At 73.1% G+C, this 202856-nt stretch carries 181 protein-coding genes and 1 pseudogene; 103 read left to right on the top strand and 79 right to left on the bottom strand.

Annotated elements, in window-relative coordinates; genetic code table 11:
- The 3 genes from AB0H52_RS05015 to AB0H52_RS05005 all read right to left on the bottom strand — a co-directional run.
- A partial coding sequence (locus tag AB0H52_RS05015; protein WP_357945329.1) for a DUF222 domain-containing protein occupies window positions 1-796 on the bottom strand: 796 nt, incomplete at its 3' end.
- Between the two features lie 475 nt (window positions 797-1271).
- Window positions 1272-2117 (bottom strand): 3-methyl-2-oxobutanoate hydroxymethyltransferase, encoded by an 846-nt coding sequence (panB, locus tag AB0H52_RS05010; protein ID WP_151492870.1) that lies wholly within the window; start codon window positions 2115-2117, stop codon window positions 1272-1274.
- A 158-nt stretch (window positions 2118-2275) separates the two neighbouring features.
- Window positions 2276-4033, bottom strand: a complete 1758-nt coding sequence (locus AB0H52_RS05005) for an NAD+ synthase (protein WP_151492871.1) — start codon at window positions 4031-4033, stop codon at window positions 2276-2278.
- Window positions 4034-4262: 229 nt separating this feature from the next.
- Here AB0H52_RS05005 and glnA (AB0H52_RS05000) point away from each other — a divergent pair, with 229 nt between their 5' ends.
- Window positions 4263-5612 carry a type I glutamate--ammonia ligase gene (gene glnA / locus AB0H52_RS05000; protein ID WP_151492872.1) on the top strand — a complete coding sequence of 450 codons (1350 nt, stop codon included), beginning with the start codon at window positions 4263-4265 and terminating at the stop codon, window positions 5610-5612.
- Window positions 5613-5699: 87 nt separating this feature from the next.
- Window positions 5700-6125, top strand: coding sequence for a DUF350 domain-containing protein (locus AB0H52_RS04995; RefSeq protein ID WP_357945325.1), 426 nt, complete (start codon window positions 5700-5702; stop codon window positions 6123-6125).
- Between the two features lie 253 nt (window positions 6126-6378).
- Here AB0H52_RS04995 and AB0H52_RS04990 read toward each other — a convergent pair whose 3' ends face one another.
- Complete coding sequence (locus tag AB0H52_RS04990; RefSeq protein WP_357945322.1) at window positions 6379-6867, bottom strand: hypothetical protein; 489 nt, start codon at window positions 6865-6867, stop codon at window positions 6379-6381.
- Between the two features lie 217 nt (window positions 6868-7084).
- On the bottom strand, window positions 7085-8020 hold the full coding sequence (locus AB0H52_RS04985; RefSeq protein WP_357945319.1) for an LD-carboxypeptidase: 936 nt from the start codon (window positions 8018-8020) through the stop codon (window positions 7085-7087).
- 112 nt (window positions 8021-8132) lie between these two features.
- Between AB0H52_RS04985 and AB0H52_RS04980 the strand changes: the two genes are divergently transcribed.
- The 5 genes from AB0H52_RS04980 (at window position 8133) to mptB (AB0H52_RS04960) (ending at window position 16542) form a co-directional block, all read left to right on the top strand.
- Entirely contained in the window at window positions 8133-8900 is a 768-nt protein-coding gene (locus tag AB0H52_RS04980) for a type 1 glutamine amidotransferase (protein ID WP_151492411.1), read from the top strand.
- Window positions 8900-11920 (top strand): bifunctional [glutamine synthetase] adenylyltransferase/[glutamine synthetase]-adenylyl-L-tyrosine phosphorylase, encoded by a 3021-nt coding sequence (locus AB0H52_RS04975; RefSeq protein WP_357945316.1) that lies wholly within the window; start codon window positions 8900-8902, stop codon window positions 11918-11920. Before AB0H52_RS04980 ends, AB0H52_RS04975 begins: the two co-directional genes overlap by 1 nt.
- The gene (locus tag AB0H52_RS04970) at window positions 11913-13529 is read left to right on the top strand and encodes a hypothetical protein (RefSeq protein WP_357945313.1); all 1617 of its coding nucleotides are present in this window, start codon (window positions 11913-11915) and stop codon (window positions 13527-13529) included. Before AB0H52_RS04975 ends, AB0H52_RS04970 begins: the two co-directional genes overlap by 8 nt.
- 47 nt (window positions 13530-13576) lie before the next feature.
- Entirely contained in the window at window positions 13577-14977 is a 1401-nt protein-coding gene (gene mptB / locus AB0H52_RS04965) for a polyprenol phosphomannose-dependent alpha 1,6 mannosyltransferase MptB (protein ID WP_192580454.1), read from the top strand.
- 113 nt (window positions 14978-15090) lie between these two features.
- Entirely contained in the window at window positions 15091-16542 is a 1452-nt protein-coding gene (mptB, locus tag AB0H52_RS04960) for a polyprenol phosphomannose-dependent alpha 1,6 mannosyltransferase MptB (protein WP_151492413.1), read from the top strand.
- Between the two features lie 193 nt (window positions 16543-16735).
- Here mptB (AB0H52_RS04960) and glnA (AB0H52_RS04955) read toward each other — a convergent pair whose 3' ends face one another.
- Complete coding sequence (gene glnA / locus AB0H52_RS04955; protein ID WP_151492408.1) at window positions 16736-18160, bottom strand: type I glutamate--ammonia ligase; 1425 nt, start codon at window positions 18158-18160, stop codon at window positions 16736-16738.
- Window positions 18161-18422: 262 nt separating this feature from the next.
- Between glnA (AB0H52_RS04955) and AB0H52_RS04950 the strand changes: the two genes are divergently transcribed.
- Window positions 18423-18821, top strand: a complete 399-nt coding sequence (locus AB0H52_RS04950) for an RDD family protein (protein ID WP_357945309.1) — start codon at window positions 18423-18425, stop codon at window positions 18819-18821.
- 230 nt (window positions 18822-19051) lie between these two features.
- On the opposite strand, the gene AB0H52_RS04945 is transcribed toward AB0H52_RS04950, so the two are convergent.
- A complete protein-coding gene (locus tag AB0H52_RS04945; protein WP_151493395.1) occupies window positions 19052-19738 on the bottom strand; it encodes a DUF4191 domain-containing protein in 687 nt (228 codons plus the stop codon).
- 467 nt (window positions 19739-20205) lie between these two features.
- Between AB0H52_RS04945 and AB0H52_RS04940 the strand changes: the two genes are divergently transcribed.
- Window positions 20206-20754, top strand: a complete 549-nt coding sequence (locus AB0H52_RS04940) for a hypothetical protein (protein ID WP_151492928.1) — start codon at window positions 20206-20208, stop codon at window positions 20752-20754.
- Window positions 20755-20877: 123 nt separating this feature from the next.
- Here the strand turns inward: AB0H52_RS04940 and lipA are convergent, their stop codons facing one another.
- Window positions 20878-21873 (bottom strand): lipoyl synthase, encoded by a 996-nt coding sequence (gene lipA, locus AB0H52_RS04935; protein WP_357945306.1) that lies wholly within the window; start codon window positions 21871-21873, stop codon window positions 20878-20880.
- A gap of 437 nt (window positions 21874-22310) precedes the next feature.
- Here lipA and aspS point away from each other — a divergent pair, with 437 nt between their 5' ends.
- The gene (gene aspS / locus AB0H52_RS04930) at window positions 22311-23597 is read left to right on the top strand and encodes an aspartate--tRNA(Asn) ligase (RefSeq protein ID WP_151492926.1); all 1287 of its coding nucleotides are present in this window, start codon (window positions 22311-22313) and stop codon (window positions 23595-23597) included.
- 21 nt (window positions 23598-23618) lie between these two features.
- Here the strand turns inward: aspS and lipB are convergent, their stop codons facing one another.
- Both lipB and AB0H52_RS04920 read right to left on the bottom strand, forming a co-directional pair.
- Window positions 23619-24260 carry a lipoyl(octanoyl) transferase LipB gene (gene lipB, locus AB0H52_RS04925; RefSeq protein ID WP_151492925.1) on the bottom strand — a complete coding sequence of 214 codons (642 nt, stop codon included), beginning with the start codon at window positions 24258-24260 and terminating at the stop codon, window positions 23619-23621.
- A gap of 61 nt (window positions 24261-24321) precedes the next feature.
- Window positions 24322-26148 (bottom strand): DUF2079 domain-containing protein, encoded by a 1827-nt coding sequence (locus AB0H52_RS04920; protein ID WP_357945302.1) that lies wholly within the window; start codon window positions 26146-26148, stop codon window positions 24322-24324.
- A 222-nt stretch (window positions 26149-26370) separates the two neighbouring features.
- Between AB0H52_RS04920 and AB0H52_RS04915 the strand changes: the two genes are divergently transcribed.
- Window positions 26371-27600: a PHB depolymerase family esterase gene (locus tag AB0H52_RS04915; protein WP_357945299.1), complete on the top strand. Its 1230-nt coding sequence runs from the start codon at window positions 26371-26373 to the stop codon at window positions 27598-27600.
- 87 nt (window positions 27601-27687) lie between these two features.
- Here the strand turns inward: AB0H52_RS04915 and AB0H52_RS04910 are convergent, their stop codons facing one another.
- From AB0H52_RS04910 to AB0H52_RS04890, 5 genes and pseudogenes are all read right to left on the bottom strand, one after another.
- Window positions 27688-28587: a TIGR01777 family oxidoreductase gene (locus AB0H52_RS04910; RefSeq protein WP_357945296.1), complete on the bottom strand. Its 900-nt coding sequence runs from the start codon at window positions 28585-28587 to the stop codon at window positions 27688-27690.
- A gap of 136 nt (window positions 28588-28723) precedes the next feature.
- Window positions 28724-29611 (bottom strand): annotated as a pseudogene (locus AB0H52_RS04905) (aldo/keto reductase); the annotation flags it as partial.
- Entirely contained in the window at window positions 29539-30072 is a 534-nt protein-coding gene (locus tag AB0H52_RS04900; RefSeq protein ID WP_357945293.1) for a hemerythrin domain-containing protein, read from the bottom strand. The gene AB0H52_RS04900 and the pseudogene AB0H52_RS04905, both read right to left, overlap by 73 nt.
- A gap of 93 nt (window positions 30073-30165) precedes the next feature.
- On the bottom strand, window positions 30166-31503 hold the full coding sequence (locus tag AB0H52_RS04895; RefSeq protein ID WP_151492514.1) for a low temperature requirement protein A: 1338 nt from the start codon (window positions 31501-31503) through the stop codon (window positions 30166-30168).
- A gap of 45 nt (window positions 31504-31548) precedes the next feature.
- Entirely contained in the window at window positions 31549-31839 is a 291-nt protein-coding gene (locus AB0H52_RS04890; RefSeq protein WP_225854777.1) for a hypothetical protein, read from the bottom strand.
- A gap of 118 nt (window positions 31840-31957) precedes the next feature.
- Here AB0H52_RS04890 and AB0H52_RS04885 point away from each other — a divergent pair, with 118 nt between their 5' ends.
- Entirely contained in the window at window positions 31958-32893 is a 936-nt protein-coding gene (locus tag AB0H52_RS04885; RefSeq protein WP_357945289.1) for an SDR family NAD(P)-dependent oxidoreductase, read from the top strand.
- Between the two features lie 65 nt (window positions 32894-32958).
- Here the strand turns inward: AB0H52_RS04885 and sucB are convergent, their stop codons facing one another.
- Window positions 32959-34797, bottom strand: coding sequence for a 2-oxoglutarate dehydrogenase, E2 component, dihydrolipoamide succinyltransferase (gene sucB, locus AB0H52_RS04880; RefSeq protein WP_151492517.1), 1839 nt, complete (start codon window positions 34795-34797; stop codon window positions 32959-32961).
- Between the two features lie 67 nt (window positions 34798-34864).
- The gene (gene lpdA / locus AB0H52_RS04875; protein WP_192580464.1) at window positions 34865-36295 is read right to left on the bottom strand and encodes a dihydrolipoyl dehydrogenase; all 1431 of its coding nucleotides are present in this window, start codon (window positions 36293-36295) and stop codon (window positions 34865-34867) included.
- Between the two features lie 139 nt (window positions 36296-36434).
- On the opposite strand from lpdA, the gene AB0H52_RS04870 reads away from it, so the two are divergent.
- A complete protein-coding gene (locus AB0H52_RS04870) occupies window positions 36435-36761 on the top strand; it encodes a hypothetical protein (protein WP_151492520.1) in 327 nt (108 codons plus the stop codon).
- Window positions 36762-36800: 39 nt separating this feature from the next.
- Here the strand turns inward: AB0H52_RS04870 and AB0H52_RS04865 are convergent, their stop codons facing one another.
- A complete protein-coding gene (locus AB0H52_RS04865; RefSeq protein WP_278121728.1) occupies window positions 36801-38375 on the bottom strand; it encodes a leucyl aminopeptidase in 1575 nt (524 codons plus the stop codon).
- A gap of 163 nt (window positions 38376-38538) precedes the next feature.
- Between AB0H52_RS04865 and gcvT the strand changes: the two genes are divergently transcribed.
- A complete protein-coding gene (gene gcvT, locus AB0H52_RS04860; RefSeq protein ID WP_357945284.1) occupies window positions 38539-39669 on the top strand; it encodes a glycine cleavage system aminomethyltransferase GcvT in 1131 nt (376 codons plus the stop codon).
- A 104-nt stretch (window positions 39670-39773) separates the two neighbouring features.
- Here gcvT and AB0H52_RS04855 read toward each other — a convergent pair whose 3' ends face one another.
- From AB0H52_RS04855 to AB0H52_RS04845, 3 genes are all read right to left on the bottom strand, one after another.
- Window positions 39774-41069, bottom strand: a complete 1296-nt coding sequence (locus tag AB0H52_RS04855; protein ID WP_357945281.1) for a DUF2314 domain-containing protein — start codon at window positions 41067-41069, stop codon at window positions 39774-39776.
- 66 nt (window positions 41070-41135) lie between these two features.
- Window positions 41136-41909: an adenosylcobinamide-GDP ribazoletransferase gene (locus tag AB0H52_RS04850; RefSeq protein WP_151492786.1), complete on the bottom strand. Its 774-nt coding sequence runs from the start codon at window positions 41907-41909 to the stop codon at window positions 41136-41138.
- Window positions 41899-43761 (bottom strand): bifunctional adenosylcobinamide kinase/adenosylcobinamide-phosphate guanylyltransferase, encoded by a 1863-nt coding sequence (locus AB0H52_RS04845; RefSeq protein ID WP_357945278.1) that lies wholly within the window; start codon window positions 43759-43761, stop codon window positions 41899-41901. The genes AB0H52_RS04850 and AB0H52_RS04845 overlap by 11 nt, the downstream gene beginning before the upstream one ends.
- A 191-nt stretch (window positions 43762-43952) precedes the next feature.
- Here AB0H52_RS04845 and AB0H52_RS04840 point away from each other — a divergent pair, with 191 nt between their 5' ends.
- Together AB0H52_RS04840 and AB0H52_RS04835 are read left to right on the top strand one after the other, a co-directional pair.
- Complete coding sequence (locus AB0H52_RS04840) at window positions 43953-44153, top strand: hypothetical protein (RefSeq protein ID WP_030337978.1); 201 nt, start codon at window positions 43953-43955, stop codon at window positions 44151-44153.
- Window positions 44153-44950: a site-2 protease family protein gene (locus tag AB0H52_RS04835; protein WP_151492788.1), complete on the top strand. Its 798-nt coding sequence runs from the start codon at window positions 44153-44155 to the stop codon at window positions 44948-44950. Before AB0H52_RS04840 ends, AB0H52_RS04835 begins: the two co-directional genes overlap by 1 nt.
- Before the next feature lie 51 nt (window positions 44951-45001).
- Here the strand turns inward: AB0H52_RS04835 and AB0H52_RS04830 are convergent, their stop codons facing one another.
- The 6 genes from AB0H52_RS04830 to nadA form a co-directional block, all read right to left on the bottom strand.
- The gene (locus tag AB0H52_RS04830; RefSeq protein WP_151492789.1) at window positions 45002-46000 is read right to left on the bottom strand and encodes an aldo/keto reductase family protein; all 999 of its coding nucleotides are present in this window, start codon (window positions 45998-46000) and stop codon (window positions 45002-45004) included.
- A 45-nt stretch (window positions 46001-46045) separates the two neighbouring features.
- Window positions 46046-50695 (bottom strand): WG repeat-containing protein, encoded by a 4650-nt coding sequence (locus AB0H52_RS04825; RefSeq protein WP_357945275.1) that lies wholly within the window; start codon window positions 50693-50695, stop codon window positions 46046-46048.
- 385 nt (window positions 50696-51080) lie between these two features.
- Window positions 51081-51641: an XRE family transcriptional regulator gene (locus AB0H52_RS04820; protein WP_151492130.1), complete on the bottom strand. Its 561-nt coding sequence runs from the start codon at window positions 51639-51641 to the stop codon at window positions 51081-51083.
- 140 nt (window positions 51642-51781) lie between these two features.
- A complete protein-coding gene (locus tag AB0H52_RS04815) occupies window positions 51782-52375 on the bottom strand; it encodes a DUF3043 domain-containing protein (RefSeq protein ID WP_151492129.1) in 594 nt (197 codons plus the stop codon).
- A 74-nt stretch (window positions 52376-52449) separates the two neighbouring features.
- The gene (gene murA / locus AB0H52_RS04810) at window positions 52450-53805 is read right to left on the bottom strand and encodes a UDP-N-acetylglucosamine 1-carboxyvinyltransferase (RefSeq protein WP_151492128.1); all 1356 of its coding nucleotides are present in this window, start codon (window positions 53803-53805) and stop codon (window positions 52450-52452) included.
- 212 nt (window positions 53806-54017) lie between these two features.
- A complete protein-coding gene (gene nadA / locus AB0H52_RS04805) occupies window positions 54018-55193 on the bottom strand; it encodes a quinolinate synthase NadA (protein ID WP_151492127.1) in 1176 nt (391 codons plus the stop codon).
- Window positions 55194-55261: 68 nt separating this feature from the next.
- On the opposite strand from nadA, the gene AB0H52_RS04800 reads away from it, so the two are divergent.
- The 3 genes from AB0H52_RS04800 to AB0H52_RS04790 all read left to right on the top strand — a co-directional run bounded on the left by AB0H52_RS04800 (window position 55262) and on the right by AB0H52_RS04790 (window position 58110).
- Window positions 55262-56401 (top strand): glycerate kinase, encoded by a 1140-nt coding sequence (locus tag AB0H52_RS04800; RefSeq protein ID WP_357945270.1) that lies wholly within the window; start codon window positions 55262-55264, stop codon window positions 56399-56401.
- Between the two features lie 182 nt (window positions 56402-56583).
- Window positions 56584-56952, top strand: coding sequence for an iron-sulfur cluster insertion protein ErpA (erpA, locus tag AB0H52_RS04795; protein WP_007463211.1), 369 nt, complete (start codon window positions 56584-56586; stop codon window positions 56950-56952).
- 180 nt (window positions 56953-57132) lie between these two features.
- Window positions 57133-58110 (top strand): carbohydrate kinase family protein, encoded by a 978-nt coding sequence (locus tag AB0H52_RS04790; protein ID WP_357945267.1) that lies wholly within the window; start codon window positions 57133-57135, stop codon window positions 58108-58110.
- Window positions 58111-58233: 123 nt separating this feature from the next.
- Here AB0H52_RS04790 and AB0H52_RS04785 read toward each other — a convergent pair whose 3' ends face one another.
- Window positions 58234-58443: a DUF397 domain-containing protein gene (locus AB0H52_RS04785; RefSeq protein ID WP_357945264.1), complete on the bottom strand. Its 210-nt coding sequence runs from the start codon at window positions 58441-58443 to the stop codon at window positions 58234-58236.
- A gap of 14 nt (window positions 58444-58457) precedes the next feature.
- Window positions 58458-59306 carry a helix-turn-helix transcriptional regulator gene (locus AB0H52_RS04780; protein WP_151492123.1) on the bottom strand — a complete coding sequence of 283 codons (849 nt, stop codon included), beginning with the start codon at window positions 59304-59306 and terminating at the stop codon, window positions 58458-58460.
- A gap of 101 nt (window positions 59307-59407) precedes the next feature.
- Here AB0H52_RS04780 and AB0H52_RS04775 point away from each other — a divergent pair, with 101 nt between their 5' ends.
- Both AB0H52_RS04775 and AB0H52_RS04770 read left to right on the top strand, forming a co-directional pair.
- Window positions 59408-59695, top strand: a complete 288-nt coding sequence (locus AB0H52_RS04775; protein ID WP_357945261.1) for a hypothetical protein — start codon at window positions 59408-59410, stop codon at window positions 59693-59695.
- Window positions 59696-60366: 671 nt separating this feature from the next.
- Window positions 60367-64143, top strand: coding sequence for a hypothetical protein (locus AB0H52_RS04770; protein ID WP_151492121.1), 3777 nt, complete (start codon window positions 60367-60369; stop codon window positions 64141-64143).
- Between the two features lie 140 nt (window positions 64144-64283).
- Here the strand turns inward: AB0H52_RS04770 and AB0H52_RS04765 are convergent, their stop codons facing one another.
- Together AB0H52_RS04765 and AB0H52_RS04760 are read right to left on the bottom strand one after the other, a co-directional pair.
- A complete protein-coding gene (locus AB0H52_RS04765) occupies window positions 64284-64517 on the bottom strand; it encodes a sulfurtransferase TusA family protein (RefSeq protein ID WP_151492120.1) in 234 nt (77 codons plus the stop codon).
- On the bottom strand, window positions 64514-65665 hold the full coding sequence (locus AB0H52_RS04760) for an aminotransferase class V-fold PLP-dependent enzyme (protein WP_357945258.1): 1152 nt from the start codon (window positions 65663-65665) through the stop codon (window positions 64514-64516). The genes AB0H52_RS04765 and AB0H52_RS04760 overlap by 4 nt, the downstream gene beginning before the upstream one ends.
- Window positions 65666-65835: 170 nt before the next feature.
- Here AB0H52_RS04760 and coxB point away from each other — a divergent pair, with 170 nt between their 5' ends.
- Both coxB and AB0H52_RS04750 read left to right on the top strand, forming a co-directional pair.
- Window positions 65836-66807: a cytochrome c oxidase subunit II gene (gene coxB / locus AB0H52_RS04755; protein ID WP_151489534.1), complete on the top strand. Its 972-nt coding sequence runs from the start codon at window positions 65836-65838 to the stop codon at window positions 66805-66807.
- Between the two features lie 9 nt (window positions 66808-66816).
- A complete protein-coding gene (locus tag AB0H52_RS04750; RefSeq protein ID WP_151489533.1) occupies window positions 66817-67242 on the top strand; it encodes a cytochrome c oxidase subunit 4 in 426 nt (141 codons plus the stop codon).
- Between the two features lie 98 nt (window positions 67243-67340).
- On the opposite strand, the gene AB0H52_RS04745 is transcribed toward AB0H52_RS04750, so the two are convergent.
- The 4 genes from AB0H52_RS04745 to AB0H52_RS04730 form a co-directional block, all read right to left on the bottom strand.
- The gene (locus AB0H52_RS04745; RefSeq protein WP_278121757.1) at window positions 67341-67547 is read right to left on the bottom strand and encodes a hypothetical protein; all 207 of its coding nucleotides are present in this window, start codon (window positions 67545-67547) and stop codon (window positions 67341-67343) included.
- A gap of 216 nt (window positions 67548-67763) precedes the next feature.
- Window positions 67764-68810 (bottom strand): anthranilate phosphoribosyltransferase, encoded by a 1047-nt coding sequence (gene trpD / locus AB0H52_RS04740; protein ID WP_357945254.1) that lies wholly within the window; start codon window positions 68808-68810, stop codon window positions 67764-67766.
- Window positions 68811-68899: 89 nt separating this feature from the next.
- Window positions 68900-69295 (bottom strand): hypothetical protein, encoded by a 396-nt coding sequence (locus AB0H52_RS04735; protein WP_151489530.1) that lies wholly within the window; start codon window positions 69293-69295, stop codon window positions 68900-68902.
- A gap of 106 nt (window positions 69296-69401) precedes the next feature.
- Window positions 69402-70331, bottom strand: a complete 930-nt coding sequence (locus tag AB0H52_RS04730; protein ID WP_357945341.1) for a cytochrome c oxidase assembly protein — start codon at window positions 70329-70331, stop codon at window positions 69402-69404.
- A gap of 99 nt (window positions 70332-70430) precedes the next feature.
- Between AB0H52_RS04730 and AB0H52_RS04725 the strand changes: the two genes are divergently transcribed.
- The 5 genes from AB0H52_RS04725 (at window position 70431) to AB0H52_RS04705 (ending at window position 75592) form a co-directional block, all read left to right on the top strand.
- The gene (locus AB0H52_RS04725; protein WP_151489529.1) at window positions 70431-71030 is read left to right on the top strand and encodes a heme-copper oxidase subunit III; all 600 of its coding nucleotides are present in this window, start codon (window positions 70431-70433) and stop codon (window positions 71028-71030) included.
- Window positions 71031-71100: 70 nt separating this feature from the next.
- The gene (locus AB0H52_RS04720; RefSeq protein WP_151489528.1) at window positions 71101-71937 is read left to right on the top strand and encodes a cytochrome c; all 837 of its coding nucleotides are present in this window, start codon (window positions 71101-71103) and stop codon (window positions 71935-71937) included.
- Between the two features lie 64 nt (window positions 71938-72001).
- Complete coding sequence (locus tag AB0H52_RS04715) at window positions 72002-73090, top strand: Rieske 2Fe-2S domain-containing protein (protein WP_151489527.1); 1089 nt, start codon at window positions 72002-72004, stop codon at window positions 73088-73090.
- The gene (locus AB0H52_RS04710; RefSeq protein WP_151489526.1) at window positions 73087-74718 is read left to right on the top strand and encodes a ubiquinol-cytochrome c reductase cytochrome b subunit; all 1632 of its coding nucleotides are present in this window, start codon (window positions 73087-73089) and stop codon (window positions 74716-74718) included. The genes AB0H52_RS04715 and AB0H52_RS04710 overlap by 4 nt, the downstream gene beginning before the upstream one ends.
- Before the next feature lie 193 nt (window positions 74719-74911).
- Window positions 74912-75592 (top strand): DUF4142 domain-containing protein, encoded by a 681-nt coding sequence (locus tag AB0H52_RS04705; protein WP_151489525.1) that lies wholly within the window; start codon window positions 74912-74914, stop codon window positions 75590-75592.
- 73 nt (window positions 75593-75665) lie between these two features.
- On the opposite strand, the gene AB0H52_RS04700 is transcribed toward AB0H52_RS04705, so the two are convergent.
- The 5 genes from AB0H52_RS04700 to AB0H52_RS04680 form a co-directional block, all read right to left on the bottom strand.
- The gene (locus AB0H52_RS04700) at window positions 75666-75953 is read right to left on the bottom strand and encodes an Lrp/AsnC ligand binding domain-containing protein (protein WP_151489524.1); all 288 of its coding nucleotides are present in this window, start codon (window positions 75951-75953) and stop codon (window positions 75666-75668) included.
- Between the two features lie 36 nt (window positions 75954-75989).
- Window positions 75990-76901, bottom strand: a complete 912-nt coding sequence (locus AB0H52_RS04695) for a sugar phosphate nucleotidyltransferase (protein ID WP_151489523.1) — start codon at window positions 76899-76901, stop codon at window positions 75990-75992.
- Window positions 76898-77440, bottom strand: a complete 543-nt coding sequence (locus AB0H52_RS04690; protein WP_278121771.1) for an NUDIX domain-containing protein — start codon at window positions 77438-77440, stop codon at window positions 76898-76900. Before AB0H52_RS04690 ends, AB0H52_RS04695 begins: the two co-directional genes overlap by 4 nt.
- 53 nt (window positions 77441-77493) lie before the next feature.
- Window positions 77494-79287, bottom strand: coding sequence for an HD domain-containing protein (locus AB0H52_RS04685; protein ID WP_151489537.1), 1794 nt, complete (start codon window positions 79285-79287; stop codon window positions 77494-77496).
- Between the two features lie 127 nt (window positions 79288-79414).
- Entirely contained in the window at window positions 79415-81169 is a 1755-nt protein-coding gene (locus AB0H52_RS04680; protein ID WP_357945249.1) for a DEDD exonuclease domain-containing protein, read from the bottom strand.
- Window positions 81170-81296: 127 nt separating this feature from the next.
- On the opposite strand from AB0H52_RS04680, the gene AB0H52_RS04675 reads away from it, so the two are divergent.
- From AB0H52_RS04675 to AB0H52_RS04660, 4 genes are all read left to right on the top strand, one after another.
- The gene (locus tag AB0H52_RS04675) at window positions 81297-82727 is read left to right on the top strand and encodes an NYN domain-containing protein (protein WP_357945246.1); all 1431 of its coding nucleotides are present in this window, start codon (window positions 81297-81299) and stop codon (window positions 82725-82727) included.
- A 320-nt stretch (window positions 82728-83047) separates the two neighbouring features.
- A complete protein-coding gene (locus AB0H52_RS04670; RefSeq protein WP_151489519.1) occupies window positions 83048-83266 on the top strand; it encodes a hypothetical protein in 219 nt (72 codons plus the stop codon).
- Window positions 83267-83367: 101 nt separating this feature from the next.
- Window positions 83368-84627, top strand: a complete 1260-nt coding sequence (locus AB0H52_RS04665; RefSeq protein ID WP_151489518.1) for a M48 family metalloprotease — start codon at window positions 83368-83370, stop codon at window positions 84625-84627.
- Window positions 84624-85748 (top strand): glycosyltransferase family 4 protein, encoded by a 1125-nt coding sequence (locus AB0H52_RS04660; protein WP_151489517.1) that lies wholly within the window; start codon window positions 84624-84626, stop codon window positions 85746-85748. The genes AB0H52_RS04665 and AB0H52_RS04660 overlap by 4 nt, the downstream gene beginning before the upstream one ends.
- Window positions 85749-85760: 12 nt before the next feature.
- On the opposite strand, the gene AB0H52_RS04655 is transcribed toward AB0H52_RS04660, so the two are convergent.
- The 7 genes from AB0H52_RS04655 to AB0H52_RS04625 all read right to left on the bottom strand — a co-directional run bounded on the left by AB0H52_RS04655 (window position 85761) and on the right by AB0H52_RS04625 (window position 94191).
- The gene (locus AB0H52_RS04655) at window positions 85761-86429 is read right to left on the bottom strand and encodes a lysophospholipid acyltransferase family protein (RefSeq protein WP_151489516.1); all 669 of its coding nucleotides are present in this window, start codon (window positions 86427-86429) and stop codon (window positions 85761-85763) included.
- A 14-nt stretch (window positions 86430-86443) separates the two neighbouring features.
- Window positions 86444-87025: a TetR/AcrR family transcriptional regulator gene (locus AB0H52_RS04650; RefSeq protein WP_151489515.1), complete on the bottom strand. Its 582-nt coding sequence runs from the start codon at window positions 87023-87025 to the stop codon at window positions 86444-86446.
- Between the two features lie 239 nt (window positions 87026-87264).
- On the bottom strand, window positions 87265-88923 hold the full coding sequence (locus AB0H52_RS04645) for a bifunctional diguanylate cyclase/phosphodiesterase (RefSeq protein WP_225854393.1): 1659 nt from the start codon (window positions 88921-88923) through the stop codon (window positions 87265-87267).
- A 79-nt stretch (window positions 88924-89002) separates the two neighbouring features.
- Complete coding sequence (locus AB0H52_RS04640; protein WP_151489513.1) at window positions 89003-89812, bottom strand: SAM-dependent methyltransferase; 810 nt, start codon at window positions 89810-89812, stop codon at window positions 89003-89005.
- Window positions 89813-90000: 188 nt separating this feature from the next.
- Complete coding sequence (locus AB0H52_RS04635) at window positions 90001-90669, bottom strand: response regulator transcription factor (RefSeq protein ID WP_007072219.1); 669 nt, start codon at window positions 90667-90669, stop codon at window positions 90001-90003.
- 7 nt (window positions 90670-90676) lie between these two features.
- Window positions 90677-92368 carry a GAF domain-containing sensor histidine kinase gene (locus AB0H52_RS04630; protein WP_151489512.1) on the bottom strand — a complete coding sequence of 564 codons (1692 nt, stop codon included), beginning with the start codon at window positions 92366-92368 and terminating at the stop codon, window positions 90677-90679.
- 14 nt (window positions 92369-92382) lie between these two features.
- Entirely contained in the window at window positions 92383-94191 is a 1809-nt protein-coding gene (locus AB0H52_RS04625; RefSeq protein WP_151489511.1) for an AMP-dependent synthetase/ligase, read from the bottom strand.
- Window positions 94192-94312: 121 nt separating this feature from the next.
- Between AB0H52_RS04625 and AB0H52_RS04620 the strand changes: the two genes are divergently transcribed.
- The 6 genes from AB0H52_RS04620 (at window position 94313) to AB0H52_RS04595 (ending at window position 99605) form a co-directional block, all read left to right on the top strand.
- Window positions 94313-94768: an SRPBCC family protein gene (locus AB0H52_RS04620; protein WP_151489510.1), complete on the top strand. Its 456-nt coding sequence runs from the start codon at window positions 94313-94315 to the stop codon at window positions 94766-94768.
- A gap of 31 nt (window positions 94769-94799) precedes the next feature.
- Window positions 94800-95492, top strand: a complete 693-nt coding sequence (locus tag AB0H52_RS04615) for a hypothetical protein (protein ID WP_151489509.1) — start codon at window positions 94800-94802, stop codon at window positions 95490-95492.
- Between the two features lie 76 nt (window positions 95493-95568).
- Window positions 95569-96516, top strand: a complete 948-nt coding sequence (locus AB0H52_RS04610) for an ROK family glucokinase (RefSeq protein WP_151489508.1) — start codon at window positions 95569-95571, stop codon at window positions 96514-96516.
- 11 nt (window positions 96517-96527) lie between these two features.
- Window positions 96528-97232: an endonuclease/exonuclease/phosphatase family protein gene (locus AB0H52_RS04605; protein WP_151489507.1), complete on the top strand. Its 705-nt coding sequence runs from the start codon at window positions 96528-96530 to the stop codon at window positions 97230-97232.
- Window positions 97233-97348: 116 nt separating this feature from the next.
- A complete protein-coding gene (locus AB0H52_RS04600; RefSeq protein ID WP_151489506.1) occupies window positions 97349-98755 on the top strand; it encodes an NAD(P)-binding domain-containing protein in 1407 nt (468 codons plus the stop codon).
- Between the two features lie 55 nt (window positions 98756-98810).
- The gene (locus AB0H52_RS04595; RefSeq protein ID WP_357945338.1) at window positions 98811-99605 is read left to right on the top strand and encodes an alpha/beta hydrolase; all 795 of its coding nucleotides are present in this window, start codon (window positions 98811-98813) and stop codon (window positions 99603-99605) included.
- A gap of 20 nt (window positions 99606-99625) precedes the next feature.
- Here the strand turns inward: AB0H52_RS04595 and AB0H52_RS04590 are convergent, their stop codons facing one another.
- A complete protein-coding gene (locus AB0H52_RS04590; RefSeq protein WP_225854666.1) occupies window positions 99626-101107 on the bottom strand; it encodes a trehalose-6-phosphate synthase in 1482 nt (493 codons plus the stop codon).
- Window positions 101108-101265: 158 nt separating this feature from the next.
- Complete coding sequence (locus tag AB0H52_RS04585; protein ID WP_151491557.1) at window positions 101266-102117, bottom strand: DUF308 domain-containing protein; 852 nt, start codon at window positions 102115-102117, stop codon at window positions 101266-101268.
- Window positions 102118-102490: 373 nt separating this feature from the next.
- Here AB0H52_RS04585 and AB0H52_RS04580 point away from each other — a divergent pair, with 373 nt between their 5' ends.
- On the top strand, window positions 102491-103171 hold the full coding sequence (locus tag AB0H52_RS04580) for a lysophospholipid acyltransferase family protein (protein WP_151491558.1): 681 nt from the start codon (window positions 102491-102493) through the stop codon (window positions 103169-103171).
- 6 nt (window positions 103172-103177) lie between these two features.
- On the opposite strand, the gene AB0H52_RS04575 is transcribed toward AB0H52_RS04580, so the two are convergent.
- On the bottom strand, window positions 103178-106702 hold the full coding sequence (locus AB0H52_RS04575; RefSeq protein ID WP_357945235.1) for an adenylate/guanylate cyclase domain-containing protein: 3525 nt from the start codon (window positions 106700-106702) through the stop codon (window positions 103178-103180).
- Window positions 106703-106863: 161 nt separating this feature from the next.
- On the opposite strand from AB0H52_RS04575, the gene AB0H52_RS04570 reads away from it, so the two are divergent.
- On the top strand, window positions 106864-107061 hold the full coding sequence (locus AB0H52_RS04570; protein ID WP_151491560.1) for a hypothetical protein: 198 nt from the start codon (window positions 106864-106866) through the stop codon (window positions 107059-107061).
- A gap of 75 nt (window positions 107062-107136) precedes the next feature.
- On the opposite strand, the gene AB0H52_RS04565 is transcribed toward AB0H52_RS04570, so the two are convergent.
- Entirely contained in the window at window positions 107137-107829 is a 693-nt protein-coding gene (locus AB0H52_RS04565) for a Crp/Fnr family transcriptional regulator (protein ID WP_007463121.1), read from the bottom strand.
- 261 nt (window positions 107830-108090) lie between these two features.
- Between AB0H52_RS04565 and AB0H52_RS04560 the strand changes: the two genes are divergently transcribed.
- From AB0H52_RS04560 to AB0H52_RS04540, 5 genes are all read left to right on the top strand, one after another.
- On the top strand, window positions 108091-108588 hold the full coding sequence (locus tag AB0H52_RS04560) for a polyadenylate-specific 3'-exoribonuclease AS (protein WP_151491561.1): 498 nt from the start codon (window positions 108091-108093) through the stop codon (window positions 108586-108588).
- A gap of 77 nt (window positions 108589-108665) precedes the next feature.
- On the top strand, window positions 108666-109169 hold the full coding sequence (locus AB0H52_RS04555; protein ID WP_151491562.1) for a pyridoxamine 5'-phosphate oxidase family protein: 504 nt from the start codon (window positions 108666-108668) through the stop codon (window positions 109167-109169).
- A 162-nt stretch (window positions 109170-109331) separates the two neighbouring features.
- The gene (locus AB0H52_RS04550; protein WP_091408060.1) at window positions 109332-110360 is read left to right on the top strand and encodes a 6-phosphofructokinase; all 1029 of its coding nucleotides are present in this window, start codon (window positions 109332-109334) and stop codon (window positions 110358-110360) included.
- A 71-nt stretch (window positions 110361-110431) separates the two neighbouring features.
- Window positions 110432-111250, top strand: coding sequence for a pyrroline-5-carboxylate reductase (gene proC, locus AB0H52_RS04545; protein ID WP_151491563.1), 819 nt, complete (start codon window positions 110432-110434; stop codon window positions 111248-111250).
- A 47-nt stretch (window positions 111251-111297) separates the two neighbouring features.
- Window positions 111298-111648, top strand: a complete 351-nt coding sequence (locus tag AB0H52_RS04540) for a DUF2203 domain-containing protein (RefSeq protein ID WP_151491564.1) — start codon at window positions 111298-111300, stop codon at window positions 111646-111648.
- A gap of 9 nt (window positions 111649-111657) precedes the next feature.
- Here the strand turns inward: AB0H52_RS04540 and AB0H52_RS04535 are convergent, their stop codons facing one another.
- Both AB0H52_RS04535 and AB0H52_RS04530 read right to left on the bottom strand, forming a co-directional pair.
- On the bottom strand, window positions 111658-112320 hold the full coding sequence (locus AB0H52_RS04535; protein ID WP_357945230.1) for a class F sortase: 663 nt from the start codon (window positions 112318-112320) through the stop codon (window positions 111658-111660).
- Window positions 112317-113174, bottom strand: coding sequence for a DUF4397 domain-containing protein (locus tag AB0H52_RS04530; RefSeq protein ID WP_278121791.1), 858 nt, complete (start codon window positions 113172-113174; stop codon window positions 112317-112319). Before AB0H52_RS04530 ends, AB0H52_RS04535 begins: the two co-directional genes overlap by 4 nt.
- A gap of 193 nt (window positions 113175-113367) precedes the next feature.
- Between AB0H52_RS04530 and AB0H52_RS04525 the strand changes: the two genes are divergently transcribed.
- A complete protein-coding gene (locus tag AB0H52_RS04525; protein WP_357945227.1) occupies window positions 113368-114969 on the top strand; it encodes a glycosyltransferase 87 family protein in 1602 nt (533 codons plus the stop codon).
- A 27-nt stretch (window positions 114970-114996) separates the two neighbouring features.
- On the opposite strand, the gene AB0H52_RS04520 is transcribed toward AB0H52_RS04525, so the two are convergent.
- Window positions 114997-115671 carry an NADPH-dependent F420 reductase gene (locus AB0H52_RS04520; protein ID WP_151491566.1) on the bottom strand — a complete coding sequence of 225 codons (675 nt, stop codon included), beginning with the start codon at window positions 115669-115671 and terminating at the stop codon, window positions 114997-114999.
- A gap of 98 nt (window positions 115672-115769) precedes the next feature.
- Here AB0H52_RS04520 and AB0H52_RS04515 point away from each other — a divergent pair, with 98 nt between their 5' ends.
- Window positions 115770-116627, top strand: a complete 858-nt coding sequence (locus AB0H52_RS04515) for a GNAT family N-acetyltransferase (RefSeq protein WP_357945224.1) — start codon at window positions 115770-115772, stop codon at window positions 116625-116627.
- A 61-nt stretch (window positions 116628-116688) separates the two neighbouring features.
- Here the strand turns inward: AB0H52_RS04515 and AB0H52_RS04510 are convergent, their stop codons facing one another.
- The gene (locus AB0H52_RS04510; protein WP_151491568.1) at window positions 116689-117177 is read right to left on the bottom strand and encodes a glutathione peroxidase; all 489 of its coding nucleotides are present in this window, start codon (window positions 117175-117177) and stop codon (window positions 116689-116691) included.
- 167 nt (window positions 117178-117344) lie between these two features.
- Between AB0H52_RS04510 and AB0H52_RS04505 the strand changes: the two genes are divergently transcribed.
- From AB0H52_RS04505 to AB0H52_RS04490, 4 genes are all read left to right on the top strand, one after another.
- Entirely contained in the window at window positions 117345-118955 is a 1611-nt protein-coding gene (locus AB0H52_RS04505; protein ID WP_357945221.1) for a glycosyl hydrolase family 18 protein, read from the top strand.
- Between the two features lie 181 nt (window positions 118956-119136).
- Window positions 119137-119643, top strand: a complete 507-nt coding sequence (locus tag AB0H52_RS04500; RefSeq protein ID WP_151492903.1) for a nuclear transport factor 2 family protein — start codon at window positions 119137-119139, stop codon at window positions 119641-119643.
- 87 nt (window positions 119644-119730) lie between these two features.
- The gene (locus AB0H52_RS04495) at window positions 119731-121137 is read left to right on the top strand and encodes a class II 3-deoxy-7-phosphoheptulonate synthase (protein WP_151492904.1); all 1407 of its coding nucleotides are present in this window, start codon (window positions 119731-119733) and stop codon (window positions 121135-121137) included.
- A gap of 38 nt (window positions 121138-121175) precedes the next feature.
- Window positions 121176-122204 carry a GntG family PLP-dependent aldolase gene (locus AB0H52_RS04490; protein ID WP_151492905.1) on the top strand — a complete coding sequence of 343 codons (1029 nt, stop codon included), beginning with the start codon at window positions 121176-121178 and terminating at the stop codon, window positions 122202-122204.
- Window positions 122205-122269: 65 nt separating this feature from the next.
- Here AB0H52_RS04490 and AB0H52_RS04485 read toward each other — a convergent pair whose 3' ends face one another.
- Entirely contained in the window at window positions 122270-123151 is an 882-nt protein-coding gene (locus tag AB0H52_RS04485; RefSeq protein WP_357945216.1) for a deoxyribonuclease IV, read from the bottom strand.
- The gene (gene pknB, locus AB0H52_RS04480) at window positions 123151-125136 is read right to left on the bottom strand and encodes a Stk1 family PASTA domain-containing Ser/Thr kinase (protein WP_151492907.1); all 1986 of its coding nucleotides are present in this window, start codon (window positions 125134-125136) and stop codon (window positions 123151-123153) included. The genes AB0H52_RS04485 and pknB overlap by 1 nt, the downstream gene beginning before the upstream one ends.
- A gap of 188 nt (window positions 125137-125324) precedes the next feature.
- On the opposite strand from pknB, the gene AB0H52_RS04475 reads away from it, so the two are divergent.
- A complete protein-coding gene (locus AB0H52_RS04475; RefSeq protein WP_151492908.1) occupies window positions 125325-125714 on the top strand; it encodes an Rv2175c family DNA-binding protein in 390 nt (129 codons plus the stop codon).
- Window positions 125715-125918: 204 nt separating this feature from the next.
- Here AB0H52_RS04475 and AB0H52_RS04470 read toward each other — a convergent pair whose 3' ends face one another.
- The 3 genes from AB0H52_RS04470 to AB0H52_RS04460 all read right to left on the bottom strand — a co-directional run bounded on the left by AB0H52_RS04470 (window position 125919) and on the right by AB0H52_RS04460 (window position 128542).
- Complete coding sequence (locus AB0H52_RS04470; RefSeq protein ID WP_151493370.1) at window positions 125919-127001, bottom strand: polyprenyl synthetase family protein; 1083 nt, start codon at window positions 126999-127001, stop codon at window positions 125919-125921.
- 9 nt (window positions 127002-127010) lie between these two features.
- On the bottom strand, window positions 127011-127391 hold the full coding sequence (locus AB0H52_RS04465) for a helix-turn-helix domain-containing protein (RefSeq protein WP_151493371.1): 381 nt from the start codon (window positions 127389-127391) through the stop codon (window positions 127011-127013).
- 374 nt (window positions 127392-127765) lie between these two features.
- The gene (locus AB0H52_RS04460) at window positions 127766-128542 is read right to left on the bottom strand and encodes a GntR family transcriptional regulator (RefSeq protein WP_192580434.1); all 777 of its coding nucleotides are present in this window, start codon (window positions 128540-128542) and stop codon (window positions 127766-127768) included.
- Between the two features lie 344 nt (window positions 128543-128886).
- Here AB0H52_RS04460 and metF point away from each other — a divergent pair, with 344 nt between their 5' ends.
- Both metF and AB0H52_RS04450 read left to right on the top strand, forming a co-directional pair.
- Entirely contained in the window at window positions 128887-129804 is a 918-nt protein-coding gene (metF, locus tag AB0H52_RS04455; protein WP_151492142.1) for a methylenetetrahydrofolate reductase [NAD(P)H], read from the top strand.
- A gap of 21 nt (window positions 129805-129825) precedes the next feature.
- The gene (locus AB0H52_RS04450) at window positions 129826-130539 is read left to right on the top strand and encodes a CDP-alcohol phosphatidyltransferase family protein (protein WP_151492141.1); all 714 of its coding nucleotides are present in this window, start codon (window positions 129826-129828) and stop codon (window positions 130537-130539) included.
- A 59-nt stretch (window positions 130540-130598) separates the two neighbouring features.
- On the opposite strand, the gene crtI is transcribed toward AB0H52_RS04450, so the two are convergent.
- Genes crtI through AB0H52_RS04420 form a run of 6 tightly spaced genes read right to left on the bottom strand, consistent with a single transcriptional unit; the run spans window position 130599 to window position 135842 of the window.
- Entirely contained in the window at window positions 130599-132086 is a 1488-nt protein-coding gene (gene crtI, locus AB0H52_RS04445; RefSeq protein ID WP_151492140.1) for a phytoene desaturase family protein, read from the bottom strand.
- A 10-nt stretch (window positions 132087-132096) separates the two neighbouring features.
- Window positions 132097-133224 carry a glycosyltransferase family 2 protein gene (locus AB0H52_RS04440; protein ID WP_357945209.1) on the bottom strand — a complete coding sequence of 376 codons (1128 nt, stop codon included), beginning with the start codon at window positions 133222-133224 and terminating at the stop codon, window positions 132097-132099.
- Window positions 133221-134075, bottom strand: coding sequence for a carotenoid biosynthesis protein (locus AB0H52_RS04435; RefSeq protein WP_151492138.1), 855 nt, complete (start codon window positions 134073-134075; stop codon window positions 133221-133223). Before AB0H52_RS04435 ends, AB0H52_RS04440 begins: the two co-directional genes overlap by 4 nt.
- Window positions 134072-134623, bottom strand: coding sequence for a GNAT family N-acetyltransferase (locus AB0H52_RS04430; RefSeq protein WP_151492137.1), 552 nt, complete (start codon window positions 134621-134623; stop codon window positions 134072-134074). Before AB0H52_RS04430 ends, AB0H52_RS04435 begins: the two co-directional genes overlap by 4 nt.
- Complete coding sequence (locus AB0H52_RS04425) at window positions 134620-135357, bottom strand: monooxygenase (protein ID WP_151492136.1); 738 nt, start codon at window positions 135355-135357, stop codon at window positions 134620-134622. The genes AB0H52_RS04430 and AB0H52_RS04425 overlap by 4 nt, the downstream gene beginning before the upstream one ends.
- Complete coding sequence (locus tag AB0H52_RS04420) at window positions 135354-135842, bottom strand: YbaK/EbsC family protein (protein ID WP_151492135.1); 489 nt, start codon at window positions 135840-135842, stop codon at window positions 135354-135356. The genes AB0H52_RS04425 and AB0H52_RS04420 overlap by 4 nt, the downstream gene beginning before the upstream one ends.
- Window positions 135843-136295: 453 nt before the next feature.
- On the opposite strand from AB0H52_RS04420, the gene AB0H52_RS04415 reads away from it, so the two are divergent.
- The 9 genes from AB0H52_RS04415 to AB0H52_RS04375 all read left to right on the top strand — a co-directional run bounded on the left by AB0H52_RS04415 (window position 136296) and on the right by AB0H52_RS04375 (window position 146598).
- Window positions 136296-136745 carry an SAV_6107 family HEPN domain-containing protein gene (locus AB0H52_RS04415; RefSeq protein WP_357945205.1) on the top strand — a complete coding sequence of 150 codons (450 nt, stop codon included), beginning with the start codon at window positions 136296-136298 and terminating at the stop codon, window positions 136743-136745.
- 102 nt (window positions 136746-136847) lie between these two features.
- Window positions 136848-137573 (top strand): hypothetical protein, encoded by a 726-nt coding sequence (locus AB0H52_RS04410; RefSeq protein ID WP_151492133.1) that lies wholly within the window; start codon window positions 136848-136850, stop codon window positions 137571-137573.
- Entirely contained in the window at window positions 137570-139132 is a 1563-nt protein-coding gene (locus AB0H52_RS04405) for a DNA polymerase Y family protein (RefSeq protein ID WP_357945202.1), read from the top strand. The genes AB0H52_RS04410 and AB0H52_RS04405 overlap by 4 nt, the downstream gene beginning before the upstream one ends.
- A gap of 69 nt (window positions 139133-139201) precedes the next feature.
- Window positions 139202-142585: an error-prone DNA polymerase gene (locus AB0H52_RS04400; RefSeq protein ID WP_357945199.1), complete on the top strand. Its 3384-nt coding sequence runs from the start codon at window positions 139202-139204 to the stop codon at window positions 142583-142585.
- An 87-nt stretch (window positions 142586-142672) separates the two neighbouring features.
- On the top strand, window positions 142673-142858 hold the full coding sequence (locus tag AB0H52_RS04395; RefSeq protein ID WP_151493151.1) for a hypothetical protein: 186 nt from the start codon (window positions 142673-142675) through the stop codon (window positions 142856-142858).
- Complete coding sequence (locus AB0H52_RS04390; RefSeq protein ID WP_151493152.1) at window positions 142855-143625, top strand: methyltransferase domain-containing protein; 771 nt, start codon at window positions 142855-142857, stop codon at window positions 143623-143625. The genes AB0H52_RS04395 and AB0H52_RS04390 overlap by 4 nt, the downstream gene beginning before the upstream one ends.
- A complete protein-coding gene (locus AB0H52_RS04385; RefSeq protein ID WP_151493149.1) occupies window positions 143622-144791 on the top strand; it encodes a nucleotide pyrophosphatase/phosphodiesterase family protein in 1170 nt (389 codons plus the stop codon). Before AB0H52_RS04390 ends, AB0H52_RS04385 begins: the two co-directional genes overlap by 4 nt.
- A 29-nt stretch (window positions 144792-144820) precedes the next feature.
- A complete protein-coding gene (locus AB0H52_RS04380; RefSeq protein WP_151493150.1) occupies window positions 144821-146080 on the top strand; it encodes a DNA polymerase IV in 1260 nt (419 codons plus the stop codon).
- A gap of 116 nt (window positions 146081-146196) precedes the next feature.
- Complete coding sequence (locus AB0H52_RS04375) at window positions 146197-146598, top strand: DUF3040 domain-containing protein (protein WP_109819242.1); 402 nt, start codon at window positions 146197-146199, stop codon at window positions 146596-146598.
- A 460-nt stretch (window positions 146599-147058) separates the two neighbouring features.
- Here AB0H52_RS04375 and AB0H52_RS04370 read toward each other — a convergent pair whose 3' ends face one another.
- From AB0H52_RS04370 to AB0H52_RS04360, 3 genes are read right to left on the bottom strand one after another with little or no spacing between them, the layout of a single operon-like run.
- A complete protein-coding gene (locus AB0H52_RS04370) occupies window positions 147059-149539 on the bottom strand; it encodes a DUF3488 and transglutaminase-like domain-containing protein (protein ID WP_357945195.1) in 2481 nt (826 codons plus the stop codon).
- Window positions 149540-149555: 16 nt separating this feature from the next.
- Complete coding sequence (locus tag AB0H52_RS04365; RefSeq protein ID WP_151490890.1) at window positions 149556-150854, bottom strand: DUF58 domain-containing protein; 1299 nt, start codon at window positions 150852-150854, stop codon at window positions 149556-149558.
- A gap of 1 nt (window position 150855) precedes the next feature.
- A complete protein-coding gene (locus AB0H52_RS04360; protein ID WP_151490891.1) occupies window positions 150856-151908 on the bottom strand; it encodes a MoxR family ATPase in 1053 nt (350 codons plus the stop codon).
- A gap of 430 nt (window positions 151909-152338) precedes the next feature.
- Here AB0H52_RS04360 and leuS point away from each other — a divergent pair, with 430 nt between their 5' ends.
- On the top strand, window positions 152339-155179 hold the full coding sequence (gene leuS / locus AB0H52_RS04355; RefSeq protein ID WP_357945192.1) for a leucine--tRNA ligase: 2841 nt from the start codon (window positions 152339-152341) through the stop codon (window positions 155177-155179).
- Between the two features lie 57 nt (window positions 155180-155236).
- On the opposite strand, the gene AB0H52_RS04350 is transcribed toward leuS, so the two are convergent.
- The 4 genes from AB0H52_RS04350 to AB0H52_RS04335 are packed head-to-tail and all read right to left on the bottom strand — an operon-like array spanning window position 155237 to window position 158151.
- Complete coding sequence (locus tag AB0H52_RS04350) at window positions 155237-155515, bottom strand: hypothetical protein (protein WP_357945189.1); 279 nt, start codon at window positions 155513-155515, stop codon at window positions 155237-155239.
- Window positions 155512-156198, bottom strand: a complete 687-nt coding sequence (locus AB0H52_RS04345; protein WP_151490894.1) for a VTT domain-containing protein — start codon at window positions 156196-156198, stop codon at window positions 155512-155514. Before AB0H52_RS04345 ends, AB0H52_RS04350 begins: the two co-directional genes overlap by 4 nt.
- A complete protein-coding gene (locus AB0H52_RS04340) occupies window positions 156195-156914 on the bottom strand; it encodes a glutamine amidotransferase (protein WP_151490895.1) in 720 nt (239 codons plus the stop codon). Before AB0H52_RS04340 ends, AB0H52_RS04345 begins: the two co-directional genes overlap by 4 nt.
- Window positions 156904-158151, bottom strand: coding sequence for a MurT ligase domain-containing protein (locus AB0H52_RS04335; RefSeq protein ID WP_151490903.1), 1248 nt, complete (start codon window positions 158149-158151; stop codon window positions 156904-156906). Before AB0H52_RS04335 ends, AB0H52_RS04340 begins: the two co-directional genes overlap by 11 nt.
- Before the next feature lie 355 nt (window positions 158152-158506).
- Between AB0H52_RS04335 and mraZ the strand changes: the two genes are divergently transcribed.
- From mraZ to AB0H52_RS04210, 25 genes are all read left to right on the top strand, one after another.
- Window positions 158507-158938, top strand: coding sequence for a division/cell wall cluster transcriptional repressor MraZ (gene mraZ / locus AB0H52_RS04330; RefSeq protein ID WP_151490896.1), 432 nt, complete (start codon window positions 158507-158509; stop codon window positions 158936-158938).
- A 206-nt stretch (window positions 158939-159144) separates the two neighbouring features.
- The gene (gene rsmH / locus AB0H52_RS04325) at window positions 159145-160185 is read left to right on the top strand and encodes a 16S rRNA (cytosine(1402)-N(4))-methyltransferase RsmH (RefSeq protein ID WP_151490904.1); all 1041 of its coding nucleotides are present in this window, start codon (window positions 159145-159147) and stop codon (window positions 160183-160185) included.
- Between the two features lie 58 nt (window positions 160186-160243).
- Entirely contained in the window at window positions 160244-160852 is a 609-nt protein-coding gene (locus AB0H52_RS04320; RefSeq protein ID WP_151490897.1) for a hypothetical protein, read from the top strand.
- A 3-nt stretch (window positions 160853-160855) separates the two neighbouring features.
- Complete coding sequence (locus tag AB0H52_RS04315) at window positions 160856-163066, top strand: penicillin-binding protein 2 (RefSeq protein ID WP_151490898.1); 2211 nt, start codon at window positions 160856-160858, stop codon at window positions 163064-163066.
- A 52-nt stretch (window positions 163067-163118) separates the two neighbouring features.
- On the top strand, window positions 163119-164681 hold the full coding sequence (locus AB0H52_RS04310) for a UDP-N-acetylmuramoyl-L-alanyl-D-glutamate--2,6-diaminopimelate ligase (protein ID WP_151490899.1): 1563 nt from the start codon (window positions 163119-163121) through the stop codon (window positions 164679-164681).
- Complete coding sequence (murF, locus tag AB0H52_RS04305; protein WP_151490900.1) at window positions 164678-166075, top strand: UDP-N-acetylmuramoyl-tripeptide--D-alanyl-D-alanine ligase; 1398 nt, start codon at window positions 164678-164680, stop codon at window positions 166073-166075. The genes AB0H52_RS04310 and murF overlap by 4 nt, the downstream gene beginning before the upstream one ends.
- Window positions 166072-167196, top strand: a complete 1125-nt coding sequence (gene mraY, locus AB0H52_RS04300; RefSeq protein WP_151490901.1) for a phospho-N-acetylmuramoyl-pentapeptide-transferase — start codon at window positions 166072-166074, stop codon at window positions 167194-167196. The genes murF and mraY overlap by 4 nt, the downstream gene beginning before the upstream one ends.
- Before the next feature lie 335 nt (window positions 167197-167531).
- Window positions 167532-168971, top strand: a complete 1440-nt coding sequence (locus tag AB0H52_RS04295; RefSeq protein ID WP_151490905.1) for a putative peptidoglycan glycosyltransferase FtsW — start codon at window positions 167532-167534, stop codon at window positions 168969-168971.
- A complete protein-coding gene (murG, locus tag AB0H52_RS04290) occupies window positions 168971-170077 on the top strand; it encodes an undecaprenyldiphospho-muramoylpentapeptide beta-N-acetylglucosaminyltransferase (protein ID WP_278121813.1) in 1107 nt (368 codons plus the stop codon). Before AB0H52_RS04295 ends, murG begins: the two co-directional genes overlap by 1 nt.
- A complete protein-coding gene (murC, locus tag AB0H52_RS04285; protein WP_357945181.1) occupies window positions 170074-171639 on the top strand; it encodes a UDP-N-acetylmuramate--L-alanine ligase in 1566 nt (521 codons plus the stop codon). The genes murG and murC overlap by 4 nt, the downstream gene beginning before the upstream one ends.
- Window positions 171636-172457, top strand: a complete 822-nt coding sequence (locus AB0H52_RS04280) for an FtsQ-type POTRA domain-containing protein (protein ID WP_151492252.1) — start codon at window positions 171636-171638, stop codon at window positions 172455-172457. The genes murC and AB0H52_RS04280 overlap by 4 nt, the downstream gene beginning before the upstream one ends.
- A gap of 177 nt (window positions 172458-172634) precedes the next feature.
- Entirely contained in the window at window positions 172635-173747 is a 1113-nt protein-coding gene (gene ftsZ, locus AB0H52_RS04275) for a cell division protein FtsZ (protein WP_151492253.1), read from the top strand.
- A gap of 9 nt (window positions 173748-173756) precedes the next feature.
- A complete protein-coding gene (locus tag AB0H52_RS04270; RefSeq protein WP_151492254.1) occupies window positions 173757-174500 on the top strand; it encodes a YggS family pyridoxal phosphate-dependent enzyme in 744 nt (247 codons plus the stop codon).
- 191 nt (window positions 174501-174691) lie between these two features.
- Window positions 174692-175387 carry a cell division protein SepF gene (gene sepF / locus AB0H52_RS04265; RefSeq protein WP_151492255.1) on the top strand — a complete coding sequence of 232 codons (696 nt, stop codon included), beginning with the start codon at window positions 174692-174694 and terminating at the stop codon, window positions 175385-175387.
- A 30-nt stretch (window positions 175388-175417) separates the two neighbouring features.
- Window positions 175418-175723, top strand: coding sequence for a YggT family protein (locus tag AB0H52_RS04260; protein WP_030334503.1), 306 nt, complete (start codon window positions 175418-175420; stop codon window positions 175721-175723).
- Window positions 175724-175767: 44 nt separating this feature from the next.
- Entirely contained in the window at window positions 175768-176571 is an 804-nt protein-coding gene (locus AB0H52_RS04255; protein ID WP_151492256.1) for a DivIVA domain-containing protein, read from the top strand.
- 80 nt (window positions 176572-176651) lie between these two features.
- The gene (locus AB0H52_RS04250) at window positions 176652-177377 is read left to right on the top strand and encodes a hypothetical protein (protein ID WP_151492257.1); all 726 of its coding nucleotides are present in this window, start codon (window positions 176652-176654) and stop codon (window positions 177375-177377) included.
- A gap of 12 nt (window positions 177378-177389) precedes the next feature.
- A complete protein-coding gene (locus tag AB0H52_RS04245; protein WP_151492258.1) occupies window positions 177390-177695 on the top strand; it encodes a DUF167 domain-containing protein in 306 nt (101 codons plus the stop codon).
- Between the two features lie 22 nt (window positions 177696-177717).
- The gene (locus AB0H52_RS04240; protein WP_357945175.1) at window positions 177718-179217 is read left to right on the top strand and encodes a potassium/proton antiporter; all 1500 of its coding nucleotides are present in this window, start codon (window positions 177718-177720) and stop codon (window positions 179215-179217) included.
- 226 nt (window positions 179218-179443) lie between these two features.
- Window positions 179444-179863 carry a TraR/DksA C4-type zinc finger protein gene (locus AB0H52_RS04235; protein WP_151492260.1) on the top strand — a complete coding sequence of 140 codons (420 nt, stop codon included), beginning with the start codon at window positions 179444-179446 and terminating at the stop codon, window positions 179861-179863.
- Between the two features lie 65 nt (window positions 179864-179928).
- Window positions 179929-180546 (top strand): signal peptidase II, encoded by a 618-nt coding sequence (gene lspA / locus AB0H52_RS04230; protein WP_151492261.1) that lies wholly within the window; start codon window positions 179929-179931, stop codon window positions 180544-180546.
- Window positions 180543-181487, top strand: a complete 945-nt coding sequence (locus tag AB0H52_RS04225) for an RluA family pseudouridine synthase (RefSeq protein ID WP_151492262.1) — start codon at window positions 180543-180545, stop codon at window positions 181485-181487. The genes lspA and AB0H52_RS04225 overlap by 4 nt, the downstream gene beginning before the upstream one ends.
- A gap of 43 nt (window positions 181488-181530) precedes the next feature.
- Entirely contained in the window at window positions 181531-182559 is a 1029-nt protein-coding gene (locus AB0H52_RS04220; RefSeq protein ID WP_151492263.1) for a hypothetical protein, read from the top strand.
- Window positions 182560-182633: 74 nt separating this feature from the next.
- Window positions 182634-184313: an AAA family ATPase gene (locus AB0H52_RS04215; protein WP_357945165.1), complete on the top strand. Its 1680-nt coding sequence runs from the start codon at window positions 182634-182636 to the stop codon at window positions 184311-184313.
- Between the two features lie 56 nt (window positions 184314-184369).
- Window positions 184370-185230, top strand: a complete 861-nt coding sequence (locus tag AB0H52_RS04210) for a DUF2567 domain-containing protein (RefSeq protein ID WP_151492035.1) — start codon at window positions 184370-184372, stop codon at window positions 185228-185230.
- On the opposite strand, the gene AB0H52_RS04205 is transcribed toward AB0H52_RS04210, so the two are convergent.
- On the bottom strand, window positions 185145-185849 hold the full coding sequence (locus AB0H52_RS04205; RefSeq protein WP_151492036.1) for an LON peptidase substrate-binding domain-containing protein: 705 nt from the start codon (window positions 185847-185849) through the stop codon (window positions 185145-185147). The two genes, AB0H52_RS04210 and AB0H52_RS04205, sit on opposite strands and share 86 nt — an antisense overlap.
- Before the next feature lie 106 nt (window positions 185850-185955).
- Here AB0H52_RS04205 and hisD point away from each other — a divergent pair, with 106 nt between their 5' ends.
- The 12 genes from hisD to hisF all read left to right on the top strand — a co-directional run bounded on the left by hisD (window position 185956) and on the right by hisF (window position 194160).
- On the top strand, window positions 185956-187278 hold the full coding sequence (gene hisD, locus AB0H52_RS04200) for a histidinol dehydrogenase (RefSeq protein ID WP_151492037.1): 1323 nt from the start codon (window positions 185956-185958) through the stop codon (window positions 187276-187278).
- On the top strand, window positions 187275-188348 hold the full coding sequence (locus AB0H52_RS04195) for a histidinol-phosphate transaminase (RefSeq protein ID WP_151492038.1): 1074 nt from the start codon (window positions 187275-187277) through the stop codon (window positions 188346-188348). Before hisD ends, AB0H52_RS04195 begins: the two co-directional genes overlap by 4 nt.
- Complete coding sequence (hisB, locus tag AB0H52_RS04190) at window positions 188345-188956, top strand: imidazoleglycerol-phosphate dehydratase HisB (RefSeq protein ID WP_151492039.1); 612 nt, start codon at window positions 188345-188347, stop codon at window positions 188954-188956. Before AB0H52_RS04195 ends, hisB begins: the two co-directional genes overlap by 4 nt.
- Window positions 188957-189014: 58 nt before the next feature.
- A complete protein-coding gene (locus tag AB0H52_RS04185) occupies window positions 189015-189188 on the top strand; it encodes a hypothetical protein (RefSeq protein WP_192580428.1) in 174 nt (57 codons plus the stop codon).
- A complete protein-coding gene (hisH, locus tag AB0H52_RS04180; protein WP_151492040.1) occupies window positions 189185-189820 on the top strand; it encodes an imidazole glycerol phosphate synthase subunit HisH in 636 nt (211 codons plus the stop codon). Before AB0H52_RS04185 ends, hisH begins: the two co-directional genes overlap by 4 nt.
- A 39-nt stretch (window positions 189821-189859) precedes the next feature.
- On the top strand, window positions 189860-190183 hold the full coding sequence (locus tag AB0H52_RS04175) for a hypothetical protein (protein WP_151492041.1): 324 nt from the start codon (window positions 189860-189862) through the stop codon (window positions 190181-190183).
- 14 nt (window positions 190184-190197) lie between these two features.
- A complete protein-coding gene (gene priA / locus AB0H52_RS04170; protein ID WP_151492042.1) occupies window positions 190198-190923 on the top strand; it encodes a bifunctional 1-(5-phosphoribosyl)-5-((5-phosphoribosylamino)methylideneamino)imidazole-4-carboxamide isomerase/phosphoribosylanthranilate isomerase PriA in 726 nt (241 codons plus the stop codon).
- On the top strand, window positions 190920-191309 hold the full coding sequence (locus AB0H52_RS04165; protein WP_151492043.1) for a RidA family protein: 390 nt from the start codon (window positions 190920-190922) through the stop codon (window positions 191307-191309). The genes priA and AB0H52_RS04165 overlap by 4 nt, the downstream gene beginning before the upstream one ends.
- Before the next feature lie 81 nt (window positions 191310-191390).
- Complete coding sequence (locus AB0H52_RS04160; RefSeq protein ID WP_357945157.1) at window positions 191391-191837, top strand: MarR family transcriptional regulator; 447 nt, start codon at window positions 191391-191393, stop codon at window positions 191835-191837.
- 5 nt (window positions 191838-191842) lie between these two features.
- Window positions 191843-192274 carry an organic hydroperoxide resistance protein gene (locus AB0H52_RS04155; RefSeq protein ID WP_151492051.1) on the top strand — a complete coding sequence of 144 codons (432 nt, stop codon included), beginning with the start codon at window positions 191843-191845 and terminating at the stop codon, window positions 192272-192274.
- Between the two features lie 46 nt (window positions 192275-192320).
- Entirely contained in the window at window positions 192321-193319 is a 999-nt protein-coding gene (locus tag AB0H52_RS04150) for an NADP-dependent oxidoreductase (RefSeq protein WP_151492045.1), read from the top strand.
- Between the two features lie 73 nt (window positions 193320-193392).
- Entirely contained in the window at window positions 193393-194160 is a 768-nt protein-coding gene (gene hisF / locus AB0H52_RS04145) for an imidazole glycerol phosphate synthase subunit HisF (RefSeq protein WP_151492046.1), read from the top strand.
- A gap of 6 nt (window positions 194161-194166) precedes the next feature.
- Here the strand turns inward: hisF and AB0H52_RS04140 are convergent, their stop codons facing one another.
- Window positions 194167-194628: a hypothetical protein gene (locus AB0H52_RS04140; protein ID WP_151492047.1), complete on the bottom strand. Its 462-nt coding sequence runs from the start codon at window positions 194626-194628 to the stop codon at window positions 194167-194169.
- Window positions 194629-194729: 101 nt separating this feature from the next.
- A complete protein-coding gene (locus AB0H52_RS04135; RefSeq protein ID WP_357945152.1) occupies window positions 194730-195392 on the bottom strand; it encodes a hypothetical protein in 663 nt (220 codons plus the stop codon).
- A 59-nt stretch (window positions 195393-195451) separates the two neighbouring features.
- On the opposite strand from AB0H52_RS04135, the gene AB0H52_RS04130 reads away from it, so the two are divergent.
- Window positions 195452-196909, top strand: a complete 1458-nt coding sequence (locus tag AB0H52_RS04130) for a PLP-dependent aminotransferase family protein (RefSeq protein ID WP_151492049.1) — start codon at window positions 195452-195454, stop codon at window positions 196907-196909.
- Between the two features lie 70 nt (window positions 196910-196979).
- On the opposite strand, the gene AB0H52_RS04125 is transcribed toward AB0H52_RS04130, so the two are convergent.
- From AB0H52_RS04125 to AB0H52_RS04115, 3 genes are all read right to left on the bottom strand, one after another.
- Window positions 196980-198806 carry a long-chain fatty acid--CoA ligase gene (locus AB0H52_RS04125; RefSeq protein ID WP_357945148.1) on the bottom strand — a complete coding sequence of 609 codons (1827 nt, stop codon included), beginning with the start codon at window positions 198804-198806 and terminating at the stop codon, window positions 196980-196982.
- Between the two features lie 138 nt (window positions 198807-198944).
- On the bottom strand, window positions 198945-199823 hold the full coding sequence (locus AB0H52_RS04120; protein WP_225854639.1) for a terpene synthase family protein: 879 nt from the start codon (window positions 199821-199823) through the stop codon (window positions 198945-198947).
- A 199-nt stretch (window positions 199824-200022) separates the two neighbouring features.
- Window positions 200023-200652, bottom strand: coding sequence for a TIGR03085 family metal-binding protein (locus AB0H52_RS04115; protein ID WP_151491255.1), 630 nt, complete (start codon window positions 200650-200652; stop codon window positions 200023-200025).
- Window positions 200653-200824: 172 nt separating this feature from the next.
- Here AB0H52_RS04115 and AB0H52_RS04110 point away from each other — a divergent pair, with 172 nt between their 5' ends.
- Window positions 200825-202708, top strand: coding sequence for an ABC transporter ATP-binding protein (locus AB0H52_RS04110; RefSeq protein ID WP_192580370.1), 1884 nt, complete (start codon window positions 200825-200827; stop codon window positions 202706-202708).
- Window positions 202709-202856: the final 148 nt, after the last annotated feature.

The following is a 202856-nucleotide window of genomic DNA, read 5'->3' as shown; positions in this document are numbered from 1 at the left end:
TGGTGACGACGATCTGGGCGGGTTCGCCGCCGTGTTCGGGTAGGTCGCCGGTGCGCAGGCTGAGGCGGCAGACCTCGGCGAGGGCGTCGTGGCGGCGCTGCCCGGGGCTGCGGGTGTCATCGGGTCCGGTGGGCGCGGTCAAAGGGTCGATGGCGGCGCGTAGTAGGCCGGCGGTTTCGGTGTCGAGGGTGCCGGTGAGTCGCAGGCGGCCGTCGGTGAGGGTGGACAGGGTGAGGTGTCGGTCGCGGGCGGCGCGGGCCGTTTCGGCGTCGAGGGCGGCGCGGGTGGCGGTGTCGGCGATGTCGGGGGCGACGTGGTCGAGGATGCGGGTGCCGAGTGTGCGGAGCTTAGTGGGGTCGAATTGTGCGGCCCAGTCGATGAGCACGGTGACGGCTGTGTCGGCGGTTTCGGGGCCGGCCGATGTGTGCACGGTGGTGATGGTGTCGGCGATGACCCGGGCCTGCTCGACGGTGATGTGTCCGTCGGCGAGCGCGTGGCGTATTCCGGGGTTGCCGGTGTCCAGCGCGGTGGCGAGGTCGACCAGGCGGCGGGCGGCCGCGATGGTGAGGTGCAGTCGTTCCCGCAGCCACACCGTGGTGGAGGAGGCGCCCTGCGCGCGGGCGGTGCCCCGACCATCAAGCTCACGGATCAGGGCCAGCTTCACGGCGGCGAGGCGCTGCTCCAGGCGGTGCGCGGCGTCCAGCGCGGCGATCAGCTCCTGCTCGGGCAGCGCCCAGGCGGCGGTGTCGGCGCAGGCCGCGATGGCGTCCTCTGCCTGCGTCAACTCCCCGACCATGACCCGAGACTAGAACAGGTGTACGACAAATTCAGTCACCAAGATCGATTTAACTGTCTTGGTTCTGAGGCTTGGGCGGAGGGGCCGACCGGTGAACGAGATGCCGTGCCGGTGGCCCCGCCGCGCCAGGTCGTGCCAGTCCAGGTCGCGCCGGCCTGAGTCTGAGAGCGGGCGATGCGACCATGCCGATAGGCGACCACGCCGCCGCACGGGCACACTCGGCACGCGGCGACGCCGGCACTTGGCAAGGCGGCGACGCCGGCACGCGGCGACGCCGGCACTCGGCAAGGCGGCGACGCCGGCACGCGGCGACGCCGGCACGCGGCCTGCAAGGCGCACGCGGCCTGCAAGGCGACGCACCCCGTAAGGCCAGCGCGGCCGGCAAGGCCACGCACGCCCCGGACCGCGGCCCGCAAAGGCGACGAAGCCCCGGTCCGCGGCCCCCGGACCGCGGCCCGCGGCCCGCGCCAGAACGCTAGAAGGTGTGTTCGGCTGCCGGGAACTCGCCGCTGCGGACCTCGTCGGCGAAGCGGCGGGTGGCGTCGGTGAGGGTGCCGGCGAGGTCGGCGTACCGCTTGACGAAGCGTGGCGCCTTGCCGGTACGCAGGCCGGCCATGTCCTGCCAGACCAGCACCTGGGCGTCGGTGTCCGGGCCGGCGCCGATTCCCACGGTGGGAATCGACAGCTCGTGGGTGATCTGCTTGGACACCTCGCCCGGCACCATTTCCAGCACCACCGCGAACGCGCCCGCCTCCGCGACCGCCCGCGCGTCGGCGAGTACCTCCTCGGCGGCGTCACCTCGGCCCTGCACCCGGTAGCCGCCCAGGGTGTGCTCGCTCTGCGGGGTGAAGCCGATGTGCGCCATCACCGGGATGCCGGCGCCGACGATCGCGGCGATCTGCGCGGCGCAGCGGCGGCCACCCTCCAGCTTCACGGCGTGGCAGCCACCCTCCTTCATGAACCGGACGGCGGTGCGCAGCGCCTGGGCGGGACCTTCCTCGTACGAGCCGAACGGCAGGTCGCCGACGATCAGCGACTGTCGGGTGGCCCGCACCACCGCCCGTACCAGCGGAAGCAGTTCGTCCGCGGTGACCGGCAGGGTCGTCTCGTAGCCGAACACGTTGTTCGCGGCCGAGTCGCCGACCAGCAGCACGGGCACGCCGGCCTGGTCGAAGATTCCCGCCGTGTACTGGTCGTACGAGGTGAGCATCGGCCACCGTTCGCCGCGTTCCTTGGCGGCGATCAGGTCGCGGGTACGGACCCGCCGGGTGGCCGGGCCGCCGTACAGGGCGGTCACCTCGTTCGCGGTGGACTCCGACATGACTGTCTCCTTCCTCGAGGCCGCCTGCGCGGTCCCCGGGTTCCGTCGCGATCGTCGCACCGCGGGATGGGGTGGCGGCAGGGCGCAGTGGAAGATGTCACTCGGATGCGCGGAGGAGTGCCGGACCAGCTCAGCGACCCGGCACCCGATCCAGGAGATCAGCCGTGCTCGCGCCACCGATTGGTGATCGGCAGTCGACGATCCCGGCCGAACGCCTTCATGGAGATCTTCGCGCCCGGCGCGGACTGGCGTCGCTTGTACTCGGCGGTATCCACCAGCCGCAGCACCTTGTCCACCACCGCCGGGTCGTGACCCGACTCGACCAGCCCGTCGCGGCCGAGGTCACCGTCGACGTACCCGATGAGGATCGGGTCGAGGACGTCGTAGTCGGGCAGGTTGTCGCTGTCGAGCTGTCCCGGGCTCAGCTCGGCGCTCGGCGGCTTGCCGATCGAGTTCTCCGGGATGGGCGGGGTTTCGCCCCGGCGGGACGCGTCGGCGTTGCGCCACTTCGCCAGCCGCCACACCAGCGTCTTCCACACGTCCTTGATCGGGTTGAAGCCGCCCACCGAGTCGCCGTACAGCGTGGAGTAGCCCACCGCCAGCTCGCTCTTGTTGCCGGTGGTCAGCACCAGGTGGCCCTCCTGGTTCGACAGCGCCATCAGGATGACACCGCGGACCCGGGCCTGGAGGTTCTCCACGGCCACCCCGGACAGCGACAGGTTGGCCAGGAAGCCGTCCACCATCGGCTGGATCGGTTCGATGCGGTAGTCCAGGCCGGTGCGCTTGGCCAGGTCGGCGGCGTCCTCGCGGGAGTGCTCGGACGAGTGCTGGCTGGGCAGTGACACGCCGACGACCCGGTCCGGGCCGAGGGCGTCGACGGCCAGCGCGGCCACCACCGCCGAGTCGATGCCGCCGGAGAGGCCGAGCACCACCGACGGGAAACGGTTCTTGTTGACGTAGTCGCGCAGGCCGAGCACCAGCGCCTGCCACACCTCGGCCTCGTCGGCGACCGGCTCGATCAGCCCGCCGACGGCGGCCGGGCCCGGGGGCGTGGGCGGGACGCCGTCGACCGCGCCGCGTACCACCCGCAGGCCGTCCGCGATGGTCTCCGCGGCCGGCGGCGCGGTCGCGGCCGGCAGTTCGACATCGTGTACGAGAAGGTGCTCGACGAACTGCGGGGCGCGGGTGAGCAGCTCACCGTCGGCGGTCACGATCATCGAGTCGCCCTCGAAGACCAGCTCGTCCTGCCCGCCGATCATGTTGACGTACGCGATGGTCGCGTTCGCCTCGGCGGCCCGGCGGCGGACCAGCGGCAGCCGGATGTCGTCCTTGTTCAGCTCGTACGGCGAGCCGTTGATGTTGACCACCAGGCCGACGCCGGCCTGCCGGGCGGCGGCGAACGGACCGCCGGCCTGCCACAGGTCCTCGCAGATGGTGAGCGCGACGTCCACGCCGCCGATCCGCACCACGGTCAGCATGTCGCCGGGCACGAAGTAGCGGTCCTCGTCGAAGACGCCGTAGTTGGGCAGGTGGTGCTTGAAGTAGCGGGCGACCACCTCGCCCCGGTGCAGCAGCGCGGCGGCGTTGCGGGCACCCCGCGCCGGCTCGGCGTCCCCGCTGACCTGCGGCGGCCCGTCGGCGTCCAGGTAGCCGACCACCACCGGCAGGTCGCCGAGGCCGTCCGCGGCGAGGTCGGCGGCGAGCTGCTGCAGGGCCGCCCGGGACGCGGCGATGAAGGACCGTCGGAAGACCAGGTCCTCGACCGGGTAGCCGGTGAGCATCATCTCCGGGAACAGCACCAGCTGGGCACCGGCATCGGCGGCCTGGCGAGTCCAGCTGCGGACCAGGTCGGCGTTGCCGGCGAGGTCGCCGACGCTCGGGTTGACCTGGGACAGGGCGAGACGCAGGGTGGGCATGTCTCCATCTTGCCCCAGCCCGTCCGGTGTCATCCGCCGGTAGCCGCGCGCAGGGAGCCCGGTAGCCGCGCGCAGGGAGCATGGTCGTCGGCCGGCGGGCGGGACACGAGGGGACGGGCGGCGGCGGTTCGCGTAACGTCTGCGTAACCAGGCCCGGGAACACTGGGCGGTCAGGTCGGGTGCAGCCCGGCCAAGGCGGACAAAAGAGTTGTCGCGAGGGGTTGGGGAAGTGGACCGTCAGCAGGAGTTCGTCCTCCGTACGCTGGAAGAGCGGGACATCCGGTTCGTCCGGCTGTGGTTCACCGACGTGCTGGGCACGCTCAAGAGCGTCTCGGTGGCGCCCGCCGAACTGGAGGCCGCCTTCGAGGAGGGCATCGGCTTCGACGGCTCGGCCATCGAGGGTTTCGCCCGGGTCTTCGAGTCGGACATGGTGGCCATGCCCGACCCGACCACCTTCCAGGTGTTCCCGTTCGAAGGTGGGGTCAGCGGCGAGAGCGCCCGGATGTTCTGCGACATCCTGCTGCCCGACGGTGGCCCCTCCTGGGCCGACCCGCGGCACGTGCTGCGCCGCGCGCTGTCCAAGGCCGCCGAGAAGGGCTTCACCTTCTACACCCACCCCGAGATCGAGTTCTTCCTGCTGGAGAACGGTCCGCAGGACGGCTCCGTGCCGACCCCGGTGGACACCGGCGGCTACTTCGAGCACACCACCCACGCGGTGGCCCGGGACTTCCGGCGCCAGGGCGTGCTGGCGTTGGAGCGGATCGGCATCTCGGTGGAGTTCAGCCACCACGAGGTCGCGCCCGGTCAGCAGGAGATCGACCTGCGCTACGCCGACGCGCTCACCACGGCCGACAACATCATGACCTTCCGGCACGTGGTGAAGGAGGTCGCGCTCTCCACCGGTGTGCAGGCCAGCTTCATGCCGAAGCCGTTCACCGACCAGCCGGGCAGCGGCATGCACACCCACCTGTCGCTGTTCGAGGGGGAGCGCAACGCGTTCCACGACTCCGGCGACCCGATGAAGCTCTCCAAGGTGGCGAAGTCGTTCATCGCCGGCCTGCTGATGCACGCCCGCGAGTACACCGCGGTCACCAACCAGTGGGTCAACTCGTACAAGCGGCTCTTCCCGCAGGCGTTGCCGGACCGGATCACCGAGAGCCCGGCGTACGTCTGCTGGGGTCACCTGAACCGGTCCGCGCTGGTCCGGGTGCCCGCGTACGGCAAGCCGAACTCGGCCCGGGTCGAGGTCCGCTCGCTGGACTCGGCGGCCAACCCGTACCTCGCCTTCGCGGTGCTGCTCGGCGCCGGCCTGAAGGGCATCGAGGAGGGCTACGAGCTGCCGCCGGGCGCCGAGGACGACGTGTGGTCGTTGACCAGCGCCGAGCGGCGCGCCATGGGATACGAGGCGCTGCCGGAGAACCTCGCCGAGGCGATCGACGTGATGGCCGAGTCCGAACTGGTCGCCGAGGTGCTCGGCGAGCACGTCTTCGACTTCTTCCTGCGCAACAAGCGGGCCGAGTGGGAGCAGTACCGCCGCGAGGTCACCCCGTACGAGCGGCAGCGCTACCTGGCGCTGTAGGAGCGGGGCTGACGCGGTTGCGCGCTGCCGCTATCGTCTCGATCACCGCGCCGGTACCCCTCCGGGCGGAGAGTCGGGAGGCAGTCGGTGCTGGAGGATCTGCTCAGCGGTGCCTGGCAGAGCGTCGTGTTCGGGATCGTCGGCGTGGGCCTGATGGCGGCCGGGTTCGGTCTGGTCGACCGGCTCACCCCGGGGAGGTTGCGGGACCTGATCTGGGTGGACCGCAACGCCAACGCGGGGCTGCTGCTCGCCGCCAACCAGCTCGGCATCGCCGGGATCGTCTTCACCGCGATCCTGACCAGCTACAGCGACTTCGGTAAGGGGCTCGCCTCCACCGTGGTGTTCGGTCTGCTCGGGCTGGGCATCATGGCGTTGGCGTTCGTGGTGCTCGACCTGCTCACCCCCGGCAAGCTGGGCGAGGTCATCTGCTCGCCCGAGCCGCATCCGGCGGCCCGGGTCAGCGCCGCCACCCACTTCGGCGCCGCGTTGATCGTCTGCGCCTGCATCGCCTGAGCGCGGTCGCCGCAGCGCGTCGTACTGCGCGCCCAGGTCGTCGGCATCGAGGCCGAGCAGCTCCCGGGCGTAGCGTGCCGGGCCTGAACCGCACGGACCGGCTCTCCGCGTTGGCCGGGGCGCTCCGGGCCGGTGATCGACTCGGGTTCCACGATTCGGCGGTGTCCGACCGGCCCGGACACCGCCGAATCAGCGAAAGTGAGTGGATCAAGTCGGGGCAGGCCCGGTCCGGCCAGGGCCTGCCCCGGAGGGGTTACTTGCCGGGCGTACCCGCGGGAGCGCGGTGATCGCCCGGGCCGCGGTGGCCGCCGGGGCCCGGGAAGACGCCGGCCTCGACGGCCTTGGTGATGGCGTCGGCCTGCTCCTGGGTGAGCTTGCCGTCCTTGACCGCCTGGTCCAGCCGCTCCTTGAGCGCGGCCTGCCGGTCCTCGGCGGACGGGCGCCCCGGCCGGTCGGTCGGACGCCCCGGCCGGTCGGACGGGCGGTGCTGCTCGCGGACCTTCTTCAGCGCGGCGGTCACCTTGTCGGTGGGGACACCCAGCTCCTTGGCGAGCGCCTCGGCGAACGCGCCCTGCCGGTCGCCCTTCGCCGCGCCGGCGCCGTCGGCGGTGCTGCTGGCGCTCGGCGTCGGTGTCGGGGTGTCCGCGGCGAACGCGATCGTCGGGGCCGCGATCCCCACGCCGAGGACGCCGGCGGTGGCCAGGCCGGCCAGCAGGTGCTTCCTACGGATGGTGCGGGACATGCTGTCCTCCAGAACGTCGGTGATGTTGCGATGTCGTCACCGACAGTGACCGGCCAGCCTGGGTGCAACCCGTGGCGATCCTGTCAGCGGGCTGACAATCCCAGGCCGGCGCTGGCCCACCTGACCCCCACCCGGTTCAGTTGATCAAGAGGTTTGCGTCAGAATCCCGGCCGAGAACGACGCAAACCTCTTGATCACCAGGGGGAGGGGGGAGGGGTTACTGGACGGCGGGGGTTGCCGTGAGGGTTTGGGTTTCGGTGTCCAGGGTCGCTTTCGTGCCTACCGGGACCGTTAGCTGGCCGGCGCCGTGGCCGATCGGGAGGCCACCGAGGACCGGTACGCCCAGGTCACCGAGCTGTTCGCTGAGGACATCGACGACCGTGGTGTCCCAGCCGTCGGCGCAGTCGGTGAACTGCCCGACCGCCACGCCGGCCAGCCCGTCCAGCGCGCCGGCCCGGCGCAGCTGGGTGAGCATCCGGTCGACCTTGTACGGGGGCTCCTGCACGTCCTCGATCAACAGCACCGCCCCGGTCAGGTCGGGCAGGTCCGGTGTGCCGATCGACGCGGTGATCATGCACAGGTTGCCGCCGAGCAGGGTGCCGGTGGCCCGACCCGGTACGCGTACCGCGTAGGTGTCCTCGGCCGGCACGGCGGTGACCGACACCGTCTCGGTGGTCATCAGCGCGGCGTGCAGTGACTCGGCGGACCGCAGCGGGGTGCGCTCGTCGCGCCAGGCCGCCCCCGGGCCGTGGACGCCGGCCAGCCGGGCGCCCCGCCACAGCGCGAACTGCAGGGCGGTGATGTCGGAGAAGCCGGCCACCACCTTCGGGTCGCGGCGGACAGCCGCCATGTCGATGGCGTCGACGATCCGTTGCGCGCCGTAGCCGCCCCGGGTGCAGATCACCCCGCGGATCTCCGGGTCGGCGAAGGCCGCGTTCAGGTCGGCGGCGCGCAGGTCGTCCGTGCCGGCCAGGTAGCCGTGCCGGGCGTACGCGCTCGGCGCCGGCACCGGCCGCAGACCCCAACCGGTGAGCAGTTCCATCCCCCGCGCCACCCGCTCCGGAGTGGTCGGCCCGGACGGTGACACCAGCAGCACCGTGTCACCCGGGCGCAGCACGGGCGGGCGGACGACGGCCGAGTCCTCGCTGATCACAACCGCAGAGCCTAACGACCCCGCCGACGGCGGAACCGCCCACGGGCGGCGGACGGCGACGCGGCCCGTGGCGGGGCGTGGCGGCACATCATGCACCGGCTAGCCTCGACGGGTGGCAACCGCGCTGGTGATCGAGAACGACCCGACGGACGACGCGCGCCGACTGGGTGAGTGGCTGACCGAGGCCGGGCTGAAGCTGTGGGTCGTCCGCCCGCACGCCGGCGACGAGCTCCCCGCCGACCTGGAGGGGTACGCGGCGCTGGTGGTGCTCGGCGGCGACCAGCAGGCGTACCCGCTGCCGGACGGCTCGCCCGGCGCGCCCTGGTTTCCCGCCGTGGAGGGCCTGCTGCGCAAGGCGGTCCGCTACCGGGTGCCCACCCTGGCCGTCTGCCTGGGCGCGCAGCTGCTCGCCACCGCGCACGCGGGGTTGGTCGAGCGGAGCCCGTCCGGGCCGGAGATCGGCCCCGGCGTGGTCGGCCGGCGCGACGCCGCCGAGAACGACCCGCTGTTCCGGTACGTGCCGCTGATCCCGGACGTGCTCCAGTGGCACTCCGACGAGATCACCGAACTGCCCCGGGGCGCGACCCTGCTGGCCGCCTCCACCCGCTACCCGCACCAGGCGTTCCGCCTCGGTGACCGGGCCTGGGGGCTGCAGTTCCACATCGAGTGCGACACCGCCATGATCGCCGACTGGGCCACCGACTCGACCCAGCTCGCCGAGCTGGGGTACGACCCGGAGCTGGTGATCGCGGCCTGCGACTCGGTGATGGTGGACGTCGAGGAGGTCTGGCAGCCGTTCGCCGCCCGGTTCGCCGCGCTCGCGCTCGGCGAGCTGGACGACAGCACGACGCGGCGTGGCCTGCCGCTGCTCGGGCACTGATGAGCCGGCCGACCAGGGCACCGGGGCGGCTCGCCCGCTACGGCTTCGGCACCGCCGACGGCGACGGCGGTGCGCGTGCCGCCGACCTGCTCGGCCCGGACGGGCTGCGGTTGTGGCGACCCGACGAGCAGGAGCCGGTCGACGAGGCGGCGGGGGAGCTGCTCGCGGCGCTGTCCCGGGCCGCCGACCCGGACCTGGCGTTGCGCCAACTGCACCGCATCGTCGAGGCCGAACGCCGCACGAGCGGGGGAAACGCCGCGTCGCCGCTGCTCGCGGACCTGCACGTCGATCCCGGCCTGCGGCGGCGGGTGATCGCGGTGCTCGGCGCCTCGTCGGCGCTCGGCGACCACCTGGTGGCCCATCCCGAGCACTACAAGACGCTGCGCACCGCACCGGACGGGCTCGCGCCGACCGCCGAGGGGCGACTGGAACTCGTCGGCGACGGCAACCCGGTGGCGGTGCTGCGGACCGCGTACCGTCTGGCACTGCTGCGGATCGCGGCGGCGGACCTCACCGGCGGGCGCGGCCTGGAGCAGACTATGGCCGCGCTGTCGGCGCTGGCCGACGCGACGCTGGGCGCGGCCTTCGAGATCGCCGTGGACGAGCTGGCCGAGGGCATCGAGCGCCCCCGGCTGGCGGTGGTGGCGATGGGCAAGTGCGGCGGCGGTGAGCTCAACTACGTCTCCGACGTGGACGTCATCTTCGTGGCGGCCGAGGACGCCGACCTGGCCGCCGCGACCCTGGTGGCGACCCGGCTGATCCAGATCTGTGGCCTCGTCGCCTGGCCCGTGGACGCGGCCCTGCGGCCGGAGGGCAACCGGGGCCCGCTGGTCCGCACCCTCGCCAGCCACCTCGCCTACTACCGGCGGTGGGCGCGCACCTGGGAGTTCCAGGCGCTGCTCAAGGCCCGCCCGGCCGCCGGGGACCTGCCGCTGGCCCAGGAGTGGATCGACCAGCTCGCCCCGCTGGTGTGGCGGGCGGCCGAGCGGCCCGAGGCGGTCGAGGACGTCCGCGCGATGCGCCGCCGGATCATCGACCACATCCCGCCGAAGGAGCTGGAACGCGAGATCAAGCGCGGCCCCGGTGGGCTGCGCGACATCGAGTTCGCCGTGCAGCTGCTGCAACTCGTGCACGGTCGCGGCGACGAGACACTGCGGGCGCCCGGCACCCTCCCGGCGCTGCGCGCCCTGGTCGCCGGCGGTTACGTCGGCCGCGCCGACGGTGAGGCGCTGCTGCGCGGCTACCGCTTCCTGCGCAGCGTCGAGCACCGCCTCCAGTTGCAGGCCCTGCGGCGTACGCACACCGTGCCCACCGAGCCGGCCGCGTTGCGCTGGCTGGCCGCCGCGCTGGGCTACACCGCCACGCCGGGGCGCAGCGCCGTGGAGAGCTTCCGCGCCGAGTGGGTCACCCACGCCGCCGAGGTACGCCGGCTGCACGCCAAACTGCTCTACCGGCCGCTGCTGGAGTCAGTGGCCCGGGTGCCGGCCGACGGGCTGCGACTCACCCCGGAGGCGGCCCGGCACCGCCTGGAGATCCTCGGGTTCGCCGACCCGGCCGGGGCGCTGCGGCACCTCCAGGCGCTCACCGGCGGGGTGAGCCGCACCGCGGCGATCCAGCGGACCCTGCTGCCGGTGCTGCTCAGCGAGTTCGCCGACGCGCCGGAACCGGACCGGGGGCTGCTCAACTACCGCAAGGTCTCCGACAAGCTCGGCAGCACACCCTGGTATCTGCGGCTGCTGCGCGACGGCGGCCCGGTCGCCCGGCGGCTGGCCCGCGTGCTCGCCCTGTCCCGCTACGTCGCCGACCTGCTCGCCCGCGACCCGGAGGCGCTGCGGCTGCTGGCCGAGGAGAACGAGCTGGCGCCGCGGTCGCGCGAGGTGCTGCGGGAGGGGTTCCTGGCGGCCGCCGCCCGGCACACCGACCCGGTCGAGGCGACCCGCGCCGTGCGGGCGCTGCGGCGACGGGAACTGGTCCGGGTGGCCTGCGCCGACCTGCTCTGCCGGGCCGGCGCGCTCGCACCCACCCCCACCAGGCCGGACGGCACGAACCGGCCGGCACCCGGGCTGGCCGACGTCACCGCGGTCGGCACCGCCCTCGCCGACGTCACCGACGCCACCCTGGCCGCCGCGCTGCGCGCCGCCCAGGCCAGCCAGCCGGCCCCGGAGGGGCTGCGGTTCGCCGTCATCGGCATGGGCCGGCTCGGCGGGTACGAGTCGAACTACCTCTCCGACGCCGACGTGCTCTTCGTCTACGACCCGCCCGCCGGCAGCAGCGAGAGCGCGGCCAGCGCCGCCGCGCACGCCATCGCCGAGGAGTTGCGCCGCCTGCTCGGCGTACCCGCCCCCGACCCGCCGCTCGGCGTCGACGCCGACCTGCGACCGGAGGGCCGCCAGGGTCCGCTGGTCCGCAGCCTCGCCGCCTACGCGACGTACTACGCCCGCTGGTCCCGGGTGTGGGAGGCGCAGGCGCTGCTGCGCGCCCGGTTCGTCTGCGGTGACGCCGAGCTGGGCGCCGAGTTCGAGGCGATGATCGACCCGGTGCGGTATCCGGCCGACGGGTTGACCCGTGAGCAGGTCGTCGAGATCCGCCGGATCAAGGCCCGGGTGGAGACCGAGCGGCTGCCCCGGGGCGCCGACCCGGCCACCCACACCAAGCTGGGCCGGGGCGGGCTCGCCGACGTGGAGTGGGCGGTGCAGCTCGTCCAGCTCCGGCACGCCGGCGCGAACCCGGCGCTGCGTGGCACGCGTACCCTCGACGCCCTCACGGCCGCCGCCGACGCCGGCCTGATCGACCCGGCGGACGCCGCGGAGATGGCCGCCGGGTGGTCCTTGGCCGCGCAGGTCCGCAACGCGCTGATGCTGGTCCGGGGCCGGGCCGGCGACCAGCTGCCCCGGCACGGGGTGGAGCTGGCCGGGGTGGTCCGGCTGCTCGGCCGCGACGACCCGGGTGAGTTCCTCGACGAGTACCTGCGCACCGGCCGCCGCTCCCGAGCCGCGGCGGAACGTGTCCTCAATGCCTGACGCGTCGGCGCGCCCGGCCGGGCAGCGCACCGCCTGGGCGGCGGCGACCGGGGTGGCCGTGGTGCTCGCCGTCGCGTTCCTGCTCGCGCCGCCGATGGGCACCGACCTCGCCGCGCAGGTGGCCCGCGCCGAGTTCGCCCAGCGGTACGGCGCCGCGCCGATCGACTTCGGCTGGTACAGCGGCGTCGACCAGTACGGCTACAGCCTGTTCACGGCCCGGTTGGGCGCGCTCATCGGGGTGCGTCCGTTGGGGGCGGTCGCCGCCGTGCTCGGCGCTGCCGCGCTCGGTTGGCTGTTCACCCGCAACCGGGCCCGTCGGCCGCTGCTGGCCGGCGTGCTGGGCGCCGTGGTGCTGGTCGGCAACCTGGCGAGCGGCCGGATCACCTTCGCGGTGGGGTTGGCGTTCGGGCTGCTGGCGCTCTGCGCGGTCAGCGCGGACCGCCCGCCACGCTGGGTCCGGCTGACCCTCGCGGCCGGCTGCGCCGCCCTGGCCACGGCGGCCAGCCCGGTCGCCGGCCTGTTCACCGGGCTGGCCGGCGCGGCGTTGCTGCTGTCCGCCCTGCGAACCGGTGCCGGGCCGGGCCGTCCGCTGCCCGGCGGCTGGCGGATCGAGCGACCACTGGCGGAGGGGTTCGTGCTGGCCGTGGCGCCCGCCGCCACGGTGGCCCCGATCGCGGTCCTCTTCGGCAACGGTGGCACCCAGCCGTACTCGGCCGAGTCGATGCGGATCAACGTCGCGCTCGCGGTGCTGGTGGCGGTCGTGCTGCCGCGTCGCCGCCGGGTGCTGCGCATCGGCGCGCTGCTCACGGTGCTGCTGCTGGTCGGCGCGTACTACGTGCCCAGCCCAATCGGGTCCAACGCGCTGCGGCTGCCGATGCTGTTCGCCCTGCCCGTGCTGGCCGGGTACGCCGCGCTGCCGGGGCCGTGGCTGGCCGGGCTACTCGCCGCGACCGTGTGGTGGCAGTCGCCGGTGATGACGAGCGACGTGACCCGGGCCGGCGCCCCGGAGAGCGCCGCGGCTTTCCACCGGCCGCTCGTCGCGGACCTCGACCGACGGCAGCCGGTCGGGCGGGTCGAGGTGGTGCCGCTGCGCGACCACTGGGAGTCTGCGTACCTCCCGCCGACCGTGCCGCTGGCCCGGGGCTGGGAACGCCAGGTCGACAGCGACCGCAACGCGCTGTTCTACGACGGCAGCCTGAACGCGCGGACGTACGAGCAGTGGCTCCGCCACGAGGCGGTGACCTACGTGGTGCTCGCCCCGGACGCGCCCGCCGACCGGTGGGGCCGCGACGAGGCCGCGCTGATCGGCACCGGCCTGCCCTACCTGCGGGAGGTCTGGCGTGACCCGACCTGGCGGATGTACGCCGTGGTCGACCCGACACCGCTGGTCGGTGCCCCGGGGCAGCTCGTCACCGCCGACCGGGGAGCGGTCCGGCTGAGCGCCGATCCGGGTGACGTGCTCGTGCGGGTGCGCTGGTCGCGCTGGCTGTCGCTGACCGGCCCGGACGGCTGTCTGCGAGCCGGCGCGGACGGGTGGACCGAGGTGCGGGTCCGCACCGCCGGCGACTATTCGATCTCCAGCGGGCTCGCACCGGCGAACCACTGCTGATGATGCTGCCGTCGTCCCGGGACCGACGTGCTGGCAGCATGTCGGGCGTGCCTTCCCACCTCGCACGCTGGACCGGCCTGGCCGGCTCGACGCTGCTCGCGATCTCCGCCTACCTCGGGGGCGCGTTCCCCGGCGGCCCTCTGCGCAGCACCCCGGTCAGCATCTGGCAGGGCCCGAACGGCCCGCTGATCCTCGCCGCCTGGGCGGTCGGCACCGGCCTGCTGGCGTACGCCTGGTGGGCGCTGCGCGACGGTGGGCCGTCGACGCGCTGGGCCCTGGTCACCGTCGGGCTCTGGCTGTTGCCGTTGCTGGTCGCACCGCCGTTCGGCAGCCGGGACGTGTACGCGTACGCCTGCCAGGGCGCCAGCTTCGCCGGCGGCATCAGCCCGTACGAGCAGGGCGTCTCCGCGCTGCCCTGCCCCTGGCTGGACACGGTCTCGGTGATCTGGCGCGACACCCCCGCGCCGTACGGGCCGCTGTTCGTGCTCATCGCGGGCGCCGTGGTCAAGGCCACCGGTTCGCTGACCGCCAGCATCGTCGTGTTCCGGGCACTGTCGCTGGTCGGGGTGCTGTTCACCGCGTGGGCCCTACCGGCGCTGGCCCGTCGTGCCGGTGTGCCGCCGAAGCGGGCGGTGTGGCTGGCGCTGGGCTCCCCGCTGGTCGCCGCGCACCTCATCGGCGGCCCCCACAACGACGTGCTGATGCTCGCCGCGCTGGTCGGTGGGCTGGCCGTGGTGGCGGCGTACCCGGGTCGGCGCGCACTGCTGCTGGTCGGCGGGCTGCTCCTCGGCGTCGCGGTGGCCATCAAGGTGACCGCCGTGGTGGTGGTGCCGTTCACCGCGCTGGCGGCCACCGCCGGGCCGTACCGGATCCGGACGCTGATCCGCGACGGCGGCTGGGTGGTCGGCGGCGCGGCCGCCACCGTCGTCGGCGTGACCGTCGCCGGCGGGCTGGACTTCGGGTGGGTCGGCGGGCTGTCCCAGGGCGGCGCCGCCATCGCCTGGACCTCCCCGCCGACCGCCGTCGGGCAGACGATCGGGTACGTCGCCGCGCTGTTCGGCGGTCACATCGACGCCCTGCCAGTGACCCGTGGGATCGCCGTGGTCGTCCTGGCCATCCTGCTCGTCTGGCTCTGGTGGCGGGCCCGCACCCGCGACCCGCTCTACCACGCCGGCCTCGCGCTCGCCCTCACCGTCGCGCTCGCCCCAGTGGTGCACCCCTGGTACTGGACCTGGCCGTTGTTCGTGCTGGCGGCCACCGCCCAGCGGACCAGATGGTTCACCGTGGTCGCCCTGGTCGCGTCCTTCCTCGTGCTGCCCGACGGCACCGGGCTGCCCCGGTACACCAAGACGGTCGGGGCGCCGCTGATGACGCTGTTGGTGATCGTGGTGGTCATCCGGTTGGTACGGTCGGCTCGGGCGACCCGCCAGCCGGTCGCCGCCGACTGAGGGAAGGTGCGCCGGTGACCGCTCCCGACGCGCCCTCCTCCCGGTACGCGGGCCTGGCCGGGCGTTCCGCCCGGTACGCGGGCCGGGCCGGGCGTTCCGCCCGCTACGCGGGCCTGGCCGGGCGTTCCGCCCGGTACGCGGGCCTGGCCGGCGCGGTCCTGCTCGCCGTGGCCGGGTACCTCGGCGGGGCGTTGCCCGACGCCCCGTTCGGCGGGACACCGGTGTCGATCTGGCGAGCCCCGGGCGGCCCGGCCACCCTGATCTGCTGGCTGGTCGGCACCGCGCTGCTCGTCGGGGCGTGGTGGTCGCTGCGCGAAGGTGCCCCGTCGACCCGGTGGGCGTACGTCACCGCCGGACTGTGGGCACTGCCGCTGTTGGTCGCGCCTCCGCTGGGCAGCCGGGACGTCTACTCGTACGCCTGCCAGGGCTGGACGTACGCGCACGGCGTCGACCCGTACGCGGTCGGGGTGGCGGCGGCGGGCTGCCCGTGGGTGGACACGGTCGCGCCGATCTGGCGGGACACCCCGGCACCGTACGGGCCGGTCTTCGTCCTGCTCGCGGCGCTCGCGGTCGGCCTCGGTGGCGGACTCACCGGCACCATCGTGGCGCTGCGGGTGATCGCCGTGGCGGGGCTGCTGCTGGCCGCGTTCTGCCTGCCCGGGCTGGCGCGAGCCGCCGGAGTGCCCTCCCGGCGGGCGGTCTGGCTGCTGTTGGCCTGCCCGCTGGTCGGCGTACACCTGGTGGCCGGCGCGCACAACGACGCCGTGATGGTGGGCCTGCTGCTGTGCGGGCTGTTGATCGTGGTCCGTCGCCCGGGCCGGCCGGCGGCGTTGCTGCTGGCCGGGGCACTGCTCGGGCTGGCCGTCACGGTGAAGGCCAGCGCCGTGCTGGTGGTGCCGTTCGCCGTCCTGGCCGGCGTGCACGGTCGGTACGCCGGACGGGCGCTGCTGCGCGACGGCGGCTGGCTGGCCGGCGGGCTGCTCGCCGCGCTACTGGTCACCTCGGCGGTGTCCGGCCTCGGGTTCGGCTGGGTCGGTGGGCTCACCCACAGTGGCGACTCGGAGCAGTGGACGTCGCCACCCACCGCCGTCGGCTTCGTGGTGGACTACGCCGGTGCGCTGGCCGGCCGGGACGCACAGGCGGTGCCGGTGCTCCGGGCGGTCGCGTTGCTGCTGCTCGCCGGGGTGCTGGCGGTGCTCTGGTGGCGGACCTGGCGGACGCTGGACGACGTCCGCCAGACGGGATTCCGGGTGCCGCTGCGTCCTCGGGCGGCGCTGCGTGGGGCGGCGCTGGCACTGGTCGCCGCCGTCGTCCTGTCCCCGGTCTTCCACCCCTGGTACGCGACCTGGCCGCTGGCGCTGCTCGCCCTCACCGCCGCCCGTACGACGTGGTTCGTGCTGCCGGTCGCGGCGGCCGCCTTCCTCACCCTGCCCGACGGCACGAACCTGGCCCGCGTCACCAAGGCCCCGGGCGCCCTGGCGATGACCGCCGTGCTCCTGGCCGCCCTCCTGGTCGGCGCGCGCCGCGCGTCCCGCCGCGGGCGCGCCCCCCGCCGCTCCGGCTGACATGATCGCGCCGCACGACGCATTCGGCGGCGAAGATCAGCGCAACATCAGGGATGTTGTTGCCTCGCCGTGCGTAGGAGACAGCAACATCAGGGAAGTTGTGCGGATCGTGGTACGGGTACGGGTGGTCCCGGAGACGGGTCGGGCCGGCCCCGCACTGCGGAGCCGGCCCGACCGGTGAATCGGTGACTGCTCAGCAGTCGTAGTACATGGCGAACTCGTGCGGGGTCGGGCGCAGGCGCACCGGGTCGACCTCGTTGGCGCGCTTCCAGTCGACCCAGGTGGAGATCAGGTCGGGGGTGAAGACGCCACCGTCGAGCAGGTAGTCGTGGTCGGCCTCCAGCGAGTCGAGCACGGCCGGCAGCGAGCCCGGCACCTGCTTGACGTCGCCCCACTCCTCCGGCGGGAGGTCGTAGAGGTCCTTGTCGATCGGCGTCGGCGGCTCGATCTTGCTCTTGATGCCGTCGAGGCCGGCCATCATCATGGCCGAGAAGGCCAGGTAGACGTTTGCCGACGGGTCCGGGACGCGGAACTCGACGCGCTTGGCCTTCGGGTTGCTGCCGGTCACCGGGATGCGGGTGCACGCGGAGCGGTTGCGCTGCGAGTAGACCAGGTTGACCGGCGCCTCGAAGCCCGGCACCAGGCGGCGGTACGAGTTGACCGTCGGGTTGGTGAACGCCAGCAGCGACGGCGCGTGGTGCAGCAGACCGCCGATGTACCAGCGGGCGGTGTCGGACAGGCCGGCGTACCCGGTCTCGTCGTAGAACAGCGGCTCACCGTTGAGCCAGAGGCTCTGGTGGGTGTGCATGCCGGAGCCGTTGTCGCCGAACAGCGGCTTGGGCATGAAGGTCGCGGTCTTGCCGTTGGCCCAGGCCTCGTTCTTCACGATGTACTTGAAGAGCTGGAGCTGGTCACCGGCGTGCAGCAGGGTGGAGAAACGGTAGTTGATCTCGGCCTGGCCGGCGGTGCCCACCTCGTGGTGCGACCGCTCCACGGTGAAGCCGGTGTCGACGAGCCGGCGCACGATCGAGTCGCGCAGGTCGGCATAGTGGTCGACCGGCGGAACCGGGAAGTAGCCGCCCTTGTACGCGGTCTTGTAACCGCGGTTGCCGCCCTCCTCCTCGCGGCCGGTGTTCCAGGCGCCCTCGATCGAGTCGATGTAGTAGAACGACTGGTTCGCCGAGGTCTCGTGGCGGATCGAGTCGAAGATGTAGAACTCCGCCTCCGCACCGAAGTAGGCGGTGTCGGCGATGCCGCTCGCCGCCAGGTACGCCTCGGCCTTCTTCGCGACGTTACGCGGGTCGCGGGTGTAGGCCTCGCGGGTGAACGGGTCGTGGATGAAGAAGTTCAGCGCGAGCGTCTTCTGCGCCCGGAACGGGTCGATGAACGCGGTGGCGACGTCCGGGAGCAGGAGCATGTCCGACTCGTGGATCGCCTGGAAACCGCGGATCGACGAGCCGTCGAACGCGAGGCCGTCGGTGAAGAGGTCGTCGTTGACGGACTCGACCGGCACATTGAAGTGCTGCATCACGCCGGGCAGGTCACAGAAACGAACGTCGACGAACTTCACGTCCTCGTTCTTGAGGTATCGCAGCAGTTCCTCGGGATTGGCGAACACACATCCTCCTGGCACGTCCACGGGGTGGCTAGGCTTCTGGCGACGCTAGGGCCAAGCGGTTGCCCGGCCATGTCTCCGTTGTTTCTGCCGTGTTACGTCCCTCGCGGAGCGTCAGCGACGCTCCCGTCCCGCTCCCGGCCCATCGCGAACGTCGTACCGGCTGTGCCATTGTAAAGACATCTGATGCCTTTGGCCCGAATCGGCGCGCAGCGGTGACGGCACCCGGCGGTGCCTCACCAGGGCGCGGATACCCTTGACCGCTGTGACCAATCCGCACGCCCCGGCAGCACCGGCCACCGATCCCACCTTCACTCCGCCGAGCCTCGGCAAGCGGTTCGGGGCGCTGATCATCGACTGGGTGCTCTGCCTCCTGGTGTCCAACCTCTTCGCCGACCCGGTGCGCGACGGCTGGGCCCCGGTGCTGGTGCTGGTCGTCGAGTACGGCATCTTCCTCGGCCTGTTCGCCCAGACACCCGGCATGTACATCACGAAGATCCGCTGCGTGAACTGGCGCGACGGCGGCCGGATCGGGCTGCTCCGCGGACTGATCCGGGGCCTGCTGCTGGCCCTCGTCGTCCCCGCGCTGGTCATGGACGGACACCGTCGCGGCCTGCACGACCGGGTCGCCGACTCGGTCGTCGTCGACGCCCCCCGAGGCTGAGTCCGCCGCCACCAAGGCCGATCCCAGCCCCCGCGGCCCCCCCCCGCGACCTGCGACCCCCTTCGCGACCTGCGGGCCCCCGTGTCCCGGACCCCGCAAGATCGCGCTCGATCCAGGATGTAGTGGCATAGCCCGCACGCGAGCCCACTAGATCCAGGATCGAGCACGATCATGGCCGGGCCGAGGCCGACCCGGGCGGGACCGGCTCTTCTCGGCGTACGTCGAAGGGGTCAGCGGCCCCGCGACTGGCGGAACGCGCCTGGCGGCCGCATGTTCTTCGGGATCGCGCCCTTGGGCATCTGCGGACGGGCGGTGAGCGCCTTGAGTCGCTTGTCCAGCGAGTTGACGTCCTTGCCGGAGAGGGCGCGGGGCAGGCGCAGCAGCGTCGTGCGCAGTTTGCGGATGGGCAGTTCGCCCTCGTCCTGGCCGATCACGTAGTCGTGCAGGGGGGCGGAGCCGATCACCTTCGACAGCCGCCGCTTCTCCTGCCCGAGCAGGCCACGCACCCGCTGCGGGTTGCCCTCGGCCAGCAGGATCACGCCCGGCCGGCCGATCACCAGGTGGACCATGTCCATCTGGGTGGTGGAGCTGACCGCGGGGGTCACCCGCCAGTCACCGCGCATGTTCTCCATGATCTGCGCCGCCGCGCCGGGCTGCCCCTCGGCGGCGTTCATCATCGCCTTGTTGGACCGCAGGTTCAGCACGATCAGCACCGCGAGCAGGGCGAACAGGATGCCCAGCGGCAGCCAGATCCAGCCCCAGAGGATGACCGCGACCACGGTGAGGGCGAGCGGGAGCAGCACCGCGGCGGCGACCAGCGGCGCGAACCACCGGTCCTGCTTGGCGGTGAACTGGAACACCATCCCGATCTGCTTCAGCCGCTGGCCGAACGAGACCTTCTCCTGGGGCTTTGCCATGCCGCAGAGTCTAGTGGGCCCCGTCGCCCGAGTTGATCCGCGTCCGGGTGCCGCCCGTCCGCCCCGCTGCTGACCGGCCTAGCGTAGACCACTTGGCGCTGCTCGGGCAGGCCGCGAAGCGGCGGTCACTGCAAGTGACTGCAGCCAGGTGATCGTCCTGACCGGTGCGGACTGGCCGAGGTGGACGCCGACGGCGACCGGGCTGCAGCTTGCGGCCAAAGCTGTCACACAGGCAGAAGGCCGTGAACCCGGGCCGATGCGAAGATACGCGCGCCACCGCCGCGATCGTTCAAGCCATCGTCGTCCCGCGCCACACCGAAGCGAATCGCTCGGCAGGAGAAGATGGCTCAATCTGGACGGTTCGTGAAAATTGGTGAAAATCGCTGCTTCCTCATCGCACTCTTGTCGTGCGCTGCTTTGCGTGATCTGATGTTCAACATCAATGCACCGAACGGGGGAGGTTTTTGTTGTATAGCAACGTGCTCAGAAATTCCGGCAAAGGGCTGATGGCGTTCGTCTTGGCTGCCGCAGGTGTGGCAGCAGTGCAGTTCGGCACAAGCGCGCCAGCGCAGGCAGCGAACCGATGCGTGTCAGGTGCCTGGAACGCGCTTGGTGACGGTGAAGTCCTAAAGACCGGTTCTACCGGTGACACTCGGTACCCTGGATCCCTTCACGGTAAGACCATTCGGCTTTACAGCAACCACGCGAACGCATCCGTGATCGCGAAGGCCGAGGGCGCATCTTCGGGTGATGTGATCTCTATAGATCGCTCGAACTTCTCGGTGACTGGTAGCGCCGAGCACTACTTTAAGTCGACGACTGATATTCAAAAATTGGGAACCTGGGACTATTGCGAGACTCAGGCCAGTTCGAGTGGCACGTTGACCTCGAAGCGAATCGACGGAGCGCATCGGTACGTGCGAGTCTGCCTGCGTCACTCAGGCGCCTTGCAATGCATGAACGTCTGGTATGGCGACAATGACGATGACGCCGGTGACGTGACGCGTCAGCCTTAGCTATTCCGCTCCTCAGCGGCGCGGCGGCGCTGATCGACGGTTAGCACCGAGACGGAACGGTGCGGCGAGAGAGCTCCCTTCGGCGCGCTCCCGCCGCACTGGCCGTCCAGTGCTGCCGGCGGGTCAGCCGGCGGTGACGACCGGCGCGGCGGCGCGGGCGTCGAGTGCCTGCCGGTAGAGCCGGCCGGCCCGGTACGACGAGCGCACCAGCGGCCCGCTCATCACCCCGGCGAAGCCGATCTCCTCGGCCTCCTCGCGCAGCTCGACGAACTCCTCCGGCTTGACCCAGCGGGTCACCGGGTGGTGCCGGGGGGAGGGGCGCAGGTACTGGGTGATGGTGATCAGCTCGCAGCCGGCCTCGTGCAGGTCGCGCAGCGCCTGCGACACCTCGGCCCGCTCCTCGCCCATGCCGAGGATGAGGTTGCTCTTGGTGACCAGACCGTCGGCGCGGGCCTGCCGGATCACGTCCAACGAGCGGTCGTAGCGGAACGCCGGGCGGATTCGCTTGAAGATGCGCGGCACGGTCTCCACGTTGTGCGCCAGCACCTCCGGGCGGGAGCCGAAGACCTCGGCCAACTGCTCGGGGACGGCGTTGAAGTCCGGGATCAGCAGCTCGACGCCGCAGCCGGGCTGCAGGGCGTGGATCTGCCGGACGGTCTCGGCGTACAGCCAGGCGCCGCCGTCGGGCAGGTCGTCGCGGGCGACACCGGTGATGGTGGCGTAGCGCAGGCCCATCGAGACCACCGACTCGGCGACCCGACGCGGCTCGTCGGCGTCGAACTCGGCCGGCTTGCCGGTGTCGATCTGGCAGAAGTCGCAGCGCCGGGTGCACTGGTCGCCACCGATGAGGAAGGTGGCCTCCCGGTCCTCCCAGCACTCGTAGATGTTGGGGCAGCCGGCCTCCTGGCAGACGGTGTGCAGCCCCTCGCGCGAGACGAGCCCGCGCAGCTGGGTGTACTCCGGGCCCATCTTGGCCTTGACCTTGATCCATGGCGGCTTGCGCTCGATCGGCGTCTCGGCGTTGCGCGCCTCGATGCGCAGCAGCCGACGCCCCTCGGGGGCCGCTGTTGCGGTACGCGCTGCCTGGCCGCTCGTCGGCGCGGAGTGCTCGATCGTCACGAAAACGAGCCTACGCCGGACGGCCGTCGTCTATGTGCGTCAGGCGACCGGCGTCACGCCGCAGACGTTGTGACGCCGGACACCGGGCTGCGGAAAATAGGCGTCACACGCGACGGATCCGGTGCTAGATTCAGCGCCAACAGCGACGACGGAGCCGAGTAGCGCGCCGACCCGCCAGTGCAGAGAGCCGCCGGTGCTGAGAGGCGGTCTGGCGCCGGTGCGTGAAGACCCTCCCGAGCTGCGGGCAGAACGGCGGAGACGCCCAGTAGAGCCCGCCCGGCTGGCCCCGGTCATCAGGCGACGAACGAGGCCCCCGCCGCGGCGGGGGCGAAGGTGTGGTGGCACCGCGAGGTTCCCGCTCGCCCACACCTCCCTGGGGCTGATGCGATGTCACCGCCCCGGTGGCGGCGTCGCGATCGACCGAGGAGCAGCCCGTCATGCAACGAACCCTGTCCCACCAACTGCCCGCCCACGCCGGTGACACCGTGCGGATCGCCGGCTGGGTGCACCGCCGCCGCCTGCTCAAGTCGGTGGCGTTCCTGATCGTGCGGGACGCCGCCGGCCTGGCCCAGGTCGTCGTCACCGACCCGGCGACCCGCGCGCAGCTGGAGAAACTCACCGAGGAGACGGTCGTCGAGGTCACCGCCACGGTCACCGCGAACGACACGGCGCCCGCCGGGGTCGAGCTGACCGACCCGACGGTACGTCCGCTCGGCCCGCCCGCCGTGCCGCCCCCGTTCGACCTGTACCGGCCGGCGCTCACCGCGAGCCTGCCCACCCAGCTCGACAACGCCCCGACCGCCCTGCGCCATCCGAGCCGCTCGGCCGCGCTGCGGATCTCGGCGGCGGCGGTGGCCGGCTTCCGGGCCACCCTCGACGCCCGGGACTTCGTGGAGGTCCACACGCCGAAGGTGGTCAGCTCCAGCACCGAGAGCGGGGCGAACGTGTTCGCGCTGGACTGGTTCGGCCGTCCCGCGTACCTGGCCCAGTCGCCGCAGTTCTACAAGCAGCTGATGGTCGGCGTCTTCGAACGCGTCTACGAGGTGGGGCCGGTCTTCCGGGCCGAGCCGCACGACACCGTCCGGCACCTCGCGCAGTACACGTCGCTCGACGTGGAGCTGGGCTTCGTCGCCGACCATACCGACGTCATGCGGGTGCTGCGCGACGTGCTGGCCGGAATGCTGGGGGCGGTGGGCGAGCGGGCCGCCGGTGCCCTGGCGACGCTGGACGTCACGCCGCCGCAGGTGCCGGCGGAGATCCCGGCGGTGCACTTCACCGACGCGCTGGAGATCGCCGGCGCGCCCGCCGACGAGCCGGACCTCGCGCCCGCCCACGAACGGGCGCTGGGCGAGTGGGCCCGCCGCGAACACGGCTCCGACTTCCTGTTCGTCACCGGCTACCCGATGGCCAAGCGGCCGTTCTACACCCACCCGGACCCGGCGAGGCCCGCGTACTCGAACGGTTTCGACCTGCTGTTCCGTGGTCTGGAGCTGGTCACCGGCGGGCAGCGGCTGCACCGGCACGCCGACTACCTGGCGGCGCTCGCGGCCCGGGGCGAGCCGGTCGAGCCGTACGCGGGATACCTGGACGCGTTCCGGCACGGCATGCCGCCGCACGGAGGCTTCGCCATCGGCCTGGAACGGTTCGTGGCGCGCCTGGTCGGCGCGGCGAACGTCCGGGAGGTCACCGCGTTCCCACGTGACCTGCACCGGCTCACCCCGTAGGACGGGACGCCGGCTGTGCGCTCAGACCTCGGTCAGGGTGGACAGCCGGCGTTCGACCACCGGCAGCACGTCGGCCACGGTGATCGGGCGGCCCAACTCGGCGGTGAGCGACGTGACGCCGGCGTCGCGGATGCCGCACGGCACGATCCGGTCGAAGTACGCCAGGTCGCAGTCGCAGTTGATCGAGAAGCCGTGCAGGGTGACGCCCCGGGCCACCCGGATGCCGATGGCGGCCACCTTGCGGGCCGGCCCCCGGTCGTCCTCGGGCACCCAGACACCGCTGCGCCCCTCGACCCGGCCGGCGGCCAGCCCGAACTCGGCGCACACGTCGATCAGCAGCTCCTCCGTACGCCGGACGTAGGCGACCACGTCCACCGGGTCGGGCAGCCGCAGGATCGGGTAGCCGACCAGCTGCCCCGGCCCGTGCCAGGTGATCTTGCCGCCGCGGTCCACGTCGACGACCGGGGTGCCGTCCATCGGCCGGTCCCACGGCTCGGTGCGCTTGCCCGCGGTGTAGACGCTCGGGTGCTCCAGCAGCAGCACGGTGTCGCCGCGCTCGCCAGCCACCACCGACTCGTGCAGGCGGCGCTGCTCGTCCCAGGCGGCCTGGTAGTCGAGCAGGCCGGCGCGGACGGCCGTCAGGCCGGAGGTCGTCGTTGTCACGGCGTCCAGCCTAGTCCCGCGCCGGGCTCCGATCCCTGGTGAGCCGCCTCACCAGGCCGGGTCAGGCCGGTGGGATGCGCCAGAGCCAGACGTCGTCGACCCGTTGCGGGTCACCGAACAGGGCGGTGGCGGTACGCCGGACCGCGTCCTCGTCGACTCCGAACTTCGCGCCGTGCACCTCGTCGGCGAGCACCACCGTCTCGATCCGCCAGTGCCGCAGGTCCGACTGGACTTCCCGGATCGTGCCGTCGGTGATGATCGGCACCAGTCCGGTGCGGCCGGCCTGGTCCATCAGGGCGCTCAGGGTGCGCGGCACCGGCCCGATCCGGCCCCGCCCGTCCGGCCCGCCCGGCCCGAGGAAGAAGCCGCCGGGAATGCGGAACTCGCCCTGCCGGTGCGACAGCGCGTACGCCTGCCAGCGTTGACCGTCCGGGTAGATGTCCACGGTCAGCGGCACCGGCGTGAGCACCCCGTCCGGCGAGACGAACTGCCGCCAGGTGCCGGACGTGATGAACTGCGGAATGGGCTCCCGCTCGTGGGTCAGCAGCGGGGTGGGCAGCAGCGGCAGCAGGGCCACCGCGAACCCGAGCGCCCAGGCCAGCTCCGTGGATCGGTGCCGTGGGGGCGTCGTGCGCAACTGGTCGACGGTGTACGCCAGCAGCACCCCGATCACCGGCGCGACCACCAGGGCCAGCCGGGCGGGCAGTGCCGCGTTCACCACCGGCAGTTGGCCGAGCAGGTCGAACGGCATCGGCAGGTCGGTACGCCGCCCGTCGACCTTCGCGACCGGCCCGAAGGAGAGCACCGTGAAGACCAGCGCGAGGACACCCAGCGCCCAGAGGGTGGCGCGGCGGCCGGGGTCGGCCCGACGCCAGAGCGCGACGAAGCAGACCACTGTGAGCACGAGCAGTCCGACGCCGAAGAACGAGTTCTCCTCGGTCGGGTTCGGCGCCAGCGAGGTGCCCAGCCCGACCTCGCCGGCCAGCGAGCGGCGCGGGAACGCCGCGAACGCGGCGATGTCCTCGGAGTGGATCACCGGGTCGAAGCCGGTGCCGTGGAACCGCTGCGGCCCGGCGAAGTGCAGCCACAACGGGTACGACAGCAGCACCCCGGCCACCACGGCGGTCACCGCGAGCCCGCGTACGAAGGTGGGCAGCGCGGCGCGGGCCTCGGCCCGCCGGGCCGGGTGCAGCGCCCAGACGGCGACGAAGACACCGAGCGCGAGCGCGGCGAAGAAGAGGCCCTCGGCGGCGATCGAGAAGGCCACCGCCACCAGCACGCCGAGGATCACCCCGTCGCGCAGCCAGTGCGCGGGGCGGCGCAGCGCGAACAGCCGCCAGATCAGCAGCGGCACCAGCCAGCCGGCGGTCCAGTTCAGGTGGGCGTTGGCGTGCGACACCATGCCGGGGGAGTAGGCGATGAACAGGCCGCCCAGCCCGGCGGCCAGCCGGCTGCGGACCAGGTGCCGGGAGAGCAGCCAGTACCAGGCCAGCGCCGTGGCGAACAGGTTCAGGGTGAGGATCACCAGGAACGTCGACGGCGCCCCGATCAGGTACGTGAGGGGGGCGAAGACCACCGCGTACACCGTGATCGAGGTGTTGACGGCGAGGTTGACGCCGTCCGGGACGTTGATCAGGTACGTGAAGAACGGGTTGTCCCCGTGGGTGACCGCGTGCCCGCCGAAGGCCAGCAGCCACTCGAAGAGCGCCTGGTCGCTGGAGTTGACGGTGATGGTGCGCACGTTCGGGTTCCGCCACAGGCCGCTGGTCACCCAGACGGCGAGTGCGAGCGCCACGAGCGCGACGATCAGGTCGGCCCGGTGGTCCCGGACGGCACGCGGAGGTGACGCGGGTGCGGGCCCGGTGGCCAGCGACGGGGAGGACGGCACGCAGCGGACGTTACCAACCGGACCTGGACGGGCCGGTCATACCTGCAAGGAGGGGACGGGTGTTGTTGGCCGGAGGTCGGCCCGGCGGTCGATGGTTCGGGGTACACAACGGTCGTCGTGAATGTGTGAGTGTGCGCCATGTCATAGCGGCGACACATCGACGTAACGTCTCGGCAATTCGACCGTGACCCAGTTCACAGTCCGCCCCCTCAGGAGGCCGCCGTGCGCCGCTCCTCATCCACCCTCAACCGGCTGCTCGGTGCGGTCGCCGGGCTCGTCCTCGCCGCAGCGGGCGCGATCACCCTCGCCACACCCGCCCAGGCCGCCACCCTCACCCAGGTCACCGGGTTCGGCTCCAACCCGGGCACCCTCGCGATGTACGCCTACCGGCCGGACAACCTGCCGGCCAACTCCCCGGCCGTGGTGCTGCTGCACGGCTGCACCCAGAACGCCTCCGGCTACTTCGCCAACTCCGGCTGGCAGAAGTACGCCGACCAGTGGAAGTTCGCCCTGATCGTCGCCCAGCAACCCTCCGGCAACAACGCCAACTCCTGCTTCAACTTCTTCGAGGCGGGGGACACCGCCCGGGGTCAGGGCGAGGCACTGTCGATCAAGCAGATGGTCGACCACGCCAAGGCGAACTTCGGGGTCAACGGCTCCCGGGTCTACGTCAGCGGCCTCTCCGCCGGCGGGGCGATGAGCGCGGTCATGCTCGCCACCTACCCGGACGTCTTCGCCGCCGGGTCGATCATCGCGGGCATCCCGTACCGCTGCGCCACCAGCATGGTCAACGCGTTCAGCTGCATGAACCCGGGCGCGGACAAGACCCCGGCCGCCTGGGGCGACCTGGTCCGCGGCGCGTACTCCGGCTACACCGGCCCCCGGCCGCGGGTGGCCATCTGGCACGGCACCTCGGACACCACGGTCACGCCGCTCAACGGCACCGAGTCGCGTGACCAGTGGACCAACGTGCGGGGGATCTCGCAGACCCCGACCAGCACCTCGTCGCTGCCCGGCAACACGAGCCTGGAGGTGTACGGCAACGACGAGGTACGCCTCTACCGGGTCTCCGGAATGGGCCACGGCACCCCGGTCGACCCGGGTTCCGGTGCCGATCAGTGCGGCAACGCGGCCGCCTACTTCCTGGACACCATCTGCTCGACGTACCGCGACGCGCTCTTCTTCGGCCTGAACGGCGGCGGCACCGACCCGACCCCGACCCCGACGGCCACGCCGACCCCCACGGCGACGCCCACCCCGACCCCGACGCCGACCACGCCGCCGACCTGCGTGACGGCCAGCAACTACGCGCACGTGACGGCGGGTCGGGCGTACCAGTCCGGCGGCTACGCCTACGCCAACGGCTCCAACCAGCGAATGGGCCTCTACAACACCTTCTACACCACCGCCCTGAAGCAGACCGCCCCCAACTACTGGGTGATCGGCTGCTAACCCCCCCCGCCCCGATTGGTTGATCAAGAGGTTTGCGTCAGAATCCGGCTCCCGGATGACGCAAACCTCTTGATCACCACATGGTGGTCAGGCGGTTAGGGCCGCGTGGAGGGCTTTCGGGAGGGTGGGGTGGTGGAACGGGTAGCTGGCCTGGGTCAGGATGCCGGGGAGGACTCTGGTGCTGGTGAGGGCCTCGTGGGCGAAGCCGCCGAGGGCCACCTTGAGCGCCAGGGCGGGGATCGGGATGATCGCCGGGCGGTGCAGCTGCCGGGCCAGTTCCTTGGTGAACTCGGCGTTGGTCACCGGGTGCGGCCCCACCACGTTGACCGGGCCGGCGATGTCGTCCCGGGCCAGCAGGAAGAGGGTCGCGTCCAGCCAGTCCGCCATCGAGATCCAGGGCAGCCACTGCCGGCCGCTGCCCAACCGGCCGGCGATGCCCAGCTTGAACGGCAGCAGCTGCGGCTTGAGCAGCCCGCCGTCACGATGCAGCGGCAGGCCGGTGCGCAGCCGCACCACGCGTACCCCGGCGTCCTCGGCTGGCCGGGTCGCGGCCTCCCAGACCCGGCAGACGTCGGCCAGGAAGCCCTCCCCGGCGGGCGCGTCCTCCTCGACCACCCGGTCGCCGGTGTTGCCGTACCAGCCGACCGCCGACGAGTTGAGCAACGCCCGAGGTCGGTCGGCGGCCGGCAGCCCGGCGATGGTGGCCGCGAGGGTGCTGCTGCTGTCCACCCGGCTGGAGCGGATCAGCCGCCGGTAGTCGTCGTCCCAGCGCTTGTCACCGACACCCGCGCCGGCCAGGTTGACCACCGCGTCCGACCCGGCGACCGCGGCCGGGTCGAGCTGACCGGCGGCCGGGTCCCACTGCTGCTCCTGCGGGCCGTTCGGCGCCCGACGGACGAGCCGGGTGACCTGGTGCCCGTCGGCGGCGAGCCGGTCACTCAACCGGGTGCCGAGAAAGCCGGACGCGCCGGCCAGAAGGATCCGCATACCCCCATCTTCGTCCAGGACACCGCCCCCGGACGCACCCCCGCCCGCACTCCCCGCGCCGACCTTGCAGTTTCTGTCGCCGTTCTGCCCGGCCACGTCCGTTCTGTCGGGACAGAAACTGCACGATCGACGAGGGTCAGGCCGGGCGCAGGTCCGCGAGCAGGTGCTCCACCTCGGCGTACGCCTCGGGGCTCAGCGGGCCTCGCTCCAGGGTTTTCAGGTTCTCCTCGGCTTGGGCGACCGTGCGCAGGCCGGGAATCGGGACGGTACGCGGGCTGCGGGCCAACAGCCAGCCGAGCGCGCCCTGCGCGAGGGTCCGTCCGTCGGCGGTGAGCGCGGCGCGCACCTGCTCGACACGGGCCGCCCAGCGTGGCGTCGGCCGGCCGTCGGTGAACCACTGGAGCCACTCGGGAGGCCGCCCCCGTACGTCGTCCGCGTCGAGCGTCCGGGTCGAGCCGGTGAGCAGCCCCATCGCCAGCGGCCCCCGGTTGAGGCTGGCCAGGTCGTGACGGTCGCAGACCGCCAGCACCGCCGCGTTGTCGCTGAGCACCGACTCGTCGTGCTGGATGGCGGCGCAGTGCGCGCCGGCCGCCGCGAACGCCTCCGCCGACGCGGGGTTGTCGGTGCTCCAGCCGTACGCCCGGATCTTGCCCTGGTCGACCAGGTCCTCCAGGGTGCCGACCAGGTCGAGCGCGGCGGGCACCGGCAGCGCGTTGATGTGCAGTTGGTAGAGGTCGACGTGGTCGGTGCCGAGGCGGCGCAGGGAGTCCTCCAGGCTGCGAACCGCGAACGCCGGGCTGGCCTCGGTGCCGAGTGCCCGGCGGGTGGCCTCGTCGCTGACGTTGCCGAACTTGGTGGCGATCACCGCGCGGTCCCGGCGGCTGGCGAGCGCCCGGCCGAGGATCCGTTCGCTGTGCCCGGCGCCGTAGTTGCTGGCGGTGTCGAACAGGGTCACCCCGAGGTCGAGCGCCCGGTGGATGGTGCGGATCGACTCGTCGTCGACCTCGCCCCAGCCGAACGGCTGCCGGCGTGACCGGGTTGGCCGGTGAGCGCGTTCAGCGCGGTCACGAGTCGCTTCTCCTCGTACCGGAAGTGCGACTCCAGCAGCGCGGCCAACCCGTCCAACTCGGCGCGTACCTGGGCCGCCGGCATCGGCGTGTCGGTGCCCAGCAGATCCTCGACGCGGTGCAGGATTCCCGCCACCACCTCGTGGTCGGTGATCAGGTTCGCGATGACCGGGCGTAGCTCGGGGACCTGGTCGGCCAACAGCCGGAACGCTCCCTCGTCCTCGCCGGTGTGGTGGCGGCCCAGGGCGGCGCAGAAGGTCAGGCAGTGTGCGCGCAGGTCCCGTGACCGGTCGGGATCGTCGGGGTGGTCGAGGCCGTCCCGGAGGCGGGCAAGCTCCGTACTGAGCCAGAGATGAATCTCGATCATCTGGTTGCCGACGGCGGCGAGCCGGTCGGCCGGTGAACTCTTCGGGTGCACGTTCGTCCCATGCTGTCCCCGCGCCTCCATGCCCACGGCGGCCTTCGTGCCGGGTGCACCGCGACGCTGGCCGGGGAGTCTATCCCGGCGGGCTCACGGCGTGGTGGGCTCGTCGGTCTCCCGGACGTCGTGCCAGCGCGCACGCCACGCGGCCTCGTGGGCCTCGTGGCTGGTTCGCTCCTGGAAGACGACGGCGCGCAGCGCGTGCCGGGACTTCGACATCACCAGCACCTCCACGGCGACCAGCGCCACGCAGATCACGGTCGCCAGGGTGAGCGCGCCCAGCGCGGGCAGGTGCTGGCCGATCGGCAGGGCGACCGTCAGCGCCACGATGACGCCGACGCGGGTCCAGGTGACGGTGTGCAGGGTACGGAGCTGGAACAGGATGTTGACGGCGTAGTAGCAGATCAACCCGCCGAAGAGCATCGGTACGGCCGGTCCCTCGATCCGTTCGGTGATCCCGCCGGCGGGGTCGGTGATGTGGTGCAGGATCTCCTCGTTGCCGATGGAGAACAGGATCACCCCGGCGATCATGGGCAGGTAGAGGTACGCGTACGCGTCGCGGGCCATCGCCACCCGGGGGCTGCCCTCGGCCGCGTGCAGGGCGATCCGGGCGGCCGGACCGATGAAGTCGAAGTGCGCCCACCAGAGGGCGGCGGTGACCACGATGCTGAGCGTGGCTGCCGCCACCGCCGGCCAGGTGACCGGCTTGCCGAGCAGGTTGCCGCCGACGCCCGTGGAGATCACCGACTCACCCAGCGCGATGATCAGGATGAGGTCGTAGCGCTCGGTCCAGTGCTCGGCGCTGGTCACCCCCCAGCCCCAGGTGCCCACGATGAAGCCGGTGGCGTACTGGACGACCACGACGGTGATCCACAGGCAGTCGCGGACCAGCGCCGCCCGGCCGGGGTCGTCGATCAGGGGCGGGACGAGCGCGGCGGCCAGCAGCAGGACGATGCTGGCCGCCAGCTCGGGGGCGAACCGCCGTAGTTGCCGGCGTTCCTGCGGGCTGTCCCGCACGACATGCTGATAGAGGACCCAGTGGATGCCGCGGACCACCACGTAGCTGGTGGCCACCAGCATCGGGCCGGCGGTGCTGCCCTTCGGGTCGCTGAACGCCTGCGGCAGCGCCAGCGCAAACGCGAACAGGGCGGCCATCGCCACCACCATGAGCACCGGGACGTAACCCTCGCCGAGCCGGACCCGGGTGGCGACCAGGCTGTGCACGACCCAGCACCACCAGAGCACGGCGAGCACCAGGCCGGCGTGCAGCAGTTGCCGGCCGGAGATGTTCGCGGCGGTGGCCCGGGTGATGATGAAGAACGAGAAGACGAAGACCAGGTCGAAGAAGACCTCGAACTTGTCCACCCGGGCGCCGGGGGCGATCGGGACGGCCGGCCCCAGCTGCCCACCCCGCCGGTAGCCGCCCACGGTCCCACTCTGGCAGCGTCCGGCCTGCTCGGAGGCAGGAACCGGTCAGTCCGTCCGGCGGTGGCGCAGGCCGTCCATCAGCAGGTCGAGCAGGCGGTCGGCCTGGTCGCGTTCGCCGGCGGCGAGGCTGATCCCGCTGAGGCCGGCCAGCACGTCGGCGACGTCGACGTCGGCCCGCACGGTGCCGGCCGCGCCGCCCGCGGTGAGCGGCCGGCCGAGCGCCTCCAGCAGGCGGTCGCGGCTCTGGGCGTACGGGTTGGCACCGGAGGCGATCACCAGGCGGAGGGCGTCGGCCATGCCCCGCTTGGTGGCCAGGTAGTCGACGAACCGGGACATCCAACAGCGTTACCTCCGGGCCGGGGCGGGAAAACGCCTGGACCGCGGCCTCCAGCAGCCGCTCGCGGTTGCGCAGCGCGTCCGCCCGCATGCCGCCCTCCCCGGACAAGGATGGATCATGACGACGAGCAACCCGATCACCACTTCGTTCGGCCCGCACTCCACCGCCATGGACGCGATCAAGGGCATCGACCTCGTCGGGCGGCGGGTGATCGTCACCGGCGGATCGTCCGGCATCGGCGTGGAGACCGCCCGTGCCCTGGCCAGCGCCGGCGGGGAGGTCACCCTGGCCGTCCGCAACACCGACGCCGGCCGGAAGGCCGCCGACGACATCACCGCCACCACCGGCAGCGACCACATCCTCGTCGCCCCGCTCGACCTCGCCGATCAGGGCTCGGTCGCCGACTTCGTGGCCAACTGGGACGGCCCGCTGCACATCCTGGTCAACAACGCCGGCATCATGGCCGCACCCCTGAGCCGGACACCGCAGGGCTGGGAGATGCAGTTCGCCACCAACCACCTCGGGCACTTCGCGCTCGCCACCGGGCTGCGCCCGGCGCTCGCCGCCGCGGACGGGGCCCGGATCGTCTCGGTCAGCTCCGCCGCCCACCTGCGCTCACCGGTGGTCTTCGACGACATCCAGTACGAGCGCCGGGAGTACGAGCCGTGGCAGGCGTACGGGCAGTCGAAGACGGCCAACGTGCTGTTCGCCGTGGAGGCGACCCGCCGCTGGGCGGACGACGGCATCCTCACCAACTCGCTGATGCCCGGCGCGATCCGGACCAACCTCCAGCGCTACGTCAGCGAGGAGGAGCTGAACCGGCTGCGCTCGGGCAACGCGGCAGCCTGGAAGAGCGTCGAGCAGGGTGCCGCCACGTCGGTGCTGGCCGCCGCGTCGCCGCTGCTCGACGGTGTCGGCGGGCGCTACTTCGAGGACTTGCAGGAGGCCGCCCCCGCCACGCCCGGCGGGCGGACGGGCGTCGCCGAGTACGCCCTGGACCCGGAGGCCGCCGAGCGGCTCTGGGAGGTGTCGACGGCCCTGCTGAAGAGCTGAGCGCCGGACAACGGACAGGGCGCCCCGGTCGTCGACCGGGGCGCCCTTTCGGCGTTGACGCAGGATCAGGCCAGACCCAGCTCCGACTCGAAGTTGCCGGCCTCCAGCCGCTCCTTGACCGAGGTCAGGAAGCGGGCCGCGTCGGCGCCGTCGATCAGGCGGTGGTCGTAGGACATGGCCAGGTAGACCATCGACCGGACCGCGATGACCTCGCCCAGGTCCGGGTCGTTGACCACGACCGGACGCTTCACCACGGCACCCGTGCCGAGCATCGCCGACTGCGGCGACGGCACGATCGGGGTGTCGAAGAGGGCGCCCCGGCTGCCGGTGTTGGTCAGCGTGAAGGTCGCCCCGGCCATCTCGTCCGGAGTGATCTTGTTGGCCCGGGTGCGCTCGGCCAGGTCGGCGATCCGCTTGGCGATGCCGCCCATGTTGAGGTCACCGGCGTTGTGGATGACCGGCACGAGCAGCCCGCGCTCGGTGTCCACGGCGATGCCGAGGTGCTCGGCGGCCGGGTACGTGATCGTGCCGCCCTCCAGGTCCATGCTGGCCTGGATGATCGGGTGCGTCTGGAGCGCCTCGATGGCGGCGAGAGCGAAGAACGGCAGGAAGGACAGCTTCACGCCGTGCTTGGCCTGGAACGAGTCCTTGGCCTGGGTCCGCAGCTTGGCGACCCTGGTGACGTCGACCTCGACGACCGTGGTCAGCTGCGCCGTCTCGTGCAGCGACTGCTGCATCCGCTTGGCGATGGTCGCGCGGATCCTCGGCAGCTTCTCCGTGGTGCCCCGCTTGGCGCTGGGCTGCGGCTTGGCGGCCGGCTTCGCCGCGGCGGCCGACGGCGCGGCGGCCGGCTGAGCCGCCGGAGCCGGCGCGGCCTTGGCGGCCTTGGCCTTCTCGGCCGCGTCGAGGACGTCCTGCTTGCGGATCCGGCCACCCACGCCGGTGCCGTTGAGCGTGGACAGGTCGACGCCGTGCTCGCTGGCCAGCTTGCGCACCAGCGGCGTGACGTACCCGGCGGCCTCCTCGCCGCCACCCTGCGCGGGCGCGGACGGGCGCGGCGGCGTCGACGTCGGCGCGGACGGCTGCGCGGCCTGCTCGGTCTTCGCCGGCTGCGCCGAGCTCTCGGTCTCCGCGGCCGGCTCGTTGTACGACATGCCCGGCGTCGGCTCCTCGACCTTCGCCTCCGGCTTCGGCTCGGCCTTCGGCGCCGGCGCGGCCTCCGCCGTCGGCTCGGGCTTCGCCTGGGCGGGCGCACCACCGGCGACGCCGATGATGGCCAGGTCGGCGCCGACCGCCGCGGTCTCGTCCTCGGCGACCTTGATCTCCAGTACGGTGCCCGCGACCGGAGACGGGATCTCGGTGTCCACCTTGTCGGTGGAGACCTCCAGCAGCGGCTCGTCGACCTCGATGGTCTCGCCGACCTGCTTGAGCCAGCGCGTCACCGTACCCTCGGTGACGCTCTCACCCAGGGCCGGCATCTTCACCGCGGTGCCCTCGCCCGACGACGCGGGGGCGGGCGCCGGCGCCTCGGCCGGTGCCTCGTCCTGCGCGACCTCGTCGGCGGTGCCCTCGGCGGCGGCCGTCGGCTCGGTGACCGGCTCGACCGACTCGGCCGGGGCCTGCTGCTGCTCCTGCGGGGCGGCCTCGCCGCCACCGGTCGACTCGCCCTCACCGGCGATGACGGCCAGCTCGCTGCCGACCTCGGCGGTCTCGTCCTCGCCGACCACGATCCGGCTCAGCACGCCCGCCGCGGGCGACGGGATCTCGGTGTCGACCTTGTCGGTCGAGACCTCGAGCAGGGGCTCGTCGACCTCGACCGTGTCGCCCTCCTGCTTGAGCCAGCGCGTGACGGTGCCCTCGGTGACGCTCTCGCCGAGCCGGGGCATGGTGACCGATACCGGCATGTTCTCCAGACTCCTTCATTCCCCTTGGGGGATCTTCGCCCGTCGCCGGACGCCGCGGTTTGGGTGATCAGGCGTGCGCGTGCAGCGGCTTGCCGGCGAGGGCCAGGTGCGCCTCGCCCAGGGCCTCGTTCTGGGTCGGGTGGGCGTGCACGAGCTGGGCGACCTCGGCGGGGTACGCCTCCCAGTTGTAGATGAGCTGCGCCTCACCGATCAGCTCACCCACCCGGGCGCCGACCATGTGGACGCCGACGACCGGGCCGTCCTCGACCCGGACCAGCTTGACGAAGCCGGTGGTCTTGAGGATCTGGCTCTTGCCGTTGCCGCCGAGCGGGTAGTTGTACGCCTGGACCTTGTCGGCCCCGTACTGCTCCTTGGCCTTCGCCTCGGTGAGACCCACCGACGCCAGCTCCGGGTCGCAGTAGGTGACCCGCGGGATGCCGACCTCGTCGATCACGGCCGGGGTCTGCCCGGCGATCTCCTCGGCGACGAAGATGCCCTGCTGGAAGCCGCGGTGCGCGAGCTGGAGGCCGGGCACGATGTCGCCGACCGCGTAGACGTTCGGCACGCTGGTACGCAGCCGCTCGTCGGTCAGCACGTAACCGCGGTCCATCGTGACGCCCTGCTCCTCGTACCCGAGGTTGGCGGTGTTCGGGCCGCGACCGACGGCGACGAGCAGCAGCTCGGCCTCGACGGTCTCGCCGCCGGAAATGGTGAGCTTGACGCCGTTCTCGGTCTTCTCGACCTTCTCGAACGGCTTGCCGACCTTGAAGTTGATCTTCCGCTTGCGGAACGCCCGCTCCAGCGCCTTCGACGACTCCTCGTCCTCGGCGGCGACCAGCCGGGGCAGCGCCTCGACGATCGTCACGTCCGCGCCGAAGGACTTCCACACGCTGGCGAACTCGACGCCGATCACGCCGCCACCCAGGACGATCACCGACGACGGCACGCGGTCCAGGGTCAGCGCGTGGTCGCTCGTGATGATCCGCTCGCCGTCGACCTCCAGGCCGGGCAGGCTCTTGGCGTACGAGCCGGAGGCCAGGATCAGGTTGCGCCCGGTGTAGCGCTTGCCGTCGACCTCGACGACGTTCGTGCCGACCAGCTTGCCGGCGCCGGCCACGAAGGTGATGTTCTTCGAGCCGCCCACCAGGCCCTGCAGGCCCTTGTACAGGCGGGAGATCACGCCGTCCTTGTACGAGTTGACCCCGGCCATGTCGACGCCCACCAGCTCGGCCTTCACACCGAACTGCTCCGACTCGCGGGTCTGGTCGGCGACCTCGGCCGCGTGCAGCAGCGCCTTCGTCGGGATGCAGCCGTTGTGCAGGCAGGTGCCGCCGAGCTTGCCCTTCTCGATCAGCGCGACCGAGAGGTCCAGCTGGGCGGCGCGCAGCGCCGCCGCGTAGCCGCCACTGCCACCTCCGAGGATGACGATGTCGAAGGTCGCTTCGTTCGGCTCGCTCACGTCCAACTCCCAGGTCGCGTCACTGCATTCGGGGGTCACTACGGGTTAACACGGACACACCCCACCTCGGTCATCTTGTCACCACCGGGCACGGGGTGCGTAGTGAGGTGCCCAACGACACGTCATCGACACGTACCCTTGGCTCCGTTGTCGATGACGTCAGGTGGGGGAGAGGCCGGTGGGGTTGTTCCGGCGCCGCAAACAGGCGCGTGTGCCGAGTCACGACCGCGCGGCCGACCGAGGCGATCTGACCCACCTGGAGAACTTCATCCGGAGTCGGCGGGGCGTCGAGGCGTTCATCGAGCCCCGCACGACCGTGACGGAGACCACCGTCATCCTGATCGCCGACGACGGGGAGTGGACCCGCCGGCGGATCGACGGCCCCGACGGCGCCCGGCGCTTCGCGTACCGGATGGGCATCCCTGTGTACGACGTCCGGCTGATGGGCTACCCGCAGCGGATGCGCGACTACAACGAGCGACGCAAGCGCCGCCCCGAACGGTGATCGGGGCGCCCGTCACGACGGGTGCCCCGAACAGCGACGTCAGCCGTTGGTGGCGACGTCCTCGACCAGCTGCACCAGGGTGCGGACCGGCACGCCGGTGCCGCCCTTGGTCCAGTAGCCGGTCGGCTCACCGGAGTGGTAGCCCGGCCCGGCGATGTCGATGTGCGCCCAGGCCACGTCGTCGGCCACGAACTCGCGCAGGAACACGCCGCCCTGCAGCATGTGACCGGCCCGATCCATCCCGGCGTTGACCTGCGAGATGTCCGCCACGTCGGAGTCCATGCCCTTGCGCACGTCGTCCGGCAGCGGCATCGGCCAGGCCGGCTCGCCGACCGCGTCGCCGACCACCCGGACCCGCTCGCACAGCTCCGGGGTGCCCATCACGCCGGCCATCCGCTTGCCCAGCGCGATCACCTGGCCGCCGGTCAGGGTGGACGTCTCGAACAGGTAGTCGGTGCCGTCCTCGCAGGCGCGGGCGATCGCGTCGGCCAGGACCATCCGGCCCTCGGCGTCGGTGTTGAGGACCTCCACCTTCTTGCCGCTGTACATGCTGATCACGTCACCCGGCCGGTAGCTGGTGCCCGACGGCATGTTCTCCGCCATCGGCAGGTACCCACTCACCGCCACCGACGGCTTCAGCGCCGCGATCGCCAGCATGGCGGCACCCACCGCGGCGGCGCCCGCCATGTCGGACTTCATCTCCCACATGCCCTGCGCCGGCTTGATCGAGATGCCGCCGGTGTCGAAGGTGATGCCCTTGCCGACCAGCGCGACCCGCTTGCCGTTGCCGCCGCCCTGCGGGGTGTAGGTGAGCTTCACCAGCCGCGGCGGCGCCTCCGAGCCCTGCCCGACCGCGATGATGCCGCCGTACCCGCCGGCGGCCAGCGCCGCCTCGTCCAGCACCTCGACCTCGAGCCCCGCGTCGCGGGCGGCGCCGGCCACGGCGTCGGCGAACGACGGCGGGCGCAGCTCGTTCGGCGCGGTGTTCACCCAGTCCCGGCTGAGCCGGACCGCGCCGGCCACCGCCTGCGCCCGGGTGATCTCCGCCTGGGCGCCCGCGTCGCCGGCGTCCGGCACCGCGATCAGCACCTCGGCCACCGGCTCGCGCCGGGTCGGCTGCGGCCGGGTCTTGTAGCCGGCGAACCGGTACCCGCCGAGCAGTGCACCCTCGGCGACGGCGCGCAGCGCGGCCGGCGCGTCCGCGTCGTCCGGCAGCGGCATGGCCAGCGCCACCTTCGGCGCGCCCGCCAGGGCGCGGACGGCCGAGCCGGCGGCACGGCGCAGCGTCTCCGGTGCCGGGGCGGCGCCGGACGGCTCCGCGCCGAGCCCGACCGCGACGACCAGCGGGGCGGTGACCGTGCCCAACGTGGCCAGCTTGATCACCTCGCCCGGGCCACCGGTCGCGCCGAGCAGCGCCAGTGTCTCGGTCAGCTTGCCGTCGAACGCGGCGGCGATGCTCTCCGCGCCGCTGGCGAGCAGGAGGGTGCCGGTGAGGCCGCTGGTGGCGCCCTGCTCTCCGGTCTGGCTGTGCACGCCGATCACGATCGCGTCGACGGCGAGCTCCGCGGGGTCGGTGTCGACCAGGCTCAGGGTGGTGGTGCGGGGCGATGTCACTGAAGCTACTCCGGGCGGGCCGGGCCGGTCGCGGCGTCGCGTACCGGCGATGAAGGTCTCCGGCGGAACCTACCCGCCAGACGTCAGGGCTGTCCCGCCGATCGTGCCGGCAGGGGTCCCGCCGATGCTAACCAGCCACGTTGCCCCCGGTAAGTTGCCACCCATGACCGACGTGACCTCCGACGCCGCCGCGACCCGGCTGCGCCGTTCCCCGCTGCACGAGCGGCACACCGCCGCCGGCGCCAAGTTCGCCCCCTTCGGGGGCTGGGAGATGCCGCTGGAGTACGCCGGAGGCGGGGTGCTCAAGGAGCACACCGCGGTGCGTACCGCGGTGGGGGTCTTCGACGTGTCGCACCTGGGCAAGGCGCGGGTGAGCGGCCCCGCAGCGGCCGACTTCGTCAACGCCTGCCTGAGCAACGACCTGGGCCGCATCGGCCCCGGACGGGCGCAGTACACGCTCTGCTGCGACGACGCCACCGGCGGCGTGGTGGACGACATCATCGCCTACCTGTACGCCGACGACCACGTGTTCCTCATCCCGAACGCCGCGAACACCGCCGAGGTGGTGCGCCGGCTGCGCGCCGCCGCGCCGGAGTCGGTCACCGTCACCGACGAGCACGAGGCGTACGCGGTGCTGGCCGTGCAGGGCCCCCGCTCGGCCGACCTGCTGGGCGCCCTCGGCCTGCCCACCGAGCACGGCTACATGAGCTTCTCCGCGGCCAGCCTCGACGGGGTGGAACTGACCGTCTGCCGCACCGGCTACACCGGCGAGCTGGGCTACGAACTTGTCGTGCCGGCGGAGCACGCGGTGGCCGTCTGGGACGCGCTCAACGCCTTCGGCGAGGCGTTCGAGCTGCGTGCCTGCGGGTTGGCGGCCCGGGACACGCTGCGCACCGAGATGGGCTACCCGCTGCACGGGCAGGACCTCTCGCTGGACATCACGCCGGTGCAGGCCCGCTCCGGCTGGGCGGTGGGCTGGGACAAGCCGGCCTTCTGGGGCCGCGACGCGCTGCTCGCCGAGAAGGCCGCCGGCCCTCGCCGTACGCTGCGCGGCCTGGTGGCCGTCGACCGCGCCATCCCGCGACCGGGAATGACCCTGCACGTGGGCGACGAGCAGGTCGGCGAGGTCACCAGTGGCACCTTCTCGCCGACCCGCAAGCAGGGCATCGCGCTGGCCCTGCTGAACACCGACGCCAACCTGACCGACGGCGACGAGGTCGAGATCGACATCCGAGGCCGCCGCGCCCCCCTGACCTTGCAGAAACCCCCCTTCGTCAACCCCTCAGTGAAGTAACTGCACCCGGGGGCCGCACCCCTGTGGTGATCATGAGGTTGACGGGTCATTCGGAGATCGAACTCACCGTCAACCCCATGATCAACTCTGTCGGCCGGTGGGGGTTAGGGGGTTGGGGTGGGGGGTTCGCCGGAGTCCAGGACGGCCTGGGTCCAGCCGCCTTCGATGACGCCGGTGGCGTCCAGGACGGCCCAATCCACCACGTCGGTGGCCTCCACCACCACGGGGGCGCCGATGCGTACGCTCTGGTCGGTGTTGGCGTCGCTGGCGCTCACCCCGACGATCCGCTCCGGGGTCTCCCACGAGGTGACGCCCGCCCAGACGTACTCCGGGCCGTCGTCGCCGGGCAGGCCGTACTTCACCACCAGCTGCGACTCGGCGGGCAGCCCGCCGGCGACGAACCGTGCCCGCGCGTCGCCCAACGCGGCGCGGGCGGTCGCGACCGCCCGGCTCATCGCGTCACCGGCGCGGGCGTAGCGCACGTCCGGCTGGATCCCGGAGAACAGCGTCGCGCAGGCGGCGGCGTAGTACCGCCCGTCCGGACCGGGATGCCCGGCCGGCGGGCGCAGGCTGAGGAACGAGTCGGCCTCCGGGTCGGTCGCCGGGTCCAGCTCCAGGCGCAGCAGCACCGGCGCGGTCGCGCCATGCTGCTCCGGGTTGCCGTACGCCACCGCGATGTCGTGCCCGGTCACCGTCGCCAGGACCGGCAGCTGCACGAACGCCGGCACCTCCTCGCCGGCGAGCCCGTCGGTCCAGTCCCGCAGGAGCCGCCGCGCCGCCCCGGTCATCACCGCGCCCCAGGCCCGGGTCAGATGGTCGGGCACCCCCTGGGTCTGCAACTCCAGCAGCCCGAAGCGGCGCAGACCCTTGGTGGTGAACCACAGCCCCTCGGTGTCCGAGGAGTACGGCACCAGCACCCAGTCGACCAGCCGGATGCGGCCCTGCTCGTCGGGGAGCGAACGCAACGCGGTGGCCGGGTCGAGGAACTGCAGGCCGAAAACGTCCACCACGTCGCCGTCGACGGACTCGGCGACCGCCGCCGCCACCGCCCGAGCCGCCCACTCGTGCGCCGGCGGCCAACCGGGCCGGTACTCGGCCTGCACCACCACCAGATGTGTCGCCGCCGCCAGCCGCGCCAGCTGCGCCTCGGTGGCGCCGAACGCGGTGAGCAGATCCGGCGGCAGTTCGGGGAACACCGCGATCGGCCGGGTGTCCACGCTCATGAGCGGGCTGTCCAGCATCTGCCGGGCGAGCCCGTGCACCGGCTCGGCCAGCCGGCCGGTCAGCGCCGCCACCGCCGTCTTCGCGCTGACCTTCGGCAGCCCCGCCATCGGCACCAGGTAGGTCGCGCTGAGCGACTCCGGGACCGGTACGGGCAGGAAGTCGTCGGTGATGAGCATGTTCGTTCCCCCGGTGGCCGCGCCGGTGCTGTCGAGGCGAACGCTACCCGGCCGGCCGCGCCGGCTTCAGGCGGACAGCACCAGACCCAGGTAGACCAGCGTGGTGACCACCTCGACGGTGGCGCCGAGCACGTCGCCGGTGATCCCGCCGAGCCGGCGTACCACGTGGCCCAGCAGCGCGACCGCGACGGCGAGCGCGGCGACGACGGCCAGCGGCCCCTGCCACGGGCGGCCCGGCACGGCGGGCACCGCCAGCAGCACGACGGTGACCGCGCCGGCGGCCAGTGCCAGCGGGCCGACCGTGCCGGCCACCAGCGCGCCGAGGCCGTCCGGCCGGGCCGCCGGTACGCCCCGACGGCAGGCCACGGTCACGCCGAGTCGCCCGGCGGCGGTGGCCGCGACCACCGCCGCGAGACACGCCGGCCAGGGCCGGGCGGCCAGGTCGGTGAGCGCCGCCGCCTGCACCAGCAGGACGACCACCAGGGCGACCACCCCGAACGGGCCGACGTCCGGCTTCTTCATGATCTCCAGTGCGGCCGCGCCCCGGCGGTACGAGCCGAGGGCGTCCACGGTGTCGGCCAGCCCGTCCAGGTGCAGCCCCCGGGTGAGCAGGGCCGCGGCGCCCACCGTCACAGTGGCGGCGACCAGCGGTGCGGCGACCGCGCCGACGAGCAGCAGCACACCGGCCAGCAACGCCCCGAGCAGGGCGCCGACCAGCGGGGCGAGCGCCATCGCGGTGCCGGCCACCGGGCGGTCGATCCGCCCGGTGCGCACCGGCAGCGTGCTGAACGTGGTGACCGCCAGTCGGGCGCCAGCGAGGAGCCGCGACTCAGCCGGCACGCCAGCCCGACGCCGGCTGCTCGTCCGCACCGGTGCTGGCCGGGCCCGGCCCGGCCGGCTCCGGCTCGGCGAAGTCCGGCTCGGCGTAGTCCGGCTGGGTCTGGTCCGGCTGCTCGGGCCCGCCGCCGCCCAGCGACGGGTGGGCGGGCAGCGCGGCGGCCAACGCCAGCACCGAGCGCAGCAACGGGAGCGCGACCAGCGCGTTCGCCCCCTCGCCCAGGTCCAGTCGAAGGTCGAGCAGCGGGGTGAGGCCGAGCACGTCGGCGGCCAGCCGCACCGCGGGGTGCCCGCCGTGGTCGGCGAGCAGGCACCAGTGCCGTGCCTGCCCGGCCAGGTCGCGGCTGACCATGCCGGCGGCCAGCCCGACCGGCCCGTCCAGCAGCACCGGCACCCGGCGGGCGGTCGCGCCGAGCAGCACGCCGGTGGCCACCGCCACATCACCGCCGCCCAGCTCGGCCAGCACGTCCTTGGCGCCGCGCGGCGAACGCCGGGTGCGGTGCAACGCGTCGCGCACCGCCGCGCAGCGGATCATCCAGGCCGCGTCGTCGATCTCACCGGAGTCGGTGATCACCCGGCCGAGCACGGCCGGCGGCTCCGCGCCCGCCGTCGCCGCGAGGACCGCCGCGGCCGCCGCCTCGGTGCCGGCGCCGCACGCCCCCAACACCAGCAGCTGTACGCCGGCGTCGGCGGCCTGCTCGGCCAGCCGCCAGCCGTACCGCAGCGCCGACTCGACCTGCGCGGGGGACAACGCCGGCTCGTCCTCCATGGCCGCCGCGGTCGGGGCGTCCACCACCTGCAGGCTGGCGCCGCTCTCGGCGGCCAGCCGCGCCAACGCGCCCTGCCCGGCGCGGGCCTGCGTGGCCCGGCGCGCCGAGTCACCGGCGATGGTGCCGGCCGACGCCCCGCCGGCATGGTCGCCGTGCAGCAGCAGCACCCGCACCGAGCCCCAGGCGACCGGCGTCGAGGTGGCCTGCGTGGCGGCGGCGAAGCCGACCACCCGGTCCAGTACGCCCAGCCCGGCGCCGGGCATGTCCAGCGTGGCCAGTCGGTCCACCGCCTGCGGGCCGGTGTACTCGTCGGGCATCGGAAGTTCCATGCCCGGCTGGATGACGAGCCCGGTCGCCACCATCGGCAACGCCATCGTCGGTGCGGCCCACGGGTTGCCGGGCTCCTGGTTCGGGGCGGGCGGCGCGGGGTGGGTCAGCACGTCCGGCAGCTGCACCTCGGGGGTCGGCCCGGTGTCGCCCGGGCTCACCGCGACCGGCGCGGTAGCGGTAGCCGGGGCCGACGGCGCGGGCAAAGCCGCGGTCGGCTTCAGCCAGACCGGCTGGCCGGCGACCACCAGCACCACCGCGTCGCAGGCGTCGGCGACCGCGCGGTTCGCCGCGCCCAGGGCGTCGGTGAACGCCCGACCCAGCGGGGTGGTCGGCACCAGTGACAGCCCCACCTCCGGGCTGACCAGCACCACCCGGGCCGAGCAGGTGCGGATCGCCTCGGCCAGCTCGGCGATGGTCGCCACGTCGTCGGCCGGCTGGTGGTCGGGGTCGAGCAGCACCGTCACCCAGCCGCCCAGGTCGTCCACGAGCAGCGTCTCGTTGGGCTCGGCGGACGCGAGCACGTCGGCCAGCCGGCGTGGGTCCTCGGCGGTCTCCTCGGTGCTCCAGCTGCCCGGCCGTCGGGAGCGGTGCGCCGCCAGCCGCGTCGCCCACTCGGTGTCCTCCGGGTCGCCCTCCGGTGCGGTGGCGAGGTAGCGGACCACCGGCGCGTCGGTGACCAGGGACTCGGCGAACTCCGATTTGCCGGACCGGATACCGCCGAGCACCAGGACCGTGTTCCACCCGTCAACGGACATGCCCGTACCTTAAGGCCGGCCCGGGTCGCTCTGCCTGCCGGCCCGGCGCTCACTCCCGGGCCGCCGTACCGGCCTGGATTGATCAACCCTTGGGTCACGGCGGGGGCGAGCGAGCGGCCGTCCGGCGCGGGGCCGACTACGCTGGCGAGGGTTCGTCCCACGGGGACTTCAGCGGCGAGGGGAGACGCGGCATGGCGTGGAGCTGGCGGTACGAGGGCACGGACGGTCAGACGGTCGAGGGACCGGCGGAGTCGTTCGGCAGCCAGGCCGACGCCGAATCCTGGATCGGTCAGACCTGGCGGGAGCTCGCGGCGTCCGGCGTCACCTCGGTCGCGCTCGTCGAGGACGACCGGGTGGAGTACCGGATGAGCCTGCTACCCACGGCCGAGTGATGGGCTACGACCGGCCGGGCGCCGACGGGCTGGTGCTCGGCGTGCCCAGGGCGGCGTTCCGGCCCAGCCCGGTCTTCCTCGGCCTGGTCGCGCTCCTCGCGGTCAGCGGGGTGCTGACCTGGAACGGGTACGGCAACGTCCGCGTCAACGTGTTCCTGTTCGTGGTCTCCGGTTGGCTGGTCTCGCTGTGCCTGCACGAGTACGCCCACGCGGTGGTCGCCTACCGGGCCGGCGACCGGGACATCGCCCACCGCGGCTACCTGACGCTCAACCCGTTCAAGTACACCCACCCGCTGCTGTCCATCGTGCTGCCGGTGGTGGTCGTGCTGCTCGGCGGCATCGGCCTGCCCGGTGGCGCGGTGTGGGTGGACCGGCACGCCATCCCGGGGCGGCTGCGGCACACCCTGGTCAGCCTCGCCGGACCGGCGACCAACGTGCTGTTCACGCTGCTGCTGGTGCTGGCGGTGCGACTCGGTACGCAGTCCGGCGGCCCGGTGGAGTTCTGGGCCGGGGTGGCGCTGCTGGCGTTCCTCCAGCTCACCGCGAGCGTGCTCAACCTGCTGCCGGTGCCTGGTCTGGACGGCGGCAACATGATCCAGCCGTGGCTCAACCCGCAGTGGCGCAAGATGTACGACCTGTTCGCCCCGTACGGATTCATCCTGCTGTTCGCGCTGCTGTGGAACCCGCGCATCGGCGGCTGGTTCTTCGACGCGGTCTTCGCGGTCGGTGACCTGCTCGGCCTGCCGGCGTGGCTCTACGCCGTCGGCCTCGACCTGATCCGCTTCTGGCAGAGCTGACCCGACCGGGCCGGTCGACGCGAGATCCGCACCGACCGGCCCGGGCCCTCGTCAGGGACGCTGCGCGGGGGACACGGTCTTCGCCGGGTTCCGTTCGGTGACCGGCTCGACGATCTCGTCGATCGCCGTGAGCAGCTCGGCGTCGAGCTTCACCCCGGCCGCCTTCACGTTGTCGTGCACCTGCTCGGGGCGGGACGCGCCGATGATCGCCGACGAGACGTTCGGGTTCTGCAGAACCCACGCCACGGCCAGCTGGGGCATGCTCAGCCCGGCCTGCTCGGCGAGCGGCTTGAGCCGCTGCACCCGGGTGAGCACGTCGTCGTTCATGAACCGGGCGATGAAGTTCGCGCCGGACTTCTCGTCGGTGGCGCGGGAACCGGCCGGCGGCGGCTGACCCGGCAGGTACTTGCCGGAGAGCACGCCCTGCGCCATCGGCGACCAGACGATCTGCCCGATGCCCAGCTCCTCGCTGGCCGGTACGACCTCGGCCTCGATGACCCGCCACAGCATCGAGTACTGAGGCTGGTTGGAGATCAGCGGGACGTGCAGCTCGCGAGCGAGCGGGTGGGCGGCGCGCAGCTGCTCGGCGGTCCACTCGGAGACGCCGATGTAGTGCGCCTTACCGGAGTGCACGACGTCGGCGAACGCCTCCATCGTCTCCTCCAGCGGCGTGCTGTGGTCGTACCGGTGGGCCTGGTAGAGGTCCACGTGGTCGGTACGTAGCCGGCGCAGCGAGCCGTTGATCGACTCCATGATGTGCTTGCGGGACAGGCCACGGTCGTTGCGACCCGGCCCGGTCGGCCAGTAGACCTTGGTGCAGATCTCCAGGCCCTCGCGGCGCTCGTTCTCCAGCGCCCGGCCGAGCACGTCCTCGGCCCGGGTGCCGGCGTACACGTCGGCGGTGTCGAAGGTCGTGATCCCCGCGTCCAGGGCGGCCCGCACGCAGGCGAAGGCGGTGTCCTCCTCGACCTGCGAACCGTGGGTGAGCCAGTTGCCGTACGAGATCTCGCTGACCATCAGGCCGGAGCGGCCCAGGTGTCGGAATTTCACGTCCCGACCCTAGCCCTCGGTGGATCACGATCGCCGACCGGCGTCTCAGAGCACCGGGTTCGCGTCGGTGAGCAACCGGTCGATCTCCGCGAGCACCTCGGCCCGGTCGCGGTGCACCGGGTCGATCAGCGGCTCACCCCGGCGGTCCAGCGCACCCCACCGGCCGGTGGCGCTGCCGATGAGGAACGCCACCGGATGGATGACCAGCATCGGGTGCGCCGGCGGCACCAGCACCGCACCGGAGCGATCCACCACACCGCGTCGACCCGCCACGTCGACGACGGCGAGACCCTCGTCGGTGAACCCGTCGATCTGCTCGCCGTCGGCCAGCTCGGTGCTGAACCCGTGGTAGCGGGTGGGCACCACGATCCGGCCGTTCCGGTCGACCGCGCCCCACCCCTCACGCCGTACCGCGGCCACCCCGCGCCGGAACGGGCGCACCTCGGCGAAGTTGGGCGGCACCTGCACCGCGCCGGTCGCGTCGATGGCCGTCCAACCGCCGTCGCCGACCACCCACGCCAGGCCGTCGCTGAACGGGCGCGCCATCCGGTACGACGGCTGGATCACCGTCGTACCGAGCAGGTTGATCAGCGACCAGCGGTCGGTGTCCGGGCGCCGGACCCACGCCAGCCCGTCGTGGAACGCCTGCACCTCCGCGTACCGGGCCGGGATGACCAGCTCGCCGTCCGGGTCGGTGTACCCCCACAGCGGTCCGTCCCGGCCCGGCATCGGGGGTCGGTCACGGTCGAGGATGTCGTCCCGACTCCGGGGGTACGGCCCGAAGCCGTCCGCCGACGCGCGGGCGGTGACCGCGTCGAGGGCCACCCGGACCCGGTCCAGCAGCTCCGGGTCGCCGGCGCCGCGCAGGTCGAGCGCCCGCTCGAAGTGGTGGCACGCCTCCATCAGCCGCCCCTGGTCGTGGCAGGACCGCCCGGCGTGCTCGTGCAGCGCGGCCCGCAACCGGTCCGGCAGCTCGATCGAGTTCGCCCGGGCGAACAGCAGGTCGGCCTCGGCGAAGTCGCCGCGCCAGCGCAGCACGTGGGCCAGCCGGGCCTGGGCCAGCGCGGTCCGGCGCAGCTCGCCGGTGGCCTCGGCGTAGGTGAGGGCGAGCCGACCGTCGGCCAGCGCGTCGTCCAGTTCGCCGAGGATCCGGGAGGCCACCGCCCGCAGGCTGAGCAGTCGCGCCCGCGTCCGGTTGTCGATGGCCGAGCCCAACTTCTCGGTCAGCCGCCGCCGGATGGCTCGCAGGTCGTCGGGCTCGGTCAGCTCCTCGCGCAGGGTGACCGGGTCCAGCCGCCAGCGGTACGCCCCCAGGACCTGCTCCGGGTCGCCCGGGTCGGCCAACGACGGACGGGTCGGCTCCGGCGGGTCGGCGGGCGGCGCGGACACCGGTGCGTTCTCCCCGGGCGACCCGGTCCGCGGCCCGGGGATGGCCATGGCAGGCACGCCCGACACGGGTGCTTCCGGTGTGGACACGGGCGGCGCGGAGACGGGCTGGTCCGCGTCGTGGTCGGGTGGCGTGGAGCTCACCTCGGCCGCCGGGTCGTCCTCGCCCGGGTCGCCCTCGTCCGGGTCGGCAGGCGTGACGGCCGGGACGGGAGCCGACTGGTGGTCGCTGTCCGAGACCGGCGCCGGTGGCCGGGCCGCTGCCTCGGGGTCCGTGACGTCGGCCGGCTCGCTGGAAACCTCGGAGGCGCGGCCGGAAGGTTCAGGGGCGGGTTCGGTGTGCTCGTGCGGCGTCGTGACGCTCGGCGCCCCGGAGACCGGGCGCGCCGGTGGACCGGACACCGGCCCGAGCGCCGTCGATCCGGGTCCGGGCTCCGTAGGTACGTCGTCGTCGTCGCCCCAGGGGTCGCCGGCGGCCTCGCCGTCCGCAGACGCGGGGAGCGACCCGGTGGACGCCGTCGCGTCGTCGGGCGCGGACACGGGTCGCGCGGGCGGCGCGGAAACCGGACGCGCGGGTGGAGCGGACACGGGCGGTGCGGAGTCCGGGTACGCGGGTGGCGCGGAGTCCGGGTACGCGGGTGGCGCGGAGACCGGGTACGCGGGTGGTGCCGAGACCGAGGCCGCGGGTGGAGCGGACACGGGCGGTGCGGAGACCGGGCGCGCGGGTGGCGCGGAGACCGGGTACGCGGGCGGCGCGGAGACTGGGGGCGCGACCGGCTCGACAGTCGGGTCGGGCCGTCGGTCCGTCGGCGGGCCACCGGTCGTCGGCTCGGCGGACGTCGTGCGCCGCTCCTGCCGCTCCGCGGTCACTGGCGACGAGTTGGCCGCGTCGTCGAGGACCGACCCTGCGCCGGTCGCCGAATGGTCCGTCGTTGTCTCGTCCTGGTCGGACTCCGCCTGCTGGGCGGGATTGAACCAGGCGTCCGGCCCCCGCACCGGAGCCTCGGCCGGTTCCGTTGCGGGCGGCACCGATGATTCCGAGGGCGGCGGTGGAACGTAGCGGCGCGGCACGCCCGGGGCGACCGGAAGCGCCGGACCGGCGTCCATCGCGGGCGTTGCGGGCGTGCCCGGCGGTGGCGTGGTCGCCGGGGTCGGCCGGGTGGTCGCCCGATCCGGGTGCTGCCAGCTGGGCGGTGCCGTCTCGCCGGTCGTTCGGCTATCGGCTGCCTGCTCGTCGCCCCGCCGCCCGTCGCCGGAGCGGCCTGCGGGGCTCGCCCCCGGGTAGCGCGGCGGTGCGGCGGGTTGAGCGGAGGCGGTCGGCGCCGGCTCGGACGGCGTCCGACGCTCGGGAGACAGCGAGGGTTCGTCGGTCCGCGGTGGATCCACCGGCGCGGGCAGGAACTCCAGCCGGAGCCGGGCGGCCGGCGGGCCGGAGACGGGTACGTCCGCTGCCGGTGAGACGGGTGCCGCCGACACCGGTCGGTCCCGATCCGGACGATGCGGCGGGCTGGGGTCGGTCGCCCGGTGCCCGTGGCCCGTCGAGGCGGGGGAGACCGGAGCGGCCGAGACCGGTCGGTTCCAGGCGGGGGAGACCGGGGCGGCCGAGACCGGTCGGTTCCAGTCGGGTGCGGCCGGCGAGACGGGCGCGGGGGACACCGGTCGCTCCGGGCGGGCCGGGGTGGCGCGCCCGGTGCCCGGCGTGGCCGGGGACACGGGCGCCGGTGGCACCGGTGCGGTCCGACCAGGGGCGGCCGGTGGAGGCGTGGCCGCCGCGGCGGGATGCGCGGGCCGCTCGTCGTACCGGGGTGGCGGGGCCGGCGCGCGCTCGGAACGGGCAGCCGGCCGCGCCGCCACGCCGGGGTCGGCAGGGCGGTGTGGTTCGGCGGTGCGGTGCGTCTCGGGGCGGTGGCCCACCTCCCGGGCGCGGTCCTGGCGCACCGGACCCGGCGGTGGCCAGGGCAGGCCGCCGTCGGGTCGGTGGCCGGGCTGTGGCCGCGCCTCGCGGTACGTGTCCGGCCGGGCCTCCTCGCGGGGGCGTCGGTCCGGGTACGTCTCGGCGCGGGCCGCCGCCTCGCGTGGCTGCTGCCGGTGCGGGTCGGCGTCCGGTCGGCGTCGCTCGTCGTCCCTGCGCGGCTGCCCCGGTGCCTCCGCGTCGGGTCGGCGGCGACGTCCGTCGTCGGCCGTCCGTGGTGTGGTGCCACCGTCGTCCGGGCGGTACCGCCGCTCGACCGGCACGCCGGCGTCCGGCCGGGCCCGTGCCACCGGCCGGACGTCGTCGGCGGCCCGCTCGGGCCGGCGGGAGTCGTCGGGCAGTCGCTCGGGCCGGCGGGAGTCGTCGGGGGCCCGCTCAGGCCGGCGGGGGTCGTCGGGGGCCCGCTCGGGCCGGCGGGAGTCGTCGGGGGCCCGCTCAGGCCGGCGGGCGTCGTCGGGCAGTCGCTCGGGCTGACCGTCCGGGCGGTAGCGCGGGCGGCTGTCCACGGGCGCCCACTGGCCGGCTCCCTCGGCGGCCCAGCCGTCCACCGGGCGGCCGTCGTGACCCCGGGTGGGTCGGACCCCGTACCCGTCGGCGGGGGGTCGTTCGTAGTCGGCGGCCGGCCGATCCTGCGCGGCCCGCCGGCGCGGCGGCTCCTCGGGTTCCCGAACCCAACCGGGTTCGGTGCGGGGTGCGGGGGAGACCGGTGGCGCGCTCGGGTATCCCCGGTCCCGTTCGGTCGGCTCGTGGCGGGACCGGCGGGTGTCGTACCGCTCAGTCGCGGGCTGGTCGCGCTGCCAGGCGGCCTCGCGGGCCGGTGCGCGCTCGTCGCCGGAGCGTCGCTCGGACCAGGCGGTCCGCCGGTCCGGCTCGGCGGAGCGGCGGTCGTCACGCCGGGGCGGCTCGGGCAGTGGCCGTCGGTACGGCTCGTGGTCGTAGTGGCGGATGTCGGCGGGCCGGCCGCGGCCGGCGGCCTCGATCGGACGATCGTCGCCGCGGGGACGGCCGTAGCCGTGGTCGTCGTCAGCCCAGGACCGCCCGTGGCCCGGCTCCTCGTCGGGCCAGGAGCGGCCGTACGGGTCCTGTTCGGCTGGGGGCTCGTCGGCCCACGATCGGCCGAGGTAGGTGCCGTCGGGGCGAGTGGGTGCCAGTGGTGGGACCTCGGTGCGGCCGACCACGGTGGCCCGGCCGCGTGGCGGCGGGGGTGGTTGGTGGGACATCCCGATGTCGCCGGGGTAGCGCTGGCCGGGGAACTGGGGATGCCACTCGGTGGTCGGTTCGACCACCCAGGACGGTTCGTTCGGATCCCGCCACCGGTCGGTGTAGCGCCCGCTCATCCGCCGAGCCCGTCGCCACACCCGGCCGTTCGGCCGATCCCCGTCCGAGGTGCGCCGTCCGCGGTCGTGCCGCAGTGACCGCCGGGCGTCCGGTCGCCGCCTGCCACGCCCCGGTGGCCGGCTCGCGTCCGCTCGCTCACGGCGTTGTCACCTCGTTGCAAATTGTCGCGCTGGGGCCTCGCGTGCCGGTCAGGTCGCCCGTTCCAGCAGGGCGTGGCTGCGGATGGAGGGTAACGGCGTGGGCTCTCTCACCGCCACTGTGGCACCGCCCATGGGCGCAAACGTTATCCCATGGTTTCGGACATTTGGGTCTATAACCCAATCTGACCTTCGACGATATCCCAACCATCGGCCCAGCGGCTCGCGCGGGACACCCGCCCCAGGGTCAGGGATGCTCCATGACGAGGACGGCGAAGGTGCCCGGACGCAGCGCCTCGTAGCGGTGCGGCGCGTCGCCGGGGAACGTGGCGTAGTCGCCGGGATCGAGGTCGACGAGGCCCGATGCGGGCCCCAGCCGCAGCCGCCCGGCGGCGACCACCACGTGCTCGACGCTGCGCGGCGTGTGCGCGTCCGCGGTACGGACCGCGCCGGGCTCCAACCTGATCAGATAGATGTCCCGCCGCAGATGCGCGGCCCCGGCGCTGAGCAGGGTGCCGGTGAAGTCGGCCTGCTCCGAGCGGACCTGCGGGCCGTCGCCGGCCCGGATCACCCGTACGCCGTCCGCGGCCGGCTCCACCAGCCGACTGAGCGGTACGCCGAGCGCTTCACTGAGCGCCCACAGCGTCTCCACGCCCGGGTTTCCGGTCCCGGACTCCAGGTGGGAGAGCGTGGACTTGGCGACCCCGGCCCGGCGGGCGAGCTCGGTCAGGGAGATGCCGACCCGTTCCCGTTCCCGACGCAGGGCGCTGGCGATGGTGGTCAGCGGGGCGGCCGGCTCGGGAGACATGGCTTCGCTCCAGGGGATCAGTGTGGTTGCACCGCACAGCGACGACCTGTTCACCAGGGTGAACTATGCGAACGGTACAACGAACGACCGGGCCCCGGATGCTTCGTGCTCATCCGATGCCGCTCATCGCGGCGCGGCGCTCAGACCTTCTCGCCGAGCTTCACCTGAGGAGCCGGAGCGCGCATCCGACGGAAGGTGATCGACCGCATCACCGCGTACAGGTAGAGCGAGCCCATCCGCTGGTCGGTCTTCGGGAAGCGTTCCCGGACCAGCTTGCCGATCTTGCGGCAGATCAGCACCGAGTCGACGACCACGCCCAACGCCAACGCGCCCCAGAGCACGTTGGAGATCAACCGGACCAGCGGCGGCATCGCCGCGTTCGACCCGATCAGCACGATCAGCGCGCCGCCGAAGAACCAGGTGCCGACGGTACGGCGGGAGTCGACCACGTTGCGTGCCAGCAACCGCTCCGGGCCCCGGTCGCGGGGGCCACCCTCGCGGCGGAACTCCGACGCGGCCTCGGCCCGCAACTGGCGGCGGCGCTCCCGCTCCTCCTCCTTGGTCAGAGGACGGCTGGGGCCGGCCGGGCGACGGCCGACGGTCGGCCGCTTCGGCGTCTCCCGACCCTTGGCCGGGGTGTAACCCCGGGGACGGTCGGCGGTCTCCCCGGGGGTCACCGAGGTGACGGCCTCGTCGACGAGGTCGGTGGACTTGCGGCGAAAGAGCGACGGCACGCGGCAAGGGTAGCCAACGCGCCGCGCCCGGTGCACATCGCGGTGCACCGGGCGCGAACAGTATGTGGTCGGGGTTACGGACGCTCGGCGTGCGCGCCCAGATCGGCGAGCTTGGCCTCGAAGTCCTCGTAGCCCCGGTTGATCAGGTCGACGCCGTACACCCGGGAGGTGCCCTCGGCCGCGAGCGCCGCGATCAGGTGGCTGAACCCGGCCCGCAGGTCGGGGATGACCAGGTCGGCGGCGTGCAGCTTGCTCGGCCCGGCGATCACCGCGGAGTGCTTGAAGTTGCGCCGGCCGAAGCGGCACGGGGTGCCGCCGAGGCAGTCCCGGTAGACCTGGATGTTGGCGCCCATCGAGTTCAGTGCCTCGGTGTAGCCCAGCCGCTGCTCGTAGACCGTCTCGTGGACGATCGACAGGCCGCGGGCCTGGGTCAGCGCCACGACCAGCGGCTGCTGCCAGTCGGTCATGAAGCCGGGGTGCACGTCGGTCTCCAGTGCCACCGCGTTCAGCTCGCCACCGGGGTGCCAGAAGCGGATGCCGCCCTCCTGGCCCGGGTCGCCCAGCTTCGGCGCACGTGCGTCGGTGACCTCGTACTCACCGCCGACCGACCGGAAGATGTTCAGGAAGGTCATCATGTCGGCCTGCTGTGCGCCGAGCACCTCGACGTGGCCCCGGGTGGCCAGGGCGGCGGCGGCCCAGCTCGCCGCCTCGATCCGGTCCGGGATCGGCCGGTGGGTGTAGCCGTGCAGCTTGGGCACACCCTGGATCTCGATCACCCGGTCGGTGTGCACCTTGATGATCGCGCCCATCTTCTGCAGGATGCAGATCAGGTCGACGATCTCCGGCTCCACCGCGGCGTTGCGCAGCTCGGTGACGCCCTCGGCCAGCACCGCGCTCAGCAGCACCTGCTCGGTGGCGCCGACACTCGGGTACGGCAGCGCGAACTTGGTGCCGTGCAGGCCGTTCGGCGCGGACAGGTGCAGACCCTCGGGCCGCTTGTCGACCGTCGCGCCGAACTCCCGCAGCGCCTGCAGGTGGAAGTCGATCGGACGCGGGCCGATGTGGCAGCCGCCCAGGTCGGGGATGAACGCGTGCCCGAGCCGGTGCAGCAGCGGACCGCAGAACAGGATCGGGATCCGGCTCGAGCCGGCGTGCACGTTGATCTGGTCGGTGCTGGCGCTCTCCACGTTCGCGGGGTCGAAGACGAGCTCGCCGTTCTCGGCGCCGTCGGTCACCTTGACGCCGTGCAGACCGAGCAGACCGCGGACCACCTCGACGTCGCGGATCTTCGGCACGTCGAACAGCCGGCTCGGGCTGTCACCGAGCAACGCGGCGACCATCGCCTTCGAAACCAGGTTCTTCGCGCCGCGCACGCGGATCCGCCCTTCGAGCGGAGTGCCTCCATGCACGACCAGGACGTCGTCGGTCAACGCAACCTCCAGCGCGTCGGTGCTGCTGTGTTGATGGTGGGGAGCGTGAACCTTGTCGCTACCCCGGAAGCGGCCATATCGAAACGGCCCGCTTGCGTCGTCGCTCCGGCAGCATAGCCCTCGGTGACGAAAAAGGACTCGGTCACATCGGCGTGTGTGGCATTAATCGGTGATCCGGCGCTTTTGTGTGCCAAAGGCGTCACGGATCGTAATCATGCGCCGGGCAGGGCGAGCATCTGGTCCAGTGCCACCCGGGCGTGGTGGGCGGTGTCGGCGTCCACCGTGATCTGGTTGACCACCCGACCGGCGACCAGCTCCTCGAGGGCCCAGACCAGGTGCGGCAGGTCGATCCGGTTCATCGTCGAGCAGTAGCAGACGGCCTTGTCCAGGAACATGATCTGCTTGTCCGGATGGGCCAACGCCAGCCGGCGGACCAGGTTCAGCTCCGTGCCGAGCGCCCACGCCGAGCCGGCCGGCGCCGCCTCGATGGTCTTGATGATGTACTCGGTCGAGCCCACGTGGTCGGCGGCCGTGACCACCTCGTGCCGGCACTCCGGGTGGACCAGCACGTTCACCCCGGGCACCCGCTCGCGGACGTCGTTGACGCTCTCCAGGGTGAACCGGCCGTGCACCGAGCAGTGCCCCCGCCAGAGGATCATCTTGGCGTCGCGCAGCTGCTCCGGCGTGCGGCCGCCACCGGGCTTGTGCGGGTCGTAGAGGACGCAGTCGTCCAGCGACAGGCCCATCTCCAGCACCGCCGTGTTGCGGCCCAGGTGCTGGTCGGGCAGGAAGAGCACCTTCGACCCCTGCTCGAACGCCCAGTCCAGGGCGCGCTTGGCGTTCGACGACGTGCAGACCACGCCACCGTTGCGGCCGACGAAGCCCTTGATGTCAGCCGAGGAGTTCATGTACGTCACCGGGACGGTCTCCGCGGCGATGCCCAGCTCGGTCAGCGTGTCCCAGGCGGCCTCGACCTGGCCCAGCACGGCCATGTCCGCCATCGAGCAGCCCGCCGCCAGGTCGGGCAGGATCACCCGCTGGCTGTCCGTGGTGAGGATGTCGGCGCTCTCGGCCATGAAGTGCACGCCGCAGAAGACGATGTACTCCGCGTCCGGACGCGCCGCCGCCTCCCGGGCCAGCTTGAACGAGTCGCCGGTCACGTCCGCGAACTGGATCACCTCGTCGCGCTGGTAGTGGTGCCCCAGCACGAACACCTTGCTGCCCAGCTTCGCCTTCGCCGCCGTGGCACGGGCCACCAGATCCGGATCGCTGGGCGCCGGCAGGTCGCCCGGACACTCGACGCCGCGCTCGGTGTCGGGGTCGCTGCCCCGGCCGAGCAGCAGCAGAGCCGTCGCCGTGTTGGAGGGTTCCGCCCAGGTCGAAGTCACGTCCCCCATGGTCCCACAGCGCGAGCGCGCCACCGCGTCCGTCGGTGTGGGCTGCCACACTGCTCGGCATGCGCGTGCTGCTCTGCCCGGACAAGTTCGCCGGCACCCTGCCCGCACCGGAGGTGGCCGCCGCGGTCGCAGCCGGTTGGCGCACCGTCACCGACGGAGACGATCTGCTGATCCGGCCACTCGCCGACGGCGGGCCGGGCTTCGTGGAGGTGCTCGCCGAGGCCCTCGGCGGTCGGCGCGTACCGGTGCCGACGGTCGACCCGCTGGGCCGGCCGGCGGCCGGTGAGATCCTGCTCACCGCCGACGGCGCGACCGCCTACCTGGAGAGCGCCCAGGCGTGCGGGCTGCACCTGCTCGCCGCCGCCGAACGCGACCCGAAGACCACCACCTCGTACGGGCTGGGCCTGCTCGTGGCCGCCGCGGTGGAGAGCGGCGCACGGACGGTCATGATCGGGCTGGGCGGTTCCGGCACCAACGACGCCGGCGCCGGCATGCTCGCCGCGCTGGGCGTGACACCCCTCGACGCGGCGGGTGCCGCACTGCCGTACGGCGGGGCGGCGTTGGCCCTGGTCGACGCCCTCGACGGCGCGCCCCGGCTGCGCGACGCCCGGCTGGTGGCCGCCACCGACGTCGACAACCCGCTGCTCGGCCTGCACGGCGCCAGCAACGTGTTCGGCCCGCAGAAGGGCGCCGACCGCGCCGACGTCCTGCTGCTCGACGCCGCGCTGGAGCGCTTCGCGCGCGTGCTGGAACGGGACCTGCCCGGCTGCCCGGTCGGTCTCGGCGCGCTGCCCGGTGGCGGTGCCGCCGGTGGTCTCGGCGCGGCCATCCTCGCCCTGGGTGGCGGCTGCGAGTCGGGCATCGGCCTGGTCACCCGGGCCACCGCACTGGACGCCGCGCTGGACACCGTCGACCTGGTGATCACCGGCGAGGGGTCCTTCGACCACCAGTCGCTGCGCGGCAAGGTGGTCGCCGGAGTGGCCGGCGCGGCACGGGACCGGGGCGTCCCCTGCGTGGTGGTGGCCGGCCAGGTGAGCACCGGCCGACGGGAGGCCGCGTCGGCCGGGGTGACCGACGCGTACAGCCTGGTGGAGCACTTCGGTGGGGAGGAGGCCGGCGGGCTCGACGCCGCGCTGAGCCGCCCCGCGGACGGGCTGCGCGAGCTGGGCGCCCGGCTGGCCCGGCAGTGGAGCCGCTGAGCGGTCCGAGTCGTCCGGTCGTCCGGGTCACGACCGGGTCGACCTGCGGCGGGGGTCACGCCACGCGGGTGCGTCCGGCCGGGGCGGCGTACGATCGGGAAAGGACCACAACCGGGAATCACTGGACGGCGCGCGGCGTTGGCCAGTGCGTCCGGACCCAAACCGCGCAGGGAGACTTCCACGTGACCACGCCAGCGCAGACCGAGTCGACCGAGGCCCAGGCCCCTACTTCCGTCGTCCTCACCGACGTCGCGGCGCAGAAGGTCAAGGCCCTGATCGAGCAGGAGGGCCGCGACGACCTGCGGCTCCGCGTCGCGGTGCAGCCGGGTGGCTGCTCCGGCCTGCGGTACCAGCTCTTCTTCGACGAGCGTTCGCTCGACGGTGATGTCGTCACCGATTTCGGTGGTGTCGAGGTCGTCGTCGACCGGATGAGCGCCCCGTACCTGTCCGGCGCGACGATCGACTTCGCCGACCGGATCGACGCCCAGGGCTTCACCATCGACAACCCCAACGCGGGCAACTCCTGCGCCTGCGGTGACTCGTTCAACTGAGTCGCGCACCACGCGCCAGCGATGACGGGGCCGTCCTTCGGGGCGGCCCCGTCGTTCGTGTCGGGGAGCGCTCCCGGCAGGCGGGTTACCGCTCGGTTGCCGATGTCCGACCGACCGGACACCATCGGGTTGCCGGGCCGGTAGGCTGACCGCGCCCTGCTCCCGACCCCGAGGGTTGACATGAAGATCGCCGTGACCGGCTCGATCGCCACCGATCACCTGATGAGCTTCCCCGGTCGCTTCGCCGACCAGCTCATCGCCGATCAACTGCACAAGGTGTCGCTGTCCTTCCTGGTGGACGACCTGGTGCTCCGCCGCGGCGGCGTGGCGGCGAACATCTCCTTCGGCATGGGGCAGCTGGGCCTGCGCCCGGTGCTGCTCGGCGCGGTCGGCGCCGACTTCGCCGACTACCGCTCCTGGCTGGAGCGGCACGGCGTCGACTGCGACTCGGTGCACGTCAGCGAGGTGGCGCACACCGCCCGGTTCGTCTGCACCACCGACACTGACATGTGCCAGATCGCGTCGTTCTACGCCGGCGCGATGAGTGAGGCCCGCAACATCGAGCTGGCGCCGGTCGCCGACCGGCTCGGCGGTCTGGATCTGGTGCTGGTCAGCGCCAACGACCCGGAGGCGATGCTGCGGCACTCGGCCGAGTGCCGCACCCGCGGGTACGCGTTCGCCGCCGACCCGTCGCAGCAGCTCGCCCGGATGGGCGGCGAGGACGTGGTGGCGCTCATCGAGGGCGCCGAGTACCTGATGACCAACGACTACGAGAAGTCGCTGCTGCAGAGCAAGGCGCAGCTGAGCGACGACCAGCTGCTGGACCTGGTCAAGGTGCGGGTCACCACGCTGGGCAAGCACGGTGTGGAGATCGCCGGGCGGGGCATCGACCCGATCCACGTGCCGATCGCGCGGGAGATCCGGGCGGTCGACCCGACCGGGGTGGGCGACGGCTTCCGGGCCGGCTTCTTCACCGCGCTCTCCTGGGGGCTCGGTCTGGAACGCGCCGCCCAGGTCGGCTCGCTGCTGGCCACGCTGGTCCTGGAGACGGTCGGCACCCAGGAGTACGACGTCCGCCCCGACCTGTTCGTCAAGCGGCTCGCCGAGTCGTATGGCGACACCGCGGCCGACGAGGTACGCGCCCTCCTCCTGCCGTGAGCGAGCTTCTGGTTGCCCGCGGTGCTGTGCTCGCTGGCGCGTGCACAGCACCGAGGCGCCCCGGCTGGGGCGCGACGCTGCCTGAGCTGGAAGCGGCAGGCCGAGCGTCATGGGGTGCGGGGGTTAGCGGGACGCTCCGAGCCCACCGGCTGCGGTCACGGCGATGAAGGCTGACCATTGGTACGCGGGGAAGACGAGCACCGGGCCCGAGCGGTCCTTGCTGTCTCGCACCGCCATCTGACCGGGCAGGACGGCGCACTCCACGCAATCGCCGTTGTTGGCGCTGCGGCTGCTGACGAACCAGCGGGCGGTGGCGAGGTCGGGGGTGGACACGGTGGCCTCCGGGGCTAGGCCGCGCCGGCCAGCTCCCTGATCAACGCGCGCGATTCGGCGGGCGAGAGGGCGACCTGGCGCAGATTGTCTGCCACCATGTTATAGGTCCGCACACCGTCCGGATCCTGCACGTACATCGCCCCGTCGAGCACCTCGGTGTAGGCGATCGGCCGGACGTGAACGAAGTCCAGCAGGACGAACTTGCCGAGCGGCGTTGCGGCATGCGGCCCGTCCTCGGGGCGGAGCACCTGCACGGTGACGTTCGGCAACTCGGACATGGTGATCAGGTGTGCGAGCTGGGCTCGACGGGTCTCGTCGCCGTTGACCCGTAGCCGCAGGGCCGCCTCACCGATCACGGCGTGCAGGACGAGCGGGTCGTCGTCGGTGAGCCGTCGGGCCCGCGTCTGCCGAAACGACACGAATCGCTCGGCGTGGTCCGGGCGGACGAACCCGGTGCCGAGGGTCAGCGCCTGGGCGTAGTCCTCGGTCTGGAGCAGACCGGGGATGACCATGGACTCGAAGACGAACGCGCCGTCGGCCAGCCCTTCCAAGCCCACGTACGTCTTGAACCAGTCGGGCATCACCGCGGCCCACGGTGCCCACCAGGTCTTGGCGTCTGACCGGGTGGCGAGCGTGGTGAGTCGGTCGATCGCGGGTTGGTCCGCTCCGCAGGCCCGGAGCACGGCCGCGATGTCCTCCGGGAACTGCTGGTAGCGCCCGGTCTCCATATGGCCGAGCTTCGGCTTGCCGATGCCGGTTCTGCCGGCCAGTTCCACGAGCGTCATCGTCGCCTCGCGTCGGTAGCGGCCGAGTTCGGCGCCGATCAGCCAGCGCAGGGCCGAGGGGTCGGTCCGGGGTCCCATCGGGCTCGCCTCCAGTGAGTTCAACGTCAGGGCTATTTTGCCGTTCCGTCTTCCATAGTGCAAGGTATGCGGCTATACGTATAGCTACAAACTAGTTGGAGGTGTCCATGCTCGATCCGGTTACCGCACCGCTCGGCACTCAGGAAGAGTTCCACCTGATGCTGGTCGAGCTGGCCAACGCCTGCGCTCCCCGGCGCTTCGCGATCTGCGAGGAGCACGGGGACCGAATCGACGGACGGGTCTTCGCCTGGGGTCTCGCATTCGAGGACAGCGCCCTACTCTGCGATGACGAGCAGGCGCTCACCGGGAGGTTTCGGAGCCCGGACAGCGCGGTGCGGCTCTTTGCCCGGTCGGGCCGTCGACTGAGGCTGATCTGGATCGACGAATGATGTCACAGTCAGTGGATGCGGCGGACATCGTAGGGCCGAGAGCCCGCCTCCTCCGGTGACCCACGGACAGGGCTTCACCGGCAGGACGGCTCGCGGGAACCTTCCGACCACCTCGCTGTAACTCGACAACCCGTTGTTACGGGCACGAGCGACAGACGGGAGGATGGTCATGAAAGGCACCCTGGGTGGAAAGTGCCCCGCTTTTCTCCTCACCCGGGTGCCCTCGGGTGTGCACCTGAGCTGCTGGCAGGAGCCGGTGCTGTTGGCCGCGCCGGTGCCCGGTCGGCACCTCATCCACTGGGCTGAGGACGCGCTCGGGTCGGAGTTAGCCCTCGACGTCCTGCGAACCCGGCCGAGGCCGTGGTCGAGCGGATGGTGGGCGCTCTGTCGGCGTCCGTCCTCATCGAGATCGGCCTCGCTCGGGCCGACCGGCTGCACATGCCGGCGCGGTGCCCCGTGAGGTGCTGGCGGGCGGGGGCTTCGGCAGTGTGGTGCCGATCAGGCCGGCTGATCACGGCGTCGACCACATCCTCGTTCGGCCGGCCAGCCACCTGCTCGATGGCGGCGGGACCGTCGTGACGCCGGTGCGGACGCAGAGGCCGCAAGAGGTCCTTCCCGATCTGACCGCGGTTAGCCGGCGGGCGGCACCGGCCTCAGTGGGATCAGCAACCGTGCGCCCTGTCACGGCGCAGTACGCCAGCCCGCCGCGCGTCGCGGAGTGGCAGTCCGACCCGCGGCCACGCTTCGCCAAGGCAAACCGGTCCCGCTGGCAGAACGCGCTTACCCCGCAGGATCGGGCGGGGGTCGACGCGGTCGTCGAGGCGATGCACCCGCTCGACGCGGCTCCCGGCGCGCAGCGGGCGGGGGAGCTGGCGGTCGTCGAGGCCCTGCGTTCGCTCAATGTGCTGCGGGACCACCACGGCGCGGCGCGTCGAGGCGAGCACCTGTTGGCCACGATGCACCGTCGGTTCATCCGGGACGGGCGAGCCGACCCTTCCCGGGTCCGTCGGATGATGCTGCACCACCGCACCGATCTCGGCGGAAGCGATCGGGAGATCCTCGGGCACGCGGCGGCGGCGGTGCGACTGGCGCTCGCCCACGGCAGTGCCCTGCCCGCCGCGACGATCGACACCGGCAAAGCGACGCTGACCGTCGAGTTCGCGGCACCGGGCGGCACCAGGCCGCTGCTCTCCGCCGAACAGCACACCGTGCCCGTCGACGTCGTTCCCGTGGACAAGTGGACGGAAGCGCTGACCGACTCCGCTCTGCTCGTCGACGGTCGACTGAAAATCCGGTCGGACGCGAGCGACCGGTCCCTCGTGCTTGGCCTCGCGGGGCTGTTCGCCCAAGTCGCCGCCGAGGGGGTGGTCGGCCCTACCGGGACCCTGCGGGCGAACAGCGCGGAGGCCCTGCACGCCAAGCGGACGATCCTGCGGCGGATCCACTTCGGCGGCAGTGCGTGGGGCACGACCCGACCGAAGCGATGGCTGAAGAAGCACCTCTCGATGCCGCACACCACGGAGGTGCTACGGGCCGAACTCCGAGCGATCGACGAGGAACTCGCGGCGGTGGATCACGGCCACTCGGACACCGCGGTCTGGGGCGTCGACCGGCCCGCCCACCTGACCGGCAAGGCCTCCCTCGCCGACCATCTCGCACGGCGGATGGTCGCCGCGTCCTCGATCGGGACCACCTTCGCCGGTGGGCTGAGCAATGACCCGCCGCGTGCGATGGCGCTGATGGGGTCCTCGGTCGCCGGGACGGGCACGATGAACATCGTCCAGGCGGCGTCCGACGCGCTGGCGGCGAACGCGAGCCGTAACGTCGCACCGGAGGTCGTCCTGACGGCCCCGAAGCGGTGGGGTGAGCGGGGGCGACCGGCGAAGAGCACGCTCGGGCTGCCCATCGCTCAGATGACCAAACGTGCGCCCCCCGCGCTGTCGATGGCGGCGGCGTCCGGTCTGGTGACCGGTCTGGTGGGCCTCGACGTTCGCGCGGTGCTGGACGCGAACGGGCAGGTTCTCGTCGAGGGGCACAAGGTGCACCGGTGGGACCTGGCCGGCCTCTCGACCGCGCTGCAGGGCGGGCAGAGCCTGCTGGCCGGCGCCGGCTCGGACTGGGTGTTCGACCTGTGGGAGGGACGGGCGAGGGACCGCTTCACACGCGCACTGGAGGGCAGCCCGGACCACCGCCGTAATCGGTATGTGGAGAACGCGTTCCACTACACGCTGGAGCTGTACAGACGGTGGGCGGAGTCCCTGAAAGCCGGCCTCCCGGTTCCGGAGCACCTGAAGGTCGGCCTCAGAGGGCTCGCCGAGGAGGTGGGCTCGCTGGCGAACGCGATCGACCGGGAGGTGGCCGACAAGGTCAGCGACCTGCGCCACCGCCGTCGACTGTTGCGGCGGTTTGTCGGCATGTTCGGTCGGCAGCAGGGGCGGCAGAGCTACGACCTGGTCGATCGAGGGCTGCCCAACGGAATGCCGAAGATCTGGCACAACATGCTGCGCACCGGCACCCAGTACTCCGCCGCGCAGGTGCCGTCCCAGGTGATCGGTCATCTCGCCGGCAGCGCGGCCGGACTCGCGGACGCCGGTGTGCTGTCCGGCCTGGGACGAGGTCTGGCCTACGGGGCCGGTTGGAGCGCGCTGAAGAACCACGAGTTCCGCGACGCGATGGCGGTGGCGGCCTGGGACGCCCGGTTCCGGCTGGGTGTCGTCCGGACCCTGCTGGACGCGATCGTCAACGGCGTGGCCGTGGACGATCGCGTGCTGCCCCGCGCCGCCGATCCGCAGCGTTACCCGTGGTTGGCCAAGTTCAGCCAGGACACCGCGCGGGTACTTGACCAGCGCAAGATCAACCAGCTCGTCGAACGGCCTACCGAGATCTCCAAACGTACCCAGATGATCTACAAGCATGTGCCGGCCACCACCGCGGGCGCGCTGGGTTACGGCATCGCGGCGGGTGCCGGGATGATCGCCGCTCCGGTGGCGCTTCCGGTGATCCTCACGGCCGCCGGTGTCCTGGCGGTCACCGGCGCCGGCGAGACGTACCTGCGGACCCACGAACCCCGGCACCGCCAGGCGGCGCGGTTTGCCGGTGCCGTCGCCGAAGTGAGCAGCCAGCCCCGCTCCGGCGAGCAGTTCGTGCAGGTTCTCCAGGAGAACCTTTCCGGAGCGGCAGCGGCCAACAAGCTGATCACACCGATCGAGCTGCCACCCAAGGCCGGTGTGCTCAAGCGGTTCGGTCGTTGGCAACGCGACGGGTTCAGCGACGTCTGGGTCAGCGGGCGTCGGCGCGTCGGGCGGGCCATCGTGTGGGCGCAGGATCGGGCCCGCTCCGGTGAGCCACCGCGACACCTCACCCGGCAACCTCTCCGGGTGGCCGGGCCGGTCCGTCTGACCTCGGCCGATCGCGCCGAGGTCGACGTACTGCACGGTATCCTCACCGACCTCGACATGCTCAAGAGCTGGTCCGTCGGCGACGACGAAGACCGCAAGCTGCTCCGTAAGGACCTCGCTCGGCACCTCGACAAGCTCGGCCTCTGGCGGGGCGAGGCGGGGCAGGACTGGTCCTGGAACGACGCGCGCTGGACGGCGATCGCCGCAGCTCTGCGATCCCGACACGGCCGTGCCAACCCCCTAGCCCAGAGCGACCCGGGCGGCGTCGAGTCCGCCGCGTCGATGGCGGCGGTCCGGGGCGCCGGGTCGGATTCGCTGTCGCCGTACCGAAAGGCCGTCGACGATGAGCGGAGGAAGACGGATCACCTCTGGGCCGGCATCGCCAAGATGTCGTCGCCCGAGGGGCAACCGCGAGCCTGGGCGTCGGTGACCTCACCGACCACGCTCCAGTTCGCCGTCGGCGACCTGAAGAACGCCGAGCTGAACCTCCGGGTCGACACGGCGCTCAACGGGCCCGCCGAAGTCGTGCTGCGCCTGCGGCACTGGTCCGCGCCGACCTACGAACTCGTCGTCCGGGACAGCGCCACCCTGCACGACCCGGATGCCCTGGGTCGTCTCCTGGACGGGGCCGTCGAGCAGATCAGGATCAATCGGCCCGGCCTCGGTGCCCGGTCGTGGAACCTGGTCCAGCACGCGTTCCGCACCGAGGACAGGTATCCCGTCCTGCGTCGACAGCTCGATCCGTTCGGCCCGCCGACGTGGCCGCTCCGGCCCACCGTTACGCACTCTGGGCCGCGTCTAGATCACTCTCCTGAGACCGCGCAGAGCCCGTACCTCGATCAGTACGCCAACCGGACACCAGCGGTATCGATGCTTGTCGCTGATCCTGCGATGCCGCGGCTGGCCGAGATGCGGTCGAGCACGGCAAGCGGGCCTGCACGGGCGCACGGATCGGTGAAGGAGGCCAGTCAGCAGCAGATGCCGTACGGGGCCGCGGCATGGAACGGCCCTCGATCCGGCGCCCATGGCCCTTCCACCACTCTCCGCTAGGTGAACGTGCGGCGTGCCCAGCCCAGCGGAGGTCTGCCCGCTGGGCTGGGCACGCTCCCGCTCTTCAATGCCCGGCATCGCTGGCGTCCCCGCGGGGCACCGGCCAGTAGCTGGTAGGGCTCCTCGTCCATCGGCTCTCCTCAGTGGGTGCGGCGGATGTCGTAGGCGGGGCCTTCGGGGCCGGTCACCGATCCCAGGAACTCCTGGCCGCGCATCCGGCACCAGGCGGGGATGTCGACCGCCGCCGCCGGATCGTCGGCGAGCACCCGGACGACCGTGCCGACCGGCACCTGCGGCATCCGGCGGGCCGCCGCGATCACCGGCAGCGGGCAGCGCTGACCCCGGCAGTCGAGCACCTCGTCGGGCATCGTCACAGCCCCACCACCCCGGCCTCGGCGCGCAGTGCGGCGACGATCCCGGGCAGCTCGGCGAGGAACCGCTCGACGTCCGCCTCGGTCGTCTCCCGGTGCAGGCTGACCCGGACGTTGCCGTGCGAGAGCACCCCCATCGCCGCCAGCACGTGTGAGGGGCGCAACGTGGACGACGTGCAGGACGAGCCGGACGACACCGCGAAGCCGCGCCGGTCCAGCGCGTGCAGCAGCGTCTCGCCGTCGACGTACAGGCAGGAGAAGGTCACCAGGTGGGGGAGCCGGAGCACCGGGTCACCGACCACCTCCACGTCGGGCACCTCCGCCGCGACCCGCGCCCGGATCCGGTCCACCAGCGGCGCCAGCCGGGTCTCCTCGGCCGCGGCGTCGGCGGCCGCCGCGCGCAGGCTCGCCGCCGCCGCCACCACCGCGGGCAGATTCACCGACCCGGGGGTACGACCACCCTCCCGCTCGTCGGCCGGCCACGGTGACTCCCAGCGGGTGCCCTTGCGCACCGCCAGCAACCCCACCCCGGGCGGCCCGCCCCACTTGTGCGCGCTGGCGGTGAGCACCGACCACCCGGCGGGCAGCGGCACCCGGCCGACCGACTGCGCCGCGTCGACGTACAGCGGCACCCCGGCGTCGGCGCAGGCCGCGGCCGCCTCGGCGACCGGTTGCACGGTGCCCACCTCGTGGCTGGCGCTGATCAGCGCCGCCAACCCGACCCCGGGGGCGCGTACCGCGTCCGACCAGGCGGTCAGGTCCAGCCGGCCCAGCCGGTCCACCGGCACCGCGTGCGCGACGCCGCCAGCCCCGACGTGCCGCTGCGCGGCGTGCAGGACGGCGGAGTGCTCGATCGCCGAGTGCACCAGCGTCGGCCCGATCCGGTGCCGCCCGGCCAGGCCACCGAGCACCGCGCCGTGCGCGGCGGTCGTACCACTGGGGGTGAAGGACAGCTCGTCGGCGCGGACGCCGAGCGTCTGCGCGGTGGCCTCGCGGGCGGCGTCGAGAAGTTGCCGGGCGCGGCGGGCCTGGGTGTAGAGCTTGCCGGGGTCGGCCCAGCCGTCCTCCAGGGCGGCCAGCAGCGCCTGCCGGGCGACCGGATGTGTCGGCGCGGCGGTCGCCGCGTCGAAATAGACCGGGGAAGCGCTCACAGATCAGTACGGTATCGCGGCGGTATGCCCAGGATCCCCCCGATGGGGGCGGACAGTGACCCCACCACGGCCGAGCCCGTCATGGTCGAGTAATCTGCGACCGTCGGTGACGCCTTTGTCGTGGGTGCCGAGGAAAGACGCACCGCGGCGCGCTAGGGAGGCAGGACCAGGTGGTCGCAAGGAGTTCGGAGGTACGGCCGTCGGCCGTACGGCACAGCGCTTCCCAGGGGGCCGGTGGACGCCGGCGGCGCGGTGCTGGTCGGCTGGCCGGGCTCGGTCTCGGCGGCGTGGCGCTGCTGGTCCTGCTCACGGGCTGTGACGTCGGCGCGACGTTCGACGGCTTCGGTTGGCCGCAGGGGGGCATCTCGGCGGAGTCCCGGCGGATGTACGACCTGTGGATCGCCTCCTGCATCGCCGCCCTCGCGGTCGGCGTCTTCGTGTGGGGCCTGATCTTCTGGTGCGTCGTGCGCTACCGCAAGCGTGGCAACGCGCTGCCGGTGCAGACCCGCTACAACATGCCGATGGAGTTCCTCTACACCATCGCGCCGATCCTGATCGTCTCGGTGCTCTTCTACTACACCGCGATCGTGCAGACCGACGTCGACAAGCTGTCGAAGAACCCCGACGTCACGGTCGAGGTCGTCGCGTTCAAGTGGAACTGGCAGTTCAACTACCGCGACGGGCAGGGCACGGAGGCCCGCACCACCGCGTCGACGCTCGGCACCAGTGAGGTCATCCCGGTGCTGGTGCTGCCGACCAACCGGTCGATCCGGTTCGAGGAGACCAGCCGCGACGTCATCCACTCCTTCTGGGTGCCGGAGCTGCTCTTCAAGCGCGACGTCATGCCGGGCAAGATCCGCAACGTGTTCGAGGTCTCCAGCCTGGAGGCCGAGGGCGCCTACGTCGGGCGGTGCGCCGAGCTGTGCGGCAGCTACCACGCGTTCATGAACTTCGAGCTGCGGGTGGTCTCGCCGGAGAAGTACGACCAGTTCCTGGCGGCGAAGCAGAGCGGCAAGTCCACCCAGGACGCGCTGACCGCGATCGGTGAGCAGCCGTACGCGCAGACCACGCAGCCGTTCGACACCCGGCGGACGCAGGACAACTTCAACCCGGACGACGTTCCGGCCCGCACGGGAAGCTGAGGCAGCCGCATGAAGACCGAGTGGCGTATCTTCCTGATCATCGCCGGGTTCCTCTTCGGTGCCACCATCCTGTACGGCGCCTGGACGCACGGTGAGTCCGGCAACGTCGAGTGGGTGGGCACCGTCGCCCTGCTGCTGTCGTTCCTGCTCTGCTCGATGTGTGGTGGCTTCTTCTGGTTCGTGTCCCGCCGGATCGACCTGCGTCCGGAGGATCGTCCGGACGCCGAGATCGCCGACGGCGCGGGTGAGATCGGCTTCTTCAGCCCGGGCAGCTACTGGCCGTTCGGTCTGGCGCTGGCCGCCGCGGTCGCCGCGCTGGGCATGGTGTTCTGGCAGTTCTGGCTGATCGGCGCCGGCCTGTTGGCGGTCGTCTTCGCCGCCTGCGGGCTGCTGTTCGAGTACTACACCGGCACCCGGCGCACCGCCGAGCACTGATCCACCCGGTCGCCGCCGCGACCGACCCGTACCGCCGCGAAGGCCCGTTTCCCGATGGGGAGCGGGCCTTCGTCATGGGTGGCCGGCGCGAGGGCCGTTCAGGCGGCGCGGCGCTGGGTGGGCTGACGGCGTCGGTGGTCGGCCAGCCGGGTGACCCGGAAGGCGAACGTGGCGATCACCACGGCGGTGCCGCAGCCGGTGCAGATCAGCTCGGGGCAGTCGGCGCCGTGGCCGTCGACGCAGGGCGGCGTCTCGAACGGCGCCACGCCCGCACAGACGTCGCAGTGGAGCTCGCGGTGCGACACGGGTGTCTCCTCATCACTACGGGCGACCCGCCCCCGAGGATGCGACAGCCGCGCACAGACGGGAACGGAGAACTACTCGGCTGTACTTTCCCACCCGGGTCCGACAATTTCCGTGCGTGATCCACTGGACATCCTGGAACTCGGGGTGTCCGGGGCTGGTGGAGACCGCGGATCCGGGATCCCAAGCGCCGGGTCGGGACCGGCGGCGGGGTCCGGTCAGGCGGTGGTGGCGGTCTCGATCCAGCGGTCGAGGGTCGCGGCAGCCGCGCCGGAGTCGAGCGACTCGGCGGCGCGGTCCAGGCCGGCGCGCAGCGCCTCGGTCAGGTCACCGTCCAGCGGGCCCTGGGTGGCCAGCGCCGCCGCCGCGTTGACCAGCACCGCGTCCCGGACCGGACCCGTCTCGCCGGCCAGCAGGCGGCGGGCCACGCCCGCGTTGTAGGCGGCGTCACCGCCGCGCAGGTCGGCGAGGGTGGAGCGGGGTACCCCCAGGTCCGTCGCGTCCAGCACGGCCGCACGTACGGTGCCGCCCTGAGCCGCCCAGACCCGGGTCGGCGCGGCGGTGGTGAACTCGTCCAGCCCGTCCTCACCGCGCATCACCAGCACCGAGTCACCCCGGGCGGCGAACACGCCGGCCATCACCGGTGCCATCCGCGAGTCGAAGCACCCCACGGCGCCGGCACGGGGGCGCGCCGGGTTGGTCAGCGGGCCGAGGAAGTTGAAGACGGTGGGTACGCCCAGCTCCCGGCGGACCGGCCCGGTGTGGCGCATCCCGGGGTGGAACCGGGCCGCGAAGCAGAACCCGATGCCGGCCTCGGTGACGCAGCGGACGATCGCGTCCGGGTCGAGGTCGAGCGGCACGCCGAGGAACTCCAGCAGGTCGGCGGTGCCGCAGGAGGACGACGCCGCCCGGTTGCCGTGCTTGACGACCCGGACGCCGGCGCCCGCCACGACCAGCGCGGCCATGGTGGAGATGTTGACCGTGTGGGCGAGGTCACCGCCCGTGCCCACCACGTCCAGTGCGGTGGAGCGCAGCTCGTCGGGGAGGTCGACCGGGACGGCCCTGCTGAGCATCGTCTCGACCAGCCCGGCCAGTTCGGCCGAGGTCTCACCCTTGGCGCGCAGCGCCACGGCGAAGCCGGCGACCTGTGCGGTGCCCGCCGAGCCGGCCATGATCTCGCCCATCGCCCAGGCGGTGTCGGCGGTGGACAGCTCCTCGCCGCGCAGCAGCGAGTTGAGCAGGTGCGGCCAGGTCCGATCGCCCATGGCGGGCCTCCCGAGCGTACGAAGTGCGGGTGGGCTGGAACCGGCGCCGACTCGTCCGACGCCGTGGCGGTGCCGGAGAGCGGAGGACGTCAGGCGGGTGCGTGCGTCCGCAGCAGCTCGGCCACCGTGCCTCCGGTGGTCACCGGGTCGAGCGGGTGCACCAGCGTCGCGTCGACCTCGGCGTACGCGGCGAGCCATCGGTCGGCGGCGCGGGCGATCACCAGGCAGGTCGGCGGAGCGTCGTCCCGGTCGTCCTTGATCTGCCGGGCGATGCCCATGCCCCCACCGGGGCTGGCCTCACCGTCGAGCAGCAGCAGGTCGATCTCGTAGTCGTCGACCAGGCGGATCGTCTCGGCGTACGTCGACGCGTCGACGAACTCGATCTGCAGGCCGGGCGCGGGCCGGGTGCCGACGGCGAGCCGCATCCGGTCACGGACCTGCGGGTCGTCGCTGTAGAGCAAGACGGTGCACAGACGATCGCTCATGGCTGAACAGGCTCCCACCTCGTAGCTGCCCGCCGATCGTACCGGTCGACGTGACGTAGCCGACATCCCGCCCGACACCGGCCCTGGGGCGTACCGTCTGCGCAGCTCAGGCGGGCGCGGCGTCGGCGGCGCGTTCGCGGGCCTCCTGGCGGTCCAGTTCGCGGTCGACCCGGCGGGCCTCCCGCTCGGACTGCTTGACCCACTGCACCACCAGCACGGCGAGCATGGTGACGCTGACGAACTCGCCGCCGGCCCAGAGGATGCCGCCGGCGAGCACCTGGTCGGCCTTCGGGTCGGCCCAGCCGAGGTTGAGCGACGGGTACCAGTCGCCGCCGAAGAGTGTGGTGCTCTGCATGATGGTGAGCCCGAGCACGGTGTGGAACGGCACAGAGAGCAGCATCAGCAGCGCCCGCGCCGGGTACGGCCAGCGGCCGGGCAGCGGGTCGAGACCGAGCAGCGGCCAGAAGAACACGCAGCCGGTCATGATGAAGTGCGCGTGCACCAGCTCGTGCGCCCAGGCGTGCTCCAGGGTGAAGCGGTACAGGTCACTGAAGTACAGCGCGAACGGGTTGACCACGAAGATGGCGAACGCCACCAGCGGGAAGCTGTACACCCGGGCGACGCGGCTGTGCACGATCGCCAGCAGGCGCTTGCGCGGCCCGACCGGCAGGGTGCGCAGGGCCAGCGTCATCGGCGCGCCCAGCGCCAGGAAGATCGGCGACACCATGGACAGCACCATGTGCTGGATCATGTGCACCGACAGCAGCGCGGTGTCGTACGCGTGCAGACCGCTGAGCGTGACGAGCGCGATGCCGCCGAGGCCGGGACCGAGGAAGAAGACGGTCCGGGCGACCGGCCAGCGGTCGCCGCGCAGTCGCAGCCGGTGCACCCCGTAGAGGTAGAGGCCGGCGGCGAGCACCAGCCCGAGGGCCAGCCAGCTGTCCAGCCGGGTCTCGGTCAACACCGCGCCGATGGTGAACGGCGGCGGGGCCGAGGTGGCGGCGAGGATCGGATCGACGTGCAGCACGCTTTTCAGGCTAGGCCAGGCGAACCGGACCTTGACGCCCGGGCCACGGAAGGCGCAGGTTTGCCACCCCGCTGATCGCCGGCCCCGGTCAGGGGCAATAATGACGGCGTGACTGCGGCCCCAGCCATTGACAAGAGCCGGATCCACTCTCTGACCCGACCGAACATGGTCAGCGTCGGGACGATCGTGTGGCTCTCCAGCGAACTCATGTTCTTCGCGGCGCTGTTCGCGATGTACTTCTCGATCCGCGCGGCTGCGCCGGAGCAGTGGGAGAAGCACACCGAGGCGCTGAACATCCCGTACGCGACCACCTTCACGGTGATCCTGGTGCTGTCCTCGGTGACCTGCCAGCTCGGCGTCTTCGCGGCGGAGAAGGGTGACGTGCACGCGCTGCGGCGCTGGTTCACCGTCACCTTCGTGATGGGCCTGATCTTCGTGCTCGGCCAGCTGAACGAGTACCGGCACCTGGTCGCCGACGGCGTCAAGATCAACGAAGACGGTTACGGGTCGATGTTCTACCTGACCACCGGGTTCCACGGCCTGCACGTGACCGGCGGTCTGATCGCCTTCATCATCTTCATGGTCCGTACGACCATGGGCCGGTTCACTCCGGCGCAGGCGACCTCGGCGATCGTCGTGTCGTACTACTGGCACTTCGTCGACGTCGTGTGGATCGGGCTGTACGCCATGATCTACTGGCTTCAGTGATCTTGCGCGTCACATTCCGCACTGCTGCTCCGTCCCCTGAGACAGGTCCAACCGGTTAAGGACACCGCTCATGACTTCTGACAACGACCGCCGACGCGGTCTGCTCGCGCGGTTGCGCGGGCGGCCCGCCGTGCGCAGCAGGGGCCGCCGCCGCCTGGGCGCAGCGGTCCGGCTGATCGCCGCGCTGATGCTCGCCGGCGGTGCCTACACCGTCTTCGCCCCCGGTGCGCAGGCGCAGGACAACCCGCCGCTGACCGGCGCCGCCGCCGAGGGCAAGGCGCTGTTCGACGTGAGCTGTGTGACCTGTCACGGACGCAACGCCCAAGGCGTCGAGGGTCGCGGACCGAGCCTGATCGGCGTCGGCGCGGCCTCGGTCGAGTTCCAGGTCAGCTCCGGCCGGATGCCGCTGGCCCGCCAGGAGGCCCAGGCGCACCGCAAGCCCCCCGTCTTCACCGACGAGCAGACCCGCCAGCTGGCTGAGTACATCCAAGAACTCGGCGGCGGCCCGGTCGTGCCCGAGGGTGACGCAATCCGCGACGGCGGCAACGTCGCGGCCGGCGGTGAGCTGTTCCGGGTCAACTGCGTGCAATGCCACGGCTTCGGCGCCGGCGGCGGCGCGCTCTCCTCGGGCAAGTTCGCCCCGAGCCTGCACCCGGCGACCGACCGGCAGATCTACGCGGCGATGCTAAGTGGCCCGCAGAACATGCCGGTGTTCGGCGACAACCAGATCACGCCGGAGCAGAAGGCCGACATCATCGCGTACATCCAGGAGACGCTGAAGCACGACCAGGACCCGGGTGGGTTCAACCTCGGTCGGTACGGGCCGTCCACCGAGGGCCTGGCGATCTTCCTGGTTGGCATCGTGGCGCTCGTCTTCGCCAGCCTGTGGATCGCGGGTAAGTCGTGACCGAGCGGATCTTCAGTTTCAGTGCCGTGGTGCCGCTCGGCGCCACCCGTAGCGAGGTGACGGCATGAGCACGCACACCGAGCACCAGGCCCCGCAGGGCCGGGAGCCGCTCGACGTGAACGACCCCACGCTGACCCGGTTCGACATCGTCCGTGAAGGCGCACGCCGGGACGACATCGAGATCGTGCACTACGAGCCGCAGGTGCTGCCCGGCACCAAGGCCGAGCGCCGGCTCACCCGGGTCGTGGCCGGGTTCTTCCTGATCACCGGCCTGGCGGCGACCGCCTTCCTGGCGATCTACATCTGGTGGCCGTGGCAGTACGAGCCGGGCCGTGGCGGCGACAAGTTCTACACCCCGCTGCTCGGCGCGACCCTCGGCGTGGCCCTGCTGGCCGTCGGCTTCGGCATCCTGACCTGGGGCAAGAAGTTGCTGCCCAAGGAGGTCTCGATCCAGGACCGGCACGAGGGCGTGGTGGACGCCGAGGGGCGCACCATCACCGGTCAGACCATGCTCTACCTGGCCGACGAACTCGGTGTGAAGCGCCGCCCGCTGCTCGGCATCTCGCTGCTGGCCGGCCTCGCGCCGGTCGCCGCGGTCGCCGCGGCGCCCCTGGTCGGCGGTCTGATCTCCCAGCCACACAAGAACAACCAGATGTTCACCACCGGGTTCGGCGCCGCCGAGGGTGGTGAGCGGATCCGCCTGGTCCGCGAGGACGGTCGCCCGATCCGCCCGGCGGACGTCAGCGCCGGTGGTCAGATCACCGTCTTCCCCGGCATCGAGGAGGGCGTGAGCAACAAGCACGCCGACTCGCCGACGCTCCTGATCCACCTGCGCAGCAGCGACGCGGAGCAGTCACGCCGGGCCAACGAGCGGATCGGCCACGGCGACTACATGTGGGGCGACTATGCGGCGTTCTCCAAGATCTGCACGCACGCCGGCTGCCCGGCCAGCCTGTACGAGCAGCAGACCAACCGGCTGCTCTGCCCGTGCCACCAGTCCCAGTTCCTGATCACCGACAACGCCCGGCCCGTCTTCGGCCCCGCCAGCCGGCGGCTGCCGCAGCTGCCGATCGAGGTGGACTCCGAGGGCTTCTTCGTGGCGAAGTCCGACTACACCGAGACCGTCGGGCCTGATTTCTGGGAGCGGCCATGAAGCGTCGAAAGTTTGACCTTGCGGCGACGCCGGGCAAGGCCGCGGTGGGAGTGGACGACCGCTTCCAGGTGGCCACGCCGCTGCGCAAGCTGCTGAACAAGGTCTTCCCGGACCACTGGTCCTTCCTGCTCGGCGAGATCGCGCTGTTCTCGTTCGTCGTGCTGCTGCTGACCGGTGTGTTCCTCACCTTCTTCTTCGAGCCGGCGATGACCGAGGTGGTCTACGACGGCAGCTACGCGCCGTTGCAGGGCACCCCGATGTCCGCCGCGTACGCGTCCAGCCTGGACCTGTCGTTCGACGTCCGCGGCGGTCTGGTGATGCGGCAGATGCACCACTGGTCTGCGCTGCTGTTCATGGCCGCGATCGTCGTGCACATGCTGCGGGTCTTCTTCACCGGCGCGTTCCGCAAGCCGCGGGAGACCAACTGGATCATCGGCTCGCTGCTGTTCTGGGTCGGCTTCCTGGCCGGCTTCACCGGCTACTCGCTGCCCGACGACGGCCTGTCCGGCACCGGCCTGCGGATCGCCTCGGCGATCATGCTGTCCATCCCGGTGATCGGCTCCTGGGTCACCTCGTCGGTCTTCGGCGGCGAGTTCCCGGGCACCATCATCATCAGCCGGTTCTTCATCGCCCACGTGCTGCTCATCCCGGGTCTGCTGGTCGCGCTGATCAGCGTCCACCTGGGTCTGGTCTTCAAGCAGAAGCACACCCAGTGGCCCGGCCCCGGCCGGACCAACGGCAACGTGGTCGGCGAGCGGATGTTCCCGCGGTACGCGCTGAAGCAGGGCGGCTTCTTCATGGTCGTCTTCGGCGTCATCGCGCTGCTGGGCGGTCTGTTCCAGATCAACCCGATCTGGCTGTTCGGCCCGTACGAGGCGTGGGTGGTCTCGGCCGCCAGCCAGCCCGACTGGTACGTCATGTTCCTCGACGGCTCGACCCGACTCATGCCGGCCTGGCAGATCAACATCCCGATCGGCGACGGGTACGTCATTCCGCCGCTGTTCTGGCCGACTGTCGTGCTCCCCGGCATCCTGGTCGGCCTGTCGACGATGTACCCGTTCCTGGAGGCCCGCCACCTCAAGGACCGCAAGAGCCACAACCTGCTCCAGCGGCCCCGTGACGTTCCGGCCCGGACCGCCGTCGGCGCCATGGCCGTCGCGTTCTACGTCGTTCTGACGCTCTCCGGCGCCAACGACGTGATCGCGGACAAGTTCCAGATCAGCCTGAACGCGATGACCTGGGCGGGCCGGATCGGCCTGCTGGTGGTCCCGCCGCTGGCGTACTACGTCACCTACCGGCTCTGCCTGGGTCTGCAGCAGCACGACCGGGAGGTGCTCGCGCACGGCGTCGAGACCGGCATCATCCGGCGCCTGCCGGATGGCCGGTTCGTCGAGGTGCACCAGCCGCTCAGCGCGTCCAACGGGCACGCGGACGGCCACGGCCAGCTGGAGTACGTCGGCTGGGTGGTGCCCAAGAAGATGAACCGGCTCGGTGCCCTCGGCCCGGCCATCCGGGGCTTCTTCTACCCGATCGAGAAGCCGGTCGAGGCGCCGGTCTCGCCGGGGCACCCGCCCGTCGAGGCCCGACCCGAGCGCGAGGAGATCGGCAGCGGCGAGAGCCGCCGCTGACCGCCCGATCGCAACCGTTACGGGGCGCCCGCCGGATTTCCGGCGGGCGCCCCGTCGTATCCGTATCCACCGCCCATCCGGCCAGGAGTCGGACGGCCACGGCGGGACCGGCCGACCCGCGCGAGGAGGGGATCGCAGGAATAACCCCGGTGAGCCGGGTATCCGTGCGGTCCAACGTCTCAAGGGGGGGAACATGTTGGGTATCAAACGCCTCGGCCTGTTGGCCGCGCTGGTACTGGTCGGCGTTGCGCCGGCCGCGGCCGCGCAGGCCGCGGCACAGCCGTCGACGCAGGACACCCAGTATCTGCAGGCGGTGCACCAGGTGAACCTGTTCGAGATCACCGCAGGTGACCTGGCCCAGCAGAAGGGTCAGAACCAGGGGGTCAAGGACCTGGGCGCGATGTTCAAGACCGACCACACCCAGCTGGACCAGACGGTGCAGCAGACCGCGTCGCAGCTCAACGTGGAACTGCCGAACGAGCCCAGCGCCGATCAGCAGGCGGTCATCGACAAGCTGAACAACGCCAGCGGCGCGGAGTTCGACCGGCTCTGGGTGACCAGTGAGCTGGCCGGTCACGTCCAGGCCATCCAGGCCACCCAGACGGAGATCTCGCAGGGCTCCGAGCAGTCGGTGGTCCAGTTGGCCCAGACCGCCCTGCCGACGCTCCAGGCGCACTACGACGAGCTGGTGCAGCTCGCCAACCAGCTCGGTATCCCGGTCCCGCAGGCCAGCGCCAGCGGTACGCCCAGCCCGGGTGGCACCGAGTCGCCGGCTCCGGGCGGCAGCACCGAGTCCCCGGCTCCGGGCGGCACCACCGAGTCGCCGGCTCCGGGCGGTGGCTCCACCGAGGTGCCGGCTCCCAGCGAGAGCTGACCCAGCGGCAGCAGACGGCCGGTCCACCCGCGCGGGTGGACCGGCCGCTGTGCGTCCGAGGCCGGGCGGCGGGTCAGTCGGCGCTCGCGAGGCCGATCGCGAACGCCTCCTCCAGGTCGAGCTGCGAGTACGCCCGGAAGGCGATGTGCGACTCGGTGTTCAGTACGCCGGGGACCTTGGAGATGCTGCCGGCGATGACCTGGGCGATCTGGTCGAACTCGCGGACCCGGACGATGGCGATGAGATCGACGTGCCCGGCCACCGAGTAGACCTCGCTGACGCCGGGGAGGTTGGCCAGGGTTTCCGCCACCTCGGGAATCGCGTCGGTGGCGCAGTCGATCAGCACGATCGCGGTGATCACGGGGCATTTCTCCGTTCGTCGGCGTCGTCGCCCATGCTAGATGTTTCCGGCCGGACCCGGAGGGGGAGCCGCCGCGGCTGCACCGTGCGCGGCGGCGGGCACGGTACAGCCGTCCCCGAACCGGATCACGTCGTGCAGACGTTCCCCGGCGCGTACGACCGCCCCCGGCCACACCACGGTGCGGCGTATCTCGCCGTCGACCCGCGCACCGGCGCCGACCACCGACTCCACGCAGCGGCCGGTCACCGTCGCGGACGGGTCGACCAGTGCCCCGCCGGCCGCCGCGTGCAGATTGGCCGCCAGGTAGTCGGCCGGGGTGCCGGTGTCGTAGAAAGTGCCCGGGTACGGCACCACCTCCAGGTCGCCGGCAGCCTCGGCGGGCCGCCAGAGGGCGCGTACCAGGTCCGAGAAGACCACCGGCAGGTCACGGACCAGTCGCCAGGGCAGCAGCGAGAAGCCGGTGAAGCAGTGCCCGTCGAAGGTCCCCGGCGCCGTCGGGTCCTCGGCGGGCTGGCCGAGCAGGCGCACGGTGTGCCCGTCCCAGCCGTCCAGCAGGGCGGCGACGTCGGGGCCGGGGGGAGTCGACGGGTCGGCGAGGTACGCGTCGGCGTTGCCGACCAGCACCGGCCGGCCGTCGATCCAGTCCCGCAGGTTGGCCACCCCGCCCGCGGTGCCCAGCGGGTCGCCGGGCTCCACCGACAGGTGTGCGCGGTCGCCGACGTGGTTGACCACCTGGTCGGCGAGGTAGCACGCGTTCACCGCGACGTGCCCGGGACCGGCCAGGCCGAGCCCGGCCAGCCGGGCCAGCGCCCGGTCCAGCAGCGGCACGTTGCCCACCGGGCACAGCGCCTTGGGAACCCGCTCGGTGAGCGGGCGCAGTCGGGTGCCCTCGCCGGCGGCGAGCACCACCGCGCACACCCGGGCCGGTACGCCGGCCGTCGCGGTCACGGCAGAGTGTCGGGCACCGGTGGCGGGAACTGCCCGGCCAGCGGCCCGATGTCGTAGTAGGCGAGCAGCCGGGCGGTCGGCCAGGTCAGCTTGGGCAGGTCGTCCAGCGGATGCCAGGCAGCCTCGAAGACCTCCGCGCCGTCCACCACCAGCTCGGTGTCGGACGCCGGCACCTCCGTCTCGAAGACCACGTCCACCCAGCCCTTGGCGTGCACGATCGCGTTCGGGACGGCGGGGCGCAGCCGGGACGGGGGGAGCCGGATGCCGGACTCCTCGAACAGCTCCCGGGCCGCGCCCGCCACCGGCGCCTCACCCCGGTCGAGCAGGCCGGCGGGCAGCGACCACCCCTTGCCGGGCGGCTGGCGCAGCATCAACAACCGGCCCGCACCCGTCGCCTCGGAGTCGCGGACCAGGGTGACCGCACCGACGATGTACTTGGGCACGGCCAGCTTGACCAGACGCCGGCGTACCGGCAGGGGCAGCCGGTAGAAGGCCTGGTAGAAGATGGCCCGACCGGTGGCGCGGGAGCGGGGGATCATGATTCCAGGCTAGTGGTCACGAATGTCCCTCGGACGCGCTGGGGCCGCCCAGGTCACTGTCGATGGTCGACCAGGTCGATGAGCTGGCGTACCACGGTGTCCGGTTCGATCACCCGGTCGAAGACCGCGACGAGCAGGGTCTCCAGGTCGGGGTAGCCCAACTCCTCGGAGAGGCGCAGCAGCGGCAGGTCACTGGCGAGGCCCCGGTTGTGTTGACGCAGGGCGAGCCCGATGGTGGCCCGGCCGAGGCGCACCTTGTCGCTGATCGTGATGCCCGGCTCGGTGTGCTCGGCGAACCAGCGGTTGATCTGCATCTGCGCGTGCGGTGACTTGACGAAGCTCAGCCACTCCCGGCGCGGCCCACGCGGTGCCACACCCGCCTCGAAGCCGTTGTCGCCGTCGCTCTCGGTGAAGATCTCCACCACGTCGCCCTCGTCCAGCTCCGAGCTCAGTGGCGCCAACCGGCCGTTGATCCGCGCGGCGAGACAGTGGTCGCCGCGCTCGTTGCCCAACTCGTAGGCGAGGTCGACGGGCGTGGCGCCGGCCGGCAGCACGACCTGCCGTCCGTCGGCGAAGACCTGGATCTGACCCTCGGCGAGGTCGCAGCGCAGCGACTCCAGGAACTGTGCCGGGTCGGCGGCGTCCGGCTCCCAGTCGAGCACCCGGCGCAGCCAGTCCAGCTGCTCGGCGCGGGCCGTCGCGCTGCCGCTGCCCGAGCTGGGGAAGCGGAAGTCGGCGGCGATGCCGTACTCGGCGGACCGGTGCATCTCCTCGGTGCGGATCAGCACCTCCACCGTGCGGTCCTGCGGGCCGCAGACGCTGGTGTGCAACGACCGGTAGAGGTTGTTCTTCGGTGAGGCGATGAAGTCCTTGAAACGGCCGGCGACGGGACGCCACGTGCCGTGGATCGCGCCCAGGGCGGCGTAACAGTCGGTGGGCGGGCCGTCGACCACCACCACGATGCGCGGCAGATCGTACGGCGCGGTGTGGCCGCCGGCGATGGTGTCCTTCCAGATCGAGTAGAGGTGCCGGGGACGAGGGCTCACCTCGGCGTCGACCCGGCCACGACGCAACGCCACCCGGGCGCGGGCGACCACCGAGTCGAGGTACGAATCCCAGCCGGGCCGGTCGTGCACGTGCCGGGCCAGCCGGGCGTGCTCGTCGGGCTCCAGGTGCAGCAGCACCACGTCGTCCAGCTCCCGCTTGAGGGTCTGGATGCCCAGCCGGTCGCAGAGCGGGACCAGCACCTCCTGCGTCTTGCGGGCGATCCGCTCCCGCGACGACGCCGAGCGCACACCGAGGGTGCGCATGTTGTGCAGCCGGTCGGCCAGCTTGATGATCAGCACCCGGACGTCCTTGGCGGCCGCGACGATCATCTTGCGGATCGTCTCCGCCTCGGCCGCCTTGCCGTAGAACGCCTTGTCGAACTTGGTCACCCCGTCGACCAGGTGGGCCACCTCGCCGCCGAAGTCCTCGGAGAGCGCCTGGAGCGTGTAGCGGGTGTCCTCCACGGTGTCGTGCAGCAGCGCCGCGACCAGGGTGGTGGTGTCCATCCCCAGCTCCGCGCAGATCTGCGCCACCGCGAGAGGGTGGGTGATGTACGGCTCACCGCTCTTGCGGAACTGCCCGCGGTGCATGTTCTCCGCGATGGTGTACGCCCGGCGCAGCACCGCGGGGTCGGTGCCGGCGTGGATGCCGCGGTGGGTGCGGACCAGGTGGGTGACCGGGTCGGAGTCGGTGGTCGGCCAGGTGAGCAGTGACCGCAGCCGGCGGGCGAGCGGCAGCTCACCTGGCTGGGTCGGAAGGGCGCCCCCCAGGGCGGCGCCGTGTCCGGCGTCGACGTCCACGAGGGACACCTCCTCACCCCGGCTCCACGACGCCGAGACCCGACGCCGGGAGCAGGCCCTCGAATCGGGCAGGACTGCACTTCTCTAACAGCCTAAGCGAGTCGACGTAGTCCGATCGGTCACTTGGTCATGAGCGTTCGGTCGAGAGTTGGTGGGACGAGGCGTTCTCGGCCTTCGCCAGCAGGTCACCGAACCGCCCCGCGCCACCCACCGGCGACGACCAACCGGACGACATCTCCACCAGCCGGGTCTCCGGGCGCTCCAACCAGGACAGGATGCGCTCGGACTCCTCCGCCGTGGCCGCCGGCACCGGCCCGTGCCCACCCGACACCGTCTCGGCGGTGGCCCGGATGGTGGCCAGCGTGGGTCGCGGGTGGACCCCCGGCGGGGACACCCCCGCGCCGGCCAGCCGGCCGTGCCGGACCAGGGCCAGCTCCCAGCCACCCCGGGCCGCCGGGCGGGCCGCGGCCAGCTCGACGATCCCGGTCAGCGCGGTCAGCCGCTGCATCCGCACGGTCGCCCGCAGCACCGCGGCCAGCCGGTACCGCACCACGGCCGCCTCCTCGTAGCGCTGGTCGGCCGAGAGCACGTCGATCCGGGCCAGCAGCGCGTCCACCACCCGCTGCGGGTCACTCGTGGTGGCGGTGCGGAACGGCGCGGCGGCTCTGTCGTCGTACTCCTCGGGGGTGATCCTGTGCTCGCAGGGTGCCGGGCAGCGACCCAGCTCGGCCAGCGCGCAGGCCGGCGTGACGGTACGCAGCGAGAGCCGGTGCGTGCACTGGCGCAGCGGCACCGCGTCGTGGAAACCGGCCGCGGCCAGCTCGGCGGCGCGCCGGGAGGTGAACGGCCCGAGGTAGGCGGTGTCGGTGGGGGCGAGGTCCCGGACGATCGACAGCCGAGGGTACGGACCGTCGGTGAGCTTGAGCCAGACCATCCGCTCCGGGTATTTCGACCGCCGGTTGTACGGCGGGGCGTGCGCGGCGATCAGGCGCAGCTCGCGGACCTCCGCCTCCAGCGAGTGCGCGCACTCCACCGCCTCGACCCGTTCGGCCGCGGCCAGCATCTCGGAGATCCGGGCACGTTTCTCACCGGCCGTGAAGTAGCTGCGCACACGGGTGGCGATGTCGCCGGAGGTGCCCACGTAGAGCGGCCGCTCGTCGGCGGCCCGGAAGATGTAGACCCCGGGGACCTTGGGCAGCCCCTCGGCCAGGTGCCGCTTGCGGCGCTGCGTCGGGGTGACCGCCCGGGCGAACTCGATGGCGTCACCGACCGTGTCCACCCGGTGCCCGCCCAGCCGGCCGATCAGCCCGTGCAGCACGTCGACGGTGGCCTTCGCGTCGTCCAGCGCGCGGTGGGTGGGCTGGGTGGCGGTGCGGAAGTAGGCCGCCAGGGTGCCCAGCTTGCGGTTGGGCACCTCGTCGCGGGTCAGCACCCGGCGGGCGAGCGCGGCCGTGTCCAGGACGCGGGGGTTGGGCCAGCGGTAGCCGTGCTTCGCGCAGGCCGCCTTGAGGAAACCCACGTCGTACGGGGCGTTGTGGGCCACCAGCACCGCGTCGGCGATGAACTCCAGGAAGCTGGGCAGCACCTGCTCGATCGGCGGTGCCGGCAGCAGCATGGCCTGGGTGATGCCGGTCAGCACGGTGATGAACGGCGGGATCGGCTGCCCCGGGTTGACCAGGGTCGCCAGCACACCCAACTGCTCACCACCGCGCACCTTGACCGCGCCGATCTCGGTGATGCCGCCGCCGTCCGGCGCGCCGCCGGTGGTCTCCAGGTCGACCACCACGAAGGTCGTCGCGTACAGCGGCAGCGCCGGGTCCACCCCACCCACCGCCGGGTCGAGACCAGCGAGGGACTCCTGGACGTACTCCGCCTGTGCCATCGCCGGCACGCTAGCGCCTCGGTCCGACACTCCCGTCGCAGCGGCCCCACCAGCAACCATGGGGCTAGGATGAGAGATCGGCTCACTCACCGGGCGGTGGGCCCGCCAGCGGTGGGAGACTTGCCACATGCCCCTCACCGAGCCGCACGACGACCACCTCCCGCCGGAGGATCCGGTCGCGCGCGACGGTGCCGTGGGCGATCCGCCCGCTGGCCCGGCGCTCGGATCGGGCGGCGGTGAGCCGGCGGTCGAGCCGGAACCCACCCTGCCCGAGCCGGTCCGGCAGCGGATCGTGGCGTTGACCGCCGCGGTGCTGCCCACCCTGCCCGCCGACGAGGTCCCGGTGCCGCTGCGCCGGGTGGCCAAGTTCGCCCCCAACCGGCGGGCCCGACTGGGCGCGCCGGCGATCGCCGCCCAGCTCACCGCCGACCCCCTGTTCCGGCAGCGGGTCACCGCCCGGGTCCTGGCCGACGCCGGTGACCTCGGCTCGGCCGTCGTCGAGGGCACCGCGCCGGCCGCCGCCGACCCGGTCGAGGTGGCCGCGCTGGCCTACCTGGCCCGGCCCCGTGGCTGGCGGGCGCTGATCGACGCCAGCGGCGCGGCCGTCCGCGCCGAGGCGGACAGCGCGGTCGTCGCCGAGCTGGTCCGCGAGGCCGAGCAGCGGGCCACCCGCGCCGAGCACGACCGGGCGGTCGCCCGGGTCGAGGCCGAGAAGCTCCGCGACGAGCTGGCCCGGGTCCGTGAGGAGCTGGGCCAGCTGCGCGAGGAGTCCCGACAGTTGACCCGCACCCTGCGGGAGACCCAGTCCCGCGAACGGAAGGCCACCGAACTGCTGGCCACCGAGCGGGGCCGCGCCGCACGCGCCAGCGCCGACGTGGACGCCGAGCTGCGCCGCGCCCGCGCCCGGCTCGCCGAGGCGGAGGCCGCCGCCGGGGTGGCCCGGGCCAGCGCCAAGGAGGCCCGTTCGGTCGACGACGCCCGGCTGTGGCTGCTGCTGGAAACCATCGGTCAGGCCGCCGTCGGGCTGCGCCGCGAGCTGGCGCTCGACCCGGTCGACAAGCTCCCCGCCGATTTCGTCGCCGACGCGTTCGCCGAGCAGCCGGGCACCGCCGGGGCCGGCCCGGCCGCCCGCGCCCGCGACACCGACGACCCGGCCCGCCTCGACCAGCTGCTCGCCCTGCCCCGGGCGCACCTGGTGGTGGACGGCTACAACGTCACCAAGCGCGGCTTCGGCGAGATGTCCCTGGAGCAGCAGCGCAAGCGCCTCATCACCGGGCTGGGCGGGATCGCCGCGCAGACCGGCGACGAGGTCACCGTCGTCTTCGACGGCGCCGAACGGATGCACGGGCTGCCGCCCGCCCCACGCGGCGTGCGGGTGCTCTTCTCCCGCAAGGGCGAGACCGCCGACGAGCTGATCCGGCGGCTGGTCCGCGCCGAGCCGGCGGGCCGCCCGGTGGTCGTGGTCTCGTCCGACCGCGAGGTCGCCGACGGGGTACGCCGGCACGGGGCGTACCCGTTGGGGGCCGACTCGCTGCTGCGCCGCCTCGCCCGCTCCTGACGCCGTCCGCGGAGGTGTTCAGCGGCGCCCGCGGTCCCCGCGACTTGCTCCAACGCGACCTGTCGGACGGTGCTTCTGTCCCGCGCTCGGGCCGGTTCGACGCTCGGGCCGCCGCCAGTCAGCTGGTCGGTAGTCGCCGGGCCAGCTCCCGACCCAGGGTGGGATACCCCGATATCGCTGATCTGGAGTGGATCTAGCCCTGAAACGGGCGGTCGGACGGGGTTCCTGTCGTACCCGGTGGTTAGTGTCGATGTCACCGACGGTGCTCGGTCGGCGACGACGGGAGTCGCCCGGGCGCCGCGAGCCGATCAGGAGGCGTGATGCTCATCGACTGCGACGGGTGCGCGAAGCGGGCCGACGGCTGTTCCGGCTGCCCGCTGACCGCCCTGTTCGACGAGACGTCCCCGGCGGCCGGGTTGGTCGCCGCCGAGGTCGAGGCCATCGAGGTGCTCGCCCGAGCCGGCTTCGACGTGGAGGTGCTGGCCGCGCCCGCGCGTCCCGGCGCGGCTCACCGCCCTCCCACCCGCCGGGTCGCCTGAGCGCGACACCGCACTCGGAAGCGCACTTCTCGCGGGCCATAGGATGAGCGGTCACGGCGGGAGGAGCAGCGCAATGAACGGGGTACAACGGTGGTGACGCGGTGACCCCGCGCGGGTGGGCGTTGCTGACGCTGGCCGGGTTGACCGTCGCGCTGCTGGTTATCGCCGCGCTGCTCATTCCGTGGCACCGACCCCCGGCACCGCGTGCCGACCAGCTCGCCGCGCTGCGTGATCTTCCGGCGCAGCAGGTGGCCAAGGGGCGTGAGTTCCGCGCCGCGCTGCGTCCCGGCAGCTACACGGCGCTCGCGGTCGGGCTACTGGTCGCCCTCGCGCTCGGGCTCACCCCGCTGGGCAGCCGCCTCGTCGAGCTGGTGGGCCGGCCGTTCGGTGGGCACTGGGCCGCGCAGGCGGTGCTCGGAGGGTTGGCCGTGGTGCTCGTCGCCGACCTGCTCACCCTTCCGTTCGCCGCCTGGCGGCAGAGCGTGCTGACTCGCTACGGCATGAGCACCAACGGGTGGAGCGGCTGGGTCGTCGACCTGCTCAAGTCGTACGCGGTCAGCGCGGTGATCGGCGCGGTGGCGCTGTTCGGCTTCTACGCGGTGATCCGGCTCGCGCCGCGCTGGTGGTGGGCGTTCGGCGCGGCGGGCGCGGCCCTGCTGGTGGTGCTGCTGTCGTTCGTGCTGCCGGTGCTGGTGGAGCCGGTGTTCAACAAGTTCACCCCGATGGAGCAGGGCCCGCTGCGCACCGAGCTGATGAGCATGGCCGCCCGCGACGGGGTGCCGGTGCGCGACGTGCTGGTCGCCGACGCCTCGCGGCGCACCAGGGCGGTCAACGCGTACGTCTCCGGCCTCGGACCGACCCGCCGCGTGGTCGTCTACGACACGCTGCTGAGCGAGGCGACCCCGGCCGAGGTGACCGCCGTGGTGGCGCACGAGCTGGGGCACGCAAGGGACTCCGACGTCGCGGTCGGCACGCTGACCGGGGCGCTGGGCGCGGCCGCCGCGGTGGTGGCGCTCTACCTGATCGGCTCGTGGGGGCTGCTGCTGCGGTGGGCCGGCGTCGACTCGGTGGCCCATCCCCGCGCGTTTCCGCTCCTCATCGCCCTGGTCACGGTGGCCGGCCTGATCGCCACTCCGGTGCAGGCGCTGATGTCGCGCCGGGTTGAGGCGCGGGCCGACGCGCACGCTCTCACGCTGACCGGTGATCCGGTGGCCTTCGAGTCGATGCAGCGCCGTCTCGGCTCGGTCAACCTGGGCGACCCCGACCCGCCGCGGTGGGAGTACCTCTACTCGGCCTCGCATCCGTCCACCGTGGAGCGGATGGCCGCCGCCCGCGCGTACGCCCGGGAGGCTGGCCGATGAGCCGCACGCTGCTGATCACCAATGACTTTCCGCCCCGCCCCGGCGGCATCCAGTCCTTCGTGCACAACCTCGCGGTGCGTCAGCCGGCCGGCTCGGTGGTCGTGTACGCGTCGAGCTGGCGCGGTGCCGCGAAGTTCGACGCCGACCAGCCGTTCGAGGTCATCCGGGAACGCACCCGGGTGCTGCTGCCCACCCCGCTGATCGCCCGTCGGGCGGCCCGGCTGGCCCGCGCGTACGACTGCGACACGGTGTGGTTCGGCGCGGCGGCCCCGCTGGGGTTGCTCGCCGCCGGTCTGCGTCGCCGGGCGGGCGTACGGCGGGTGGTGGCGCAGACCCACGGCCACGAGGTGGGGTGGGCGGCGCTTCCGGCGGCCCGGCCGGCGCTGCGCCGCATCGGTCGGGGCGTGGACGTCACGACCTACCTCGGCGAGTACACCCGCAGCCGGCTGGCCCGGGTGCTGGACGGGGTGACCGAGCTGCGCCGGTTGGCGCCCGGGGTGGACGTGGACACCTACCACCCGACGGTGGACGGTGAGCAGGTCCGCGCCCGGCTGGGGCTGACCGACCGGCCGGTGGTGGTCTGCGTGTCCCGGCTGGTGCCGCGCAAGGGTCAGGACATGCTGATCCGGGCCCTGCCGGAGATCCGCCGTCGGGTGCCCGACGCGGCGCTGCTGATCGTCGGCGGTGGGCCGTACCGGGCGACGTTGGAGAAGCTGGCCCGGCAGACCGACGTGGAACGCGACGTGGTCTTCACCGGGTCCGTGCCCTCGGCCGAGCTGCCGGCGCACTACGCGGCCGGCGACGTGTACGCGATGCCGTGCCGCACCCGCAATCGCGGCCTCGACGTGGAGGGGCTGGGCATCGTCTACCTGGAGGCGTCCGCGACCGGCCTGCCGGTGGTGGCCGGTGACTCCGGGGGCGCGCCGGACGCGGTCCGCGAGGGCGAGACCGGTTACGTGGTACGCGGGCGGGACGTCGCGCAGCTCGCCGACCGGGTGAGCCGGCTGCTCGCCGACCGGGACCTGGCCCGCCAGTTGGGCGCGGCCGGCCGGGCGTGGGTGGAGCGGGAGTGGCGCTGGGAGGCGCAGGCGCAGCGGATGGCGGCACTGCTCGCCGGCTGACCGCAGGGGCGCTCAGGTGGAGGGCGCCCGGGGCGGCGCGTAGCGCGGCACGTACTCCTGGCCGGTGAGCCGCTGGATCGCCGCCATGACCTCGTCGGTGACGACCCGGATGTCCCGTGGCCCGTCGATTCGGCCGGCGACCGGGATCGCTGGGCCGAACCGCAGGGTGACCGGGTGTCGGCGGGGCAGTCGCGCGTCGACCGGCAGTACCTCGACGGTGCCGAGCACGCCCACCGGGATGATCGGCACCTCGGCGTCGCGGGCCAGCCGGGTCATGCCGGTCCGACCCCGGTAGAGCCGCCCGTCGGGGGAGCGGGTGCCCTCCGGGTAGATGGCGACGAGGCCGCCGGAGCGCAGCACCGGCACGGCGGCGTCGAGGGCGGTGAGGGCGGCCCGGCCGCCGGCGCGTTCGACCCGGATGGCACCCATGCCGTTGACGATGCGCCGGCTGAGCCAGCCGCGCGGACCTCGGCCGGTGAAGTACTCGGCCTTGGCCCAGAACGTCACGTGCCGGGGTGTCAGGCAGCCGAGGAACAGCTCGTCGGCGACGGACAGGTGGTTGCCGGCGAGGATCGCGCCGCCGTGCCGGGGCAGGTGCTCCAGCCCTTCCACGCGGGGCTGCCAGCCCACCCGCAGGGTGGTGCCGACGGTCAGCTTGCCGAGGTCGTACAGCAGCGGCACGTGTCCTCCAGGGTTCAGTGCGGGGCGGGGCCGAGGTGGGCGTCGAGCGTGGCGCGCAGCAGGGCCTCGTCGTCGGTGACGCCGGTCGCCAGCGGCAGGCTGCCCCAGGCCCAGAGCTGGGCGATGCCGTGCAGGTTGGCCCAGAGCGCGCCGGCCAGGACCGGGGCGGGCGCGTCGGTCGGCCGGCGTAGCCGCACCACCAGGTCGGCGAGGACGGCGAACAGCGGCAGGCTCGTCTCGCGGAGCCGCGGCCGGCCGCTGGCCAGCAGGTCGTGCCGGAACATCAGCTCGAACATGCCGCGGTGCGCCGCCGCGAAGTCCAGGTACGTCCGGGCCAGGGCCGTCAGTTGGGTACGTGGGTCCGGGCCGACGTCGCGCATCGTCTTCTCGACGCGGGCGGTGAGGTCGGCGAAGCCCTCCCGGGCGATGGCGGAGAGCAGGTCGACGTGGGTGGGGAAGTAGCGCCGCGGAGCGCCGTGCGAGACCCCGGCCCGGCGGGCGATCTCGCGCAGCGACACCGCCGACTGTCCCTCGGTCAGCACCAGGTCCACCCCGGCGGCCACCAGTCGGGCCCGCACGCCCGCCTCCTCGCTCATAGACACTGTCTACCAGAGTTGCGTAGACGGCGTCTACCGCCGGCCCGGGTGAGCTGTGGCCAGGGTGAGCTGTGGCCCGGGTGAGCTGTGGCCGGGATGAGACCCGGGCGTGTCCGCACCCGGTGACCCTCGGCCCGTCGAGCATGATGCCTCAGTGGCATCTAGATGACTGTGCGGCATCACGCCCGCACGTCCGGCCACGTCCGGCCACGTCCGGCCGCCGGGCGGCTACGCAGGGCTCAGCGGATGCGGGCCAGAATGCGATCGGCCGGGGCCGGCCGCCCGAAGTGCCAGCCCTGCGCCGCGTCACAGCCGATCGCCCGCAGCCGTTCGGCCTGCCCGGCGGTCTCCACACCCTCGGCCGTCACCGTCAGATCCAGCGCGTGCGCCAGCGAGACCAGCGAGGCGAGGATCCGCTCGTCGGTGCGCCCGACCGCCGGCGAGCGCAGCCCGGCCACGAACTCCCCGGCCACCTTCAACTCGGTCACCGGCAGGTCCCGAAGGTACGCGAGGTTGCTGTAGCCGGTGCCGAAGTCGTCGATGGCGATCCGCACCCCAAGGTCGGCCAGCACCCGCAGGGCGCGGACCGGCTCCTCGGCGGTGCTCATCATCGTGCTCTCGGTGATCTCCAGCTGGAGCCGCTCCGGTGGCAGCCCGGTCTGCCGCAGCAGGGCCAGCACGTCCTGCACCAGCCCGGGTCGATGCACCTGCCGGACGGCCAGGTTGACGCTCACGAACGGCGCCTGGGCGCCGCCGGCCGACCACGCCTCGGCCTCCCGGCACGCCTCGGCCAGCACCCACCCGCCCAGTTGCACGATCAGGCCGGTCTCCTCGGCCAGCCCGATGAAGCTGTCCGGTCGCAGCACCCCCAGCTCCGGGTGGCGCCACCGGACCAGCGCCTCCACGCCCAACAGCCGGCCGTCCCGCAGCGACGTCAGCGGCTGGTAGTCGAGGTAGAACTCGCCCCGCTCCAGGGCGGCCGGGATGGCCGCGGAGAGCGCGTACCGGGCCAGTTCGCGCCGGCTGCGTTCGGCGTCGTAGAGCGCCCAGCGCGCCCCGCCGGCCGCCTTCGCCCAGTGCAGGGTCGCGTCGGCGGCCCGCATCAGGTCGCTCGGGTTGGCGCCGGCCACCTGGCGCTCGACGATGCCGATGCTCGCCGAGACCTGCAGCTCGTGCCCGTCGACCGACGCCGGCGTGCGCACCGCGGCCAGTGCCGTCTCGGCCACCTTCACCATGTCGTCGGTGCCACCGGTGCCGTCGACCAGGATGACGAACTCGTCGCCGCCGAGCCGGGCCACCAGGTGCTCGCCGAGGTCCTGGCACAGCCGTTCGGCCACCATCGTCAACAACCGGTCGCCGACCTGGTGCCCCAGGGTGTCGTTGACGACCTTGAACCGGTCCAGGTCGAGGAAGCACACCCCGACCCGCTGCGCCCCCCGGCCCGGCTCGTTGAGGGCGGCGGTGAGCCGCTCGGTGAACAGCGTCCGGTTCGGCAGGCCGGTCAGCGGGTCATGCGTCGCCTGGTGGCGGAACCGCGCCTCGCTGGCCCGCAGCGCCCGCTCCGCCTGCGTACGCGCCACCATGGCGGCCCGGCGGATCGACTCCTGCTCGTCGAGGGTCCGGTCGCGCAGCGCACGGGCGTACCCGGTCGCCACGGCGGCCAGCAGCCGCGCCATCCGGTCCTCGACGTCCTCGGCCACCAGACCCAGGTCGCGTACCAGCCGGAGTTGGATGACCTCGACGGTACGGCCCAGCCCCTCCGCCGAGGCGATGTGCGCGCCGACCAGTTCGGCGCCGACCCGGTGCCCGGCACGCAGGTCGAACGGCTCGGCCAGCAGCGCGCCGGCCAACTGGCCGGTGAGCCGGTGCAGCAGCGCCTCGAGCTGCGCCTGCGTCATCGGCAGGTAGCTGGTGCCGGAGACCGCCTTCGCCCAGGCCCGCGCGAAGGTGCTCGGGCGGGACGCCGCCTCGGGCGATTCAGCCACCGAGTCGCCCGACGCCGCCCATGAAGACCGCCCGCTCGGCGTCCTCGGCGCTGTCCGGGGTGTCCGGCCGCCACTGCGGCACCCACACCACACCCGGGTCGAGAAGCTCGAACCCGTCGAACAGCGCGGTCAGCTCGGCGCGGCTGCGGATCCAGAGTGGGCTGTCGGTACGCCGGTAGACCCGTTCCGCCTCCGCCCGCTCGTCGGCGCTGCGCCCGTCGTCGCTGGCCTGCGACAGCACCAGGTAGCTGCCGGGGGCCAGGGCGTCGCGCAGGGTCGCCAACAGCTCCGCGGGCCGGTCGTCGTCGGAGACGAAGTGCAGCACGGCCACGATCATCACGGCCACCGGCTGGCTCAGGTCGAGCAGCTTGCGGACCTCCGGGTGGTTCAGGATGGCCTCCGGGTGCCGCAGATCCTCCTGTACGACCACCGCGCGGTCGTTGCCGGCCAGGATCTCCCGGCTGTGCGCCACCGCCACCGGGTCGACGTCCACATAGACCACCCGCGACTCCGGGTCGATCCGCTGGGCGATCTCGTGCACGTTGCCGACCGTGGGGATACCCGAGCCGATGTCCAGGAACTGCCGGATGCCGGCCTCGGTCAGGTGGTGCACCGCCCGGCGCAGGAACGCCCGGTTGGCCTGGGCCATCAGCGGCGCCTCCGGCACCGCCGCCACCATCGCCTGGGCCGCGGCCCGGTCGGCGGCGAAGTTGTGCGAGCCGCCGAGGTAGTAGTCGTACATCCGGGCGACGCTCGGACGCTCGATGTCGATGGTGTCGGGTGCCCAGTCCGGCCGCTGCATACGCTCACCCCTCGAGTCGGCGTCGCGGGCATCGCCGCCCGCGCGGGTATTGTGCCCCCGACGTGCCCGCCAGACCATAGCGTGCCGTCAGGTTGCTCGCCGACGTCGGTCGATACGCGAAGGTCCGCGCCGGCGGTGAGCTGGCGCGGACCTTCGGTGCGGCGTCCCGCTCGACGAGCGGGGGCCGGTCAGAACTTCGGGGCGTCGGGCGCCTCGAGCAGGCCGAGCCGCAGCGCCGTCATCAGCGCCTGCGCCCGGTTGGCCGCGCCGAGCTTCTCGTAGAGCTTGGAGATGTGGGTCTTGGCCGTGGACTCGCTGACGAACAGCTGCTTGGCGATGCCGGCCACGCTCATCCCGTCGGCGAGCAGCCGCAGCACCTGACCCTCGCGGGGGGAGAGCTGCGGACCCGACGGGGCGAGGCGGCGCTTCATCGCCTCGGCCAGATCGGCGGCGGTGAACGCGCTGGGGGAGGAGGCGGCGTGCCGGGCGGCGGCCACCACCTCGTCGGCCGGCGCGGTCTTCGGTACGAAGGCACTCGCACCGGCCTCCAGGGCGCCGAAGAGCTGATCGTCGCCCGCGTACATGGTCAGCACCACGATGCCCATCGACGCGCTGGACTTGCGCAGCGCGCGGGTGGCCTCCAGGCCGCTGCCGTCGGGCAGCCGCAGGTCCATGATCACCACGTCCGGCTGCAGGGCGCCGGCCTGGCGTACACCCTCTGCCGCCGTGGCGGCCTCACCGACGACCTCGAACTGCCGGTCGCGCTCGAACGCGTGCCGCAGGCCCTTGCGAATCAGGTCGTGATCGTCGACAAGGAGGACCTTGGTGCGGGTGGCCGGTGTCGGACTTGTGGTCATCCTCGGGTTACTCCCCTTCTGGTGCTGCGCTGTCACGCACGTTATCTCGCCGGGACGAGGTGCCGAGAACCACCGCCACGGTCGTGCCGCTCGGTTGCCGCGGCCTGATCTCCAACCGGCCCCGGATACGTTCCGCCCTCTCGGCCATGATCGCAAGACCGTACCGCCCGTCGGGGCGCTGGTCAGCCATCCCCTGACCGTCATCCGACACTTCTATTTGCGCGTACGGGGGGTCCACCTCACACGTGACCCACAGATTGGACGCCCCGGCGTGCTTGCGCGCGTTGGTCACCGCCTCCTGCGCGATGCGCAGCAACTCGGCCTCGGTGGCCGCCGGCAGTCGCGCCGTGGACTCGTCCAGCGACAGATGCACGCGCAGCCCGCCGGAGGCGCCCACCGTGCGCGCGTACTCGGCGATCGCCGCGGCCAGTCCGCCCTGGCGGTCCACCTCGCTGCGCAGCTCGAAGAGGCTCAACCGCAGCTCGGTGATCACCCGGGTCACCTCGCCGCGCAGCGTCCGCAGCGCCTCGGCGGTCTCGTCGGCGTCGTCGAAGACGGTGGCCAGGGCGTTGTCGATGCCGTAGCCGACCATCACCAGCTCCTGCGCCACCCCGTCGTGGATCTCCCGGGCCAGCCGCTGCCGCTCCTCGTTGGTGGCCAGCGAGCGGACCTCGTCGAAGAGCAGCGCCGCCTCCAGTCGCAGCGCCGCCGGCCGGGTCAGCCCGGTCACCCGCGACACCACCGGCGGCGGGTACGCCTGCGCGACGTCCGCCTCCAGCACCACCAGCCCCACCGTGCGCACACCGGCGACCAGCGGAACGATCAGCGCGGAGACGTCCCCGCCGCGGTGGGTACGCGACTGCGACCGGGCGGCCGTCGTGGCCTGCTGGCTGGCCCAGGCGTCGGCGATCGCCGAGTCCGCGTCGAGCGTCGTCTCCCAGTCCACCCGGTCCACCCCGGCCTGGGCGAGCACCACGAGCCGGCCGCCTCCGCTGGCCGACAGCACCGCGCCCCGGTCCGCCCGGGCCACCGTACGCAGCTCCTCCAGCAGGTGCTCGGAGATGCCGCCCGGGTCCAGGGTCGCCCCGGGCAGCTGCCGGGCGACGGTGCGCAGCTGGGTCAGCAGTCGGGTCGCCTCGGCGTACGGCTGGGGCTTGCCCTCGCCGCGGACCGCCATCACCCGGTGCAGGGTGCCGGCCGCGTACAGCCCCAACGCGGCCAGGATCAGCCACTGCGCGCAGACCGCCAGGTAACCCGGTTGGCCGAGCTGGCGGCCCCCGCCGACCTCGGTCAACGCGCCGCTGACCAGCAGGGTGGCGGCGGTGACGGCGAGCAGGGCGGCGCCCTCGGAGAAGCGGCGGCGCAGCGCGGTGACGGTCACCGGGACGGCCAGGTAGGGCAGCACCGCCGACGCGCCCAGGCCGTCGACCGTGCCACCGATGGACGCCACCGCGGCGACCTGGCTCGCGGCCAGCCCCAACACGACCACCTCGGCCACCCGGCTCAGCGGGCCGATCAGCCGGTGCTGCGGGGCGAGCAGGGACGGCAGCCCGGCGACCGCCAGCAGCGCGATCCACCACAGCTGGGTGACGTCGTGGGTGGCGAAGAGGGTCAGGACGGCGACCAGCGCCAGCATCACCACGCGGGCGGCCGCGGCGAGGGGATGCGGGTGCGGTGCGGCGGTTGTGGATGCGGGCACGTGACGGATGGTAGTCAGCCCCGATAGATATCGGCGATTTCTGCCGCGTACGTCTTGTGGACGACCTGCCGCTTGACCTTGAGCGACGGGGTCAACTCGCCGGTGGCCTCGGTGAAGTCGCGCGGCAGAACCCGGAACTTCCTGATCGACTCCGCCCGGGAGACGTCCTGGTTCGCGGTGTCGACCGCGGACTGGACCTGCGCGAGCAGCCCTTCATGTTCGCGCAGTTGGTCGACCGAGGTGTCTGCGGGCAACCCGGCCGCCTGGAGCCACTGTGGCAGTGCCTCCTCGTTGATGGTGACCAGCGCCCCGATGAACGGCCGATGGTCGCCGACGACGACGCACTGGCTGATCAACGGGTGCGCCCGGACCGCGTCCTCCAGCGCACCTGGGGCGACGTTCTTGCCGCCCGCGGTCACGATCAGCTCCTTCTTGCGGCCGACGATGCTGAGGTAGCCGTCGTCGTCGAGCTGACCAAGGTCGCCGGTGCGGAACCAGCCGTCGCTGCTGAGCGCCTCGGCGGTCGCCGGCTCGTTGTGCCAGTAACCCTGAAAGACCAGCTCACCGGAGACCAGGATCTCGCCGTCGTCCTCGATCCGTACGGTCACGCCGGGCAGCGGACGACCGACGGTGCCGATCCGGGTGCCGGTGGGCAGGTTCACCGCGACCGCGGGCGAGGTCTCGGTCAGCCCGTAGCCCTCCTGAATGGTCACCCCGACGCCGCGGAAGAAGTGGCCGAGCCGGGCACCGAGCGGCGCGCCGCCCGAGAACGCGTCCCGGCACCGGCCGCCGAGCGCGGCTCGCAACTTGCCGTAGACCAGCCGGTCGAAGACGGCGCGCTGGGCGCGCAGCGCGATGCCGGGCCCGCGCGGCGTCTCCAGAGCCTCGCTGTACGCGATGGCGACCTGCTCGGCTCGCGCGAAGATCGCGCCCCGGCCGTCGGCTTCGGCCTTCTGCTTCGCCGTGTCGTAGACCTTCTCGAACACCCGGGGCACGGCGAGCACAAAGGTCGGCCGGAACTCCCGCAACTCGGCGGCGAGGTTCGTGGTGTCGGCGCAGTGTGCCAGCGTGGCCCGGATCTGCACCACGCCGATCTGGACCAGCCGGGCCAGGGCGTGCGCCAGCGGGAGGAAGAGCAGGGTGGACGCGCCCGCGTTGAACAGGTTCGGCAGCACCGGCACCGTGTTGGCGATGTCGGCGTACATGTTGCGGTGGGTGAGCACGCAGCCCTTGGGTCGCCCGGTGGTGCCGCTGGTGTAGATGACGGTGGCGAGGTCGTCGGCGCGGATCGCCGTGCGGCGCCGTTCGACCTCGGCCAGCTCGACCGGGGCACCGGCGGTGACCAGCTCGTCGACCCCGCCGAGGTCGATCTGCCAGACGTGGTCCAGCTCGGGCAGCCGGTCCCGTACGCCGGCGACCAGGTCGGCGTGCCGGGCGGTCTCCACCACGACGGCGACCGCGCCGGAGTCGGCGAGGATCCACGCGGCCTGCTCGGCGCTGGACGTCTCGTAGATCGGCACGGTGACCGCGCCGGTCGCCCAGATGGCGTAGTCCAGCAGCGTCCACTCGTAGCGGGTGCGGCTCATCAGCCCGACCCGGGCACCCGGCTGGATGCCGGCGGCGATCAGCCCGCGGGCGACCGCCGCCACCTCGTCGCGGAACTGCAGGCAGGTCACCTCGGCCCAGGCGGTGCCGTCGGTGGTCGTGCTGCGGCGGGCGAATTGGACCGTGTCCGGCGCGACCTCGGCGTTGTCCCAGACTGGATCGGTGAGGTTGGCCGCGTCGCCAACGGTGACGATCGGCGGAACGGAGAACTCGCGCACCTGCACTCCTTCGTGCTCGCACTGGCCGGGCCGGCCGCCACGACGGGCGTCGGCTCAGTCGAAACCTACCCGCCGGGGGCGGCACGCCGTATGGGTGGTACCCGCCGGGTAGCCTCCCCCCATGGCGGACTCCTCCACCCAGTCGATCATCATCGGCGCGTCACCGGACCGGGTGACGGCGGTCATTTGCGACTTCCCGCGCTACCCGGAGTGGACCGAGGCGGTGCGCCGCGCCGAGGTCGTCGAGGAGTACGAGGACGGCTACGCCAGCCAGGTGCGGTTCACCATCGACGCCGGGGTGATGGCCGACGAGTACGTGCTCGCCTACGAGTACGCCGAGGATCTGTCCCGCGTCGAGTGGCACCTGGTCGCGCCGTCGAAGATGCAGAAGACCCAGCGCGGTTCGTACGACGTGGTGGGTAACCCGGACGGCAGCACCACGGTGACCTACACCCTCGAGGTCGAACTGTCCGTGGGCATGCTCGGCATGTTTCGGCGCAAGGCCGAAAAGATGATCATGGACACCGCGTTGAAGCAGCTCAAGCACCGGGTAGAAGCATCCGGTGCAGCGCAGTGACGCGTCCGGCGGCAGGGTGGAGGAGCCGAGGGTGAGCGGCACGGATCCGGGTTCGGCCCGGGAAGAGGCGGAACGGCTGGTCGCCACCCTGCTCGCGGGCGCGCGGTTGGCCTCCGCGGGGTCGACGGGCGGCGCGTTCGGCCCGCTGGGCGGACTGCTGGCGGGTGTCCTCGGTCACAGTGGCACCCCGGACGCCCGGTCCCATGGGGGCGGCGGTTTCGCCACCGGTTCGGCCGAATGTTGCGTCTGTCCGGTCTGTCGGGGCATCGCCGCGTTGCGCGACCCGAGTCCGGAATTCGCCGAACGGCTGGCCACCGGCGCCGGTGACCTGGCGGCGGGCGTGGCCAGCCTGCTGCGCGCGTTCTCCCCGCCGGAGCCGCCCACGGCGAGGGCACCCGAGTCCTCCGCGCCGGCCCGGCCGGTACCCACCCCGAGCACCGACGACGAGGTCCCACAGTCCGCCCCCGCCGACCGGTCCACCGACACCGACCACGAGCACGTGTGGCGCGATGCCACCCGCACCGGGCATGATTCTCAGCCGGCGCCGGAGCGGGATGTCTGGTCGGTCGCCACCCGGACGGCGGACCCACCCGCCCCGGCCACCACACCACCCGTCGACGACGCCGGGCCGGTGGCCGCACCGGCACCGACCAACCGACCGGTGGTGCCCGCGACGCGGGTGCCCGACGACGCCGGTGCGGACGCACCGGGCGACGGCGCCTGACCGCGGGACATCCCGACCCGGACCGACATGCCGTCGGCGCGCGGGCCGGACAGCACAGCAGAGGGGGGCGGCAGCGGTGACGCTGACCATCGGAGTCGACGTCGGTGGCACGAAGGTGGCCGGCGGTGTCGTGGACGACACCGGCACGGTCCTCGTGCAGACCCGACGGGACACTCCCGCCGATGACGTCGGCAAGACCCGCGACGTCATCATCGAACTGGTCGGCGAACTCGCTGCCGGGCGGACGATCGAGGCCGTCGGGATCGGCGCGGCCGGCTGGATCGACGCCACCCGCTCGACCGTGCTCTTCGCCCCGAACCTGGCCTGGCGCGACGAGCCGCTGCGCGAGTACGTGAGCGCCGCGGTCGGTCTGCCGGTGATCGTCGAGAACGACGCCAACGTCGCCGCCTGGGCCGAGTTCCGCTACGGCGCGGCCCGCGACGCCGACGACTCCATGGTCATGTTCACCATCGGCACCGGCGTCGGCGGCGGCATCGTCCTCGGCGGCGAGCTGATGCGCGGCGCACACGGCGTCGCCGCGGAGCTGGGCCACATGCTGGCCGTGCCGGACGGGCACCAGTGTGGCTGCGGGCGGCTGGGCTGCATCGAGCAGTACGCCAGCGGCAGCGCCCTGGTCCGCTTCGCCCGCGCCGGCGCCCGACAGGAGCCGAACCGGGCCACCGCGCTGCTGGACCTGGCCGGCGGGGAGGCCGAGGCGATCACCGGGCACATGGTGACCGCGGCCGCGCAGGGCGGCGACCCGATCTCCGCCGAGGCGTTCGCGCAGATCGGCCGGTGGCTGGGCACCAGCCTCGCCGACATGGCGCAGATCCTCGACCCGCAGACCCTGGTGGTCGGCGGTGGTGTGATCGACGCCGGTGACCTGCTGCTCGGCCCGACACGTCGCTCGTACCTCGACGCGCTGGCGCAGCGCGGCCGCCTGCCGGTGGCCGAGGTGCTCCCCGCCGAGCTGGGCAACAGCGCCGGGGTGATCGGCGCCGCCGACCTGGCCCGGCGGATCTGAGGCGGGCACCGATGGGTGAGGCTGCCGGCGTACCACTGCGCGTGGTGTCGTACAACATCCACAGCCAGCGCGACGACACCGCCGCACTGGCGGCGGTGGTCCGGGCCGCGAGGCCGGACGTGGTGATCGTGCAGGAGGGGCCGCGCCGGTTCCGGTGGCGGCAGAAGTCCGCCACGCTGGCCGAGTCGTTCGGGCTGGTGGTGGCCGCCGGTGGACTACCCGCGCTGGGCAACCTGCTGCTGACCAGCCTGCGCGTCCAGGTGCGGGGCACCCGCTGTCAGCGGTTCCCGCTGACCCCCGGCCGGCACCTGCGCGGTGCGGCGTACGCCGAGTGCCGCGTCGCCGACGCCCGGTTCACCCTCGCCGGCTCGCACCTGTCCACCGACCCGGCGGAGCGTCCCGCGCAGGCCGCCGAGTTCAAGCGTGGGCTGGACGCGGCGACCAGCCCGGTGCTGGCCGGCGCCGACCTCAACGAGGGTCCGGACGGCCCGGCCTGGGCGACGGTGGCGCGCGGGCTGACCGACGCCGCGGTGGCCGCCGACCGGGCGGAGCGGCTCACCTACTCCTGCGCCGACCCGCGCCGGCGCATCGACGCGCTCTTCGTCGACCCACGGATCACCGTGGTCGACTACGACGTGGTGGACACCGAGCAGACCCGCCGTGCCAGCGACCACTTCCCGGTCCTGGTCGACCTGCTGCTGCCCACCGACGGCTGACCCCGACCCCGCCCCGACCGTCGAAGTCTCCGGCGCAGGACTGGACATCCGGCTCCGTTGTGGAGAGGATTTCGCGGCGACCGGCACGCCTGCCGTACCAAAAGGAGATGTCCCCGGTGTCCACCTCCACCGACCACGGCCGGCCCGACCCGGAAGCGACCTCGGCCGCGGCGAGCCGTGACGGCCGCCCGGTCTCCGACCGGGGCGACACGGTCTGCGTCATCGGGGCCGGGGCCAGCGGCCTGACGGCCATCAAGAATCTGCGCGAGCACGGGTTCGGCGTGGACTGCTACGAGCGGGAGACGGGCGTCGGCGGCGCCTGGAACTGGCGGCACGACCGCAGCCCGGTGTACGCCAGCACCCACCTGATCTCGTCGAAGCCGTTCACCCAGTTTCCCGACTTCCCGATGCCGGACTCCTGGCCGGACTACCCGCACCACGGTCAGGTGCTGGCGTACTTCGAGCGCTACGCCGACCACTTCGACCTGCGGTCGCACATCTGGTTCGGCACCGAGGTCATCCGTGTCGAGCCCGCCGAGGGGGATCGGTGGGACGTGACCACCCGCTCCACCGGCGGGTACGGCCCGGAGCGCACCTCCCGCTACGCTGCCGTGCTGATCGCCAACGGCCACAACTGGTCGCCGAAGCTGCCCCGCTACGAGGGCCTGGAGCAGTTCCGGGGCGAGATCATGCACGCCTCGTCCTACAAGGACCCGGCGCAGCTGCGCGGCAAGCGGGTGCTGGTCGTCGGCGCCGGCAACACCGGCTGCGACATCGCCGTCGAGGCCGCCCAGCAGGCGTCGCGCTGCTGGCACTCCACCCGGCGCGGCTACTGGTACGCGCCGAAGTACGTGCTGGGTCGCCCGGCCGACCAGGTCAACGACGCGCTGCTGGCGCTGCGGGTGCCGTTGCGGATGCGGCAGTGGCTCTACCACTGGACGCTGCGGCTGACCGTCGGTGACCTGACCCGCTTCGGCCTGCCCAAGCCCGACCACCGGGTGTACGAGACGCACCCCATCGCGAACAGCCAGCTTGTGTACTACGTGGGCCACGGCGGGATCGGCCCGGTGCCGGACATCGCCGCCTTCCACCCGTACGCGGTGGAGTTGACCGACGGCCGTGAGATCGACCCCGAGGTGGTCATCTTCGCCACCGGCTACCTGCCGCGGTTCGAGTTCCTCGACGCGTCGGTGTTCGCCGACAGCGCCGGGGCGGGCCGGCCCACGCTGTGGCTCAACGCGTTCACCCCGGGGCATCCGACGCTGGCGGTGGCCGGTCTGGTGCAGCCGGACTCCGGGATATTCACCCTGTCGCACTGGCAGACGGTGCTGTTCGCGCGGGTGTTGCAGGCCCGCCGGGACCGACCCGAACGGGCCGCCGCGTTCGCGTCTCGGGTGCGCGAGCGGGCCGGGGAGCGGTACTCCGGGCAGGTCAAGGAGAGCAGCCGGCACTGGTTCGAGGTCGGCCACGCCGACTACCTGCGCGCCGTCCAGCGCGCCCTGCACGACCTGGAGGCCAAGTGAGCGGCGGGTCGCACAGTTGCGAGCGAGAGGCGGAACGGTGACCGAGCTGCGGATCATGCGGGGGCGGGAGTGGGCGCGGCCGGTCCGCCCGGCGCGGCGTGAGGTGCTCAGCGCCGTCCCCGAGGTGGAGGAGGGGCGCCCGCCGCTGCTCTTCGTCCCCGGTTTCGGCCACGGCGCGTGGGCGTTCGCCGAGCACTGGCTGGGGCACGCCGCGTCGCGCGGGTTCCCGGCGTACGCGGTGAGCCTGCGCGGGCACGGCGGCAGCGAGCCGGCGCCGGAGGCGACGCTGCGGGCGTACGCCCACGATGTGGTCCAGGTGGCGGCGGGCCTGCCGCGCCAGGCGGTGCTGGTGGGGCACGGCGCCGGGGCGCTGGTGGTGGCGCACGCGATGGCCCGCTACCCGGCGCGGGGCGCGGTGCTGGTGGCACCGGTCTTCGGCGGGTGGGGGGTGCTGGGGGCGGCGCTGCGCCGCAACCCGGCCGGCACGCTGCCGGCGGTGTTCGGCGGGCCGTTGCGGCTCAGCCGGTCGCAGCTGTTCAGCCGCGAGTTGCCCGACGAGGAGGCCCGCCGACACGTTGGGCGGCTCGGTCGGGCCGGCCGGCGGGCGCAGTGGGCGCTGCTGGGCGAGCCGGAGGCCGAACCGGCCGTGGGCGCGCCGCCGGTGCTGGTGCTGGGCAGCCCGGACGACCGGGTGGTGCCGTCGTCGACGTTGACCCGGGTGGCCCGCCGGTACGGGTCGGCCCCGCTGCTCTTCCCCGGCATGGGGCACGACCTGATGCTGGACGCGCGGTGGGTGGAGCCGATCGACGCGATCCTGGACTGGTTGGAGAAGGCGCCCGCCGCGCACTGAACTGACCGGCCGACGGCCGGTCAGCCGCCGGCGTGCTGGGTGGCGGAGGTGGCCCGGGTCGCCGGCCGCGGCACCCGCACGGTGTCGTCCCCGCTGGTCAGGCGGCTGACCAGGGCGCCGTTCTCGTCCAGCGCGCTGAGGTAGGAGCGCGCCCAGGCCCGGATGTCGTGCTGGTGCAGGTGGGCGCGCATGGCCCGCATCCGTTCGGTGACGTCGGCCGGGCTGGCCCGCAGCGCCGCGCGCAGCCCCTGCTTGAGCCCCTCCAGGTCGTGCGGGTTGACCAGGTACGCCTGGGACAGCTCCGCGGCCGTGCCGGCGAACTCGCTGAGCAGCAGCGCGCCGTCGTCGTCGACCCGGGCGGCGACGTACTCCTTCGCGACGAGGTTCATCCCGTCGCGCAGCGGGGTCACCGCCATCACGTCGGCGATCCGGTAGAGCGCGGCCAGCTCGGCCCGGTCGAAGGGCTGGGTGAGGTAGTGGATGGCCGGTTCGCCGACCCGGCCGAACTCGCCGTTGATCCGGCCGACCTCACGTTCGATCCGTTCGCGCAGGATCTGGTACTGGCCGACGCGTTCCCGGCTGGGCATGGCGACCTGCACGAGGACCGTGTCGCGGACCTTGACGTCGCCGGCGGCGAGCAGCTCGCTGTACGCCTTGAGCCGCTGCTCGATGCCCTTGGTGTAGTCCATCCGGTCGACGCTGAGGATGACCTGTCGGGGGTCGCCGAGATCCTGACGGAGCCGGCGGGCGCGGGCGGCCACGTCGGGGCGGGCGGCGAGGGCGGCCATCTCGGCGGTGTCGATGGAGACCGGGAACGCGCCGATGCGCACCACCCGGTCGTCGACACCGATCCGCCGGTCGGTGGCCGGCAGTTCCAGGACCCTCGTGACGAGCTGGGCGAAGTTGTGCGCCGCCTGGACCCGCTGGAAGCCGACGAGATCCGCGCCGAGCATGCCGCGCAGCAGTTCGGCGCGGCGGGGCAGCTGCATGAACAGCTCCGGCGGCGGGAACGGCACGTGCAGGAAGAACCCGATGCGCAGGTCGGGCCGCAGCGCCCGCAGCAGGCCGGGGACCAGTTGCAGGTGGTAATCCTGCACCCAGACCACCCCGCCCTGCTCGGCCACCTCCGCGGTCGCCTCGGCGAAGCGCTGGTTGACCCGCTGGTACGCCTCCCACCACCGGCGGTGGTGCTGGGGCTGTTCGACGGAGTCGTGGTAGAGCGGCCAGAGGGTGGCGTTGGCGAATCCCTCGTAGTGGTCGCGGAGGTCGTCCTGGCTGAGCGCGACGGTGTGCATGCGGACGCCGTCCACGTCGGGGAGGGCGGGGGCGGGCCCGGTGCCGCCGGCCCAGCCGACCCAGGTCGCCGGGGTGTGCCGTAGCAGCGGGTGCAGCGCGCTGACCAGCCCACCGGGGCTGCGCCGCCACTCGCAGGCCCCGTCGGGGGCCTGATTGTCGTCGATGGGGAGGCGGTTGGCGACCACCACGAGGGAACTCTGTCGCATCTCGGGCATTCCGATCAGCAGAGGACTGACCGCCACGAGCAGGAGAAAACCGGTCAGCCAGCGGGGGAAGTGACGTACAGCGGTATTCCTACTGACAGTAAGTTACACCACTGTTACGCCCCGGGCGGGGCGGCGTCGTCCCGCGATGCGGGCCGGAATCAGACGACGGCGCCGTTGTCCGGGTCGTCGTCTTCCTCGTCGCCGGGGCGCAGCCGCCAGATCAGCGTGACGAAACCGGCCAGGATGCCGGTGAACCCGAACAGGGTGACCGCCGAGCGGTCCACCGGGAGCAACGACGGGAAGAGGAAGAGCACGAACCCCACCACGACCGCGAGGACGCCGACCACCGCGTACTTGGAGATCCGGGGAAGCGGCGGAGGTGGCGGCGGGTGGTAACCCTCGTCGTCCTCGTCGTCGGGCAGATCGGCGCCGAACGTGTCCAGCCCGTCCAGCAGCGACGGCTCGTCCGGCCGGGTGCCCCGACCGACCGAGATCCCGGAGATGTCGGTGGCGGACGGCAGCCGGCGGACGTCGGTGGCCGTCGGACCGGCCTCGTCGCCGCCGGTGCGGGCCAGCGGACCGGCGGCCGGCTCGTCCCGGGTGTCGCGTTCGTCCACGTCCTCGGAGGCCGGCCACGGGTGCTCGCCGACCGTCGAGGTGGTGTGGAAGCCCGCCACGATCCGGGCCCACTCGGCGTCGATGTCCGGCTCGTCACGCGCCGGCGGCTGCTCCGGGGAGGTCTCGTCGGCGAGCTGGGTCAGATAGTCCCGTGCCGTGGTCAGGTGCGAGCGGTCGACGTAGAGCCGGTCGACCGGCCGGGCCGGGACGGTGGTGGTGCGGGTGACCGGGTTGAGGTCGGCCGAGGGTTGCAGGTACGCGGCGATCCCACCGGCGGCCAGCACGTCGAGCAGGTGCTCGCCGACGCGCGGATCGACGTCGCCGACGACGGCGTACTCGCTCGCGTCGAGCCCGTTGTCCCGCCGTCCCCGGCGGGCCCCACCCGCTGACACCCGGACATCCCCCTTAACGCGCCTTCCGGCGCGGCCTGCCTGCCCCGTCGGCGCCCGTCCGCACGCCGTGCTCTGAATCGTGACACGTCAGGGCATGGTTCCGGGAGTGCGTTGTGTCGCGTCTTCCAAAGTCACGGCTACCGCCGCAGGTCGCGGCAGGGCTTCTTTGTCCGTTCTTGCGCGACACGTGCTATCTCGATGATCGTTGGCGGTGGGACGACTCGACGCACCCGCCGCCGCCCTGCCGCACTGCCGGCGATCGATGCGCCCGCCGGCGGCTCTCGTCCGTTGTGGTGCGGGCGCGTGCTTCGTAGGCTCGTCGACACGCTCCCGGGCATGGTGCTGTCGCGGGCACACCACGGAAAGGACGCCGGTGCTCTACTGGCTGCTGAAGTACGTTCTCCTCGGTCCGCTGCTCAAGCTGATCTTCCGCCCGCAGGTGGAGGGCCTGCACCACGTGCCGGCGACCGGCCCGGTGATCCTGGCCAGCAACCACCTCTCCTTCTCCGACTCGATCTTCACGCCGTTGATCATCCCGCGGCGGGTCACCTTCGTGGCCAAGGCCGAGTACTTCACCGGCAAGGGGATCAAGGGCTGGCTGACCAAGCTGTTCTTCGTCGGCACCGGCACCATCCCGGTGGACCGCTCCGGCGGCCGGGCCGCCCGTGCCGCGCTGGACACCCAGTTGCGGGTGTTGCGCGCCGGGGGAGTGGCCGGCATCTACCCGGAGGGCACCCGCTCCCCGGACGGGCGGCTCTACCGCGGCAAGACCGGGGTGGCCCGGCTCGCCCTGGAGAGCGGCGCGACGGTGGTGCCGGTGGCGATGCTCAACGCCGACGAGATCCAGCCGCCCGGCACGCTCATCCCCCGCATCGACCGGGTGCGGATCCGCGTCGGCGCCCCACTGGACCTCTCCCGCTACGCCGGGTCGGCCGGCGACCGGTTCGTCGAACGTGCGGTCACCGACGAGATCATGTACGAGTTGATGGAACTCTCCGGCCGCGAGTACGTCGACATCTACGCGCAGAAGCTCAAGGAGCCGGCCGCCGCCTGAGCCGGCTCAGCAGGCCACCGCCGGCCCGGCCGGGCTGATCGGCCGCCCCGCCAGACCCAGCAGGCCGGGAGCGTCGTTGCGCAGCGCGAAGGTGCGTACCTCGGCGCGTGGCGCCCGCGCGTCCACCGTGTCGCCGGCGCGGGTCAGCTCCGCCGCCGCGAGCGCCAGCGCCAGTACCCGGTCACTGACGTCGGGAATCCGCCCGTACGTCTCGGCGGCGGCCAGGTGCAGCTCGGCCGAGCGCCGGTGGTCGCCGTCGGCGGCGGCCAGGGCCGCCGTCACGGTCCGCAGCGCCGCCTCCGACCAGGGCGTGCGATGCCCGACCCGGCCCAGCATCGCCCGGACCCGCACCGCCGCGTCCCGGCCGGCCAGGGCTGCGGCGTACGCGGCCGCCGCGATCCACTCCCCGCTGGCCAGGGCCGGCACCGCCGACCAGGACCGGTCCAGTTCGTCGATCAGCTCCGCCGCCTCGTCGACGCGCCCCTGCAACGCCCGGCACAGCGCCGCCATGCCCAGCATCGCCCAGCGCAGCCGGTGGAACCCGCTGCGCCGCGCGGTGTCCAGAGCGTCGCCCAGGTCGTCCGGATCGTCGTCGTCGCGCAGCACCAGCAGGCAGCAGCGCAGCCCCCGCACCTGCATGTCCCAACTGCCGGTCGGCGTGTCCACGAACGCCTCCGCCGCGGTGAGCAGCCGGCCGAAGTCGCCCTCGAACCAGGCGCGCATCGCCTCGGCCGAGTAGCTGGTGGTCAACGTCTGGCCGCTGGCGGTACGCGCCGGCGCCGCCGAGAGCAGGGCGTCGGAGCGCAGCCAGTCACCCTCCTCCCGGATCGCCCAGGCGAGGTTCTGGGTGGCGCGGGGCAGCGCCAGCAGTTGGCCGGCGCGGCTGAACTCGACGATCGCGTGCAGCTCGTCCAGGCCGACCCGGTCCCCGGCCTGGTAGCGGGCGGTCGCGGCGGTGATCCGGGCGTTGGTGCGGGTCTCGGTCAGACCCAGCCGCTCGGCGATCTCCGCGGCGATCTCCGCCGCCGCCACGGACTGGTCCCGCTCGTAGTTGAGCATGTGCAGCCGACCCAGCTCCGCGTACGCGTCCGCCTTCTGCGGCGTGTCCGGCAGCGACTCGAACAGCTGCACGGCCCGGTCCAGGCAGGCCAGGGCGTCACCACGGTCGGCGCGCAGCCAGGCGGCCTGCCCGAGCAGCGTCCACGCCCGTGCCGCGCAGGCGTTGTCACCGTGTGCCATCAGCCGGTCGGCGAGCGCGTGCACCTGCTCCGGCCCGCCGCCGGAGAGGAACCCGTTGCCGTCGCGGTAGAACGAGATCTCGGTGCTCAGCAGCTCCAGTTGCAGCCGGCCCACCGGGTCGCTGTCGTCGGCCAGGCCGAGCGCCCGACCCGCGTGCGCGGCCGCCGCGTCCAACCCGTGCAGCGCGTACGCCCGGCGGGCCGCGCGGTGCAGCGCCTGCCGGGCCGGTGCGGCGTACCGGCGGACCTCCATGCCGAGGGAACGGGCGATCTCGTGGGCCGCCCAGCGGTGGTGGGCGAGCACCTCGGCCAGGTCGGTGTCGCGGCTGTGCGACAACGCGTCGAGCCAGTCCGCGGCCCGCTCGTGCCGGGCCACCCGCTCGGTACGCGGCAGCCGCTGGTAGCAGACGTCGCGCACCAGCACGTGCCGGAACCGGAACTCCGCCTGCCCGGCCATCGTCGAGGCCGCCTGCTCGTGCACGAAGTCACGCTGCTCCAGCCGGCGCAGCGAACGCTCCACCGACTCGACCTGCTGCCCCAGCGCGGCGGCCACCGCGCCGGGCCAGAACTGCACGCCGACCACCGAGGCGGCCAGCAGCACCGCCCGGTCTTTCGCGTCGAGCAGGTCCACCCGGTTGGCGATCACCGCGTGCACGCTCTCCGGCATGGTCAGTTCGAGGTGCTTGTCCAGTGACCAGCCCCGCCCGGACTGACGCAGCGCGCCCTGCTCGATCAGCATCCGGACGTACTCGTGGGCGTAGAGCGGGTTGCCGCCGGCCACCTCGATCAGCGGGCTCAACATGTCCGCGGAGAACGCGGCCTGGCCGAACATGTGCGCGTACAGCGCGGCGATCCCGGTGTCCCGCAGCGGCGGCAGGGTGATCGTCACCGAACCGGTGATGGTGCCGGCCCAGCTCGGGTCGCGGTCGACCAGTTCCGGTCGGGCGGTGCACAGCAGCAGCAGTGGCACGTCGCGGGCCGCCGCCCCGAGCAGCTCCACGAAGCGCAGCATCGCGTCGTCGGCCCAGTGCAGGTCCTCGAAGACCAGCACGGTGGGACGGTGAGCGGCCAGCGCCAGCAGGAACCGCCGCCACGCCGACTCGGCCTCCTCGGCCGGCAGCGGCGTGCCGGGCAACCCGACCAGCGGGCGCAGCGCGTCGACCACCCGGTCCCGTTCAGCCGGGCCGATCAGCTCACCGACGGCGGCGGCCAGCCGCTGCGCCGCGCTGGAGGCGGGGTCGGTGTCCAGGATGCCGGCCTCGGACTTCACGATGTCGGCGAGCGCCGCGAACGTGACGTTCTCTCCGAACGGCGGGCAGCGCCCGGTGCGCCAGGTCAGCGGCTCGTCGACCAGCCGGCCGGTGTGCTTGTACAGCTCGCGCAGCAGCCGGCTCTTGCCGATGCCGGCCCGACCGAAGATGGTCACCACCTGCGGCAGCCGATCGCGCAGTGACCGGTGCAGGGCGTTGACCAGCATGCCCAGCTCGTGTTCCCGGTCGACCAGCGGCGTGGTGTCCGGCTCCCGGTCGGTGGGCTGGCGCCGCAGTGGCGACAGCGCGAGCCACACCTCGGTCGGCGCGGACCGCCCCCGCAGGGTGACCGGCGGCTGCTCCTCGTAGCGGATCGCGTCCTTGGTCAGCGCGTGCGTGGTGCCGCACACCAGCACCCCGCCCGGCGGCGCGACCGACTGCATCCGGGAGGCGGTGTTCACCACGTCGCCCGCCACGATCGCCTGCCCGCCGTCGCGGGCCGCGGCCACGTCGACCAGCGCCTCGCCGGTGGCCACCCCCACCCGGAACCGCAGCTCGGTGCTGCCGGTCGGCGCGAACCGGGTGAGCACCCGTTGCAGCTCAAGCCCGGCCCGTACGCAGCGCAGCGCGTCCGTCTCGGTGGCCACGGGTGCGCCGAAGAGCGCCATCACCGCGTCGCCGATGTACTTCTCCACCACCCCGCCGTACTGGCCGACCACCCGGCGGGCCGCGGAGAAGAACCCGGTCTGCATGCCGCGGACCTGCTCCGGGTCGGCCCGCTCGACGTACGGCGTGAAGTCGATCAGGTCGATGAAGAGGACGCTCACCCGGCGGCGGTCCTCCTGCGGGGTGAGCGCGGCCGGCCGGTCCGCGCCCGGCCGGGGCGACCCGCACGAGGTGCAGAACGTGACGTCGGAGGCGAGCGGACGCAGGCAGTGCGGGCAGACGGCACCGAGCTCGGAGCCGCAGCCACCGCAGAAGCGGTCGCCGTCGGCGGCCGTCCGTCCACAGCGCCCACACTGCGCGGCGATGACACCCTCCACTGGCGAACCGGTCGACGCCCACGGCGTCGCCTGCAAGCGAGTATCGCCCCCGGTGTACCTGTCAGGTACCGGCCTGTTGGTTTGTGGACAGTCCATCCGGACAGAAGCGGACTACATTCAGTCAGCCACATGTCGATCAGCGACCAGAGGGGGACAGGTCAATGGTGTACGTCAAGTTGGAGAGCGACTGGACCGACGGCAACGGGGTCAGCCACTCCGCCGGCGAATCGGTGGACGTCGACGCCGCCACGCTCGCCACGCTTCAGGCCGAGGGGATCGTCAGCGAGCAGTCCCACGGCCCGAGCGGGGACGGCAAGGGCCCGGACAAGTGGGCCGGCCCGGGCAGCTCCGGGGTCTGAAGCAACAGCCGGTGACGCGTCGACGCGGCCGGGTCGCCACGGGCGGCTCGGCCGCGTCGTGCGCGTACCGGTGGGTCAGCGGTCGTTCATGCCGGCGCGGCGGCGCAGCGCGGCCACGTCGGTCACCACGATCCGGCGCCCCTCGGTGCGCAGCCAGCCACGACTGGCGAACGACCCGATCGCCTGGTTGACGCTCTGCCGGGAGCCGCCGGCCATCTCGGCGAGCTGACTCTGGTTGAGCTCGATCGTGATCATCGGGGCCTGGCTCTCGCCGGCCAACCGGACCAGCGTCTTGGCCACCCGGCCGGGCAGGTCGAGGAAGACGTGGTCGGCGTTCTGCTCGGTGAGCCGGCGGATCAGCCCGCCCAGCGAGCGCATCACCGCGTCCAGGATGCGGGGGTTGGAGTGCACCAGCTCCATGAACGCCCCACGGGAGAGCGCGAGCGCCGCGCAGTCCTCGATGGCCTCTGCCGAGGCGGATCGGGTGGACGCGTCGAGCAGGGAGACCTCACCGAGCACGTCGGGTGGACGGATGACCGACAGCACGGCCCGTTCGCCGGTGGGCGCGGTGCGAAAGACGGCCACCGCGCCTCGGCGCAGCACGATCAGCGACTCGCCGGGGTCGTTCTCGACGAAGAGCAGCTGGCCCTTGCGGTAGGTGCGCGGAACGGCGGCGGCGATGACGCGCTGCCGCACCTCAGGCTCCAGCCCGGCGAACATCTCGACACCCGTGAGCGCGTCACCCGGCTCCGGCAGGCGCATCTCCACGGTCCAACCCCTCCCCGGTCATGGACCACAAACTCGCTCACCGGGTGAACCTGATGGCCCTGACGAGGTGAACTGACACCGGTTCGGCGTCCGGTAGCGGTACACATCAGATCATGACGGTCCGGTCGCTTGCTGTACACCCCTCGAAGCACTTCCGTGACCGTCGCGAGCTGCGGCGTACCCCCTCGTCGGCGGCCCGGGCCGGGCCGTTGGCCGGCCCCGCCGGGCACCGCCGGGAGGCGGTGGACGAGGATTTCCGGAATGGTCTACCGCTACTTCTACGACTGCGAGTTCATCGAGGACGGCCGGCTCGTCGACCTCGTGTCGATCGGTGTCGTCGACGAGTACGGCCGCGAGTTCTACGCGGTCTCCACCGAGTTCGACGACTCCCGCGCCGTGCCCTGGGTGCGGCGCAACGTGCTGGACAAGCTGCCCTCGCCGGCCGACCGGGCCTGGCGCTCGCGGGAGCGCATCCGCGACGACCTCTACGACTTCCTCATGGAGCCGATCCGGGACCGGCCGGGGGAGCAGCTGGAGTTGTGGGCCTGGTTCGCCGCGTACGACCACGTGGTGCTCGCCCAGCTCTGGGGTGCGATGCCGGCGCTGCCGAGGGAGATCCCCCGGTTCACCAAGGAGCTGCGTCAGCTCTGGGACGACCGTGGCCGGCCGACGTTGCCGGACGCGGACGCGGCCCGCCATGACGCCCTGGTCGACGCCCGGCACAACCTGGCCCGCTGGCGGGCCATGACGTCGCGGTGAAAGCGGTCGTACGGCGGAGGTTTTGACCGGTTCTGTCCCGGGCATCGGTTCGACGAGCCGAGCCGAGGGAGAGTGCCATGAGCAACGAGCCGACCAGCGCCACCGAGGCCCGCGGCCGGGTCACCGAGCTGGCCCGGGCAGCGCGGATCTGCATGCTCACCACGATCGCCCTGGACGGGCGGCAGGTGAGCCGGCCGATGGGTCTGCAGGAGGCCGAGTTCGACGGCGACCTGTGGTTCTTCGCCTCCGCCGATTCGGCCAAGGTCCGTCAGATCCGGGTGAATCCGGAGGTCAACGTCGCCTTCTCCGACCAGCGGCACCACGCCTGGGTGTCGATCTCCGGCACGGCCACCGACGAGTTCGACCGGGCCCGTGCCGAGCGGCTGTGGAACCCGCTGCTCACCGCGTGGTTCCCGGACGGGCTGGACACCCCGGAGCTCACCTTGATCAAGGTGCACGCCAGCTCGGCCGAGTACTGGGACTCGCCGAACAGCACGGTGGTCAACCTGTTCGGCTACGCGAAGGCCGCGGTCACCGGCCGGCCACCGACGGCCGGCGAGAACCACGAGGTGACCTACTGACCGGGGTCCGCCACCCGGGGCGCGCTGTCGTCGCAACCTCAGGCCGACTACAGTGCGCAGTGACGGCCCGCCCCGGGCCGGCAACGGCGCCGATGGTCTGACCTGACACATATCCTGGGGCATATCGGGCTTTACCTGATGCTCCAGGAGGATGAGCGGATCATGCGTATCGGCGTGCTCACCGGCGGCGGCGACTGCCCGGGTCTCAATGCGGTCATCCGGGCGGTGGTCCGCAAGGGCGTCGCCACTTACGGTCACGAGTTCGTGGGCTTCCGGGACGGTTGGAAGGGCCCGCTGGAGGGTCTGTCCCGTCCCCTGGACATCGCCGACGTCCGCGGCATCCTGCCCCGTGGCGGCACCATCCTCGGCTCGTCCCGGACCAACCCGTTCAAGATCGAGAACGGCGTCGAGCGGATCAAGGACAACCTCGCCGCGCAGGGCGTGGACGCCCTGATCGCGATCGGCGGCGAGGACACCCTCGGCGTCGCCACCAAGCTCTACGAGCTGGGCGTGCACGTGGTCGGCGTGCCGAAGACCATCGACAACGACCTGGGCGCCACCGACTACACCTTCGGCTTCGACACCGCGGTCAACATCGCGATGGAGGCCATCGACCGTCTGCACACCACCGCGGAGAGCCACCACCGCACCCTGGTCGTCGAGGTGATGGGCCGGCACGCCGGCTGGATCGCCCTGCACGCCGGCCTGGCCGGTGGCGCCAACGTCATCCTGCTGCCGGAGCGGCAGTTCGACGTCGACCAGGTGGCCGGCTACGTCGAGAAGCGCTTCCAGCACCAGTACGCCCCGATCGTGGTCGTCGCCGAGGGCGCCCAGCCGCTGGACGGCCAGATGGTCCTCGCCAACCAGGAGCTCGACTCGTTCGGCCACGTCCGCCTCGGCGGCATCGGCCAGTGGCTGGCCGAGCAACTGGAGGCCAAGACCGGCAAGGAGGCCCGCACCGTGGTGCTGGGCCACATCCAGCGCGGTGGCACCCCGACCGCCTTCGACCGGGTGCTCGCCACCCGCCTGGGCCTGCAGGCCATCGACGCGGTCAACGACGGCGACTGGGGCAAGATGGTCGCGATGCAGAGCACCGACATCGTCCGGGTGCCCCTCGCCGAGGCCACCCGCGAGCTGAAGACCGTGCCGCTGGAGCGGTACGCCGAGGCCGAGGTCTTCTTCGGCAGCTGATCGACGGTCGACGGCGCGGCGGGCCTGCGGGTCCGCCGCGCCGCGACCCAATCCGAGGGGGTACGGCCCAGATGTCAGCCGGGGTGCACACGGTCGCGGTGATCGGCGCGGGCAAGATCGGTGAGCTGATGCTCTCCGGCCTGCTGCGCTCGGGATGGCCGGTGGACCGGCTGCTGGCCACCGCCCGCCGACCGGCGCGCGCCGAGGAGCTGACCGCCCGCTACGGCGTACGGGTGGTCGACAACCTGACCGCCGTGGACGAGGCCGCGGTGCTGGCGGTCTCGGTCAAACCGCAGGACGCCGCCGCGCTGCTCGACGAGATCGGCCCCAAGGTGCCGGCCGACAAGCTCGTCATCTCGCTCTGCGCCGGCCTGCCCACCAGCTTCTTCAACCGCCGGCTGCCCGACGGCACCCCGGTCGTCCGGGTCATGACCAACACCCCGGCGCTGGTCGACGAGGCGATGACCGCGATCTCCGCCGGCGCGTACGCCACCGGGGAGCACCTGGCCCTCGCCGAGGAGATGTTCAAGCCCCTCGGGCAGACGATCCGGGTGCCCGAGTCGCAGCAGGACGCGGTGACGGCGCTCTCCGGCTCCGGCCCGGCGTACTTCTACCTGCTGGTCGAGGCCATGATCGACGCGGGGATCCTGCTCGGGCTGCCCCGCCAGGTGGCGCACGAGCTGATCGTGCAGACCGCCATCGGCTCGGCCGTGATGCTGCGCGACTCCGGCGAGCACCCGGTCAAGCTGCGCGAGGCGGTCACCTCGCCGGCCGGCACCACCATCTCCGCGATCCGGGAGCTGGAGAAGCACGGCGTCCGGGCCGCGCTGCTCGCCGCGCTGGAGGCCGCCCGGGACCGCGCCCGCGAGCTGGCCGCCCAGGCCGACTGACCGATTTCGGGCGCATCGCGTCCCCGCGCGTGCCGCATACTGGCCCGGTGTTCACACTCGCCCAGGCCCGGCACCTGGTGGCCACCCTGCAACCGCGCGTCGCCGAGCTGGTCCGGGTCCGCGCCGACCTGGCCGAGCTGCGGGTCGACCTGGCCGACCACGGCGTCAGCGCCCTCGGCGGCCTGGCCGAGGTGAAGGGGCTGGAGGCCCGCCTGCACGCCGTCGTCGACGAGTTGCACCAGCACGACATCCAGGTCAAGGGCATCGCCCCGGTGCTGCTCGACTTCCCCGGTGAGCGGGCCGGCCGTCCTGTGCTGTGGTGCTGGCTGGAGGGCGACTCCGACGTGCGCTGGTACCACCGGGCCGAGTGCGGTTTCGCCGGCCGCCGGCCGATCTGACCCGGTCGGTCACCCCTCGGCGACTGCGAACACCACCACGTTGTCGACGTAGTGACCGCTGCGCCGGTCGAAGTCGCCCCCGCAGGTGACCAGGCGCAGCTCCGCGCCGGGCGTCGGCCCGTAGACCTCGGCCGTCGGGAAGCGGTCCTTGCGGGTCCGCAGCGACCCCGTCACCCGGAACGCCAACCGCTGCCCGCCGCGCCACACCTCCACCCGGTCACCGGGGCGCAGGTCACCGAGCCGGGCGAACACCGCCGGGCCGCGTCGCGAGTCCAGATGCCCGGCGAGCACGGCCGGGCCGGTGTCCCCGGGGGCCGGGCCGCCGCCGTACCAACCGGCCGTGCCGAAATCAGCCGGCGGGACCAGTGCGCCCGCCCGGTCCAGGCCCAGCACGGTGAGCGCCGAGTCGACGCCGATGCGCGGCACGCGTACCCGCGTGGGTGGACCCTGCGGCACGGGTGGACCCTGCGGCACGGGCGCGGCGGCCACCGACGGACAGCCGTCGGCGCAGCCGGGGTGCCAGCTCGCCGCCGGCGGCGGCCGGTCGGTGCCAGCCAGCCCGACGCCGGTGTCGGCGGCCAGGCAGACCGCCGCGCCGGCCGCGACCAGCGCGGCCAGCGGCACCCGGCGGTCACGGTGCCGCCGGATCGACAGGCCCGGCTTGGCGCTCACCAGGTGGTGCGCCGGCGCCGACGCAAGAGCAGCAGAGCCACCGCCACGGCCGCCGCGGCGAGGCCGCCGGCCACCAGGGGGTACGCGTCGATCCCGTTGCCCGCGGTGCCACCGGCGCCGGTGTGCACCCCGCCGGCCGGGACGACGGTGCCACCCTCGGCGTCGCGACGCAGCTCGGCGGTGAGCCCGCCCTGCTTCGCGTCCAGCACCAGCAGCGAGTAGACCGCGCCGCCGGTGAGCCGCACCTCGGCGTCGGTGCTCGGCCCGCCGGCACCCGTCAGCTTCAGCCGCCAACTGCCCGGCTCGACCTGCTGGTAGTCGGTCGTGGTGGCGAACTGCACCCCGCTGGCGATCGTCGGTCCGTTCGCGGCGGCCACGTCGAGCATCGGGGTCCGCACCGAAGCCTGCACGACACGCACCTTGGCGCGGCCGTCGGTGGGGGCGCTCAGGTCGTCGTTGAGCACCCGCAGGCCGAGGTCGGCGTGCCGGCCGACACCGGCCACCGTGTAGGCGTCGCCGCTGGTCACCGCCACCTCGGTGGTGAGCACCGGGGGATCGGTGGCGGGGGCGCCGGCCTCGCGCATCGCCACCGCGTACCGGCCGGGAGGCAACGACAGGTAGTCGGAGACCACGCCGTACCCGACCCCGGGGAACACCTGCGGCTTCGGGGCTCCCGGCGCGGCCAGGTAGACGTCCACCGCCGGGGTGTCGGGGGAGAGGTGGGCGAGCCGGACGTATCCGACGGTGTCCGCGCCGGCCGGTGCGGGCGCGGCGGTGGCGGCGAGGGCGGTGCTGAGCAGGAGCGCGCCGGCGCCGGCCAGCAGCCGGCGGGGCACGGTACGAAGCGTGTGCATGTCGCCTCCGGAGGCACGTTCGGTGAGCGGGCGGCAACTCAGGGATCAGAGTCCCGTGAACAGGACCCCAGCGCAAGTTGCCCGCCCGAAGTTTTTCTCGCGCCGCTGCCGGTAGGCCGCCGGTGCGCCGTCGGCGTGCCCGAAGATGCGTTCGAGGGTCCACCGGGCGCGCAGGCTCGCCTATTCTCGGGCGATGCGGGATCGCCGAGTTGCGCTGGCGTGGACGGCCTTCGTCGTCGTCGCGCTGGTGTCCTGTGTGCTCGTGCTGCGCCGGCCGGATCGCCTCTGCGACCTGCACATCTACTACGGCGCACTGTCTGATCTGCACGCCGGCCGGCCGTTGTACGGGTACGTGGCGGAGAACGGCGGCCCGTTCACCTATCCGCCGTTCGCCGCCCTCGTGCTGGGCCCGATCACCGCCGTCAGTGAGGGCGTGGTCCAGGGGATCTGGCTGGTGGCGACCTGTGCGGCGGTTGTCGCCGTCGCCGGGTCCGTCAGCGTGGCGCTGACCGTCCAACGCTCCCGGCGGCCCCTCGTCGTGGCGGTGGCGGCCACCGTGCTGATGCTTTCCGCGCCGGTGCAGAGCAACCTGCGCTTCGGCCAGGTCAGCATCTTCATCGTGCTGATGGCCCTGCTCGACGGGATGGGCGTCGTTTCACGCCGGCTGCGCGGGACGCTGGTCGGGGTGGCGGCGGCGATCAAGCTGACCCCGCTGCTGTTCGTCGTCTACTTACTCGCCGTCGGGCGCTACCGCGACGCCGGCCGGGCCGCCGCGACGTTCGTGGCCTGCGCCGGACTCGCCGCGATCGTGCTGCCGGGCGAGAGCTGGGCGTACTGGACCGAGACCGTCCGGCAGACCTCCCGGATCGGCAACCTGGCCTCGCTGGGCAACCAGTCCGTGCACGGGATGCTGCTGCGTGTCGGCGTCGACGAGTCGACGCTACCCCTGCTCTGGGCCGCTCTGGTGGCCCTGATCTGCGCGGCGGCGCTGCTGCGGGCCCGGCAGTTGACGCGGCAGGGCCGCCCCGGGCACGCCGGCGTGCTGGTCGGCTGCGCCACCGTGGCCGCGTCCCCGGTGTCCTGGACCCACCACCAGGTGTGGCCGGTGCTCGCCGCGATGCTGCTGATCGGCGCGTCCGGCGTCGCCCAGCGGGCCGCCGGCGCGGCGCTGCTCGCCGCCATGGTCGTCTCGTTGGGTGCGGTCCTCGGCCCGATCTCGACACGGCCGGGCGTGCAGTTCCTGTTCGAGAACGCCCGCGCCGTCGGCGTGTGCCTGCTGTGCCTGGTCGGCTTCGGCGGTGTCGCCGTCGCCGCCCGGCGCACGAGCAGGCGACCGGCCGCCGGGCGTGCCTGGCTGCGGGTGGGCGTCACGGCCACCGTGGCGGTCGCGTTCTTCGCCGTGCAGCCGCTGCCCGCCGGTGCCGACCCCACGTTCAAGGCGTACACCCTCGATGACGTGGTCAACCCGCGCTACTTCTTCGTCTGCCGGGGCGCGGCCGAGTGCGCCGCCTACGGCACCGACGCGCCGGTCACCTTCGGCACCCGCGCCGAGAAGACCAAGGTGCGGGTCAACGGCGTGGTCTCCCCGCGGGTGACCCGCCTGGAGTACTACTCGGCCCCGGGCGGGGCGCCCCGCGCCATTCCGCTGCTCGCCGCCTATCCGGGCACGCGGACGTTCTCGTTCCGCTCGGCGACGATGGCCGAGGGGCGGCTCGTGGCGTACGCCTCGGACGGCCAGCCGATCGCCAGCTACGACGACGAACTCGCCGCCGCCCTCCGTACGGCCACCCGGTAGGCGGTCGCCGGAGGGCGGCGGCGGTGCTCAGCGGGTCGCGGCGGCCACGGCGGCGCGCAGCTTCTCGGCGTCGCCCGGTGCCGGGTGCTCCCAGTCGGTCGGCGAGGCCGAGTAGAGCGTGCCGTACGCCGGGGTGTCCGGCTGGTAGCGCCACCCCTCGGCGAGCGGGCCGACGTCGACCGCGTCGTACCCGATGCGGTCCAGGAAGGCCGTCACCTCGGCCTTCGCGGCGTCGTCATCGCCGGCGATCGCCAGGGCGCTGCGGTCGGTGGCACCGGACGGCCGGGCCAGCGCGGCCAGGCCCTTGAAGTAGATGTTGTTGAAGACCTTGACCACCCGCGAGTCCGGCAGGTGCCGCTGGAGCAGCTCGCTGCTGGTGGTCTCGCCGGAGTCCAGTTCCGGGAAGACCCCGTCGCGCTGCGGGTAGTAGTTGTTGGTGTCGATGACGACCTTGCCGGCCAGTGGCTCCACGGGCACCGCGCGGTACGCCTTCAGCGGCACGCTGACCACCACCAGGTCGCCCACCCGCGCCGCGTCCTGCGCGGTGCCGGCGCTGGCGTGCTCGCCCAGGGATGCGACCAGGTCGGTGAGCGTTTCCGGGCCCCGCGAGTTGCTCAACACCACGTCGTAGCCGGCGTCCACGGCCAGCCGGGCCACGGTGCCGCCGATGTTGCCGCTGCCGATCAGTCCCACAGTTGTCATGTTCGGTCCCAACTCCGTCCACCCGCGACGCATTCCCGACCGACGCGGTGGGTTATTCCGGTTGCCGTGGTGCCGGCCGGCTGCGCAGACTGCCCGGCATGCGCTGTATCGTCGAGGATCTCGCGACCTTCGCCGCCACGGCGGGCACCTGGCTGCGCAGCGAGCCCGTCCTGCACAACGTACTGCTCACGCTCGTCGCCGACCGCCTCTCCGGGGACGTGCCACTCTCCGGTGACGAGTGGTTCGTGCGGGTGGTCGACGACGGCGCGACGGTGGGTGCGGCGGTGTGCACGCCGCCGCGCGGGCCGCTGCTCGGCGCGGTGCCGGTCGCGGCCGCGCGAACGCTCGCCGGGTACGTCGTCCGGGCGGCGCCGCCGTTGGCCGAGGTGCACGGCCCGGTCCCGGCCGTGGCGGAGTTCGCGCGGCGGTACGCCGAACGCGCCGGCCTGACCGCCGTACCCGGCACCGCGCAGCGGATCTTCCAGCTGAACGCGGTCCGGCCGCCGGTCGGCGTACCCGGTCATGCACGGGCGGCTGCCGCCACGGACCGCGACCCGCTGGTGGCCTGGGCGGCCGAATTCGCCGCGGAGACCACGCCGGGCGCACCCCAGGTGGACCTGTCCGGTCAGGTCGACGCCCGGCTGCCGCACGGGGACCGGATCTGGCTCTGGGAGGACGCCGGCGCTCCGGTCTCGATGGCCTGGCTGAGCCGTCCGGTGGCGGGCGTGGCCCGGGTCAGCGGCGTGTACACGCCGCCGCGGCAGCGCGGACGCGGTTTCGCCAGCGGCTGCGTGGCACACGCGAGCCGGCACGCCCTGCATGCCGGCGCGACGACCTGCGCCCTCTACACCGACCTGGCCAACCCCACCAGTAACCACATCTACCAGTCCCTGGGCTACCGCCCGGTCGCGCAGGTGGCCCAGTGGCGCTTCCCCTCCCGCCCTCCGACGCGGTGATCAAGAGGTTTGCGTCAGAAACGGGCCCCGGGTTGACGCGAACCTCTTGATCACCGGCACGTCAGGCGGGCAGGACCTTGTCGATGGCTGCCTGGAGGTCGGTGGAATCGGGCTCGACCGTGGGGGCGAAGCGGGCGGCTACCGCGCCGTCCGGGGCCACCAGGAACTTCTCGAAGTTCCACCGGACGTCCCCGGTGTGCCCGTCGGCGTCCGGGGTGTCCACCAGCGCGGCGTAGAGCGGGTGCCGGTGCGGGCCGTTGACGTCGACCTTCTCGGTCAGCGGGAAGGTCACGCCGTAGTTGACCTGGCAGAAGTCGCTGATCTCGGCGGCGCTGCCCGGCTCCTGCCCGGCGAACTGGTTGCACGGCACGCCGAGCACCACCAGGCCCCGGTCGGCGTAGGAGTCGGCGAGTGCCTGGAGGCCGGCGTATTGGGGGGTGAGGCCGCAGCGGGAGGCCACGTTGACGACCAGGAGCGCCTTGCCGCGGTAGCGGGCCAGGTCCGCCGGGCCGCCGTTGAGGGCGTCGATCGGGATGTCGAAGACGGTCATGGGCCGAGGCTACGCGCCGGGCGACGGGCCGCCGGGGAGGGGCGTGGCAGGTGCACTCCGCGCACCAGGAAAAATCGAAACATGCACATCTTGACGAACTGATGACGCCGTGAGTACCGTCTCACCATCTCTTTTGGAAAGTTTCCTAACAGTTCGGGAGACGCCTCATGAAAAGATCGCTCCGCCGGGCCCTCTGGGCCGGTGCCGTGGTCGCCGTGACCGTCGCAGCGGTGCCGATGACCACCGCATTCGGCGCCGGCACGGTCACCACCACGTTCACCAAGGCGCAGGACTGGGGGACCGGTCACGAGACGAGGGTGACCGTCACCAACGGCTCCAGCGGCACGGTCGCCACCTGGCGCATCGAGTTCGACCTGCCGTCGGGCACCACCATCAGCAGCGCCTGGGACGCCGACGTCACCAGCAGCGGCAACCACTACGTCGCGGTCAAGAAGAGCTGGGCCGGCGGCCTCGCCCCCGGTGCCTCGTTCAGCTGGGGATACAACGGCACCGGCGCCTACAAGGCACCGCTGAACTGCACCATCAACGGTGCCGCGTGCGGCGGCGGGACCACCCCGCCGACCACGACGCCACCGACCACCACCCCACCCACCACGACGCCGCCCACCACGCCACCCCCGACCACCAACCCGCCGAACCCGGGCGGCAAGAAGGTCGTCGGCTACTTCGCCGAGTGGGGCGTCTACGGGCGCAACTACCACGTCAAGAACATCCAGACCAGCGGCTCGGCCGCCAAGCTGACCCACATCCTGTACGCCTTCGGCAACACCACCGGTGGCCGCTGCGCCATCGGTGACAGCTACGCCGACTACGAGAAGGCGTACACCGCGGCGGACAGCGTGGACGGCGTCGCCGACACCTGGGACCAGCCGCTGCGCGGCAGCTTCAACCAACTGCGCAAGCTCAAGCAGCTGAACCCGCACCTCAAGGTGATCTGGTCGTTCGGCGGCTGGACCTGGTCCGGCGGCTTCACCCAGGCCGCGCAGAACCCGGCCGCGTTCGCCGAGAGCTGCTACAACCTCGTCGAGGACCCGCGCTGGGCCGACGTCTTCGACGGCATCGACGTCGACTGGGAGTATCCCAACGCCTGCGGCCTGACCTGTGACAGCAGCGGCCCGAACGCGTTCAAGAACGTGATCAGCGCACTGCGGTCGAGGTTCGGCTCCAGCGCCCTGGTCACCGCCGCCATCACCGCGGACGGCAGCAACGGCGGCAAGATCGACGCCACCGACTACGCCGGCGCCATCGGCAACCTCAACTGGCTGATGCCGATGACGTACGACTACTTCGGCGCGTTCGCCGCCCAGGGGCCGACGGCACCGCACTCGCCGCTCACCTCGTACACCGGCATCCCGCAGCAGGGCTTCAACTCCGACGCGGCGATCCAGAAGCTCAAGAGCAAGGGCATCCCCGCCAGCAAGCTGCTGCTCGGCATCGGCTTCTACGGCCGGGGCTGGACCGGTGTCACCCAGGCCGCACCGGGCGGCAGCGCCACCGGCGCGGCGCCGGGCACCTACGAGGCGGGCATCGAGGACTACAAGGTCCTCAAGAACACCTGCCCGGCCACCGGCACGGTCGCCGGCACCGCGTACGCCAAGTGCGGCAGCAACTGGTGGAGCTACGACACCCCGTCCACCATCAACGGCAAGATGACGTACGCGAACAACCAGGGCCTCGGTGGCGCGTTCTTCTGGGAGCTCTCCGGTGACACCAGCAACGGTGAGCTCATCGGCGCCATCAAGGGCGGTCTCGGCTGAGCCGAGGGCCGACGCACCACCCACACGGCGGGGAGGGGCCCGCACCGTCCCTCCCCGCCCGTGCCACACCGGCCCGGTCGACGTCCAGCGTCGGCCGGGCCGACGGCGCTGGGTCGGGCCTGCCTGATGTGGCAGACTCGCGGCTCGGCACGTCTCGATGGCACGGTCGACGGAGGTGGTCATGCGCCCGACCCACCGCAGGTTGGCGGCGACCGCCGCGGCGCTTGTGCTGCTGCCGGTCGCCCTGGTCGGCTGCGGCATCGGCGGCGGTGACGAGGAACCGGCGGCCAAGCCCGAGCAGGCCCCCGCCGAGGAGGCCGCCACCCGGTCCCGTGAGCGCGTGCAGGCGTACCTCGACGCGATGACCGCCAAGGACGTCGCCGCCGGCCGCAGCCAGCTCTGCGCGGTGCTGCAGGACGGGTTCGACCTGAGCGCCACCGGTCCCAACGGCGACTTCGCCGATCACTTCGAGGTGCCCGCGGCGACCATCACCGACGTTCAGGCGTACCCGCGCGGGCAGCAGGTCAGCGTCTCGGTCTCGGTCACCGCCGGCAAGCGCAAGGTCACCCGCCCGCTGGTCTTCACCGTCATCCGGGACGGGAGCGATTGGTGCATCGCCGGTGAGGCGCCGGGTGGCGCGCCCGCCGCGCCGGCGCCGACCGGTGTCTCTCCCTCTCCCGCGTCCTGACCGGCGACCGGCGGATTGATCTTCCACCTGCCGGAACCGTCCCCCTCGCCGCCCATGCCCCCCGACCGTCGCCGTACGCTTTCTGTCATGCGCCATGAGTGGCATCAGCTGAGCCATCCCGGTGTGGGCAGCCCGGGCCTGCAGACCAGCCGTCCGACCGTCGACTCCGCCGAGGACGCCGCCCTCGGCCTGGATCGATGGCGGGAGCTGCCCCGCGAGCAGGTCCCGCCGTGGTCGGACCAGGCCGCCGTCGCCGAGGTCTGCAAGGTGCTGGACACCGTGCCGTCGGTCGTCGCGCCCTACGAGGTGGACCAGCTGCGGCAGAAACTGGCCCTGGTCTGCGAGGGCAAGGCGTTCCTGCTGCAGGGCGGTGACTGCGCCGAGACGTTCGCCGACAACACCGAGAGTCACCTGCTGGCCAATGCCCGCACCCTGCTGCAGATGGCGATCGTCCTCACCTACGGCGCGTCGCTGCCGGTGGTCAAGGTCGCCCGGGTCGCCGGGCAGTACACCAAGCCCCGCTCGCTGCCCACCGACGCGCGGGGCCTGCCCGCCTACCGCGGCGACATGATCAACTCGCTGGAGGCCGACCCGACCGCCCGGGTCGCCGACCCGCAGCGCATGATCCGGGCGTACGCCAACTCGGCGGCGGCGATGAACATGCTCCGGGCGTACCTCGCCGGTGGGCTCGCCGACCTGCACGCGGTGCACGACTGGAACAAGGGGTTCGTGAAGAACTCCCCGGCGGGGGAGCGCTACGAGGCCATCGCCCGGGAGATCGACCGCGCGCTGGCGTTCATCCGGGCCTGCGGGATGACCGACGACGAGGCCCTGCGGACCGTCACCCTCTACTGCTCCCACGAAGCCCTCGCCCTGGAGTACGACCGGGCGCTCACCCGCGTCTCCGACCGCCGGGCGTACGGGCTCTCCGGGCACTTCCTGTGGATCGGCGAGCGCACCCGGCAGATCACCGGCGCGCACATCGACTTCATCTCCCGCATCGCCAACCCGATCGGCGTCAAGCTCGGCCCGACCACGTCCCCGGACGAGGCCATCGAGCTGTGCGAGAAGCTCAACCCGGACAACATCCCCGGCCGGCTCACGCTGATCAGCCGGATGGGCAACCATCGGGTACGCGACGCCCTGCCGCCGATCGTGGCCAAGGTCACCGCCGCCGGCGCCAAGGTGGTCTGGCAGTGCGACCCGATGCACGGCAACACCCACGAGTCGTCCAACGGCTACAAGACCCGGCACTTCGACCGGATCGTCGACGAGGTGCTCGGCTACTTCGAGGTGCACCGGGGCCTGGACACCCACCCCGGTGGGATCCACGTCGAGTTGACCGGCGAGGACGTCACCGAGTGCCTCGGCGGCGCCCAGGGCATCGAGGATCTCGACCTGCCCGACCGGTACGAGACCGCCTGCGACCCCCGACTCAACACCCAGCAGTCGCTGGAGCTGGCCTTCCTCGTGGCCGAGATGCTCCGTGGCTGAGCCTGCGAGCCCCGCGCCCGGCAGCCGAAAGGATGACAGTGGCTGATCTTGTGGACCTGCGGTCCGACACCGTGACCCGACCCACCGCCGGGATGCGGGAGGCGATGGCCACCGCCGACGTCGGCGACGACGTCTACGGCGAGGACCCGACCGTCAACGCGTTGGAGGCCGAGGTCGCCGCGCTGTTCGGGCACGAGGCGGCGTTGTTCGCGCCGAGCGGGTCGATGGCCAACCAGATCGCCCTGCAACTGCTGGTGTCGCCCGGCGACGAGCTGCTCTGCGACGCCGACGCGCACGTGGTCACGTACGAGATCGGCGCCGCCTCGGCGTACGGCGGAATCTCCTCGCGGACCTGGCCGGCGGTCGGCGCGGACATCGACCCGGAGGTGGTCGCCCGGATGATCCGTCCGGACGGCTACTTCGCCGTCCCGACCCGCGCGATCGCCGTCGAGCAGACCCACAACCGTGGCGGCGGTGGGGTGATCCCGCTGGCCACGCTGCGCGATCTGCGGGGCGTCGCCGACGAGGCGGGGGTCGCGCTGCACTGCGACGGCGCCCGGATCTGGCACGCGCACGTCGCCGACGGGGTGCCCCTGATCGAGTACGGCCAGCTCTTCGACACGCTGTCGGTCTGCCTCTCCAAGGGGCTCGGCGCGCCGGTCGGTTCGCTGGTGGTGGGCAGCACGGACAAGATCGCCCGGGCTCGGATGATCCGCAAGCGGATGGGTGGCGGCATGCGCCAGGCCGGCATCCTGGCCGCCGCCGGCCGGTACGCGCTCGCGCACCACGTCGACCGGCTGGCCGACGACCACGCCAGGGCCGCCCGGCTCGCCGAGGTGGTGGCGCCGTTCGGGGTGCTCGCCACCACGGTCCGTACCAATCTCGTCGCGCTGGACCTGACGAAGCACGCACTGGACGCGCGTGCCCTGGCCGCCGCCGCCCGGGCCGAGGGCGTCCTCATCTCGGTGCTCGGCCCCCGCACCGCCCGCCTGGTCACCCACCTGGGCGTCACCGACGCCGACATCGACCGCGCGGCGGAAGCCCTGCCGCGCATCCTGTCCGCCTGATCCAGCTCCTGGTGATCAAGAGGTTTGCGTCAGATTCCGGCCCCCGGATGACGCAAACCTCTTGATCAACCCTGCGGTGGCGGGCGGAGGCGGGTGAGGGTTTCGATGTCGGCGGCGTGGCCCTCGTGCTTCTCGCCGCTCGGGGTTTCCACCACGATCGGGACGCCGTCGGTGGCCGGGTGGGCCATCAGCTCGGCGAAGGCGGGCTCGCCGATGGTGCCCTTGCCGATGGTCTCGTGCCGGTCCCGGGTGGAGCCGCACAGATCCTTGGAGTCGTTGGCGTGCACCAGCCGCAGCCGGTCCGCACCCACCGTGGCCACCAGCGTGTCCAGCGTCGCCGTCATGCCACCCTCGGCGGCCAGGTCGTGCCCGGCGGCCCAGGCGTGGCAGGTGTCGAAGCAGACCCCGAGCATGGGGTGCCGGTCCACCGCGTCCAGGTAGGGTCCGAGCTGCTCCACCCGGGAGGCCAGCGACCGCCCGCCGCCCGCGCTCGGCTCCACCAGCAGCATCGGGCCGCCGGCCTCGGCGGCCCAGTCGAGCAGCGGCAGCAACTCCCGGCGGACCTGGCGCATCGCCTCCTCGGCGTGCCCCTCATCCACCGAACTGCCGGCGTGGAAGACCACCGCCCGAGCGCCGATCGCCACACCGCGGCGCAGCGCGTGCGCCAGGGTCTGCGCCGACTTCTCGACCGTGGCCGGGGTGGGTGAGCCCAGGTTGACCAGCAGCGAGGCGTGGATGAACGTCGGGATGCCCCGCTCGGCGAAACCATCGCGGAACAGCACGTCCTGCGCCGGATCACCGGCGGGCAGCGCCCAGCCGCGCGAGTTGGAGACGTAGACCTGCACCACCTGGGCGCCGGTCGCGTCGGCGTACGGCAGGGCGGCCCGGGCCAGCCCACCGGAGGTCGGCGTGTGCGCGCCCACCGGGCGCGAGGAGACCGTCGCCATCAGAAGCACGTGATGACGACCGGGGTGCCCGGCGGCACCTGCGAATTCTCACCTGGGGCCTGGATCCGGACCACGGCGTTCGGGTTGACCGCGATCGTCACCGGATAGCCCTGGCTCTCCAGCACCTGCTTGGCCTGCAGACACGGCAGGTCGATCACCCGGGGCACGATCGCCAGCGGTGGGCCCTTGCTGACGTCCAGCTTGACCTCGGTGCCCTTCTCCACGCCGGCGCCGTCGGCCGGGCTCTGACCCAGGATCTCGTCCTTGGGTTTGTCCGAGTCCTTGTACGTCTCCACCGGCTTCAGGTTGAGCTGGGCGAGGAGGGTGCGGGCCTCGGTCAGGCTCTTGCCGACCAGGTTCGGCACCGACACCGGCGCCCTGCCCCGGCTCAGGATGAGCGTGATCTTCGCGCCCGGTTTGACCTCGGTGCCCACCTTGGGGGAGCTGTCCAGGACGACTCCGGCCGGCAGGGTGTCGTCGTAGCGGGAGGCGCCCTTGGCCACCACCAACTTCACGTTGACGAGGTCGGCCTCGGCCAGCTCGTACTCCTTGCCGATGACGTCCGGCACCGGGAAGCGCTCCGGGCCCAGCGAGAGGGTCAGGGTGATCGTGCCACCCTTGACGATCTTGGCGGACGACGCGGGGCTCTGCCCCAGCACGCTGTCCTTCGGGACCTTCTCGTCGAAGCGCGGCTCGCCGTACGCCAGGGTGAGCCCGGCGCGGTCGGCCTGCGCCTGCGCGTCGGCCTTGCTCAGGCTGACCAACTGCGGCGCGGACGTGTACCGGCCGACGCCGAACCACCAGCCGCCCAGCGCGGCCACCAGGCCCAGCGTCACCACCACGGCCGCGACCGCCAGGCGGCCCCGCGGGTTGCCCATCACGGTGGCGCGCAGCTCGGCCAGCCGGGACCAGACACCCTCCTCCGGCTCCGGTGCGGCCCGCCGCCGCCCCGGCCCCGCGGCACCGCCCTCCGGCAGCCGAGCCCAGGACGGACGTTCGGCCGGGCGGACCGTGGCGACCATCATGGTCGGCTGGGAGACCGGCGGCTCGTCGGTCACCCGGCGCAGCACGGCGGTACGGCTGTTGGCGTCACCCAGGTTGTCCCGGGCGACCTGCACGTCGGCCAGCAGCGCGCCGGCGTCGGCGGGCCGGGCGCCCGGGTCACGCCGGGTGGCCCGCCGCACCAGGTCGTCGAGGACCGACGGCAGGCCCGGCACCAGCGTCGAGGGCGCCGGCACGTCACGGTCGACGTGCTGCCAGGCGACGTCCACCGGGCGGTCACCGTCGTAGGGCACCCGACCGGTGAGCATCTCGAACAGCACGATGCCGGCCGAGTAGACGTCGGTGCGCGGGTCGGCCCGACCCTCGGTGACCAGCTCCGGGGCGACGTACGCCACGGTGGCCATCAGCTGGTTGCCCTGCTCCTCGTCGGCGCTCGCCTCGACCGCCCGGGCCAACCCGAAGTCGGCCACCTTGACGACGCTGTCGACCAGGTTGGCGACGCCGCCGGTGGGCGCCTCGGCGACCAGCACGTTCTCCGGCTTGACGTCGCGGTGCACCAGGCCGGCCCGGTGCGCGGCGGCGATCGCGGCGAGCATCTGCTCGGCGATGGCCAACGCCTCGTCCGGGTTGAGCCGGCGCCGCTCGGCCAGCACGTCACGAAGCGTGCGGCCGCGGACGTACTCCATCACCAGGTACGGCAGGCCGGCGTGAGTGCCCTGGTCGTAGACCGCCACCACGTTCGGGTGGGTCAACCGGGCGATGGTCTTCGCCTCGTCGGTGAACCGGGCCACGAAGTTGGCGATCCGGGCCCGCGCCTCGGGCGCCTGGGTCGGGTGAATGATCTTGACTGCGACGGTGCGCTCAAGGCGTTCGTCGGTGGCGGTGTACACGGTCGCCATGCCGCCACGGGCCACGCGACCGCGAATGCGGTAGCGCCCGTCGATTAGCGAGCCCAGCAACGTGTCGGCGACCTGTGTGTCCATCGGCAGGGAGTCTATGTGTCCAGGGGGTGAAGGTTGAACAGGATGCTACAGCCGGAGGTCGACCTGGTCCGTCCCGCCGCGTACGCCACCCCCTCATCGGCTGGTCAGGGGCCGTTTGGAAGAGACGGTGAAACGGTCGTCCGGGGTGCCGGTGGCTCGACGCGACGGCGGCGTGGCAGGGTGTTCGGGTGACCGAACCCGTACCCGAGGGGGCCGTGCCCGGCCCCGAGCTCGCCGGACCCGCCGACCCGGCCGGCTGGCTCACCCTGCCCGACGTCGCCGAGCGCCTCGACGTGTCGATCAGCAAGGTGCACCAGATGATCCGCGACCGGGAGCTGCTGGCGGTCCGCCGCGACGGCGTCCGCCGTATTCCGGCGGACCTGGTGGCCAACGAGACCGTACTCAAGCACCTGCCCGGCGTGCTCAACCTGCTCTCCGACAACGGCTACGACGACGAGGCGGCGTTGCGCTGGCTCTACGAGCCCGACAACACGCTCCCCGGCAACACGGCCGCCGCCGCCCTGTCGGGCGACCAGGCCCGAGAGGTCAAGCGCCGAGCCCAAGCCCAGGCCTTCTAACCCCGCGCGCCCTCCCGCGCGCTCCCGCCCCCGGCTCTTTCCGCGCCCTCGCGCGCTCCCGCCCTTCTGCGTCGATCATGAGGTTGGCGGCGCGACACGCCGAGGCGAACGCCGCTAACCCCATGATCAACCGCCGGAGGCCGCCGGAGGGCTTGGGGGCGGGGAGGGGCGCGGGAGGGGCGCGGGGTTGGCTGGTGTCCGCGGTCAGTCGGCTCGGCGGGTGGCCGCTATGGCCAGGTCCACCAGGGCCTGGCGGGCCTCGGTGTCCAGGTCGACAGCCGTGAGGGCCGCCAGCGCGGTGTCGGTGAGCGTGACGATCCGCTGCTCGGTACGGGCCAGGGCGCCGCTCGCGGAGATCAGCTCGCGCAGCCGGCCCACCCCCCGCTCGTCCAGCTCGGGGTCGCCGAGATGGCTGAGCAGCAGCTCCCGGCCGGCGTCGTCGAGGGCCTCCACGGCCGCCGCCACCAGGTAGGTGCGCTTGCCCTCGCGCAGGTCGTCACCGGCCGGTTTGCCGGTCAGCGCCGGGTCGCCGAAGACACCCAGCACGTCGTCGCGGAGCTGGAACGCCTCGCCCAGCGGCAGCCCGTACGCCGAGTAGACCGTCCGCACCTCCGGCGTCGCGTCGGCCAGCGCGGCACCGAACAGCAGCGGGCGCTCGACCGTGTACTTCGCCGACTTGTACCGGGCGACCTTGCTGGCCCGCTCCACCGAGGTGTCCCCGGTGACCTGGGTCAACACGTCGAGGTACTGCCCGACGGTGACCTCTGTGCGCATCTCGTCGAAGACCGGCCGGGCCCGGGCCACCGCCCGCAGGTCCAGGCCGGCGGAGTGCAGCAGCTCGTCGGACCAGACCAGGCACAGGTCGCCGAGCAGGATCGCGGCGGCGTCGCCGAACCCGTCCGGGTCACCGCCCCAGCCGGCCGCCCGGTGCCGGGCGGCGAACCGCCGGTGCACCGCCGGCTCGCCGCGCCGGGTGTCGGAGCGGTCCATCAGGTCGTCATGGATCAGGGCGCTGGCCTGGACGAACTCCAGCGCCGCCAGGGCGGTGAGCACCTGGTCGCCGTCCACCCCGCCGGCGCCCCGGAAACCCCAGTACGCGAAGGCCGGACGCAGTCGCTTGCCACCGCCGAGCACGAACGCCTCGATCGCCTCCGCCACCGGGACCAGGGCGTCGTCCACACGGGTCAACCGGGCCCGCTGGCCGGCCAGGAACTCGGTGAGGGCCTTGTCGACCCGCTGCCGCAGGCCGGCACGGTCGACGGGAGAGACGGGAGCAGCGTGGGTCACGCCACGACGCTAGCGGTTCGCCACTGCCCCCGCCCCACCGCCACGCGTAGTGCCGCCGGGCCGTACGCCGGCACCGGCCCGCGCGGCCGCCGCGCTGCGCCGGCCCGGCCCGGTGGCCGCGGGCGGTCCGGCCCGCCGGGTGCGCGCGGCCGCCTCGGTGAGGACCGCCGCCGGTACGTCCAGCACGACGGCGAGCCAGCCGAGCCAGAATTCACCGGGTACGCGTCGCTGCCGTTCCCACCGGGAGACCTCGTGACGGCTCAACGTTGCGACGCCCGCCGCCGCGCACAACTCGGCGGCGGCGCGTCGCTGACTCCACCCCCGGGCCAGCCGATGCCGGACCAGCAGCGGCCCGAGCTGGGTGCGGTGCGGCGGTGCGGGCGAGATCATGGGGTCCTCCCGGGCGGAACGTCGACGCGGTGACAACCCCGCCCGCACGACGGGCCGGGCTCACCTCGGTTGCGTGACCCCACTCCGGAACCGGGCCACCCCCGCCGCCCCTCCCGTGCCCCCCTTCCTACCCCTGGGGTACGACGACTTCCCCCGCCTTTGGCGGTGCTGCCGCGGTGAAGGTGGGGCTGCTGGCATCCCGTGAGCTCCGCCCCAATGAGCGGCTTGCGTTGGTCGCTTTCGGCGCTCACACCAACCGCGACGGGGACGCCTGGCAATCCACGGGCTTGCGATCTTTGAGATCAAGTCCTACAGCGAGAGGCTGACGTTCCAGCGCCCGGTTGGAAATTGCGTCAGCTCAGGAGCGGAATTGTTTAGGTAAGATCGATCCAGTAGTCCAGATCTACCAGATCCGCACGCCTGACGATGTGTGCCACCTCGACCACGCGCTCGCCGACATACGTCTGTCGAGTGATCACCACGACGTGAACGCCGCCAGGGATCTGTAGAGACTCAATCTCATCCGGCGTCGGCATCCTCCATCGCGGTCGCTCGCGGATGCCAGTGACGGTATGCCCGAGGCTGTATAGCTGTGAGGTGTTGCCACCCGGCCAGGGCTCGTTCCTTGGGTCGGCTACCGGGGTGCCGGCGACCATGTCGAGCAGCAGCGACGAGACGGACATCTGTTGCGGCACGCCGTGAGTGCGGAACAGGAAATGGCGCTCCAACAGCATCGTCCCTTGCTCCACCCCGAACAGCTTGGCCATGGGCTCGGTAGCCGGCACCTCGACGAAGCTCCTGTCGAGGCTGTAGGCAGACCACTCAACCTGCTGGTCAGCAGTGAAGGACGTTCCGAGCTCGCCGCTGCGAACCTGCTCCAGCTCTTTGCGGTACCTCTCGGAAGCGAGTCGACGCACGGGCATGTTCGGACGGGCGTAGGTGCCTCGTCCAACCTCTGTCATCACCAAGCCCTCTGCCCGCAGTAGCGCCAACGCTTCACGAACGGTCCCGCGCGCGACTGCGAACTCGGCCATCAAGGTCGATTCACTGGGCAGCAAGGAGCCGGGGGCGATCACGCCGGCCTCGATGCGGTGGCGTAGCTCGTCAGCAACCTGCCGGTAGCGCCGCGGCTGTGGGTGCGGGGTAGGCACGCCCGTCACCGTACTCCGGATCTTCCCGACCGCTTGTTCGCCATGACATGACATTACCTGTCTGGACAGGCTGCCTAGACAGGCCTACGGTTGCAGTGTGGCCGGCACGCTGAGTGATCTAGGGGTAGGCACTGCGTGTCGGCCACCCAAGGAGTCTCGGGAGGCAGCTCATGCGTCGATGGAAATGGTTCCAACGTCCTGACGAGTCGATCGACGTCGTCGAACGCTCGGCCTATCAGCCTGTGACGTGCGACCCTCCTACCGCTACGGGGCGGATCGACCGACTCGTGCACGACGGTGGGAAGCTCCTGGGTCCCGATGGCGTCGCCCGCTAGAGTCGGGTCGTGGCGCTCGGTCTTCCCTCGGTACTCCCCAATCCGCAGCCGGCGATCGGGGAGCTCATCCGTGACCGCCAGCCGACCTTCTCATTCGAGTTCTTTCCGCCCAAGACCGAGGCGGGGGAGCGGCTGCTCTGGCAGGCGATCCGCGAGCTGGAGTCGCTGCGCCCGTCGTTCGTGTCGATCACCTACGGCGCGGGCGGTTCGACCCGGGACACCACGGTGGCGGTGACCGAGCGGATCGCCACCGACACCACCCTGCTGCCGATGGCCCACCTGACCGCGGTCAACCACTCCGTCGCCGAGCTGCGGCACGTGATCGGCCGGCTCGCCGGGGTGGGCGTGCGCAACGTGCTCGCGGTGCGCGGTGACCCGCCGGGCAACCCGGGCGGCGAGTGGGTCCGCCACCCCGAGGGTGTGGACTACGCCGAGGACCTGGTCCGCCTGGTCCGCGACTCCGGTGACTTCAGCGTGGGCGTCGCGGCCTTCCCGTACAAGCACCCCCGCTCGGCCGACGTGGCCAGCGACACCGCGCACTTCGTCCGCAAGTGCCGTGCCGGCGCCGAGTTCGCGATCACGCAGATGTTCTTCGAGGCCGACGACTACCTGCGCCTGCGTGACCGGGTGGCCGCCGCCGGTTGTGCCACCCCGATCCTGGCCGGGGTGATGCCGGTGACCCAGATCGGCACCATCGAGCGGTCGGTGCAGTTGTCCGGGGCACCCTTCCCGCCGGCGCTGGCCGCTCGCTTCGAGCGCGTCGCCCACGACCCGGAGGCGGTCCGTCAGCTCGGCGTCGAGCAGGCCAGCGAGATGAGCCGTCGGCTGCTGGACGAGGGTGTGCCGGGAATCCACTTCATCACCCTCAACCGGTCCACCGCCACCCGCGAGGTCTGGCAGAACCTGAAGGCCGGCGCGCGGGCGTGAACGCGCGGTCCGCGACACCTGATGCCCGGTAGGACGGTTGATCCTCAGGTGGGCACACAGCTGAACTGGGATCAGTACGCCACGGCGTGGGCGCGGTTGCACGGCGGCTTCGACCCCCGGACCGCCGCGCCGGTGGTACGCGCGTGGCTGCGGTTCGCGTACCACGTCGGGTATGTGCTGGGCCGGCTGCGGGTCGGTCCCACCGCGGTCACCGTGGCCGGGGTGCTGCTCTGCTTCTGCGTACCGCTGCTGGCGACCCGGCCGGCCGACGGGCCGTTCCTCGGCGCGCTGTTCGTGCTGTTCGCGGCCGTGGCCGACAGCGTGGACGGCGCGGTGGCGGTCGCCACCAGCCGCACCACGCGGCTCGGCTACGTCTACGACTCGCTCGCCGACCGGCTCGGTGAGGTGGCGTGGCTGCTGGCGTTCTGGCTGGTCGGCGCGCCGGGCGCGCTGGTCGTCGCGGGCGGCGCGCTGTCCTGGCTGCACGAGTACGTGCGGGCCCGCGCGGTCTCCGCCGGCATGCGCGAGATCGGCGCGGTGACCGTGGGCGAACGCCCCACCCGTGTCTCGGTCGCGCTGGTCGGGCTGCTGGTCGCCGGCCTGGCCGGGCTGATCGAACCGGACCTGGCCGCCGGCACCATCACCATGGCGACCGCGGTGTGGGTGCTGCTGGCCGGCTTCGGCCTGGGGCAGCTGCTGTCCACCGTCCGCCGCGCGCTGATCGACGCCGGCTGAGCGAGCCAGCCGGCTGTGTAAGCCAGCCGGCCGAGTGGGCCAGCCGGTGAGTGGCGGGCCTACCAGGCGGGGCCGATCTCGTCGGCGACGATCTGCGCGGAGAGGGTCACCATCGGCAGCCCGCCACCGGGGTGGCTGGAGCCGCCCACCAGCCACAGCCCGTGCGCCGGGCCCCGGTTGGCCGGGCGGAGCAGCCCGCCGGCGGTGCCGTAGATCGAACCGCCCGGCGCCCCGGTCGCCGCGTCCAGATCGGCCGGTGTGCGGACCTCGCGGAACAGCAACCGGTCGCGTACGTCGACGCCGCGCTGCGCCAGCACCTCCAGGATCCGGTCGGCGTACGCGTCGGCAAGCCCGGGGCGGCGCCAGTCGACCGCGCCCGCGGCGGTGCCCTGCCGGGCGGCGTTGACCAGCACGAACCACGCCTCGTGCCCGGTCGGTCGGACCATCGGGTCGTCGGCCACCGTGACGAACACCGTCGGGTCGACGGCCGGCCGGGCCCGTACGCCCCGACCGGGGTCGCCGAAGACGGCGTCGAACTCCGCGTCGTAGTCGTGGGGGAAGAAGACGTTGTGGTGGGCGAGGCCGGTGCTGCCGGAGACGCCGAGCAGCAGCACGAAACCGGCGAGGCTGCGGTCGGTCAGCGCGGCCAGTCGACGGGAGTGCGGCAGCAGGTCGCGGTAGACGGTGATCGCGTCCACATTCGCCACCACCACGTCGGCGGGCACCGGCGCGGCGACGCCGGCGAGGCGTACCCCGTGCACCCGGCCTCCGGTGGCGTCGATGCGGGTCACCGTGGTGTCGGTCTGCACGACCACACCGAGGTCCAGGCAGCGGGTCAGCAGCGCGTCGGCGAGCGTGCCCAGCCCGCCGCGCAGGTACCAGCCGCCGAAGGTCAGCTCGGCGTAGGGGACCGCGACCAGCGCCGCCGGCGCCCGGCGCGGGTCGGCGCCGGTGTAGGTGGCGTACCGGTCCAGCAGCATCCGCAGCCGGGGGTCGGACAGGTGCCGGCGGCCCAGCCCGCGCAGGGTGCGGCCCGGGGCGATGGCGGCCAGGTCACCGAGCCGCCAGGCCAGCGACGCGAGGTCGCGCGGGGAGTCGACGCTGCGGCGCAGGATGTCCCGCTCGGAGGCGTGCCACACCCGTGCGGCCCGGCGCCACAGCCGCTGCCAGTCGGCCGCCGCCCGGTCGCCGAAGGCCGCGCCGATCCGGGTGGCGAACTCCACCGGGTCGGCGCACGAGTCGAGGGTCGGGCCGCCGCCGGGAAAGACGTGCCGGACGATCGGGTCCAGCGGGACCAGGTCCAGGTATTCGTCGAGCTTCGCCCCGGTCGCCTCGAACAGGTCGTGGAAGACCTCGGGCAGCGTGAGCAGGCTCGGCCCGGTGTCGAAGTGGAACGGCCCGGCCGGGGTGTCGTGCAGGTACCGGCCGAGCTTGCCGCCGACCGTCTCCGCCCGCTCGAAGACCGTCACCTGGTGCCCGGTGGCGGCCAGCCGGGCGGCGGTGGCGAGGCCACCCACCCCGGCGCCGACGACCACGATCCGCGCCATGCCGCGCCTCCTAGCTGACCGGGCGGCCCCGCCAGGTCAGGCGGCGTCGCTTTCGCAGATGGTACGACCGCAGGGTCAACCAACCGAGGACCACGACCGACACGGGGTGTGCGAGCGCGTCGGGCCACCACCGACCCCCGGTCGCCCGCGCGGTGAGCACCCGCCCGAGCACCCCGAGCAGGTAGCCGGCCAGGCCCACGGCGGCCACCCCCGGCGCGCCGGCCGCCGCACCCACCAGCGCGACCAGCGGCGGGGCGGTGTAGAGCAGCAGCAGCGACGCCACCACGGCCGCCGCCGCGCCCGGATGCCCGAACGACGCCCAGAGCGACTTCGAGTACCCGTCGCGCAGCTGCGGCCAGTCGTCGTACATCCGGCAGGCGGCCAGCCGGGAACCGTCGGCCAGGGCGATCCGCCCACCGGCCCGCTTGACCGCCCGGGCCAGCTCGACGTCCTCCAGGATCTTGTCGGCGACCGCGGCGTGCCCGCCGGCGGCGGTGTAGCCGGCCCGGTCCACCACCAGGAACTGCCCGCCCGCCGCGGCCAGCGACGGCCGCGGCGAGCGTTCCATCGCGCGCAGCGGCAGGAAGGTCAGCCAGAGCCACTGCAGCAGCGGCTGGACCAGCTGGTCGGCCGCCGTCGCCACCACGATCCGGGGGTACGGCGACAGCAGGGTCGCGCGGGCGGCGCGCAACTCGGTGACGGCGGCGGCCACCGCGTGCGGGGCGAGCACCACGTCGGCGTCGACGAAGACCAGCGCGGTGGCGCTCGGGTCGGCCCGGGTGGCCAGCAGCCAGCAGGCGTGCGGCTTGCCCAGCCAGCCCGGCGGCGGGGCGATCCCGTCGAGCAGGGTCACTCGCGGATCGTCGCCGACCACCGCGCGGACCACGTCGGAGGTGCCGTCGGTGGAACCGTCGTCGAGGACGACGACGCGCAGCCCGGGCACCCCGCGCTGGGCGAGCAGGGCACGCAGGCAGGGCGTGACCCGGGCGGCCTCGTCGCGCAGCGGCAGCAGCACGGCCACCGGCTCGTCGACCTCGTCCGGCCGGTCGGTGGGCCGGCGCAGCCAGCGGGCGGCGTTGAGCCAGGTGTGCGCGGTCAGCGCGGCGACGGCGAGCAGCAGGGCGAGCAGGACGGTCATCGGGTCGCGTCGACGCCGGTACGGTGCGGCTGGCGGTCCTCCCGGGCCGCGTCGCCGGCCCGCCGGGCGCGCAGCAGGGTCACCGTCAGCGGCACGGCGGTCACCGCCATGCCGGCGGCGCCCCACAGCGCCGAGGCGGGCAGGTCGAGGAAGACCGCGTGGGCCAGGATGCTGGAGAAGTACGTCCACAGGTAGAGCGCGACCATCGGGTCGTCGCGCCGGCCGGTGTGCTCGGCGGCCGGCCCGGCAAGCGGGCGCAGCGCGCTCATCAGCAGCACCGCGAAGAGCAGCCAGCCCAGGTAGTTGCTGACCGGGATGCCGGGCAGGCCGGGCAGCGCCGGTGTGGCGTCCCGCCAGACCCAGTAGCCCTCGGCGACCATCTGCGGGTCGAGGAAGAGATCCCAGGCGGCCAGTCCCACCGTGGCCAGCGCGATCCGCCCCGCCCACCGGCCGGCCGGCACGCCACCGCCGGGCGTCGACCCGCCGCCACCGGTCAGCCGGACCGCGGCCAGCCAGGCCGGCCAGGCCATCCAGGTCCAGGCCAGCGGGATGATCAGCGGCACCCCGGCCAGCTTGGGGCCGAGCTCCCCGGAGTAGTCGTAGCTGCCGAACGGCACACCGGTGGCCACCCCGATCGCCTCGATCGCGAACCCGCCGCCGGTGGCCACCGCGACCAGCGCCGCGGCGACCCGCGGACCCCTGCTGAGCAGCGCGTGGCCCACCGAGAGCAGCCAGCCGAGCACGACCGTGGCCACGGTCAGCCCGGCCCGGGTGGCGCCGGTGGTCAGCGGGTAGCAGATCTGGGCGAGCACCAGGACGGCCAGCAGCGCCCAGGAGATCCGCCGGGTCATGACGCGGGGGGCTCGAGGGGCAGGTCCCGACCGAGGACGCCGAACGGCCGCTCGTCGCCGGGGAAGTGGAAGTCGCGCAGCACGTCGACGAAGCCGAACCGCCGGTACAGCCGCCAGGCCCGCGAGGTCTGCTCCTCGGCCTCCGGGGTGGACAGCAGCGTCGTGTCACCCTCGGCCATGCCGAGCAGCGCCCGCAGTTGACCGGCGCCCAGGCCGTGCCCCTGCGCTGGCGGCCGGACGTGCAGTTCGACCACCTCGAAGCAGTCGGTGAGCCACCGCTTGCGGGTCGGGGCGTCCAACGCCCGGTACACCTGGTCGTGCCACCACTGGCCGGCGGCGCCCAGGTAGCCGTAGCCGAAGCCGGCGAGGTGACCCTCGCTGGTCAGGCTCGCCACGGCCCGGAAGCCGGGCCGGCGGACGTGGGTGGCGATGTAGCCGCGCCGGGCCTCCAGCAGGTCGGTGCGGTATCCCATCGCCTCGCCGTAGACGGCCACCACGTCGTCCAGCCGCCGGACCAGATCGTCCGGCGTCCAGCGCACCAACCTCATGCCCGTCCACCCTTCACCGTTTCCGGGCCGCCGTCGGCGACCCACCCGAGCACCGTCCGGTCGCCGACCACGTCGCGCACCTCGAACCGGGCGAACAACTCCTCGGCGTACCAGCCCGCGGTGGGGGTACGCATGATCGCCGCCCGGTGCTCCGGGTGACGGTACGCGAACGCCACCAGGTCCGTCGGGTCGCGCCACACGCTCACCGTGCCCTGCCAACCCAGCGGCGCCTCGCCGACGCCGAACCGGGCCAGCAGTCCGGGTGCCTCGTGCAGGGCGGCGGCCACCGGGGGGACCGCCCGCCAGAAGGTGGCCGCCCGACGGGCCCGCAGTCGCGCCCGGGTCAGCGCCAGCACCGGCCCGGTGACCCGTCCGCCCGGCGGGTCGCCGAACGGCCGTTGACCGGACCACTCGCCCCGGCTGCTCAGCGGACGCAGGTCGACCCGGACGGAGGCGCGGGCGATCCGCGCCCAGGCGCGCCCGACCGGCGAGTCGTCGAACCCGTCCGCCGCGGCGGGGGAGTCCCAGACGGTCAGTGCCGCCCACCGGGTGAGGTCGGCGTCGCCCGGGCCGAAGCCGGTGCCGGTTCCGGTGCCCAGCAGCTTGCCGAACCGGACGCCCGGCAGGGCACGCAGCCGGCGCGGGTCCATCGCCATCCGGGTCAGCGCCCGGGGCAACGCGCCGCGGGAGATCCGCCACACGTGCAGGGTGACCAGGTCCGCGGGCTTGCTCACGCCACCTCGGCCGGGGTGCCGGCGGTGACCCGCAGCAGCTCGGTGTAGGTGGTCGGGAAGACCGCCTGGGGTACGCCGCCCGCGGCCCAGATCTCCGGGTACGCCGCCAGCGCCGTGTCCACCAGGGTGCGCAGCGCCTGCGGGTGCCCGAGTGGGGCGACCCCGCCGATCGGCTGCCCGGTGTGCGTCCGGACGAACTCCGGGGTGGCCCGGCGCAGCCGGGTGACCCCGATCGACGCGGCCAGGCCGGCGGTGTCCACCCGGTGCGCGCCGGAGGTGAGCACGAGCAGGGGCGCGTCGTCCGCGTCGAAGATCAGTGAGTTGGCGATCTGGCCGACCTCGACGCCGAGCGCCTCGGCGGCGGCTGCCGCGGTGTGCACCGCGTCGGGCAGCAGGCGGACGGTGCTGGGCTCACCGGTGCCGTCGAGCGTGCCGGCGGCGGTGAGCGCGTCCTGCACCGCCCGTACGTTCGGGTGTGGCTGCATGAGGACATTCTTCCCGGTCCGCCGGTGTCGGTTCACCCCGGTGCGCCCGGGTGGCGAGCCTCGGCGCGTCACACGTTGCATTTTCGCCGGAGGGGAGGTGTACTGTCAGCAGCAGTTAGAACGAGTGTTCGATTGCCTCGAACGCCCGTTCCAACCAGCCGGAGCGAGGTGTTTCGCGGTGCCAGCTCCGGGCGGTGCGGCTCCGCGGGCCGCACCTGGGTTTCCGGGCAGTCGCGAGCCCGGTCCCGACAGGCAGGAGCGTCGCCCGCCGCCCACGACCCCCGGGCGGCGGGCGACGAACCCGCCGGTACGCCGGCCGGGTGTGGTGTGGGGAAGCATCCACACCCGGCCGGCCACACCCGGTGCGTCTTCCTCCGCACCACCCGACTCGGCGTCTCATCGGCGGCACCACCGCGCCGAGGCGACGCCCGGCCACGTGGAGGAGACAGTCCCATGCCGACCAACCCGGCTCAGGCACCGACGGTGCCGGCGCACGTGCTGCCGCACCGCACCCCCGCCCAGCTGCTCACGTTGGCCCGGCGCGGGCTGGTCGAGGCCGGCCAGACGCGGCCCGACGGCCTGCGCTACGCGGCCGCCCACCTGGCGGCGCTGCGCGCGGCGGCCGCCCTGCTCGCCGCCCGGGCCCGGCCCGCACCGAGCCGCCGCAACCGGATCACCAGCGTCTGGGTCCTGCTCTGCGCCGTCGCCCCCGAGCTCGACGAGTGGGCCCGGTTCTTCGCCGCCGGGGCCAGCAAACGGGCCGCCGCCGAGGCCGGCATCCCCCGGGTGGTCAGCGCCCGGGAGGCCGACGACCTGCTCCGCGCCGCCGACCAGTTCGTCACGGTGGTGGAGACCGCGCTCGGCGTGGCCCACCAACCCACCCTGGACGGTCTCGCCGCATGATCCCGCCGTGATGCCGGCCGCCCGGCGGGGGGAGCCGGGCGGCCGGCATCACAGCGTGCCGGTCCTGATCTGATCCACAGCAACGACGGGGGGGTTGGTCCGATGGCGGGCCGCATGGTGGTCGGTTCCGCCGCACTGGCCGATCTGGTACGCCCGGCGAGCGCACCCGACCCGGTCGGCGGCCACCGGGTGCTGCCGGTGACGCCCGAGCTGACCGGCCTGCTGCCCAACCGGGGACTACGCCGGGGCAGCACCATCGCGGTCGCCGCCGGTCAACCTCGACGCAGCGGCGGCACCTCGCTGGTGCTGGCCCTGCTCGCCGAGGCGTCCCGGGCCGGCTCCTGGTGTGCCGTGGTGGGGGTGCCGACCTTCGGTGCGGGCGCGGCCGCCGAGTTGGGTATCGCCCTGGATCGGCTGGCCCTGGTGCCGAATCCCGGTCCCGAGTGGGCCACCGTGGTCGCCGCACTGATCGACGGGGTGGATGTCGTGGTCACCGCCGTACCGGCCGCGGTCACCGCCTCGGTCGCCACCCGGCTGGCCGCCCGGGCCCGGCAGCGCGGCAGCGTGCTCGTCCCGTACGGCCGGTGGGACGGCGCGGACGTGACGTTGCAGGTGGTCCGTGGGGTCTGGGAGGGGCTCGGGCAGGGCCGGGGGCGGTTGCGCCGCCGGGAGGTCACCGTCTCGGCCCGCGGGCGTGGGGCCGCCGCCCGACCCAAGGAGATCAAGGTCTGGCTCCCCGGCGACGAACTCACCCGGGTGATCCCCCGCACGGCGCGGTCGACCGTGGGCCGACCGGCCGTGCCGCTCGCCCTGGTCGGGCGGGGATGACCAGCTCTCCGGCACGGACCCTGCTGCTGTGGTGCCCGGACTGGCCGGTGCTCGCCGCCGAGATCGTCGACGGGGTGCCGGCCACCGGCCCGGTCGCCGTGCTGCACGCCAACCGGGTGGTCGCCTGCTCCGAGCGGGCCCGTGCCGAGGGGGTGCGTCGAGGTCTGCGCAAGCGGGAGGCGCAGGGCCGCTGCCCACAGTTGACCGTCGTGGAGCACGATCCCGGCCGTGACGCCCGGGCGTTCGAGCCGGTGGTCGCCGCGGTGGAGGAACTGGTCGCCGGTGTCGAGGTGGTCCGCCCGGGCGCCTGCGCGGTGGTCGCTCGCGGCCCGAGCCGCTACCTCGGCGGTGAGGAGGCGGCCGCCGAGCGGATCATCGAGCACGTCGCCCAGTCGTGTCTGGTGGAGAGTCAGGTCGGCATCGCCGACGGCGTGTTCGCCGCCGGGCTGGCCGCCCGCGCCGGTCGGGTGGTGGCGCCGGGCGGGACACCGGAGTTCCTGGCCGGGCTGCCGGTCGAGGCGCTCGGCCGCTCGGCGCTGGCCGACCTGCTGCGCCGGCTGGGGGTACGGACCCTCGGCGACTTCGCCGCGCTGCCCGCCGGCGACGTGCTGGCCCGGTTCGGGTTCGACGGCGCGCTGGCCCACCGGCTCGCCGCCGGGCGCGACCACCGCCCGCTCGCCGTCCGGCAGCCGCCGGCCGACCTGACGGTGACCGCCGAGCACGACGAGCCGATCGACCGGGTCGACGCGGCGGCGTTCGCCGCCCGCGCGCTGGCCGAACAGCTGCACGAACGGCTGGCCGGGCACGGACTGGCCTGCACCCGACTCGGCATCGAGGCGATCACCGAGCACGGGCAGGAGCTGCACCGGGTGTGGCGGCACGACGGCCTGCTCACCGCCGCCGCCATCGCCGACCGGGTGCGCTGGCAGCTCGACGGTTGGCTCTCCGGCAGCAACGGGCGCGCCGGCGCCCGACCGGCCCGGCCGACGGCCGGCATCATCCGGCTGCGGCTGATCCCGGACGGGGTGATCGCCCAGGCCGGTCTGCAGGCCGACCTTTGGGGGGAGACCGGCGAGGAGCGGGAACGGGCGCACCGGGCGTTGAGCCGGGTGCAGGGCATCCTCGGCCCGGAGGCGGTGGTCACCGCGGTGCTCGGCGGTGGGCGTTCCCCCGCCGATCAGGTACGACTCGTGCCGTGGGGCGACGAACGCCTCCCGACCCGCCCCGGCGCTCCGCCGTGGCCGGGTCGACTGCCGGCGCCCGCGCCGGCCGTGGTGCTGCCCAGCCCGCTCGCGGCGACGGTGCACGACGCCGCCGGCGAGCCGGTGGTGATCAGCGCGCGGTTGGCGGTGAGCGCTCCGCCCGCCCGGCTGGTGGTCGGTACCGGCCAGCCGGCCCAGATCGTGGGTTGGGCCGGTCCCTGGCCGGTGGACGAGCGGTGGTGGGCGCCGGTCGAGGCCCGCCGCCGGGCCCGGTTCCAGGTCAGCCTCGCCGACGGCACCGCCCTGCTGGTCGCCGTCGAGGCCGGGCAGTGGCTGGTGGAGGCGATCTATGACTGAGTCGGGTCGACCCATGACCGGCGCTGGCTGGTTCGGTGCCGGAGTGGCCGGGGCGGCCGGGGCGGCCGGATGAGCTTTCACAACCCGAAGATGCCCTGGTCCGAGCTGGAAAGCGTGCTTTCCGGCCGGGCCGGCGACACCCGGGCAGGCGGCGGCCGGGGGAGCAGGGGTGAGCGGCACCTGCACGTGGTGGACCCGCTCGCCGTGGATGCCGACGGGGGAGACTCCCCGGCCTGGAGTCGCCGGCGCGAGCAGTACCAACCGCCGGAGCTGACCCGCCCCGACGGCGTGGTGCCCTACGCGGAGCTGCACGCGCACACCAACTTCAGCTTCCTCGACGGCGCCAGTCACCCCGAGGAACTGGCCGAGGAGGCGGCCCGGCTGGGGCTCACCGCGCTCGCCGTCACCGACCACGACGGTTTCTACGGGGTGGTCCGTTTCGCCGAGGCGGCCCGTACGCTCGGCCTGCCGACCATCTTCGGCGCGGAGCTGTCCCTCGGGCTGCCCGGCCCGCAGAACGGCGAACCCGACCCGCACGGCGCGCACCTGCTGGTGCTCGCGCACGGCCACGAGGGGTACGCCCGGCTGGCCACCACCATCGCCCGCGCCCAACTGCGCGGCGGGGAGAAGGGCCGTCCGGTCTACGGGGACCTGGAGGAGGTCGCCGCCGAGCTGCGTGACCACGTACTGGTGCTGACCGGGTGTCGCAAGGGGCACGTGCCGGGGGCGCTGCTCACCGAGGGGGTGGACGCGGCGGCCCGCGAGCTGGACCGGCTGACCGCGCTCTTCGGCGCGGAGACGGTGGCGGTGGAGCTGACCGACCACGGGCATCCCGTCGACGCCGACCGCAACGACGCGCTCGCCGACCTGGCCGCCGAGGCCGGGCTACCGACGGTGGCCAGCAACAACGTGCACTACGCCAGCCCTGGCCGGCGTCGGCTGGCCACCACGGTCGCCGCGGTCCGAGCCCGGCGCAGCCTGGACGAGATCGACGGGTGGTTGCCCGCGGCGGCCACCGCCCACCTGCGCAGCGGCGCGGAGATGGCGGCCCGGTTCGCCGCGTACCCGGGTGCGGTGGCCCGGGCCGCCGAGTTCGGCGCCGAGCTGGCCTTCGACCTTCAGCTCGTCGCGCCGCAGCTGCCGGCGTACCCGGTGCCGCCGGGGCACACCGAGATGAGCTGGCTGCGCAAGCTGACCGCCGACGGGGCGCACGAGCGTTACGGGCCGCCGCAGGCGCACCCGACGGCGTACGCGCAGCTCGACCACGAACTGAACATGATCGAGGAGCTGGGCTTCCCCGGCTACTTCCTGGTGGTCTACGACATCGTCAGGTTCTGCCGCGAGCAGGACATCTACTGCCAGGGCCGGGGTTCGGCGGCCAACTCGGCGGTCTGCTACGCGCTGCGGATCACCAATGTGGACGCGGTCCGGCACCGGCTGCTGTTCGAGCGGTTCCTCGCCCCGGAGCGGGACGGCCCGCCGGACATCGACGTGGACATCGAGTCCGACCGGCGGGAGGAGGTGATCCAGCACGTCTACACCCGCTACGGCCGGGAGCACGCCGCCCAGGTCGCCAACGTCATCTCCTACCGGCCCCGGTCGGCGGTACGGGACGTGGCCAAGGCGTTCGGCTTCTCACCGGGGCAGCAGGACGCCTGGAGCAAGCAGATCGACCGGTGGGGTTCGGTCGCCACCGTCGACGTCGAGGGCATCCCGGAGCAGGTGGTGGAGTACGCCAACGAGCTGCAGACGTTCCCCCGGCACCTGGGCATCCACTCCGGCGGCATGGTGATCTGCGACCGGCCGGTGATCGAGGTCTGCCCGGTGGAGTGGGGGCGGATGCCCGGGCGCAGCGTCCTGCAGTGGGACAAGGACGACTGCGCCGCCGTCGGCCTGGTCAAGTTCGACCTGCTCGGCCTGGGCATGCTCTCCGCGCTGCACTACGGCTACGACATGATCGGAGAGAGCCTCGACCTGGGCGACATGACGCTGGACGACCCCGAGGTCTACGACATGCTCTGCCGGGCCGACTCGGTCGGGGTGTTCCAGGTGGAGAGTCGCGCCCAGATGGCCACCCTGCCCCGGCTCAAGCCCCGCGAGTTCTACGACCTGGTGGTCGAGGTGGCGCTGATCCGGCCCGGCCCGATCCAGGGCGGCTCGGTGCACCCGTTCATCCGGCGCAAGAACGGTCAGGAGCCGGTGACCTTCGCACACCCGCTGATGCGCAACGCGCTGGAGAAGACCCTGGGCGTGCCGCTGTTCCAGGAGCAGCTGATGCAGCTCGCCATCGACCTGGCCGGCTTCGACGCGGCCGAGGCCGACCAGCTGCGCCGGGCGATGGGCGCCAAACGGTCGGTCGAGCGGATGACCCGCATCGCCGACCGGCTCTACGCCGGGATGGCCGAGCGGGGCATCACCGGTGAGCTGGCCGACGACGTCTATCGCAAGCTCACCGCGTTCGCCAGCTATGGCTTCCCGGAGAGCCACGCGATGAGCTTCGCCTACCTGGTCTACGCCAGTTCCTGGCTCAAGCGCTACCACCCGGCGCCGTTCCTGGCCGCGCTGCTCAACGCCCAGCCGATGGGCTTCTACTCGCCGCAGACCCTGGTCGACGACGCCCGCCGGCACGGGGTGGAGGTCCGCCGCCCGGACATCAACGCCAGCGCCGCGTTGGCGGTGCTGGAGTCCACCCCGGACACCCGGTGGGGCAGCGGGCCGGGGGAGCCGCCGCACGCCTGGGGGCTGGGCGGTCCGGCCGTCCGGCTGGGGCTGTCCAGCGTGCGTACCCTCGGGTCTGAGGTGGCCGAGCGGATCGAGGCCGAACGGGCGGCCGGCGGGCCGTACCGCGACATGCCGGATCTGGCCCGGCGGGTCGGTCTCACCGCCGCGCAGCTGGAGGCGCTGGCCACCGCGGACGCCTTCGCCTGTTTCGGGCTGACCCGGCGGGAGGCGCTGTGGGCCGCCGGCGCGGCGGCCCAGGACCGGCCGGGCCGGCTGCCCGGCACGGTCAGCGGAGCGGCCGCGCCCACGCTGCCCGGGATGGAGGCGGTGGACCGGCTGGTCGCCGACGTGTGGGCCACCGGGTTGTCGCCGGAGAGCCATCCGGCCCGGTTCATCCGGGGGCAGCTCGACGTGCTCGGCGCGGTGCCGATCGCCCGGCTCGGTCGGGTGGAGCCCGGGCAGCGGATCCGCGTCGGTGGCATCGTCACCCACCGGCAGCGGCCGGCCACCGCGGGCGGGGTCACCTTCCTCAACCTGGAGGACGAGACCGGGATGCTCAACGTCACCTGCTCGCCGGGGTTGTGGCAACGCTACCGGCGGGTGGCCCGCAGCAGCGCCGCCCTGGTGGTGCGGGGGCGGTTGCAGCGGCACGAGGGGGTGACCAACCTGGTCGCCGACCGGCTGGACGCCATCGAGCCGCCGGTCAGCCCCGCCTCCCGCGACTTCCGCTGAGACAGTGATCCACATTACGGTTTTCGGCGCCTCCGAGCGGGAGACTCGTCCTGAACGGGCAGAGCGGCCCGTGATCCGTGAGGGGGAATGACAGTGCTGGGAAACCACACGTACACCGGCGGTGGAATCGCCAACGCCCGACGCACCCGGCTGGGTGCCGGCTGGATGCCGTCGCACCTCACCGACCCCCGCGAGTACGAGGTGACCAACGGTCCGGTGGCCAACGAGCGCCGGTCCCGGGCGGAGGACGCGGTCGAGGGCACCGAGCCCTGACCACTAGGCTCGACCGGGTGGAGCAGACCCGAGGCCGGTTCGCCGGGCCGCCGCTGACCGCCCGTACCGCCGTGATCTGGTCGGTGCTCCGCGCCGAACTGGACCGGCGCGGCGACACCGAGCTGACGGTGCTGGACGTGGGTGGCGGCACCGGCGGGTTCGCCGTCCCTCTGGCCCGTGCCGGGCACCGGGTCACCGTGGTCGACGCCAGCCCCGACGCCCTGGCGGCGCTCACCCGCCGGGCCGCCGAGGCCGGCGTGGCCGACCGGATCGCCGCCGTCCAGGGTGACGGCGACGCCCTCGCCGGGCTGGTCGAGCCGGCCGGCGTCGACCTGGTGCTCTGCCACGCCGTGCTGGAGGTCGTCGACGATCCGACGCCGGTGGTGACCGCGCTGGCCACGGCGCTGCGTCCCGGCGGCGCGGCCAGTGTGCTGGTGGCCGGCCGTGCCGCCGCCGTGCTGGGCCGCGCGATGAACGGTCACCTGGACGTCGCGACCGCCCTGGCCGCCGACCCCGCCGGCACCGCCGGGCCGCGCGACACCCTGCGCCGACGCTACGACGCCCCGGGCGCCGCCGCGCTGCTCGGCGCCGCCGGGCTCGTGGTCGAGGAGATCCACGGGGTACGCGTGCTGGCCGATCTGCTGCCGGCCGCGGTCGCCGACGGGCAGTCCGCGGCCCTGGTCGAGCTGGAACGCGTCCTCGCCGCCCAGCCGCCGTACCGGGACCTGGCCGCCCAGCTGCACCTGTTCGCCCGCCGGCCGGCATGACCGCGCCGCCGGGTGGTACGCCGCCGCTGGCGGTTCTCGGGCCCGAACACGGTGCGGGTCGTCTCGCCGACGTGCTGCCCAGCGCGCTCGCCGTGCTGGGCGTGCCCGGGTCGGTCGACCCGCTCGGGCTCGTCCCCGCGCTGGCCGGGGTGCGTCGGGTCGCCGTGCTGCTGGTCGACGGCCTCGGCTGGTACCAGGTGCCGACCGCCGCCCCGTACGCGCCGACGCTCGCCGGGCTCGCCGCGACGGTGGGCCGTCCGCTGATCGCCGGTTTCCCGTCCACCACACCGACCAGCCTGGTGTCGCTGGGCACCGGCGTGGCACCGGGCGCGCACGGGGTGCTCGCCTTCACCGTGCGGGTGCCCGGCACGGACCGGGTGCTCACCCACACCGACTGGGCCGGAGAGCCGTCGCCGCTGAGCTGGCAGCCGGTGACCACCCAACTGGAGCGCGCCCGCGCCGCCGGCGTGACGACGACCGTGGTGAGCCGGCCGGAGTTCGGCGGCAGCGGGTTGACCCTGGCCGCCAACCGGGGCGGGGACTTCCGGGGCGCCGCCGGCGTGGACGCGGTCGCCGCCACCATGCTGGCGGCGCTGGCCTCCGGCGGTGGGCCCACCCTGGTCTCCGGCTACCACGCCGACCTGGACCGGCACGGCCACGTCAGCGGCGTCGACTCGGCGCCCTGGCGGACCGCCGCGAGCGAGGTGGACACGCTGGTCGCCCGGCTGGTCGACGGGCTGCCGCCGGACGCGGCGCTGCTGGTGACCGCGGACCACGGTCAGCTCGACATTCCCGCCGCGCACCGCTTCGACCTGGACACCGACCCCCGGCTGCGCGACGGGGTACGGGTGGTGGCCGGTGAGGCCCGGGTGCGCTACCTGCACGTCGCGCCGGGCGCGGCCGACGACGTGGTGGCCACCTGGTCGGCCGTGCTCGGCGACGCCGCGCGGGTACGCACCCGCGACGAGGTGGTGGCCACCGGCTGGTTCGGGCCGGTGCCCGAGGAGCACCTCGCTCGGATCGGCGACGTGGTCGTGATCTGCAACGACACGTACGCGGTCATGGCCAGCCGCACCGAGCGGCCGATGGCGTCGAAGCTGGTGGCGTACCACGGGTCGGACACCGCCGCCGAGCTGACCGTGCCGCTGCTCGTGGTCCGCGGCTGAACGTCGTACCCCCGGGTTAACCTGCCGGGATGGGCCGCAGCCAGTCGTTGCCCCGGGGCGGGGATCCGCGCTTCGGGCCGGACGCCGACGATTCGGCGAGCCCGATCCTGCACGTCGACATGGACGCCTTCTTCGCCGCCGTCGAGGTGCGCCGCCGACCCGAGCTGCGAGGTCGACCCGTCATCGTCGGCGGCGTCGGGCCGCGGGGTGTGGTCAGCTCGGCCAGCTACGAGGCCCGCCGCTACGGCGTCCGCAGCGCGATGCCGACCAGCCAGGCCCGGGCACGCTGCCCGCAGGCGGTCTACCTGCCACCGGATTTCACCGCCTACACGGCCGCGTCCCGGGCGGTGATGCAGATCTTCCGGGACGTCACCCCGCTGGTCGAGCCGCTCTCCCTGGACGAGGCGTTCCTCGACGTGACCGGCGCCCGCCGGCTCTTCGGCTCCCCGGCCACCATCGCCCGGCTGATCCGCCGGAGGGTCGTCGACGAGCAGGGGCTGACCTGCTCGGTCGGGGTGGCGCCGAGCAAGTTCGTGGCCAAGCTCGGCTCCACCCGCGCCAAACCGGACGGCCTGCTGGTGGTGCCCCCGGGTCAGGTCCTCGACTTTCTGCATCCGCTGCCGGTGGACGCGCTCTGGGGTGTGGGGGAGCGGGCCGCCGAGGCGCTGCGCCGGCTCGGCCTGGCCACCGTCGGTGACCTGGCCGAGGCCCCGCTGGGCATGCTCCGCCGGGCGGTCGGCGCGGCGTCGGCGGCCCACCTGCACGAGCTGGCCTGGGGCCGGGATCCGCGCCGGGTCAGCCCCGAGCAGATCGACAAGTCCATCGGCGCCGAGGTGACGTTCGACGTGGACGTGGCCGACCCGATGGAGATCCGCCGCGCCCTGCTCGCGCTCAGCGCGAAGGTCGGCGTGCGACTGCGGGGCTCCGGGCAGGTGGGGCGCACCGTCACGCTCAAGGTTCGGTTGGCCGACTTTCGCACCGTCAACCGCTCCCGCACCCTCGGCGTACCCACCGACACGGCCCGCGAGATGTTCGACACGGTGTGGGCGCTCTACACCACGTTGGACCCGGGCGAGCGGATCCGCCTCGTCGGTGTCCGGGTGGAGGGCCTCGCTCCCGCGCAGGGCGCACCCCGGCAGCTGACCCTCGGCGCGCCCGAGCGTGGTTGGCGGGAGGCGGAAGCTGCCGCGGACGCCGCTGCTGCCCGATTCGGGCGGTCCGTCATAGGTCCGGCCAGTCTGATGGGCGACCGTGATCCCCGTCGAAACGAAAATCCACCCCACCCGTAGGTCGTCCCGCTTTCCGACGCGCGACCCCCCTCGTAGACTTGCGGGTAAGCAGCCGGTTGGCTGCCACGGTCTGTCGGCCCGAGTGGGCCCGACCAACGTGACCGGGGAGGAGTGCCGTGCCGCTCTCGGAGCACGAGCAGCGGCTGTTCGAGCAGATCGAGCGGTCGCTTGCCGAGGACCCCAAATTCGCCTCGGCCGTGCGCGCCAGCGATCCGCGCTTCCATGCGCGGCGTCGCCTGCTCGTCGCTGCCGGCGTGATCATCGCTGGCTTGGCTCTACTGGTCTATGGCGCGGTGATCAAGACTCCACCGCTGGCGGTGGCGGGCTTCGTCGTCATGCTGGCCTCGGCCGCGTTCGCGGTGCAGTCGCACCGGCGGGCGCAGTCACCTGACCTGCACGTGGTGGGCGGCACGACGAGTCGTCGTCGTCCCCGCGGCGGCGGCCGATCCGGTCGCCGGCCGTCGATCCTGGACCGCATGGAGGACAGGTGGCGGCAGCGCCCGGAGGGGCACCGCTGAGCCCGTCCCGCCGCTGAGGCGGGCCGTACACCGCGACGAGCGGGTCGCCGGGCACAGCCCCGGCGACCACCGTCGCATCCACGCGCCCTCGTCCCGCTGACTCGTCCCGCTGAACAGACCCGGCACTGCCGGGAGTCGCCGCCGTGCGCTCCCGTGCCACCTCTTCGAGCCCCTCAGCCAGCGATGCACCGCAGGCAGGCCGATGCGCCGGCGGCGGGCCGATGCGCCGGCGGCGGGCCAGCACCACGGCCCCATGATCACTTCATGATGAGCAGTCGTGTAAGGCCGCTCAGAACTACTCATCATTAAGTGATCGAGGTGCCGGCGGGTGCCGGCGGGTGCCGGCGGGCGTCGGCGGGGGGCGGCGGGCATCCGACGGGCGGGGGCGGTGGGCATCCGACGGGCGGGGGCGGTGGCCGTCCGGCCGCCGCCCCCTTCGCCGCCCCGTCGCGGTCTTCGGTCAGCGGGCCGCTCGGTCGGCCAGCAGACGACGCGGGTTCCAGCGCAGCAGGCGGTACCGGGCGCGCCCGGTCAGGGCCACCATCCGGCTGGAGTTGTCCGCGAGGGCGGTCCGCCAGCGCAGCAGCACCGACGGCGGGAGCAGCGCGGCGAGAACCCTGGTTCGGCGATTCGCCCGAGCGGCGAGCGCATTGCGGACCGCGCGCAGCGCCGGCAGCAGACGTTCACCGGTCAGCGGATCCCGTGCGTAGCGGGCCCGCTCCTCGGCCCGGCCGAGCAGCCGCGCCGCGCCGACCGCGTCGACGTCGTCGGCGAGGGATTCCCGGACCAGCCGGTCCGCGGTGGCCCGTGGGGTCTCGGTCAGGTCCACCCGGACCTGGAAGTCCACCAGCGTGTCGAGCAGTTCCGCCCAGGCGGCGTGCGCGTCCGCGCGGGCCTGGGTGGCGTCCGCCCCGACCACCACCACCCGTGCCTCCGGCGCGCCGGCCTCCTCGCCGACGGCCGGGGTGGCCGCCGTGCCGCCCGCCGCTCGGCCGCTGCGCCGTCGACGCAGGGCCAGCCGGCGCAGCGCGGGCACCGCGAGCAGCACCAGCAGCGCCAGCAGACCCGCCGCCCACCACGGCCACACCGGTGGCTCTTCGGTCGGCGTCTGCCCGCCGAGGGAGAGGCCACTGTCGGTGTCCCGGTCGGCGTTGTCCGGGCCGGCCGGACCGGCCGTCGCGTCGGGACCGGCCGGGGTGTCCGTGGTGCCGGTGCCCGGGGTGGACGGTTCCGGCGCGTCCGTGTCCGGAGCCCACGCGGACCGGGTGGAGCCCGGCACCCCGTACGACGGGGTGGCGTCGAACGGCACCCAGCCGATGCCGTCGAAGTAGACCTCGGTCCACGCGTGCAGGTTGAGGTTGGTCAGCGTGTACGTGTCGCCGTCCCGCTTGCTGCCGTTGGTGAACCCGAACGCCACCCGGGCCGGGATGCCGGCCGTACGCACCAGCCAGGCCATCGCCGCCGCGTACTGCTGGCAGTAGCCGACCTTGTTGGTGAGGAAGTTGACGATGTCCTGACCGCTGCTGCCGCTCTGCGTGCTGAGTCGGTAGCTGAACCCGTTGTCGGCGGAGAAGTGCTGGTAGATCGCCAACACCCGGTCGTAGTCGGTGCGCTTGCCCTGGACCAGCCCCTTGACCAGTTCCTCCACCTCGGGCACCGTGCCCGGAGTGGCGGTCAACTGACGGCGTACCGGGTGATCGGCCGGCAGTGACCGCGCGGCCCGCAGCACCGCCGGGGTGTACGTCGAGCGGATGTAGTCGAACGAGTACTTGCGGCCCCGGGAGCTCTCCCGGTTGGAGAAGACGACCTGCTGGTTGGGGTCGTAGAGCCAGTTGCCGCTCAGGTCGTCGGTACGGGTCGGCTCGGCGTACACCGGCATCAGGGACATGCTGAGGTTCTTGGTCACCTCGACGGTCGCCCGATACTCGGTCTGCTGCACCCCCGGGCCGGCTCGCTCGTTCGGATTGGGCAGGTCCCGGTTGACGGCGCGTCCGCTCGGGGTACGCGCCTGGAACCCGTTCGGGCGCAGCTCGTCGGCGACCGCGTACCGCAGGTAGAACGGGTTGGGTTCGGTCGTGGTCACCTTGACCAGGTCGGCCACCTCGGACTGGTTGAGCTGACCGGCCAGCGAGGCGAACAGGTCGATCCGCCCCGATGCGCCACCCGAGCCCGAGCGCCCGTTGCCGGTGCCGTTGCCGGTCCCCTCGGTGAGCGTGTCGAGCAGCCCGCCGGCCATGCCCGGCACGGCCAGCGGCAGCGCCACGGCCAGTGCCACGCCGACCACCGCGAGCCGGCGGCCGGCGGATGCCAACGGGGACGCCTCCCACACGTCGACGTCCCGGCCGTCACCGGTGAACCGGCGGCCGAACCGGCGGACCCGGCCGACGTTGTCGGTCACCAGCAGCCACAGGTAGCCGGCGGCGCCCACCACGAACGGGACCGCGGGGACACTGTCCACGTAGACGGCGACCGGCACCGAGTAGATGGCGAGCATCGGCAGCCCCGCCAGCGCGGGCCGGTGCAGCCCCACCGTCAGCACGTCGACCAGCACGGCCACCCCGCCGACACCGAGCACGGTGATGAACAGCAGCGGATCGGTGTCCGGGACTTCGACCCCGTAGGAGCGCATGTCCTGCATGGAGCCGCTGAGCAGGTCGGCGAAGTGGCCGATGGTGCCCGGGGTGGGCAGGAAGGTGAGCAGCTCCGAGCCGCTGGGGAACAGCCAGGTCAGGGCGAGCAGCAGGGCGGCCAGCATGCCCAGCACCTGACCCCACAGCGGCGCCCGGACGAGCCGGGTCAGCGCCGCCACCCCGGCCACCACGGCGACCGCGATCGCCGACTGGATCAGCCACGTCCAGGTCTGGAAGATGGCCGACAGCGGCGCGGCGGCGAGCAGCGTGGCGGCGGCCGCCACCGCGCCGATGTTCCGACTGGCGATCATGAGGGGGACCTTCCGTTCATCGCACGCCGCCGGCGACCGTCTCGGCCAGCGCGGCGCGCAGGGCGAAGCCCTGGGAGCCCCGGCCCGCCTGCGGCCACAGCGCCGGCAGCCGGCTGCCGTGGTCGGCGCCGACCACCCGCCAGCCGCTCTGCAACAGGGTGAGCGCGGCGGCGCCGTGCGCGCGCTCGGCCTCGGCCCGCGCCTTCTCCGGCAGGCTGAGCCAGGTGGAGCTGTCCAACAGGAAGCCGACGCAGGTCGCGCCGTTGCCCCGCAGCCCGGCCAGCAGCTCGGCCTCGGCCACGCTCACCGCGCCGAACAACGCGATGATCAGACCGCCGTCGGCGCGCTGCCGGACCCGCTGCACCAGCCCGGTCACCTCGGCGCGCTGGTCCAGGCGGACCTCGGCGAGATGGTCGAGCAGCGCGCCGTCGCCGCCGGCCTCCGAGGCGTCCACGTCCACCCCCGAGCCGGTTACCAGGCGCAGCTTGTAGCCGGCCTGCCGCAGGTGCACGGCGATGCTGGCGGCGGCGGACACGGCCCACTCGAAACTCGCCGTCGGCCCGTCACCGCGGTGGCCGTACGCGCGGGTGTCCAGGACGACCGTGGCGCGGCTCTCCCACGGCTGCTCCTCGCGGCGCACCATCAGCTCACCGGTGCGCGCGGTGGACTTCCAGTGCACCCGGCGCAGGTCGTCGCCGCGCCGGTACTCCCGGGTCGCCGCGTCGTCCTCGCCGTGCACCGCCACCGACCGGGCCCGACTGTCGCCGCTGCCCGCGTACTCCCCGGGGAGCCGGACCGACGGCAGGGGCGTGACCTGCGGGATGACCGTCAGGTGGTCGGTGCTGGGGAAGGCGCGGGTGAGCTCGCAGAGACCGAACGGGTCGGTCATCCGCACCACCAGCGGACCCACGTCGTAGCGACCCCGCACGTCGGCCCGCACCGTGTACGCCACGGAGCTCGCCTGGTGTGCGCCGAGGCGCTCCAGCACCACCCGGGGTCGGCTGCCCAGCGCGTAGGGCAGCCGGTCCTCCAGGAGCAGGGTGCCGGTCGGCAGGCGGGACAGGTTCTGCAGGCGCAGCACCACCCGCGAGTTGGCCCCGACCGGAACCCGGTGCGGATCCAGCGACCGGTTGCAGGCCAGCTTGTAGCGGCTGCGCCCCACGTAGGCGGCAGCCAGCAGCGGCAGGACGGCCAGCAGCACGGCAACCCGCAGCAGGTCCTTCTCACCGAGGATGCCGGCGGAGATCGCCGCCGCGACGGCGGCGGCCAGGAACGAGCGCCCGCGGGTGGTCAGCCCGCGCAGCCCGGCACGCACGTCACGGCCTCCGCGGCTCGTAGGGGGCGCGACCGTTGCCGGTGGCGGGACGGGTGTCGTACGGGTTGCGCTGCCGGTCGTGTGGCAGCGGCAGTCGGTGCACCAGCTCGGAGACGATCGCGTCGGTGGTGCGCCGGGCGAGCTGCGCGTCGGCGGTCGGGATGATCCGGTGCGCCAGCACGGGCACCGCCAGGGCCTGCAGGTCGTCGGGGAGGACGTAGTCACGCCCCTCCAGGGCGGCGACCGCCCGGGCGGTGCGCAGCAGTTGCAGGGTGGCCCGGGGGGAGGCGCCCAGCCGCAGGTCGGGGGCCTCGCGGGTGGCGGTGACCAGGTCGACGGCGTACTGCTTGACGGCGTCGGCGACGTGCACCTGCCGGACGGTGGCGATCAGCTGCCGGACGATGTCCGCGTCGGACACCGGGCGCAGCTCGTGCAGCGGGTCGGTGGCGCCGTGCCCGTCGAGCATGGCCAGCTCGGCGCCGGAGTCCGGGTAGCCCATCGCGATCCGGGCGGTGAACCGGTCGCGCTGCGCCTCGGGCAGCGGGTAGGTCCCCTCCATCTCGATCGGGTTCTGGGTGGCGATGACCATGAACGGGGTCTGCAGCTGGTAGGTCACGCCGTCGACGGTGACCTGGTGCTCCTCCATGCACTCCAGCAACGCCGACTGGGTCTTCGGCGAGGCCCGGTTGATCTCGTCGCCGACGACCAGGTTGGCGAAGACGGCACCCGGGCGGAACTCGAAGTCGTGCGTCTCCTGGTTGTAGACGCTGACGCCGGTGACGTCGCTGGGCAGCAGGTCGGGGGTGAACTGGATCCGCCGCACCGTGCAGTCGATGGACCGCGCGAGGGCCTTGGCCAGCTTGGTCTTGCCGACACCCGGGACGTCTTCGATCAGGAGGTGACCCTCGGCGAGCAGGACGGCCAGGGCGAGCCGCACGGTGGCTGTCTTACCCTCGATGACCTGCTCGATGTTGGCCACGATGGCCTCGCTGGCGGCGCGGAACTCGTCGTGCGGCAACAGGCCGCCCACCTCGTCCCAGGTCTGTTGTGTCACGGGCCTCCTCCTCGTCGCCATCACGGCAGCTCTGTGAGAGAGCACCTGGACCCGCCGTTGGGTTCGCGACGCCGAGCCTCGTTTGCCGCAGGAATCTCACTGGCCTCTCAGGCTAACCATGTTTGTCGTTATCGCCGACCCCCGCAGGTAGTCCGTCGGTTACGCACCGATATTCGCCATGTTGGGGGACGGGGTGCGGCCGGCACCCGGGTGCCGTCGCCCGTCCGCTGCGCGGGGTACACTGCGGGACATGGCCGGAGTCTTCCTGCTTCTTACCGGGCCGTGCTGATGCGCTGAACGCGTGACAGCACGGCGGCCCCTCCTGCGCGAGGGGCTTTTTTGTGCCCTCCGCCGGCCCGTCCGGCGGTGCCGAGACGACCGGCCCGGCCCGGTGACGCCGAGATGAAGCGAAGCGAAGCGAGGAGAGACGATGAGTGAGGCAGCCGCACCGGCGGGCGACATTCCCCCGTTCCGGTACACCGCGGCCCTGGCCGACGAGATCGAGAATCGTTGGCAGGACACCTGGGCGCGCGAGGGCACCTTCCACGCACCGAACCCGACCGGCCCGCTGGCCGATCCGACGCACCCCCGCGCCGGCGCGGAGAAGCTGTACGTGCTGGACATGTTCCCGTACCCGTCGGGCGCCGGCCTGCACGTGGGCCACCCGCTGGGCTACATCGGCACCGACTGCTACGCCCGCTACCAGCGGATGGCCGGGCGCAACGTGCTGCACGCGATGGGCTTCGACGCGTTCGGCCTGCCCGCCGAGCAGTACGCGGTGCAGACCGGCACCCACCCGCGGACCACCACGGTCGCGAACATCGAGCGGTACAAGACGCAGCTGCGTCGGCTGGGGCTGGCGCACGACGAGCGTCGCTCGGTGGCGACCATCGACACCGACTTCTACCGCTGGACCCAGTGGATCTTCCTGCAGATCTTCAACTCCTGGTACGACCGCGACGCCGGCCGGGCCCGCCCCATCGCCGAGCTGATCGCCGAGTTCGAGGGCGGCAACCGGCCCACCCCCGACGGCCGCGCCTGGGCCGAGCTGAGCGCCGCCGAGCGCCGCGGGGTCGTCGACGACCACCGGCTGGCGTACGTCTCGCAGGCCCCGGTCAACTGGTGCCCCGGTCTGGGCACCGTGCTGGCCAACGAGGAGGTCACCGCCGACGGCCGCTCCGAGCGGGGCAACTTCCCGGTCTTCAAGCGCAACCTGAAGCAGTGGATGATGCGGATCACCGCGTACGGCGACCGCCTGCTGGACGACCTGGACAGCCTGGACTGGCCTGAGCCGATCAAGCACATGCAGCGCAACTGGATCGGACGATCCCAGGGCGCGCACATCGACTTCCCGACCGCGCTGGAGCCGGTCCGGGTGTTCACCACTCGCCCGGACACCGTCTTCGGGGCCACCTACATGGTGCTGGCGCCCGAGCACGAGCTGGTCGACGCGCTGGTGCCGGCGGCCTGGCCGGACGGCACGCGGGACGCCTGGACCGGTGGGCACGCCAGCCCCCGGGCGGCCGTCGAGGCGTACCGCAAGGCGGCGGCGGCCAAGACCGACGTCGAGCGGCAGTCCGACAGCAAGGAGAAGACCGGCGTCTTCATCGGCGCGTACGCCACCAACCCGGTCACCGGTGGGCAGATCCCGATCTTCATCGCCGACTACGTGCTGGCCGGCTACGGCACCGGCGCGATCATGGCGGTGCCGGCGCAGGATGAGCGGGACTGGGCGTTCGCCGAGGTGTTCGAGCTGCCCATCGTGCGCACCGTGCAGCCGTCGGAGGGCTTCGACGGCACGGCGTACACCGGGGACGGCCCGGCGATCAACAGCGCCGCGCCCGAGCGCGGCCTGGACCTGAACGGCCTGGGGGTCGCCGACGCCAAGGCGGCGATCATCTCCTGGCTGGAGGCGAACGGGCACGGCACCGGCGCGGTGACCTACCGGCTGCGTGACTGGCTGTTCTCCCGGCAGCGGTACTGGGGTGAGCCGTTTCCGATCGTCTACGACTCCACCGGCGCGGCCATCGCCCTGCCGGAGGAGATGCTGCCGGTTGAGCTGCCGGAGGTCGACGACTTCTCCCCGAAGACGTTCGACCCGAACGACGCGGACTCCAACCCGGAGACCCCGCTGTCGCGGCGGCGCGACTGGGTCGAGGTGGAACTGGACCTGGGCGACGGGCCGAAGCGCTACACCCGCGAGACCAACGTGATGCCGCAGTGGGCCGGTTCCTGCTGGTACGAGCTGCGTTACCTGGACCCGACCAACAGCGGACGGTTCGTCGACGCGGAGAACGAGCGGTACTGGATGGGTCCGCGCGGCGAGGGCGACTGCGGGGGCACCGACCTGTACGTCGGCGGCGCCGAGCACGCCGTGCTGCACCTGCTGTACGCGCGGTTCTGGCACAAGGTGCTGTTCGACCTGGGGCACGTGTCGTCGTTCGAGCCGTTCCGCAAGCTGTTCAACCAGGGCATGATCCAGGCGTACGCGTACACCGACTCGCGCGGCAGTTACGTGCAGGCCGAGGATGTCGTCGAGCGCGACGGCACCTACTACCTGGGCGACCTGGCGGTCAACCGCGAGTACGGCAAGATGGGCAAGTCGCTGAAGAACGTGGTGACGCCCGACGACATGTGCGCCGCGTACGGCGCCGACACCTTCCGGGTGTACGAGATGTCGATGGGTCCGCTGGAGGTGTCCCGCCCCTGGGAGACCCGGGCGGTCGTCGGGTCGTACCGGTTCCTGCAGCGGGTCTGGCGGGCCGTCGTCGACGAGCAGACCGGCGCGCTGCGGGTCACCGAGGACCCGGCCGACGAGGCGACCCGCCGGCTGCTGCACAAGGTCATCGACGGGGTCCGTGGCGACATGGACGGCATCCGGTTCAACACCGCCATCGCCAAGCTGATCGAGCTGACCAACGGGTTGACCCGGCTGTCGGCGACGCCCCGCGAGGTGGCCGAGCCGCTGGTGCTGATGGTGGCGCCGTTCGCCCCGCACGTGGCCGAGGAGCTGTGGCGCAAGCTGGGTCACGACACCTCGCTGACGTACGCGGACTTCCCGACCGCCGACCCGGCGCTGCTGGTGGCCGACACGGTGACCTACCCGGTGCAGGTCAACGGCAAGGTCCGTGGCCGCGTCGAGGTTCCCGCCGACTCGTCCGAGGAGACCGTCCGCGCGGCGGCCCTGGACGCGGTGGCCGCCGCCCTGGCCGGCAAGGAGCCCCGCAAGGTCATCGTGGTGAAGGGCCGCCTGGTCTCGGTGGTCGCGTAACTCCCGTCCCGGTCCCCGTCCCCCTGGCCCGTCGATCATGGAGTTGTGGTGCCCGGTTCACCCCGATCTGCGGGGTTTGTCCCCCACCACAACTCCATGATCGACGCGGCAGGGCGGGAGGTTTGGTCGAGCATCACGTCCACCACGGTCGTCGACACCCAGGTGGCGGGGCGCGAGGTCCGCGCCCACCTCGGCCAGGTGACGCAGCAGCGCGCCGACGAAGTCCAGGTTGGCCGGCGGGGTACGTCGTACCGTGTCACCGACCCGGACCACGTCGGCGACGAAGCCGCCGGTGAGCGGCTCCTCGGCGGGACGGGTCGGTTCGGCCACGGTCACACCGGCATGGTGCGGCGACGCCGCCGCTCGGCGCGCCACCAGCGGTGGACCAGCACCACGCTGGCGATCAGGCCGAGGCTGGCGGGGGCGGCCGCGTACCAGTTGACGTGGCCCGGGGAGCTGACGGCCGCGCCGATCGCGGCGTAGCCGAACGCGGTCGGCGCGGAGGCGATGACGCTGCCGGCCAGGAACGGCAGGATGCGCGCACCGGTCGTGCCGTAGCCGTAGCTGACCAGCCCGAAGCCGGCGATCGGCAGCAACCGGACGGTGACCACGCCGAGCACGCTCTGCCGGGCGAACCAGCCGTCGAGGCGGGCCAACCGGCCGCGCACCCGCTCGGCGACGAACTCCCGGCCGAGCAGCCGGCCGACCGTGAACCCGATCGCCGCCGCCACCAGCGCGGCACCCAGGGCGTACGCGGCGCCCTCCAGGGGGCCGAAGATCGCGCCGGCGGCGAGGGTGATGAAGGTCCGCGGGACCAGCGCCACCAGCAGCAGCGCCCCGCCGAGGATCGCCGCCACCGGGGCGAGGTCGCCCACCTGGTCGGCCAGCATCGGCAGCTGCGCCGGGTCCGGTCGGGGCACCAGGAGCAGCAGCAGCCCGCAGCAGCCGATCAGGAGGACGAGCAGGGCGAACCGGGCGGCCGACGGTTGCCGGAGCAGCCGCCGGACGGCGCGGATCATGCCCGGGCGGCGGCCACTGCGGCGCGGCGCTCGGTGCGGAGCCGGTCGGACCAGGTGTCGTCCAGCGGCGGGAGCTGGTGCGCCCCGGTGGCCCAGCGCAGCAGCAGGTCGGCCAGGGCGGGGTTGCGGGCCAGCGCGGGACCGTGCGAATACGTGCCGAGCAGCTTGCCGCGCCAGGCGCCCTCGGTGGCGCCGTCGTTGCCGATCCCGGCGGTGACCCGGGCCAGCGGGGAGACCTCCGGGCCGAGGTGGGTACGGCCACCGTGGTTCTCGAAGCCGGTCAGCGCGGGCAGGCCCAGCCGCGGGTCGATCTCACCGGCCAGCTCGCCGACGGCCCGGCTCTCGCCCCGGTCGGATCGCAGGTCGAGCAACTCCAGGCCGCGGCACTGCACACCCTTGGCGAAGAAGGAGGTGCCGAGCAGCTGGTAACCGGCGCAGACGCCGAACACCACCGAACCCTGGGCCACCGCCCGGTGCAGCCCGCCGTCGGCGATGAGCCGCTGCGCGCCGAGCGCCTGCGGGCCGTCCTCGCCGCCACCGACCAGGTAGATGTCGGCCGTCGCGGGCAGCTGCTGGTCGGAGCGGACCTCCAGCACCTCGACCGGCATGCCGCGCTGGCGCGCCCGACGGGCGAGGATCAGCGCGTTGCCCCGGTCGCCGTAGGTGGAGAGCAGGTCGGGGTAGATCCAGACGATGCGCAGGCTCTCAGTTGACACGGTCCAACTCCGCTCGGATGTCCTGGAACGCGGTGTAGTTCGCGATGACCTCCAGCCGCCCGGGCGGGACCGACCGGATCGCGTCGTCGAAGGTGCGGACGTGCTGGAACGGTACGTCGTTGACGTCCAGCCGGACCGCCAGGTCGTACGCCCGGTCGCCGGTGATCAGCACCTGCCGTCCGCGCAGCGGCGCGAAGTCGACGTCGAAGAGCCAGGAGGTGTCCAGCCCGTCGGGGTCGCGCGCGTTGATGGAGAGCAGGGTCGGCGCCTCGTCGGCCATGTCGAACGCCTCCAGCCAGCTGGCCGGGTTCTTGGCCAGCAGCAGCCGGATGTTGCGCCCGTCCTTGTCGACCTGCGCGTAGCGGCCCGCCACCGAGGTGACGATGCCGAGGCGGGACACGGCGTCGACCGGGCGGACGCCGAACTCGGCGGCCACGGCCAGCGCGGTCGCCGCGTTGCCGAGGTTGACCTTGCCGGGGAGCTGGAGGGAGACCTTGTGCCAGGCGCCGGTGGGGTCGAGCACGCCCTCGTCCTCGACGACCCACTGCGGTTCCGGTCGGCGCAGCGGGCAGCCGGTGCACCACCACTGCTCGCCGGAGCGCTGGATGGTGGAGCCGCACTCGGGGCAGACCCAGGAGTCGTCGTGCCAGCGTTGGCCCGCGCTGAACCAGGTCACGTGCGGCGGGTTGATGCCCCGGGCCGGGTCGGCCGGCGGGGTGGCCGCCCAGACCACCATCGGGTCGTCGGCGTTGGCTACCACCCGCACGTCGGTGTGCCGGACCAGCGCCGCACGCCAGAGCTGCGCCATCATGGCGACCTCCTTGGCGCGGTCGAGCTGGTCGCGGGAGAGGTTCAGCAGGGCGACCACGTGCGGGTCGGTCGCCTCCAGCACCTGGGCGAGGTAGTGCTCGTCGACCTCCAGCGCCGCGTACGGGGTGCTGCCGGCCTTGGCCAGCGCCGAGGTGTGCCCGGTGGGCATGTTGGCGCCGAACGAGTTGGTGGCGACCCGGCCGAGCACGCCGACCGCGGCGGCGGTCAGGCGTGTGGTGGTGGTCTTGCCGTTGGTGCCGGAGACGAGCGCGATCGCGCGCCCGGCCGACAGGTGGGCCAGCAGGTCCGGGTCGATCTTCAGCCCGATCCACCCGCCGATCACCGAACCGTCGCCACGGCCGGCCGCCCGGGAGAGCGCCGCGGCGGTCCGTGACACGGAGCTGGCCACCTTGGCCCGTAGGGGCATTTTCGCGTCCGTCACGCGAGCGAGGTTACCGGACCGCCCGCCTCACCAGATCGCCGCCGACGGTGAACCGTTCGGCCGTGGCAGGTGCGCGGGTGGCCGGGTCGGCGTCCGCCGGACGGAGTCGATCTATGTCGGAAAGCGGACCACGCCGGAGGGGCGTCGCGGCCCTCCACTGCGCTCCACCCCGTGTGACGTGCGGTTTTGCCCCCGGACTGGGCACGCCACGCGGGCGAATCTGGTTGCAGGTGGAGGGAAGTGGAGTAGAGTGGGGACCAATGGTGAGGCCGGGAGGGCTCACCGGCCCGGGGGGTCAGCGGCGCCGCGAACGCCGCTCAGGGGCGAGGGGGTAGGGCCGATGTTTCTCGGCACCCACACTCCACGCCTGGACGAAAAGGGCCGGTTGATCCTTCCGGCCAAGTTCCGGGATGAGCTGGCGGGGGGGGTCGTGGTCACCAAAGGGCAGGAGCGCTGCCTCTACGTCTTCCCGACGCCCGAGTTCCAGCGGATCGCGGAGCAGTTGCGCGCGCAGCCGATGACGCACAAGGCGGCCCGGGCCTACAGCCGGGTCTTCTTCGCCAGCGCGCACGACGAGGTTCCGGACAAGCAGGGTCGGGTGACGATCCCGGCCCACCTGCGGGAGTATGCCGCGCTGGACCGCGACCTCGTGGTGATCGGCGCGAGCACGCGGGTGGAGATCTGGGACAAGGTCGCCTGGGAGACCTACCTCGCCGAGAGCGAAGACGACTTCGCCGACATCGAGGAGGGGGTGCTGCCCGGCGGTCTGTAGGGCGGAAACGGCGCCCGACGTACTGCGAGATCTCCAGCCGCTTTCGAGTTCCTGGCATCCCTTCCCCGGTGCCAGGCGCACGATCCAGTCATCGGGCGGAACCCGGTGCCGGGCGGGAGCGGATGGGGATCTGGCGGTACGACGGCAGCGCCGTCGCCACGGCAGGCGCACGAGAAGAACGGACGTTTCAACCAGTGGGGGTCGACATGGGGGAGTTGCGCGGCACGCACGTGCCGGTGCTGCTCGAGCGGTGTCTCGAGCTGCTGGCCCCCGCGCTGGGTCGAGGTGGCCGGACGGTGCACGTCGACGCCACGCTCGGCCTGGCCGGGCACGCGGAGGCGGTGCTCGAGGCGCACCCGGAGACGGTCCTCATCGGGCTCGACCGGGACACCGAGGCCCTCGCCCACGCACGGGTCCGGCTGGCCCGGTTCGCCGATCGGGTGCACCTGGAGCACGCCGTCTACGACGAGCTGCCCGAGGTGCTGGAGCGGTTGGGCTATCCGGGTATCGACGGGATCCTGTTCGACCTCGGGGTGTCGTCGCTGCAACTGGACGCGCCCGACCGCGGGTTCGCCTACGCCCAGGACGCGCCACTGGACATGCGGATGGACCAGACCCGGGGGGTGACCGCCGAGGAGGTGGTCAACACGTACGCGCATCCGGACCTGGCCCGGGTGCTGCGGGTCTACGGCGAGGAGAAGTTCGCCGGCCGGATCGCCTCGGCGATCATCCGGGAGCGGGAACGCGCCCGGATCACCTCGTCCGCGCGGCTGGCGGAGCTGGTCCGGGATTCCATTCCGGCACCAGCCCGACGAACGGGCGGGCACCCGGCAAAGAGAACGTTTCAGGCTTTACGGATCGAGGTAAACAGAGAGCTGGCAGCGCTGGAGACGGCGCTGCCGTCCGCGCTCGACGCACTGACCGTGGGCGGTCGCATGGTGGTCCTGTCCTACCACTCGTTGGAGGACCGGCTCACCAAGGCGGCGCTCGCGGACCGGGTCCGCAGTAAGGGCCCGGTCGACCTCCCGGTTGAGCTCCCCGGGTCCGGTCCGACGTTCCGGCTGCTCAGCCGGGGCGCCGAACTTCCCGGGGAGGCGGAGGTCGCCGCGAACCCGCGCGCTGCCTCGGTGCGGCTGCGGGCAGCGGAACGACTCGACCCGAACGCGACAGAACAGGGGCGGACCGACCGCGAACGGTCTCGCCGACGGGTGAAGGGAGTGCACCAACCGGGCACGGGGTCCGCCTGATCCGTGGGGGGTCAGGGGCGCCGTGACCGTAGAGGGACGGACGTTGAGGGGGAGGGACATGAACATTGACAAGCGCGACCGCCGGGACGTCACCGGCGGCGGGCAGCGCGCACCGCGGTCGGGGGGCCGGACCGCGGCGGAGCGGGCTCCGCGCGTGGGGAACGGTACGCCACGCATCGATCGAGTGAATCGGCAGGGGGAGGCTCGCGCCCGGGGGGCGCGCGAGTTCCCCACCCAGGGCACCGCCGCGCTGCGTCCGGCCGAGAAGGCCGGCGTCGCGCCGAGCGCCCGTCCGCCCCGGCTGCGGGTGGCGCCGCCGCCGCCCGTGTCGGTGCCGCGTGCGCCGTTCGCGGCGCTGATCGTGGTGCTGGTGGTCGGTGGGGTGCTGGGCATCCTGGCGGTCAACACCAAGATCAACGAGAACGCCTTCCGGTTGGAGAAGCTGCAGCAGCAGCAGGCCCGACTGGACCTGGAGAAGCAGCAGCTCGACAAGCAGATCGCCGAGGCCGAGGCGCCGGGGAACCTGACCGCCCAGGCGCGTCGCCTGGGCCTGGTGGACTCCGGTGAGCCGGGGTACGTCCGGCTGCCCGACGGCAAGCTGCCCCTCGGGGTGCCGAAGCCGGCGACCGGCGAGCCGTCGGTGACCAGCCAGGGCGCGGGAGGCTGACCGGTGCCACCACGGTCGGACGAACCGCGCCGGAACCCCACGGGGTCCCGGCGCGGTTCTTCGCGTGACACCGGCCCCGTCGACGGGGAGTCGCGCAACGACGAGCCGGGTATCGGCGGCATTTCCGGCGCCCGGGCGTACACCCCTCGGGGCCGGACCGTCCGGGAGGAGCGCGCCGCGCCGACCCGCGGCGGGGGCGCCGAGCAGCGGCGTACTCCCCGCAGCACCCGCTCCAACGACCCGTTCCGGCCGGCGTTGCAGGTGCTCGACGGTGGCCGGGCCGCCGCCGCGCAGGCCGGGCGGCGCGCCGCGCCGGCGGCCGGACGCGGCGGGGTCGTGCGGACCGTCGCGCCACGCAACCCCCGGGGTTCGGCCGGCGACGAGCCGCCACCGCGTCGCCGGACCACCCCTCGCGCGCCGCGCCGCGCCGACCGGCCGGCGGCCCGCCGGCCGGCGCGCAAGCCGCGGCGTCCGCCGAAGCTCGCCGATCCGCGGCTGCGGCTGCGGCTGGGCACCGCGCTGACCCTGGCGCTGTTCGCCGTCATCGGCGTGCGGCTCGTCTTTCTGCAGGCCGTGGACACCCCGGCATACGCCGGCGGCGGCGTCGTGGACCGGACCCGCACGGTCGAGCTTCCCGCGCCGCGCGGCGCGATCTACGACCGGACGGGCGCCGAGCTGGCACGCAGTGTCGAGGCTCGGTACGTCTCCGCCGACCCGACCGAGGTCAAGGACGTGCCCGGCACGGCGAGGGTGCTCTCCCCGCTGCTCGGCATCCCGGCGTCGAAGCTCGCCGAGCTGATGAAGCCCCGCAAGCTGGAGGGTGGCGTCTCGTCCCGGTTCGCGTACCTGGCCCGGGGGGTGGAGATCTCGACCGCCAAGCGGGTGCAGGCGCTGGAACTGCCCGGCATCTGGGTGCACCGGGATGAGCGTCGGGACGTGCCCGGCGGCGACCTGGCGGCCAACCTGATCGGTTTCACCAGCCAGGACATGGACGGGCTGGAGGGGCTGGAGGCCCGCTACGACGACCTGCTGGCCGGGCAGGACGGCCGGCGGGTGTACGAGGCCGGCCTCGGCGACCTGGCCGCGCCGATCCCGGGCGGCTACAGCAAGACCACCCCGGCCAAGCCGGGCAGCTCGTTGTGCCTCACCATCGACCGCGACCTGCAGTTCAAGACGCAGCAGATCCTCAGCGCGGCGATGGCGCAGCAGCGGGGCGCCACCGCCGCCGCGGTGATCATCGACGTCCCCACCGGCGAGGTGCTGGCCCAGGCCAGCGACCCCACCTACAACGCGGCCAAGCCGGTCCCGAGCGACCCGGTCGCCCGGGAGGACGCCGCGACGAGCTTCGTGGTCGACCCCGGCTCGGTGCACAAGGCGATCACCTACGGCGCGGCGTTGCAGGAGGGGGTGATCACTCCTGACACCACGCTGCCCATCGCGAACAGCATCAAGAAGGGTGACACCTGGTTCTCCGACACCCACCCGTCCAACGGTCGGCGGATGAGCGTGCCGGGGATGCTCGCGTACTCGTCGAACGTCGGCACCATCACGATCGCCGACCGGCTCGGCCGGGACCGGTTGATCGACTACCAGAAGCGGTTCGGGCTGGGCCAGCCCACCGGTGAGGGGCTGCCTGGCGAGGCCAGCGGCCGGCTGCTGCCGGCCGACGAGTGGAGCGGATCGTCGTACGGGTCGGTGCCGATCGGGCACAGCGTCGACGCCACGCCGCTGCAGATGGCCGCCGCGTACGCCGCCATCGCCAACGACGGCACCTACGTGCAGCCGCACCTGGTGAAGGAGACGATCGGCCCGGACGGCAAGCGCACGCCCGCGCCCGCGCCGGTGACCCGGTCGGTGCTCAGCCCGCAGAACGCGGCGGCGCTGCGTACCATGCTGGAGGCGGTCACCACTGTCGAGCACGCTACCGGTCTGACCGGCGCGGTGCCGGGCTACCGGGTCGCCGGCAAGACCGGCACCGGCTGGCGGTTGGTGGACGGCAAGAAGCAGCCCGGCGAGGTGAAGTCCTTCATCGGCATGGCGCCGGCGGAGAAGCCGCGATACGTGATCGCGGTCTTCGTCTACGCGCCCGGCGGAGGAGGCGCGGCGATCACCGGACCGGCGTTCCGCGAGATGATGCAGTTCACCCTGCGTCACTACCGCGTGCCGCCCTCCACCGGTGGTTCGGCACCCAAGTTCGTGGTCTATCCGCGCTGACCAGCGACGGCGGGACATCATCGGTGAGTGCCGACGAACCACCGGGGCGGCTGTGCGGCCGGAACCGGACGACCGGGTAGGGTCTGACGCCGTGCCCGGCAATCCACGTCCACGTACCGTGACCGGAGTCCGGCTCGGTGATCTCGCCGTCCGGCTCGCCGTCGATCTTCCGGGGGACGCCGCCGACGTGGTCGTCAGCGGGGCGACCCACGCCAGCCAGGAGGTCCGCCCCGGCGACCTGTACGCGGCGCTGCCCGGTGCCCGCCGGCACGGCGCGGAGTTCGCCGCCGGTGCCGCCGAGGCCGGCGCGGTCGCGCTGCTGACCGACGCCGCGGGCGCGGAGCTGGCGGCGGGGACCGGCCTGCCCGCCCTGGTGGTGCCCGACCCGCGCGCGGTGCTCGGTGAGCTGGCCTCGGCCGTGTACGGCGACCCGACCGCCGGCCTGACGGTGATCGGTGTGACCGGCACGGCCGGCAAGACGTCCACCGCCTACCTGGTCGAGTCGGGGCTGCGGGCCGCCGGTCACACCACCGGGTTGATCGGGACGGTGGAGACCCGCCTCGGCGACCTGGTGATCGACAGTGTCCGGACCACGCCGGAGGCCACCGACCTGCACGCCATGCTCGCCACCGCCCGCGAGCGCGGGGTGACCGCCGTGGTCATGGAGGTCTCCAGCCACGCCCTGGCCATGGGCCGGGTGGGCGGTGTCCGGTTCGCCGTCGGCGGCTACACCAACTTCGGCTCCGACCACCTGGACTTCCACGCCGACAGCGCCGACTACTTCGCGGCGAAGGCCCAGCTCTTCGACGGCCGGTGCGCCGTCGAGGTGCTCAACCACGACGACCCGGCGCTGCGGCCGCTGTACAAGCCGGCGACGGTCACCTACTCGGCGGCCGGTGACCCGAGTGCGACGTGGTGGGCCGACGGTGTCGGCGGCGAGGGGTACGCGCAGCGGTTCACCGCGCACGGCCCGGACGGCGTGGCGGTGTCCGCCGGGGTGGCGTTGCCGGGCCGGCACAACGTGGCCAACGCGCTACTGGCCATCGCCACGCTGGTCGCCGCCGGGATGGATCCGGTGACCGCGGCCGACGGCGTGGCCGCCTGCGGCGGGGTGCCCGGCCGGTTGCAGCTGGTCGACGCCGCCGGGCCGGTGCGCGGGGTGGTCGATTACGCGCACAAGTCGGACGCGATCGTGGCGGCGCTGGCCGCCCTGCGGGAGCTGAGCGCCGGCCGGCTGATCTGTGTGATCGGCGCCGGTGGGGACCGGGACCGGGGCAAACGGCCGGTGATGGGCGCCGCTGCGGCGCAGGGGGCCGACGTGGTGCTGGTGACCGACGACAACCCGCGTACCGAGGACCCGGCGGAGATCCGCGCCGAGGTGCTCGCGGGGGCGTACCGGGCCGGCGCGGCCGCCCGGATCATCGAGGTGGCCGGTCGCCGGGCGGCGATCGACGAGGCGGTCCGGTTGGCCGAGCCCGGCGACGTGGTCGCGCTGCTCGGCAAGGGTCACGAGCGTGGCCAGGAGGTGGCGGGCGAGGTGTTCCCGTTCGACGACAGCACGGAGCTGGCCGACGCGCTGCGGGCCCGCTTCGGGGATCTGGCGGGTCAGCGATGATCGCGCTCAGCCTGGCCGAGGTGGCCGCGGCGGTCGACGGGCGGCTCGTCGCCGCCGATCCGGCGGCCACCGTCACGGGCACCGTGGAGTTCGACTCGCGCAAGGTCGGGCCCGGGTCGCTCTTCGTGGCCTTCCCCGGTGAGAAGGTCGACGGGCACGACTACGCGGCGACGGCGATCGAGGCCGGCGCGGTGGCGGTGCTCGGCAGTCGCGAGGTGCCCGGGGTGCCGATGGTGCTGGTCGACGACGCGTTGACCGCGATGGGCCGGCTGGCCCGCGCGGCCGTGGACCGGCTGCCCGAGCTGACCGTGATCGGCGTGACCGGCTCGTCCGGCAAGACCACCACCAAGGATCTGATCGGTCAGCTCACCGCGCGGCTCGGCGCGACGGTGGCGCCGCCCGGTTCGTTCAACAACGAGCTGGGGCACCCGTACACGGCGCTGCGGGCCGGACCGGACACCCGCTACCTGGTGATGGAGAAGGGTGCGCGCGGGATCGGCCACGTGCGCTACCTGTGCGAGCTGGCGCCGCCCCGGATCTCCGTGGTGCTCAACGTCGGCACGTCGCACATCGGCGAGTTCGGCTCGCAGGAGGCCATCGCCCAGGCCAAGGGCGAGCTGGTCGAGGCGCTGCCACCGGACGGGCTGGCCGTGCTGAACGCCGACGACCCGCGGGTGGACGCGATGGCGAGCCGTACGCGGGCCCGGGTGGTCCGCTACGGCGAGGCGGCGGACGCCGACGTGCGGGCCGAGGACGTGACGCTCGACGAGCGGGGGTGCGCGTCGTACACCCTGGTCATGCCGGAGGGGCGGGCGCCGGTGCGGCTCGGGGTGACCGGCCGGCACCAGGTCGGCAACACCCTCGCGGCGGCGGCGGTGGCGCGCGAGCTGGGCATGCCGCTGGCCGAGCTGGCCACGGCCCTCGGCGAGCTGCAGCTGGTCTCCACCCGGCGGATGGACGTCTTCGACCGCCCGGACGGGGTGACCGTGATCGACGACTCGTACAACGCGAACCCGGCGTCGACGGCGGTGGCGCTACGGGCGCTGGCCAGCATCGGGCAGGGCCGGCGTACCGTCGCGGTGCTGGGTTACATGGCCGAGCTGGGCCCGTACGAGCACGACGGCCACGCTCAGACCGGCCGGCTCGCGGCCGAGCTGGGGGTGGACCGGCTGCTCGTGGTGGGCGAGCCGGCGGCGCCGATCCATGAGGGCGCCATATCAGTAGGTGACTGGGGAGGAGAGTCGGTGCTGCTCACCGATCAGGCGGCTGCCGTCGAGGTGCTGCGGGGCGAACTACGACCGGGTGATGTCGTCCTGGTCAAGGGCTCCCGCTACCGAACCTGGGAGGTGGCCGACGCCCTGCGCGCCGACACCGGTCAGGAGCCCACCCGATGAGGGCGGTCATCGTCGCCGTCGGGGTGGCCTTCCTGGTCTCGTTGTTCGGCACCCCGCTCGCGATCAAGGTGTTCACCCGGCTCAAGGCCGGTCAGCCGATCCGCTCCGAGGGCCCCGCGATGCACCAGGGCAAGAAGGGCACGCCCACGATGGGCGGCGTGGTCTTCATCCTGGCCACGGTGATCGCGTACGTGGCCGGACACCTGGCGTTGACCACTCTGCCGGACCTGCAGATCGCCCAGGTCGAGCCGACCATCACCGCGCTGGTGCTGCTGGGGCTCATGGTCTTCTCCGGCGCGGTGGGTTTCCTCGACGACTTCCTCAAGGTGCGCAAGCGCAACAGCGCCGGTCTGAACAAGCGGGGCAAGCTGATCGGTCAGATCCTGGTCGGCGCGGTCTTCGGCGTGGTGGCGCTGTACTTCCCGAGCACGATGACCGACGCGACGGGCGCGAAGACCAACACCGAGACGGTGGGCAGCAGCACGCTGAGCTTCATCCGGGACATCGACGCCCTGGAGGTCAGCAAGATCGGTGCGGTGATCATCTTCATCTTCGTGGTGATGGCCGCGACGAACGGCGTGAACCTCACCGACGGTCTGGACGGGCTGGCCACCGGCGCGTCGGTGATGGTGCTCGCCGCGTACGCGCTGATCGCGTTCTGGCAGTACCGGCACTGGTGCGCGGACCCGAGCTACACGCAGCCGTACTGCTACGAGGTGCGCGACCCGTTGGAGATCGCGCTGATAGCCGGGGCCGCGGCCGGGGCCTGTGTGGGTTTCCTCTGGTGGAACACCTCGCCGGCGCGGATCTTCATGGGTGACACGGGGGCGCTGGGTCTGGGCGGCCTGATCGCCGGCATGGCGATGTCGACCCGAACCATCCTGCTGCTGCCGATCATCGGCGGGCTCTTCGTGATCGTCACGATGTCCTTGGTGATCCAGATCATCTCGTTCCGGACCACCGGGAAACGGGTGTTCCGGATGTCGCCGCTGCACCACCACTTCGAGCTGGCCGGCTGGAGCGAGGTCAACATCGTGGTCCGCTTCTGGATCATCGCCGGCATCGGCGTGGCCATCGCTTTGGGCCTGTTCTACAGCGAGTTCCTCGCCAACATGACCTGACCCGCCCGTTCGCCTGCCCGGTCGCCCGGTCGCCCGGTCGCCCGGTCCGGGTGGTCGGCCGGTCCGGGTGGTCGAGCGCAAAGGGTCCGAGGTGCCCTACCCGAGGCGGCGAAGCCCGACACGCCCGGTGCATCGTTGTGGGCCACTCGGGCGTGCCGAGCGGTGATGATGTCCGGGTGGGGGAGGAACCAGGCACCGAGGACAGGACATCCGGTCGGCCGCGACGGTCACCGGGCACGACGCGCGCCGCGGAGGCCGCGGGGCCACCGGACGACGCGCGGGGCCCGGAGCCGGGCGCGGCACCGCGCGCGCCGGAGGGTGCCGCGCCCGCACCGCTGCGCGGGCTGGACGCGAGCGGCGGGTTGGTCGCGCTGCGCGGCCTGCTGGACCGGCCGCTGGCCTCCTACTACCTGCTGCTGTCCAGCGCCGGCCTGCTGCTGCTGATCGGGCTGACCATGGTCTTCTCGGCGACCAGCGTGAAGGACTACGCCGAGGACGGCAACGCGTCGGCCTCGCTGACCAAGCAGGCCATCTTCGCGGTGATCGGCATCGGGGCGTTCTGGGCCTGCCAGCGACTGCCCGCCAGCACCTACCGGTCGCTGGGCCGGCCGCTGCTGTTCACGTCGGTGGCGCTGCTGCTGCTGCTCAACCTCCTGGTCGCCTACGGCCGGCTCACCCGTCAGCGGACGGTCGTCTTCGGGCCGGTGGAGGCGCGGCTGAACTGGCTGTTCGTCGGCGGGATCCAGGTGCAGCCCTCCGAGCTGGCCAAGTTCGCGCTGGTGCTGTGGGGCTCGCACGTCATCGCCCGCAAGGGCGCCGCGCTGGGCTGGTGGCGGGAGCTGGCCACGCCGCTCTTTCCGGTCGTGGGCCTGCTCTTCGTCCTGGTCGGCTACAACGACACCGGCACGATGCTCTGCCTGCTGGCCCTGGTGGTCGGCCTGCTCTGGGCCGCCGGGGTGCGGATGCGGGTCTTCGGTGCCCTGGCGGCGGCCGGGCTGGCCGGTATCGGGCTGCTCGTCGCGGTGGCGTCGCTGGGCGCCGGCTCCGGCGAGCGCGGCGAGGAGAACTACCGCTTCGCCCGGCTGGCCATGTTCTTCGACCCACCCGACCCCGAGACGTGCAAACTCGACGGCTGTCTCCAGTTCTACCAGGGTCGGCTGGCCATCGAGCACGGCGGCTGGTTCGGCGTCGGGCTGGGCAAGGGCAGCCTCAAGTGGGACTGGCTGCCCGAGGCGCACAACGACTTCATCTTCGCGATCATCTCGGAGGAGCTGGGCGTGATCGGCTGCGCCGTGGTGCTCGCCCTCTTCGCGGTCCTCGCGTACACCGGGCTGCGGATCGCCCGGCGGGTCGACGACCCGTTCCGGCGCCTCGCCGCCGCCGCGGTCACCACCTGGCTGGTCAGCCAGGCGGTGATCAACATCGGTGGGGTGGTCGGCCTGCTGCCGATCACCGGCCTGCCGCTGCCGTTCATCTCCGACGGCGGAAGTGCCCTGGTCGTGACGCTGGCCGCGATCGGCATGCTGGCATCCTTCGCCCGCGCCGAACCCGATGCGGCCAGAGCACTGCATGCCCGTCCGCCGGCCCGGTGGGTCCGACTACTCTGGGCCCCGTTGCCGCCGCTTCCCGGCCGGCGTCGCCGACCGGCGTCGTCGACCGCCGGCCGAGGGTCCGTGCCCCGGTCCCGTGAGCGGCGCCAGGACGACCAGGCCGCACCACGCGGCGTCCGGCAGGGCCGGGCTCCCGGAGGTACGGCGAGCGAGAGGAGACGCTGATGGGTCCGCTGCGTTCGGTGGTGCTCGCGGGAGGTGGCACCGGGGGGCACATCTACCCGCTGCTCGCCTTCGCCGACTGCCTGCGCCGACACGACCCCGGCGTCCGGATCACCTGCCTCGGCACACCGAAGGGCATGGAGAACGAGCTGATCCCGCCGCACGGCTACGACCTGCGGCAGATCCCGGCGTACCAGCTGCCCCGGTCGGTGAACATGAACCTGGTCCGTACCCCGGGCCGGATGTGGACCGCGGCCCGCGCGGCGGGCAAGGTGATCGACGAGGTACGCGCCGACGCGGTGGTCGGCTTCGGCGGGTACGTCTCGGTGCCGGCCTACCTGGCCGCGTGGCGTCGGGAACTGCCCATGGTGATCCACGAGGTGAACGTGCCGCCGGGCGTCGCCAACCGCCTCGGCATGAAGTTCACCAAGAACATCGCGGTCGGCTTCCCGCACCAGCCGAGCCAGGCCGAGTCGCTGCGCGACGCCACCGTGGTCGGTGTGCCGCTGCGCCGCAGCATCGCCAGCCTCGACCGGTACGCGCTGCGCAACGCCGCCCGCGCGCACTTCGGGCTGCGCCCCGACCTGCCGGTGCTCTTCGTCGCCGGTGGCTCGTCCGGCGCCCGCTCGATCAACCTGGCGGTGTCCGGCGCGGCGAAGGAACTGGCCCGCAACGGCGTGCAGGTGCTGCACGTGATGGGCGCCCGCAACGAACCGGTGCCGATCCCCACCGACCTGCCGGTGCCGTACGTGACGCTGCCCTACCTGTCCGAGATGGAGCTGGGCTACGCGGCCGCCGACCTGATGCTGGCCCGGGGCGGGGCGATGACCGTCGCCGAGGTGGCCGCGATCGGCCTGCCCACCATCTACGTGCCGTACCCGCACAGCAACCAGGAGCAGAGGCGCAACGCGCTGCCCGTGGTGGAGGCCGGCGGCGGGGTGCTCGTCGACGACGCGGAACTCACACCGGACTGGCTGGAGCGCACCGTCATCCCGCTGATCCGCGACCCGCAGCGGCTGTACGCGATGGGCGCGTCGGCGGCGGCGTACGGGCGGCGTGACGGTGACGAGGCGCTGCGGTCCTTCGTTCTCGAGGCGGTGGCCCGATGACCGCGCAGTTCACCCCGGCCGGCACGCTCACCGCCGAGGATCTGGGCACCATCCACCTGATCGGGGTGGGCGGGGTGGGCATGAGCGGCCTGGCCCGGCTCTTCCTGACCCGCGGCATCCCGACCTCCGGCAGCGAGCTGCGCGACTGGCCGTCGCTGGCCGGCCTGCGGGCCCTGGGCGGGACGATCCACATGAGCCACGAGGCGACCAACCTCGACGGTGTGGACACGGTCGTCTACTCCTCGGCCATTCCGCAGGACCACCTGGAGCTGGTCGAGGCCCGGCGGCGCGGTCTGCGGGTGCTGCACCGCTCGGAGGCCCTCGCCGCGGCGATGACCGGCCGCCGGGCCGTGGCGGTCGCCGGCACCCACGGCAAGACCACCACCACCTCGATGGTGACCATGGTGCTCCAGCAGGCCGGTGTGGACCCGTCGTTCGTGATCGGCGGGGAGATCTCCGAGGTCGGCTCGGGCGCCCACCACGGCACCGGCGAGTACTTCGTGGTCGAGGCGGACGAGAGCGACCGCTCGTTCCTCATCTACCGCCCGTTCGTCTCGATCATCACGAACGTCGAGGCGGACCACCTGAACACCTACGGCGACTACGCGACGCTGGAGGCGGCGTTCGTCGAGTTCGCCCGGCTCACCGACCCGGACGGGTTCATCATCACCTGCGCCGACGACGCGGGTGGTCGCCGGCTGGCCGACACGCTGCGCGCCGAGGGCCGGCGGGTGTACACGTACGGCGAGGCGGCCGACGCCGACCTGCGGCTGAGCGAGATCTCCTCCTCGGCGCGCGGGGTGCGCTACCTGGCCACGATCGACGGCCGGTCGCTGGGCGAGTTCCGGCTGCCGGTGCCGGGGCGGCACATGGGGCTGAACAGCGCCTCCGCGGTGCTGGCCACGTACCTGCTGGATCTGCCGCTGGAGGCGGCGGAGGCCGCGCTGGCGGTGTTCCCCGGCGTGCGGCGGCGTTTCGAGCGCAAGGGTGTCGCGGACGGCGTGCTGGTCTACGACGAGTACGCGTACCACCCGACCTCGATGACGCTGGCGTTGCAGACGCTGCGCGAGGTGGCCGGGGACGGGCGGCTGATCGTCGTCTTCCAGCCGTACCGGCTGTACCGGACCCGCGACTCGCAGGCGGAGATCGCCGAGGCGCTGGCCATCGCCGACGAGGTGGTGCTGCTGGAGGTCTTCGGGCCGGGTGAGCTGCGTCAGCCCGGGGAGGGTTCGGCTGCGTTGATCGAGGCGGTGGCGCTGCCCGCCGAGCGGAAGGTCTTCGTGGACTCGTGGGAGGCCGCGCCGGTCGAGGTGGTCCGTCGGGCCCGACCGGGTGACGTGGTGGTGACCATGGGCGCCCCGCCGATCTCGCTGATGAGCGACGAGCTGCTGGCCGGCCTGGAGGCGCGTACCGGCGGCTCCTCGCCGACCGCGACGGTCGATCCGGTGGCGACCACCCCGCCCGTCGGTGAGCCGGTGCCCGGTGGTGCCACGACCGGCGGCGACGGTGCGGCGCTCGGTGGCGCCGCCGCACCGGACGGCGCGGCGCCCACGGCCGGATGAGCCCCGGCCCGGCCCGGGGGCGGACCAGCGCCGCCGGCGACGGCGGCGCGCCCCGCCGCGGACCGGTGCGGCGGTGGCAGCTGGTCCGTGCGGGCAGTGACGCGGTGCCGCCGTCGACCCGCCGGTTCATGGCGCGTGCCCGGCAGCGTCGGATGCGCGCGGCGCTGCCGTGGGCGGTGGCCGCCGGGGTGTTGGCGCTGGTCGGGCTGGTCGCGTGGACGGTGCTCGGCACCGGGCTGTTCGGTGTCCGCGAGGTGCGGGTGGAGGGTGCCACCCTGGTCACCCCGGTGCAGGTGCGCGACGCGGTCGGGGTGGCCGACGGGGTGCCACTGGCCCGGGTGGACCTGGCCGTGGCCGCCCGCCGGGTGGGCGAGCTGGCACCGGTGGAGCGGGCGACGGTCTCCCGGGACTGGCCGGGCGCCTTGGTGGTGCGGGTGACCGAGCGGACCCCGGTGGCGGTGGTGCCGCAGGGGGAGGCGTTCACGCTTGTCGACCGGAGCGGGGTGGCCTTCCAGACGGTGGCCCGCCGACCCGCCGGGCTGCCGCTGGTGAAGGTGGCGCGGCCGTCCGCCGGTGACCCGGACACCCGTGCCGCGTTGGAGGTGCTTGTCGCGTTGACCCCGCAGCTGCGCGCCGAGCTGGTGGACGTGACCGTCGAGGGACTGGCCCGGATCAGCCTGCGGCTGCGCGGGGACCGGACGGTGGTCTGGGGTGACGCGACCCGGGGTACGGACAAGGCCCGGGTGGCCACGGCACTGCTCGGCGAGAAGACCGACCGGATCGACGTGAGCGCACCGGACGTGGTGACCTTCCGCTGACCCGGGAGCGTGCTGCGGACGTGACGAGTCGCGCTCGCTCGGCGACACGCCGGTCGGGTCCTTGGCTCATCGCGCGGCGGCGCTTACGTTGCCCCGAAGAGGATCAGTGGTTGACATAACTGTGAGCCTCTAGTAGAGGGTGAGGGTTTACCCCAATCTCGAAGGAAAGGACCGGAGATGACACCTCCGCACAACTACCTGGCGGTCATCAAGGTCGTCGGCATCGGGGGTGGCGGCGTCAACGCCGTCAACCGGATGATCGAGGTTGGGCTCAAGGGCGTCGAGTTCATCGCGATCAACACCGATGCCCAGGCGCTGTTGATGAGTGACGCCGACGTCAAGCTCGACGTCGGCCGTGAGCTGACCCGTGGTCTGGGCGCGGGTGCCAACCCGGACGTCGGCAAGAACGCCGCCGAGGACCACCGCGACGAGATCGAGGAGGTGCTCAAGGGCGCCGACATGGTCTTCGTGACCTGCGGTGAGGGCGGCGGCACCGGCACCGGCGGCGCGCCCGTGGTGGCGAACATCGCCCGGAAGCTCGGCGCGCTGACCATCGGCGTGGTGACCCGGCCGTTCTCCTTCGAGGGCAAGCGCCGCCAGGTGCAGGCCGAGTCGGGGATAGACGAACTGCGCAACCAGTGCGACACCCTGATCGTCATCCCGAACGACCGGCTGCTGGCGCTGGGCGACCGCAACATCAGCATGATGGACGCGTTCCGTACCGCCGACCAGGTGCTGCTCTCCGGTGTGCAGGGCATCACCGACCTGATCACGACCCCGGGTCTGATCAACCTGGACTTCGCCGACGTCAAGAGCGTGATGAGTGGCGCCGGCAGCGCGTTGATGGGCATCGGCAGCGCCCGGGGCGAGAACCGCGCGGTCGAGGCGGCCGAGGCGGCCATCTCCAGCCCGCTGCTGGAGCAGAGCATGGACGGCGCGCGCGGCGTGCTGCTCTCCATCGCCGGTGGCTCCGACCTGGGCCTGTTCGAGATCAACGACGCGGCGCAGCTGGTCACCGACGCAGCCCACCCGGACGCCAACATCATCTTCGGTGCGGTGATCGACGACGCGCTCGGTGACGAGGTGCGCGTGACGGTCATCGCGGCGGGCTTCGACGGCGGCACCCCGGCGTACAAGGCGGCCGAGCCGGCGCGTAAGACCAACACCAACCAGCCGTCGCCGCAGAGCACCCCGGTGCCGACGCCGGTCACGCCGGCGCCGGCCCAGTCGCCGCGTCGGGTGCTCTTCGACGACGTGGACGTGCCCGACTTCCTCAAGAACGGGTCCTGAGCTCCGCCGATGACCGACAGCTCAGCCACGGTACGACCGGATCGGCGCGCCGAACTCGCGGCCGGCCTGGCCCAGGTCCGGACGCGGATCGCCGACGCCTGCGCCGACGCCGGCCGGGACGTCGCCGGTGTCACGATGATCGCGGTGACCAAGACCTACCCGGCCAGCGACGTGCTGGCGCTGGCCGGGCTCGGGGTGACCGACGTGGGGGAGAACCGCGACCAGGAGGCTGCCGGCAAGGCCGCCGAGGTGGCCGCCGCCGGGGTCGGCCCACGGTGGCACTTCATCGGCCAGTTGCAGCGCAACAAGGCCCGCTCGGTGGTCCGCTACGCCGACGTGGTGCACTCGGTGGACAGCGTCCGGTTGGCCCGTGCGCTCGCCAGCGCGGCCGCGGACCGGGAGCGCCCGCTGGAGGCCCTGGTGCAGGTGAGCATCGACGGCGACCCGGCGCGGGGTGGCGCGGTGCCCGGTTCGGCCGATCCCGGCAACGGGCTGGAGCCGGTCGCCGAGGCGGTGGCCGACGCGCCGTCGCTGCGGCTGGCCGGTCTGATGGCGGTGGCACCGTTGGGGTGGCCGCCGGAGCGGGCCTTCGCCCGGCTGGCCGAGGTGGCCGAGACGTTCCGGACACTCCATCCGGGAGCGAGCGCCCTGTCCGCCGGAATGAGCGGCGACCTGGAAATCGCGATCCGATACGGCGCGACACATGTCCGCGTCGGAAGCGCGTTGCTCGGAATGCGCTCCACGCTGCGGTAGCCTGACCGCGAGACAAGCAAATTACATCAGTGTTGTTTCAGGAACGGCGTCTCCTGTTCGGGGGGTCGTGGCACGCGACGCGAATCGCGTGCCAGGGGATTGCCGTTCCGGTCCGATGGGCATGGTTGTCCACTCGCGACGGGCGACATGGCACGGGGGCGCGTGCCGCACGGCGGACGGAAGGGCGCGGGATGGGTGCACTGCGCAAGGCGGGGGTCTGGCTCGGTCTGGTCGAAGAAGACGACGAGCGGGCCTACGACGACGGTGGCTACGACAAGGGTGGCTACCGTGACTCGCGGTACCGGCAGAGCCGGTACGCCGAGGAGTTCGCCGACGAGGACGACGACGACACCGAGGAGCCGCCGGCTCCCCGGCCGCGGGTCAGTGAGCGGGGTCGGCTCTCCGAGCGGGCGAACGGCCGGGTCAGCGAGTCCGATCGCGGTGACGGTGAGCGTCCGGAGCGGGTCGAGCGGTCCAGCGTGCGGTCGATCACCCGGTCGTCGGCGGGCGAGACCTCCGGCGCGCTGACCTACCACACCCGGGACAATCTGGCCCTCGCGCCGCAGGCCACGACGCGTGAGCGGGTGGTGGCTCCGGAGGAGGAGCAGCGGTACCAGATCACCACGCTGCACCCGACGACCTACCGCGAGGCGCGCACCATCGGTGAGCACTTCCGCGACGGCGTCCCGGTGATCATCAACCTCACCGAGATGGACGAGGCCGATGCCCGCCGTCTGGTGGACTTCGCCGCCGGGCTGGCGTTCGGGCTGCGCGGTACGATCGAGCGCGTGACCAATCGGGTGTTCCTGCTCTCACCGGCCAATGTCCAGGTCACCGCGGAGGACAAGGCCAAGATCGCTGAGGGCGGTTTTTTCAGTCTGAGTTGATCCCGCCCGACCCGAGGGACGTCGCTGACCGTGTTGTCGATCTTGCTGCAAGTGTTGTACCTGATCCTTTATGTCTTCCTGCTGCTTCTTCTGTCCCGGTTCGTGTTGAGCGCCGTCCTGCAGTACGGCCGCCGGTGGCAGCCGGGGCGCGGAGCATCGGCAGGATTGGAATCCGTGTGGAGCGTCACTGATCCCCCTCTCAACGCGTTGAGGCGTGTGATCCCTCCGCTGCGAATTGGTACCGTGAGCATCGACCTGGCCTCCCTTGTGCTCCTGGTTATCCTGTTCGTGCTGATGGAGTTCGTGTTAGGGCCGTCGATCAGGGCATCTGCCTGATGACCGACGCGCTTTCGCGGCCGCAACTGACCCGAGGAGTTTCGATGCCGCTGACCCCGGCCGACGTCCACAACGTCGCCTTCAAAAAGCCGCCGATCGGCAAGCGGGGGTATGACGAGGAGGAGGTCGACGCCTTCCTGGACGAGGTCGAGCGCGAGCTCGCCCGTCTCATCGAGGAGAACAACGAGCTGCGCGCCCAGGTGGAGCGCGGCGGCCGTGGCGGTGCCCCCGCCGGCCCCGGCGGCGACGCCCGACTGGCGGCGGAGCTCAACGACGTCAAGGCCCAACTGGACCGGGTGCAGCGCGACAAGTCGGCGGCCGAGCAGGCTGCCCGTGCGATGCAGGCCGAGCTGGAGCAGGTCCGCGCGGCCGGCGGTCCGGCCGGTGTCACCGGCGACGGTGAGCAGCAGGCCCTGCGGGTCCTCATGATGGCCCAGCGCACCGCCGACGACCACGTGTCCGACGCCCGCCGCGAGGCCGACCAGCTGCTGTCCGAGGCCCGCAGCAAGGCCGAGGAGGTGACCCGCGAGGCTCGCGCGAAGGCCGACGCCCTCGAGCGGGACGCCCGCCAGCGGCACCAGGAGGCCATGGGCGGCCTGGACGCCAAGCGCACGGCGCTGCAGAAGCACATCGAGGAGCTCAAGCAGTTCGAGCGCGAGTACCGCACCCGGCTCAAGGCGTACCTGGAGAGCCAGCTGCGTGACCTCGACGGTCGCGGCCAGGGTCTCGAGGCCGAGATGACCCGCTCCGAGGCAGGCCGGGTCGCCGGCGGCAACGGGTTGGCCGCCGCGGGCCTCGCCGGGTCGTACGGCGGCGGGCGCTCCGGCGCCCTCGAAGCCGGACGCTGAGCACCGGCCGGCGATCGCTGTCCGCCAATGGTGACGGTCGCCGGCCCCGCCCGGACGGTACGAAGCGGCGGGGGTGAGCCGTGATAGTTGCGAGTCTCCTGCTCATCCTCGTCGCGGTGGTGCTGCTGGTTCTCGGCCTGGCCGGTGGCTCCAGCATCATGTTGATCATCTCCATCGCGGCCAGTCTGCTGGCCGCTGTGGCGTTGGTGGCCGGCGCCCGCCAGGCAGCCGCCAACCGTGCCACGGCGGCTCCGGGACGACCCGACCGGCGCGCCGCCGGCGCACCCCGCACGGCCAGCCAGGCCACGCCGGGTGTCCCGTACGGGCCGCCGCTGGTCGAGCCGGACGTGCCGGTGCAGCACATGCCCTCGACGGTTGGTGCCGGCGGCACCGGGTGGCGGCAACCACCCGAGCCGCCGGCCGACCACGTTTCACCGTTCGACGCGTCGGTCGACCGGGGCACACCGTTCGTGACCCCGGCCGATGACGCGTCGCCGCTGCACCGGCCGGTGAGCCCCGCACCGCAGGACGAGGCGTCCGACCCCGACGTGTCGGCCTTCGAGGCGCTGGCCGACGAGCCGGCCGCTCAGTCGATCACCCCCGCCGAGGCGGCGCGGGTGGCTCGGCTGCCCGATCCCGTCGAGGTGGTGGACGGTCGGCCCCGCTACCACCTCGCCCGCTGTCCGCACCTGGCCGGCCGGGTGCCCGAGACGCTGCCGGTCGCCGAGGCGGTCGAGCTGGGCTTCACTCCGTGCGCGCTCTGCACGCCGGCCACCGTCCTGCTCGCCGACGTCCGACCGATCTGAAACGGCGCCCCGGTGCCCGCGCAGGACACGCTCACCGTGGCGGTACGGGTGAAGCCCGGCGCGTCCCGGGACCGGGTCGGCGGGCGCTTCGACGGCCCGCACGGCCCCGCCCTGGTGATCGCCGTGCACGCGCCGGCCGTCGACGGTCGCGCCACCGAGGCCGCCCGTCGGGCCCTCGCCGGTGCGTTGGGTGTGCGGCCGGCCGCCGTGTCGTTGCGGGCCGGCGCGGCCAGCCGGGACAAGCTCTTCCTCGTCGACCGGCCCGACCCGGCCCTGCCCGGGCTGCTCTGCCGGCTGCGCGACGGATCCGCCGAGTGAGGAACGTCCGGGCCGGGCAGCGGTGACACCGGGGCTGGACATCGCGCTGCTGGTCGGTGCGGGCGTGCTGCTGGTGGCGGTCGGCGCGGTCCGGCTCTCGACCCGCCTCGGGGTGCCCAGCCTGCTCGTCTACCTGGCGCTGGGTGTGGCGATCGGCGAGGCCGGGCTGGGCATCCGCTTCGACGACGTCGAGTTGACCCGGACCCTGGGGTTCTGCGCGCTGATCGTGATCATCGCCGAGGGTGGACTGACCGCCCGGTGGAGCACGTTGCGCCCGGTGCTCGGGCTGGCCTCCGCGCTCTCCACGGTCGGCGTGGTGGTCAGCATCGTGGTGGTGGGTGTGGCCGTACACCTGTTGTTGGGTCTGGATTGGCGCCTGGCGCTGCTCTACGGCGCGGTGTTGTCGTCCACCGACGCCGCGGCGGTCTTCGCGACCCTGCGCCGGCTGCGTCTGCCGCCGCGGCTGGTGGCCACTCTGGAGGCCGAGTCGGGCATGAACGACGCCCCGGTGGTGCTGCTGGTGGTGCTGCTGTCCCATTCGGGTTGGGCGCACCCGTGGTGGTACGAGACCGGGCTGGTCGTCTACGAGCTGGCCGTCGGGGCCGCGGTGGGTGTGGTCGCCGGGGTGGCCGGGACGTGGGCGTTGCGTCGGGCGGCGCTGCCCGCGGCCGGCCTGTACCCGATCGCCGCGGTGGGGATCACCGTGCTGGCGTACGCGGCCGGCGCGGTGCTGCACGCCTCGGGGTTCCTCGCCGTCTACGTGGCCGGGGTGCTGCTGGGCAACGCCCGGTTGTCGCACCGGCGGGCGATCCTCGGCTTCGCCGACGGGTTGGCGTGGCTCGCGCAGATCGGTCTGTTCGTGCTGCTCGGGCTGCTGGCCGCGCCGGCCCGGCTGGACGCGGCGGTGCTGCCGGCGGTGGTCGCGGGGCTGGCGCTGGTGCTGCTGGCGCGACCGTTGTCGGTGGCGGCGTCGGCGCTGCCGTTCCGGGTGGGCCTGTGCGAGCAGACGTTCCTGTCCTGGGCCGGGCTGCGCGGGGCGGTGCCGATCGTGCTGGCCACCATCCCGCTGTCCGAGCGCGTGCCGGGCGCGGAGCGTCTTTTCGACGCGGTCTTCGTGCTGGTGGTCATCTTCACGTTGGTGCAGACCGGGACGCTCGGCCCGTTGGCCCGCCGGTTGGGGATCACCGCGCCGGCCGAGGCCACCGAGATCCACGTGGAGACCGCCCCGCTGGAGCGGATGCGGGCCGACCTGCTGCAGTTGGAGGTGCCGCAGGGGTCCCGGCTGGCGGGGGTGCACGTCGACGAGTTGCGGTTGCCGGTGGGCGCCTCGGTGACCCTGGTGCTGCGCGACGGGGTGGGCTTCGTGCCCGGACCGGACACCCGTCTGAAGGTCGGCGACAGTCTGTTGATCGTCGCCACCGTGGGGGTGCGCGACGCCGCCGAACGGCGGTTGCGGGCGGTGAGCCGGCGGGGTCGGCTGGCCCGATGGTTTGGTGAGTACGGGGATGAGTCGGACGGTTGATCTGCTAGCGTTCCCTTTGCCCCAGTTAGGCAGGGCTCGGGGCAGTTAAGCGGTGCGACGGTGCGCCACGTTGTCGGACGCCTGTACGTTCCGTATTCTTGCCAACCTCCGGAGTGCGCGGCCATCGACGCCGTGCGCCCCTTTTCGCACAAAGGGGACGCCCTGGTTTGGCGTCCCCTGACCAGGAGCCGCCAACCATGCGGTTCCGCGGCCGAGGGAGCGACCCATGGCGAAGCCAGCCGACACGAGGACCGCCGGCCGCAAGCCGGTGGCCAAGGTCACCCGCAGCGCGGCGGAGACCGAGAAGATCCGCGCGGCGCTGGCGGCGCGGCGGGACGAGCTCCGCGCCGAGTACGATCAGACGCTGAGCGAGATCACCGAGCTGCAGCGCGACCGGCTGACCGACTCGGCCGGGGACGACCAGGCCGACACCGGCACCAAGACGTTCGAGCGTGAGCAGGAGATCTCACTCGCCAACAGCATTCTGGAACGGATCACGCAGGTCGAGCGCGCCCTCGAGCGCCTGGACGAGGGTGGTTACGGCTGGTGCGAGCGGTGCGGCAACCCGATCCCGGTCGAGCGCCTCGCCGCCTTCCCGTCGGCCACCCTGTGTGTGACGTGCAAGCAGCTGGAGGAGCGGCGCTGAGGTCCGTTCCCCGGCGGCGATGAGACGGTGAGCGATCACCGCCGAGACACCTCGATGGGGAGCGCATGACCGCAGCACCGCCCGCCGAACCGGGCCGCAGTGAGCCGGGTGGCGGCACGCCCCGGCCCCGGGCCGTCGCGATCCTCGCCGGGGTCGCCCTGGTGGCCCTGCTGGCCGACCTGGTCACCAAACACCTCGCGCTGGCCGCGCTGACCGACCGGGAGCCGGTCCGGCTGCTCGGCGGCCTGGTCTACCTGAGCCTCACCCGCAACAGCGGTGCGGCGTGGAGCATCGGCTCGGACCACACCTGGATCTTCCCGCTGATCACCATCGGTGTGGTCGGCTGGATCGTCTGGATGGCGCTGCGCCTGCGGTCGCTGCCCTGGGCGGTCTCGCTGGGCCTCGTCCTCGGCGGTGCCCTGGGCAACCTCGTCGACCGGATCTTCCGGGCGCCCTCCCCGTTCCACGGGCACGTGGTCGACATGATCAGCCTCTTCGACCCGTTCGGCCAGGTGTGGCCGGTGTTCAACCTGGCCGACAGTTCGCTGGTCTGCGGCGTGCTGCTGGCCGTACTGCTGGAGTTGACCGGCCGCCAGCGTGACGGCCGGCGCGCCGGCCGCGACGGCGACCCGACCGACGCGGACGCCACCCAGGCCGCCGCGGACCAGCGGGAGCGGGCATGACCTCCGCGTTCGCCGCCGGCGGCGACCACCGGTCCCTGCCCGTGCCCGACGGCCTCGACGGGATGCGCCTGGACCAGGCGGTGTCCCGCCTCTTCGGGCTCTCCCGCACCGCCGCCGCGGCCCTCGTCGACGCCGGGGACGCGCTGGTCGACGGCGCCGCCCGGCCCAACTCGTACAAGGTCAAGGCCGGCTCCTGGCTGGACGTCACGCTGCCCGCCCCGGTCGCGCCGCCGACCGTGGTGCCGCAGGCCGTGCCGGGCCTGCGCGTCGTGTACGCCGACGACGACATCGTGGTGGTGGACAAGCCGGTGGGCGTCGCCGCGCACCCCAGCCCCGGCTGGACCGGGCCGACCGTCATCGGCGCGCTCGCCGCCATCGGGCACCGCATCTCCACCAGCGGCGCCGCCGAGCGGCAGGGCGTCGTGCACCGCCTCGACGTCGGCACCACCGGGATCATGGTGGTGGCCAAGAGCGAGCAGGCGTACACGGCGTTGAAGCGGGCCTTCAAGTACCGCGAGGTGGACAAGGGCTACCACGCGGTGGTGCAGGGGCACCTCGACCCGCTGCGCGGCACCGTCGACGCGCCGATCGACCGGCACCCGACCCACGACTACCGGTGGGCCGTGGTCTCCGGCGGCAAGCCGAGCATCACCCACTACGACACCCTGGAGGCGTTCCCGGCGGCCAGCCTGGTCGACGTCCGGCTGGAGACCGGCCGGACCCACCAGATCCGGGTGCACTTCTCCACCCTGCGCCACCCCTGCGTGGGTGACCTCACGTACGGCGCCGACCCCACCCTCTCGGCCCGTCTCGGACTGGCCCGACAGTGGCTGCACGCCCGCGAACTGAGCTTCCTGCACCCCCGAACGGGGGACGAGGTCCGGTTCGTCAGCGACTACCCTGACGACCTGGACCGCGCGCTTCAGATCCTGCGTGACTAGCGCGGCGACCGCCTGACACCGATCCGACGAGGGGATCCCGCCCGTGCGCGCCGGCGACCTGCTGCGGCAGTTGGACCAACGGCTGCTGCCGCCGTTGACCCGGGCCGTCGCCCGGTTGGGCGACCGGTCGGGGCGCTCCGGGGTGCTCACCTGGGCCGCGCTGCTGTCCATGGCGGCGGTGCTGGGCACCGCCGTCTGGGCGGCCGACGACGTCCCGGTCGGCGACCGGACGGTGGGCGAGGTGACCCGGGTCGGGGTGGCCGACGGCGACTCCGTCCCCGGCTACCTGCGCTCGGCGGCGGCGGACCTGGCCGCACTGCCCAGCACGGCCCCGACCGCCGGCGACGGCACCTATGCCCTGGTCACGCTCGACGCGTACCTGCCGCCGCAGCGACTGGCGGCGGTGCTCGGCGACGTGCCGGTCTCGACGGTCTTCGGCCGGGTGCCGTTGCCCGGCCGGCAGACCGAGATCGTGAAGATCCCCGCGCTGCGGGTGCCCGACGACGTCGTCGCCGGGATGGTCGAGGTGGCGGCCCGCAAGGACACCGAGGCGGCCGACTATCGAAAGCGGGCCGCCGAGATGACCGGCGACGGCGTCGACGAGCGGGAACTGCGCGTGCGGTACGCCGACGACGCCGAGGTGGCGTCGGCCGAGGCGGCGGCGTACCGCACCGGCTGCGCCTGCGTCTACGCGGCGGTCGTCCGGGCGGGCCCCGAGGTGCTGCGCGGTGTGGCGGCCCGGCCGGACGTCCGGGCCGTGGACCCCGCCCCCGAGGTGTACCGGCTGGACCGCGCGGTCTTCACACCACCACTTCCCGAACAGCGCGACGTGGTCCGCCCGCCGGCCGACACCGGGCCCAGCCCGACGTCGAGCCCGCAGGTGCGCGCGGTGTCGACACCACCCGCGCCCGAGCGCTCGGCGCCGGTGGGCGAATCGTCGGAACCCGCACCGGTCGTAACGATTCCGTCACCGGAGCCGTCGTCGACGGAGTCGACCGAGCCGCCCCCGCCGAGCGTCACCACCTCCCCGGACGCGACCGGCGCCGGGCCGCTGGCGCCCAGCCCGTCGTGATCTGTGCCGGGTGGTGTGCGTCGCCAGGTGTGGTCCGAATAGTGTTTGCTTCGTAGCCTGTCAGACGGAGATCGATGGTGCTGGGAGGGCGGGCCGTGGAGGGCAGTGAGACCGGCTGGGGCCGGCCGGCCGAACCAGCGCCGCGGTGGCGGGCGTTGTTGGACCGCGCCCGGCGGGGCGGCCATGGCGCGGAACAGGCGGAGCCCGACCGGCGGGCCGAGGAGCCAGCACCGGATCCGCTGCCGCGACGTGCGGCCCCCAACGGGTACGCCGGGCGCGCGCCGGCCATCGGGCATCCGGCCGAGCTGTCGTACGGCGCGGAGCCCGCCTACCGGGCCGAGGCGACCTACCGGGTCGATCCCGCGTACCGGGCCGAGCCGACCTACCGCGCGGAGCCGGACTACCGGGCGGCGCCCGCGTACCGCGCGGAGCCGGACTACCGGGCCGAGCCCGCGTACCGGGCCGAGCCGGACTACCGGGCCGAGCCGGACTACCGGGGCGAGCCGGACTACCGGTCCGAGCCGGCGTACCGGTCCGAGCCGGCGTACCGGGCGGAACCCGCCTACCGGGCCGAGCCCGCGTACCGGCCCGAGCCGGACTACCGGGCGGAGCCGACGTACCGGGCCGAGCCCGAGCCGCCGCCGCAACGCCCCGATTCGGTCGAGTCGCGCTACGCGCTGCTGGACAACGGCTACCGCCAGGGCGGGCCTCCGGTGGAGTCGCGGTACGCCCTGCTGGAGACCGGCTACCAGCCGGAGACGGGCTACCCGGTGGCGGCGCCCCCGACGCCGGCCGCCCCGCCGCCGGTCGTCGCGCCACCCGCCCCGCCGGTCGTTGCGCCACCCGCGCCACCGGTCGTCGCGCCGCCCGCCCCGCCGGTCAGCTCGGCGATCGCCGAGCGCGGCTACCCGGCCCGCGTCGAATGGCGTCCGCAGGGCGTCGACCAGGAGGTGGAGCGGGCCACCGGGGTGCTCCGCCGGGATCTGGGCACGCCCCGGGTGTTCGCGTTCGCCAACCCCAAGGGTGGGGTGCACAAGACCACCGCCACCGTCCTCGCGGCGGCCACCGTCGGCAGCGTGCGCGGCCGAGGTGTGCTGGCCTGGGACGACAACGAGCTGCGCGGCACCCTCGGGCTGCGCGCGGGCAGCGCCCGGCACGCCCGGACCATCCGCCACCTGATCGGCGAGCTGGCCCAGATCGAGATCCTGGAGGGCGCGACCCTGCTGGACCGGCTGGACGACTTCCTGCGGCACGCCTCCGACGGCTCGTACGACGTGCTGGCCGGTGAGGAGAGCCCGCGCTTCGCCCAGCGACTGGACCAGTTCACCGTCAAGCGGGTGCTGGAGCTGCTGCGCCGCACCCACGACGTGGTCTGCGTGGACACTGGCAACAACGTGGAGAGCCCCAACTGGCGCACCGTGATGCAGGCCGCCGACCAGCTGGTGGTGACCACCGTGCCCCGGGAGGACGCGGCGTTCAGCGCCGACTGGATGCTCGACCTGCTGCACGAGGAGGGCATGAGCGAGCTGGCCGACAACGCGATCACCCTCATCTCCTGCCCCACGCCGGGGCGCTCTGCCCTCCAGGACGACCTGGAGCGGCACTTCGCCACCCGCACCCGAGGGGTGGCCGTGGTGCCGTACGACCCGGCGCTGGAGACCGGATCGTCGATCGAGTACCACCAGCTCCAGCCGGAGACCCGGCAGGCGTGGCTGCGTGCGGCGGCGATGATGGTGGAGCCGTTCGCCCGGTGAGCTGGTCTGCCGCCACCGGCGCCCCGGCCCGCCACCGGGCCTGAGAGGATCATCGGGTGAGCCCGGACAACCCCGACCCTGAGCGGCACGTCGACGATCCCGACCGACCCGCGCCGCCGCGAGCGTCGGCCGCGACACCGCCGGCGAACGAGCCGCCGGGCGCGACACCGCCGGCGAACGAGCCGTCGGCCGCGACACCCCCGGGCGGATTCGACCCGGGCCACGTGCCCGCCTCGACGGCGTACCAGAGTTCGCTGGAGCTGACCTTCGACGAGCCACGTCGCCCGCTGCGTACGGTGGTGACGGTGCTGGGCTTCGCGCTCGCGTTCGCCGTGCTGGGCGCGCCGTTGGGGCTGCTCTGGGCTGTGCTCGCGCCGGACACCCCGGTGCTCAAGACCGCCGAGGGGGCGATCTACGCCGAGCCGCAGCCGGAGCAGCCGATCGCCGCGGACGGCTGGTTCAGCCTGCTCGGGCTCGCCTTCGGGGTGCTCGCGGCCCTCGTCCTGTGGTTCGTGCTGCGTCGCCGACGTGGCCCGGTCGGGCTGCTCGCCGCGGTGCTGGGCGCGTTGGCCGCCGCGCCGGTGGCGTGGCAGGTGGGCCGGCGGGTCGGCCTGGCCACCTTCGACCGGCTGCTGGACACCGCACCGGCCGGTCAGGCGTTCACCAAACCCGCCGACCTGCGCGCCGGTGGCGTCGACTGGCTGCTCGGCGTGCTGCCGGTGCCGCACGGCAACCTGCTGCTGCCGGCGTTCGGCGCCGCGATCACGTACACCCTGCTGGCCGGCTGGTCGCGGTGGCCGTCGCTGCGGCCCGAGCCCGACCCGGCGGCGCTCAGTTGGGCGTCGGCGGGGACGCCAGCTCCGACAGCGGCACCGGAACCGCCCGCACCTGGCGCAGCAGAGCCGCCTCGCGGTTGAGCAGCCGCAGCTCGGCGCGGAGCCGGGCCGCGGTGTCGTCGATCGCCAGCAGCAGCTGCCGGTCGTCGACGGTCAGCGCCGCGGTGGCCGCCACCAGGTGTGACAGCACCGTCGGGTCCTCCGGAAGCTGCTCGGAGATCTCCTCCGGGTCGGAGCGGACCAGGCCCAGGTACTGCCGGAACACCGCGATGACCCGGGCGGCGAGGAGGTCGGCCACCTCGTCCGGCCCGGCCGGCTCGGGCAGCCACTCGACCTGGGCGGTCAGGTAGGGAGCCGCGCTCTCGTCGACCTCGTCGATGCGGAACCGGCGCCGGCCGACCGTGACGATGTCGAAGCCACCGTCGGCCAGCTCGGTCACCTGGCGCAGCTCGGCCGTGCAGCCCACCTCGTGCAGCGTGACGTCGCCGACGCCGGACGTGGGGCGTGCGCCGGGACCGGCGGGCGCGACCTCCCAGCCGGCCTGGATGGCCACCACCCCGAACTCGCGCGGCGCGCCCTCGGGCAGGTCGACCAGATGCCGGACCAACGCCCGGTAGCGCTCCTCGAAGATGTGCAGTGGCAGCACCAACCCGGGAAAGAGCACCGTTGCGAGCGGAAACACCGGCAGCCGTGCGGTCACATGGTCGAGCCTAACGAATCGCGCCCGCCGGGGCGTGGCCCGGCTCACCGTCCCGCCGGGCGGGCGGCTCGGGTGGGCTGCGGCCGGGCCGCCTAGACTCGCAAGGGTGCTGAATCGGATCGACCTGCGCAACGGTCTCGGAGACCCGCGCCGCCTGCTGCCCCGTGCCCAGCTCGACGTGTCGGTTGCCGTCGAGCGGATCCGCCCGCTGGTGGAGGCGGTCCGGGAGCATGGGTACCCGGCGATCCGGGAGGCGAGCGAACGGTTCGACGGCATCTCGCCGGACGTGCTGCGGGTGCCGGTGCAGGCGATCACCGAGGCCGAGGGGGTGCTCGACCCGGCGGTGCGCGCCGCGCTGCTGGAGTCGATCCGCCGGGCCCGGAAGGTGCACGCCGACCAGCGCCGCACCGACCACACCACCCAGGTGGTGCCCGGTGGCACGGTCACCGAGCGGTGGCTGCCGGTCGACCGGGTCGGCCTCTACGTCCCCGGCGGGCTCGCCATGTACCCGTCAACCGTCGTGATGAACGTGGTGCCGGCCCAGGCGGCGGGCGTGCGGTCGCTGGTGGTGGTCAGCCCGCCGCAGAAGGACAACGGTGGCCTGCCCGACCCCCGGGTGCTCGCCGCGTGCGCGCTGCTCGGCGTCGACGAGGTGTACGCCGTCGGCGGCGCCCAGGCGGTGGCGATGCTGGCGTACGGCGCGGCGGTGGACCCGGCCGGCGAGCTGCGCTGCGATCCGGTCGACCTGATCACCGGCCCGGGCAACATCTGGGTGACCGCCGCCAAGCGGCTGCTGCGCGGCGTGGTCGGCATCGACGCGGAGGCCGGCCCGACCGAGATCGCCATCCTGGCCGACGACACCGCCGACCCGGCGCACGTCGCCGCCGACCTGATCAGCCAGGCCGAGCACGACCCGCTCGCCGCGAGCGTGCTGGTCACCCCGTCGGTGCCGCTCGTCGAGGCGGTCGAGGAGGAGCTGGCCCGGCAGGTGCCGGCGACCAAGCACGCCGAGCGGGTGACCACCGCGCTGACCGGTGAGCAGAGCGGCGTGGTCCTCGTCGACGACCTGGAGGCGGGGCTGCGGGTGGTCGACGCGTACGCGGCCGAGCACCTGGAGATCCAGACGGTCGACGCCCGGGAGTGGGCGCTGCGGGTGCGCAACGCCGGGGCGATCTTCGTGGGCGCCTGGTCGCCGGTGTCGCTCGGCGACTACTGCGCCGGCTCCAACCACGTGCTGCCCACCGGCGGGTGCGCCCGGCACTCGTCCGGGCTGTCCGTGCAGTCGTTCCTGCGCGGTGTGCACCTGATCGAGTACACCGAGGCCGCGCTGCGTGACGTGGCGCCGCACGTGGTCACCCTGGCGACCGTGGAGGACCTGCCCGCGCACGGCCAGGCGGTCCAGGCCCGCTTCCCGGGAGCGTCGGCGTGACGGGCCTCGACGATCTGCCGATCCGCGACGACCTGCGGGGGCTGTCGCCGTACGGGGCGCCGCAACTGGACGTCGCGGTGCGGCTGAACACCAACGAGAACTCGTACGCGGTGCCGGAGCCGGTGGTCGAGGCGATCGGCAAGGCGCTCGCCGCCGAGCTGCGTGACCTGAACCGCTACCCGGACCGGGACGCGGTGGCGCTGCGCGCCGACCTGGCCGGTTACCTGGGCCACGGGCTCACCGTCGAGCAGGTGTGGGCGGCCAACGGCTCCAACGAGGTCCAGCAGCAGCTCCTCCAGGCGTTCGGTGGTCCGGGGCGCAGCGCGCTGGGCTTCGTCCCGGCGTACTCGATGCACCCGCTGCTGGCGCTCGGCACCGGCACCCGGTGGGTGCCGGCGCGGCGCGGCGTCGACTTCGGGCTGACCGCCGACGAGGCGGTCGCCGAGGTCCGCGAGCACCGGCCGGACGTGGTCGTCCTCTGCTCGCCGAACAACCCCACCGGCACGGCACTGGACCCGGCGGTGGTCGCCGCCGTGCTGGACGCGGCGCCCGGCATGGTGGTCGTCGACGAGGCGTACGCCGAGTTCGCCCGGCCTGGCACGGTCAGCGCCCTCGCGGTGCTGCCCGGCCACCCGCGGCTCGTGGTGACCCGGACGATGAGCAAGGCGTTCGGCTTCGCCGGTGGACGGCTGGGTTACCTGGCCGCCGACCCGGCGGTGGTGCAGGCGGTGCAGCTGGTCCGTCTGCCGTACCACCTGTCCGCGCTGACCCAGGCCGCCGCGCGCGCGGCGCTCGCCCACCGCGACGCCCTGCTGGGTACGGTGAGCGCGATCATGGCGCAGCGGGACCGGATCGTGGCGACGCTGCGCGGGCGCGGGCTGCGGGTGGCCGACAGCGACGCCAACTTCGTGCTCTTCGAGGTGGGCGGCGACCAGGCCACCGCCTGGCGCGCCCTGCTGGCCCACGGGGTGCTGGTGCGTGACGTCGGCCTGCCCGGCTGGCTGCGCGTGACCGCCGGCACGCCCGCCGAGACCGACGCCTTCCTTTCTGCGATGGAGAACCTGCGATGAGCCGGACCGCCCGGGTGGAGCGGATCACCAAGGAGACCAAGGTCCTCGTCGAGATCGACCTCGACGGCACCGGCGCCGCCGAGATCAGCACCGGCGTGGGCTTCTACGACCACATGCTGCACCAGATCGCCCGGCACGGCGGCTACGACCTGACCGTGCGCACCGTGGGCGACCTGGAGATCGACGCGCACCACACCATGGAGGACACCGCCCTGGCCCTGGGCGCCGCGTTCGACCAGGCGCTGGGCGACAAGGCCGGCATCCGGCGGTACGGGTCGGCGACCGTGCCGATGGACGAGGTGCTGGTCCGGGCCGCGGTGGACCTGTCCGGTCGGCCGTACGTGGTGCATGACGAGCCGGCGTTGGCGCCGTACATCGGGCCGGTGTATCCGACCAGCATGACCCGGCACATCTGGGAGTCGTTCGGTCAGGCGGCCCGGATCACCCTGCACGTGGACGTGCTGCGGGCGGCCCGCCCGGGTGGTCACCCGGACGCGCACCACGTGGTGGAGGCGCAGTTCAAGGCGGTTTCCCGGGCGTTGCGCGAGGCTACCGCGATCGACCCGCGTGCCGCCGGGGCGATCCCCAGCACGAAGGGCGCTCTCTGATGAGCGCGAGGAGTGCAGCGGAGCGGAGCCCCGCAGTCGCGAATGGAAGGTGGCTCTGATGGGGGCCGCGTTGCCGACGTTGTTGTTGATCCTGGCCGGGGTGCTGGTGGGCGGCACCTGGTCGCTGCACCGGCAGGGCGCGCCGAGGGGCGCGGTGGTGATCACCGGGCTGCTGGCGGTGCTCGCCACGGTTGCGGGGGTGCTGCGGTTGATCCCGGGGTCGGGCTCGTGAGCGCCGACGTGGTGGTGCTCGACTACGGGTCGGGCAACCTGCGCTCGGCGGAGCGGGCGTTGGCCGCCGCCGGGGCGGACGTGAGGGTGACCGACGACCTGGCCGCCGCGGCCGCCGCCGACGGTCTGGTGGTGCCGGGGGTTGGCGCGTATGCGGCGTGCATGGCGGGGATCGAGGCGCTCGGCGCGGGTCCGGTGATCGCCGAGCGGGTGGCCGCCGGCCGGCCGGTGCTGGGCATCTGCGTGGGCATGCAGGTGCTCTTCGAGCACGGTGACGAGCACGGTGTGGTGACCAAGGGGCTGGGTCTGCTGCCGGGCGGGGTGACCCGGTTGGCCGCGACCCGGTTGCCGCACATGGGGTGGAACACCGTGCGGGCGCCCCGGGAGTCGGTGCTCTTCGCCGGCTTGGGAGCGCAGAGCCGGTTCTACTTCGTGCACTCGTACGCGATGGGTGACCCGACGGCGTTGACGGCGGCCGGTGCCACGGTGACCACGGCCCACCATGACACGGATTTCGTGGCGGCGGTGGAGCGTGGCGCGTTGTCGGCGGCCCAGTTCCATCCGGAGAAGTCCGCCGACACCGGTGCCGCGCTGCTGCGTAACTGGCTCGCCACGTTGCCCACCGGTGAGTGAGCGTCGTCGACGCCCGCTGGCCGGCGGGCGGGGTGCGCGGTGAGTCGGGAACGGGCCCGCCGTCGGGCGGAGCGTGAGGCGGAGCAGGCGCGCGAGCGTGCGGTGCGGCAGCGTCGGGTGGCTCGCCGGCAGCGCCGCCGGGCGGTGGTTCGCGGGTTGACGCCGCGGCTGCGTCGGGGCCGGTCGGGCCGGCTGGCCCGGCACACGCGGGGCGAGCGGGCGGCTATCGTGCTGCTCACCGGGGCGGCGCTGATCCTGATCTGGACGTTCGTCGACGATCTGGCGTTGCGTGTCGCGCTGATCGTGCTGTTGCTGCTCGTACTGCCGGCGATCGTCGTGATCGCCCTGGACCGTCGTACCTGATCGAGGAGAATACGTTGAGCCTCACCCTGTTACCCGCCGTGGATGTCGCCGACGGCCGGGCCGTCCGGCTCGTGCAGGGCGCCGTCGGTAGCGAGAGCATCTACGGCGATCCGCTGGACGCCGCGCTGGCCTGGCAGCAGGACGGCGCGGAGTGGATCCACCTGGTCGACCTGGACGCGGCGTTCGGCCGGGGCACCAACGCGCACCTGCTGGCCGAGGTGGTGCGTCAGTTGGACGTGAAGGTGGAGTTGTCCGGCGGTATCCGCGACGACGAGTCGTTGCGTGCCGCGTTGGGCACCGGGGCGGCCCGGGTGAACATCGGCACCGCCGCGCTGGAGGACCCGGCGTGGTGTGACCGGGTGGTGGGGGAGTACGGCGACCGGGTGGCCATCGGGTTGGACGTGCGCGGTCGTACCCTGTCGGCGCGTGGGTGGACCCGCGACGGCGGTGACCTGTACGAGGTGTTGGAGCGGCTGGACAAGGCGGGCGCTACCCGGTACGTGGTCACGGACATCACCAAGGACGGCACGATGCGCGGGCCGAACCTGGAGTTGCTGCGGGAGGTGTGCGCCCGCACCGACCGGCCGGTGATCGCCTCCGGTGGCGTGTCGACGTTGGACGACCTGCGGGCGCTGGGCACCCTGGAGCCGCTCGGTGTGGAGGGTGTGATCGCCGGCAAGGCGCTGTACGCGGGCGCCTTCACGGTGGCTGAGGCGCTGCGGACGCTGGCCGAGGCATGACGGTCACCCGGCTGGGTTCGGGTGGCCCGTGGGAGCAGCAGTACGGCTACTCCCGGGTCGTGCGGGCCGGCGATCGGGCCTGGACGGCGGGCTGCACGGCCACGGTGGACGGTCGTGTGGTGCACGTGGGTGATCCCGCCGCGCAGACCGCGCAGGCGCTGCGGATCGGGTTGGCGGCGCTCGCCGAGGTGGGTGCCGGGCCGGGGGACGTGGTCCGGACCCGGATGTACGTGACGGACCGGCTGCACGCCGACGAGGTGGGTCGGGCGCACAACGGGGTCTTCGGCGCGGTCCGGCCGGCGGCGACGTTGGTGGTGGTCGCCGGTCTGCTGGATCCGGAGCATCTGGTCGAGGTGGAGTTGGAGGCGTACCTCGGCGACGGCTGAGGTCGCTGCGGTGACCGTCGTCATGGCCGGACCGTCGGCAGATCGGTTGTGCACAACTTAATCGTGGGCTACGGTTTGGTGGTGACCGATGATCTGGTGCTGCGCCGGCAGGTGTGCTTCGCGCTCTACGCCGCGTCGCGCGCCCTGACCGACGTCTACCGGCCGATCCTCGACGAGTTCGGGCTGACCTACCCGCAGTACCTGGTGCTGCTGGTGCTCTGGGAGCGCCCCGACGACGCCCCCACGGTCTCCGAGCTCGGCACCGAGCTGCGACTGGACTCCGGCACGCTCTCCCCGCTGCTCAAGCGGCTGGAGGGGGCGGGCCTGGTGGTGCGGCAGCGGTCGGCGCGCGACGAGCGGCGGGTCGAGGTGGGCCTCACCGAGCAGGGTAGGGAGCTGCGGCAGCAGGTGGACGAGGTCCCGCTGCAGATCGCCCGGGCGACCGGGCTGGGCATCGCCGAGCTGGTCGCGCTGCGCGACACCCTCACCCGGGTCACCGACACCATCCACCGACAGAAGGAGCAGTGACCATCATGCAGGTGCTCTACACCGCGTCCGCGACCGCCACCGGCGACGGCCGTGACGGCCACGTCGAGACCTCCGACGGCACGGTCACGCTCGACCTGGCCGTGCCGAAGGAGATGGGTGGCACCGGCGGCGCCGCCAACCCCGAGCAGCTCTTCGCCGCCGGCTACGCGGCCTGCTTCCACAGCGCGCTGCGGCTGGTCGGCCGCCGCGCGAAGGCCGACGTGACCGGCTCCGTGGTCGCCGCCGAGGTGGGCATCGGCCCGAACGGCAGCGGCGGGTTCGGGCTCACCGTGCAGCTCGTCGTCGACCTGCCCGCCGTGCCCCGCGAGGCCGCCGAGCAGATCGTCGAGCAGGCCCACCAGGTCTGCCCGTACTCCAACGCCACCCGCGGCAACGTCGACGTCGCGCTGACCGTCCGCGAGACTCTGGCCGCGTGACGTCGCGGACCCAGGCCACCACCGCGGACGAGAGGACGACCACCCCGTGACCAGCAACCGCGAGATCCACCTGGCCAGCCGCCCCCAGGGCTGGCCCACCAAGGACACGTTCCGGCTCGTCGAGACCGACGTGCCGACGCCCGGCCCGGGCCAGATCGTGGTCCGCAACCAGTACATGTCCGTCGACCCGTACATGCGGGGGCGGATGAACGACGTCAAGTCGTACGTGGCGCCGTTCGCGCTCGACGCGCCGCTGGACGGCGCCGCGATCGGCGAGGTGGTCGCCAGCGAGGCGGCGGACACCGCCGTCGGGACCACCGTCCTGCACGGGCTGGGCTGGCGGGAGTACGCGCTGCTCGACGCCACCGCCGCCCGTCCGGTCGACCCGAGCCTGGCCCCGGTCAACGCGTACCTCGGCGTGCTGGGCATGCCCGGCCTGACCGCGTACGCCGGGCTGCTGGAGGTGGCCGCGATGAAGCCCGGCGAGACGGTCTTCGTCTCCGCCGCGGCCGGCGCGGTGGGCAGCCTGGTCGGTCAGATCGCCAAGCTCAAGGGCGCCGGCCGGGTGATCGGCAGCGCCGGCTCGGCGGCCAAGGTCGAGCGGCTGCGGGCGCTGGGCTTCGACGCCGCCTTCGACTACCACGACGGGCCGGTCCGCGACTCGCTGCGGGCGGCCGCGCCGGACGGCGTCGACGTGTACTTCGACAACGTCGGCGGTGACCACCTGGAGGCGGCGATCTCGGCCATGAACCTGCACGGTCGGGCCGCCATCTGCGGCATGATCGCGCAGTACAACGCCACCGAGCCGCCGGCCGCCCCGCGCAACCTGGCGTTGGTCATCGGCAAGCGGCTCACCCTGCGCGGCTTCCTGGTCAACGACCACAACGACGTGCGGGCGACGTTCGTGCGCGACGTCGCGGGCTGGCTGCGCGACGGCACGCTGTCCTACGACGAGACGATCGTCGACGGCATCGAGAACGCCCCGGCGGCGTTCCTCGGCCTGCTGCGCGGCGAGAACCTGGGCAAGATGCTCGTCCGGGTGTGAGCCGGACCTCGTTCACGGCGGTCGACCCGATCGGGTCGACCGCCGTGGCGCGTACGGAGGATAGGCTCGCGGCATGACGGTGGCGGTGCGGGTGATCCCCTGTCTGGACGTGGACGCCGGGCGGGTGGTCAAGGGGGTCAACTTCCTCGACCTGCGCGACGCCGGTGACCCGGTGGAGCTGGCCGCGGCGTACGACCGGGCGGGCGCGGACGAGCTGACCTTCCTCGACGTCACCGCCTCGTCCAGCGACCGGGGCACCATGCTCGACGTGGTGCGCCGCACCGCCGAGTCGGTGTTCATCCCGCTGACCGTCGGCGGTGGGGTCCGGCAGGTCGCCGACGTGGACACTCTGCTGCGCGCCGGCGCGGACAAGGTCGGCGTGAACACCGCCGCCATCGCCCGGCCCGAGCTGATCGCCGAGATCGCCGACCGGTTCGGACGGCAGGTGCTGGTGCTGTCCCTCGACGTGCGCCGGGCCACGACCGACAGCACCCCGAGCGGTTTCGAGGTGACCACCCACGGCGGCCGGCGCGGCACGGGCATCGACGCGGTGCGGTGGGCGCAGCGAGGTGCCGAGCTGGGCGCGGGGGAGATCCTGCTCAACTCGATGGACGCCGACGGCACCAAGGCGGGCTTCGACCTGGAGCTGATCGCCGCGGTGCGGGCGGTGGTGGACGTGCCGGTGGTGGCCAGCGGCGGCGCGGGCGAGGTGGCCCACTTCCCGCCGGCGATCGGCGCCGGCGCGGACGCGGTGCTCGCCGCCAGCGTCTTCCACTTCGGCGAGCTGACCGTGGCCGAGGTCAAGGACGCGCTGCGCCGGGGCGGTCACCCGGTGCGCTGAGCCGGCTCAGTGCCCGCCGGACTGCCCCTCCGGCGAGCGCCGGGGCGTCGGGATCGAACGGACCACGTACTCCTGGACGGCCGCCGCGTGGTCGGCCTCGTCGAGGATCCAGTCGGCGCTGCCCGGCGCGTGCCGGCGGCTCAGGACGCCCTGCACGGTGTCCACCATCGTCGCCACGCCGGCGCGGGGGCGGCTGCGCCAGAGCTGCTCGCCCTCGCCGGTGATCCGGAACCAGCCGTCGGCGACGCTGACCAGGCCGGCGCCGACCAGACGCTGGACCGCGGCCTCCACCTCGTGCCGCTGCGGGATCGCGTGGTTGAGGTGGTCGGCGGTGGAGAGCACGTCGGTGAGGCGGACGCCCTCCGGCCTGCGGCTGGTCGCCGACCGACGGTGCCGCCCGGCGCCGCTCGCGATGACCAGCGACACGAAGATCCAGGCGTCCGTCCAGCGCCAACCGTTCTCCCCCATGCAGAGATGATGACGGCGCGCGTCGCGGAAGGGAACACCCACCCACCATCCGGCACGCGGCAGCACCGCGACGTGCCGGTCCGGGGACCGTCGGTGAGCGCTCAGCCGGCCGGTGCGACGTCCGGCGCGGCGTCCGGCGTGGCGGTGCCGGTGTCCGCCGCGGGCACGGCGAACACCGGGATGAACAGGTGTGCCAGCGGGCCGATGGCCAGCGCGTACGCGACGGTGCCCACGCCGACCGTGCCGCCGAGCAGCCAGCCCAGCGCCAGCACGGTGACCTCGATGACCGTGCGCACCAGCCGGATCGACCAGCCGGGCCGGCGGGCGACGAAGCCGGTCATCAGGCCGTCGCGGGGGCCGGGGCCCAGCTGGGCGCCGAGGTAGAGGCCGGTGGCGGCACCGTTGGCGACGATCCCGACGATCAGCAGCGCGATCCGGACGCCGAGCGGGCCGCCGTCCGGCAGCAGGGCCAGCGTGGCGTCCACGACCAGGCCGATGACCACCACGTTGCTGACCGTGCCGAGCCCGGGCCGTTGCCGCAGCGGGATCCAGAGCAGCAGGACGAGCGCGCCGACCGCGATGGTGACGGTGCCGAAGGAGAGCCCGGTCCGTTCGGACAGGCCCTGGTGGAAGACGTCCCACGGGTCGAGGCCCAGGCCGGAGCGGACCATGAGGGCCATGCTGATCCCGTAGAGGACCAGCCCGGCGTACAGCTGGCTCAGTCGTCGCGCTGGCCGGTGCCGCAGATTGCCAAGCAGTGCCATGCATGCCACCCTAGGTGCCAATCCTCCCGGAGGAAGAAGCCAATATCCGAGGAGTGGCTATGAACGGTCAGGTGCGTGGCGTCCAATTGGCCCGGCTGCTCGGGCAGTGGCACGCCCTGCCGGGCCGGCGGCGCAGCCCCGACTACGCCGCCCTCGCCGGTGCGGTGCGCGGGCTGCTCGCCGATGGACGGTTGCCGCTGGGCGTCCGCCTGCCGGCCGAACGGGAGCTGGCCGAGGCGCTGCGGATCAGCCGGACCACGGTCACCGCCGCGTACCGGCAGCTGCGCGAGACCGGGCACCTGGCCAGCCGCCGGGGTGCCGGCAGCTGGACCATGCTGCCCGGCAACCACCGGGTGGCCAGCACCGGCCTGTGGACCCCGCTGGACGACCGGGAGATGATCGACCTCGGGGTCGCCGCGCTGGCCGCGCCACCGCAGCTGCTGGCGGCCGCCCGGGCCGCCGCCGACGACCTGCCGCGGTACGTGGGCGGGGCCGGCTACCACCCGACCGGCATCATCGAGCTGCGCGAGGCAATTGCCGACGGGTACACGGCCCGGGGGTTGCCGACCTCGGCCGACCAGATCATGGTCACCAGCGGCACCCAACACGCCCTGGACCTGGTGCTGCGCCTCGCCCTGGCCCCCGGCGGCGGCGTGCTGGTCGAGTCGCCGACCTACCCCAACGCGCTCGCCGCGCTGGCCGGCCGTCGGGCCCGGATCACCACCCACGGTCTGGCCGCCGACGCCGGAGGGTGGGACGCCGACCTGCTGCTGGGCAGCCTCCGGCAGACCCGACCCAGGCTGGCCTACCTGATCCCGGAGTTCCAGAACCCGACCGGGCATCTGATGCCGGCCCCGCTGCGCGAGCGGGTGGTGGCCGCTGCCCACGCCGCCGGCACCGACCTCGTCGTCGACGAGTCCTTCGTGGACCTGCCGCTGGACGGCACCGAGCTGCCACCGCCGATGGCCACCTTCGACCGGCACTCGCGGGTGGTCAGCATCGGCGGGATGAGCAAGCCGTACTGGGGTGGCCTGCGGATCGGCTGGGTCCGCGCGTCCGCGCCGCAGGTGCAGCGGCTGGCCGCCGTGCGCGTCGGTGTGGACATGGCCAGCCCGGTGCTGGACCAGCTCGTCGCGGTACGCCTGCTCGCCGACGCGCCGGCCATCGTCTCCGACCGGCGGATCCAGCTCGCCGCGCAGCGCGACGCCCTGCTCGACGCGCTGGCGCACCGCCTGCCGGACTGGCGGGTCACCGCGCCGAGGGGCGGCGTGACGCTCTGGGCCGAGCTGGACGGCCCGGTCTCCAGTGCGCTGGCCCGGGCCGCCGAGGAGGTCGGCGTCCGGCTGGCGCCCGGCCCCCGGTTCGGTCTCGACGGCACCCTGGAGCGGTTCCTGCGGCTGCCGTTCACCCTGCCCGCGGCCGAACTGGTGGATGCGGTCGAGCGGATCGCCGGGGTCCGCTACGACCTGGACCGGACCGGCCGGCAGCGGTGGCGGGAGCCGGCCGTCATCGCCTGAGCCGGGTCGGATCGTCGGCGCGGACGCCGGTGGCCCGCACCGGGCGGGTACGGGCCACCGACGACTCGACTCAGAGCTCGGCGAGGGTGCCGGTGTACATCTTGTCGATCTCGGCGGCGAAGTTGCTCTCCACACCGCGTCGCTTGATCTTGAGGGAGGGGGTGATCTCGCCGTGCTCGATGGTCAGATCGCGCGGCAGGATGGTCACCTTCTTGATCGTCTCCCAGCGGTTCAGCTTGGCGTTGAGCTGGGCGACGTACTCCTCGACCATCGTCTGGGCCTCGGGCGAGGCGACGATCTCGGTGTAGTCGCGCCCTTCGAGGGGGCCACCGGCGACCCAGCCCCGGATCGCGTCCGGGTCGAGCGTGACGAGCATGGTGCAGAAGTTGCGGGCCTGACCGACGACGATCGCCTGTGACGTGTACGGGCAGATGGCCTTGAACATCCCCTCGATGTGCGACGGCGCGATGTACTTGCCGCCCGAGGTCTTGACCAGGTCCTTCTTGCGGTCGGTGATCCGAAGGTAGCCCTGCTCGTCGAGCGTGCCGATGTCACCGGTACGGAAGAAGCCGTCCTCGGTGAAGGCGGCGGCGGTTTCCTCCGGCAGGTTGTGGTAGCCGCGCATCACCGGCCGACCCCGCACCAGGATCTCCCCGTCGGTGTCGATCCTGCACTCCAGGTCGCCCATCGCGCGGCCCACGGTGCCGATCCGCAGCCCGGCCGGCGGGTTGACGAAGTTGCCGGCGCTGGTCTCGGTCAGGCCGTAGCCCTCGGAGATGGGCAGGTTCGCGGCGGCGAAGAAGGTGGCGATCTCCGGGCTGAGCGGTGCGGCGCCGGACACCAGCACCCGCATCCGGCCGCCCAGGCGGGCCTGGAGCTTGCTGAACACCAGCTTCTCGGCCAGCCCGTAGCGCAGCTTCAGCCCGGCCGGAACCGGCTTGCCGGCCTGCTCCAGGGTGACCTTCTCCTTGCCGACGCCAACCGCCCAGCTGAAGATCTTCGCCTTCGAGCCGCCGGCGCCCTGCGCGGTGGTCACGGCCTTGTTGTAGACCTTCTCGAACACGCGGGGTGCGCCGCACATCAACGTCGGACGGATGACCGAGAGGAGCTCGACCAGCTTGTCGACCCGACCGTCGACGTAAGTGGGCAGGCCGACGTGGATGGCGCCGCAGAGCAGGGTCTTGCCGAACGAGTGGGCCAGCGGCAGCCACAGGTACTGCAGGTCGTCGTCGCGTAGCAGCCCGACCTCCGCCTGCGCCACCGCCTCCCAGCACCAGCCGCCGTGCAGCAGCTCGACGCCCTTGGGCTGGCCGGTGGTGCCGGACGTGTAGATCAGGGTGGCCAGGTGGTCCGGGCCGATGCCGGCCACGAGCATGTCGATCAGCTCCGGCTCGGCGGCCAACGCCTGGGCGCCGCGCTCCTCCAGCTCGGCGAGCGTCAACTGGGCAACCGCGGCGGTCGGGTCGACGGTGCCGTCGAGGAGCACCACGTGGGTGAGCGCGGGCAGGGTCGCGCCGGCGATCTTGGCCGCCTGGGCCGGGTTCTCCGCGAACAGCACCTTCGACCCGGAGTCGGCGATGATGAACGTCGCGTCCGCCGGCTCGGTGGTCGGGTAGACGGTGGTGGTGGCGCCGCTCGCGCACATGATGCCCAGGTCGGCGATCACCCACTCCAACCGGGTGTTGGCGAGGATCGCGACCGGGTCCTCCAGGCCGATGCCCAGGCCGTGCAGGCCGGCGGCGACCGCCTTGGCGCGCAGGCCGACCTGCGCCCAGGTGAGCCAGCTGGGGCCCGAGTCGTCGGAGTTCGGAGACGCGAACGCGTGCCGGTCGGGGGTGGCCGCCACGCGCTTGAGGAACATGTCCGGGATGGAGCGGTACGGTACATCGAGAGCCATCGCTGTAGCCGCCTTCGGGGGTGGTGGCGTGACGGGGGTCACGTCATAGTGGTTACCGAAGAGTATTGCCTGCCACCGGGGATCGGCTAGCCCCGGTGATCGTTCGGCGTCCCGTCGCGCCGACCGGGTGTGGCCGGATCACGCGTACCGGGCGGCCGCGACCGACCAGTCGTAGGTGGCGCGGACCCAGTCCCGCCGGGAGGTCAGCGCCGCCTGGATGTCGTCGCCACCGCTCGCCCGCAGCGCCTCCTCCGCCAGCTGATACGCCGCCAGCCCCTGGTTGAACCGGTCCGCCGCCGCCTGTAACGCGTCCGCCTCGCCCGCGCCGGTCTCCTGGGCGATCACGGTCACCAGGTTGTGCACATCCGGGGCGGCCCGGCTCTCCTTGCCGTAGGAGAAGACGTCGTTGCACCAGCAGACCAGGTCCACCGCCAGCAGGTCCAGGGTGGCCAGCGCCGGGTCGGCGCACCCGGCGGGCCCGAGCGGATCCGCCGACGCCAGGTCGGTCAGGGTGAGGCTCGGGTGTACGCCGCCGGTGTGCCGGCGCATCTGCACGTACTCCGCGACCTCGGGCACCCGCCGGCGTTCCCGGTTGGCCGACTCCCAGAGCAGCGCCAGCAGGTACTCCCGGACCTGGCTGACGAACCGCAGCAGCAGGGATGGTCGGCCCTGCGCGCGGATCCGGCGGCACAGGTCGTCCAACGCGACGCCGAGCGGACCCGACCCGGGCGGAAGCTGCCCGGCCGGGTCGCCGCCCCGGTCCAGGACGTCCAGCAGTAGCCCGATGACCGGCGCCAGCCGTGCCGGATCGGCCCCCAGGCCGTCCTCGTCGCAGGCGTCGTCCATGACGAAGAGCCAGGAGATCAGGTCGGTCAGCAGGCGCAGCCCGTCCGCCGGCCCGTCCGGGCAGGCTCGTCCGGCGAGGCCGGCGGGATCCGCCCGCCGAAGTCGATGAAGGCGATGTCTGGAATCGATCAGTCCTAACGCGTGCACCCAGTCGACGCTCTCGCTCGCCACCTGGTCTGTTGCCTCATGGCGCTTCGCGGGAAACGGGGGTTCCCGCAGCGCCAAAATCGCGAAACTCCGCACAGCGGCCCCCCACTCGTGCCGCCCGGCGCAGGACGGCGCGGTGAAGCGTACGGGACCAGGAATAGGTCCGCGTCGTTGAGTGGGGAATTATTTAAATGGTTATCTGTGACCGTTTAAGCACAGAACGCTACATGCCCAGGTTGGCGACACGCAGCTGCCGCGCGGACGCCGCCGACCCGTCCAGCTGCACCCGGGCCACCCGCTGCCGGCCGGACAGGAACAGGGCCAGCTCGGCCGGCGCGCCGACCACCCGCAGCCGGTCGCCGCCCCGGCCGACGGAGACCTCCCCGTGCCCGGGCGCCTGCACGTAGAGGTCCGCCGGAAAGCGGCGCAGCACGAGCCGGGCCATCGGCGCGACGCGCTTCCACAGGGCGGCCTGCAGTCCGGTGGCCAGGTCGCGGGGCTGCCACCCGGGGCTGGCCCGCCGCACGTCCTCGTGGTGGATGAAGAACTCCATCGTGTTGGCCAGCTCGTCGGTCAGCGGATTGCTCACCGGGCTCCACGCCGGTGGCCGGCGCACCTGCGCCACCAGCTCGGGGTACGGCTGGGCGGCGAGGCGACGGCGCACCCGTTCCGCGTACCCGCGCAGTGGTGGCAGCACGATCCCGCCGGCCGCGTCCGGCCGGCGCTCCCGCAGGACGAGGTGCGCGGCGAGGTCACGGGTGGCCCAGCCCTCGTTGATCGTCGGCGCGTCGGGCCCGAGGGCCAGGAGGAGATCGGCCAGCGCCTGGCGCTCGGCTCGGGCGTACCGCGACATGGCCCGATCGTAGGCCCGGCCGGCCGCCGCCGCGCGACGGCGGGCGCGGGTCACCGCGGCCACCGCGCCGCCGTCCGGTACGTGACGGTCGACATATCCGGTCCGGGTCGGCGGTGCTGGCCCGCAGCGGTAAGGATGAGGGAGATAATTGTGGCTTACGGCGGGGGAGAGCGTGGCGAGTACGACAAGTCGGGACGTGCTGGGCCGGGGGCTGCGGGTGCTCGGGCAGGCCATCCGGGAGCAGCCACGGATCTTCGCGGTCGCGGTGCTCGGGAGTGTGCTGTTCGGCGCGATGGTCATCGTCAGCGCGTACGTGGTCGGCGGGGTCGTCGGTGAGGTGGTGGTGCCGTCCATCGCCCGCGGCCAGGTGGGCACCGGCACCCTGGCGCTGGCCGCTACCGCGCTGTTCGGGATCAGCGTGCTGCGCGTGGCGGGCATCTTCGGTCGCCGGCTCGGCGCCGGCTACATGCAGTACCGCCTGCAGGCCGCCTACCGCCGCCGGGTCACCCGCCGCTACCTGGACCTGCCGGTGGCCTGGCACCACCGCAACTCCACCGGCACGCTGCTGTCCAACGCCAACTCCGACGTGGAGGCGGCCTGGTATCCGATCGCGCCGCTGCCGTTCGCCGTCGGCACGCTGGTGATGCTGATCGGCGCGATCGTCTCGCTGTTCGCCACCGACTGGGCCCTCGCCCTGGTCGGCCTCGCGGTCTTCCCGGCGCTGTTCGCGCTCAACGTGGTCTACTCCCGCCGGATGGCGCCCCGCCAGGCCCGGGCGCAGCGGCTGCGCGCCGAGGTCAGCGGCATCGCGCACGAGAGCTTCGACGGCGCCCTGGTGGTCAAGACGATGGGCCGGGAGGCGCAGGAGACGGCCCGGTTCGCCGGCCGCGCCGGTGAGCTGCGCGACTCGCTGATCGCCGTCGGTCGGCTGCGGGGTGTCTTCGACCCCATGCTGGAGACGCTGCCGAGTCTCGGCACCCTCGCCGTGCTGGTGGTCGGGGCGTTCCGGCTGCGCCAGGGCGCGATCAGCGTCACCGAGCTGGTCAGCGTGGCCTTCCTCTTCACCGTGCTGGCCTTCCCGGTGCGGGCCATCGGCTGGGTCCTGGCCGAGCTGCCGCGCAGCGTCGCCGGCTGGGACCGGGTGCGCCGGGTGCTCGACGCCACCGGCGAGATGCCGTACGGGCAGCGCGTGCTCGACCCGGCCACCTCCGGCCCGGCCACCCTCACCTTCACCGACGTGCACTTCTCGTATCCGGCGGCCGAGGCGCACCAACCCGGCGCGCAGGTGCTCGGAGAGGTCGGCTTCACCGTGCCGGCCGGGCGGACGGTGGCCCTGGTCGGGCCGACCGGCGCCGGTAAGTCGACCATCACGTCCCTGGCGGTACGCCTCGTCGACCCCGACTCCGGCACCGTCGAGCTGGACGGGGTGGACGTGCGGGAGCTGACCGCCGCGTCGCTGACCGGCACGGTGGCCCTGGTCGCGCAGGTGCCGTTCGTCTTCGACGACACGGTCCGCGCCAACATCGCCCTGGACCGGCCGGGCATCGACGACGAGGACGTCTGGGCGGCCCTGCGGCTGGCCGAGGCGGACGGGTTCGTCGCGGCACTGCCCGACGGGCTGGACACCATGGTCGGTGAGCGGGGCACCTCACTCTCCGGCGGGCAACGGCAGCGGCTCACCCTGGCCCGCGCGCTGGCCGGTCGACCGCGACTGCTGGTGCTCGACGACGCGACCAGCGCCGTCGACCCCCGGGTGGAGGCGGCCATCCTCGCCGGGCTGCGCTCCTCGGCGGGCGCGCCGGGGGTGCCGGCCGCGTCGATCCTGGTCGTCGCGTACCGGCGGGCCACGATCGCCCTCGCCGACGAGGTGATCTACGTGGAGCAGGGGCGGGTGCTCGCCCGGGGTACGCACTCCGACCTGCTGGCCACCGTGCCCGGCTACGCCGACCTGGTCACCGCCTACGAGCAGGCCGAGGTGGACCGAGCGCAGGAACGCGCGTACGACGACGAGGTGGCGCCGCTCCCGTCGGGCCTGGAGATCGAGGTGGACCGGTGAGCGCGAGGAGTGCAGCGAAGCGGAGCCCCGCAGTCGCGAACGAGAGGCAAGACCGGTGAGCGCGAGGAGTGCAGCGAAGCGGAGCCCCGCAGTCGCGAACGAGAGGCAAGACCGGTGAGCGCGAGGAGTGCAGCGAAGCGGAGCCCGG

Source organism: Micromonospora sp. NPDC050695 (genome assembly GCF_040654415.1).
In the GTDB taxonomy this organism is placed as follows: Bacteria; Actinomycetota; Actinomycetes; order Mycobacteriales; family Micromonosporaceae; genus Micromonospora.
This window is presented reverse-complemented; position numbering and strand designations above follow the sequence as displayed.

Coding starts and splice junctions, on each gene's coding strand:
- sepF (WP_151492255.1), top strand. CDS start 174,692: ATGGGTGCACTGCGCAAGGCGGGGGTCTGGCTCGGTCTGGTCGAAGAA.
- AB0H52_RS04800 (WP_357945270.1), top strand. CDS start 55,262: ATGCGCGTGCTGCTCTGCCCGGACAAGTTCGCCGGCACCCTGCCCGCA.
- AB0H52_RS04835 (WP_151492788.1), top strand. CDS start 44,153: ATGGGCTACGACCGGCCGGGCGCCGACGGGCTGGTGCTCGGCGTGCCC.
- AB0H52_RS04720 (WP_151489528.1), top strand. CDS start 71,101: ATGACTTCTGACAACGACCGCCGACGCGGTCTGCTCGCGCGGTTGCGC.
- AB0H52_RS04520 (WP_151491566.1), bottom strand. CDS start 115,671: ATGACAACTGTGGGACTGATCGGCAGCGGCAACATCGGCGGCACCGTG.
- lspA (WP_151492261.1), top strand. CDS start 179,929: ATGACCGCAGCACCGCCCGCCGAACCGGGCCGCAGTGAGCCGGGTGGC.
- AB0H52_RS04130 (WP_151492049.1), top strand. CDS start 195,452: ATGAACGGTCAGGTGCGTGGCGTCCAATTGGCCCGGCTGCTCGGGCAG.
- AB0H52_RS04680 (WP_357945249.1), bottom strand. CDS start 81,169: ATGGCACAGGCGGAGTACGTCCAGGAGTCCCTCGCTGGTCTCGACCCG.
- AB0H52_RS04320 (WP_151490897.1), top strand. CDS start 160,244: ATGAACATTGACAAGCGCGACCGCCGGGACGTCACCGGCGGCGGGCAG.
- AB0H52_RS04395 (WP_151493151.1), top strand. CDS start 142,673: ATGACAGTGCTGGGAAACCACACGTACACCGGCGGTGGAATCGCCAAC.
- AB0H52_RS04910 (WP_357945296.1), bottom strand. CDS start 28,587: ATGCGGATCCTTCTGGCCGGCGCGTCCGGCTTTCTCGGCACCCGGTTG.
- AB0H52_RS04495 (WP_151492904.1), top strand. CDS start 119,731: ATGCGCCATGAGTGGCATCAGCTGAGCCATCCCGGTGTGGGCAGCCCG.
- AB0H52_RS04410 (WP_151492133.1), top strand. CDS start 136,848: ATGGCGGGCCGCATGGTGGTCGGTTCCGCCGCACTGGCCGATCTGGTA.
- AB0H52_RS04820 (WP_151492130.1), bottom strand. CDS start 51,641: ATGTCTCCCGAGCCGGCCGCCCCGCTGACCACCATCGCCAGCGCCCTG.
- AB0H52_RS04485 (WP_357945216.1), bottom strand. CDS start 123,151: ATGGCGACGGTCTCCTCGCGCCCGGTGGGCGCGCACACGCCGACCTCC.
- AB0H52_RS04855 (WP_357945281.1), bottom strand. CDS start 41,069: ATGCTCATCACCGACGACTTCCTGCCCGTACCGGTCCCGGAGTCGCTC.
- ftsZ (WP_151492253.1), top strand. CDS start 172,635: ATGACACCTCCGCACAACTACCTGGCGGTCATCAAGGTCGTCGGCATC.
- AB0H52_RS04370 (WP_357945195.1), bottom strand. CDS start 149,539: ATGATCGCCAGTCGGAACATCGGCGCGGTGGCGGCCGCCGCCACGCTG.
- AB0H52_RS04640 (WP_151489513.1), bottom strand. CDS start 89,812: ATGCAGCGGCCGGACTGGGCACCCGACACCATCGACATCGAGCGTCCG.
- mraZ (WP_151490896.1), top strand. CDS start 158,507: ATGTTTCTCGGCACCCACACTCCACGCCTGGACGAAAAGGGCCGGTTG.
- AB0H52_RS04435 (WP_151492138.1), bottom strand. CDS start 134,075: ATGACCCGGCGGATCTCCTGGGCGCTGCTGGCCGTCCTGGTGCTCGCC.
- pknB (WP_151492907.1), bottom strand. CDS start 125,136: ATGGACACACAGGTCGCCGACACGTTGCTGGGCTCGCTAATCGACGGG.
- AB0H52_RS04885 (WP_357945289.1), top strand. CDS start 31,958: ATGACGACGAGCAACCCGATCACCACTTCGTTCGGCCCGCACTCCACC.
- AB0H52_RS04280 (WP_151492252.1), top strand. CDS start 171,636: ATGAGCCCCGGCCCGGCCCGGGGGCGGACCAGCGCCGCCGGCGACGGC.
- AB0H52_RS04970 (WP_357945313.1), top strand. CDS start 11,913: ATGCCTGACGCGTCGGCGCGCCCGGCCGGGCAGCGCACCGCCTGGGCG.
- gcvT (WP_357945284.1), top strand. CDS start 38,539: ATGACCGACGTGACCTCCGACGCCGCCGCGACCCGGCTGCGCCGTTCC.
- AB0H52_RS04845 (WP_357945278.1), bottom strand. CDS start 43,761: ATGTCCGTTGACGGGTGGAACACGGTCCTGGTGCTCGGCGGTATCCGG.
- AB0H52_RS04645 (WP_225854393.1), bottom strand. CDS start 88,923: ATGACGCAGGCGCAGCTCGAGGCGCTGCTGCACCGGCTCACCGGCCAG.
- AB0H52_RS04125 (WP_357945148.1), bottom strand. CDS start 198,806: ATGGCTCTCGATGTACCGTACCGCTCCATCCCGGACATGTTCCTCAAG.
- AB0H52_RS04620 (WP_151489510.1), top strand. CDS start 94,313: ATGGCGGACTCCTCCACCCAGTCGATCATCATCGGCGCGTCACCGGAC.
- AB0H52_RS04670 (WP_151489519.1), top strand. CDS start 83,048: ATGCTCATCGACTGCGACGGGTGCGCGAAGCGGGCCGACGGCTGTTCC.
- AB0H52_RS04710 (WP_151489526.1), top strand. CDS start 73,087: ATGAAGCGTCGAAAGTTTGACCTTGCGGCGACGCCGGGCAAGGCCGCG.
- AB0H52_RS04385 (WP_151493149.1), top strand. CDS start 143,622: ATGACCGCGCCGCCGGGTGGTACGCCGCCGCTGGCGGTTCTCGGGCCC.
- AB0H52_RS04515 (WP_357945224.1), top strand. CDS start 115,770: ATGCGCTGTATCGTCGAGGATCTCGCGACCTTCGCCGCCACGGCGGGC.
- AB0H52_RS04975 (WP_357945316.1), top strand. CDS start 8,900: ATGAGCCGGCCGACCAGGGCACCGGGGCGGCTCGCCCGCTACGGCTTC.
- AB0H52_RS04605 (WP_151489507.1), top strand. CDS start 96,528: ATGGGTGAGGCTGCCGGCGTACCACTGCGCGTGGTGTCGTACAACATC.
- AB0H52_RS04465 (WP_151493371.1), bottom strand. CDS start 127,391: ATGATCTCGCCCGCACCGCCGCACCGCACCCAGCTCGGGCCGCTGCTG.
- AB0H52_RS04510 (WP_151491568.1), bottom strand. CDS start 117,177: ATGACCGTCTTCGACATCCCGATCGACGCCCTCAACGGCGGCCCGGCG.
- rsmH (WP_151490904.1), top strand. CDS start 159,145: ATGGGGGAGTTGCGCGGCACGCACGTGCCGGTGCTGCTCGAGCGGTGT.
- AB0H52_RS04890 (WP_225854777.1), bottom strand. CDS start 31,839: ATGTCCCGGTTCGTCGACTACCTGGCCACCAAGCGGGGCATGGCCGAC.
- AB0H52_RS04590 (WP_225854666.1), bottom strand. CDS start 101,107: ATGCGACAGAGTTCCCTCGTGGTGGTCGCCAACCGCCTCCCCATCGAC.
- AB0H52_RS04705 (WP_151489525.1), top strand. CDS start 74,912: ATGTTGGGTATCAAACGCCTCGGCCTGTTGGCCGCGCTGGTACTGGTC.
- AB0H52_RS04115 (WP_151491255.1), bottom strand. CDS start 200,652: ATGTCGCGGTACGCCCGAGCCGAGCGCCAGGCGCTGGCCGATCTCCTC.
- AB0H52_RS04450 (WP_151492141.1), top strand. CDS start 129,826: ATGCCCGGTAGGACGGTTGATCCTCAGGTGGGCACACAGCTGAACTGG.
- AB0H52_RS04530 (WP_278121791.1), bottom strand. CDS start 113,174: ATGCACACGCTTCGTACCGTGCCCCGCCGGCTGCTGGCCGGCGCCGGC.
- AB0H52_RS04840 (WP_030337978.1), top strand. CDS start 43,953: ATGGCGTGGAGCTGGCGGTACGAGGGCACGGACGGTCAGACGGTCGAG.
- crtI (WP_151492140.1), bottom strand. CDS start 132,086: ATGGCGCGGATCGTGGTCGTCGGCGCCGGGGTGGGTGGCCTCGCCACC.
- AB0H52_RS04270 (WP_151492254.1), top strand. CDS start 173,757: ATGACCGACAGCTCAGCCACGGTACGACCGGATCGGCGCGCCGAACTC.
- leuS (WP_357945192.1), top strand. CDS start 152,339: ATGAGTGAGGCAGCCGCACCGGCGGGCGACATTCCCCCGTTCCGGTAC.
- AB0H52_RS04750 (WP_151489533.1), top strand. CDS start 66,817: ATGAAGACCGAGTGGCGTATCTTCCTGATCATCGCCGGGTTCCTCTTC.
- AB0H52_RS04550 (WP_091408060.1), top strand. CDS start 109,332: ATGCGTATCGGCGTGCTCACCGGCGGCGGCGACTGCCCGGGTCTCAAT.
- AB0H52_RS04660 (WP_151489517.1), top strand. CDS start 84,624: ATGAGCCGCACGCTGCTGATCACCAATGACTTTCCGCCCCGCCCCGGC.
- hisB (WP_151492039.1), top strand. CDS start 188,345: ATGAGCCGGACCGCCCGGGTGGAGCGGATCACCAAGGAGACCAAGGTC.
- AB0H52_RS04650 (WP_151489515.1), bottom strand. CDS start 87,025: ATGAGCGAGGAGGCGGGCGTGCGGGCCCGACTGGTGGCCGCCGGGGTG.
- proC (WP_151491563.1), top strand. CDS start 110,432: ATGTCAGCCGGGGTGCACACGGTCGCGGTGATCGGCGCGGGCAAGATC.
- AB0H52_RS04780 (WP_151492123.1), bottom strand. CDS start 59,306: ATGGGACCCCGGACCGACCCCTCGGCCCTGCGCTGGCTGATCGGCGCC.
- AB0H52_RS04675 (WP_357945246.1), top strand. CDS start 81,297: ATGCCCCTCACCGAGCCGCACGACGACCACCTCCCGCCGGAGGATCCG.
- AB0H52_RS04255 (WP_151492256.1), top strand. CDS start 175,768: ATGCCGCTGACCCCGGCCGACGTCCACAACGTCGCCTTCAAAAAGCCG.
- AB0H52_RS04215 (WP_357945165.1), top strand. CDS start 182,634: ATGGTGCTGGGAGGGCGGGCCGTGGAGGGCAGTGAGACCGGCTGGGGC.
- AB0H52_RS04380 (WP_151493150.1), top strand. CDS start 144,821: ATGGGCCGCAGCCAGTCGTTGCCCCGGGGCGGGGATCCGCGCTTCGGG.
- AB0H52_RS04825 (WP_357945275.1), bottom strand. CDS start 50,695: ATGAGCGGGCGCTACACCGACCGGTGGCGGGATCCGAACGAACCGTCC.
- AB0H52_RS04525 (WP_357945227.1), top strand. CDS start 113,368: ATGCGGGATCGCCGAGTTGCGCTGGCGTGGACGGCCTTCGTCGTCGTC.
- AB0H52_RS05005 (WP_151492871.1), bottom strand. CDS start 4,033: ATGCCCACCCTGCGTCTCGCCCTGTCCCAGGTCAACCCGAGCGTCGGC.
- AB0H52_RS04185 (WP_192580428.1), top strand. CDS start 189,015: ATGGGGGCCGCGTTGCCGACGTTGTTGTTGATCCTGGCCGGGGTGCTG.
- AB0H52_RS04415 (WP_357945205.1), top strand. CDS start 136,296: ATGCCGACCAACCCGGCTCAGGCACCGACGGTGCCGGCGCACGTGCTG.
- AB0H52_RS04635 (WP_007072219.1), bottom strand. CDS start 90,669: ATGACCACAAGTCCGACACCGGCCACCCGCACCAAGGTCCTCCTTGTC.
- AB0H52_RS04335 (WP_151490903.1), bottom strand. CDS start 158,151: ATGCCCCTACGGGCCAAGGTGGCCAGCTCCGTGTCACGGACCGCCGCG.
- AB0H52_RS04560 (WP_151491561.1), top strand. CDS start 108,091: ATGGTCTACCGCTACTTCTACGACTGCGAGTTCATCGAGGACGGCCGG.
- murC (WP_357945181.1), top strand. CDS start 170,074: ATGACCGCGCAGTTCACCCCGGCCGGCACGCTCACCGCCGAGGATCTG.
- AB0H52_RS04570 (WP_151491560.1), top strand. CDS start 106,864: ATGGTGTACGTCAAGTTGGAGAGCGACTGGACCGACGGCAACGGGGTC.
- AB0H52_RS04735 (WP_151489530.1), bottom strand. CDS start 69,295: ATGAGCGATCGTCTGTGCACCGTCTTGCTCTACAGCGACGACCCGCAG.
- AB0H52_RS04165 (WP_151492043.1), top strand. CDS start 190,920: ATGACGGTCACCCGGCTGGGTTCGGGTGGCCCGTGGGAGCAGCAGTAC.
- murG (WP_278121813.1), top strand. CDS start 168,971: ATGGGTCCGCTGCGTTCGGTGGTGCTCGCGGGAGGTGGCACCGGGGGG.
- hisF (WP_151492046.1), top strand. CDS start 193,393: ATGACGGTGGCGGTGCGGGTGATCCCCTGTCTGGACGTGGACGCCGGG.
- AB0H52_RS04440 (WP_357945209.1), bottom strand. CDS start 133,224: ATGACCGTCCTGCTCGCCCTGCTGCTCGCCGTCGCCGCGCTGACCGCG.
- AB0H52_RS04690 (WP_278121771.1), bottom strand. CDS start 77,440: ATGATCCCCCGCTCCCGCGCCACCGGTCGGGCCATCTTCTACCAGGCC.
- AB0H52_RS04155 (WP_151492051.1), top strand. CDS start 191,843: ATGCAGGTGCTCTACACCGCGTCCGCGACCGCCACCGGCGACGGCCGT.
- sucB (WP_151492517.1), bottom strand. CDS start 34,797: ATGCCGGTATCGGTCACCATGCCCCGGCTCGGCGAGAGCGTCACCGAG.
- AB0H52_RS04405 (WP_357945202.1), top strand. CDS start 137,570: ATGACCAGCTCTCCGGCACGGACCCTGCTGCTGTGGTGCCCGGACTGG.
- panB (WP_151492870.1), bottom strand. CDS start 2,117: ATGTCGGAGTCCACCGCGAACGAGGTGACCGCCCTGTACGGCGGCCCG.
- AB0H52_RS04135 (WP_357945152.1), bottom strand. CDS start 195,392: ATGGCACTGCTTGGCAATCTGCGGCACCGGCCAGCGCGACGACTGAGC.
- AB0H52_RS04235 (WP_151492260.1), top strand. CDS start 179,444: ATGGCGAAGCCAGCCGACACGAGGACCGCCGGCCGCAAGCCGGTGGCC.
- murF (WP_151490900.1), top strand. CDS start 164,678: ATGATCGCGCTCAGCCTGGCCGAGGTGGCCGCGGCGGTCGACGGGCGG.
- AB0H52_RS04345 (WP_151490894.1), bottom strand. CDS start 156,198: ATGATCCGCGCCGTCCGGCGGCTGCTCCGGCAACCGTCGGCCGCCCGG.
- AB0H52_RS04420 (WP_151492135.1), bottom strand. CDS start 135,842: ATGCAGCCACACCCGAACGTACGGGCGGTGCAGGACGCGCTCACCGCC.
- AB0H52_RS04505 (WP_357945221.1), top strand. CDS start 117,345: ATGAAAAGATCGCTCCGCCGGGCCCTCTGGGCCGGTGCCGTGGTCGCC.
- AB0H52_RS04225 (WP_151492262.1), top strand. CDS start 180,543: ATGACCTCCGCGTTCGCCGCCGGCGGCGACCACCGGTCCCTGCCCGTG.
- AB0H52_RS04715 (WP_151489527.1), top strand. CDS start 72,002: ATGAGCACGCACACCGAGCACCAGGCCCCGCAGGGCCGGGAGCCGCTC.
- AB0H52_RS04990 (WP_357945322.1), bottom strand. CDS start 6,867: ATGTCCCGCACCATCCGTAGGAAGCACCTGCTGGCCGGCCTGGCCACC.
- AB0H52_RS04430 (WP_151492137.1), bottom strand. CDS start 134,623: ATGAGGTTGGTGCGCTGGACGCCGGACGATCTGGTCCGGCGGCTGGAC.
- aspS (WP_151492926.1), top strand. CDS start 22,311: ATGCAACGAACCCTGTCCCACCAACTGCCCGCCCACGCCGGTGACACC.
- AB0H52_RS04945 (WP_151493395.1), bottom strand. CDS start 19,738: ATGGCAAAGCCCCAGGAGAAGGTCTCGTTCGGCCAGCGGCTGAAGCAG.
- AB0H52_RS04790 (WP_357945267.1), top strand. CDS start 57,133: ATGAAGATCGCCGTGACCGGCTCGATCGCCACCGATCACCTGATGAGC.
- AB0H52_RS04500 (WP_151492903.1), top strand. CDS start 119,137: ATGCGCCCGACCCACCGCAGGTTGGCGGCGACCGCCGCGGCGCTTGTG.
- mraY (WP_151490901.1), top strand. CDS start 166,072: ATGAGGGCGGTCATCGTCGCCGTCGGGGTGGCCTTCCTGGTCTCGTTG.
- trpD (WP_357945254.1), bottom strand. CDS start 68,810: ATGGGCGATCGGACCTGGCCGCACCTGCTCAACTCGCTGCTGCGCGGC.
- AB0H52_RS04140 (WP_151492047.1), bottom strand. CDS start 194,628: ATGGGGGAGAACGGTTGGCGCTGGACGGACGCCTGGATCTTCGTGTCG.
- AB0H52_RS04595 (WP_357945338.1), top strand. CDS start 98,811: ATGCGGGGGCGGGAGTGGGCGCGGCCGGTCCGCCCGGCGCGGCGTGAG.
- AB0H52_RS04400 (WP_357945199.1), top strand. CDS start 139,202: ATGAGCTTTCACAACCCGAAGATGCCCTGGTCCGAGCTGGAAAGCGTG.
- AB0H52_RS04555 (WP_151491562.1), top strand. CDS start 108,666: ATGAGCAACGAGCCGACCAGCGCCACCGAGGCCCGCGGCCGGGTCACC.